The sequence below is a fragment of the Candidatus Nitrotoga arctica genome, assembly GCF_918378365.1.
Taxonomy (GTDB): domain Bacteria; phylum Pseudomonadota; class Gammaproteobacteria; order Burkholderiales; family Gallionellaceae; genus Nitrotoga; species Nitrotoga arctica.
Map to the genome: position 1 here is coordinate 2,934,824 of NZ_OU912926.1, position 230,014 is coordinate 3,164,837.

Here is a 230,014-nt window from a genome sequence, read left to right on the forward strand (position 1 = left end):
CGCGGGCCACTCTGGCATGGTTTCCAATTCGGGATGAGTTAGTTTTAACACCGCCATAGAGCCTCCTGGCATACTTGAGCCAACCGGTACCAAAGCACAAAATTCGACATTCAGTGTCCACGAACCCCCGTCTTTGGCTATTACCTGCGCCTTCAGCACACGGTCATCTGGCACACCTTCAAGAGCCTGTCTTAATTCACCGATAGTTTTCATAGTTTTCCTCTTTATTGTAATAATCCAATTTAACGGCAAAAAAACGTATCACTACATGCCCTTATTATATTGACGTTATGCATCAAATTTTTTGTTCGTGAACAGATTCACTTTTTCGCCAAACTGTTGGGCAAAATTACGCATTGACTTCGCTACTTCCGTTTCTCCGGTAGCCCGTTCGAAAGTATCAGCCATTGATAAAAAAGTCTGGTGATAAAACTGACACATTTCATCAACCATCATGTCTTTGGTCCAGAAATCAATTCGCATTGTATTGTTTTCCTTAGTATCCCAAACTGAAATCATTACGCCTTTGCTCGTGTTGTGCTCCTTTGCATCAGAAGCAGTCCAGTCTATTTTTTCTGCCACCATGTTGTCGTCAAGAGTGACTGTAAATTTAATTTCAGATTTCGTCATTTTTAATTAATTCCTTAAAAAATTGTTGGTTGAAAGGCTTTAAGCCATTGACTCCCCCAGTAACGTATGTACAGGCAGGGCGATCTTGATGCGGCATTTTTGTATTCTTGAAGTCTGTACCAGCCCGTTATGCACAGAATAGACTGGTGAATTGCGAGTATTGATGTAACTGAAAAAAGTTTATAAGCTTAACTTAAAAAAATGAAATATTAAAAATATTATGCAAAGAGAATTCAGGTGAATATGTAACAGTCCCTGAAGTAATAGTACTGGGTTATCGATGTGTTAGGAGGAGGGTAACTTTGAGTGGTTTAATTACTTTTTAAAGCAACAAATTTATTTTCCATAACCAGATTCATTTTTTCACCCAGCATCTGGGCAAAATTTCGCATCGCTTGCGAGGTTTCCACATCTCCGGTAGCACGTTCAAAATTATCTGCCATGAATAGAAGACTTTGATGATAAAACTTTTTCATATCCCCTTTCATCATGTTTTTGGTCCATAAATCAATACGTAGCGTATTTTTCTCTTTGGCATCCCATAGAGCAATCATTATTGCATTAGCGGCTGTAGTTTGTTCCTGAATATCAGATGCGCTCCAGTCTATTTTTTCGGGTACTTTTTTGCCGTCGAGGGTAATGGCGAATTTAATTTCAGATTTTTTCATTTGGCATTGATTTAAAGACGCCGTCGAAAGTCAGTGGGAAGTTTTCAGGCAATTAAAATATAGTCTGATTTGCAGTGATTCGTTGATTATGTATCAACGATTAAAACCAATGTCGCATTGGATGGATTATTACAGTTTTATTGAGTGGAAATTGAATTAAAAGGGCCTTAAGCAGGTATGCTCTTGATTCTGGTAATGCGTATTACCTCGGGTATTCCGCGCAGACCGCGCATCACGTTGGCTAAGTGTATGCGGTTGCTCACCTGCAAGGTAAAATAGAGTGTAGTGTAATTACCTTCGTTAGTGAAGTGAACGTTTTCAATGTTGGATTCGGCATCGGCAATCGCAGCTGCTACCTTTGCCAAGACGCCGCGCTGATTGGCTACGATTAATTTAATACTCACCTCAAAGGGTCTGTTGATGTGCTTGTCCCACACCACGTCCAACCATTTGTCCATGCCGCCGCGTCCCTTGCATAACACTGGGCAGTCATGTGTATGAACTACCAACCCTTGGCCTTTTTTGATAAGGCCGATGATAGGGTCCCCTGGAATGGGGCGACAGCATTTAGCAAACTGTACTGCCATACCTTCCGTGCCAAGGATAGTGATTACGCCGCTGAGTGCGTGATGCTCTTGTGTACCGGCCTCTCCGATACGTGCAAGTTGACGTGCAATAACCATGTTAAGGCGGCGTCCCAAAGCAATATCAGCGAAGATTTCTTCACGCGATTTTACCCCCGTATCCTTAAGCAACTTTTCCCAATGGTTGTTTTCAATATCCTGTTTTTTAAGACCAAGTGACGATAGAGCTTGGTTCAGAAGACGCTCCCCCAGCGCAGAGGATTCGTCAAAGTGCATAGTTTTAAGTGCATGCCGAATCTGGCTGCGTGCCTTGCTGGTGACTACATAGCCGAGCCATGCGGGATTAGGGTGAGCATGCGTCGCGGTGATGATTTCCACACGGTCGCCATTTTTCATCTCGACACGTAATGGTGCTAGCTCAAAATTTACTTTGACCGCCACACAGCGATTGCCAATGTCGGTATGCACACTATAAGCAAAGTCCACAGCCGTTGCGCCACGTGGCAGCGCGAGAATTTTTCCTTTAGGAGTAAACACGTAAACTTCATCCGGGAATAGATCCACCTTCAGATGTTCAAGGAACTCCACCGAATCGCCGCTCTGACTTAAGCTTTCCAATAAGCTTTGCAGCCACTGGTGGGTCTTCTTGTGCAGATCATTGAATGATGTCTGCGCAGTTTTGTATAACCAATGCGAGGCAACACCAGCCTCAGCTATTTTGTGCATTTCCTGAGTACGAATCTGCACTTCGATAGGAGTACCATATGGCCCAAACAGAGTAGTATGCAACGACTGATAAGCGTTCGCCTTAGGGATAGCGATGTAATCTTTAAACTTGCCGGGAATCGGTTTATATAGCGCATGTAGCAATCCCAGCGCCAAATAGCAGGAGGGTACATCATCCACCATCACGCGAAAACCATAAATGTCCTGTACTTGGGCGAAGGCCAGCGATTTTGCCTGCATTTTCTGGTAGATGCCATATAGATGTTTTTCGCGCCCTTGTATGTGGGCAGTAAGGTGATGCTCTTCCAAGCGCTGACGAATGGCTTCCTGGATTTTACCTACAACCTCACGACGATTACCGCGTGCGACTTTGAGAGCCTTAGACAGAACTTCATAGCGCTTAGGGTACAGGTGCTTGAAACCTAAGTCTTCCAATTCCTGATAGATGACATTAAGGCCCAAACGATTGGCAATAGGCGCGTAAATTTCCATGGTCTCGCGCGCAATGCGTTCGCACTTTTCACGCGACATCGATTTTAGCGTGCGCATATTGTGCAGGCGATCAGCCAGTTTAATCAAGATGACGCGCACATCACGCGCCATTGCCAACAGCATTTTGCGGAAATTTTCCGCCTGTGCATCCTCCTTGGTCTGAAATTCAATCTTGTCAAGCTTACTCAAGCCATCAACCAGTTCAGCCACCGATTTGCCAAATATATTGGCTACTTCTTCATTACTTATATGGGTGTCTTCCACCACATCATGCAGCAATGCCGCCATGATGGCTTGTGCATCGAGGTGCAGCGGAGTGAGAATTCGAGCGACGGCAATGGGATGCGAAATATAGGGTTCACCGGACTTACGCAGTTGACCTTCGTGTGCTTGACCACTAAATTTAAGTGCCTGCCGAATATGTTCGACATCCTTAGGCTTCAGGTAGGTGGAAACCTCCTGCAAGAGCATTTCGGCGTCGGACATATATGCACCTCTAAAATTTAAATTTGTGAGCATCTACTGCGCAGATTGTCTGCTAAAGTATTCATTTAAACTGTGTACTTGATTTAGAAAAATTTTCTTAAATAAAAATAATCAGGTTCGGATATTAAGAACTGAAACGGATATTCAATTTATAAACTGTATATTTTTAGATTAGTAACTTGAACTTTACATAGAAAATAGCAAGACTAATTATAATTATTTAGAACAATAATTAATCCATATAATTTTATTTCTAATTTTAAGGATGGGTAGATGAACGAAGAACAAGCTGTGCTTAATTTTTTTGCCCAAAAAGAAAACCTGCCCTTGGCACTTAGTGTGGCAAATCAAGTGGATGGAACACGCCAGAAATTGAACAATGACTTCTGGCTGGCATTAAGCGAACGTATCGTAGCAAATACGTCAGAGTGGCGCGTACCAACTACCGAAGATCGCAACGCAACTGAATGCTTAGTTGGACTATATCTGCAACCTGAAACAGAACAAAAGCTCTACCTACGTCCCATGCTGGAACAACAATATCTGGGCGACACCCTACGTATTTACTATGGACTGATGTGGAGTGCTATGCCTACACTCGAACAAAAACAGTTGAGCGCCATTAAAACGCTACATAATACTTTTCAAGAGGCAGGCTTTAAGAGCAATGAGAGTTTCCTGGCTTGGCAATGGACGTCTTATTACCCTCGTAACATGGATTTCCTTCTGCGTTTTTCCACCACTGCGGATGCACTGCTAGATGAAGCCTCAGGTCTAATACAAAACCTGTTAGTGACGCATCGCGATACTTTGCATTTCGCCAACACAGCTCTACGTGAGTCTTCAAGAAGCGCTGCCATTTCAGTGGTATCACTCGACAAATTGCGTGTAAACCTTGAGCGTTAAAGTATGCTCTTAAATTGGATTTTCTAGCTCGAAAAATTGGTGTTCTATACCAAAATGCTCGGCGAGGTGCGCACCCAAAGCCTGGACACCATAGCGCTCAGTGGCGTGGTGGCCAGCGGCAATAAATATCACACCCGTTTCCTGCGCCACATGCACATTTTGCTCGGAAATTTCGCCGGTGAGAAAGGCATCTACGCCCAATGCTATCGCCGCTTCGAAATAACTCTGCGCCGCACCTGTACACCAAGCGATCCGGCGGATAGTGGGGTCACCCTCACCTATCACTAGCGGCGTACGCTGTAAGCTGTGCGCAATTTTCCGCGTCAGTTGTGCCAATGTTTGTGCTTGTACCAACTCCCCATAGCAAGCAATGTCTTGCTCGCCGAAGCGCCCATGCTCCATAAAATCCAAACGTTGACCGAGTTGCGCATTGTTGCCAAGTTCAGCGTGCGCATCCAGCGGCAGGTGATAAGCCAGCAAACTAACATCATGCTGAAGCAAATGTGCAATACGCTGTTTCTTAATTCCAGTTATAGCAGCATGTTCATTAAGCCAGAAATAACCATGATGAACCAGAATGGCGTCTGCATTCCATGCAGTGGCTGCTTTCAGTAAACGTTGAGAGGCCGTTACACCACTGGCGATGCGACGGACTTCTGCTCTACCTTCCACTTGCACGCCATTTGGACAATAGTCACGAAAACGGTCGGGTTCCAGCAAGCTTGCGATATAATCGCGCAAATCATTCAGCAACATGATGTTATCTTTAAATTAATTATTTCGATAATACTTTAAATCAGCCACACTAAAACTAAATCTCTCACTGTTTTTTATACAGCAGCAGTGATTCAACAATTTAAATTTTAAAATTAAAAATTACGTTATACTTTTCATTTACTTATGTGCACATTATTTTTTATTTACTATACAAAATTTAGCATCTATCGGATGCCTAAATAACTACACCGATCGTATATATAATTGCTCAACGCACAAGTATGGCATCGCAGGATGCGACGTATTTTTCCAAACTCATCAATCTCAGTAGCTCAGCACGCAAATTTATGAAACATTCGGCTTAGACCAATAGATCTATGAACAACATAAAACAGTCATATTATGCGTAAATTCTGGCTTTTATTCGCACAAGCCACCACTGTCGGGCTGGCTGTATTATTTGTTATTAACACCCTGAAACCCAGTCTACTATCCTCTGCTGCGCGTAACGGCATCGTCACGCTGCATGAAAATGTAAACACCAGCACCAGCCAAATTCCTGCAGCAGGCTTCAGCGCTGCGGCGCGCAAAGTTATGCCCACCGTGGTTAATATTTTTACCAGCACCGAAATAAAGAAACCCCGACATCCGCTCATGGATGATCCACGCTTCCATTTCTTTTTTGGCGAAGAGTTCGATAATTCTCCACAACGCGGTTCTAACTTAGGCTCTGGCGTCATCATCAGCCATGACGGTTACATCCTTACCAATCATCATGTGGTTGAAGCTGCCGACCAGATCGAAGTGGCTTTGGCCGATGGGCGCAAGGCCAAAGGACGCATTATTGGTTCCGATCCAGAATCCGATCTTGCCGTCATCAAAATTGACCTGCCTGGTACCATCCCGGCTATCACCTTTAGCCGCCCAGACCAAGCGCAAGTAGGCGATATCGTGTTAGCCATCGGCAACCCGTTCGGCGTGGGGCAAACGGTGACAATGGGCATTGTCAGTGCTGTAAAACGCAATCACCTCGGACTAAACACTTTCGAAAACTTCATCCAGACCGACGCAGCAATTAACCCAGGCAACTCAGGCGGCGCACTGGTAGATGTAAACGGTAACCTGATTGGCATCAACAGCGCAATTTACTCGCCCAATGGGGGCTCACTCGGTATCGGTTTCGCTATCCCTGTCAGCACGGCAAAAAAAATTATGGAGCAGATTATCCAAAATGGCTCGGTGACACGCGGCTGGGTCGGCGTAGCTGTGCAGGAACTCACTCCAGAACTAACGGAATCGTTTAACCTCGGCAATATACAAGGAGTGCTAATTTCGGAAGTGGTGCGTGGCAGTCCAGCGGACCAAGCCGGGGTGCGTGCTGGCGACATTCTCACCATGATAGATAATAAACAGCTGCTAACAGATTCAAGCTCTATGCTGGAAACCATTTCCAGTTTGCCACCCGGCAAGGTTGTCGTATTCAAGCTGTTGCGCAATCAGCGTGAAGTAGTACTGGAAGTCAAGGTTGGTAAGCGACCTAGGCCGAAAAAACTGGAATAAAGCTTTAGACTAGAAACTGAAATAAAAGGGATGGTTATCCGTTTTTCGTTTCAACCTCTGTCGAGTCTTTTATCATCCATCCCGCCACCACGATGCCCACTTCATACAATAGCCACAATGGTATGGCGAGCATAAACTGCGACACCACGTCTGGGGGGGTAAGAAGCGCACCGAGAATAAACGCTCCGACAATAACGTAAGGTCGGATTTCCTTAAGCTTGGCGATGCTTACCATATCCATTTTAACCAACACTACCACTGCCACCGGCACTTCGAAGGTAGTACCAAAAGCAAGGAACATCCCCATTACAAAACTCAAATATTTGTCAATGTCGGTCATCACCGCGACGCCCTGTGGTGCTGCGCCACTAAAAAAACCAAATACCACGGGAAACACCACAAAATATGCAAATGCCATGCCGAAAAAAAACAACACCACACTGGCCATAACGAGTGGCAACATCAAACGCTTTTCATGTGTGTGCATTCCGGGCGCGACGAAAAGCCAAGCTTGGTACAATATATAGGGTAATGCAATAAGGAATGCAGCCATCATCGCCACTTTAAGCGGCACAAAAAATGGAGTAATAACATCAATAGCGATCATCTGCCCGCCTTTTGGTAACTTAGCGAGCATCGGTTCCGCGAGTAACGCATAAAGCTCACCTGCCCACGGAACAAGGCATATAAATACCAACAACAGTCCTCCAAAAGCATATAGGAGGCGAGTGCGCAATTCAAGCAAATGGGAAATGAAGCTTTCGCTAGTACTCATTAATCAATAGGAAATCTTTTTTGCTCGGGAATAATCTGCAACGCGGGCTGTGCCTGCTGCACCTCGGCTTGTTTTGATTGAGATACGGCACTATGAGGTTGCTGCACTAACTGGTCTTCCAATACTATTGGATCGTTAATGCTGACTTGCTGATCTGCCTTTTGCCTCAACTGACGTAATTTTTCCTCCTGAATCTGCAAGTTGCGTGCCGCCTCTTGTTGAGCATATAAATTACGTGTCGCCTCTTGATACGCTGATGAAAGCTTTTTAAATTCGAGCTCATCTGCCGAGCTCTCACCACTTGCTCGCACTGAACCTTCGATATTGCCGTCACTCTGTTTACTCAATAGTGATGCGCCCTCATCTCTTTCGCTAGCTTTGGGGAAATTTTTCTGTTCTGAAGTACTCTGTTGCACGGTGGATGATTGCACCTCGGAATTCAATTGCGATTGTTGATTAATGCTCTCCCTAGCCTGCTCCACTTGCTGATTGAGTGACTGCGTGACTTCTTGAGCATGCAGGTTAAGGGTTTGCGTAACCTGATTCACTGCCTCTTCAGCACTCTTGTATTCCTTCTGCACCTTTTCCTGCAACTGACGCAATTCTTCAATTCCTATGTCCCGAGCGATGTCAGCCTTAACGCCGCTGATGTAGCGTTGCCCACGGCCCAACAAATGACCAAGGGTACGCGCTACCTTGGGTAGACGTTCAGGACCAATGACGATGAAGGCGACCACCGCAATCACCATCATCTCGGAGAAATTGACGTCAAACATGGCTGCTAAATAAATCTATGCGTTGGTATGACTCTTGTCTTTAACTTCGCCTTCGATGGTCTGACCACCCTGCTCCACTTGCTTGTGGATATCATCTTTAGACACTTCTGGCTCTGATCGCATACCTTCCTTAAAGCCCTTCATCGCACCTCCTAAATCGCTACCCATATTGCGCAATTTCTTGGTGCCGAATATAAGGATGACAACTAACAATACAATCAACCAGTGCCAGATACTGAATGAACCCATTTTTATTTCTCCTAAAGTTTAAGTGGCGCTAATCCCGCCGCACCATTGGTGGAATATTGCCGCCAATAATATGAATATGCAGGTGAAACACTTCTTGCCCTCCACCCTTCCCAGTGTTTATCACCGTGCGAAAGCCGTTGTTCAATCCCTGCTCTTTTGCCAATTTAGACGTCGACAACAACATTTTTCCCAGTAGCGCCGTATGACTGTCATTAGCTTCCATCAGTGATGCCAAGTGCAACTTGGGGATCAACATGATATGCACCTGCGCAACCGGGTGGATGTCGTGGAAGGCAAGCAAATCGTCGTCATCATACACCTTTCGGCAAGGGATATCACCGCGAACTATCTTGCAAAAAATACAGTTATCCACTCTTGCCTCCTAGACCTCACCTCAACATCCTAATAACCGGATGTAGAAAACCAGTAGATACGTGCCATACCGGTAAATTTCTTCCTGTCAATGAAAAAGTAAAATCTAGGAGACGTCGTCACTCTTACGACCGGCCTTCTCATCAAGCCCGGAAACCCCTACTCGTTGCGCCAGCTCCTTCAATACATCGCTTGCACTCAAGCCATGTTGCGCCAGCAATACCATACAATGAAACCACAGATCAGCGGTTTCGTATACCAAATGTTGTTTATCCCCGCTTTTAGCGGCCAGCAGTACTTCAGTGGTTTCTTCGCCGACTTTTTTCAGGATGGCATCTTCGCCTTTGCTAAACAATTGGGCTACATATGAGCTTTCAACTGCTGCACCTTTGCGCGCCACTATTGTTTCCATCAATTGTTGCAGAATATCGTTTTTCATTACTTATGATTTCTTCTGATAAATTTCGTCGGGCGCTTTAAGTACCGGGTCGATTTCCACCCACCTATCTTTTTCCAGACGACTAAAGAAACAACTGGCTCGCCCGGTATGACAGGCGATTCCGCCAGCCTGCTCCACTTTCAATAAAACCACATCGCCATCGCAATCAAGGCGGATTTCCTGCACTCGCTGAATATTGCCGGACTCTTCGCCCTTGTGCCACAACTTTTTACGCGAGCGCGACCAATATGTTGCCTCACCCGACTGGACGGTACGCTTAAAAGCCTCGCGGTTCATCCACGCCATCATCAGCACGCAACCTGTACTTGCATCCTGTGCGATGACTGGCACTAAACCGTCTGCCGCCCAGCAGACTTTATTCAACCAGATGTCGCTCATAACCGCACCTCAATACCTTGTTGTGCCATATATTGTTTGGCCTGTTGTATCGTGTATTCACCATAATGAAAAATACTGGCCGCCAACACCGCATCCGCACCGCCCAGCTTCACACCGTCCACCAAGTGCTGGAGAGTGCCCGCACCGCCACTGGCAATAAGAGGAATTTCCAGCGCATCCGTCACCGCGCGAATAAGTTGTAAGTCGTAACCAATTTTGCTGCCATCACGATCCATACTGGTAAGCAGGATTTCTCCCGCGCCCAGCGCCTGCATCTTTTTAGCCCATTCCACCACACCGAGACCGGTAGCCCGGCGTCCACCGTGGGTGAACACCTCCCAACGACCAAGCTGTATCTGTTTGGCATCTATTGCCACCACGATACATTGTGAACCATAGCGCCCTGCCGCGTCTGCCACCAATTGCGGGTTGAGCACGGCAGACGTGTTAATACTTACCTTATCGGCACCCGCATTAAGCAGGTTACGCACATCTTCCACTTGGCGCACACCGCCACCCACAGTAAGAGGAATAAAAACTTGCTCGGCCACCTGCTCAATGATGCGAAACAGAATACCACGGTCATCGGAACTGGCAGTGATGTCGAGAAAGGTTAACTCGTCTGCGCCCTGCTCGTCGTATCGGCGCGCAATTTCTACTGGGTCGCCTGCATCCCTCAACTCAACAAAGTGGACGCCCTTGACCACGCGACCAGCGGTTACGTCTAGACAAGGAATGATACGTTTGGACAGCATATTATTTAAGTGAGTGAAGGGAGAATGGAAACCTCAAAACTTAGCTCTACTTAGCTCTTCACATTTCTATTGGTGGTTAATGTATCCGCCAATTTTTGTGCCGCGGCAAAGTTCAAAGTCTCTTCATAGATAGCCCGGCCAGTTATCGCACCAGCAATCCCATTGTCCTGTACCGCGCACAGCGCATGCACATCGTCGAGGTTGGTGATACCACCGCTGGCAATGACGGGGACGGTAAGTTCACGCGCCAGTTCCACAGTGGCGGGAATATTTACGCCAGATAACATGCCATCACGTCCAATGTCAGTGTAAATGATAGCTTCAATGCCATAACCTTCAAAACGCTTAGCCAAATCCAGCACATCATGTCCAGTCACCTTAGACCAGCCGTCCACCGCCACTTTGCCAGCATTGGCATCGAGCCCTACCATGACGTGACCTGGGAAAGCATCGCAGGCTTCATGCAGAAAGCCTGGAGTCTTCACCGCTGCAGTACCTATAATGACATACGCTACTCCGATATCAAGGTAGCGTTCTATGGTTTCTAGATCGCGAATGCCCCCACCTAACTGAATTGGCACATCCAGCCCAACCGCTTCGACGATGCTGCGGACAGCCGCCTTGTTCTTAGGTTTGCCGGCAAAAGCGCCGTTCAGATCAACCAGGTGCAAGCGGCGCGCGCCCTGTTTTAACCAATGCAGCGCCATCGCTGCAGGATCTTCGGAAAACACCGTGGCGTCTTCCATCACCCCTTGGCGCAGGCGTACGCAATGTCCATCTTTTAAATCAATCGCGGGAATAATCAGCATGGCAGCACTATACAAGATGAACAAAAATAAAAAAAATCAAACCGGCACCCAATTCACAAAGTTTTTCAACAACATCAGTCCGGCACCTTGGCTCTTCTCTGGATGAAACTGCACAGCAAATAAATTATCGCGCGCCACAGCACAAATAAACGGTTGTGGATAGCAACTAGTGGCCTGCACAAACTGCGCATCCTGGGGACATACATAGTAACTGTGCACAAAATAAAAGCGCGCGTTCTGGTCTATGCCTTCCCATAGCGGATGGTTACCATGCTGCACTTGATTCCAACCCATATGGGGCACTTTCAACTTATTATTTTGCGCATCGCACAAATTGCTGGCGAAGCGCACTACCCTGCCCGGCAGGATAGACAATCCAGAAATGTCGCCTTCCTCACTGTGTTCAAACAGCATTTGCAAACCGATACAGATACCGAGAAAAGGCTTGGTCCGCGCGGCATGCAGCACTGCCGCTCGCAACCCGCGCGTCTCTAACTCGCGAATACAGTCCGGCATCGCACCTTGGCCAGGGAAAACCACACGCGCCGCCTGTACGACTTCTTGCGGGTCGTCAGTCACCACGATGGACGCAGTTGGCGCAATGGTGCGCAATGCTTGATGCACCGAGCGTAGATTGCCCATGCCGTAATCAATTATCGCAATATCTACCATAGCTGTAAGTGATTTTTATAAATCTAAATCCACAACATGCAATGCTCAATTCTATTGAGCACATTATCTCATTGATTACTTTGTTTATTGAAGCGCCTTGAGAATCTTTACAATGTACCCTTTGTGGAAGGCATCATGCCTACCATACGTGGGTCAACCTCCAGCGCCATGCGCAAGGCGCGGCCGAATGCCTTGAACACAGTTTCCGCCTGATGGTGAGCATTTTTTCCAACCAAATTGTCGATGTGCAATGTCACCAGCGCATGATTAACAAAGCCTTGAAAAAACTCATGAACCAAGTCCACATCAAATTCACCTATGTTGGAACGCACAAAATTCACATTGAACACCAAACCGGGGCGGCCGGAAATATCCAGCACTACACGCGACAGCGCCTCATCTAGTGGGACATAAGCATGGCCGTAACGACGCAACCCCTTTTTGTCTTCTACCGCTTGGCTGAACGCTTGACCAAGAGTGATGCCGATATCCTCGACTGTGTGATGCGCATCAATATGAAGATCACCCTTGGCAACGATGTCCAAATCAACCATGCCATGACGTGCAACTTGATCGAGCATATGCTCGAGGAAAGGCAAACCGGTATCGAATTTGACCTTCCCGCTACCATCTAAATCGAGCTTGATGGTGATCTGGGTTTCCAGGGTGTTACGAGTAACTTGCGCACTACGCATAATTTTCCCTAATGGACAGCCTAAACAAATTGATGAATACTTTCCTGCAATGCTCGTATGAACTGTTCGTTCTCCTGCGGAGTGCCCACCGTAACGCGTAAACAATCAACTAATAGCGGGTGAGATTTGCTCAAATTCTTGATTAACACACCCCGTTTTTTCAGTCCCTGAAAAATCTTATCAGCATGCATCACACGAAATAAGATGAAATTGGCATCACTCACATAAGGTCGTACATCCGCTACCCCAACCAACCGCTCATATAACCAAGCACGATCCTGTTTGATCTGCTCAGCCTGCCGCAACAGCACGTCGTGATGCTGCAACAATTTTTCCGCCACCTGTTGCGTCAACACACCTACATTATACGGCAAACGGAGCTTTTCTAACTGCGCTAGCCACACCTTGCTACCCACCATAAAGCCCAAACGCAAACCCGCCATGCCAAGCTTGGAGAATGTGCGCATCACCAACAGATTTGGATAACGCGTCAGCATGGGCATAAAACTAGCATTGGCAAAAGCATAATAGGCTTCGTCCACCACCACCAAACCGGGGGCAGCCTCAATAATTTGAGCAATAACTTCCGCATCAAACAGATTTCCAGTGGGATTATTTGGATAGGACAAAAACACTAGCGCGGGCTGATGTTGTTGCATGGCAGTCAGCATGGCAGGCAAGTCCAGCGCAAAATCTTCTGTCAGCGGCACACTGACATACTGCATCCCAGTGAAAGCCGCAATCATTTTGTACATCACAAATGATGGCTCGACGCTCAATAATGTAGCGTTCGGCTTAGCGACCGCAAGCGCTAACAACTGAATAATCTCATCCGACCCATTTCCAAGCAATACATCCAAACTCTGTGGTAAACCAATCACGGCGCGGATGCAGGCCTTTAGTCGTTGAGCATCGGCGTCAGGATATCGGTTGATGGCGACATCCGCCACCAGACGGGCGATTTCCTCGCGCAATGACTGTGGCAATGGATAAGGATTCTCCATCGCATCCAGTTTGACCATGCCAGTGCTGTCGGGCACAGGGTAAGCTTTCAGATCGAGTACTTCTTGACGGAGCAAGCTTTCAGGTGTTATGCCAAAATTGGTAGAAGACATGGATTATCGACGCTGTTAGACAGCGACATTTTATCCTAATCGCGCTAGATTCTGGTCAAATTTCCTTTGACAGTGCAATATTTTTGCTCAAGCCAGCGCTTCAAACCACGCCATGACGGGCACAGCAGCGGTCAAGCTGGGATGGCCTGCAACCACCTCTGCAAGATGACAAGAATGCTGATGTGCTGGAATCCGTAGCTGAAGCTTCTCAAACGACAGGCAGTCATCATTCCACATTCCACGCTGTGCGCCCAAATTGTTCACAAGTACTGCCTTACATGGCCTTCTTCAAATCTCACTTTCCAAACCTACTGTAGCAATTTCGCTTAGTTCATCTCTACCGCTCTTGGGACTAAGTAAAACCGAACAATCATGTACTACAAGTCTAGATAGTTTATTTACTCACAGCACAGAAAAAACAAACAATTGCTAAAGTTGGCAAGCCTTCGTATAATTCGCCCTTTTATTGCAAGAGAAATTCTCAAGGAGTCGCCATGGCAAACACTGCACAAGCTAGAAAACGCGCGAGGCAAGCGAACAAACAACGCGAACATAACACAAGTCTGCGTTCTGAACTGCGTACTGCCATTAAAAAAGTGGCGAAAGCTATTGAAGTCGGCGACAAAGCTGTGGCACAAGCCGTTTTCATCGAATCCACCAGTATCGTGGACTCTATCGCCGACAAAAAGATCATTCACAAAAATAAGGCTGCGCGTCACAAGAGCCGTTTATCTGCTGCCATTAAAGCAATGGCTTAAGCATAACTGCACGCACTCCCAATAAAGCCGACAGCACATGCTGTCGGCTTTATGTTTTGATTCGCCAAAGTCATGAACCACATACATCGCCTGCGACAAACATTGAACCTGTCCTGCAGGCACTATTGATCCGGCACGAATTATTCATGAAGCCGCGTAGGCGACTTTTGGGTCGCGGAAATAACGGCGCACGCGTTCGGGGTTTTGCTCAAGCATGGTCATGTGATCAGTCGCAGCAGCTCTGAGTTTTGCCTTGGTGCGCACTGGCACCTTTGAAGTGATGACGTGCTTGAGATCTGCATTCAGTCTTTCTTCGGGGTTGAGTTCAGGGCTGTAGCTGGGCAAGTAGAACAACTCGATTTTCTGTGCGTTCTCGGCAGCCCAAGCCTTTACAGGTTTGCTGTGATGAACTCTCAAGTTGTCCAGTATCAGAAACACCTTGCGGTCTGTATCCTTGATGAGCGCCTCCAGAAATTCAATGAGCTTGTCGGAGTTAAATGCCTCATCAATAATCATCCAGCGCGTTTTACCCTGATTGGTTACCGTCGCAATCATCGATAGCTTGTGGCGCGTGCCGCCTACTGCGAACGTCACAGGTGTCTTGCCCACCGGCGCATAGCTCCTGCCTCTGACATCCGTGTTGACTAGCGCCGTCTCGTCGCCCCAGTGAATTTCCGCACCTTCGGCTTTTGCTCTGGTTTCAATGGCCGGATACTGTTCAACAAGCCAAGCCTGGACGGCTTCAGGCCGCTGCTCGTATGCTTTTTTAATGGGTTTTTGTGGTGTAAAACCCCAACGTGCCAAGTGGTTGCCTACTGCCCGAATAGACAGCTTGATACCGTGCGCCAGCTCAATGTGCTGGCGCACAGCGGGCCTGCTCCATAGCGCAAAATCCATCTTGAGTTGTTCGGGGCGTCTGTCGCAGATGGTTTGTTGAATCGCCAGCTCTTGGCTAACCGTCAAGCTACGTCCACTGCCAGGTTTTTTACCCCGAACGCCGGGCTTGAGTGCCCCCGAACCTTCAGCCTTATACAACCGCAGCGCCGTATTGACTGCCGTCCAGCTCAGTCCCGTTTGCACCACGATCTCCATCACCGTCACACCTTTGCGGTGCATACGAATGACTTGCTTGCGTCGTTCATGCAGTACTTCTCGCGACTGCTTGCGGGCATCTTCTTTTTCCATACTCCATGGACATCGAAAATCAAGAAAAGTTCACTTATAAATCGTGCCGGGTCTATAGCATTTAATTTTACAAGTTAATAATTATGGAGCTGAGCACCCCTTGACTTTTCGCTTGCGTCAAACGAACGGCAATGCATTTTTATAGTACGCAGCCATGAAGTCTTTAAAAATGGCTTGTGTAAGCCTGTCTATAATTCTCGAAGCCTGCTCTCCCCAGAGCTTTGCACTGCAAAATCCTGAACCATATTTCAATCTGATCAAACTAGCTCTCCAAAGTGTAGAATATCACCCCCGACAATAAACCCTGAATGGGATATTGTTCAATATTTTATTAATGCAATTAGCTACTGGCGTCCTTATTAATAATTAATAAAGTGCAATATAAATTTTCCCCTTGCACAATCCAGGCAATTTGGCTCAATATACATCTTTTACTGAACTCAATACGGCGGCCATGCCGCCGTCTGTCATTCTATCTATGTCACACTTGATGAACACCTACACTCGCCTGCCAGTCTCCTTCACACATGGAGAAGGTGTTTGGCTGTGGGACAGCAATGGCAAACGCTACCTTGATGCGCTATCCGGTATCGCTGTTAACACGCTAGGACATGCCCATCCACGCTTAACTGCGGCACTTACTGAGCAGATCAGCAAACTGATACACGTTTCCAACTTGTATCAAATAAACGAGCAAGAAGCTGTAGCCGACAAATTATGTACACTGGCCAACATGCAAGAGGTGTTCTTGTGCAATTCTGGCTGCGAGGCTAATGAAGCTGCGATCAAGTTGGCGCGTCTGTATGGCCATCAGCAAGGTATCGATAATCCCGCCATTATCGTCATGGAAAAAGCGTTCCATGGACGTACACTAGCCACACTATCCGCCACCGGCAACCGCAAAGTACAGGCAGGATTCGAACCACTAGTAAAAGGTTTTGTGCGCGTTCCTTATGATGATCTGGATGCCATACATCAGGTCGCCGAACACAACCACGATGTCGTAGCGGTGCTGATCGAACCCATTCAAGGCGAAGGCGGAATCCGCACCTTGGATATCCATTATCTCGAGCAACTACGCAAAATCTGTGACCAACACAACTGGCTGTTGATGCTGGATGAAGTGCAATGCGGTATTGGCCGTACCGGCAGATGGTTTGCCCACCAGCATGCGGGCATTCTGCCGGACGTAATGACACTAGCCAAAGGTGTCGGCTCCGGTATTCCTGTCGGCGCCTGCCTAGCGGCTGGCAAGGCGGCGGGCACCTTTAAGCCGGGCAATCATGGCTCCACTTTCGGCGGCAACCCATTGGCATGTGTGGCTGTGCTAACCACGCTGGCGATAATGGAAGAAGACCAGCTGGTAGCGCATGCCGCCACAGTAGGCGAATTTCTACAGCAGAGTTTACGCACACGTCTGGCCACAGTGGCTGGCGTGGTGGAAATTCGCGGGCAGGGGCTGATTATCGGCATTGAATTAAACAGACCCTGCGGGGAACTGGTGAAGCAAGCCTTGGCGCAAGGACTGTTAATCAACGTCACTGCTGACAACGTTATCCGGCTGCTACCCGCAATGGTGTTCACTTCCGCAGAAGCGCTGCAATTGCTGGATAAGCTATGCCCGCTTATTATTGATTTCCTGGCGCAAGGCGCATAACGTGAGCATTAAACATTTTTTACAATTCAAAGACTTTACCCATGCAGAGTTCGAACACATGTTCGCTCGCGCGCACATCATCAAGCAACGCTTCAAAAAATACCAACTCTATCATCCACTAGTGGATCGCACTTTAGTGATGATCTTTGAGAAAAGCTCCACGCGTACGCGACTATCGTTTGAGGCAGGTATGCAACAGCTTGGCGGGAATGCCATTTACCTCAATACACGCGACTCGCAACTAGGGCGCGGCGAGCCGGTAGAAGACGCTGCACAAGTTATCTCTCGCATGAGTGACCTGGTGATGATCCGTACTTTCGAGCAAGAAATTATCGAACGCTTTGCTGCAAATTCGAGAGTGCCGGTGATTAACGGCCTGACCAATGAATACCATCCCTGTCAGATATTGGCTGATATTTACACCTATATCGAGCAGCGCGGCTCCATTCAGGGCAAAACCATTGCGTGGATCGGTGATTCCAATAATGTATGCAATACCTGGTTACAAGCAGCGGAGGTGTTCGACTTCAACGTCCATGTTTCCACCCCTCCGGGCTATGAAGTTGAGCCAGAACGTGCTGGACTATTCGGCGAAGACCACTATGAAGAATTTGCTGACCCGATGGATGCCGCACGCAATGCCGACCTGGTTACCACCGATGTCTGGACCAGCATGGGCTTTGAGCGTGAGAACGATGCACGCCGCAAAGCGTTCGCCGACTGGATTGTGGATACAGAAATGATGTCCGTCGCCAAACCGGATGCGCTGTTCATGCATTGTCTGCCGGCACATCGCGGAGAGGAAGTGGATGCCGCTGTAATTGACGGCCCGCAAAGTGCAGTATGGGATGAAGCAGAAAATAGATTACATGTACAAAAAGCACTGATGGAATATCTGCTATTAGGTAATGTTAATAACTAAAGTAAAAATGCAGGAGGTGCTTATGCGCCCTAATTTCATTGGCGGTTTATTAAACAGAGAAAAACGAAATGAGTGAAATCAAGAAAGTCGTCCTCGCTTACTCTGGCGGATTGGATACCTCAGTAATCCTGAAATGGTTACAGGATACCTATCAGTGCGAGGTAGTGACCTTCACTGCCGATATTGGTCAAGGTGAAGAACTCGAACCCGCACGCAAAAAAGCGTTGCAATTCGGTATCAAGCCGGAAAATATTTTCATCGACGATCTGCGCGACGAATTCGTACGCGACTTTGTATTCCCGATGTTCCGCGCCAACACCGTGTATGAGGGGGAATATCTGCTCGGCACCTCGATCGCGCGCCCGCTAATCGCCAAGCGCCAAATTGAGATCGCCAGACAAACTGGCGCGGAAGCGGTGTCGCACGGCGCCACCGGCAAAGGCAATGATCAGGTGCGTTTCGAGTTAGGCTATTACGCACTTAACCCGAACATCAAGGTAATTGCGCCGTGGCGCGAGTGGGACTTGCTCTCGCGCGAAAAACTAATGGCATACGCTGAAAAGCATAGCATCCCCGTAGATATGAAGCACAAGCAAGGTGGATCACCTTATTCAATGGATGCAAACCTGCTGCACATCAGCTTTGAAGGTCGCCATCTGGAAAACCCCGCCGCGGAAGCAGAGGAAAGTATGTGGCGCTGGACAGTATCACCGGAGCAAGCGCCAGATGCGGCTGAATATCTCGATATTGAATTCGAGCGCGGCGACATTACCGCCCTCAACGGGTCACACATGAGCCCGGCCCAGATACTTGCCCAGCTTAATAAGCTGGGCGGCAAACACGGTATCGGCCGTCTTGATCTGGTAGAAAACCGTTACGTCGGTATGAAATCACGCGGCTGTTATGAAACCCCCGGCGGAACCATCATGCTCAAGGCACATCGCGCAATAGAATCCATCACGCTCGACCGCGAAGTTGCGCACCTGAAAGATGATTTGATGCCGCGCTATGCCAGTATGATTTACAACGGCTATTGGTGGAGTCCAGAACGCCACTCACTGCAAACACTGATAGATCACACGCAGCAAAAAGTTAACGGCTGGGTGCGCATCAAGCTGTACAAAGGCAATGTTATCGTGGTGGGACGCGATTCTAAAACCAATTCGCTGTTCGATCCGAACATTGCTACTTTCGAAGACGACAAGGGTGCCTATGACCAAAAGGACGCCGCCGGGTTTATCAAACTGAACGCTCTTAGAATGCGCATTGCGGCGAAGTTAGGGCAGTAGTTAATACCTGTTCGAAACACTTCATACATTCGATGATTCATTAAGCGTATTTATATAAATGACCCCATTCCCAATCAGGAGTATCCATGTCCCAATTCGATAACGTTAGCGTCGTTAAAAAAGCCAATGTATTCTTCGACGGTAAGTGCGTGTCACACTCCGTACTGTTCCCGGATGGCACACGCAAGACCGTCGGTGTGATAATGCCGGGTAGCCAGCTTACTTTTAACGTCGGCGCCCCGGAACTAATGGAAATTACCAGTGGCACCTGTCAAGTTAAAATAGCAGGCGACGCTACTGCTAAAACCTACACTACCGGTATGCAGTTCAATGTAGCTGCTAATAGCAGCTTTGAAATACATGCACAGGACGCAGTCAATTACGTTTGCAGTTTTGGTTAGCTAATCGAATCCGCTCGTAGTACGCCCTCATCAAGCATTTCCTCCGTCTGAAAAAGAAGTTTAAGAAATTTAAGGAGAACTGCAATGCCCTCATTCGATATCGTATCCGAAGTGGATAAGACAGAAGTTAAAAATGCAGTCGAGCAGACCAACAAAGAAGTTGGCACGCGCTTTGATTTCAAGGGCTCCGACGCACGCGTGGAGCAGGCAGAATTAGTGCTCACCGTGCATGCTGATAATGAATTTCAGCTGAACCAGGTTCAGGATGTTCTCAATGCTAAACTCACCAAGCGAAGCGTTGATATCAAGTGCTTGGAGATTAGCGATAAAATTGAGAAGGTCAGCGGTAACAAGGTTAAACGTTCCTGCACCGTCAAGGTGGGAGTGGAAATTGAACTGGCGAAAAAGATCGTCAAATTCGTCAAGGACAGTAAAATGAAAGTACAGGCCAGCATACAAGGCGACACGGTGCGCATAACTGGCAGTAAGCGCGACGATCTGCAAGCTGCCATCCAGTTGATACGCACTTCCATCACTGACTTCCCGCTGCAATACCAAAACTTTCGCGACTAGAAAGATATTGTAAAATTGCCCCTAGCTTCATGTTCGTGCCAAGTATCTTCTTGGCTCCCAGCTACCACAAAAAACTCATTTATAAAATTCATTCATCTTTAGCTTTAAATTTGAAACGGCAAACGTTACCGCCTTTAGCCATACATTCCTCGTGATTAACCGTACTATCTGTAAAGGTCGATAACAACGCCAGATCAAACTGGCAAATCTCCGGGTTTTTCATAGCCAGATTGTGAAAAATGCAGTTATCCGCTTCAATTGTGAGCGCATCGCTGTTAACAGCGAAGCTCCTCGTATTGTACCCAAGCTGTTCCATCACCTCAGAAAGCTTTTCCACCTTTTGCTCGCGCGTTTTAAGTCCTGAATTTTGGCTGAGTAGCTGTTGAGCAACTCCCTCTCCCATGGTACCCAATCTTTCCCGCAATCCCGCTATCCCAGATTCTTGAGCGATTGATTCGACCATTAATTGAGCAAACCAGGAATAATTGCGCGGAAAAAATTCCTTGCCTTCATCGGTAAGTACATAAAGCTGTTCTGGACGTCCCCGAGAAGGGCGGGTCACCCCTTCAGTGACTATTCCGTTGTTCTCCAACGCCGCTATGTGCTGGCGAACGGCGTTTCGGGTAATTTTTAGATATTCCGACAGTTCTTCTAAAGTTAAACCGCCCTTATTCTTTAGCAGGAGCTTTAAAAGCTCTTGCTGACGGTTCCCTAATAATTCAAGCATTCCGTACTCCTTTGGTGCATTCGACTCCCACTAAGGAGACATTTTGCATTTTACTCCAGACCCTATATAGGGCCAATTAGCTCACCACAAAAAGGATAAACCATCACCAATTTGACTACGAAATAAAAAATGGACTGGACAGTCTGAGATGCTGAGCCAGTCCAAAACTGAATATGCTAGACGTTGATCAACAAAACATATGGTATTTTTGGATGCGAACTAACTAACGGCTAAGCGCCCGTCACTCGTAACATTGCTATTTGACGATCACTCGTCCACGCATACTGGGATGAAAATCACACGAATAATCCTGTATTCCCACTGATTCAAATAATACTTCATGTTGTTCGCCACCTTTTATGATCCCAGAAGGAACAAAGTGTGCATTTTTATCGGGTGTCACAGTATGCGGAACTTCATCCTTATTAATAAAAATTACGCTCTGACCACGTTTTATCCGTATCTTATCGGGTTGAAATTGGAAGGCATCAATCGTAACCGTAATGGGTGTCTTGGTAGCATGGCGTACCCCATTTGCATTATTGGAAGCAGCTGATACCGTCATTGAAGTGGCTGCCACTCCCAAATATGCCCATGTAAGTAAGGTATGAGATAACTTCATGATACGCGCCATGCTAACTAGATGGCCAGTATCCACTGGCTGCGAGTTTCTTTGCTAAGTTGAGCAGCCGGTACGGCATGGATCGTCGAATCAAGCGTGCTAAACACCGCGCGAATTGCTGCGGCATGTGCTGATTCATCTGGCAAAATAGTCAGTCCGGCAGCAACCAACGCAGGGGTACGCAGTTTGCTGACGGCACTAGCGTAAGCAAGCACCGCATCCACTTCCAGTGCCAGTGCCAGTTTGGCGATATTGGCATCACTATCAAGATTACCCTCTCCAGCCTTAATATAAGCAGAAAGATCGTACGCCCCCTTTGCATTGATCGGTGTGCCCCCCAGGCTCTTAATCGTGGATATGAAGATATCCCGATGTTTAATGTGATCAGCCTGATTACGCAGTGCCAGGGCCTTAATAACATTTCCCACCTTGCTGTCGCTCAGCTTTTCCGCTGCCACACCATATGCCCAAATTGCTTGATTTTCAAGGTCCAAGGCCGCGTTTAAAATAGCCATGTCGTGCTTTGTATCACTACCTGTATTCGCATTTGCGCTATTGAGAGTGGTTAAGCTAAGCGCAGCGAGCGCACTTATGGCAATGCCTGTTTTAAGGGCTGCGCGGCGGGAATTGTCAGATACGTTATTAATATTTTCCATAGTTGGCTCCTAAGTTTAGTGGCTAGTTAAGTTTGGCTCGCTAATTAATAACGAACCAAATCGCATCCTACGCGAACAATAAAATATATACAACATATATTTATGTTTTAACTTGTTAAATATTTTAAATAGTTAAAGTTAGGCTGTGTTCGTAAATCATGTTGGTAGCTCATCTGGTGAGCCACTCTGACGTGCATACTATGTGTCACGGTACATGTGCACCGGTTCATGCAGGAGGCAGAATGAGAAAGCTGGAGCTGAAACGAATCACTGCCGCGTTGCGGCACCTGACGCCCGATCAGCGTAAGAGTGTAGCGGTTGAATTGGCAGCGCTGGATGCGCAGTCGGCATCGACTGTGTTTATCGAGGGGCGCTTCGCATGTGGCGCGACGTGCCCACATTGTAAGTCTATGCACGTGATTCGGAACGGCCACGCCAACGGATTGCAACGCTATCGTTGTCGGGAGTGCTGCAAGACGTTTAGCGCCCTGACCGGCACCCCGTTGAACCGGTTGCATAAGCGCGGCAAGTGGCTTGACCAGGCGCAGGCACTGCACGACGGTCAGACGCTGCGAGAGACTGCCCGTGCCTTGCGAATTCACCTCAGCACCGCACACCGCTGGCGGCATCGCTTTCTGGCGGCACCCAAGACCGTCCAGCCGCAGGCACTGACTGGCATTGCCGAGGCTGACGAAACGATGTTTTTGCTGTCGTTCAAGGGAAAGCGGAGTGGTTTGGATCGCAAGGCACGAAAGCGCGGCGGGAAAGCCACCCAGCGCGGCCTCTCGCACGAACAGGTGCCGGTGCTGGTTGCTCGTAATCGTGCCGGTGCAACGATGGATTGTGTGCTGAAGGCAATGGACATGGCAACGCTGTCTGTTGCGCTGAAACCGTTCTTGACGAAAGATGTTGTACTCTGTACTGACGGTAGCAAGGCGTTTGCCGGCGCAGCACGTAAGTTGGGCATCGAGCATCACGCTGTCAACCTGTCAGCAGGCATCCGCGTCGACGGTGCTTGGCACGTGCAGAATGTCAACGCTTATCACAGCCGGCTCAAAGCCTGGGTACAAAAATTTCGCGGTGTGGCCACGTGTTACTTAGACAACTATCTCGGCTGGTTTCGTGCCCTCGACCGTGAAATAGGCAATAGACCGAAACCCCAGCAGTGGCTGGCTATGGCGATCGGTGAAACGGTCTAACAACATGATTTGCGAACACAGCCTAAAGTTAATATATAAATTATTTATTTAAAACATATATTTTGATAACGAACTGGCTCTTACTAATCTGCAATACACCCGGCTTTACGAATTGGCGCCAAACAGTGACAACCCTGCTAACCCAGATTTCATAGATGGCTTAACGACGTTCGTCACATCAAGATATGCAAGATAGGGTTGTGCACATGGCTGCATGGCAAACACCTACCAGTGCTTTTGCTCGGCTGAATGGGTGTGAAGGTACCCGACTATTTTGCACTTCGTCTATAATCGCAGTCAATTCCATCTATGTGCAATATGAAAAAACTTCTTAAATACAGTTTATGGTCAGCAGGTGGGGTAGTCGCCATTGCGATAGCCGGTGTAGCTTATATCGCTGCCACATTTAACCCCAATGATTACAAAACTCAGATCATCAAGCTGGTGAAAGACAAACAGCAACGGAGTCTCAAGCTGGATGGCGATATCAAACTGGTTTTCTTTCCCAGCATAGGTGCCGATATTGGCAAGATATCATTGTCTGAGTTTCAGAGCGACGAAACATTTATTTACATTGACAGTGCACGCGTCTCGCTGGCGCTATTGCCGCTACTATCCAGACAAGTGGTAGTGGACGAAGTTTCGGTCAGTGGTCTGAAGGCGACTCTGGTGAAATTCAAGAACGGCAAGACCAACATTGACGACCTGTTAAGTAAAAAAGAGACCAGCGAAGAAAAAACGCCGCTCGAGTTCGACATAGCCTCAGTGCGCGTGGGAGACTCAGAGCTGACCTACCTGGATGAAAGCAAGGGTGCGCAATATACTCTGAAAAGCTTCAACCTTAATACCGGACGCATTGCCAACGGGGTGCCGGGGAAAATTGATTTTTCGGCAGTAATTCAATCCAACAAACCTAAGCTGGACATATCCGCCCAAATGAAAGTCAAATTCACTTTCGATCTAAAAAAACAGCTATTTCAAATGGAAGGACTGGAGTTGCAGGCCAAGGGCACAGCACTCGACATCAGTAATCTAACAGTTTTGGCTAACGGCAATATCAGCGCAAATTTTGACACACAAGAATTTTCTACGAAGAAGTTAGTAGTTACGGCTACTGGCTTGCAGGGCAAAAATAACTTCGATGCCAAACTAGATGCGCCTGCTTTAAACCTGGTTCAGAATAATTTCACAGGCGACAAACTAACATTAAACGCAAAGTTGGATAATGCATTCGGCAACATCGTAGCCAGTCTTGCTCTGTTTGATTTGACCGGTAATCCTCAATCGTTTAAGAGCAGCGCGCTTACGTTAGAGCTGGATATGAAGCAACCCGAACAGGCATTTAAGATAAAGCTCGGTTCGCCTGTAACTGGCAACATCGAACAACAGCAGCTCAACCTTTCCAATCTGACCCTCGCAGTAAATGCACGTGGTGACAAACTGCCGAATAAATCAGTCAGCAGCGAAATGAAAGGTAGTGTGCAGATAGATGGCGGCCGCCAGAGCATTCAGACCAACCTCGCGGGTGGGCTGCTGCAAAGCCAGGTTAAAGCCAAAGTGGCGGTGAATGGTTTTCAAGATCCAGCCATACGCTTCGACATAGATGTAGACCAGTTTGATGCTGATTTATACCTGCCCAAGGAGGCCGCAGGCGTTGCCAATAAACCTACCCCCGTGGAGCAGTCATTTGATTTGGCTGCTCTGAAAAAACTTAATCTTGAAGGCGGATTACGCATTGGAGCGCTGAAGATCGCCAATGTGAAACTTTCACAAGTACGCCTCGACATAAAAGCACAAAACGGCTTGATAACAATCAGCCCACTGTCCACCAATCTGTATCAGGGCAGCATGAATGGTAGCCTGAAAGTAAATGCGCAGACTACGCCTCACATCGCTATAAACCAGAATCTGAGTGGCATCAACATCACGCCATTACTCAAGGATGCTGTTAACTTTGACACACTGGAAGGCAAGGGGAGTGTCGCGCTTAATCTAACTGCCCAGGGCAACACCATAAGTGCGCTTAAGAAAACACTCAACGGCAGCATGTCACTAAACCTAACGGATGGTGCAATCAAAGGCATCAACATTGCCAAAACACTGCGCGACGCGCAGAGCATGTTGAACATGAAAGGTGCAACGGCCCAAACCCAATCCGTTAACAAGGCCGAAAAAACGGATTTTAGCGAACTGAAAGCCAGCTTCAAAATTAGCAACGGTGTGGCGCACAACGATGACCTCTTGTTAAAATCGCCGCTGCTACGTCTGTCAGGCAATGGGGATATCAATATTGGCAACGACACTATCAATTATCTGACTAATGCCACACTAGCGAAAACGTTGAAAGGCCAGGGCGGCAAAGACATCGTTGGCGGCATCACTGTGCCGGTGCGTTTAAGCGGGCCGTTTAACAACTTGAAATACACATTGGACTTTGGCGCAATGGCGTCAAATGTCGTCAAGCAAAAAATCGAAGCAAAAAAGGAAGAAATTAAAACCAAGTTGCAGGATCAGCTTCAGGACAAGCTAAAAGGGCTCTTCAAATAATTCCGTGCTAGTAGCCTGTAAAACGTTCCTTCATACTCTCTTCTGTCTGCGATGGAAGAGAGGGTTTACACCTTGATCAAGAATCGAAATAATCCGCGCTCAAAATTATTTGCTCATCGCGTCATAGACTGGCAGCAACGACATGGTCGGCACGGCTTACCGTGGCAGGGCGCGGATGTTTATCGCGTATGGCTGTCAGAAATAATGCTGCAACAAACCCAGGTCGTTACCGTTATCCCCTATTACCTCCGTTTCGTGGCACGCTTTCCCACTATCGCAGTTCTCGCCTCCGACAGCGAAGACGCAGTATTGGCGCACTGGAGCGGCTTGGGCTACTACTCGCGTGCACGCAACCTTCACCGCACAGCGCAACTCATCATGCAACGATATGAGGGAAAGTTTCCACAGCATTTTGAAGACATCCTTGCTCTTCCCGGCATCGGTCGCTCCACTGCCGCAGCCATCAGCGCATTCGCATTCCATGAACGGTGTGCGATTCTCGATGGCAACGTCAAACGTTTACTGGCGCGCTACCATGCCATTGAGGGTTACACTGGCGAAAAAAAAATTGAAGCTCAATTGTGGCAACAAGCAGAAGCATTGCTACCAAAGCGTAATGTCGCGGTCTATACGCAAGGCCTGATGGATCTGGGCGCGCTGATTTGTACGCGCAGCAAACCACAATGCCCCATCTGTCCGCTGCAAACAGATTGCGCAGCATATCAAAATGAACTGGTCACACAACTGCCCACGCCACGCCCACGCAAGGTGCTGCCGGAAAAACACAGCACCTTCCTTTTGTTGCTTAATGGCCCTGATATCCTGCTGGAGAAGCGCCCGGGAAGTGGCATCTGGGGTGGCTTGTGGTGCCCACCGCACGTGGATCCTGGACTTCTAAATGAAGCCCAGGATCCACGTGCCTACTGCCTTCAGTACTTCGGCACAGAGACAATACACACGCTCGCACTATCGACATTCACGCATACTTTCACCCATTTCAAGCTGCACATCACACCCCTACTATTGCAGGTAATTAACAAACCCAAGCAAATTCAGGAAGCAGGCATGGCGTGGCTGAATGTGGATGATGCGTTGCAAGCTGCAATCCCTACACCGGTGCGCAAACTCTTGCAGGAGATACAAACAAGGCGCAGGGCGTTGTGAACTTTTACCCGGCACTTTTGAACATGCCATGAACTACCTGATTGACCATAAACTCGATCTTTCGAGCTTCGATGCCTGTTCTACAACAATGGCGTTGTGGTGCAACTGCTTACCCTCCCGCCATGCTCCTCAAGGTTGTCCTAGCACCTATTCCCAGAGTATCCTCAATAACCAAACCATCAAGAAGTTAGCGCATGTGCAGTAGGCAAGAGCAATAACCCCTCAACACAACCCACCGTTTCACCTCCCCAACAAAGCAAATTACTCGCACTCTCCGCAACAGAAATGATGATTAATTATTGATGTTGAAACGGGAAGCCTTGCAGGTGGAAAAATTCTGAGCTGAAATCGTCGGAAAAGGGGGGTTCTCCAACGTCAACGTCCAAAATAACGGTACCTGAAAAATCAGATAACCACTACCACTAGCCTATCGTTGCTCATAGCAAAAGGCTACTCACTGTTGTTAGCAAGGTTGCAATCTTCAGTTTCATGTCTTAGACCTAGAACAGACAGCATTATTCCTGCGAAGGCACTTCTATTGAGCGTCTGAATTAACATCACAGACTAATAGACATCTCTCCGATATCGCCCACTAGCAGCTAATGTGGCCATTGCCTTATCTCCTACGATTTCAACCAGCGCATGATGCACAGCAGGTGCCATTCTGTTGGCGCTACCGCAAACCAGGATAGTAGCACCGTCATGCAACCACATACGCAATTCATTCACTGCGTTACGGATCATATCCTGGACGTAAATCGGTTTATCTTGATCGCGAGACCATGCAATATCCAATCGGGTCAATACGCCCTGTTGATGCCACCCTTGCAACTCATTGCCGAAATAGTCATCGTGCGCTTTATTACGTTCGCCGAAAAACAGCCAATGACGGTGCTGGCCAGCACCTATACTGGCTTTTAGGTGCGCACGTAAACCTGCAATACCGGTACCGCTACCAATAAGTATCAGCGGTGTCGCATTTGCAGGAGCATGAAATGCAATGTTCCGCCTCACACGCAAGGCGACTTCATCTCCGATCCTCGCATATTCTGTCAGCCACCCGGAACCATGCCCTAGCTGCCCATTTTCATGGCGGAATTGGCGAACTACGAGTTCAAGTCCTTCATGCGGTAGTGAGGCAATAGAGTACTCACGGTGTGAAAGCGGTTTCAATACTGCCACCAGCGCCTTAGGCGGTAAACCTCGCAACACATCCATGTCAGCAACACTGAATGGAAGTGACCGGTCAGCCAGGCATTGACTTAAAGTTGCCCCATATTCATTGCCCACAGCTTCGGCCTGCAATCCCAACACGCTTAACAACCTCGTGATAGCCTCAGGAGAATTACGCGGACCAATTTCAGCAATATCGCCAGCTTGCCAGCTCTCGCTGGACTCCAAGGCTTCCAGTTTAAGATGATATACAGCCTCTCCTGCACTGCCTGGATTCAGAAGCTGGCGATCTTTGAGGCGCCAGGATTGATATATAGGAGTATTCCAGTCAGTAGTTGCGGTCGATCCCGTTAACAGGCCTAGTTGTGACTGCCAATGACGTAGCGCGCCTGCATCGCCATCATCCACCTCTACCATGTCAAATAACGGCAATGCATGGGATTGTTGCAACCAAGTATCCAGCAAGTGACCGAAACCACAAAAATTGCTATAACGTCGGTCACCCAAAGCCAACAAGCCATATTCAAGAGTGTCAAGCCTGCGGGTTCCATGCATCTCAGCACGCATGAAATCCACCGCGTTTTCGGGCGCATCACCTTCACCAGTGGTACTGACGACGAACAGTACACGACGAAAACCGGATAGCATTTCCGTCGTCACTGCGGATAAAGGCTTGACCTGAACCGGCAACCCCGCCACAAGCAGCATCTCAGAGGTAAGCACGGCCAGTTGTTCTGCATGCCCCGTTTGACTGGCAAAAGCCAGCAACACATCTGCTCGCTCCGTTCCCTGAAATACCAATTGTTTTTTGTGATGTCGGCGAATGACCCATACGCTCAGAGCCAAGTAAGTAAGGATAATGAGCCCGGCAAGAATCATCCTGCTCATCAGACTTCCTCTACCATCTCCAGCATTGCTGGGGAAACATATTGCACCGGCTTACCCGCCTCCATTTGGGTAAATATGGCTGCAATATGGCGATGCACTGCATATTCAAGTCCCGCCTGCACACCCAGTACAGTCAGCGCCGTTGCCAGTGCATCGGCGTGCATACAGGAGCTATGCAATACGCTGACCGCAAACGGTGCATCGGCTACCGGATAGCCTGTACGCGGGTCAAGGGTATGCGAGTAGCGAATATTTTGGTGATCGAAATAACGACGATAGTCACCAGACGTTGCGACCGCCAATCCGTATAGCGCGACAATTGATTGCTGATCTTGTCCCTGCAATTCCGGCGCTTCCAGTGCTACCCACCATGGCTGCCCGTTCGGCTTAATGCCGCTACCGGAAAGTTCGCCACCCACTTCCACCAGAAAGTTATGTATCCCTAGACCGCGCAAACTGTCCGCAATCAGATCAACACTGTATCCTTTGGCAATACCGGAAAAGTCCAGATAAAGCCCACCCGGCTGGCAAATATAGCCATCCGTCACAACGACACGGCGCCATCCGCACAATGTTTGTGCAGCAGCAATATCAATCTGTGTAGGCGGCTGTGTAATGGGGCGATCAGGGCCAAATCCCCAAAGATTCACAAGAGGCCCGACGGTGGGATCGAATGCGCCACCAGTATCTACAGCAAGCTGCATCGCACACTCCAGCACATGAGCAAAACAGGCTGGGAGAGCAAAATCGCTGTTAGCCGGAGCACTATTGAAGCGACTGATAAAAGCATCTTCTTGCCAGGTACTCATTTCATCAATGACCCGCGCAATGACATGCTCGATCCGGCTAGTCAGCGATTCAGGACTAACAACACCTTCATCAACCCACTTGACGGTCCAATATGTACCCATCGCCTCCCCGGACACATCGAGCACCTCTCCGGCTGGCAGGCGAGTCGGTAAGTCAGCCAGTCGCGGCGGAATAATAACTCTGCGTTGCAACAAGATTATTGCGCTTGCACTTCCAGCGTAACGCCATATGAAAGGCTACGCTCCTTGGCTTGCTTCGCACTTACTTTGTTATCCTTGAGCACGGCATTAAGGAAGTACATGCCAGGCTGCGACCAGGTAATTTTTACTTTGCCCTGTTTATCGGATGTATACCTGGTTTCACCTAGCGCATTGCGATAGCGACTTTGGCCACTCATTACTTCAACTTTAACATCAGAAGCGGGCTTGCCATCTACCATAAACTGGAATTCCGCTGGCTCTCCAACAATGAGATCATTTGGATGCGTAACGGGCACCAGTTCCAACCCATGGTTAGTTGGTTTGATTGCTGTAGGGGCGCCAACCGTCACGAAGGTGACGACATGCGTCACGGATTCGCCAATTTCCAGATCCTGCGCGGCTACAGGAACCTCCTTGGCGAATGCTTCCGCGCTCCCCATGAAGCGTTTGGGTTTGCCATCAACTTTCCAGCTGGCTCGCAGGCCGCTACGCGGAATATCTAACGTATAAGTGCCGTTTTTCTCCAGCTTTACGTCAAACGTCGTGCGTAATTCACCTTTAACAACATTAGCGGAAACGAGGTTGCTGCCGTCAGGCGCAGTGATAATAAGGGTATCTATGGCTAAGGGGCGATGAGTGAAGTAAAAAAAATCCTCGGAAACTGCTGCATCAAACGTTACAAATTGGGGGGACGATAGCACGGTGCTCGATGGCAGCAGCCATGTGTTATGTGCCTGCGCCGGCAAAGAAGCCAGTCCGGAAAGGATGGCAAAGCCAGTTGACAGTAAGGCATATTTAAATGGTTTGTACATGAAAGTCTCCAGTCAGGAATAAAGATTTAAGGCTTGATTTCAAGATTAACGGTACCTAGCTCCACCTGCCCGCTTGCTTTTTGAATTTCTGATTTTTTGACGGGCAAGCTAAAAGGGATGCGCACTAATTCACGGCCACCTTTTTCGCGTGCCGTTTCGACCACCAGTCGATATTCGCCAGGTGCCAAAGGTGACTTGCTATCGTTATAACTTAGACTCTGATCTCCAACCGGCCGTGTTGCGCCAGATAAGCCATCCATCGGCATCTGAACATCGCGCCCCCCTTTACGCCACCATTGCCGGAGATCCTTTAACCACTTTGTTCCCGGTCCTTCCGCCCCAGATTTCTGGCTGTACCAGACGGCCAAGCTTCTCGCAATACTTTGATCGGGCTTTTCAATCCATATCGCCACATAGGGACGGTGATATTCCGAAGCATTGATTTGTGGTATTGCTACCTTGATATTCAGTTCAGCAGCGACGCCCTGATGGGCGAACAAGCCAGCCACCAGCGACGGTATTAATCGAGGAACCCAGTTACGCATATATCAACTCCGTGTAAGAATGTTAATAATGAACAGCGAATATAAACTATCCTCTGCTCGCTAATGAATAAACAAAATGGCCAGCACTAATGGTATTACCACTCCTATACCCACTAACGGCCAAGTAGATGGGCGATTGGCTGAATGCATGTAAAGCAGACATAAACCTGTCAGACTGAACACCAGCGCCATGGATGAAAATACATCCAGAAACCAGCTCCAAGCCGTACCTGTATTGCGGCCTTTATGCAGATCATTCAGGTAAGAAATCCAACCGCGATTGGTAATTTCATAATCCATTTCACCGCTTTCACGGTTTATGCTTAGCCAGGCATCACCGCCAGGACGCGGCAGCGAAACATAAACCTCTTCTGCCGACCACTCTGCCGGTTTGTCAGCGGCATCAATATCCATACTACCCATCAGCCAATCCGCCACTGCATGCGGTAACGATGCTTTATTGCTAACGGGCTGAGCTTGTAAATACGTCAACAGTGATGCGGGCAAAACGATTGTTGACTTCTTGACTATCGGTTTCGCCTCAATATGACTGGCATTATTAAGCGTTAGTCCGGTTACTGCAAAAAGCAGCATACCAACCAAACATCCAGCAGAACTTATCCAATGCCATAGATAAAGTTGGCGAAGCCAAAAAGCGCGCTTCTGCTGCGCAGGTAGTTTTTGCATTGAATCTTGTGAAGAAGCTTTAATTTTTGATGATAGTGAGAATTAATCGCATTATACCAAAGCCCTCTATAATAAACTAGTACAATATTGATACGGTAGATGGCAACTTTATACAGCTAAGATAAGCTGTGAAGCAATAGACAGATTTGCAGGTACAGATGCTGAGAAATTGCTCAATCGTACAAAACTCTATTTGGTTCATGCTGACCACCATCCTTTCGATGATCAACATTCATTCAATTCAACCTCAATTGGGTCGCTTCAGGCTCATTGCTCGTTGAAAATACAGCTCTCATTCAAGCACATGTCACATTGGACAAGGCTAAATATAGCGTACCAACTTAATTTCAAGTATCATAAACCGATTAAGTATTAATTCCTATTATTAAGCTGCATTAGGTAATGCTATAACTTAAATAAGCTATGGTATTCAATCTAAATAGTGGAAAATAATTAGTTAAACTAAATTTACGGAGGTAGTCATGAACGAAGTAACGGAAATGCAAGATCCACTGGTGTTTACCGACAGTGCGGCCAATAAGGTTAAAGCAATGATTGAAGAAGAAGATAATTCCAACTTGAAGTTGCGAATTGCCGTAAGCGGTGGTGGCTGTTCCGGCTTTCAATATGGTTTTACTTTAGATGAAATAACCAATGAAGACGACACCGTACTGAATAAAAATGGCGTACAGTTATTAATTGACCCGATGAGCTTCCAATATCTAGTGGGCGCAGAAATTGATTATCAGAATGGATTAGAAGGTTCGCAATTCGTCATCAAGAACCCAGGCGCTACTTCTACCTGTGGCTGTGGATCATCTTTTTCAGTTTAACCAAATAATATAAACATGTTATGTAGTGTTGCACATTAACAAACTGTTTGTTTTGTCATTCTTGCGGATCATGCAATAAACGTTGAACATGTGACCTTAAATCAACTCTAGACATCCAGCCCCTACCTGTCGTCATTCTAACGACAGGGGGATGAAGGTACCAAATTCATACTGCTTGCGGCTACTATGCCAAATGTAGTACCGGCATGAAATTAAGCCGAATAAATAGCACCAAGTATGCAAGGGTGACGTGCACCAGTAACGGCGGTCAAATTGACGGTATCACCGTATAAACGTTGCTGTGCCAGCCAGGCAAAAGCGATAGCCTCCAGCCAATCAACTCCCATGCCTAATGTATCAGTCGCTTGAATGCGGCAGTCCGGTAAGGAAATGCGCAGGTTTTGTACCAAAGTTTGATTATGTGCGCCACCACCACACAAATAAATCTCTTGCGCGCCATCACAAAAACAATGGATTGCATCTGAGATAACGCGGCTGCTAAATGCGAGCAGAGTGGCCTGTACATTGACAGGTGCTTCGTCGCCACTTAGTTTGCTCTTCAGCCAAGCTAGGTTAAATAAATCACGCCCGCTGCTTTTCGGCGGTATGGCATGCAAAAAAGGTTCGTCCAGCAATTTCTGTAGCAGCGCTGGAATGACCTGTCCGCTGGCAGCCCACGCACCATTCCGATCATAAAGCTCCCCGCACTGTAGGGCAACCCATGCATCCATCAACAAGTTGCCCGGGCCGCAATCGAAGCCTGTAGTTTGGCGTTTGGGTGGCAGATTAGTAAGGTTGCTGATGCCACCGATGTTGACAATAACGCGATGAATGCTTGGGTGGCGCAATACTCTGTCGTGAAAAGCAGGAACGAGAGGGGCGCCTTGTCCTCCCGCAGCGATGTCACGGCTGCGGAAGTCACTAACTACAGTGATACCGCTCAATTCGGCCAGCAAGGCCGAATTACCCAATTGCAGGGTATAACCTTCGCTAGGACGATGACGTATAGTTTGTCCGTGACAGCCAATAGCGCGTACCTGACCGAGCGTGATATCAGCTGCGCGCAGTAAGATTGCTGTTGCTGCCGCATACAAGCTCGCCAATTCATTACTAATTAAATGCATCTGATGCAGCTCATCATTGGCAGGGTGGTGCAGGACTAGTAACGCGTCCCTGAGCTTACTTCCATAAGCTTGGAAGTAAGTAGCGAGCAATTTAGGATAACTAGTGGAGAAATCAACCAAGACAACATCAATTCCGTCCAGGCTGGTGCCAGACATAATACCTATAAATAATTCAGAATGGTTCTGAATTATTTTAATCTGCTCAGCGTGATTTTGTTCAGTCAAGTTTAGCCAAGTTAGTATCGCGCAATAAGCCCAAGCGTGCGGTCAGGCTGCGGGTAGCTTCTTGGAAGGCAAGCTTCTGCACGTTATCCAGAGGGACTGCATCCGGCAATGCAGCACGCAAGGGGTCGCGATGTTGAGCATTGACCATGAACTCATAATGCAAGTGCGGACCCGTGGCCAAACCAGTCATACCGACAAAGCCAATAATATCCCCCTGCCCCACACGCTGACCGCGGCGTAAGCCGCTAGCAAAACGAGATAGATGCCCATATACAGTGGTGTGGCGGCTCTGATGCTCCACTATCACAACGTTGCCATAACCGCCTTGTTTGCCGACAAAGGATACAGTCCCATCGGCAGTTACCTTAACCTTGGTGCCTAATGCTGCGGCATAGTCCACGCCTTTATGCGCACGCCATGTGTTCAGAACTGGATGAAAACGCGACAGGCTGAAACCGGAACTAATGCGTGAAAATTCAAGTGGTGAGCGCAAAAATGCCTTCCGTATGCTCTTACCATCCGGTGTGTAATAATCGCCATGACTGCTGTCAGCTTTAAAATAGACCACACGGTAGCTCTCACCTTGATTGATGAATTCGGCAGCCCGAATACGTCCGGCACGAACCGGTTCGCCGTTGCTATAATCCATTTCGTAAACCACGCTGAATTTGTCCCCTTTGCGCAGATCACGATGGAAATCAATATCACTACCAAAAATTTCAGCCAATTGGTTGGCGGTCGATTCCGGCAGGCCAACTGCATCGGTTGCAGCAAACAGAGTACTGCTAATCTCGCCAGTACGCATGAGCAGACGTTGTTCAACCAGAGGGGGCTGTATGCTGGTCATGAGGCCGCCAGTACCTTTCTTGATAACAACTTGGTTACCGTTGTTATCAAGGTAACGTAACGCCAGCAGACTACCATCCGCATTGGTTTCAGCTTGCACGAATTTACCTACAGCAAGTTGGCGGAAAGATGCTGCGGCTTTATCGCGACGCAGATATTCGCTGGCAGAGGAATCTTCTACTTGCATACGACGCAAAAGCTCAGTTACTGTATCTCCGCGTTGCACACGTTCATTGCGCCAAAATGTGGCGGCCTTCGAATTCGTGGCACTAGTGATAGCTAGCGTGTCATGGGGCAGCACGATTTCTTCCGCGACCATCGTAAGAGATGTATAGGTATTATCAGACTGCGGTACAATTCCAAATGCAGTAACCACGCCAAGCAAGGGTAAGCTGGATAAGGCAACAAGCCAGCGCAGCTTTAATTTTTTTTCTTGTGTCAGGGTGTTTTGGTTTAGCATTTACGTTTGCGTCTCCTGGCTATCGCGTTCTCTCATAAATAAGGCTATGAGTTAAGGTCATGAACACTATAATTTTCAATTATGCGTAACTTTACCAGAAAGTCGCCATCCCTCAAAATCCACCGGCCAGATACCGACCAATGGTTAAAATATAAGTATAAGCGGTTAAATATTTTAGGGTTCCTCTAAAAACCAACCACCAACTGCACCCTGAGGCACCAGTTACGGCCAGAATTTTGAGACAATTATCCATTATCTCTCTACCCAATCTTCCATGCTCACACCCACATATCCCGTTTTTTTTGATGTGTGAAACACGGACTACCAGATTGACACCTATGAGTGACACGCAGGTAAAACTCCATGCTTGGATCAACTGTGAAGTCTTTCGGCCTGATCTGGAAAGAAGGCGTGAGAAGGAAAAAAGTGCTTCGCCGAAGCGAGACACATTGATGCAGTGCTCATGTTCAAAATTTAAATTCTCCAGCACCTTTACAATATGGCCAACGAAGGAATTGAATACCCGATTCATGACCGACTCTTTGTTCATAAGTTTTCTGAAGCTGCAATTGTGAAGACCAAATATGCCGATAACACCTACCGTTCCATGGCATGAAAAACTTAAGCTTTGTGGGATTCGTCGCGATATGCAAAGATGTCTAAATACTATTGAATTCAATTCATGGATCATCATAAATAACCGCACTACTCATTGCAAAAAATTTTTGCAATGAGTAAATTCTGAACAATCATCACGCAAATTTATGAAACACTCAATCTATCCCAAACCCTACGGAGACCATTAACCATGACAACTACCTCGTCCCTGCCGCAAAGCAACATTCAGGCCAAACCAAGCAACCCTGATATTGCAATCCCGACCCGATTCGAAATCTCGACCGATGGCAGCGAAGTCACTGACAACAAGACTGGCCGAATCTGGCGGCGTTGTCCTGAGGGCATGCTGACGATTACCACTGGCTGTACTGGGGTCGCAACCGCTTATACTTGGGATCAAGCGCTAGCCTTAGCTAAACACGAAGCGATGTCCACAGGTAAAGCTTGGCGTCTGCCCTTTGCAAATGAACTATCAAGTATAGTGGATACAAGCGTTAGAAATCCGGCGATTAATACAGCCATCTTTCCAATGAAATGGCCAACACCTGCTGCACATTTCTGGTCGATTGAGCCTGCGAAAGATAACTCGTCCTTTGCTTGGGGTGTCAGTTTTTACGATGGCAAAGTGGATTTCCACCAACGTGGTGACGGTGGTCGGGTAAGATTAGTGCGTACGGGACAATTTGCCGTTCCCATCGATGCTACGGGGGCAGTGGAGAATTCAGTTTATCCATGAGGAACCTTAGCGCTGATCACCATCCTTGCGATGATCAACCCACTTCTTGAATTCGCCCCGGTTTGTTCGCTTCAACCTCATACACATTGGACAAGGCTTCCACTTGCGTGAAATGTAAAGTGAATGTTAAAGTTCTAAAAAGTTGCTTGGCTATTGCTACTATAATTTGCACAGTCTAGGCAATTGTCGATCAGTTAATGATCGATCAAGAATCTCTATAACCTTTGCGATCAGGGTTGGTGGCGTTTGACCATTCGATATTTCGATACCATCTATTAAATAACTTACAAAAAAATTTGAGGATAACCATGTCTTGCCACACTACTGATTTCAAAGGCTCCGTCATTGACGCGCTACAAGAGGCAATCGAACGGCAGATTCCTAGTTCACAGGCCGAGGTGAGCGGTGGCGGAGGACACTTTAGTATTAACGTGACGTCGTCTGCGTTCGCTGGCAAAAACATGCTTGAGAGCCAGCGAATGGTGTACAGTGCGATCGCTCACTTGATGGCGGGGGACGCGGCTCCCGTTCACGCAGTCGATAGTTTAAAAACCAGAACACCGCCCAGCGCTTAGCATCGTAAACATGGGCACAGGTTCAACGGCGGCCATGATGGCGCTGATCCGAGATGAGGTCGCACGCTTGCCTCGACAATCCTAGGTACCTCAACAAGCAGTTGAGGGAGTGGCACTACCATAACCATATAGCTACTTCATATCCAAAAAGAAATGTACGCTATGCCATGATGTTCAACAACTACACGGCGCCTGTGTAGCATAAAACTATTGGTTTGAAACTAGCGACTGATTTTTTTATCTCCCACAGTCATGAATATTGATTAGCCCAACTGTGAAATAGGTGCGGTGGAAGATTGATAGGTTCAATCCTATGCCTAAGTTTCAATCTTATTTCTAAGTAAGATCAGATGTTCTGAATACCATTGGGGGCATTCTTTAGCCAATGTTTGATGTTGCACTTCAAGTTATCCGTCACCATCCCCTCGTAACCTCCATTAAAGAAATTTTCATTGTGCTCTTGAAATATGTGCGCTCCGCCCTTATTATTAGCACTCTCTGGCATCGAGTGCTAACTAGAGATGTCGTTATTTTGTTAATTGTTTGTTTAAGGAGAATAAAATATGTTGGTCCGTCCTTTGCATGATCGTGTCGTTATCAAGCGCATGGAAGAAGAACGTAAAACTGCGTCCGGAATTGTGATTCCTGATGCCGCTACTGAGAAGCCTGATCAAGGCGTAATTGTCGCTGTAGGTAACGGTAAATACGGTGATGACGGCAAACTACTCCCGATGTCTGTAAAAGTTGGCGATAAAGTTTTGTTCGGCAAACACGCTCGTCAGACTTTTAAAATAGAAGGCCAAGAATACATAACCATGCATGAAGAAGAAATTATTGGCGTAATCGAAGCTTAATTTCAAATATACGGTCTTTCCTGCCCTTCGGCAGGATGAGGTGACCTTCGGTAAAGACCGAAGTGAAGAAACCAAATAACTTTAGGAGAAATAAACATGGCAGCAAAAGACGTGAAATTTCATGATAGTGCACGCAGTAAAATGGTTGCAGGTGTTAACATTTTAGCCAACGCGGTCAAAGTAACTCTTGGCCCGAAAGGTCGTAACGTAGTATTGGAGCGCTCTTACGGCGCGCCCACAATCACCAAGGATGGTGTGTCTGTCGCCAAGGAAATCGAACTGAAGGATAAGTTCGAGAACATGGGCGCGCAAATGGTCAAAGAAGTGGCTTCTAAAACCTCTGACGTAGCGGGTGACGGCACGACTACCGCGACTGTGCTGGCACAGTCCATCGTACAGGAAGGCATGAAATTTGTAGCTGCTGGTATGAACCCGATGGATCTGAAGCGCGGTATCGACAAGGCAGTCCTTGCAGTAGCAGAGGAATTAAAGAAGTTGTCTAAGCCATGCACTACTTCTACCGAAATTGCTCAAGTTGGCTCAATTTCTGCTAACTCTGACGCCAATATAGGCAAGATTATTTCTGACGCGATGGACAAGGTAGGTAAAGAAGGTGTAATCACCGTTGAGGATGGTAAATCGCTCGATAACGAACTTGAATTGGTCGAGGGTATGCAGTTTGATCGCGGCTATCTGTCGCCATATTTTATTAACGACCAAGAAAAGCAAAATGTAGTGATGGAAAGCCCCTACATTTTGTTGCACGACAAAAAAATCTCCAACATTCGTGATCTGTTGCCGCTGCTGGAGCAAGTTGCCAAGGCGGGTCGTCCGATGTTAATTATTGCTGAAGATGTAGATGGCGAAGCGCTGGCTACTCTAGTGGTGAACAACATCCGTGGAATTCTGAAGACAGTTGCGGTTAAGGCTCCGGGCTTCGGCAGCAGGCGTCAATCCATGCTGGAAGACATTGCTATTCTGACTGGCGGTACAGTGATTGCCGAAGAAGTCGGCTTGTCACTTGAAAAGGCTACTCTCGCGGATTTGGGTCAAGCCAAGCGTATAGAAGTAAATAAAGAAAATACCATTCTTATTGATGGCGCAGGTAATGAAGAAGCGATCCAGGGCCGTATCTCTCAAATCTCCAAACAGTTCGAAGAGGCAACCAGTGATTATGACAAAGAAAAACTGGTAGAGCGTAAGGCCAAATTGGCTGGCGGTGTGGCAGTGATTAAAGTTGGTGCTGCAACTGAAGTTGAAATGAAAGAGAAAAAAGCGCGCGTGGAAGATGCGCTGCATGCGACCCGTGCAGCAGTGGAAGAAGGAATTGTTCCCGGCGGCGGCGTCGCCTTGTTGCGCGCCAAGGCAGTAGTGGCAAGCTTGAAGGGGGACAACCATGACCAAGACGCGGGCATTACCATTGTGTTGCGTGCCATGGAATCACCACTACGTTGCATCGTAGATAACGCAGGTGACGAGCCTTCAGTAGTGGTCAACAAAGTGCTGGAAGGCAAAGGCAACTATGGCTACAACGCTGCGAGTGGACAGTATGGCGACATGCTGGCAATGGGCGTAGTCGATCCTACTAAGGTTACGCGTATCGCATTGCAAAATGCTGCTTCTATCGCTGGCTTGATGCTAACCACTGGATGCATGGTGGCTGAGTTACACGAAGACAAGCCTGCCGTTGATTTGGGCGGCGGCGGCGGTGGTGGTATGGGCGGCATGGGCGGCATGGGCGGCATGATGTAATTGTTGCAATTTATCTGCTGTTGAATCTGACAAACCCTGCCTCGTGCAGGGTTTGTTTTTGAAATCGGCAAAAAGTAAAGTTGGCACTACTACGTAGTGCGCCCTATTTACGGTTATCTCAATTCTGAGGTTTCTTAAATCGCGTTTTATCGTTATAATGCGCACCTTCGCATAGGCCTGGTAGCTCAGTTGGTAGAGCAGTGGATTGAAGATCCTCGTGTCGGTGGTTCGATTCCGCCCCGGGCCACCAATTAATAGTTTTAGGTGTTCCTAAAACTTCCAGTAAACCCCCACTGCATAATGCTCTCGGGGGTTTTTTAATACCTGAACATTCCTTGCTATTCTCTTGCCATCCACAACAATTAACGGTATTTCTGACGGTATCTGGCATACTGTCAGCAGTCGATACCGTCAAATGGATAAATCATGCCGCTTACAGCGATAGAAATTAAGAACGCCAAACCAAAAGATAAATCCCAAAAATTAACCGATGGTGACGGGATGTATCTGCTAATTCAGCCGAACGGGGCAAAATATTGGCGTCTTGATTACCGCTTTGCTGGCAAACGCAAAACACTGGCCCTTGGCGTGTATCCTGAGATAAGTCTGTTAAACGCACGGGATAGGCGTGATGACGCGCGTAAAATATTGGCGAATGATGCGGATCCAGGAGACATAAAGAAGGCGCTAAATGCAGCAAAAGCCGCGCTGACTGAGAACAGTTTTGAACATGTCGCCCGGGAGTGGTTTTCATCTCACGCTCACAATTGGAAGGAAAACCATTCAAGCAAAATTATTCGACGGCTTGAGGCTGATATTTTCCCGTGGTTAGGTGGTTGTCCTGTTGGGGAGATAACGGCCCCCGAACTACTCGAGACAGTCAAACGTATTCAAACCCGTGGCGCATTAGAAACAGCACACCGTGCTCTAAATAACTGTAGCAGCGTATTTCGGTATTCTATTGCAACCGGACGCGCGTCCCGCGATCCCGCTTCTGACCTTCGCGGGGCATTGCCCCCCACAAAAGAAAAGCATCATGCATCCATTATTGACCCAAAGGCAATAGGCGATCTACTGCGTGACATAGAGGCATTCAAAGGCACCTTTGTAACACGTAGTGCGTTACGGCTCGCGCCGCTGGTGTTTGTGCGACCTGTTGAGTTACGCAAAGCAGAATGGACAGAGATTGATTTTGATAAAGCTGAATGGCGCATTCCAGCTAACAAGATGAAAATGAATGCTATGCATATCGTGCCGCTGGCCGCTAGGGCGGTTGAGATTTTGCAGGAAATCCAGCCGCTAACTGGGGCCGGTAAATATGTTTTCCCATGTGCAAGAACAACCGCTCGCCCAATGAGTGAAAACGCAATCCTAGCGGCTTTACGGCGCATGGGATACACAAAAGACGAAATGACCGGACACGGCTTTAGGTCAATGGCGTCTACCTTGCTAAATGAGCAAGGATTCAATCGAGAGGCAACTAGCTCACGCGGAAAGAGACGCGGTACGGGCTGCTTACAATTATGCTGAATACCTGCCTGAGCGTCGGCGCATGATGCAGCATTGGGCTGACTATCTGGACGGCTTGAAAACGGGTGCAGATGTGGTACCGATAAATAGAAGTAAGTCGGCTTCTTGAATGAATTCACAGCAGCCAACAATTAAATTTGTGCGAGGTTAAGCATTAAGCTAAAAACCCGCCGAAGCGGGTTTGGATAGGCTTAACTACATGGGAAGCAATTAACTGCCTGATGGACTACTTGATTTACCCGCAGATCCAGTGGGATCCATAGCACCATCGCGATTTTCAATTTTCAACTTGTCCTGCTTCAAGACTTTCCCGGGGGCTGCAGCATCTTTAACAGCTGCATTTCCTGCCTCCCCAGAATTACCTCTCGAGGATCCGGTTCTAGTGCGTTCACTCTGAGAGCCACCACTGCCTCCATGGCTAACACTTTGATGATCCCTATCGCCACTCATCTTAGTGGAACGTTTCTTGCCCTTGGGGTCTTTCCCGGTATCATCCATCTTATTATCGTGGCTTCCGCTACCGTCTAACTGTTGATTTCCTTGGGATGCATTGGCATCAGCTTGAGTTTTGGAATCAGCATGGGCTAAGGTGGTTCCCAATATAAAGCAGGACGCAAGTGCGAGGTAATTGAAAGATTTTTTCATTTTGTAACTCCATTTATAGTTTACGGAAAATGCTTAATCGACATAACATTATGTCGCTGTGAAGAGTTGTATCCGGATAGTTATTGGCTAACTCAAAGTTTAGAATAACAAGGTTGGTAAAGATGGTCTGTGCATTACCGTACAGACGCACATCCTAAACTTCCCTATTCTGCAATCGTTCTCTGCCTTTTGCTTGATAGCGCAAATATTTCCGCCAATTTATATTTGTGCTTATAGTCTCCCCTGACAGCAAGAGGTTGAGGGCTTCATGTGTATCTCCTTCCGCTCTCCTTCCTCTAGTTGAGCGGTTTTTTATTTTCTCCTCCTACATTCTCAAATAATCGCTTGACACCCTCCCCATCTAAAGATTAGTCTCCTTGCGTCGCTGGAATCAGCGATACGGGTTTGGAAGCCCGGAGGCAGGCGGATATAAACCGTCTTCAGCGGTTTTTTTATTGTCCGTCGCATGGCGAGCCTATTATGGGCGGCTATGTTGGGAAGCAGAAATGCTCGCCGGACCTGTCCCGGCCTTCCAACCCGATATCGGCCGCCCACCCTCACTTCGAGGTGAGCGGGCGGAAACATAAACCGCTACTAAGGAGTCTCCAATGAAAACCACAAGCACATCCGCTGCATCTACCCACACCCATCAAGTTACACGGTATTAACGACGCTTCCGACATGCTTCGCGAAGCCGCTTACATAGCGTGTTTCATTCAGCAAACAACTCTTTTAGCAGTAGAAGGTTTCAATCTTTCCAGTGATGGCACGAGCGGCCTTTACTATGTACTAGAGGGGCTGATTGAAAGGATAGAAAACTCAACCCGTCTGATCACTGATCATGCAGCCAGTGTGAAGGGAGCTCGTCATGGATAAGACTACAGAAACTCCCAAAACCGGCAAGGCCCACGGAAATCCTCATCTAAAACACATTGACAGCGCACCCAGTGAATTAGGGCGGCTACTTAAAGCTATGCCACCTGACATGAAACTTTAATGGGTGGACTGGAAGCTTTGGGTAGCATCCTTTCTGTAGCAGCAACAAACAACGGCCTGGAAGTCGATAAAAGGCATATTGGAGACATTGGATGCTTGATTCAGCACCTCGCAGTCGAGGCTCAATTTATGTATGAAATTTTCGACTGGTATGAACTTGCTTTAAGTGAGCAAGAAAAGCGAGTGAAGAAAAAAAGGTAGTTCAACTATACAATTATTTTCTTGCGATAGGTTGATCTATTTTAGCTAATAAATTATTGATAAATAACAATATTAAATTACTAACAGAACTTTATAAACCAGTATCAACACATTACAGCAAGTTATTTAGTAGAATGTATGTATTCTTCAATATGTTGTGGTGTACCGTATATTGTATTACTTGATGTAGTATAGAAAATGAAAAGGGAAGTGTTTACGAGACACCTCCCCCATCATGGCAGCAAGGCCACCGTGCAAATACGCTCCGCGAGAATTTTTAGCACACCGCCAAAACGATAAAACCGTAATAGCGTAAGTAATATGATACACGCATTATGTGCAATAGTTGCACAATTTGTGCAACTATTATTTAAGCTTTTATTGTTTGAAATTGGCTTTGCTGCTTTTTATAACATTGTTATGAAAGGCACTAAGATGAAATCTGTATCAAGTAACACCTCTTCCATTCAAGCTCAACATTTACCCCCGCTGCTCATTCGCCGTAAAGAAGTCGAGAGGCTTACTTCATTATCCCGTTCCAGAATCTATGAATTAATGAAGCAGGACAAGTTTCCAAAACCGTTGCGCCTTGGGACTATGTCCGTCGCGTGGGTGGAAATAGAGGTAAAAGAATGGCTGTCTACGTTAATCGCTGATAATCGCAACACATATTAAGCCGTTTATATGAGTGACGGCGTGTTTTTCACCCCAACGCTTGAGCAGGCCTTTAATCAAGCCGGGCTACCGTTCCCGGCTGATGTTGATTTAAGCCTAATTACCCGTTACAGCACAAACGGTAACAAGACAGATAAGTCAGGTTGGCTTCGTCATTTCCCTGATGGTCATGGAGCCGTTTTCAGGTGCTGGCGGGGTGCTGTTTCATTCGTTTGGCAACATCGGGAAGAGGGTTCGCCTGGGCCTACTCGAGAACAACTAAAAAAGGCGAAGGAACAAGCGGTAATTGCTCGCAAACAAGCAAAAGCTGAACGTGATGATTTGCACGTCAGAACTGCTTTGAGCATCGAAGTTAAATACGCTGAACTGCCTCCCGCAACTGACAAAAATGCGTATTGCACGCGAACGGTGATTACTCCGCCAGATAGCGTAAAACAAGGCGCACAGAGGCAGCTTGTCATTCCGGTTTATGACGGTGAGGGCACGCTCAATCCATTCAGAACATTTCCCCTGATGGCCGAAAGCAATTTAGCAAAGACGCCAAAATGAAGGCTGGCCGCTTCGTGTTTGGTGAACTTGCTGATGGTGAACCAATTGCTTTATGTGAAGGTTTTGCAACGAGCGCAAGTGTTTATGAAACCGGCATAGGCGCAGTGGTGAATTGTTTTTTCGGATCGAATCTTGCGGAAATTGCTGCTGATCTTCGCCAGCGATATCCCAATAGCTTTATTCGAGTTGCGGGCGACTTGGATGCTCACGACAAAGGTGCAGAATATGCAAGGGCCGCTGTAGCTGTTTCGATGCCAAACAGTGGATCAATACTTCCGGTGTTTAGCGATGGTCGCGCGAGCGGTGATTTTAATGATTTGCACTTATTTGCTGGAGTGGATGAAGTTCACAATCAGATGGAAAAATGCGGCCCCGTGGAAAGCGATTTAAACGTTTTAAATAACGCGAGTGAGGGGTTGCCCTCACCCCGTTTGCAACAATTTATCGCTCCAAGCCTTGCTGTGGCTGATGCTCGTGACGGAACAGCAACAACACGACCGCTGTCGGAACTTGGTAATTCAATGCGACTATTCGACCTTCACGGCGAGAAATTACGTTTCATTCCCGAAACTAGAGGTTGGATTATTTGGCGTGATGGTGCATGGATTTGGGATATTGGCGGATCATCCCTTCGTGCTACCGCTGCATCGTTACATCGCCAGATATACGATGAAGGCGCTGCTTTTGGCATGACACAAGCACTGTTCTTTGCCAAGTGGGCGCGTAAATCTCAAGAACAGAAAACCATAAATGCTTCAGTCACAATTCTTTCAGACTTCGAACCAGTTCGTCTGCCTTTAAGCTTTATCGACGCAGATCATTTCACAGTCGGATTTAATCAAGCGCGCCAAGTAATCGACCTTCACACAGGCACTACACGGGCCGCCCTGCCTTCCGATTTCATTACAAAGAGTCTAAGAGCCTGTTCACGATCTTGCTGAAATCCGAGACAATGTCCGAATGCGCAAGAAAAAATACCCAAGCGACATCAGCCGCGAGCAGTTCGAGCAAATTAGGCCCTTGCTGGAAGGGGCGCGCAAGCGTACCAAGCCCCGCACGGTGGACTTATATGAGGTCTGGAGCGCGGTACTGTACCTGCTCAAGAGCGGCTGCCAGTGGCGAATGCTACCGAGGGAGTTTCCGAAATGGCGCACGGTGCACTCCTACTTTGCCAAGTGGAGTGAGCAGGACGAGGAAGGAATGAGCCTGCTGGAGCGGGCGTTAAAAAAATCAAGTTGGCGTGGCCCGTACGAGACAGGGGCGCAACGCACAGCCGACGCTATTGATTGTGGACGCGCAGAGCGTGAAGAACACGGACACGGCGGGTCAGAAGAGTTATGACGCAGGCAAGAAGATCTCTGGAATCAAGCGCCACATTGCGGTGGATACCCAAGGACTACCGCATGCAGTTGCGGTGACCACCGCTGAGGTCACTGATCGGAAAGGTATCTTGCAGGCGATGGCACGGTGCAAACCAGGCCTTGCGCAGGTACAACGTATTCTGGCTGACGGTGGTTATGTAGGTCGACCATTTGCGTTGGCAGTCGATGAAATACTGGGGGCATCGGTGCAGATCGCCAAGCGCAACGAACTGCACACCTTCGCCGTCATCCCAAAGCGTTGGGTGGTTGAGCGCAGCTTCGCATGGTTGGAGAAATGCAGACGGCTATGGAAGAACTGCGAACGCAAACTCAATACCAGCCTGCAATTCATCCACCTTGCCTTCCTGGTTCTGCTGCTGCGAAGATCGTGAACAGGCTCTAAGTGCAGATACCCTGGGAAATTCAGCCAAGGCCGTTCTTGGATGCAGTTCCTTGATCAGGTATTCATGGGCGATAAAAACCTAATCGATTGGTTTCAGCGTTTCACAGGGTATCTGTTGACCGGGTCAACTAGAGAACAAATATTCTTGTTTCTGTTTGGGAATGGTAGCAATGGCAAATCAGTTCTGATTGAGGTGTTGAAATACATTGTTGGGGATTATGGACGCGCTATTTCCCCGGAAACGCTTAGCGAAAGTCGGCGCCAGGCAGGAGGTGCCACGCCTGACTTAGCCGCGTTAATCGGTGCACGCCTAGTAATGAGTGCGGAAACTGAAGACGGCGCAGCAATGGCTGAGTCATTGATCAAAAGCCTTGTGTCTGGTGATTCTATGGCAGTGCGCCAATTATACTCAGCACCCATTGAGTTTACACCTCACTTCAAGTTGGTGATGGTGGGAAATCATAAGCCAGTAGTTAAGGGTAACGATCATGGTATCTGGCGTCGCGTGCGATTGGTTCCGTTTAATCGTACCTTCACTCAAGAAGAACGAGATCCCTATTTGCTTGGGAAGCTGAAAGCAGAAACGCCGCACATTCTGGCATGGATGGTAGAGGGCTGTCTCAAATGGCAACAGAAAGGGCTGACAGACACTCCCGATTGTGTGAAGCAAGCTACCAACGCTTACCAAGAGGATCAGAACTTGGTTGGTGCATGGCTAAGTGAATGCACTTCAAATAGTGTACAGAGTGAAACAGCTATTGGGACGTTGTACGCCAATTACAAAGCATGGAGCATTGATAACGGATTGCGGCCTACAAGCGCTGTGATTCTGGGTCGCAGATTAGGGGAGCGCGGGTGCTGTGCACGCAAGTCCCATGGCAATCGATTGTGGTGTGGAATAAGTCTGACAGATTCACGCCATGATGACTTCGCGCATGCGAAAGGTGGCTATTAATGGCACAAATTAACCTGAATAATTTTTATTGGGGGCGGATGGGGCGGATAGAAGGCTATTTTCATAAACTCCCCTTAGAAACGATTGCTAGAAAAACTTTACAAAATACCTGTTTATCCGCCCCATCCGCCCCCATTGATGGTGAGCCAGCATGAAAACTTTTAAAGAAAAACCATGAGTACAACAAAATTTCACGCCTGCAATGAAATTGATTGCGAAACATTAACATCAGGCGTGTTTTGCAAAGCACACACCCAGCCCGAGCTATCCTCAGAGACGTCGGCACAAACTAAAGCCGATATTAGACTTCAAGAAATTATGGCAGCTGAAGAAAAATCCCGGCAATGGGAGATCAGGGCAGATAAGTTTGACACGATGCGAGCTGAACTGGCTGAACTTCGCGGAAGTCCGCGGTCAAATGATCATGAACAGCCAGTTTTTTCTAAACAATACGAGGAAAATTATCATGGGTGAATTCAGAAAAATTAACTTAACAAACAAAGTACCCGAGGACGGAATTTGCCCTGCGTGCGCCTCGCATGGAATTATTCACCAACCAACTGAAACTCGTTTTGTATATTGCAAGCATAACGCAACCGGCGCCTCTCAATCATCTACCAGGCCATGGAAAGTCTTTCCCAGGATTGAGGCAGACAGTTTTCGTGCTGCAGTGCTGCGTGGGGTTATAGGTGGGGAACTACGTGTCGAGATAGTACGCGATATTAAGAACTTGATCATGGATGAAGCTGATCATTCCGTTAAGCACTAGGCTATATGCATATGGGTTATAAAAAATAGTTTATTTATAACCTTTAGTTGATTGTTTTTCTGAATTGTGTAAAATACCTATATCGCTGACCTTTGATGACCCAGCGCTGGGCGGACGCCAAAGCAGTTTGACCCCTTTCCCCAATGGGACTGCATCAGTTTAACCAACTCGATTTTTAATCGGGACTGGAAAGCTGCGTGCACCACCGGGATTCAATATCTCTCTCGCAGTTCCAGCCCCACAGCATAAAGGAACTGCAAATGCCTGTAACAACTGAAACCCCCCGCGTTGAACGTGATCGACTTTTAGCACGTTGTGAAGCTCTCCTTGATCTGGGCGAATCAGAAGATCGTTCCATGACAGCTAGTGAGCAAAATTCATATGATCGGGACACCGCTCGGGTGCGAGCCTTAAATTCACAGCTTGAAGCAGATAGTTCGAACTACCGCCCTTCTTATCTCGGACCACCTTCAAACAAAATTTCTGATGATCCAAACTTTGGCGATCATAAACCAAGAATTACCCTGATGCATTCGGGAAAATTGAAGGCTTTTAAAAACAGCGCACGGGGAGTTGAGGCAGCTCATGAATCTGGCCGGTTCTTCGCAGCTACCTTCCTGCGCCATGAGCCCAGCATGAAATGGTGCAATCGGCATGGGGTAGCCTATGACGTTATGGCTGCCCTCTCAGGCGGAACCAAAGTTTCTGGCGGGGCCCTGGTTCCGGATGTATTGTCCAAAACAATAATCGAGCTCATGGAATCGGCAGGGCAGTTCCGCAGTAATGCTGATAATGTGCCTATGTCCTCAGACTCGCTAACAATCCCTCGTAGAGTCGGAGGCTTGGAAGCAAAATATGTTGGCGAGGGGGTAGAAGGTACTGAGTCAGACGCCTCGTGGGATAACGTGACTCTAACTGCTAAGAAGCTAATGGTCCTGACTCGTATGAGCTCAGAAGTCTCTGAAGATGCCATCATCAACCTGAGCGACAAAATGGCACAGGAAATCAGCTATGCCTTCGCTGTAAAAGAAGACGCTGTAGGATTTACGGGCGACGGAACATCCGCAAGCGGCGGCATTGTCGGCGTACTCGTTAAGGCTCTACAGCCTGCCTACAGCAAGGCCAAAGTTGCTGCAACTTCTAGCCATGACACACTGGCAGAGATCGATGCTGATGACCTGCTGCGCCTGATGGCTGCTATCCCTCAGTATGCGAAGGCTGGATCTGCTTGGTATTGCTCTCCGACCGCTTTAGCGTTGGTCTTTAATGCAATCAAGATTGCAGCTGGCGGGAACAGTTTGGAAAACCTTGCGAATGCACCCATTCCTTCATTCCTAGGATACCCCATAGTTTGCACCCCCGTGATGGCTGACGATGCAGGAGCCACATATAACGGCGCTGTAATGATTGCCTTCGGTAACTTACGCCAAGCGGCAACGATAGGCACAAGGCGAGATGTTAGGGTGCAGATATCTGATTCGCGATATTGGGCAGAGGATCAGATCGGAATTAAGGGCACGCTTCGTCATAGCATCAATGTGCACGACCTCGGCAGTACTGTGATTAAATCGCCATTTGCCGTGCTCACGGGCACAACTTAAATTACAGAACCTCAAACCGAGGTTCTCGATACCCAATTCGAGGAGTGGGTAAAAACCTTCGAAAGCTTACAGTCCAACATGTCTGGGCGTGGGAAGCACTGACCCGGTAGAAATGCCGGGTTTTTTAACGCGTTTAAATAAGTGATGCAGGGAGGGTGGATTAAATCTCTGTGAGCTTTCATTCAGGTACCGCGTGTTCCCTTTCTGTGCACACCCGCGAATTGAAAACTTTTTTGGAGAGAAAATTAGGAGGAAATAAGGGAGGAGCATCGGATCTCTGGAAGGTTGTTTGACCTAGACCGCATGTCTTCCCATATGCCAGATACCGTCAGAAATACCGTTAATTGTTGTGGATGGCAAGAGAATAGAGTGAGAGGCAATCTAACAAGCCAGGAAGCCGTCATACTGGTGCTTGCAGGCTGCCAAGTAGTCATTTTGAAATCAAAAAAATCAAATTAAATCAGCAAATGGAAATGAATCAAAATGTCCTACAACGCGCTAATAGTAGGGCCTAGAGTCTATTTGATGAAAAAAAGAATCATCAAATGATTTCAAATCGAACCCTAAGCGTCTTTGCCATTGGACTCTTGATCATTTTTTGATGCGCCACGAATATTTAATCCGGCCAAACCTATTTGCAAAGCCACCAGGGCATAAGCTTCATCATGCCAGCCCCATATTGACCATAGAGCATTACTCAAAAGAAAGACCCAAAATCCTATTTGACGTTTACGCTTCGATTGAGAAGCAACGAACCATGAGGCGCATAAGGTAACGATCATTGCTGGCCACTGAAGGAGGTTGATATATTCCATGACAGGCTCTCAGATCATTGTATTCCTATAGCCTTTACAATCGGTCTACTGATAAATCATTAATTTTTGTACTAAAATTGGTTCCCATGAGAAGGTTTATGGCATGTAAACAGTCATCCTTGTTTTTATAACTCTCACCGCTCGCAACCGTCTTATAGTTATCACCCTTTAGTCGCCAGCGCCATTCGATATCTTTTGGTTGCATAAGCCCAGGAAGACCAAGAATTCCTGATGAAGGCGGTTCGTCATAAATTTCAAAAAACATAAAAACTCCTGAATTCTAGTTGGCTGAAATCACAAGATACACGACATAATCTACGCTAGCAAAATACAATTGACGGTATATTTGACGGTATCAATTAGGTCTATTAATTTAAGATCAAGCAACAGCAATGCATCCATGGCATAGTTCGATTGAGCCCCGGCCACCAGTATTTAGAAGGCTTGCAGAAATGCAGGCCTTTTTCTTTATCTACAATTCAGTGGGAATTTCTACAATTCCTCGTTATTAGTTATTTAAATCAGTTCTACAAGAAGGAAGGTTCAAGAACTTTCAGTTTTTCCTGAAAACTTTCCTGCAGAATTGCTGACAGTCCATAAGGACTAGAGCCAACGTCAAAAACAGAACCACGCAAATCCAGTAATTATTTTAGAGGTTCTACTTTTCTCGCCAATTCTGTTTCTTGTATAGTCTTTAATCACTACACGCGTTTTGTGACCTAACAGTTGCTCTGTCGGTACAGTCTTGGCTCGAATATCTCTAAATTTAAAATCAACTTTTCGCTGTCTTTCTTGCCCTATCAAAACATAAAGAAGTTTATCTCTACGCTCACGACTGCGTAAATAAAAACAGGACTTAAAAAAATATTTCAAGTGCTATAACCATGAGAGACCGCATTCATCCCTTGACGACAAAACGCCAGATGAGTTTTACTTCAACAACCTGCTTGCGCTTTTCACAGTAGCCTAAGCATTAACCGCAAGATTTCTCCTTAAGAAATAGAAAATACTGTCCAGTTACGCAGTGCCACCTCGTTACACATCGAAAGTACTTTTCAGGTATTTTTAGGATGTCTGCTTTACGTTAGAAACTCTCAACCTAACCGAAGGTGTTTATCCAAAATAAAAAGACTATTGACTGGATCATAAAAATTAACTGTCGGGCAACAACTAGCCTGACACAGAGGAATATTGGATGGAAACTTAATTTCTAGAGTCGCCTCAAGCAAGACCGATATTTCCTGAAAATCAAGCTGTAATTTTTAGGCTATTTTGCAGCAGGTGCGCTAACGGAGGACGCAGCATTCACTGCAGACTGTCCTTTAGCAGCCTGCTTCATAGCATATGCGGCTTCCGGGGCTATGTAGTTTTCATCATGCTTGGCCAACACCTCATCCGCACGGAACACGTTCCCAGCCTCCAGCTTGCCATGTACTACCACCCCTTTCCCTTCTTTGAAGAGATCGGGCAAGAAACCTTTGTACACAACCGGCATACTCTTGGCGGTATCGGTTATGCTGAAATGCACTGTCAAACCATCGCTCTGACGCTTGACACTGTCTACAACCACTAATCCGCCCATACGAAAGCCGCGCCCCTGCGGCGCTTCTTTGTTAAGAACTTGGGTCGGGGTAAAGTACAAGCTAATATTATTCGTTAGTGCATATAGCACTAAACCTATGGCGGTACCCAAAGCAACGAGAGCAAGAATTATATATACAAATTTTTTCTGACGCGGTTTCATGTTATTTTTCTTCCAATATCAATATTATTTCAGTCCGAATGGTTTATGAATTAACACGGCTTCGATTGCTTTGAGCTTGTTTTGTAAAATTTTGTTCCATTGAGAATATGAATACTCTACGCTTGTGTTCGCATAGATAAGTATTCTTGTCCCATTCGAAGAATTTTTAACGATCATCACACGAATTGGTGAAACGATCAGGATAGCTGACAAACCTATCCTTTAAACATTACGTCATGACATCTTCTGCATTGCGCATCAAGTGTAATTGCTGCAAGACAAGCCTTTTTCTGTGGCGCACCATCAGAATTTCAATAATAAATATCAGCAGTGCCATTCCGTACGAACCCCATATATACCAAGCATAGCCGTTCATGGCAAGAAATTCACCCCAGTTCATCGCCTAAACTCCACGAGCTCAGATACCCACTGGGCCTTGCATTCACGCTCTAAAATAATACAACGCACACGTAGTAAAGAAACCGCAACGGCATATAGCCAGACCGCCAGCATCATGGTGTACATACCCTGCTGCATCGCCACGTGCATGCTGGTACCAGTGAATTTGACCGTAGCTCCTTGATGCAGTGTATTCCACCATTGCACTGAAAAATAGATGATAGGGACATTGACCGAGCCTATTATGGCGAGCAGCGCGCTGGCACGGTCGGCACGACGCGGATCATCAATCGAGGCATGCAACGCAATAAAACCGAGATAAAGGAATAGTAAGATGAGTTCGGAAGTCAGTCGCGCATCCCATACCCACCAAGCACCCCACATCGGCTTGCCCCACAACGCACCAGTCCATAGCGAAAGAAAAGCAAGCAGCGCGCCCGTAGGTGCCAGCGCAGAAGCCATCATGGAAGACAGGCGCGTATTGAAAATCAGTCCAAGCGCGGCATAACCCGCCATAACCAAATAGATAAACATGGATAGGATGGAAGCAGGCACATGTATGAACATGATGCGATAAGCTTCGCTTTGCTGGATATCAGTTGGTGCCACAAAAAAACCAATATAAAGCCCCACAACAGACAGGATGGCGGCCGACCATGCAAACCAGGGCACCATCTTGCCTGCCACCCGATAAAAGGAGCTTGGCGAGGAATATTTAAACCAATTTATAGCCAATATCTACTCAATTAAAAATACACAATGTGTTTTATTCCACCGAAATACGCAGAGCAAGGGCCGTAACCCATGGCGTGAATACCAATGCCATCACCAATAACGCGCCAAGTAACGATAAATGCGAACCTACACTTGTGCCACTTACAACGGCTTCAACTGCGCCTGCTCCAAAAATCAGCACCGGGATGCACAGCGGTAACACCAAGAGCGATACCAACGCCCCGCCACCGCGCAGCCCCAGTGTCAGCGCAGCACCGACCGCACCTATCATGCTGAGTATCGGTGTGCCAAGAAGCAGTGCAGCGATTAATACCCATAATGCCTGCGCCGACATATCAAACTGCAAGCCCAGCACCGGAGCCATAATCACCAACGGCAAACCAGAGACTATCCAGTGTGCCAAAATCTTAGCTAGCACGAGTACCGACAACGACTGCGGTACCAGCATCATCTGCTCTAAAGTACCGTCCAGATAATCCGCAGAAAACATGCGCCCCAGTGATAACATTGAAGCCAACAAAGCCGCCACCCAAACCACGCCGGGAGCCATTTTGCGCAGCATATCCGTTTCGGGACCCACACCTAGGGGAAACAGACTGACCACAATAACGAAAAAAATTAGTGTCGTCAGCACATCGGCACGGCGACGCATGGCCAGCACCAAATCGCGGCGAATCACCAAGCTCAACAAACCCATCAACGACAATTTATTCATGACAGCGCAAACCACCGCGTTGCAACCCCCACCACTTCTAGCGGCTGATGAGTAGTGTAGATCACCATGCCGTTATTTACTAGGTGCTCACCAATCAATTCTTGCATTAGCCCAACCGCGCCAACGTCCAGTGCAGTGAGCGGTTCATCCAGTACCCATAAAGAGGCATTGCTAAGCAACAAGCGGGCCAATGCCACACGACGACGTTGCCCTTGAGACAGCACTTTGACCGGTAAAGTTTCCCGGCCACGCAAACCCATACGACGTAAGGCCGCAATTACCTGTTTGTCATCCACTTTGCAGCCAGCCAGCCCTGCACTAATGCGCAAGTTCTCCAGCGCATTCAATTCGTCCTTGATGGCATTCAAATGACCGAGATAAATCATCTCGGCATAAAATGCATCACCCAGTTCACGAATGTTCTGTCCGCACCACCGAATTTCGCCCGCAACAGGCATCATAAAACCGCATAAAGTACGCAGCAGGCTAGTCTTACCACTGCCGTTAGCGCCCTGCACCTGTAGCAACTCGCCAACTGACAGAGAGAAATTCAGATCAGAAAATAATAGATGATCTCCGCGACTACAAGCAAGATTGCTAATTTCCAGCATTACACGGTCGGTTTCGTTCGATATAAAATAGCGCGGAATTGTATACGATTGCACCCGTGCGTGTTTGCCAAAAAGTTAAGGTGTCTACTACCGCAATATAGTGGCATTATAAAAGTGGAATGGCTTATTGATCGGCCAGAGTATATTTGACTTGTCTGTCAGTAAAACTGCACAGTGACGGCGCCTTCCACTTCAAGCTTCTCTTATGCGTATTAATAGGCCTAGAGAAAGTTAGATTCACTGAGAAAACATATGAGCCACGCAGTTATTTTTGATAACGATTTACTGCGTTGTTGTGTTCATTTAATGTATTTGAAAATTGTGAGCTGCCATTCCCGCGCGCCACGAAGTACAGAGCATCGGTGGAAGCCGGATGAAGAGTCGCCTGTATCGAAGCCAATCCTGGCAGTGCAATCGGAGTAGGTGGCATGCCTGCACGAGTATAAGTGTTGTACGACGTATCAGCCAGTAAATCGCGCTTGCGCAAATTGCCATCGAAATTCTCTCCCAACCCATAAATTACGGTCGGATCAGTTTGCAGCAGCATACCCTTGCGCAGACGGTTGATAAATACGGCCGCTATCATGCTGCGATCACTTGCTTGCCCCGTTTCTTTTTCCACGATAGAGGCTAGAGTCAACGCCTCATAGGCCGACTTAAGAGGCAGGTCAGACGTACGTTCTTGCCAACTTTCCTGTAGATGCAATTGCATCGTCTTATAGGCGCGCTTAAGCAAAGCGAGGTCACTTGTGCCTTTGACGAAATAATAGGTATCGGGAAAAAATAGTCCTTCGGCATACGCCTCCGCTGCGCCGATACGTCGCAGAATTTCCGCTTCGGGCAGGCTTGCGCTGTCATGCCGAATGGCCGGATTGGTATTCAATGCTGTGCGGAATTGATTGAATGTCCAACCTTCAATTATGCTGAATTCACTCTGGGCAGCCTGCCCATCTGTCACGACAGCTAACAATTCCAACATCGTAACCGCGGTTTCCAGCTCATAGTTACCAGCCTGTATCTGTGCAGATTTACCCAGCATCCGCGCCAACCAGACAAACATCCAATCGTTGGGTAACACGCCAGCCTGTTGCATCTGCCGCGCCGCAGCCTTCAAGCTGCTGCCCTGATCAAGGGAAAACTCCAAGGGAAGCGTGGTAAAGGTCAGCGGACGAATCACATAATAGCCAATAGCACTCGCCAACAGCACTGCCAGAAGCAACACAATAACCAGCAAACGCTTAATCGTACGCATGGCTCAACCATTCCTGCACTTGCATGGAAATCGGGTGATGGCTCCATTCACTGCCTGACAGCTCACGCACCGGCCATAAACCAATCACACTATTCACCAAGAATATTTCGTCAGCGCCAAGCAATTCCGCCAGTCCAAACTGTCTGACCCAGCACGGTACACCATATTCGTCAGCCCACTCTATCACGCGCTCACGCTGTATACCGGCCACACCACAGCTCGATAAATTCGGTGTAAATAATTCACCGTTCCGTACCATGAACAGATTGCTGCGTATACCTTCAATCACATTGCCAAACATATCCAGCAACAGGCCCTCTGCAATGTCCGGGGCACTCTGTTCCGCAGCAGCTAGAACATTTTCCAAACGGTTAAGGTGCTTAATGCCAGCCAGTTTCGGTTGATGAGCCAAGCGTAAATCGCATAATCGGAGACTGACACCGTACGAATAATTTCTATCTGGATAATCAAGTGGAGGAGTGAGACTCAAGATGCGTGTCGGAATCATATTTCCGGCTGAAGCATAGCCACGAGCCGTTTGTTCGCCACGTGTGATGATTATTTTTGCTACACCATCGGGCCGCTGTTCAATCAAACGCCGTAATTCCTCAAACAGCAGTGCCGCTTCTGGACAAGTGATGCGCAATGCAGAGCAATCCTGTTGCAATTTGCGATAATGACGTGGCCAAGATTGCATGCATCCACCGAGCACACGCAGCGTGCGAAATACGCCATCTCCATATAGCAAACCACGGTCATGAACGCTAACCTGATCTCCCGGCACGCCATTGATCAGTATGTAATTCCTTGGGACGTGCAAGCGTTTTAAACCTTACGAAACACCAAAGTAGCATTGGTACCGCCAAAGCCGAATGAGTTGGACATGGCGACATTAATCCTCATGTTACGCGCAATATTGGGCACATAATCCATATCACAAGCCTCATCCTGCTCGAAAATATTTATGGTGGGTGGGGCAATCTGATGATAAATACCGAGTGCGGAAAATATAGCCTCTACCCCACCCGCAGCACCCAGTAAATGCCCTGTCATGGATTTGGTGGAACTAACCTTGACCTTCATCGCGTGTTCGCCCAGGCAGCGCTTCATTGCCATGGTTTCAGCCAAGTCGCCCAGCGGGGTGGAAGTGCCATGCGCATTAATATAATCCACCTGATCCACATTAAGGCCGGCATTACGCAAGGCATTATTCATACAACGCGCGGCACCCTCGCCATCCTCGCGCGGTGCGGTCATGTGGTATGCATCGGCACTCATACCATAACCTGCCACCTCGGCGTAAATTTTCGCACCGCGGGATTTAGCATGTTCATATTCTTCCAGCACTAAAACCCCAGCACCTTCTCCCATCACAAAACCATCGCGTCCTTTGTCCCATGGACGGCTAGCGGTAGCAGGATCGTCATTGCGGGTGGAAAGTGCTCGTGCAGATGCAAACCCTCCTAACGCAAGCGCGCAAACTGACCCTTCCGAACCACCCGCGATCATAATATCGGCATCACCATATTCGATCAACCGGGCAGATTCACCTATGCAATGAGTGGCTGTGGAGCAGGCGGTCACCATGGACAGATTAGGCCCTTTAAAACCATACATGATGGACAAATTACCAGAAATCATGTTAATAATTGTACCCGGAATAAAGAACGGTGAAATCTTGCGGGGACCCGCCGCCAGATAGTCATTATGACTATTTTCAATCATCGGCAGCCCGCCGATACCAGATCCAATATTGACACCGATGCGTTCGGCGTTTTGTTCAGTTACCTCGATCCCGGCATCCTTAATTGCCTCCATACCAGCCGCCAAGCCGTAATGAATAAATACATCCATACGTCGAGCATCCTTGGCAGAGAGGAATTTGTCCACATCAAACCCTTTCACCTCTCCCGCAATCTTCGATGAAAACAAGCTGGCATCAAAACGAGTGATGCGAGTAATGCCTGATTTACCATCAACGATATTTTGCCATGCTTGGGTAATTCCTGTACCAACGGGCGAAACAATACCCAGGCCAGTAATGACGACTCTGCGTTTTGCCAAACCAAACTCCGTTATTTTAGGGGAAAAGCGAAAAGATGAATTACTTAGGATGATCGTTAACGTAATCGATTGCCTGTTGCACCGTAGTTATTTTTTCAGCGTCTTCGTCTGGAATTTCACACTCGAACTCTTCTTCCAGCGCCATCACCAGCTCAACCGTGTCCAATGAATCGGCACCCAGATCATTAACGAACGAGGACTCTTTCTTCACTTCAGTCTCGTTTACACCGAGTTGTTCAGCAACGATTTTTTTAACGCGTTGTTCGATATTAGACATGTAACTCTCCCTACTCTGGTTAAAGTTCAAAAAGCCTCGGCATTCTACCAAACTTACCTCAAATTCCCAACTACCGGCCTATTTCAATACGAAATGTGTTCTGACGAGTAGTCGTATTTCTACCGAGGAATAAGTCTTAAATTGAATAATCGATGGATGTAAATTCAAAAGTCCCCGTATCAATCCGAACAAAAAAGGTGAACCATACTTACTCCCGCCAGCGCACTCTCTTTTGTAATCCACTACGTGGTTGAATCAGAAGTTTTTTTTCGCAAATCGAGCAGCCACAGCACGTAGCCAGATAGGGCGTAGCACAAAAAAAGCAGAAACAGTACTCCGGGCGGATAACTGGAAATCAGTATAAAAAATAACGCAACCAGGATAATTACGATAAACGGCACGCTCTTGCGCATATTGAAATCTTTAAAACTGTAGAAGCGCACGTTGCTCACCATACTCAAACCGGCAAACACCGTAAGAATTACAGCATACCAACGCGCCTCTTGACCGCTAAAATGATTGTCCAGCATCACCCAAACGAAACCTGCGATCACCGCGGCAGCTGCAGGGCTGGGCAACCCTTGAAAAAATCGCTTATCTACCGTTTCAATATTAGCGTTGAAACGTGCCAGCCGTAACGCCGTACCAGCGCAATAAATAAAAGCTGCGAACCAACCCAACTTACCTAAGTCCTTGAACGCCCATTCATACATCAGCAAAGAGGGCGCCACACCGAACGAGACCATGTCGGACAGGCTATCATATTCCGCTCCAAATTCACTTTGGGTGCGGGTCAATCGCGCCACGCGACCATCCAGACCATCTAGTACCATAGCAATAAAAATTGCTACGGCAGCAAATTCAAATTTGCTATTCATTGCCTGCACGATGGCATAAAAACCGGCAAACAGCGCCGCTGTAGTCAATAAGTTGGGCAGCAGGTAGATACTGCGCCTGCGCAGATTCATCGGCTTTCTGTCATTCAGGTCGTCAACCATGATTTTGAAAGATTCTCATCATATTGGCCTTTAGCTCTTGGCCAAAACCGCCAGTATCGTAGTAGTTGCGTATACTTTATCACCAATAGACACTTTTATGGCGGCCGTCAGTGGCAAATACACGTCCACGCGTGAGCCAAAGCGGATGAATCCATATCGCTGACCACGTGTCAGAACAGCGCCTTCTTGTACGTAACACAGGATACGACGTGCGATCAGCCCGGCCACCTGCACGCTGGTTACGTCTTGCCCATCTCCTCTTTTAATACATATGGCATTTCGCTCATTTTCCAGCGAAGCCTTAGCCAGATCAGCATTCACGAACTTGCCAGGGAAATATTGGATGCGCTTCACCAGGCCATCTATCGGACTGCGATTGGAATGTACATTAAATACATTCATGAACACGCTGATCTTGACAGCATCACGCTGCACATAGGGATCCTGAGTGCGCTCCACCGCCACAATGCGACCATCAGCAGGTGATAACACTGCATCTGCATCTTGTGGGATTTCACGTGGCGGATCGCGGAAAAATTGCAACACAAACAATGCCATCAGCCAAAACGGTAGCGACCACACCCCGCCACCTAAATATGATACCAAACTAGCGATGAATACGGCGATGGCCAAGAATGGCCATCCCTCGCGTGCGATGATTGGATGGGGGTAATTAGGCATTAGAAGGGAGGAACGAAAATTGGATTTTTAGAAACTAAGGATTGTAGAACAAGAATCGTGCAGCTTAGGATTGAGAGCGGCCCAGCACTCATTATTCAAACTCTCAATCCCAGCCCCACCATCCCTAGTTCTTGCTTTGGTCAACCAGCTTATTTTTGCTGATCCAAGGCATCATGGCTCGCAGTTGGGCGCCTACTGTTTCGATCGGATGCTTGGCGTTAAGACGGCGACGTGCTGTCATCTCAGGGTAGTTGGTACGGCCTTCCAGAATGAACTGTTTGGCATACTTACCCGTTTGGATATCCTTCAAACAGTTACGCATGGCCTCCTTGGTGTCATCGGTAATAATCTTAGGACCTGTGACGTACTCGCCATATTCCGCATTATTTGAAATGGAATAGTTCATATTGGCGATGCCGCCTTCATACATCAAATCCACTATTAACTTCAATTCATGCAGGCATTCGAAATAAGCCATTTCTGGCGCGTAGCCCGCTTCTACCAGAGTTTCAAATCCCGCCTTTACCAGTTCCACGGCACCACCACACAACACGGCCTGCTCGCCAAACAGATCTGTTTCCGTTTCTTCACGGAAATCAGTCTCGATCACTCCTCCCTTGGTGCCACCAATGGCTGCGGCGTAAGAAAGTGCAATGTTTTTGGCCTTACCGGACTTGTCCTGATATACAGCAATCAAAGATGGCACACCGCCGCCCTTCAAGTATTCGGAGCGAACCGTGTGACCGGGGCCTTTTGGCGCTATCATGATTACATCCAAATCGGCACGTGGAATGACTTGATTATAATGAATGTTAAAGCCGTGGGCGAACGCCAAAGTAGCGCTCGTCTTCATGTTTGGCGCAACTTCAGTGTTATAAACATCAGGGATATTCTCATCAGGCAACAGCATCATGACCACATCGGCACCCTTCACCGCCGTCGCGACTTCCATAACCTTATGTCCAGCCGCTTCTGCTTTCTTCCAGGAAGCGCCACTCTTACGCAGGCCGACGGTCACATTGACGCCAGATTCCTTTAAGTTCAAGGCATGAGCATGGCCTTGTGAGCCGTAGCCGATAATGGCCACTTCCTTGCCCTTGATTAGAGACAGGTCTGCATCTTTGTCGTAATAAACTTTCATGTTGGCCTCTTTAAAAATAATCATAAAGTTAAAAATTAAAGTTTTAAAATTCGATCGCCGCGTCCGATACCGGACGCACCAGTACGCACCGTTTCCAGAATTAAAGTGCGGTCTATGGCTTGCAAAAAGCTTTCCAGCTTGTGACCGGTGCCGGTTAATTCAATGGTGTAAGTTTTATCAGATACATCAATAATGCACCCACGGAAAATATCCGTCATGCGCTTCATCTCCTCACGCACCGCACCCACCGCATGCACTTTCACCAACATTAACTCGCGCTCCAGATGTTCGCCTTCGCTGAGGTCCATCACCGCGACTACCTCAATCAGCTTGTTAAGCTGCTTGTAAATCTGCTCGATCACTTCGTCAGAACCACTGGTTACTATAGTCATGCGCGACAGAGTGGCATCTTCTGTGGGCGCCACAGTGAGAGACTCAATGTTGTAGCCGCGCGCTGAAAACAACCCGGAAACACGCGACAAGGCGCCCGCCTCATTTTCCATCAACAAGGAAATAATATGCCGCATCACAAATCCTCCGCCAGAATCACTTCAGACAAGCCCTTGCCACCCTGTACCATGGGAAACACATTTTCAGTCTGGTCTGTTATGAAATCCATGAATACCAGTTGTTGCTTACGCTCAAAGGCTTCTTTCAATGCAGGTTCCACATCTGATGGTTTCTCAATACGCATACCAACATGCCCATAAGCTTCCGCCAGTTTCACAAAATCGGGCAGCGCATCCATGTAGGATTCGGCATAACGGTTGCCATGGAAGAACTGCTGCCACTGGCGCACCATCCCTAGATAACGGTTATTTAACATGATAATTTTGAGCGGCAATTGAAATTGTTTACAGGTGGAAAGCTCCTGAATACACATTTGAATACTGCCTTCACCAGTAACGCAAGCTACATGCGCATTAGGATGAGCAAGTTGCACGCCCATTGCGGCGGGCAAACCGAAGCCCATGGTGCCCAGCCCGCCGGAGTTAATCCAGCGACGCGGTTTATCAAATTTGTAGTACTGCGCCGCCCACATCTGATGCTGTCCAACGTCAGACGTAATGAAGGCATCGCCCTGGGTAACTTCATACAGTTTTTCGATTACGAACTGTGGCTTAATTATTTCATCCGAATTTTTGTAGACTAAGCTATTCTTGCCGCGCCATTCTTTGATTTGCGCCCACCACGGCGCAATCGCTTGCTGATCGGGCTTTTCCTGGCTACCGTGCAATTCCGCCAGCAGATCGTTCAACACATGAGCCACATCGCCGACGATAGGCAAATCCACCTTCACCCGCTTGGAAATTGAGGAAGGGTCAATGTCAATGTGAATGATCTTGCGTTTTTCTTGATTAAAGTGCTTTACATTGCCAACCACGCGATCATCAAAACGTGCTCCCACAGCCAGCAACACATCACAATACTGCATCCCCATGTTGGCCTCGTACGTGCCATGCATGCCCAACATTCCAACAAATTGCTTATCTGTCGCCGGATAGCCACCCAAACCCATCAAAGTGTTGGTACAGGGAAAACCCAACCAACGCACCAATTCGGTCAATTGCTTAGACGCATCAGCCAAGATCACGCCACCGCCCGCATAAATCATTGGTCGTTTGGCTGCCAGGAGCAACTTCACGGCACACTTGACCTGCTCCAGGTCACTATGCTGCGCCGGATTGTAAGAGCGGATGCTCACGGATGATGGATAACTGAATTCCGTCTTTTGATTGGATATATCTTTCGGAATATCCACCAGTACTGGCCCAGGGCGGCCGCTTTTGGCGAGATAGAAGGCCTTTTTAATGGTGCTGGCGATTTCCTTTACATCTTTGACCAAAAAATTATGCTTCACGCAAGGCCGCGTTATGCCAACAGTATCCACCTCCTGAAAAGCATCTTCGCCGATGGCATAAGTCGGCACTTGGCCACTGATAATTACTATAGGAATAGAATCCATATAGGCAGTGGCAATACCTGTGACTGCATTGGTTACCCCAGGGCCAGAGGTCACTAACGCGACCCCCACTTTATCAGTAGAACGTGCATACCCGTCGGCGGCATGCACTGCAGCTTGCTCGTGGCGAACTAGTATATGTTTAACCTGATCCTGAGTGAACAACGCATCGTAAATGTGCAAAACTGCACCGCCAGGGTATCCGAACACATATTCAGCCCCCTCTTCCTGCAAACATCTAATAGTTATTTCCGCGCCCGTCAGTTCCATGTCAAACTACCTTAGCAAACAATAATTAAAGAACCGTGCAAGATAAAGGTTAGACGCATTTTGGTCAACCCCCTGCCAGAACGGGATTAACAATTATCTATTGATTTATGATGAAATTTGTTAGCATGGATCACTCATTAATTTAGTAGGACGTCTATGAAAATTAAAAAAATCATCCCAATTGCAGTGTTGCTCTAAAATTTACTTGCTTACATATCAAAAACATTTAGCGCCGTGTAATTTTTTGGCACCTTGAATTTAGAATTTGGGTAACGATTGAATTTCAATATTACCCAGTAGCTATCACCCATCAGGGGAGCATTTCAAACTGGCCAGCCACGACGAACTTTCCAGATTTCTCGCTGAAACCGAACGCCGCGCTTACAAACAAGCATTGTTCGCGATACGTAACGAACATGTGGCGCTAGATATCGTACAGGACTCTATGCTTAAGCTTGCCGAAAAATATGGCGGTAAACCTGTAAATGAGCTGCCCATGTTATTTCAGCGTATCCTGCAAAACACTATTCGCGACCATTGCAGAAGGCAGAAAGTGCGCTCCAGATGGGTTTCGCTGATGTCCTCGCTGATTCCACAGCACGAGGAGGCTGAATATGACCCTCTGGATAGCCTTCAGGACGAAGACAACAACAGCCAAGGACTTGCTCCTGAGGCATCTTTTGAACAATCCCAACTTATTGCTCTGATTGAAGAAGCATTAATCATTCTCCCAGCACGTCAACGAGAGGCCTTCCTGTTGCGTTATTGGGAGGATATGGATACTACAGAAACGGCGGCGATCATGGGTTGCTCGGAAGGTAGCGTCAAAACACACTGTTCACGCGCTACCCATAGCCTCGCAGCCATCTTGAGGAAAAAAGGAGTTCACTTGCCATGAAAAAAGAGGAACTGAACCATGAAAATATCAAGCAGTTGCTTAACCACTCCGTCGCACAACTCGAACGACCTACGCTAACACGCCTGCACCACGCACGGAAACAAGCCATGGCACGCTATACTACACGTAGTGTTGAGCCGGTATTTGCCCGAGCTGGGCATGCCATATGGCAAGCCTTCGGTACTCAACACAAGTCGCGCTTGTGGGCTACCACTTTGCTGGTTGCGATTATTTTGTTCAGTGCTACAGCTTATTGGAATCAAATTACAAAATCGGATACAACCGACGTAGATATCGCCATTCTGACTGGTGATTTGCCCATACACTTTTACGTTGACTGATACAAATCATGTACCTAATCCGCCATCGCCTGCTCACATTCAGCGTCGCCATACTTTTGTTTCTGCCAGCAATAGCTGGGGCACAGGCATGGTATAATCTCACCCCAGTGCAACGAGAAGCACTGGCTCCGCTCTCTAAAGAATGGAATGCACTGCAACCACAGCAGCAGCAGCGTCTCATCAATTTGGCGAAACACTACCCACAGCTTGATGCAGTACAGAAACAACGCCTGCATAACAGGTTGGAAAAATGGAGCAAACTAACGCCTGAACAGCGTAACCGTGCCCGCGAAAAATTCCAGGCATTTAGCAAAGTTCCTCTGGAAAAACGCGAACAGGTCAAACAAATGATCCGCCAACAAGAAGCTGAAAAATTGAGCATGCCTGCTGTAAACCCTGTATTAACCAACACGCCATAAAATTTATAGTCATGCTTCCTAATGATGAATTCTGGGTGCACACTGCAACAACTCGATTACACGGATTTACATTGATATGAAGTGAGGTGCGCTGAAAAAATGAAATCCAATGCTTCTATAATTTCGCTTTCAAACTGTCTATTTCACTTTTGTTGCTTACCCATAGGTGCAGCTGCAATTTTTAAGCTGTTTGGCGTAGCAGTTCTAGCGCCATGAATTTTAAGCCCCCTGTTTTTTAACTTCATACGTTTCTTTTATAAGCTAATTTACATTGATGAAAGTAATAAAGCCCCTATTTATAGAGGCTTTATTTTTAATACCTTACAAAACAGTCGCAGGTGTTTCAGAACGGTATGTCATCATCGAAATTATCGAAACCACCGCTCTTAACTGGTGCCGGTTTATTGGCAGCAAGTGCACCAGCTGACGATGATGCAGCTGGTTTATCCACCATGTCAAAATTACCACTGCCCGATTTGCTGGACAGCATCTGCATCTCATTAACAATGATATCGGTGGTGTAACGATCCTTGCCTTCCTTGTCCTGCCATTTACGCGTGGCAAGCTTACCCTCAACGTAAATCATTGAACCTTTCTTCAGAAATTCTCCGGCAATTTCTGCCAGGCGACGGTAGAAAGTCAAGTTATGCCATTCTGTTTTTTCCTGTTTCTCGCCGCTTTTGTCCTTCCAGTTTTCTGAGGTAGCCAACGTGGCATTGGTCACTGCTTCGCCATTGGGCATGTAACGCGTTTCCGGATCTTTGCCCAGCCGCCCTACTAAAATCACTTTGTTTACCGACATATCATTCCCCTTTCACTAAATTTTCTACCGCGGCTTCGTCAAAGCCACTCATATCTACTTTAAGGCAAGCCATACATTCGGCTGGCACCACCATTACCTCGCGCACCCCATTTAATTGCGCCAAGCGTTGTTGCAAAACAGCGCCCGCACGCCCATCCATTTCAGGCAACGGGTACATTTTAGTACGCACCGCTGCGGGCGGCTGCATGGTGCTGGCAACTAGCAACCACAACAATAACAAACCTACCGCAAATGCAAACACAGCATTACCGCCAACATATTGCATCAGAAAACCGCCCGCCATCGCACCAAAGAATGCGCCGAGAAATTGCACGCTGCTATATACGCCCATCGCCGTTCCCTTGGCCGCCAGCGGGGCAATCTTGCTGATCATTGACGGCAATGTCGCCTCCAATACGTTAAATGCGGTGAAGAACAGCAACAGCGACACCATCACACCCCATACACTGCCCTGCATCAGCATTAATGATAATTGCCCTAGCGCTGCCAGTGCAATCGCGCCCATAAACACTTGCTTCATCTTTGCTTTTTTCTCGGCGACAATGATGGGCGGCACCATCAATATGAGGGCTAGCAACATAACCGGCAGATATACTTGCCAATGTTGCACAACCTCCAGCCCATTATTTTTCAGCACGAATGGCACTTGCATGAATACCGACATTAGAATCGCGTGCAAGGAAAAAATACCGAAATCGAGTCGCAGCAAATCTTTGTTTCGCAGCACATCGCCAAATCGCTTGCTGCTCGCCCCGGAACCAGAATGGAAGCGCGTGATGGCCGGATTTGGAATTACAAAGGCCACAAACAGCATGGCCAGAAGCGCCAATACGCCGGTTAGCGCAAAAATTCCGGGCACGTCTATTGCTTGATACAACATTGGTGCCAGCACCAGTGATATCGAAAATGTAATACCAATAGTGATTCCTATCATCGCCATCGACTTGGTGCGGACTTCCTCACGCGTCAGGTCAGCCGTTAGCGCCATCACGGCAGCATTGATTGCTCCCGCGCCCTGGATCGCACGACCGGCGATGACCCAATAGATATTGTCCGCCGAAGCTGCGATGAAACTGCCGATAGCGAATAGAAGAAGCCCAGCATAGATCACCGGTTTGCGCCCGTAATGGTCGGACATCCAGCCAGCTGGGATTTGCAATACAGCCTGGGTCAAGCCGTAAGCACCGAGGGCAATGCCAATCAGGACATGACTTTCACCGCCGGGCAGTCGTTCGGCGGCGTACAGCGCAAATACCGGCAGAATGATGAACAGCCCCAGCATGCGCAAGCCGTAAATACCGGCTAAGCCCATGCTGGCGCGACGCTCAAGTGGTGTCATTGAATCAGGTGTGTATTCCATATTGAAGTATTGAAAGCGCAAAAAATCGCGTATATTAGCAGGTTTAGCGCAACCTACGGTAACCGGCATGGACAGCATTAAAATACGTGGCGCACGCACGCACAACCTGAAAAACATCAGCCTCGATTTGCCGCGCAATCAACTTGTGGTCATCACCGGATTGTCGGGTTCCGGCAAGTCTTCCCTCGCCTTTGACACGTTGTATGCCGAGGGGCAACGACGCTATGTCGAATCGCTTTCCGCTTACGCACGCCAGTTTTTGCAACTAATGGCAAAACCGGATGTGGACTTGATAGAGGGCTTGTCACCTGCCATCGCTATTGAGCAAAAAGCCACGTCGCATAACCCGCGTTCCACTGTTGGCACGGTAACGGAAATTCACGATTACCTGCGCCTACTGTTTGCACGCGCGGGCGATCCCTATTGCCCGCAGCATGATCTGATATTACAGGCCCAAAGCGTTGGGCAGATGGTGGACCATGTGCTGCAACTGCCGCAAGACACGCGCATTATGATTCTTTCTCCATTGGTCATTGAGCGCAAAGGCGAACAAGTTGATTTGTTTAATGAGCTACGTGCACAAGGTTTCATGCGACTGCGCGTAAACGGCACGGTGTATGAGATAGATAAGCTGCCCGCGCTGGCAAAGAACAAGAAACACACTGTTGAGATTGTGGTAGATCGGCTGAAAGCCAGCCCAGACAACCAGCAGCGCCTGGCAGAATCATTCGAGACCGCATTGCGCCATGCCGAGGGGCGCGCATTGGCAGTGGAAATGGACAGCGGCGAAGAACATATATTTTCTGCCAAATTTGCCTGCCCAATCTGCAACTATTCGTTGCCAGAACTAGAACCACGCTTATTTTCGTTCAACAATCCAATGGGAGCCTGCCCAAAATGCGATGGGTTAGGCAGCATCAGCTTCTTCGATCCAAAACGGATTGTCGCTTTTCCACAATTATCGTTAAGTTCTGGGGCAATTAAAGGATGGGATCGGCGCAACCAGTTTTATTACCAGATGCTGGACAGCTTGGCCAAGTATTACGATTTTGATCTGGAACGTCCGTTCGAAAGCCTGCCAGAAAAAACACAACAGATTATTTTGTACGGTAGCGGCAAGGAAGAAATCCCATTCAGCTATCTCAACGAGCGCGGCAAACCCACACTACGCGAGCATACATTCGAAGGCATTATCAATAATCTGGAGCGGCGTTACAAGGAAACCACATCACCTACCGTGCGCGAGGAGCTGGCGAAACATCTCAACACCTGCATCTGCCCTGAATGCAAAGGTACGCGCCTGCGCCTGGAAGCCCGCAATGTGCGCATCGCAGGCCATGCCATTTACGAACTAAGTGCATTACCCTTGAAGCAGGCGCTCACTTTCTTCCAACAGGTGAAGCTACCAGGTCACAAGCAGGCCATCGCGGAAAGAATCGTGCATGAAATCGCCAGCCGCCTGACCTTCCTCAACAACGTCGGCCTGGAATATCTATCGCTAGATCGTTCGGCAGAGACCTTATCAGGTGGTGAATCACAACGCATCCGCCTAGCCTCGCAAATTGGCTCCGGTCTGACCGGTGTGATGTATGTATTAGACGAACCTTCCATCGGCCTGCATCAGCGTGACAATGATCGTTTGCTGGGCACGCTGAAACGCCTGCGCGACATGGGCAACAGTGTAATCGTGGTAGAACATGACGCGGATGCTATCCAGGCTGCCGACCACGTGGTGGACATGGGTCCAGGCGCGGGCGAGCACGGGGGCATGATCGTCGCGCAAGGCACGCCGCAAGAAGTGTGCGCCAACAAGCAATCGCTGACAGGTGATTACCTTTCCGGGCGGCGTAACATTGAAACACCCAAAAACTATCTCTCACCCGATCCGGAACGCATGCTGCAAATTCAAGGCGCATGCGGCAACAACCTGAAGCAGGTTACGCTTAATTTGCCTGTTGGCCTGCTGGTATGCGTAACAGGCGTGTCCGGTTCCGGCAAGTCAACCCTCATCAATGACACGCTGTATCACGCCGTCGCGCAACACTTGTATGGAAGCAACACCGAACCAGCACCATATGTCAAAATCGACGGGCTGGAATTTTTTGACAAGGTCATTAACGTTGACCAGTCGCCCATTGGACGCACCCCTCGATCCAACCCCGCCACCTACACCGGCCTGTTCACGCCCATCCGCGAACTATTCGCCGGAGTGCCGCAATCGCGCGAGCGCGGCTATGGCCCGGGGCGCTTCTCGTTCAACGTAAAAGGCGGACGTTGCGAATCATGCCAGGGCGATGGCGTGATCAAGGTCGAAATGCATTTCTTGCCTGACCTCTATGTGCCATGCGACGTATGCCATAGCATGCGCTACAACCGCGAAACGCTCGAGGTACAATACAAGGGTCGAAACATCCACCAGATTTTGAAGATGACAGTGGAACATGCGCATGAGTTTTTCAAGCCGGTACCAATCATCGCACGCAAACTACAAACTATGCTCGACGTGGGGCTAGGCTACATTACATTGGGGCAAAGCGCCACGACGCTATCCGGCGGTGAAGCACAACGTATCAAATTATCGCTTGAACTTTCCAAGCGCGACACCGGACGGACGCTGTATATCTTAGACGAGCCCACAACCGGCCTGCATTTTCATGATATCGCTTTGCTTCTGAAAGTTATTCAGAAACTGCGTGACCAAGGAAACACCGTAGTAGTAATCGAACATAACCTCGACGTAATAAAAACCGCCGACTGGATCATAGACCTTGGACCTGAAGGCGGAGATGGCGGGGGGGATATCATCGCACAAGGTTCGCCAAATGACATTGCCGCCAATCCGCAAAGCGTTACTGGCACTTACCTGAAACAGATGTTGAAAATAACCAGACAATAGGAGATTAGTTCCATCAATCACTCGTCCCCTGATTCATTCTTCATTACGTCAAATCACACTCCATCCGCAGTACATTACATCCACAAAACCACATGATCTCCGGCATTAGCCAGGGATCTATTGCTACAGCGTATCAAAGGTAAAGACAACATATCGCGATCAAATTTTAAGCTCTAAACAAGAAGAATAGAAAGCCATTAAATCGTAGTACAAAAGTATCAATTTTTTTTGCAATACTCACCAATATTATGTTACCCTGACCCAGCTGTTAGAAGTTTCTAAGAGCCCCCGCGGACGGTACGAGTGGGTTTATCTTTTTTATTTATTTACTTAGAGGAGTAATAATTATGCGCAGAGTTAACTCACTGGCACTACTGCTTGCTATTAGTTCCCCGGCTGCCATGGCATATGACGGCCCACATGCTCAATACAATTTTCTCCCCCCGGCCGGCTCGTTTGCACCCGATCCCCAAGCCGGCAGTCTGCATCCAGAAAGGCAAGTCGCCATACCGGGCAACTATCCTCCCGGCGGCGGTGAAGCAGCCCCTAAATACCAATATGAAACCCAAGGTCAATATAACATCGGGAAACATCATTTAGAGCAATGGCAAAAAGAAGAAGGCGGTGCCGGTCAAGCCAGTTATCATGGTAAACAACCCACCAAATATACCCCAGACTTTAAAACCGCTGTTCCATATGTAGATGGCAAACCCCTTTACGATACAGACTTTAACGAATCCTGGGCGGGGGACAGAGCGAATGGTACTGGAGGCTGTATTGCCAGTGGAGCTCCGTATTGCGTATCTCCGATAGAAACGGGTCTAGGTTATCATTCTGAAGAAACCAATGCGAGCAAAACTTATACTCAAATTCACGGCGTCAATAATGGTGATCCAAGAGGAACGGGTTCAGTTGTAACAATGAATGCAGTCGTAGAAAATACTGATTCCAAAGCAGGTACAAAACCGGCAAAGATCAGGCTTCAATACGCAATAGTACCCGGCGGGAACTTTGTAGATACTACTCGTCAACCTCAAAATGCCGGTTACACAAAGTTAGCTCCTGAAGGTACATACCGTTATCAATCGCCAACCATTCTATACAATGATGAGCATGGGCATCTGTTTATAGATGGCAAGCATTTTTCCGGGATACATTTGTTAAACGGTAGCTATGGCTACACGATTGGTCTGGATCTGCTCGCACCAGGAAAACACGACATCTGTATCAAGATAGTAGATGAGTTTCATGAAGTGGTCGATATGGGAACGCAAGCTTGCGTTGCAGTTACAGTTTAAAGCGAATTTATTGTATTTGTAAAATACTTGAACTATGCCGTCCGTATAGTGCATGTATTTTCTGTAAAACTTGGGTACCGTCGCTTAATGAACGGTACCCACTTTATACAAAAATACTAGCTTAAATTAATTGCGAAACAGCTTTTTATCAAGCATATTTGGAATAATAAAAAAGCCAGCTTAAGCTGGCTTTTTTATTATTCCAAATTATTACATCTTCACTCACCAATAAAATTGGCTAATATTAGCATTGATCCTTTTTCCACCTTAAACTCTCACCTGATTAGCCACAATGTTCAGCCGCGCGAATGAGGCGCACAGGATAGGGCGAAGTGACGGATGATGCCGAAGCAGTCTGACCAGAATGACAGACAGGTCGAAGCGGCGGTTGAATCGATATTGAAACTCGGCGAGATAACGATGGGCGTACTTGGAGAAATCGAACGCATGGTAGGTTCCAGAGAACATCGTCTTCAGATTGCCTAAGAGGGTATTGACCGCGCGAAATTGCTCCAGCTTTACGCAGGCAGTACTGCCGCCGGTGACGGTGCGCTCGTGAGTGGCTCCAGATTCTGTGACGGCTCGGAAGCACCCCAATCCATCGGAAATGACATTAACCGACGCGCACAGCGATTTCTTCGCCCACTGGGCAATCGCGTCTTTGGTAAATTTCAGCCTGGTCAGGCAAACGAACAGCGGATGGCCAGTTTCAGTGGTCTGCACCGCAGCGATGAAGGGCACCTTGTTCTCCGAGCCCCGGCCGCTCTTGCCGCCGGGCAACTCCCCACCCAGATAAGCGTCGTCGATCTCAACGCGACCGTCGAGCTGGCGCGATTCTTCCCGCACCGTCATGACTTGCATCAGCTTGTGTTTCAACAGCCAGGCGGTCTTGTAGCGCACCCCCAAATGACGTTTGAGTTCCAGCGCCGATATGCTGTTCTTCGATTGACTCAACAGATGCATACCCAAAAACCAGTGGGTCAGGGGCAGCTTCGTGGCGTGGAAAATCGTCCCGCAGATTGCAGTGGTCTGTTCCCGGCACATCGAACACTGCCAGTAATGCAGTCCCTTGCGCTCGAAGGTGCTATGGTGCGTACCGCCCGCACTTCGGACAAACAAACCCGGCAGGCCAGCGCGAAGCAACCAATGCTGCGTAGCATTTATCCTCCGTTCCGTAATTTTCCATGAATCCAGTCATCGACAGACCTTTTTGAAACTGAATCTTGTTGATCCCCATCGCGCATCTCCTCTTGTCGGTATGCGCTTATTATCCGCCTCTACAGGCTCACCACATGAGCCTGTAGAGTTTCGTGGCTAATCAGGAACTCTCATGAAATCGTCGATTGCCCACACTAACCTTTAGAATAATCTAAACTTGATTCCAACACGCTTATACAACCCGTAAATTTTATATCACTCACTGGTGAGCTACTTATATTTTTAATATGCGCTCCTCTTATCTCACCCTTTAAGAAGGTCCAATATAAAGACAGCTCGCCACTCTAAATTCACTTATACAAACTGTACTTTACAATAAAGTTCACTAAATGCAGAAAAAAATAATCGTCATTTTTCCAAGCGTAAATAAGCAAATCATCCTTTCAGCCTATCCGTTTAACATGTTATATTGATGAAGTTGCTAAAAGCAGATAACATCACCCCGAGTAATATAAATAATGTTTTTTATCTATACATTTCAAGGAGAAAAACTATGCGCATACTTAAACCACTAATAATATCGTTTTTTTTGGGTAGCTACGTTCCAGTCGTTGTAGCAGCTGATGCTTCAGTAACGATTTCATCACCCATTGATGGAGCAAAAATAAGTAAAAAATCGAAAATCGAAGTTTCCTACGAGGTAGCACCCGGTCCGAATGGCGATCATGTACATTTATACTTGGATGACAAGGAAGCGGTGGTAATACGCAAACTAAAAAGTACCTACACAGTAGAACCGCTGGATCCGGGAAAACACACCATATGCATCAAAATAGTTAACAAGGGGCATACTCCCATTGGAAGCCAAGCATGCACCAACATTAACGTAATCTAACAGCATGATCGTTATGGAAAACCTGAACTACGCCGTAGTACAGGTGGTGCATAATTTCGGTGCCGTTGCTGTTATGGGCGGCGCCGCATTTGCATTATATCCAGGAACAACTGCTCTACACCGCAAACTTGCTTGGCTAGTTGGATTCGGATGGATAACTCAAGCAATGAGCGGCATGAGCTTTGCTGCAGTCAGCTATCATTACTACGACAAACTTCCAGACATCCATGGCATTGCTATGGCTGCGTTGCTTATTAAAATGTTATGTGCAGTCTCCGGGGTGAGCATCGTCATAATTTACCTACGCTATTCTACTACTCTGACCATAGAGCGTCGACATTTCGCATGGCAACTGCTCGCAATGCTTGGTCTAACAGCATTGACCGCAGCGGCCTTTTTACGCTGGTTTTCTTAACCCATCTTTAACACCCTACCTATGAGAAACTCAAGTCATACATTGAGTAAACAATATATCAAGCCCAACATTACGTTCGGCAACTCGATAGGTAAGCCGAAGAAACCTTGATAATGAAGCAGCACGGCATTTGCAAGGCACGCGTTCGATGTTTCTTCAAAACCATTTTTAACCGATCAAAAAGACTCCTTGAACTCCTTAGAATATACCTCTTAAAACTCAAACCTCGATTGAATATACTTCCAAGAAGTATATTCATGGCTAATATTTTATGAATAAAAAAAAGCCGGACAGGTCCGGCGATACATCCTTATTTATTCGTATTATTTTGTTTCAGCTTCAACCGGTTGAGTTACCGACGGCCGATCTAGCAACTCTATCAGCGCCATTGGTGCATTGTCTCCTTTACGAAAACCAAATTTCAGGATACGTGAATAACCTCCATTTCGAGTTGCATAACGTGGACCAAGCTCATCGAACAGCTTAGTAACCATTTCACGGTCGCGCAACCGCGCAAATGCCAAGCGGCGGTTAGCCAAACTAGGATTCTTACCCAAAGTCAAGATCGGCTCAGCTACACGACGTAGTTCCTTTGCCTTAGGCAGCGTAGTTTTTATAACTTCATGACGCAGCAAAGAAGCTATCATATTGCGCAGCATTGCCAAACGATGACTGCTGGTACGATTAAGTTTTCTTAGTCCTAAACGGTGACGCATAATTATCCTTTCTTACTTCTCAATAGTCACTGGCCAATTTTCCAATTTCATTCCCAATGATAGACCATGCTCAGCCAGCACCTGCTTGATTTCATTCAAAGATTTACGGCCCAAGTTAGGGGTACGTAGCAAATCATTTTCAGTGTTCTGAATTAAATCTCCGACATAATGAATGCTTTGTGCCTTAAGACAATTGGATGAACGTGGAGTCAGCTCCAAATCGTCTACTGGACGCAACAGCATAGGGTCAACCTTAGGGGTTTGTGGCTTTTCCACAGGCGCTGGCGTGCCTTCCAATGCAGCAAATACTGAAAACTGTTCAACTAATATACGGGCCGCATAACGAATGGCTTCTTCAGGGTCAATAGCACCATTAGTTTCAATTTCCATTATCAGTTTGTCTAAATCGGTGCGCTGTTCCACACGAGCACTTTCAACCGCATAGCTAACCCGGCTCACCGGGCTAAAAGAGGCATCAAGAGCGATATGTCCAACTGCACGACTTTCAAGCGGAGACTGACGAGCAATGGCTGATACATAGCCGCGACCTTGCTCGACCTTAATTTCCATATCTAACTTACCGCCCGCAGTCAGATGGGCAATGACGTGAGAAGGATTAATCACCTCAGTGTCAGCATCGACGATGATATCACCTGCCGTCACCACACCTACACCTTCTTTCTTCAGAGTCAGCATCACTACATTAGCATTATGGAGCTTAAGCACTACGCCCTTTAAGTTAAGCAAGATTTCAACTACATCTTCCTGCACGCCATCAATAGAAGAGTATTCATGTAGCACACTGGCAATTTTGACCTCGGTAGGAGCATAGCCGGGCATGGAAGACAACAATATGCGGCGCAAGGCATTACCAAGTGTATGCCCATAACCACGTTCAAAAGGCTCCATCACAATTTTAGCCTGCATGCTGGAAATTCTTTGCACTTCGATAATGCGGGGTTTCAGAAAATCATTGTTATGCATATCCGACTCCGCATGAATTACTTGGAATACAACTCGACAATAAGATGTTCGTTAATAGACGCAGGCAACTCAGAGCGTTGAGGCTTAGACTTATATGTGCCCTTCATAGCCTTAGAGTCAACCTCAACCCATTCCGGAAAACCGCGTTGCTCGGCTGCTTGCAATGCCGCCTTAACGCGCAACTGCATCTTAGCGTTGTCTGCTATCTCGACCACATCACCAGTACGAACCTGATAAGACGGTATATTGACACGTTTGCCATTCACCAAGATACCATTGTGGCGGACTACTTGACGCGCCTCGGAACGAGATGCACCGAAACCCATGCGATAAGACACATTATCCAAGCGTGATTCCAGCAACTGCAATAAATTTTCACCAGTAATGCCGCGCTGTATTTCTGCAGAGCGATAGGTCAAACGAAATTGATGCTCGAGCATGCCGTAAATACGACGAACTTTTTGCTTTTCACGCAACTGACCACCGTAATCAGACAAGCGAGAGTTTTTCTTTTGTCCGTGCTGACCAGGAGGATAAGCACGACGCTCAACCCCGCATTTGTCGGTAAAACATTTTTCGCCCTTCAGAAACAGCTTTTCGCCTTCGCGACGGCACTGACGGCACTTTGGATCCAGATTTCTAGCCAAGGCTATCTCCTAAATTTAGATACGACGCTTTTTTGGCGGACGGCAGCCATTGTGTGGAACTGGCGTAATGTCAGAAATGCTGGTAATTTTAAAACCTGCCGCATTCAAAGCACGCACTGCCGATTCACGACCAGGGCCGGGACCTTTTATGCGCACTTCAAGGTTCTTTACGCCACATTCCTGAGCTGCCTTACTGGCTGTCTCACCAGCAATTTGCGCTGCGAACGGCGTGCTTTTACGCGAGCCTTTAAAACCATTGCTGCCACTAGTAGACCAAGCCAAAGCATTACCCTGACGGTCAGTAATTGTCACAATAGTATTGTTAAAGGAAGCGTGCACATGGGCAATGCCCTCAGCTACGTTCTTTTTGACTTTCTTGCGCACTCGCGTGTTTGTTTTAGCCATGCTCAATCCTCTCGAAAATTACTTCTTGGCGCCGGCAACAGACTTGCGCGGACCCTTGCGGGTGCGTGCATTAGTGCGCGTTCGTTGTCCCCGCACTGGCAAACCACGGCGATGGCGCAAGCCACGATAGCAACCCAAGTCCATCAATCTCTTTATATTCATCGAAATTTCTCGACGCAAATCACCTTCCACCGTAAACTTAGCGACCTCATCGCGCAACTTATCCATTTCCGCATCAGCGAGATCTTTTATTTTGGTGGATATGTTAACTCCGACAGTGGCGCATATTTTACGCGCCCGAGTGTTACCAACACCATAGATCGCGGTCAAAGCGATTACAGTGTGTTGATGATTTGGAATGTTTACCCCTGCAATACGAGCCATGCAACTACCCTATCGTTTAAAAAAGGCATTAAAAATTACCATTTGAGAGAGAAGCTTGCCTCACCCTCACTTAGCCCTGGCGTTGCTTGTGGCGTGCATCGCTACTACAGATCACGCGCACCACTCCTTTACGCCGTACTACTTTACAATTACGACAAACTTTTTTTACCGATGCTTGCACTTTCATTTTTTCTCCTTAACACTACACACAACTACTACTTGGCGCGAAAGGTAATGCGCCCTTTGGTCAAGTCATACGGTGTTAATTCAACCGTAACTTTATCACCAGGCAAAATACGAATATAGTGCATACGCATCTTACCGGAAATATGACCCAACACTATATGACCATTTTCTAGCTTTACACGAAAGGTTGCATTGGGGAGAGATTCGACAACCTCTCCCTGCATTTGCATCGCATCTTCCTTGGCCATCAGCGAATCAACCCACCCTTAAAATTTGCCTTCTTTAACAAGCTTTCATACTGATGCGTCATCAGATAGGACTGAACTTGCGACATAAAATCCATGGTCACCACCACCATAATTAATAACGATGTACCGCCAAAGTAGAATGGCACGTTCCATTTTACAACCAAGAACTCCGGCAGCAGGCACACCAATGTTACGTACACCGCACCAACCAACGTCAAGCGCAGCATGATATTTTCAATGTATCGGGCAGTGAGATCACCGGGACGAATCCCAGGTAAAAAAGCGCCACTTTTCTTCAGGTTCTCTGCCGTTTCTTTCGGGTTAAAGACTAGTGCTGTATAAAAAAAACAGAAGAAAATAATTGCCGCCGCATACAACATCACATATATAGGCTGACCTGGGGACAGTTTGTCACTGATATCTTTCAACCAATTCAATCCTTGACCGCTAGCAGACCAGCTAGCCAACGTTGCCGGGAATAAAATAATACTTGAGGCAAAAATTGGCGGTATAACGCCAGCCATATTTACTTTTAACGGCAAATGCGAACTTTGACCGCCATATACCTTATTTCCCACTTGACGCTTGGCATAATTAACAAGAATCTTTCGCTGACCGCGCTCAACGAACACTACCAACGCTGTTATTCCAATCGAACCAAGCAACAGCAATAACACTAGCGGAATAGAGAACGCACCAGTACGCGCTAACTCCAGGGTACTACCAATTGCATTAGGCAATCCCGCAGCAATCCCAGCAAAAATAATCAGAGAGATACCATTTCCTAGGCCACGCTCAGTAATTTGCTCTCCCAACCACATTAAAAACATTGTGCCAGATAACAAGGTAATTACCGTAGTCATTTGAAACATCATTCCTGGATGCAACACCAATCCTGCTTGTGATTGTAGTGCCACGGACATACCAAATGCTTGAAAAAGTGCCAGCACCAAGGTGCCATAGCGGGTGTACTGAGTAATCTTACGACGGCCCGTCTCACCGTCTTTCTTCAACTGTTCTAGATGCGGTACCGCATGCGTGGCCAATTGCATGATAATGGAAGCAGATATATACGGCATGATACCCAGCGCTAGAATCGTAAAACGCGAGAGGGCACCACCGGAAAACATGTTAAACATGCCTAAAATACCGCTCTTTTGCGAATTGAACAAATCGGCCAACACCATAGGGTCAATGCCTGGCACCGGTATATGCGCACCAATACGGTAAACTACCAATGCACCCAACAAAAACCATAAACGGCGACCAAGATCACCATACTTTCCATTATTCAAACGCTTTTTAGCTACTGCATCCACAGGAACCACCATTACTCTACAATGCTACCGCCAGCAGCTTGAATTGCAGCACGCGCACCTTTGGTAAGCAACAAACCTTGTAATTTCACGGAGCGCTTGATCTCTCCAGACATCACAACCTTAACAATCCGCGCTGCAGCAGGTACAACCCCAGCTTGCTTCAATGACAACAAGTCGATCACATCAACTGCCATTTTTTCCAAGTCAGATAAGCGAACTTGAGCACTGTCATAACGAGTCAAAGAAATAAAACCGCGCTTAGGCAAACGACGTTGTAGCGGCATCTGACCCCCTTCAAAACCAACCTTATGAAAACCACCAGAACGCGATTTTTGACCTTTATGACCGCGGCCACAAGTTTTACCCAGACCGCAACCGATACCACGTCCAACGCGACGCTTAGCGTGAGTAGAACCTTCTGCAGGTTTAATTTTATTGAGTTGCATATTTATGCCTCGCACTTAACCAAGTAATAGACTTTGTGAATCATGCCTCGTACAGCTGGCGTATCTTCCACTATGACGGTATGATTTAAACGACGCAAGCCTAACCCACGCACACACGCACGATGCGATTCTTTAGTACCGATCACGCTTTTAACCAGCGTTACCCGAAGCTTTCCCGTTATTGCTGTTACTTTTTGTTGAGCCTGTGCCATTGAATTACCCCTGAATTTCTTCTATGCTCATACCACGCTTGGCAGCAATTTCAGATGGAGAATTGATAGCCTGCAGCCCATTCAGAGTTGCGCGCACTACATTGTATGGATTACTCGAACCAATGCATTTGGCCAAGACATTATGTACACCCACTGCCTCAAACACAGCACGCATTGCGCCACCCGCAATAATCCCCGTACCTTCAGATGCTGGCTGCATGTACACCTTTGCAGCGCCATGACGCCCAATCACCGTATGATGCAGAGTGCCTTTATTCAAATTAACATTAACCATCTTTCGACGTGCTTCTTCCATCGATTTTTGTACGGCAACCGGCACCTCCTTAGATTTCCCCTTGCCCATGCCTATGCGACCATCGCCATCTCCAACTACAGTCAGCGCGGCGAATCCCATAATGCGACCCCCCTTCACTACCTTGGTTACACGATTGATCGAAATCATCTTCTCGATAAGACCATCACCACGATCTTCCGATTGTTGCATTCTTCCCTGCGCTTTAGCCATCATTCACCTCAAGTTAGAACTTCAAGCCATGCTCACGTGCCGCAGCAGCAAGCGCTTTTACGCGACCGTGATATTTATAGCCAGAACGGTCAAAAGCAACTTCAGCAATACCAGCGTCTTTAGCTTTTTCAGCGATACGCTTCCCCACCATTATGGCAGCAGCAATATTTCCCCCATTAGCAAATTCTTTCCGTACCTCAGCCTCTAAAGTTGAAGCACTGACTAACACTTTACTGCCGCAAGCAGAAATTACCTGAGCATAAATGTGTAAATTGCTGCGGCGTATTGCCAAACGAATCGATTTTTGACCAGCAATTTTGGCACGCGTTTTACGAGCCCTGCGCTGACGCGCATCATTCTTGATAAACATTATCCGCCTCAATTATTTTTTCTTAGTTTCTTTCAGCTTCACCACCTCTTCGGCATAACGAACCCCCTTACCCTTGTAAGGCTCAGGTTCGCGAAACGCGCGAATTTCAGCGGCAACTTGACCAACCTGCTGCTTATTTGTGCTTTTTAATACAACTTCAGTTTGTGTCGGCGTCGAAACTGTGACACCGACAGGTACCTTATAAACCACAGGATGGGAAAAACCAAGAGTCAGATTAAGAGTGTCACCAACGGCTTGAGCACGATAACCAACGCCAACCAAGGTCAACTTACGCTCGAAACCTTTGGTCACACCTTGTACCATATTAGCAATCAGCGCACGAATAGTGCCCGACATAGCATCCGCTTTCGCAGATTCATTACTAGCTTTACACAGTAATTCCTCGCCTTCATGCTGCACAACAACATCGTTACTCAGCATCTGTTTCATTGTTCCCAACGGGCCTTTAACGGATACCTCGTTGGCAACCAGCATCACTTCGACACCAGCCGGCAAAGCTATAGGATTTTTAGCGACTCTAGACATAATTACCCCGTTACGCGACTATGCACAACACTTCGCCACCAATTCCATTGGCGCGTGCCTTGCGGTCAGTCATCAACCCCTTTGAGGTAGACACAATAGCAATACCCAAGCCGTTCATCACATTAGGTATATCATCGCAACCCTTGTACATACGTAGACCAGGACGACTTACGCGCTGAATCTTCTCAATCACCGGTCGCCCTGCATAATATTTCAGACCAATTTCCAATGTAGGCTTACCACCTACACTAGAAACATTATAACCCTCTACATAACCCTCATCCTGCAACACTTGGGCAATCGCTACCTTTAGCTTAGAAGAAGGCATCCTTACATTTGTTTTTTCCGCCATCTGCGCATTTCTAATGCGCGTCAGCATGTCGGAGATCGGATCACTCATACTCATAGATTCACCCCTACCAGCTTGCCTTGATTACACCAGGTACCTCACCGCGCATTACAAACTCACGTAGCTTAATTCGACCCAGACCAAACTTGCTGAAAACACCACGCGGACGTCCAGTCAACGAGCAACGATTACGCAAACGTACCGGACTAGCGTTTCTCGGAAGTGCCTGCAGCTTTTGACGGGCAATATAACGATCTTCATCACTCAATTTAACGTTAATTATAGTTGCCAACAGTTCAGCACGCTTAATGGAGTATTTTTTTACTATGTCGCGACGCTTTTGTTCGCGATTAATGACAGCTGCTTTAGCCATTTTGCCCTCAGTTCTTCAATGGAAATTTGAAAGCCAAGAGGAGCGCGCGCGCCTCTTCATCGGTCTTCGCACTAGTAGTAATAGTAATATTCATACCACGTAGCGCATCAATTTTGTCATATTCAATCTCCGGGAAGATGATCTGCTCTTTAATGCCCATATTGTAATTGCCACGACCATCGAACGCTTTGCCAGAAATACCACGAAAGTCGCGGATACGCGGGATAGCAACAGTTACCAAACGATCTAGAAATTCATACATGCGAGCTTTACGCAAGGTAACCTTGCACCCAACAGGATAATTTTCACGAATCTTAAAACCTGCGATAGACTTCTTGGATTTGGTCACCACCGGCTTTTGTCCAGCGATTTTCTGCATATCGCTAACAGCATGCTCCATAACTTTCTTGTCTGCCACTGCTTCACCCACACCCATATTTAGAGTGATCTTTTCAATGCGCGGCACTTCCATAATGGACTTGTAGCCAAACTGCTTCATCAGCCCTGGAGCTACCGTACCTTTGTAAAAATCATATAGACGAGCCATGCCATTCCTCCTTTACGCGTCAATCACTTCGCCACTCGACTTAAAGACCCGCATTTTGCGACCATCTTCTAACATTTTAACGCCAACACGATCAGCCTTTTTTGATGCCGCGTTATAAATAGCAACATTGGAGGCATGAATCGATATCTCCATAGCCACGATACCACCAGTCAACCCCTTGACTGGATTTGGCTTCTGATGCTTTTTAACCATGTTAACGCCACTTACCAGCAAACGATCACCAAGCACACGCAGCACATTGCCACGATTACCCCTATCTTTCCCAGCAATGACAATTACGTCATCATTTTTTTTAATCTTGCGCATAACTCTTCCTTAGGCTACGTTAATATCGTCGCTTACAAAACTTCAGGAGCGAGTGATACAATTTTCATAAATCTCTCAGTCCGCAACTCTCGCGTAACCGGGCCAAAGATTCGAGTACCAATCGGCTCAAGCTTCGCATTCAGCAGAACCGCAGCATTACCATCAAACTTTATCAAAGAGCCATCCGGACGACGCACACCCTTAGCAGTACGCACCACCACGGCACTGTATACCTCACCCTTTTTTACGCGGGCTCGCGGTGCAGCATCTCTTATGCTGACCTTAATTACATCCCCAATAGCCGCATACCGACGCTTGGATCCACCCAATACTTTGATGCACATGACAGAACGTGCGCCAGTATTATCGGCCACACTTAAAACAGATTGCATTTGTATCATTATTTATACTCCAACTTTATCCGCATGAAAGCGACTAGTCTTGGAACCCGTTTGGGTTAGGTTGCCGCAAACCAAAAGCAGCAATGAAGCGAAGCCTTGCAGTATATGCGAGATTCGCAAATAACACAAGCATTGAGCGAAATTAAATTTGGCCGGTCTGAATAATAAAATAGCAAGTTAAACCGCTTGAGATTTTTCAACCAACTTAGTCACACGCCAACTCTTGGTCTTAGCCAGCGGACGACACTCTTCTATTGAGACTAAATCACCCTGATGAAACTCATTATTCTCATCATGAGCGTGGTATTTTTTCGATACGCGCAATACCTTGCCCAAAAGAGAGTGCTTAACCTTACGCTCAATCAGTACGGTAACAGTTTTATCCATCTTATCGCTTACAACCATGCCAATCAGTGTTCGTTTTAAATTTGTTGCACTCATTGTTGAGTACCCTTTTCTGTCAATATGGTTTTCACGCGAGCAATGTCACGACGCATCTTGAGAAGCTGGCTATTATTACTCAATTGCTGCGTCGCCACCTGCATACGCAAGCCAAATTGAGCTTTGGTCAGGGACAGCAATTCTTGATCCAGATCTGCTATGGATTTCACTTTTAATTCATTTGCCTTCATAATTATGCCCCTACCTGTCTAATTACAAATGTCGTGGCAATAGGCAACTTAGCTGAAGCCAAGCGGAAAGCCTCGCGCGCTATCACCTCTTCCACGCCATCCATTTCATACAGCATCTTGCCAGGCTGAATTTCAGCAACATAATACTCCGGATTACCCTTACCATTGCCCATACGTACTTCGGCTGGCTTTTGTGAAATCGGCTTGTCCGGAAAAATGCGAATCCAAATACGACCGCCACGCTTAATGTGACGCGTCATGGCGCGCCGCGCCGCCTCAATTTGACGTGCCGTTAGCCGACCACGGGCCACTGCCTTGAGACCAAACTCACCAAAGCTAACCTTATTGCCTCGTGTCGCGATGCCGGTATTACGCCCTTTTTGCTCCTTGCGATATTTTCTTCTAGCTGGCTGTAGCATGTTTTGTCCCCGGCTTTCTTACTCTTTTTTCAGGTTCCGACGCTATCGGCGCGGACACTTCTTCCACTCCAGTATGATCACCCTTATAAACCCATACCTTGACACCAATAATGCCGTAAGTAGTCTTAGCCTCAGCGGTACCATAGTCGATGTTAGCACGTAGAGTATGCAATGGCACACGCCCCTCACGATACCATTCGGTACGTGCAATTTCGATCCCATTAAGACGGCCGGCACTCATAATCTTGATACCTTGCGCACCCAAACGCATAGCGTTCTGCATAGCCCGTTTCATAGCTCGACGGAACATGATGCGCTTTTCCAACTGCGAGGTAATGCTTTCCGCAATCAGTTGAGCATCAATTTCAGGCTTACGCACTTCTTCAATGTTTAGTGCGACATCAGGCAACCCCATGCGCTTTCTCAGCTCAGCCCGCAGAGCTTCGATATCCTCACCCTTCTTGCCAATCACCACACCGGGACGAGCGGTATAAATCGTTATCTTAGCGTTTTTGGCTGGCCGTTCGATGACAATCTTGGATACACCTGCACCAAAAAGCTTTTTCTTCAGGTAATCACGAACTTCAATATCCTTAAGCAGCATTCCGGCAAAGTTCTTGCTATTAGCATACCATTTTGAAGTCCAGTTCTTCTGCACGCTCAATCGGAAACCGATTGGATGAATTTTCTGTCCCATATCTGTTTTAGCTCCCGACGATAATCGTAATGTGACAGGTCTGCTTTTCGATGCTATTGCCACGTCCCTTAGCGCGAGCCGACGTCCTCTTCAGTGATGCTCCTTTATCCACATAGATAGTAGCAACCTTCAGATCGTCAATATCAGCACCATCATTGTGCTCAGCATTGGCGATTGCGGACTCTAAACCTTTTTTAATAATTACAGCCGCTTTTTTTGGGCTAAAAGCTAGAGTATTCAATGCCTTACCAACTGGCAAACCTCGAATCTGATCAGCCACTAAACGGCCCTTCTGAGCCGACAGGCGAACACCTTTTACTACTGCGATTGTGTTCATCATACCTCCTTATTTTTTCTTGACCACTGCTTTTTTATCAGCAGCGTGCCCTTTGAAAGTACGAGTCAGCGAGAATTCACCAAGCTTATGACCCACCATATTCTCAGAGACATACACGGGGATATGCTGCTTGCCATTATGCACAGCAATGGTCAAACCGACAAATTCAGGCAGCACCGTAGACCGTCGTGACCAAGTTTTCACTGGTCGCTTATCGTTACTGGCGCGCACAGTTTCAATTTTTTTTACTAAGCAAGCATCGACGAATGGACCTTTTTTAATGGAACGTGCCATAATTTTTACCCCTTAAGTCTGAAAGCGACGGCGTACTATCATGCCGTTGGTGCGCTTGTTGCGACGTGTACGAAAGCCCTTGGCTGGCACACCCCATGGGCTGACCGGGTTACGACCAGCCGCAGTCTTTCCTTCCCCACCTCCATGCGGATGATCGACCGGGTTCATCGCCACACCACGCACGGTCGGGCGCACTCCACGCCAACGCATCGCACCAGCCTTACCGATAGAACGCAAGCTGTGCTCTGCATTTCCAACCTCGCCTATAGTCGCCTTACAATCCACATGCACCTTACGAATTTCGCCGGAGCGCAAACGTAATTGTGCGTATCCACCCTCACGTGCCAACAATTGCACTGAAGTACCAGCTGAACGTGCCAACTGCGCGCCTTTACCTGGCATCATTTCAATGCAATGTATAGTCGAACCTACCGGAATATTGCGCAATGGCAAGGCATTACCCGCCTTGATTGGCGCTTCTGAGCCGCTCACTAATTGAGTGCCCACCGCTACGCCCTTAGGCGCAATAATGTAACGGCGTTCGCCATCAGCGTAGCATAAGAGCGCCACATGCGCGCTGCGGTTCGGGTCATATTCTAAATGCTCAACAATAGCCGAAACACTATCTTTATCACGCTTGAAATCAACTATGCGATAATTTTTTTTATGCCCGCCACCCATATGTCGGATGGTGATATGTCCATTATGGTTACGACCAGCCGTTCTGTTCTTTTTTTCCAGCAACGGCGCATGGGGCTTCCCCTTATGCAAGTCACTATTGACTACACGCACAACAGCACGTCGTCCCGGAGAGCTTGGTTTAAGTTTGATCAGTGCCATAATTATCCTTGCTCACTCTCAGAAAAATTGATTTTCTGACCAGGCGCCAGGCATACATATGCCTTCTTCCAATCTTTACGCCGGCCTATGAACTTGCCGAAACGCATTTGCTTACCCTTAACGAGGGCAACCTGAACGCTCTCGACATCCACCTTGAACATCAACTCGACAGCAGCTTTAATCTCTGGCTTCGTAGCACTAGAGTCCACGCGAAAAATTACTTGCGCGTATTTGTCAGCGACATATGTTGCCTTTTCAGATATCTGCGGAGCTTGCAATACGTTCATCAAGCGCTCTTGGCTGAATTTTTGGTTACTCATGCCAGCATCTCCTCAATTTTCCTCATAGCATCAAGGGTCACAAGTACTTTTGGGAAACGCACCAAACTTACTGGATCCGCCAGATGCGCCTCTAACACAAGCACATTTGGCAAATTACGTGAAGATAAATATAAGTTATCATCAATATCGTTGACAATAATCAGTACTCGGCTTGAATCAAAACCCATATCCACCATCTTCTGCGCCAGCAGCTTTGTCTTTGGCGCCTCAAGACTCAGATTATCAACCACCGTCAAACGATCCTCACGCACTAACTGCGAAAAAATAGAAGCCAAGCCAGCGCGATACATCTTGCGGTTGACCTTCTGAGTAAAATTTTCGTCTGGACTGTTCGGAAAAATTTTACCGCCACCGCGCCACAATGGGCTAGATGCCATACCAGCACGAGCACGGCCGGTACCTTTTTGCGCCCAAGGCTTACGCGTGCTCTTCGCAATTTCACTTCGGCCTTTTTGCTTACTATTGCCAAAACGTGCATTAGCCTGATATGCGATCACAACTTGATGGATCAGCGCCTCGTTGTATTCGCGACCAAACAACTCATCGGAGGCTGACATACTAGCGCTCACCAGACCTTTACCGTCAATAACTTTAAGTTCCATTATGCACCTGCCTTTATTGCTGGACGTACGACAACGTCTCCACCTTTTGAGCCAGGAATAGCACCCATTATCAGCAACAGTTGACGCTCGATGTCAATGCGGACTATTTTGAGGTTTTGTACAGTACGCTGCACATCACCAAGATGCCCGGCCATGCGCTTACCCGGAAACACGCGACCCGGATCTTGCGCCATACCAATAGAACCAGGTACATTGTGGGATTTTGAATTACCGTGCGTGGCACGACCAGAGCTAAAATGGTACCGCTTGATTACACCACTAAAACCCTTACCGAGAGTGACACCAGTCACATCGACTTTCTGACCAACTTTAAACAAATCTACGCTCAGCGTACCACCCGCCTGCAGACCGCTCAATTCATCAGGGCTAGCAGTAAATTCTTTTTGCACACTACCCGCCACCACGCCCGCTTTAGCATAATGGCCTGCTGCCGCCTTTGTGACGCGACTTGCGCGTCGTACACCAAAAGCAATTTGCACGGCGCTATAGCCATCAGTATTCAAGGTTTTAATCTGGGTAATGCGATTATTGGACACGTCCAACACTGTCACCGGCAAAGACACTCCATCGTCGGTAAAAATGCGGGTCATGCCAATCTTTCGACCGACAAGTCCTAAACTCATTTTTATATCCTTCTTAAGGGGCTGACTACAATTGGCCAGCCGATCCAATGATTACAACTACTGCAATTTAATTACGACATCCACGCCCGCAGGCAAATCCAACTTCATTAATGCGTCTACGGTTTTCTCGGTCGGATCAACAATATCTAACATGCGTAGATGTGTGCGAATCTCAAATTGATCGCGCGAGGTCTTATTGACGTGCGGAGAACGCAAAACATCAAAACGCTCAATTTTAGTAGGTAGTGGAATTGGGCCTTTTACCACCGCTCCGGTGCGCTTCGCAGTCTCTACGATACGAGACGCAGACTGATCGATCAGACGATAATCAAATGCTTTTAAGCGTATACGAATGTTCTGACTTTTCATAATTTTTTATTCTATTTTTCGATAGCTATTGTCGCAACAGCGGATTAACTTACCATTATACAATAAAATTGTATCTTATTGCACGTACTATTACTCGATCACCTTAGCCACCACACCGGCACCGACGGTGCGACCGCCTTCACGTATCGCGAAACGCAGACCTTCTTCCATCGCGATTGGGGCTATCAAGTTCACCGTCACCGATACGTTGTCTCCCGGCATCACCATTTCAGTGCCAGCCGGCAGCTCAACCGCACCCGTTACGTCGGTAGTCCGGAAGTAGAATTGCGGACGGTAACCTTGGAAAAATGGGGTGTGACGACCCCCTTCGTCTTTGCTGAGAACGTAGATTTCAGCTGAAAATTTGGTATGCGGGGTGATAGAACCCGGCTTGGCCAGAACTTGACCACGTTCGACTTCTTCACGCTTGGTGCCGCGTAACAGTATACCAACGTTGTCGCCAGCCTGACCTTGGTCGAGTAGCTTGCGGAACATTTCCACGCCAGTGCAGATGGTTTTAATAGTGGGCTTAAGGCCGATAATTTCAATTTCTTCACCCACTTTGACGACGCCGCGCTCCACCCGGCCCGTTACCACGGTGCCTCGACCGGAGATGGAGAAGACATCTTCGACGGGCATCAGGAAGGCGCCGTCCATGACGCGCATAGGCTGAGGTATGTAGGCATCCAGCGCTTCGGCCAAACGAAAGATGGAGGGTTCGCCAATTTCGGACTGATCACCCTGCAAAGCTTTGAGTGCACTGCCGATAATGATCGGAGTATCGTCACCAGGAAAGTCGTATTTGGTAAGGAGTTCACGCACTTCCATTTCAACCAGCTCGAGCAGCTCGGGGTCATCCACCATGTCGGCCTTGTTCATGTAGACGATGATGTAGGGTACGCCCACTTGACGTGCCAACAGTATATGTTCCCGCGTTTGCGGCATGGGGCCATCGGCGGCAGACACCACCAGGATAGCGCCGTCCATCTGCGCAGCGCCGGTAATCATGTTTTTAATGTAATCCGCATGACCCGGACAGTCTACGTGGGCGTAGTGGCGACCCGCCGTTTCATATTCAACGTGAGCGGTGTTTATGGTGATGCCGCGCGCCTTTTCTTCCGGCGCTGCGTCAATCTGGTCGTAAGCTTTAGCTTCGCCGCCAAATTTCTTGGATAGCACTGTGGTAATCGCCGCAGTCAGGGTGGTTTTGCCATGATCAACGTGACCAATTGTGCCTACATTGATGTGCGGCTTGGTTCGCTCAAATTTACTCTTTGCCATGATTTAAAGTTCCTTAATTATTTGACAGTTCATGAGTTATTTTAAAACTATTTCCTGCTACTCATCACCGCTTCAGCCACATTTTTTGGCGCTTCGGTGTAATGCTTAAATTCCATCGTGTATGTAGCCCGACCTTGGGTTGCGGAACGCAACGCAGTAGAATAACCGAACATCTCTGCCAAAGGAACTTCGGCCTTCACGATCTTGCCACCACCGATCATGTCTTCCATGCCTTGCACCATTCCACGACGGGATGACAAGTCCCCCATTACGGTACCCGTGTAATCTTCTGGGGTTTCTACCTCAACCGACATCATCGGTTCCAACAGCACTGGGCTTGCCTTACGCATACCATCTTTGAAACCCATAGAAGCAGCCATCTTAAATGCATTTTCGTTAGAGTCTACATCATGGTAAGAGCCATCAAACAGGGTAACTTTAACATCCACCACGGGGAAACCCGCCAACACACCATTGGGCAAAGTATCTTCCAAGCCTTTTTTTACAGCCGGAATAAATTCACGCGGAACTGACCCACCCTTAATGGCATCCACAAATTCAAAGCCCTTGCCCGTTTCATTTGGCTCAATTTTTAACCATACATGACCAAATTGACCGCGCCCACCCGATTGTTTAACGAACTTACCTTCAACCTCAACCGTCTTACGTATCGCTTCGCGGTACGCTACTTGTGGCGCGCCAACATTCGCCTCCACGCTAAATTCACGCTTCATGCGCTCAACCAAAACTTCCAAGTGCAGCTCACCCATACCAGAAATAATGGTTTGACCAGACTCCAAGTCAGTATGTACGCGGAAAGAAGGATCTTCTTTCGCTAAACGATTCAACGCCATGCCCATTTTTTCTTGGTCAGCCTTAGTCTTCGGCTCAACAGCAATATGAATCACCGGCTCAGGGAATATCATGCGTTCCAACGTAATCACATTGCTTGGATCACACAGAGTCTCACCTGTAGTCGCTTCTTTTAAACCAACAGCAGCAGCGATATCACCGGCAAAAACCTCTTTAATCTCTTCTCGCTCGTTAGCATGCATCAACAAGATTCGGCCAATGCGCTCTTTTTTACCCTTAATCGGGTTGTAAACTGTATCGCCTGCTTTCAACTGGCCGGAATACACTCGGAAAAAAATTAACTGCCCCACGAATGGGTCGGTCATGATTTTAAATGCCAGCGCAGAGAACGGCTCATCGTCATTCGCCTTACGTTCTCCCATCGCTCCATTTTCCAATTCGCCCTTAACGGATGGAATATCAGTCGGTGCTGGCAGATAGTCAACCACCGCATCCAGCATAGCCTGCACACCCTTGTTTTTGAAGGCAGAGCCACATAACATCGGCACTATTTCGCTGGCAATGGTACGGATACGCAAGCATTGCTTAATCTCCGATTCGGACAAGTCGCCTTCCTCGAGATATTTGTTCATCATCTCTTCAGTTGCTTCAGCAGCACTCTCCACCATCTTCGCGCGCCACTCTTGCGCTGCCGCCAGCAGATTGGCGGGAATATCGCGTAATTCAAACTTCATGCCCTGAGAAGCCTCATCCCAATAAATCGCCTTCATCCGCACTAAATCAATTACACCCTCAAATTTTTCCTCTGCGCCAATCGGTAATTGAATCGGCACCACATTCGCACGCAAGCGAGCACGCATTTGATCGTAAACATTAAAGAAGTTCGCACCAGAGCGATCCATCTTATTAACAAAGGCCAAACGCGGCACACCATATTTATTGGCTTGACGCCACACTGTTTCGGACTGCGGCTGTACACCACCCACGGCGCAATACACCATGCATGCACCATCCAGCACGCGCATTGATCGCTCAACTTCAATAGTGAAATCAACGTGCCCCGGCGTGTCAATGATGTTAATACGATGCTCAGGCAAGCTGGAGTCCATGCCTTTCCAGTAACAAGTCGTCGCAGCCGATGTAATGGTGATACCCCGCTCCTGCTCCTGCTCCATCCAGTCCATCACGGCAGCACCATCATGCACTTCACCGATCTTGTGCGATACTCCCGTGTAAAATAAAACACGTTCAGTGGTCGTAGTTTTACCCGCGTCTATATGTGCGCTAATGCCGATATTTCGATATCGTTCGATTAATGTTTTCCGTGCCACAATAGTTACCTAACTTATAAAACTTTCAGAAACTGCTAAAAAACTTCTAGAAACGGAAGTGCGAAAAGGCTTTATTCGCTTCAGCCATACGGTGCACTTCTTCACGTTTTTTAACTGCACCACCACGGCTTTCTGAGGCGTCAAGCAACTCGCCAGCCAGCCGCATACCCATGGATTTCTCACCACGTTTGCGTGCAAAATCTTTGAGCCAGCGCATCGCTAACGCCATTCGACGCGAAGGACGAACTTCAACAGGAACCTGATAGTTTGCCCCTCCGACACGACGGCTCTTTACCTCAACCTGAGGCTTGACATTGGTCAATGCAAGATTAAACACCTCGATCGGATCTTTACCACTTTTCTTAACAATTTGCTCCAAAGCACCATAAAGAATGCGCTCGGCAACAGATTTTTTTCCAGCCGTCATCAAAACATTAACAAACTTGGAAAGATCTTGGTTGCCATATTTTGGATCCGGCAGGATTTCGCGCTTGGGAACTTCTCTACGTCTTGGCATATCTTAAACCTCTTGTTAACTGGCTAATTCAAAAAACTGGCTAATTCGTAAATTTCTGGCTTAATAATTTAAGTTAAGCTTTTTTAGGACGTTTGGCACCGTACTTGGAACGGGACTGCTTACGATCTTTTACTCCAGCGGTATCCAAACTACCTCGTACCATATGGTAACGAACACCGGGCAAATCCTTCACACGGCCACCACGTATAAGCACCACCGAGTGCTCCTGCAAGTTATGGCCTTCACCGCCAATGTAGGAGATAACCTCAAAACCATTAGTTAAACGAACCTTGGCAACCTTACGTAAGGCAGAGTTTGGCTTCTTCGGCGTTGTAGTATACACACGGGTACACACCCCACGCTTTTGGGGACTCCCGCCCAGAGCGGGGACTTTACTTTTCACAGGTTCGGCGACTCGAGGCTTACGCACTAGCTGGTTGATGGTTGGCATTGTCTAAATTTTCCTAAATATTCTTATGTATCAATAATATAAAAAACAGCCGCCTAAACTATACTACTTCCCCTGGCCGTGGGCAGGCAAAAAGACCGCGCATTTTATTGAGGAATATGCAACCTGTCAAGCAAGTTGGTTATCTTGTATTTCTACGGCTTGCTCTCCTCCGCTCAACACCGTCGCTGCCGTACCCAACCCCAGACGCTGCTTACGTCGCGCGGCATGATAAGCTAAGCCAGTACCAGCCGGAATCAAGCGACCCACAATGACGTTTTCCTTCAGTCCACGTAGCTCGTCTCTTTTGCCCATAATCGCAGCTTCAGTCAACACACGTGTGGTTTCTTGAAAGGAGGCCGCAGAAATAAACGAGTCAGTGGACAAGGAGGCTTTAGTGATTCCCAGCAGCATATATTCATAGGTTGCCGGCTCCTTGCCTTCTTTTTCAACACGTTCATTCTCTTGCAGCAAATCTGCACGCTCCACCTGCTCTTTAGGAATAAACTTGGTATCACCTTCATCTACAATCTGCACTCGACGCAACATCTGGCGCACGATCACTTCGATATGCCTGTCGTTAATTTTAACGCCCTGCAGGCGGTACACATCCTGCACTTCGTCGGCAATGTAACGCGCCAGTGCTGCCACGCCCAGCAAGCGCAAAATGTCATGCGGATCGCGCGGGCCATCCACAATCATTTCACCTTGGGTCACCATTTGTCCATCGTGCACTAGCACATGCTTGTCTTTAGTAATCAGAAACTCATGCGCCACACCTTCCATATCGGTGATAACCAAGCGTTGCTTACCCTTGGTATCCTTGCCGAACGATGCCGTTCCGGTAACTTCCGCTAACATACCGGCATTCTTTGGCGAACGAGCCTCAAACAGTTCCGCCACCCGCGGAAGCCCTCCAGTAATGTCACGTGTCTTGCTGCTTTCTTGCGGAATACGTGCCAGCACCTCACCCACGCCAACATGCTGACCATCTTCTACGGTGATGATACAACCCGTCTGAAAGGTCACCGAAATTGGTAATTCGGTGCCGGCAATCTTGATTTCGTGCCCCTCCTCGTCGAGCAAGCGTACCAATGGCCGCAGCACACCCTTACCTTGCGTACCAGCAAGCTTGGGATCCACTACCAGAGTGGACAATCCGGTTACTTCATCAATCTCTCGGGTAACAGTAACGCCCTCTTTTACATTTTCAAATCGCGCCCGACCAGCATATTCGGTAATAATAGGACGGGTATGGGGATCCCATGTAGCCAACACTTCGCCTGCACGAACCAAACTACCCTCACGCACGGTCAGCATCGCGCCGTATGGCACCTTGTGACGCTCGCGTTCGCGTCCATGATCATCGGTAACCATTATTTCGCCACTACGCGCTACCACCACTAACTCTCCTCGCGTATTGCTGACGGTACGCATGTTCGCGCTGTATTTCACCTGACCATTAGACTTACCTTCGACCTGATTAGCCACCACGGTACGCGATGCCGCACCACCGATGTGGAAGGTGCGCATGGTTAATTGGGTACCTGGTTCGCCAATGGACTGCGCAGCAATTACACCAACGGCTTCGCCTACCGTCACAGGGCCACCTCGACCTAAGTCGCGACCATAACATTTGACGCACAATCCATAACGAGTTTCACATGTCAGGGGCGTCCGTACATGTACTTCGTCAACACCGAGCGACTCAATGTTTTCCACCATATCTTCGTCCAGAAGAGTGCCCGCTTCATATAGAGTTTCGCTGCTTTCTGGATTGACAATATCCTTGCTAGCAACGCGACCTAGTATGCGCTCACGCAATGCTTCAATCACCTCGCCACCTTCAACCAATGCCTTCAACGCGGCGCCGTTTCTGGTGCCACAATCTTCCTCGGCCACCACTAGATCTTGGGTCACATCTACCAAACGACGCGTCAGGTAACCAGAGTTCGCGGTCTTCAATGCGGTATCTGCTAAGCCTTTTCGCGCACCATGAGTGGAAATGAAATATTGCAGCATATTCAGCCCCTCACGAAAGTTAGCGGTAATCGGGGTTTCAATGATAGAGCCATCTGGCTTGGCCATCAGGCCCCGCATACCTGCTAACTGACGAATCTGAGCCGCAGAACCGCGCGCGCCAGAGTCTGCCATCATATAAATGGAATTGAAAGACTCCTGCATCACCACTTTGCCCTTTTTATCAGCAAGCTGTTTACCACTAACACGGTCAATCACCGGCTCGCTGCCCAGCTGATCCATCATAGCTTTAGCTACTAGATCACCAGTACGACCCCAGATATCCACTACCTTATTGTAACGTTCGCCTTGAGTCACCAAACCAGATGTGTATTGCACGTCAATCTCACGCACCTCTTTTCCTGCCGCGTCAATTAACTCATCTTTTTGCGGTGGCACCAGCATATCATCCAAGCAAATAGAAATACCGGCGCGGGTTGCATAAGTAAAGCCGGTTGTCATCAACTTATCAGCCATGATCACGGTGTTGCGCAAACCACAACGGCTGAAGCTGGTGTTAATCAGACGAGAGATCTCTTTCTTCTTTAATGCTTTATTGACCAAACTGAACGGCAGACCGGCTGGCAAAATATCTGACAAAATGGCACGTCCCACGGTAGTTTCATAGCGAGTACGTTTTTCTTGACGCTCATTATTTTCATCCATGCGTATCTCTTTAATGCGCACCACCACCTTGGCATGCAGATCTACATGGCCAGACTCGTAGGCACGTAGCGCTTCAGACACGTCAGCAAACAACGCGCCCTCGCCCAGTGCACCGATTTTCTCGCGCGTCATATAGTACAAACCCAGCACGATATCCTGCGACGGAACAATGATAGGCTCGCCATTGGCGGGCGACAAAACGTTATTAGAGGCCAGCATTAAGGTACGGCATTCCATCTGCGCTTCCAACGACAGCGGCACGTGCACTGCCATCTGATCACCGTCGAAATCGGCGTTGAAAGCTGTACAAACTAATGGATGCAACTGGATTGCTTTGCCTTCGATCAGTATCGGCTCGAATGCCTGAATACCGAGACGATGCAGCGTAGGCGCTCGATTCAACAGTACCGGATGTTCACGGATGACATCTTCAAGGATATCCCACACAACCGGCTCTTCCGCTTCCACCATACGCTTGCCCGCCTTGATGGTTGTGGCCAGCCCGAGAACTTCCAGTTTATGGAAAATGAATGGCTTGAAGAGTTCCAGCGCCATTTTCTTAGGCAAGCCGCACTGATGCAATTTCAGTTGCGGACCCACAACAATTACAGAACGACCGGAATAATCTACGCGCTTGCCTAGCAAATTCTGACGGAAGCGGCCGCCTTTGCCTTTGATCATGTCAGCCAGTGACTTCAGCGGACGCTTGTTAGCACCAGTCATTGCCTTGCCGCGACGGCCATTATCCAGCAACGAATCAATTGATTCCTGCAACATACGCTTCTCGTTACGCACAATAATTTCCGGCGCCTTCAACTCCAAAAGGCGTTTCAAACGGTTATTCCGGTTAATTACACGACGATACAAATCATTCAAATCAGAGGTCGCAAAGCGACCGCCATCTAGCGGCACTAAGGGTCGTAGTTCTGGCGGTAACACTGGTAGCACCAGCATAATCATCCACTCTGGTTTGATGCCCGAGACAAGAAAGGCCTCAAGAATCTTCAATCGTTTCGCATATTTCTTGATTTTAGTTTCGGAGCTGGTCGCTTCAAGATCGGCGCGCAGCTTTTCCACCTCAGCTGGCACATCTAACGCGTGCAAGAGCGCGCGTATGCCTTCCGCCCCCATCACTGCGGAAAACTCATCTCCGTACTCTTCCAGCTTGGCCAGATAATCATCTTCAGAAAGTAATTGAGCGCGTTCGAGCGTGGACATCCCAGGATCGGTCACCACATAAGCCTCGAAATAGAGTACCCGCTCTATGTCACGTAACGTCATGTCCAGCACCATTCCCAAGCGCGACGGCAATGACTTTAAGAACCAAATATGCGCCACCGGACTTGCCAGCTCGATATGCCCCATACGTTCGCGACGCACTTTAGATAGCGTTACTTCCACGCCGCATTTCTCGCAGATCACCCCGCGATGTTTCAAACGCTTATACTTGCCGCACAAGCACTCATAATCCTTGGTTGGGCCAAAAATCTTGGCGCAAAACAAGCCATCCCGCTCCGGCTTGAAGGTTCGGTAGTTAATGGTTTCCGGCTTTTTTACTTCGCCGTAGGACCAAGAACGAATTTTCTCCGGTGAAGCCAGCCCGATCTTGATCGCGTCGAACTCCTCCTTCTGCGTAACTTGCCTGAACAAATCCAGCAATGCTTTCATATGTAACTCCTAAATATTCGGCAGCAATGTAGGGTGCGCCCGGCGCACCAATCTTGAGCGGCGCTCAAAGCGCGCCGCTCCCTACTCTCGATGACGAACAAGATCGATATCAATACCCAAAGAGCGGATTTCCTTGGTTAAGACATTGAACGACTCCGGCATGCCGGCATCAATCTTGTGATCGCCCTTGACTATGCTCTCGTAAATTTTGGTGCGTCCAGCCACGTCATCTGATTTGACCGTAAGCATTTCCTGCAGCGTATAGGCTGCGCCATACGCTTCCAGCGCCCACACTTCCATTTCACCGAAACGCTGGCCACCGAACTGTGCCTTGCCGCCCAACGGTTGCTGTGTTACCAAGCTGTATGGGCCAGTGGAACGCGCGTGCATCTTGTCATCCACCAAGTGGTTCAGCTTCAGTACATGCATATAACCAACTGTGACCGACCGGTCAAATGCAACCCCAGTGCGCCCATCGTATAGGGTTATCTGGCCAGAACGCGGTAAATCTGCTAGCTCTAACATGTCCTTAATTTCATCTTCATTCGCGCCATCGAACACTGGCGTGGCGAAGGGCACACCTCCGCTCAGATTACGGCATAGGTCTAGCACTTCCTCATCACTGAACCCAGCAATCTCCGCAGCCTGATCATGCATATAAATCTTACCAAGGAATGTGCGTATTTTTTCAATCTTGGTTTGCGATTCCAGCATCTTGCCGATCTTATTCCCCAAGCCCTTGGCTGCCCAACCCAGATGAGTTTCTAATATTTGCCCCACATTCATACGTGATGGAACACCAAGCGGGTTCAGCACGATGTCAACTGGCGTGCCATCCGCCATGTAAGGCATGTCTTCTACCGGCACAATGCGTGACACCACACCTTTATTGCCATGACGACCAGCCATCTTGTCGCCAGGTTGTAAACGGCGTTTCACTGCCACATATACCTTAACCATCTTCTGCACACCAACTTGCAGCTCATCGCCTTGAGTTAAATTGCGTTTCTTTAATTCAAATGCCGCATCAAATTCCAAACGCTTCTGCGCCAAACCTTCTTTAACTTGTTCCAATTGCGATGCAGTATCTTCGCTCGCGAGACGTATGTCGAACCACTGATGACGCTCCAAACTAGTAAGGTAATCCTTGGTCAACTTGGCGCCTTTAACCAGCTTTTTGGGTCCTCCATTAACCACCTTGCCTAATAGCAGTTTACCCAACCGGGTGAATACATCGGCTTCAACGATGCGCATTTGATCCGCCAAATCTTTCTTGTAACGTTTCAATTCGTCGTCAATAATCTGTTGTGCACGCTGATCACGCTGCAACCCTTCTCGCGTAAACACCTGCACATCTATCACGGTTCCGGAAATACCCGCCTGCACGCGTAAACTGGTGTCCTTGACATCAGATGCTTTTTCACCAAAAATAGCACGTAGCAATTTCTCTTCTGGTGTTAGTTGAGTTTCACCTTTGGGCGTGACTTTACCAACCAACACGTCACCAACTCCAACTTCTGCACCGATATGTACAATGCCGCACTCATCCAAACGCGCCATTTGCCCCTCAGACAGATTAGGAATGTCACGAGTAATCTCTTCCGAACCAAGCTTGGTATCACGCGCTACTACTGTAAGCTCTTCAATATGAATAGAAGTGAAGCGATCTTCCGCCACCACGCGTTCGGAAATCAGAATTGAGTCCTCGTAGTTATAGCCATTCCAAGGCATGAACGCCACCAACATATTCTGGCCCAGAGCCAGCTCGCCCATATCGGTGGACGCGCCGTCGGCGATCACGTCGTCACGCGCAATCACGTCGCCCATCTTGACCAGCGGACGCTGGTTGATATTAGTATTCTGATTGGAACGGGTATACTTGGTCAGATTATAGATATCCACGCCAACTTCGCCGTGTGTAGTTTCATCGTCATTAACGCGCACCACAATGCGGCCTGCATCCACGTAATCTATACGCCCACCACGCCATGCCTGCACTGTGGTACCGGAATCCACCGCCACAGTGCGTTCAACTCCAGTTCCGACCAATGCTTTCTCCGCCCGCAAACAAGGTACGGCTTGGCGCTGCATATTGGCACCCATTAAAGCTCGATTTGCATCATCATGCTCCAAGAAAGGTATCAGCGCCGCCGCCACCGACACCACTTGGGCAGGTGCCACATCCATGTATTCAATGCGATCTGGCGACGCCAGCACAAACTCATTGTGCTGGCGGGATGAAACCACGTCATTGGTAAACTTTCCTTTACTGTCTAGCTCAGCGTTGGCCTGAGCAATAGTGAACTTGCCTTCCTCAATCGCGGACAAATATTTAACTTCATCTGTCGCCTTACCCTTAGCCACCTGACGATAGGGAGTTTCGATGAAACCATAATTATTGATGCGCGCATAGAGCGCCAACGAGTTTATCAAACCGATATTCGGACCTTCTGGCGTCTCAATCGGGCACAAACGGCCATAATGTGTCGGGTGCACATCACGCACCTCGAAGCCGGCACGTTCACGAGTCAATCCACCAGGGCCAAGCGCAGAAATACGGCGCTTGTGCGTCACTTCGGATAAGGGGTTGGTCTGATCCATGAATTGCGACAACTGACTAGAGCCGAAAAACTCTTTAACCGCCGCAGAAATTGGTTTGGCATTAATCAAGTCATGCGGCATCAGATTGTCCGCTTCGGCCTGGCCCAAACGTTCCTTCACCGCACGCTCAACACGTGCCAACCCAGTGCGAAACTGATTTTCAGCCAACTCACCCACAGCGCGCACACGCCGATTGCCGAGATGATCAATATCGTCAATTTCGCCACGACCATTGCGCAACTCGACCATAATCTTGATTACCGCCACGATATCTTCATTAGATAGCGTGACTGAACCTGTCAACTCATCCGACCCGATACGACGGTTGAATTTCATACGCCCCACAACCGATAGATTGTATCGCTCTTCGGAAAAGAACAGGCCGTTAAATAGATTTTCCACCGCGTCCTCTGTAGGCGGCTCTCCGGGACGAATCATACGATAGATGGCAACTCGCGCTGTCCACTGGTCGGTGGTCTCATCAGCACGCAGAGTCTGCGAAATATAGCCGCCTTGATCCAGACTATTGGTATATAGCGTGCGAATTTTTTTCTCTCCAGCCGCGTGCAACTTGGCCAGCAGTGTTTCAGTGATCTCATCGTTGGCATTGGCGATAATTTCGCCACTATCCTTATCTATCACGTTATGTGCTAACACGCGTTCGAACAAGAAGTCTTCCCCTACCGCCAACTTATCAATACCAGCTTCCTGTATTTCACGGATATGGCGCACAGTAATGCGTTTACCACCGGCTACGATCACCTTGCCACTTTTGTCCAAAATATCAAAGCGTGCTACTTCACCGCGTAGCCGTTCTGGCACCACCTCAAACTGGATGCCTTTTTTCCCAAGGTGAAAGGTATCAAACTCGAAAAATGCCGCGAGTATCTGCTCAGGCGTATAGCCCAATGATTTCAATAAAATAGTGACCGGCATTTTGCGCCGACGATCTATACGAAAATAGACGTAATCTTTAGCATCGAACTCAAAATCCAGCCACGAACCGCGATAGGGAATAATGCGCGCAGAAAATAGCAGTTTGCCGGAGCTATGCGTCTTGCCGCGGTCATGCTCAAAAAACACGCCAGGTGAACGATGCAATTGCGACACGATAACGCGCTCGGTGCCATTAATGACGAATGAACCAGTATTGGTCATTAAGGGTATTTCACCCATGTATACTTCCTGCTCTTTCACTTCCTTCACGACGGTGGGTTTGGATACCTCCTTATCGAATAAGGTCAGGCGGACACGAGCACGTATTGGGGAGGCATAGGTCAGACCGCGTTGCTGGCACTCCTTCACATCGAAGGGCGGCATACCCAAGTTGTAGCTAACAAATTCAAGACGCGCATATTTATTATGGCTCTCAATCGGAAAAATCGAATGGAATGCTGCCTGCAAGCCATCGTTGATGCGCTGCTCAGGCAACTGATCAGCCTGAAGAAAAGCACTGTAAGATTCTAGTTGTGTGGACAGCAAAAATGGTATCGGCAAAGCACCGATACGTTTCGCAAAACTTTTACGAATACGTTTTTTTTCAGTAAAAGAATAACTCATGATATCTCCACGACCGAGGGAAAAGACAATGAACAAAAAACGTTTTGTAGCTTGCTGTTCGTTATCTTCTTAAAACGGCAAAAGGCTGGCGGGCATCCGTCAGCCTTTCGACGCGCACAATAATTACTTGATTTCAGCAGTTGCACCAGCCTCAATCAATTGCTTCAGGATAGCGTCAGCGTCAGCCTTGTTCACACCTTCTTTCACTGCCTTCGGTGCACCGTCCACCAAATCCTTAGCTTCTTTTAGCCCAAGACCGGTAATCGTGCGAACCACTTTGATCACGTTCACCTTGCTGGCACCCGCAGAACTTAATATCACAGTAAATTCAGTTTGCTCAACCGCGGCGGCGGCATCAGCGGCAGCCGGCGCAGCAACTGCCACAGCGGCAGCAGACACGCCAAATTTCTCTTCCATTTCCTTGATCAATGCAGATAACTCCAACACGGTCATTTGTGCAATTGCGTCCAGAATGTCAGCCTTATTAACAGCCATATTGCTCTCCTAATGTTAATTCAAAAAATTTGATAAGAGCGTTAAGCGGCAGCCGTTTCGGCTTCCTTCTTATCGCGGATAGCAGCCAAGCCACGCACGAAAGTGCTGGTTGCAGCATTCATGGTCGCCATCAAACGTGCGATCAACTCATTCCGGCTCGGGATAGCAGCCAGCACAGCGACCTGCTCCGCAGACATCAAAGAACCCACCATTGCGCCTGCCTTGATTACCAATTTGCCGTTTGTCTTGGCAAACTCATGCACTATTTTCGCTGCCGCGACGGGATCAGCGCTAATACTGTAGATTAGCGGGCCAACCATTTTTTCCGCCAAAACCTCGAACGGAGTACCCTGTACAGCACGACGCGCCAATGTGTTTTTTAACACGCGAAAGTACACTCCAGACTTGCGTGCAGTGGCACGCAACTTGGTAATGTCGCTGACTGCAATGCCACGGTACTCCGCCAAGACAATAGTCTGAGCCTGCGTCACTTGTTCGTTAACTTCAGCTACTATTGCTTGTTTTTCTTGCAGATTAAGACCCAAATCATTCTCCATCTTCAATTGGAACACTAAACCGAGGCCCAGCGATCCACTGTTAACAACTGCGTCCTTAAGCCGGGGAAATAATATTATTCCTGCTCGCGGGCACACCATCTACGTAGGCGTCAGACAAAAGAGAGCGGAAACCTTGATCTTGCTACCGCCACACTAATGCCCCTTCATTAAACCCTATTGGGTGCCTACGGTCTTTGACAATCTGCCAATAAACCAGCAGCTCAAAGCTTATAAACAGCATGACAAATTAATCAATCATGCCGCACAATCTGTAGAAGACAATCGCCACATTTTCATAACTTATGGCCAAGAACAATAAAATTATCCTGCCAAACTGGCCTGCTCAATGCGAATACCCACACCCATGGTACTGGAGACAGAGATTTTCTTTAGGTACACGCCCTTAGCGGCAGCTGGTCTAGCCTTGTTTAAGGCATCAACCAACGCCAATAAATTTTCACGCAGTGCTTCCGGCGCAAACGAAGCTCGTCCAATGGTGCACTGCACAACGCCATTCTTGTCGGTGCGGTATTGCACTTGACCAGCCTTGGCATTCCTAACGGCACCCGCCACATCAACGGAAACCGTACCCACTTTAGGATTAGGCATCAAGCCACGCGGACCAAGAATTTGCCCTAATTGGCCAACAATACGCATAGCATCAGGAGAGGCTATCACCACATCGAAATCCATATTGCCAGCCTTGATGCTTTCCGCCAAGTCCTCGAAACCTACTACATCCGCACCAGCAGACTTGGCTTCCTCAGCCTTGGCACCTTGAGCGAACACAGCGATGCGCACAGTTTTGCCAGTTCCCTTCGGCAACACCACAGCGCCCCGCACTAATTGATCAGACTTACGTGCATCTATACCCAAATTAATTGCGATGTCGATAGACTCATCGAACTTGGCCTTAGCAGTTTCTTTTGCCAGATTCAACGCATCATTCATAGCGTACAGCTTATTACGATCAACTTTGGCAACCAATGCCTTATAACGCTTAGAAATATGTGACATGTTTATACCCCCTCCACAACAATACCCATACTGCGCGCGCTACCGGCAATAGTGCGCACCGCCGCATCCATGTCGGCAGCAGTCAGATCGGGCATCTTGGTTGTTGCAATTTCTTCTGCCTGCTTACGGGTCAGTTTACCAACCTTCTCTGTAAGCGGTCTGGGACTACCCTTCTGCAAACCAGCTGCCTTTTTAATCAGAATGGTCGCAGGCGGCGTTTTCATAATGAAAGTGAAACTCTTGTCTGCAAAAGCTGTAATTACCACCGGAATTGGCAAACCCGGCTCCACGCCCTGAGTCTGTGCATTAAAAGCTTTGCAGAATTCCATGATATTCAGCCCACGCTGACCCAGCGCTGGACCGATAGGTGGGCTAGGATTTGCCTTACCAGCAGGAACTTGCAACTTGATAAAACCTATAATTTTCTTTGCCATAACACTCTCCCTATGGGTTCAAGCGAACGCTATTGCGCTCTCCCCGATTGATACAAAAAGGAAAAAGAGGAACAGAAGATGGGCGCCCGCAACCGGCTTTCTCTTCTCCATTCATTCTTAACCCTCCGCTCTAAGCTTTCTCGACTTGACCGAAATCCAACTCCACAGGTGTGGAGCGACCAAAAATGGTCACCGCCACCCGCAACTTATTCTTATCATAATTGACGTTTTCCACCATACCGTGGAAATCAGTGAATGGACCATCCTTGACACGCACCGCTTCACCCACTTCAAATAGCACCTTGGGTCTCGGCTTTTCCACCCCGGTCTGCATCTGATGCATTATATTTTGCACTTCTTTTTCGCTGATGGGAGTAGGCTTCATTGCCGAACCACCCAAAAATCCAGTAACCTTGGGTGTACTTTTAACGAGATGCCAGCTTTCATCGGTCATCTCCATCTCAACCAGCACATAGCCCGGAAAAAATTTACGCTCGCTGATACTCTTCTGACCCAACTTAAGCTCCACAACCTCTTCCACCGGCACCAAAATCTGACCGAATTGATCCTCCAAACCCGCGCGTTGAATGCGCTCCGGCAATGCACGCTGCACGAATTTCTCAAACTGAGAGTACGTATGAACCACATACCAACGCTTGGACATTATTCACGCCCCATTAATTTATTAACCACCAACAACAAGCTGGTATCAACTGCCCACAAAAATAGTGCCATTACAACCGCAAAGAGGAGCACCACCCCTGTAGTCTGCACTGTTTCTTTACGCGACGGCCATACCACGCGCTTAGCTTCCGCTACAGATTCTGTACCAAACGCAAATAGACGCTTACCCGGTTCAGTCGTCCAAACTACAGCAGCAGCCAACAAAAACCCAAACAATATTGCTGCAAGCTTCACCACCGCAGCGCTTTCATGCAAAGCATAAAACGCCGCAATGCCCGCGGCAACGAACATGAAAGCGACAACCAATTTAATTTTATCCGCCATGCGCAATCTGTCCGTCTTTCCTGATGATTTAACTGGCAGGCCAGGAGGGTTTCGAACCCCCAACCCTCGGTTTTGGAGACCGATACTCTACCAATTGAGCTACTGGCCTAATTTTTTAAATGAGAAGCAAACCAACAAGGTAAAGATCCGCCATCTTAAGCCCCCGTTACCGACGCTACTCGATCACCTTAGCCACCACACCGGCACCGACGGTGCGACCGCCTTCACGTATCGCGAAACGCAGACCTTCTTCCATCGCGATTGGGGCTATCAAGTTCACCGTCACCGATACGTTGTCTCCCGGCATCACCATTTCAGTGCCAGCCGGCAGCTCAACCGCACCCGTTACGTCGGTAGTCCGGAAGTAGAATTGCGGACGGTAACCTTGGAAAAATGGGGTGTGACGACCCCCTTCGTCTTTGCTGAGAACGTAGATTTCAGCTGAAAATTTGGTATGCGGGGTGATAGAACCCGGCTTGGCCAGAACTTGACCACGTTCGACTTCTTCACGCTTGGTGCCGCGTAACAGTATACCCACGTTATCGCCAGCCTGACCTTGGTCGAGCAGCTTGCGGAACATTTCCACGCCGGTGCAGATGGTTTTAATCGTGGGCTTGAGACCGATAATTTCAATTTCCTCACCCACTTTGACGACGCCGCGCTCTACCCGGCCCGTTACCACGGTGCCTCGACCGGAGATGGAGAAGACATCTTCGACCGGCATCAGGAAGGCGCCGTCCATGACGCGCATAGGCTGAGGTATGTAGGCATCCAGCGCTTCGGCCAAACGAAAGATGGAGGGCTCGCCAATTTCGGACTGATCACCCTGCAAGGCTTTGAGTGCACTACCGATAATGATCGGGGTATCGTCACCAGGGAAGTCGTATTTGGTAAGAAGTTCACGCACTTCCATTTCAACCAGCTCGAGCAGCTCAGGGTCATCCACCATGTCGGCCTTGTTCATGTAGACGATGATGTAGGGCACACCCACTTGACGCGCCAACAGGATATGTTCCCGCGTTTGCGGCATAGGACCATCGGCGGCAGACACTACCAGGATAGCGCCGTCCATCTGCGCAGCACCGGTAATCATGTTTTTAATGTAATCCGCATGACCCGGACAGTCTACGTGGGCATAGTGACGACCAGCCGTTTCATATTCAACGTGAGCGGTGTTAATGGTGATGCCGCGCGCCTTTTCTTCCGGCGCTGCGTCAATCTGGTCGTAAGCTTTAGCTTCGCCGCCAAATTTCTTGGACAGCACTGTGGTAATCGCCGCAGTCAGGGTGGTTTTGCCATGATCAACGTGTCCAATTGTGCCTACATTGATGTGCGGCTTGGTTCGCTCAAATTTACTCTTTGCCATGATTTTTCCTCATCAACACCAAATTAACAAAAGAATCTCAACAAAACTATTGGTGCCCATGGCGGGAATCGGACCCGCGACCTCTCCCTTACCAAGGGAGTGCTCTGCCACTGAGCCACATGGGCTAACTCAAACTGGAGCGGGTGAAGGGAATCGAACCCTCGTCGTAAGTTTGGAAAACTTCTGCTCTACCATTGAGCTACACCCGCACGCTTTGCCGCCAAAATGACATGCAACCAAGCAATAACCGCACCACCCAGCCTAGTCAAATTTAACCGCTAAACTTAAAATAAACTTTAAAAACAAAAAGCTGGTGGAGGGAGAAGGATTCGAACCTTCGAAGGCAGAGCCGTCAGATTTACAGTCTGATCCCTTTAACCGCTCGGGAATCCCTCCAAACGGAACCCATGATTATCCATATTTTCGGCCTCCTTGTCAAAGGTACTTAGCAGGTTGCTGGAAAACCCCACCATTATTCCCGGTCTGGTAAAATTGCATCATTCGTAAAAGCAGAAATATCAATACGCGAGACAGATGTTCGACCGATGAATCTGTTCTGCTACATGTAACTGGAACAACGCGGCCGATAACTCATCCTCTGCGAGCAATCCGCACGATGGCCATTGAAGTCGCTTAGCAATAGTGAAGTCCAACGGGTTGAGTAGCGAACTATTTCCATAAATATCATTATCCAAAAATAGCGGGTGGCAAGTAACCAAGGCGGGACTATTTCCGCTACCGGTTATAGAAGGTTCTAATGTACTTGGTAATCCCCTGTATTGCTTACGTTCGGGTGTAGTAGCGCCAATGATGAACCAGCTCATTTATGTGATATGCATATGACCAATTCGCTACAACTCGTTCTAATTTTGCTTACCGTTGCCGTAGGTGTGGTGGTGGCATGCCGTGTATTGCATTTGCCAGTAGTACTAGGCTACCTGACCGTGGGCATTCTGATTGGTCCGCATGCGCTGGGTTGGATACCTGATACGGCAGGCACTCATCATCTGGCAGAGTTCGGCCTGGTATTCCTGATGTTCAGCATCGGCCTCGAATTCAGCCTTGCGCGTCTCCACAAAATGAAACGCACGGTATTCGGCTTGGGTGGCGCGCAGGTGGTGGTAACTCTTTTGTTGATTATGACAGCTGGGTGGCTGGCAGGATTTGATTGGCGTGCAAGCTTAGCTATGGGCTGTGTGCTGGCGATGTCATCCACCGCTATTGTAAGCAAGATGCTGGTCGAGCGCGCCGCGATGAGTGCACCGCACGGCCAGCAGATCATGGGTGTATTGCTATTTCAGGATTTAGCTGTAGTGCCGCTGCTCATCATCATTCCGGCTTTGGCAAGTCCATCAGGCGACCTGCCATTCACACTCTCTCTTGCGCTGCTTAAAGTCACATTAGTTCTAGCTGTGCTGCTGGTATTCGGTCAGCGCGTGATGCGATCTTGGTTTCATGTCGTGGCACGGCAAAAATCTTCCGAGCTGTTCATGCTCAACGTACTTTTTATCACACTGGGTCTTGCCTACTTCACTGAATTAGTCGGGCTATCGATGGCACTGGGGGCATTTGTGGCCGGCGTCTTGATTGCTGAAACTGAATACCGCTATCAAGTTGAAGATGACATCAAACCGTTCCGCGATGTGCTTATGGGTCTGTTTTTCGTTACTGTAGGCATGATGCTGGATCTCGGCGAAATGTTTGTCAATATTGGTTGGGTACTTCTGATGCTGCTGTGCTTACTGCTGATCAAATTTACTGTAGTGGCATTATTGGTGCGCAGGTTTTCCGGTGATTGGGGAGTAGCGATCCGTAGTAGCTTGGGGTTGGCGCAAGCGGGTGAGTTCGGCTTCGTGCTATTAACCCTGGCAGGCGGGGTGAATCTGCTCTCTCCCGCAGCAGTACAAATCATCCTGGACACCATGCTTCTCTCCATGCTGGCCGCGCCTTTTCTAATCCAGCATACCGAAGCAATTGTGCGACGCATTGCGCCCTCCGAATGGATGAATCGCGCCATGCAGATTCATCAGATTGCAGTGCAAAGCATATCCGCCGATGCAAACATCATTATTTGCGGCTATGGGCGAAGTGGGCAGTCACTGGCGCGCTTTATGAAGCAGGAAAATGTTCAATTCATCGTGCTCGATCTCGACTCACGCCGTGTGCATGAGGCCGCGGCAGCGGGTGAGAACGTGGTGTATGGTGATGCCGCCAAGCGTGAAGTGCTTTTGGCGGCCGGGTTAATGCGCGCTAAAACTCTGGTTGTCACCTACATAGACACTCACTCCGCGCTCAAAATTTTACACCTAGTTAATGAACTACGCCCTGACTTACCAGTGGTGGTTCGAAGTGCCGACGAGACCCATATCGAGGCGCTCAAACAGGCTGGGGCGGCCGAAGTTGTGGCGGATGTGCTAGAAGGCAGCGTGATGCTGGCGTCGCAAGCACTGCTGATGTCGGGCGTGCCACTCAACCGCGTCGTCCGCCGCCTTCAGGAAAACCGGGCGCGCCGCTATAGCATGTTCAGCACCTACTTTCGTACTGCTGCGAATGTAGTGGGTGAAGCCACGGAAAACTTACAGCCGCGCTTCCATAGCGTGTTGCTGGGAGAACGCGATTCCGCCGTGGGCAAGACGCTTGATGAAATTAATTTGGCCGAATTAAATGTGGAAGTAAATGCAGTACGCCGCCACAACATGCGCGGCAATCAACCTGCGGGCAATATGATAATGGAAGCCGGTGACGTACTAGTACTGCTCGGTCAACCAAGGCCACTGGCAGCTGCGAAAAAACACTTGCGCGAGGGATGATAAAGACTCTCGGTCAACAGGCGCCCCATGAAGCTCAGTTTCGCTTCTTTGCCCGTGGCCTTTCGGTACACATCTGTGAATGACTGGTGCATCGCAGCATCGAACCAGAGTTTCAAACGTAAGAGAGACAGAAATGACACTCCGAGTAGCGGCACGAAGTTTGACGAGCAAGAACCAACCAAGCTGAGGCATAACGTAGAAGTGGACTTCTACGAAGAGCAGCTCAGCAATGCGCCAGCAAATCATCCAGGGGCAACAAAGATAATCAGTCAGCCCTCAAAAAAGTGTTGTTAGTTTTCTGGAACCATCTGTTTTATAGCAATGTATGTTAACTATGCGACCCTTACTCAAAAAACTCCCACCCTCCATCGCTGCACTACTGCTGCAATCAGCAGCAGTAGTGCTCATGTTACTGACGGTAAATGTTACGGGAAGGTACGACTCGCCATTATTATTTGCCTTGCTTTGCGGTCTGCTCGCCGCCACGTTCAGTTTCTTTGCCGGACTTGCCAAGTGGTGGCTGGTCATTCAGCTGATGTTCGCGCCAGCCTTGGTGCTAATGCTCGCAGTCGAATTGCCGCCTACTCTTTTCCTCGGCGCATTTCTGTTATTACTGCTTGTATATTGGAGTACCTTTCGCACGCAAGTACCGCTGTATCTTTCCAGTAATAAAGTGTGGCATGCCTTGGAGCACTTACTGCCGGTAGCAAAAGCTGATTCGGGTTTCACCTTCATTGATTTAGGTTCTGGTTTGGGCGGAGTATTGACGCACCTTGCCAGCATTCGCCCGGACGGACGATACATTGGCGTGGAGGCAGCACCCTTACCATTTTTCTGGAGTTGGTTGCGTATCAGGCTAGGCAGTCACCGCAACTGCCGAGTTCAGTGGGGGAGTTTATGGGACTGCGATTTGTCGCAGTACGACGTGGTGTTTGCCTACCTCTCCCCAGTACCGATGGAAAAGCTCTGGCACAAGGCATGCGCCGAAATGCGTCCTGGCACAATTTTCATTAGCAGTACCTTTACCGTACTTGATCAAGCACACCATGAAACCGTGCAGGTGGATGACCTGCATCATTCCACTCTGTTTATCTGGCATATGTAATGACCTGGCAGTATCACGCTATTGGAACTCGCTGCTAATCCGCCAGCGTTGGAGATGAACAGTGGCAAAGAATTGGCGGTGTGGTGTCAGCGCATGTTCTTCCCGCGTCCGGAAATTAAATCTTTCTATCTCCGCATGCTTGAGAAATGCGCCGTCTTTCACCCTTCCACGGTCCCACGTAAGTCATCGACATGCAGCACAATATATAGGAGCGCCGCTCAGCCAGATTAACAATAAATAGAGTGTATCTCCCGCTGCATCGGCACGTCGGTAAGGTATCTATTCATCCCCCAAACCCATATCCATGAGGAGATTTTGCTACCGGAATGATAAGCTTGTGAATTTACGTCCCTAGTGTTACGAACGGGGGGTTAACGAGAAACGGGCAATACCCGATCATGAATCTAAACGACCGTGGCTGAGTAGATGTCTTATTGATCAGTCAGACAATTACGGACATTCTAAAATCCTCACCAATTGCGAGCACCTCAAACACTATAAGCAACCAGGCACTATTTTCAGAAGTGGTAAATAATATTTAAAGGGAATAGCAAAATGAAAATGACCCAGTTAATAAAACAGCTGCTATTAGTTTATGTTTATTTATTTGCATTAAACGGACAAGCAATAGCCGATTCGTTTCCAGACGCACTAAACGCGTATGAAACTGGAGATTATTCAAAAGCATTCGACCTTTTCGTGCCGTTGGCACAACAGGGCAACGTCAAAGCACAGCTCACCCTTTCAGCTATGTACGCCATCGGTAAAGGTGTTCCGCAAGATTATGAAAAAGCTGTGAAGTGGTATCAAATGGCCGCAGAGAAAGGGAGCCAAGGAGACACTGAACAAAAAATCAATTTCAGTCTATATAGTCCGACTAATTATAATATTCCTCTGAAAGAGGTGGCGAAGTGGTATAAATTCGTCGCAGAACAAGGGAATGCTTTATATCAATACAACATTGGGCGATTTTACGATATTGGCAAAGGTGTTCCGCAAGATTACAAAGAGGCTGTGAAGTGGTATCGAATGGCCGCCGAACAAGGGAACGCTCAGGCACAATCCAGCCTTGCATTTATGTACCAAAACGGAGATGGCGTTCCTCAAGATTATGTACGAGCGCATATGTGGTTCAATATTGCGGCGTTTAACGAGGATAGTACTGGGGTTCAAGATCTTAATATTGAACGACGTGATTCCATTGCCATGAAGATAGCTGCAAGCCAAATTGCTAAGGCGCAGGAACTCGCCAGAAAATGCATCGCTCAAAAATTCAAGGGGTGTTAGTTAGACGGCTTTGTTTTGCCATAAACATAATCGCCTATTAACGGTATTCTGTCGCGACTGCACAAGACTTCCATTACACGCCAGACCCAGATGAAATTTAAATGGACAAAGTAGCAACGAAACTATCATTTATCCGAGATCATTACATTGATGCAGTGATCGGCAAGGAAATTTTTCCAATCGTGACGAGTATCTCGCTTACGGGTAACCCTATTGCGATAGTCTGCGACTTCTTTCTTCGTAAAGCTATCAAGTCTCTCGATGCAGTATGCTTACTGTGCGAAATGGGTTTCGCTGAAGATGCTCTAGTTTTAGGAAGAACGATCTTCGAGTTATCTTTGTATTTGCAGATTATTGCATCAAGCGATTCCATTGAGCAACGACGCTGGAAGGCAGAGTGCTTTATTTATGACGGCGACCGCCAGCGCGTCACGCAGCTGAAGAAGTTGGAGATACTTAAAAAACAAGGTAGATGCCTTTCATGGATAGAAGCGATTGATGCCTCAAAATCTAATTTTGAGACTATCCTTGAGCCAAATAATTTTGTTTCACCCAAAAGTATTAAGGACATGGCCATCGAGTTAGGTGGAAAGTGGGAGTGTTGGTATCATTCTCTCTACTGGAGCATGTCAAAACTCACTCACCCGAGCGGTCTTGGTAGTAACACATATATTAAAAATTATGACCAAGAATTAGAAGCATCTGGAGCTATAAAAATCATTTTAGCGATGCATTATTTTTTGACGGATTGCACGTTGAATATCCTCGAATTAGAACGTTTACGTCCCCAGCTGGACGAGTGTATGAAAAGTTTCCGTTCGTTATCCGAGTGCTCCGAAGCCAATTGAAGCTACGACCTGCAAAATTATTAAATTACCATGACCGTTTTGAATTATATTTAAGTCTTCACCGCAAAGTAACAACTCCCCATTCAGTGCCCAAATTTATATGCTCGGGCACGGCAATAAAAAAAACAAATCAAAAGCGGTCTGCCAGAAAAAGCAAGATGAACGGTTTGAATGTTTCCTGAAAGATTCCTAAAAATTTACAGACAGCCCATGCGGGCTAGTGCCAAAATCAAAACCGAACCCCGACAATCCAGTGCCCAAATTCGTCCAAACCGGCGAGCCAGTTAGGACAGCATAATGAACCTTTTCAAGGTACTCAGTGTTATCTCTTCGTACGCGCCAAGTAAAGAACCAGAACCAACGCCGCCTCCTAGAATAATCACACCCTTTTGGAAACCTCATTTAGCCTGAATAGGTAATGTGTCCCTTATGTAGCAGGTTGCACCAGTCTCCAGCGTCGCACACTACGCGTGCATTCGCTGGAATCAGGCGCATCTCGCCCTACCTAGCAGCGTGATACGCTAAAAAAACCGGAAGGCAATTTATGGAAGTGGTAGTGATGATGAATATGCTGTTATATAATTTATATTTATGACTCTATTGTTCCAGGCGCTACGCGTTAGGGCATAATCGGGAGGCATAAATAGATTGCACAAGACTTATGATGAGCCTATACGCTGCTTTTAGCGTATAGGAAGAAATACTATTCATTCTACCGTTTGGGCCCCCATATTTAACCGTAGCCGTGTTGGGCAGCTTGTCCAATACGCACAGCAATAACAGGAAATCATGTATAAAAGCACGCCGCATATCTTGGAAGTCAGACCTAAAATACCAGCCCGTTTAGCCCGGCTTGAAGAACTGGCAAATAACTTATGGTATAGCTGGGATTTGCCCACACGTGATTTATTCTCTTATATTCAACGCAAACTGTGGGATGAAGTAGGTCAAAACCCGAAAGCTTTTCTCCGATGTGTAGACGAGCGATGCCTGATAACTGCCTCGGAAGATCAGATTTTTCTGGATCAATACCATCGCACATTATCAGCTTATGATAGTTATCATACTAAGCCAGTGCGCAATAGTCATGCTGAAGGGTTCGCTGAAAATGATCTGATTGCCTATTTTTGTGCGGAGTTTGGGTTTCACGAAAGCTTTCCAATTTACTCCGGCGGTTTGGGAATTTTGGCAGGTGACCACTGCAAGTCCGCCAGCGACATGCATTTGCCTTTTGTCGGCGTAGGCCTCCTCTATCGCCAAGGTTATTTCCATCAGACCATTGATGGTGATGGCAACCAAAAAGCCCTTTATTCTGACTCTGAATTCGAGAGCCTGCCTATTTCACCGGTATTGAATAGCGATGGTTCCGAAGTCCATGTAAGCGTGGACTTACCGGGGCGTAGCGTAGCAATTAAGGTGTGGCAAGCACGTGTCGGTAATGTCACTATCTATTTGTTGGATACTGATCTTGATGAAAATTCCCAGCAAGATCGTGCCATCACTCACCATCTGTATGGCGGCGACAAATCCATTCGTATTGAACAGGAAATCGTGCTCGGGATCGGTGGTGCGCGTGCTCTCGGGGCAATGGGCATCAAGCCAAGTGTGTGGCATATCAATGAAGGTCATGCCGCCTTCTTGTTACTAGAACGCGTCCGCATCCTGACAGAACAAGGTATCGAGTTTTCAGCCGCACTTGAAGCAGTTGCTGCACATACCGTATTCACAACGCACACTCCCGTACCAGCCGGTCATGATCATTTCGACTACGGCATGATGATGTACTATTTTGAAAATTATTATCCGCAATTGAACATCAGCCGCGATGAATTTCTTGCCTTGGGCAATGTATCAAATACACCCGATTTTAATATGACTGCGTTGGCAATCCATTGTTCACGTTTTCAGAATGGCGTATCGCGTATCCATGGCAAAATTTCTGCCAAAATCTGCGCCGAAATGTGGCCGGAAATTGAGCAAGAAGATAACCCTATAAGTTACATTACTAATGGGGTACATATGCCTACCTTCCTGGCTAAGGAATGGTCGGAAGTGTTTGTGCGATACCTCGGTTGGGACTGGAGTCAGCATGTAGCAGATGTCGGTTTTTGGGAACGGGTCGACAGTATTCCGGATCATCAGTTCTGGAGCGTACGCGAGTCGCTTAAATCGAGAATGCTACAGCTAATCCGCTATCGCATCAGTCGCCAACATTTCCGCAATCACGGTTCTGAAGCACATCTTGATCGCATTTTGAAATATGCAGATCCGGCCAATCCAAATGTGCTCACCATCGGCTTTGCGCGCCGTTTCGCGACGTATAAGCGCGCTGCATTATTATTTGAAGATCTGAATTGGCTGCGCCAGATCATGCAGGATCCTGAACGTCCTGTGTTGTTCATTTTTGCCGGCAAGGCCCACCCCGCAGATATTCCGGGGCAAGACCTTATCCGCCGTGTAACGCAAATTTCACGCATGCCGGAATTTGAAGGCAAGATCCTGATGCTGGAAGGCTACGACCTGCGGCTTGCACGTCGCATGGTGGCCGGGGTGGATGTGTGGTTAAACACGCCCCTGTATCCACTTGAAGCAAGCGGCACTTCGGGCATGAAGGCAGCCATGAATGGGGTACTTAACTTGTCCGTACTAGATGGCTGGTGGGATGAAGGTTACGATGGCAAGAATGGCTGGGCAATCAAACCGGTTTCAGAGTTTTTGCCTGAAGCGCAGCGCAACCGTGAAGAAAGCCAAACACTCTATGAGCTAATGCAGGATCAGGTCATTCCCACTTACTACAAACACAACAAGATGGGCTATTCGTCAGAATGGGTAAAGATGTCCAAGCGCTCCATCGCAACCTTGCTGCCGAGCTTCAATGCCACACGCATGGTGGGTGAGTATGTTGCTAAAACCTACTTACCTGCCACCTGGCAGTATCGCAAGTATTGCGACCATGATTTCGAAGGTGCGCGTCAAATTTCGGCTTGGAAAAATACTGTCCGTAAGGCTTGGCCCGGTGTAACAATACGCCGCTTGGGGAGCCCTAAACAAAGCATTATGTTTAGAGAAGGCGTGTACTTTGAAGTGAGCATTAACCTGAATGGTCTCCAACCTGCTGACGTAACGGTCGAAATGCTGATTGGTCATGCATACAATAAGGAAAAGCTCAAGCAGTCGATGCGTTATCAGTTTGCAGCACAGGAAGTTAATGCAGAAACAGGCGAACATGTTTATGTGCTGGAATTGACACCAGAACTATGTGGCAAGCTTGAATATCGCATACGGGTTTATCCGCGCCACGAAATGCTGACACATCCATTCGAACTGGGCTTAATGCGCTGGCTATAATTCCAATTGCACTTTATTTGGTGACACAATCCTGGTTACCTCGCTCTTTTTTAGTGTGCGTAATGTTGTTTTCGCTATCTTTAATGGCTTACCTTCATTACCAAGCTTAGCCTTCGCTGCAACTGATATTTTCAGCTTCGCTCGTTCATCGTTGACTTGTATTACCTTCGAATTGAAATTGGAATAACGATGCGGGTATTGTTTGCCACTTCTGAAGTCGCACCACTCATCAAAACGGGCGGTTTGGCCGATGTCAGCGCCGCACTGCCGGCGGCGCTGCATGGAATGGGAGTAGATGTACGCGTATTGCTGCCAGGTTATCCGCAAGTTTTAAAAGTGTTGCCGCATCTTCAGGTCGCTGCCAAAATTCCCACTCAGTTCAGCTTCCCAGCAACACGACTGCTAACTGGTTTGCTGCCTAATGGCGTACCACTGTTAGTGATTGAATGTGCCGAGCTATATGAGCGGGGGGGAGGGGCATATCAGGATGAACAGGGTCTCGACTGGCCAGATAACGCTCTACGATTTGGATTACTGTCAAAAATTGCTGCATTACTGAGTTGTACGGATTCTCCACTTGACTGGAAACCCGAGATAGTTCATTGCAATGACTGGCAAACCGGACTTACCCCGGCCTATCTGCATTTTTCAGAGGGTGCTGTACCTTGTGTAATGACAGTGCATAATCTTGCATTTCAAGGTGTATTCCCGCCGCAAATGGTTGCGGAATTGGGGTTGCCCATCGAGTGTTTTCAGCCTGACGGCGTAGAGTTTTACAACAACTTGTCCTTCATGAAAGCAGGTTTGTATTACGCCGATCACATCACTACCGTCAGCCCATCTTATGCCAACGAAATTCAGACTGATGCACTGGGGTTCGGCCTACAGGGACTGCTCGCCAACCGGCGCGAAGTTTTGACAGGTATTCTGAATGGTATTGATACCACAGAATGGAACCCCGCTACTGACCCTAACCTTGCTAATCCTTACAATCTCACGGATATAAGCGGAAAGTCTGCCAATAAGCGAGAGTTACAAAAACGTATGGGATTGCATATTGATCCCGACCTGCCATTGTTCGGATTAGTGAGTCGATTCACCCCGCAGAAGGGCGTAGACCTGGTGTTGGAAATTGCACCACAATTAATTGCCTTGCCAGCACAACTGGTATTGCTGGGTAGTGGCGATGTGGAAATGCAGCGGACTGCCCTGGAGCTTGCTCATCATTATTCTGGCCAGATCAGTGCTTACGTGGGCTTCGATGAAGCTTTGTCACACCTGATAGAAGCAGGCGCAGACATTTTTTTAATGCCGTCACGTTTCGAGCCGTGTGGACTTAACCAGATGTATAGCCAACGCTATGGTACGCCGCCAGTGGTGCATGCAACGGGCGGCCTGATTGATACAGTATTGGATTGCAACGCAACTTCACTAGAACAGGGCGTTGCCAGCGGTTTCGTATTCCATCATATGGATACGCCCAGCTTGTTGGCTACGGCACGACGTGCCGCGATAACCTATCATGACAAAAAAATCTGGCGAGCATTGCAGCACAATTGCATGGTCAAGAATTTTGGCTGGGGTCAGAGTGCCACAGCCTACCATGACATTTATACGCATTTAATGCGGCGATAACTGCACTTGTGCAGCTTCATTCAGCATTCCACTTCAACCAAATTTTTTCTTCAGTACTCGATGCGCGAATTCGATTTTTATTCAGATGAATTAATCCGTACTCTAAAATAATTGCAAAAATATAAATTTGAATTTTAAAATCCGCAAAACGAGTGAAGTGAATTTTCATTTATCATCGAACTGGCGGAAATTATAGTACCTACTGAGAAGATGTTTAACTTCGGTTTGTTTTGACAAACTTCGATTTCAGTTAATAGCCCCACCATCAGTTACATTTAAAAAAATTCAGCATTTATGCTGAAATTTTTTTACTGGTGGAACTTGTAATCGTCATCCGTGTCAGGTTATAGCCCTAAAATGCATTTGGAGAATTAAAAATAACATGCAATTGCATAGCTTACTTATTCGTTTATGGTGGTCGATATTTTTACTAATCGCCATCACCCCATCATATGCGGCGACGTCATTGACTTTAAACGATGCCTTGCGTCTCGCAGCCATACACAGTCCAACGCTCGCTGACGTGGCAGCCCAGGAGCGTGGCGCGCATGCTGCTCTCACTACGGCGCGGGCCTATCCCAATCCCGATCTTCAAGTCGGAGCTGGAAGTTCTCTTTCAAAGCATTTAAGTGTCCCCAATGGGCATACCCGCGTAGCTGGATTATCTCAGCTGGTCGAACTTCCCTCCGTGCGTGCCGCTCGACGGCAGGGCGCAGAAGCTGGCATCACCGCCAGTGCGGCGGTAGTATCGGATGCGCAATTAAATCTGCGTACCTCAGTAACGCAGGCTTTTTTCGATGTATTGCGTCGCCAGGAGGAGGTCAAGCTCGCTACGATCAACCATGAGTTACTAATGCAAATTCGCGACAGGGTGAAGCTCAAAGTAAAAGTTGGAGAATCTCCGCGCTTTGAATTGGTGAAGGCAGAAGTCGAGGCATTGGCTGCGAAGAGTGCCGTTAATAGTGCTGAACTACGCATTACCCAAGCCCGCGATCGACTACGGGCACTCATTGGCGCGCCGCTTGCGGGGAACTTCGAAGTGGCACAGGAACCGTTACTACCACCCGATCTGCCAGCTCTGGAAGAACTGCGTAAAGATTTATTGGAGCGTCAGCCATTACTTAAAGTGGCGGACGCTCAAATGCGTCGTGCGCAAGCGCGAGTGCAGCTAGAACGCAACCTGCGTTTCCCACAGCCCACCATTTCGGTAGGCTCCAATCAAGATCCAGATTGGAAACAGTGGCAGGTCGGCGTGAGCTTGCCCTTGCCGTTATGGAATCGTCGTCAGGGCCCCATCGGCGAGGCCGTAGCAGGGCTTGATCGGGCTGAGGCGGAGAAGCGGCAGACGAGCATCAATCTACTGGGAGTTCTGGACCAGGCTTACGGCCGATACCAGATTGCCAAAAACCAAGTAAAGATATTCGAAACCGGCCTGATGCATGATGCCGAAAACGCCATGAAGGTAGCCGAAGCGGCGTATCGCTATGGTGAGCGTGGCATTCTTGATTTTCTGGACGCCCAACGCGTTTTACGCACCACCCGCCTGGACTACCTTAATGCTCGTTACGAACTGCAAGCTGCGCTAATCGAAATTGCCCGGCTGCGCGCCCCCCCCCCCAATGCCGGAGAAATACTGTGAAGCGCACGATCTTACCTGTTCTAATCTCTCTTCTATTTGTCACCAGTCTGGCTGGTTGCAAGGGGAAGGAAACACCGCATGCCATTGCGCATCCGATCAACGACCCCTCGGTGGTAAAAGTTACACCGGAATTTCTCAAACGCCTGACAGTCACCCTTGCTAGCGAAGGTGATGTGGCGGAGACCTTGCGCGTACCGGCCCGCGTCGAAGTGGACGAACATCGGGTGGCGCGCATCGGTGCTGCCGTAACTGGGCGTGTGACTGAGATCCATGCTTTTCTTGGTCAGACGGTAAAACGCGGCGATGTGCTGACCACACTGAATAGCACCGAGCTGGCTACTGCCCAGCTCACCTATCTCAAAGCTTTATCCCATGAAGCGCTGCAGCGCCGAGCGGAGGAGCGAGCAAGATTACTGTTCGCTGCCGATGTTATTGGCGAAGCTGAACTGCAAAAACGAGAAGCTGATCTGGTCCAGGCTCACGCCGAGCTGCACGCTTCCCACGAACAGCTCAAGGTGCTTGGTATGGCAAAAAGCGCCATTACCAAGCTGGCGGCTACCCGTCGGGTGAATTCCATGTCCTCCATTATTGCGACTCTCGACGGAATTGTGATTGAGCGTACTGTAACATCGGGCCAAGTAGTGCAACCGGCGGAAGCTCTCTTTACCGTAGCAGATCTGTCCCACGTCTGGCTGGTGGCCGAGGTAACCGAACAGCAGGCTGCCTTGGTGAAGGTAGGTGAAGTGGTGCAAGCTAAGATTCCGGCATTGGACGGAAAACTTATTGAGGGGCGACTGATTTTTGTCGCCGACACCGTCAATCCCGATAGACGAACGGTGGAGGTGCGCATGGATGCAGCGAATCATGAGCGCATGCTCAAGCCGGAAATGCTGGCCTCCATGCTAATTCTGGTTAAATCCCAGCGCCGCTTGGTGGTGCCAGCTGCGGCGGTGGTGCGAGAGGATAACAAGGATCATGTTTTCGTCCAGCTGGACGATAAACGCTTCCAGTTGCGGCGTGTCCTGCTTGGACAAGAAAGCCATGGTTATTTCCCAGTGCTGGAGGGCATCAAAATAGGCGAACGTATCGTCACAGAAGGCGGTTTTCATCTTAACAACGAGCGCAAGCGAGAAGAGCTGGGAGGCTGATATGCTGGAATCCCTGATTCAGGCTGCGCTCAAACAGCGTTTGGTGCTTGTCGTGGTGGCGGTATGCTTAGTGGCATTCGGATTGGATGCGACGCGGAAGCTGTCAGTGGATGCCTTTCCAGACGTGACCAATGTACAAGTGCAGATTGCCACGGAGGCTTTGGGCCGTTCACCCGAGGAAGTCGAACGCTTCGTTACCGTGCCATTGGAAATGGCCATGACTGGCCTGCCGGGATTGGAGGAGATGCGCTCGCTCAATAAACCGGGGCTATCGCTGATTACTCTGGTGTTTACCGATGCGACCAATGTCTATTTCGCACGCCAGCTGGTAATGGAGCGCCTGATCGAGGTAGGCGGACGTATGCCGCAGAACGTGACGCCCGTACTCGGCCCGCTGTCTACTGGATTGGGTGAGGTTTATCAGTACACGTTGGAGCACCCAGACGACGGTGAGCGGGTGCTCAGTCAAGAAGAGCTGACCAAACGCCGCATTACTCAGGACTGGGTGGTGCGGCCACTGCTACGTGGCATTCCTGGCGTGGCAGAGATCAATTCCCAAGGTGGCTACGTCAAGCAGTATCAAGCGTTGGTGAATCCGGATCGCATGAGGCATTACAAGGTGACCCTGCAGGAAATATACCAGGCCCTCGCCCGCAACAACGCCAACTCTGGTGGCGGCGTGTTGCCCCGTTACGCTGAACAATATTTGATTCGCGGCATAGGCCTGATAAAAACCTTGGACGATATTCGTATGATCGTGCTTAAGGAGCAGAGTGGAGTGCCGGTGCTCATGCGCGATGTAGCTGAAGTAACCATCGGTCACGAGGTGCGCTATGGCGCATTGCTTAAGAATGGCATCACCGAGTCGGTGGGCGGGATAGTGATGATGATCCGCGCCGGTAACGCCAAAGAGATTGTTAGCCGGGTTAAACAAAGAGTCGCAGAAATAAACGATAAGGGGATGCTCCCCGGCGGCCTCAAAATCATTCCATACTACGACCGCAGCGAGCTGGTGGATGCTGCCGTGAAAACTGTGATGAAGGTGCTGCTCGAGGGCGTGGTTCTTGTCATCATCGTGCTGTTTCTGTTCCTCGGCGATGTACGCTCATCCCTGATCGTAGTTGCATCCCTGCTCTTGACCCCACTGATCACCTTCATGGTGATGAACCATTACGGCCTGTCCGCCAATCTGATGTCCCTCGGCGGCCTCGCTATTGCCACCGGTTTGATTGTGGACGGTTCGGTGGTGGTGGTTGAAAATACTTTTCAGCGCCTCGCTGAGCGCAAAGATATCAGCCGGATGCAGATAGTTCTTGATGCGGCATCAGAAGTAGCCACACCGGTTGTTTTTGGTATCTCTATCATCATCCTGGTATTCCTGCCACTAATGACTCTGGAGGGCATGGAAGGCAAAATGTTCGCCCCACTCGCATTCACCATTGCTATCGCCCTGTTCGTATCGCTGATTCTGGCGCTCACCCTGACCCCGGTTCTGTGCTCATACCTGTTAAAAGGAAAGGAAGAGCACGATACTCGCTTGGTTGCCTTTATGAAAAAGCCTTACCTGCGACTATTGGATTGGACACTGACTAACGGCAGGAAGACCATCATCATATCGGGAGGGGCGTTCGTCGGAGCCTTGCTGCTGCTACCTTTGCTCGGCACGGCGTTCATTCCCGAGATGAAAGAAGGTTCTATCGTGCCCGGCATCAATCGCGTGCCCAATATCTCGCTGGAGGAATCCATCAAGATAGAAATGGAGGCGATGCGCATGGTGATGCAGGTGCCCGGGGTGAAATCGGCTTTTTCTGGCGTTGGCCGTGGTGAGAGTCCCGCCGATTCGCAAAGTCAGAATGAATCTACCCCGATAGTCAGTCTCAAACCCCGTGACGAATGGCCAAAAGGATGGACGCAGGACGACATTGCTGATGCCATCCGAGACAAGGTCAAAACTTTGCCCGGGGTGCAGATTGTTATGGCCCAGCCGATTTCCGACCGAGTGGATGAAATGGTCACCGGGGTGCGCTCCGATGTGGCGATCAAATTGTTCGGCGATGACATGGACACACTCAAGCTGAAGGCCGACGCAATCGCCAAGGTGGCGACCTCAATCAAGGGAGCGCAGGATCTGCGCGTAGAAAGGGTTACCGGTCAGCAATATTTATCTATTAATATCGATCGTCACGCCATCGCTCGCCACGGTCTCAACGTAGCTGACATCAACGACGTGATCGAAACGGCTATAGGCGGCAGGACGACCACTGAAATCTTTGAGGGCGAGCGCCGCTTTAGCGCCGTAGTGCGCTTGCCAGAGCGCTTCCGCAACAGCTTGGGAGAGATCCATGATCTGCGCGTCATCTCGCCCAATGGTGCCCACGTGGCTCTGGAAGATTTGGCCACCATCAGTGTTTTGGATGGGCCAGCGCAGATTAGCCGGGAAAAGGCCAAGCGTCGCATCGTGGTGGGGGTTAACGTTAAGGGTCGTGACTTAGGCGGTTTCGTCGCCGAACTGCAGTTGGCTGTAGATGCCAAGATCAAGCTCCCCGAAGGTTATTACCTGGAATGGGGCGGTCAGTTCCAGAACATGGAGCGGGCGATGGGTCACTTGATGGTCATCGTTCCCGTGACCATTGCGGCGATTTTCTTCTTGCTATTTCTGCTATTCGGCTCCCTGCGCTACGCCTCACTTATTATCATGGTGCTACCTTTCGCCTCGATCGGCGGCGTGGTGTCCCTGTTTTTAACAGGCGAGTATTTGTCAGTGCCCGCCTCAGTGGGGTTCATCGCCTTGTGGGGGATCGCAGTGCTAAATGGTGTGGTGCTGGTATCCTATATCCGCACCTTGCGGGATAAAGGCATGTCTCAGTCGGAAGCCGTAATTCAAGGTTGCCGACAGCGCTTTCGCCCAGTGCTGATGACTGCCACGGTAGCGATGTTGGGGCTTATCCCCATGTTGTTCGCTACAGGCCCAGGATCTGAAGTACAACGGCCTCTCGCCATCGTGGTGATCGGCGGCCTGGTTACTTCTACCTTACTCACGTTAGTGGTACTACCGACGTTGTACAAGTGGTTTGAGGAAAAAAGCGTTGAGGCATAGTTAGGACGATTTATATCCGATATGAACTCACCCAACTTCAACTATTCAATCGATCTATGCATGACCGACTCAATAGTTTACTAATTCAAATTTAGTAGAGGCGGCTATACTGTCGGTTCATAGAATTAAAGTTTATAAACCATGATTGAAATAACCCTTGCCACAATTATCATCACGATTATCGTCGTTCTCACACTGCGTAACACTAAGCGCGCAGTGCTTGAGAATCCTCTTATTCTCAATCGCACAGGGCAATATCACGCGACATTGGCACCCAAGCTGAATATCGCGCAAACATTTATTGAAGCCATCGCTAAACAGCTACCAGGCCCGCGTGATGAAAGCCAAAACAGCTCAACGCAATGTTTCGAGGTGCGTGATCCAGAAGCCGTTACAATTGGTCAGGAACTCTATCTGCTGGCCATCACAATGCGTAACGGCCTGCTGTATTTTCAGGCCATCGTCCCGCGTCCATTGATCAGTGACCAAGATAGTTATTTCAATATGCTGATGGAATCCGCTCACAGCGCTCTTGCATCTATCCCTGCTACGGGTGGCATACATAACACAGAGGTGGATGAATACATCATTGCGGCCGCGAATACAGCGGCAGGAACATTGAGCATCGACATAAAACAGCAGGTGTTTTAAAGCGCCCGATTAACCCTATCGCCAGTACTATTTTTTACAATAGCAACATCAAAAAACGAAACGCTTAGGTTGCAGCGTGTTTTGCAGTGGCGCAATGGATGTCTCGAACAGGGTAACTCTCTCTAATATATTGGGTGCCACACAAGTAATCAGATCAGCATGCATCGCCGGAGCATCACCAATGATGGCAAACAGACGGCCACCTGGTTTCAAGCTGTTCTGGAATGCTTCCGGTAAGATTGGTACTGAGCCTGTCAATACGATTACATCGTAAGAACCCGGCCAGCCTTGCGCCGCATCGCCCAGTGCCAAGGTTACATTATTAATATGATGCGCCGCCAAATTCTTTTCCGCAAAAGCATGCAGTTCCGGCACGATCTCAACGCTGGTCACATGCATCGCAAGATGAGAGAGCAAAGCAGTCAGGTAACCACTGCCGCTACCAACTTCCAGCACGCGATCGTTGCGCCCAAGCTGCAATGCCTGCAATGCGCGCGCTTCCATCTTGGGCTGCCACATTGAAACCTCATGTCCCAATGGAATTTCCATATCCATGAAAGCCATGCTTTGCCTTCCGGGCGGTACGAAACGTTCGCGTTTAATCTGGCTCAACAAATCCAGTACCCGCATATCCAGAACGTCCCAAGGCCGAATCTGTTGCTCCACCATATTAAAGCGCGCTTGTTCCACGTTACCCATCTCCGCTCTACTCCAAAATATTATCGATACTTTATATTAACAGTTTAGCAAGCTAACTGCTCGTGCTCAATAACAGCCCCTTTTCCCTTATCAGGCCATTTTCATGACCATAATTTACTTCATCCCAGATTGCCCATCTGCAAATTCCAGTGAATAACTGGCATAACGAATTTTGATGACATTTGTAATAGACCGAAAATGACTTTAGCTTTCTATTTAAATATCTATAACCACCCGCGCTTGAATCAACAGACGCCCATCCAGTCAGTGCAAAATGTACACAGAAAAACCAGATTTATTTGTTAAACGTGTTTATAAACAGACGGGGCTTAACTGAAACGCAGCACCACCTTGTTAGCGCGTTTCAATCGGGTATTACCGGATACGTCGACGGTTCCGGTTAAAAAGACCTGCAAATCGGCCAGAGTATGCAGTTGTTCGTCGTTCATATGATTAACATCCCTCTCATATGATCAATCATGGCCGCTGCTCAGAGTCAAACTCCGTTGAATTCATGTACCCCGCTTAGAATCAAACCCCATTGGACAACGCTTATACTTGATGAAGACTTCTGTTTCATGGATAATCACTAGCTTCACTTGCCGGGATGGCGGAATTGGTAGACGCGCCGGACTCAAAATCCGGTGCTGGAAACAGTGTGAGGGTTCGAGTCCCTCTCCCGGCACCAACTATAAATTCATTTCCAAACTGTCAACCAATTAAAGAACCGGAGCGTTAGTACCGCTGACAGTAAGTAATGTCATAATTTTTTAACCTAATTAGAATTGGAGTTCATATGAAACTGTTGTCCACACTGATCGCTGCTGTATTCGCCGTTGTTTCTTTCTCCGCTGTTGCTTCTGATGCTGCTGCCCCTGCTCCTGCTGCCACAGGAGCAGCAACGTCGGATCATGCTGCTCCTGCTAAAAAAGCTAAAAAAGCTAAAAAAGCTAAAAAAGCTGATGAAGCAGCTCCTGCAGCGGCTCCCGCGGCTCATTAATTTTTTGAACCTTAAAAAAGGCAGGGGTAACCCTGCCTTTTTTATTTCATCCGATTCTTTGCTTACACAATCTGAAATTGCCATGATATGGCTTGGAAACCTAAAGTCACAGTAACCTGTCGTTATCGAGCAGGACTGCAAAGTTCTTATTATTGAGGAACACCCCGTGTTGTTCGACCAACCTGCTGACCATCTGGAACCTAATGAATCTCTGCAAGGAGCAGCGGTCCTAAAAGGATCAACTTATGAATTCAAGCTACAGTATCTGATTAACATTTTCCGCTGGCATACATTTGTGCATGGCACCACCTACCTCCACTTCACCTTCGCTGGACGCGCCTCGCCCATTGCTTGGAACAGAGGCACGCAGACTTAATACGTTCAATTTAGAATGACAGCGGAAGAGACCCAAGCCAGCAGCCACCACCGTAGCCCATCAGTACTGAGCTGCGTAGAGGATTATCTTTGCGAAAAACGCTATCCGCTAGACCCGCTGAGACTTTATGACTAAAGGATGTATTATCGTCGGCATATCCGGCGGAGTGGACTCCGCCGTTACTGCACTTCTGCTGAAACAGCAAGGCTATAAGGTCATTGGCCTCTTCATGAAAAACTGGGAAGATGACGATAGTGACGAGTATTGTTCCTCGCGCCAAGACTTGATAGATGCGGTCTCCATTGCCGACACCATCGGTATCCCCATCGAAACGGTGAATTTCGCCAAGGAATACAAGGATCGCGTATTCAGCCATTTCTTGCGCGAATACGCGGCCGGGCACACGCCCAACCCGGACATCCTGTGCAATTCTGAAATAAAATTTAAGGCTTTTCTGGAACACGCAGTCAATCTAGGCGCAGATTCCATTGCTACTGGACATTATGCGCAGATACGCAAGATAGACGGCAATTATCAATTACTCAAAGCGATAGACAGCAGCAAGGATCAAAGCTATTTTTTATATCGCTTGAATCAGATGCAATTGTCCAAAGCGATGTTCCCGCTGGGCGCACTGCTAAAGTCACAGGTGCGAGAAATCGCACGCCAGCACAATCTATCCAACTACGCCAAGAAAGACAGCACTGGAATCTGCTTCATCGGCGAGCGTCCATTTCGCGAATTTCTTAACCGCTACCTGCCTGCCCAACCCGGCCCGATATACACACTCGATGGTCAAATGGTCGGAGAACATATGGGCCTATCGTTCTATACCATTGGCCAGCGTCAAGGCTTAGGTATTGGCGGACAAGGCCTACCTTGGTTCGTAGCGGCCAAAAACATTGCGAACAATCACCTGATTGTAGTGCAAGGACACGATCATCCAGCTTTGCTGTCCACATTTCTTGATGCAACAGAAGTGCACTGGATTAATCACCATATACCTGATATTACGCGCAACTACACTGCTAAGATCCGTTATCGCCAAGCCGATGTAAGTTGCCACTTCAACACGATCTCTAACACCCTTAGCAGCTTTAAATTTAGTGAAGTACAATGGGCTGTCACCCCAGGGCAATCGGTGGTAATTTACGATGGCGAAATCTGTCTAGGTGGTGGCATCATTGCAAATAATCAGTAATGATGGAGCACAATACAAACAACATTTTCTTTAATGTTACCAATTCATTACTTTAAAAAAAATTTTAAAAATTCGACCAATTGCAATTGTCAATTTCTACAATTTTATTGTCAATGAATAAGTTGAATATCGTGTTAATTAACCGCTTTAGGCCAGCCCATACGTATAACATGAACTTTCTGTTTCGGCCTTCAATGGACGACTGACTACCGGTAGCATCATTTCTAGCGATATGCCGTTAATATTTGCTATTTTTTCCAAGGATTATCTCGATGACACTCACCGCAATCTCTCCATTGGATGGCCGCTACCACGGCCAGATAAATCCCTTGCGCACTTATTACAGCGAATTTGGCCTGATTTACTATCGAGTTCTAATCGAAATCGAATGGCTCAAAGCGCTCAGTTTAGAAGTGGGAATTCCTGAAATCGAACCGTTTTCTGCCACAACCCTTGCATATTTAGATCAACTAGTCGCGCAGTTTAGTGAAACTGATGCTGAACAAATCAAAATCATAGAAAAGCGTACAAATCATGATGTGAAAGCGATCGAATACTGGTTACGTGAAAAACTTTCAGACAACCCGGAAACAAGAAGCAAGCTAGAGTTTATCCACTTTGCTTGTACTTCAGAAGATATTAACAACCTAAGCCACGCACTGATGTTATTGAATGGACGCAACAAAGTTATGCTGCCAACTTTAGATACGCTTATCAATTGCCTACGCGACCTTGCTCATCAACTGGCAGACCTCCCTATGTTATGCCGCACTCATGGACAAACTGCCACGCCGAGCACACTCGGCAAGGAAATGGCCAATGTAGTACATCGCCTACAACGTGCACGTACACGTTTGGCCAACGTAGAAATACTAGGGAAAATCAATGGCGCTGTAGGTAACTACAATTCTCATGTGACGTCTTATCCTGAGGTAGATTGGGAATCTTTCGCACAACGCTTTGTCATGGCTCGTGGAATCACTTTCAATCCATATACCATTCAAATCGAACCACACGATTATATGGCGGAATTATTTGATGCCTACGCGCGTACCAACTCCATTTTGATCGATCTCAACCGTGACCTTTGGGGCTACATTTCACTCGGCTATTTCAAACAAAAAATGGTAGCAGGTGAGGTCGGCTCCTCCACTATGCCACATAAGATTAATCCAATAGATTTTGAAAATTCAGAAGGTAACCTAGGTTTAGCGAACGCTCTGCTACGCCATCTTTCCGAGAAACTACCAATATCGCGCTGGCAGCGCGATTTAACCGATTCCACCACACTACGCAACATGGGCGTAGTGCTGGGCTACACATTGCTGGCTTATAAGTCTTGTCTAAAGGGATTGAATAAACTGGAAGTAAATCCGCAACGCATCGCGGAAGATTTGAACAATAGCTGGGAAGTGTTGGCTGAACCGATTCAAACTGTAATGCGGCGCTACAACATCGAAAACGCCTATGACAAACTTAAAAAACTAACACGCGGCAAAGGCGGCATCAACCGCGACAGCCTGCACGCATTCATTCATACATTAAGTATTCCAGAAGCGGAAAAACAACGCTTGTATGTATTAACACCAGCCACCTATACCGGTAAGGCCAGTGAGTTAGCCAGGCGTATCTGAATCACATAATTTCACTTGAAAACTTTGTCTATAAATTCATCAAAATAAAAAACCCTCTCACAATGGAGAGGGTTTTTTATTTATAAGGAGTCTGACGATTTACTCTCAAAATGAGAGGTCTTGATGGACTATAAACGACAAAGCCCTCACTTGGAGGGCTTTGTCGTTTATAAGGAGTCTGACGATGACCTACTTTCACATACGTATGTACACTATCATCGGCGCAAAGTCGTTTCACTGTCCTGTTCGAGATGGGAAGGAGTGGGGCCAACTTGCTATGGTCGTCAGACATAACTGTCGGCTAACTGGCTATCTGATTAAACAGATAATCAATCAGCCATCAACTGGAAGAAGTAATTGGTTTTGATTGCAACGCAACTTGTAATATTTAATGTTATAGGGTCAAGCCTCACGGGCAATTAGTATCAGTTAGCTTAACGCATTACTGCGCTTCCACACCTGACCTATCAACGTGGTGGTCTTCCACGACCCTTTAGGGGGATCGAGTCCCCAGGGAAATCTCATCTTAAGGCGAGTTTCCCGCTTAGATGCTTTCAGCGGTTATCTCTTCCGGATTTAGCTACCCGGCAATACGACTGGCGTCATAACCGGTACACCAGAGATCCGTCCACTCCGGTCCTCTCGTACTAGGAGCAGGTCCCTTCAAATTTCCAGCGCCCACGGCAGATAGGGACCAAACTGTCTCACGACGTTTTAAACCCAGCTCACGTACCACTTTAAATGGCGAACAGCCATACCCTTGGGACCGACTACAGCCCCAGGATGTGATGAGCCGACATCGAGGTGCCAAACTCCCCCGTCGATATGAACTCTTGGGAGGAATCAGCCTGTTATCCCCAGCGTACCTTTTATCCGTTGAGCGATGGCCCTTCCATACAGAACCACCGGATCACTATGACCTGCTTTCGCACCTGCTCGACTTGTCAGTCTCGCAGTCAAGCATCCTTTTGCCATTGCACTATCAGTACGATGTCCGACCGTACCTAGGATACCTTCGTACTCCTCCGTTACTCTTTGGGAGGAGACCGCCCCAGTCAAACTGCCTACCATGCAATGTCCCCGATCCGGATTACGGACCTAGGTTAGAACCTCAAACACATCAGGGTGGTATTTCAAGGTTGGCTCCACGATGTCTGGCGACACCGCTTCAAAGCCTCCCACCTATCCTACACAGATCTGTTCAAAGTCCAATGCAAAGCTACAGTAAAGGTGCATGGGGTCTTTCCGTCTAGCCGCGGGTAGATTGCATCTTCACAAACATTTCAACTTCGCTGAGTCTCGGGTGGAGACAGTGTGGCCATCGTTACTCCATTCGTGCAGGTCGGAACTTACCCGACAAGGAATTTCGCTACCTTAGGACCGTTATAGTTACGGCCGCCGTTTACCGGGGCTTCAATCAAGAGCTTGCACCCCATCATTTAACCTTCCGGCACCGGGCAGGAGTCACACTCTATACGTCCACTTTCGTGTTTGCAGAGTGCTGTGTTTTTATTAAACAGTCGCAGCCACCATTTCACTGCAACCCCATCGAGCTTCGGACGCGAAGTCCTACACTCTACCGGGGCGCACCTTCTCCCGAAGTTACGGTGCAAATTTGCCGAGTTCCTTCACCCGAGTTCTCTCAAGCGCCTTAGAATTCTCATCCTGCCCACCTGTGTCGGTTTGCGGTACGGTCTCTATACAACTGAAGCTTAGTGGCTTTTCTTGGAAGCTTGGTATCAGCAACTTCGCGCCTAAATGGCACTCGTCATCACGCCTCAGAATTGACCCCCCGGATTTACCTAAGAGATCTCCCTACACGCTTAAACCAAGACGTCCAACACTTGGCTTGCCTAACCTTCTCCGTCCCCACATCGCATTGTATTGAGGTACAGGAATATTAACCTGTTTCCCATCGACTACGCATTTCTGCCTCGCCTTAGGGGCCGACTCACCCTGCGTCGATGAACGTTGCACAGGAAACCTTGGGCTTTCGGCGAGGGAGCCTTTCACTCCCTTTATCGCTACTCATGTCAGCATTCGCACTTCTGATACCTCCAACAGCCTTCTCAAGCTGCCTTCGCAGGCCTACAGAACGCTCTCCTACCATATGTACAAGTACATATCCGCGATTTCGGTGCATAGTTTGAGCCCCGTTACATCTTCCGCGCAGGACGACTCGATCAGTGAGCTATTACGCTTTCTTTAAATGATGGCTGCTTCTAAGCCAACATCCTGACTGTTTTAGCCTTCCCACTTCGTTTTCCACTTAACTATGTCTTGGGGACCTTAATCGGCGGTCTGGGTTGTTTCCCTTTCGACACCGGACGTTAGCACCCGATGTCTGTCTCCCATGCTCGCACTTCTCGGTATTCGGAGTTTGCAATGGTTTGGTAATCAGCAATAGACCCCTAGCCATGACAGTGCTCTACCCCCGAGAGTGATACATGAGGCACTACCTAAATAGTTTTCGGAGAGAACCAGCTATTTCCAAGTTTGTTTAGCCTTTCACCCCTATCCACAGCTCATCCCCTAATTTTTCAACATTAGTGGGTTCGGACCTCCAGTGAGTGTTACCCCACCTTCATCCTGGCCATGGATAGATCACTTGGTTTCGGGTCTACACCCAGCAACTATCGCCCTTATCAGACTCGCTTTCGCTACGCCTCCCCTATTCGGTTAAGCTCGCTACTGAATGTAAGTCGCTGACCCATTATACAAAAGGTACGCAGTCACGGAACAAGTCCGCTCCCACTGTTTGTATGCATGCGGTTTCAGGATCTATTTCACTCCCCTTCCGGGGTTCTTTTCGCCTTTCCCTCACGGTACTGGTTCACTATCGGTCGATTACGAGTATTTAGCCTTGGAGGATGGTCCCCCCATATTCAGACAGGATTTCTCGTGTCCCGCCCTACTTGTTCCAACCCTATTTCCACTCCTGAATTTTCGCGTACGGGGCTATCACCCACTATGGCCAGACTTTCCAGACTGTTCCACTAATTCAGAAGCTAAAGGTTGAAGGCTCCTCCGATTTCGCTCGCCACTACTCTCGGAATCTCGGTTGATTTCTTTTCCTCCGGCTACTTAGATGTTTCAGTTCACCGGGTTCGCTCTACCTGACCTATGTATTCAGTCAGGAGTGACCCTTGCGGGCCGGGTTTCCCCATTCAGATATCTACGGATCAAAGCTTTATTGCCAGCTCCCCGTAGCTTTTCGCAGGCTTACACGTCTTTCGTCGCCTGTAATCGCCAAGGCATCCACCACATGCACTTATTCGCTTGACCCTATAACATTAAACCCTCAGTCTTTTAGAAACCAAAGCTTTTCGTTACAAGTTTTTTTGTCTTGCGTTTGTGACCGCTTCCATCCGACTTGAATGGTTACGGCTTGATACAATCAAAACCCAAGTTTTTCATGCACGCGCATTAACAGGTTGCCCTATTAACGCTTGTGCGTGAATCACTTTTTACTTCTTCCAGATTTTTAAAGAACTACTATTAGCAAAAGCCAATATCAAAACAAATAGCTTGGATATAGGTTCTTACTTTGAACATTATTAATGTGTCACGGTAAATGGTGGAGGATGACGGGATCGAACCGACGACCCCCTGCTTGCAAAGCAGGTGCTCTCCCAGCTGAGCTAATCCCCCATGCTTGGTGGGTCTGGGTGGACTCGAACCACCGACCCCACGCTTATCAAGCGTGTGCTCTAACCAACTGAGCTACAGACCCTATTAAGCGTGAGAAGCGAGAGGTCAGGCATGAGAATCAAACCTCAGTCCTCACTCCAGCCACCTCACTACTTTAGTTTAGACAACCGATGAGTGTGGATACGTACGCCAAGGCTTCTCTAGAAAGGAGGTGATCCAGCCGCACCTTCCGATACGGCTACCTTGTTACGACTTCACCCCAGTCACGAACCCTACCGTGGCAACCGCCCCCCTTGCGGTTAGGCTAGCTGCTTCTGGTAGAACCCGCTCCCATGGTGTGACGGGCGGTGTGTACAAGACCCGGGAACGTATTCACCGCGACATGCTGATCCGCGATTACTAGCGATTCCGACTTCATGGAGTCGAGTTGCAGACTCCAATCCGGACTACGATCGGCTTTCTGAGATTAGCTCCCCCTCGCGGGTTGGCAACCCTCTGTACCGACCATTGTATTACGTGTGAAGCCCTACCCATAAGGGCCATGAGGACTTGACGTCATCCCCACCTTCCTCCGGTTTGTCACCGGCAGTCTCATTAAAGTGCCCAACTAAATGATGGCAATTAATGACAAGGGTTGCGCTCGTTGCGGGACTTAACCCAACATCTCACGACACGAGCTGACGACAGCCATGCAGCACCTGTGTCCAGGTTCCCTTTCGGGCACCAAGCCATCTCTGGCAAGTTCCTGGCATGTCAAGGGTAGGTAAGGTTTTTCGCGTTGCATCGAATTAATCCACATAATCCACCGCTTGTGCGGGTCCCCGTCAATTCCTTTGAGTTTTAATCTTGCGACCGTACTCCCCAGGCGGTCAACTTCACGCGTTAGCTGCGGTACTAAGGAAGTCTCCTCCCCCAACACCTAGTTGACATCGTTTAGGGCGTGGACTACCAGGGTATCTAATCCTGTTTGCTCCCCACGCTTTCGTGCATGAGCGTCAGTATCGACCCAGGGGGCTGCCTTCGCCATCGGTATTCCTCCACATATCTACGCATTTCACTGCTACACGTGGAATTCTACCCCCCTCTGCCGTACTCTAGCCTTGCAGTCACAAATGCAGTTCCCAGGTTAAGCCCGGGGATTTCACATCTGTCTTACAAAACCGCCTGCGCACGCTTTACGCCCAGTAATTCCGATTAACGCTCGCACCCTACGTATTACCGCGGCTGCTGGCACGTAGTTAGCCGGTGCTTCTTCTTCCGGTACCGTCATCCACACAGGGTATTAACCCGTGCGTTTTCTTTCCGGCTGAAAGAGCTTTACAACCCGAAGGCCTTCTTCACTCACGCGGCATGGCTGGATCAGGCTTGCGCCCATTGTCCAAAATTCCCCACTGCTGCCTCCCGTAGGAGTCTGGACCGTGTCTCAGTTCCAGTGTGGCTGGTCGTCCTCTCAGACCAGCTACGGATCGTCGCCTAGGTGAGCCTTTACCTCACCTACTAGCTAATCCGATATCGGCCGCTCCGAAAACGCGAGGTTCTTACGAATCCCCCGCTTTCCCCCTTAGGGCATATGCGGTATTAGCGTAACTTTCGCTACGTTATCCCCCATTTCCGGGTACGTTCCGATATATTACTCACCCGTTCGCCACTCGCCACCAAGGTTGCCCCCGTGCTGCCGTTCGACTTGCATGTGTAAAGCATGCCGCCAGCGTTCAATCTGAGCCAGGATCAAACTCTTCAGTTCAATCTCTATGCTTAATTTGATCTGCCCTCGCAGGCAAATCGATCTCACTCAAAGCGAATCAATATTTCATTTCTTCGACTTCGTGTGAGGTACTGCTTTTATGTCTTGAGTCATGATGATCATGCAAACTAATTCGCCTGACCATCAATACCTCAGCGCATGTACCCACACTCGTCGGTTGTCTGTAAACTTTTAAAGAACGGGCTGCCGTAGCAACGAGAGGGGCGCATTATACAGAGCAAATAACGATGGTCAAGCATTTTGTTGTGTAGCACGCAAATATACTTCTCAGACTTGTAGTACATGAATTCGTACTTAATCCGGTTAGCATAATCACGAGTGGGTTTAAAACGCATTGACGGCCCCTGCAGCCGCATTACGCTTCGATCAGACCTCTGCATAGGCAGCATAAACACGTCTAGAAGTTCTATCGTTTTTGTGCCATGATTAGCCGTAGCCTCCTGAGCTGGAGGTGGGCTCTGTAATGATGGCCAGCAATATATGCATGTATTTTTATATTATTTAAAAACTGACGAACCAGAGATTCTGGCTTTTTTGAATTAAATTTAGAATGAAAATTTTACATAGCAAAGATTACATAGCAAATAAATGTGGGGTATTCACAGAGGTCGCCAATGATATATATTCGACTCCTTTTTGGACGCCTGAATATTGTGCAGATCTTATTAAAGAGTTAGATTCAAGACCAGAATTATTTTATGCGCACAATCCAGATGGGTATTCCACTTCTGAACTTAACCTTCATAATTTGAGCAGAGTATTTTCAATAGATATTTGCAAGCAAATTATGGGCAAATGCCTACCTTCGCTTCTTTATGTATTTCCACTGTTGAATATCCTAGGATTTACCTCTCCTTATTTTGTACGTTACGGAGAAAATGATGCAAAGAATATGAAGCTACATCATGACGTCTCTATGGTGTCAATGCTTGTAAAGCTTAATGATGGCTTTACTGGGGGCGACCTTGTTTTTCCTCGACAAGATTACAATAACAAAAATCTTCCCGTTGGACATGCTCTTTTTTGGCCGGGACAGGTTACGCACCCCCATCAAGTTCTTGACGTAACATCTGGAACTAAATTCTCATTAACTGTTTGGGCATGGCCTGTTCCATGGTCTTCTGAATATGGAATTTCCGTTGAGGATTTAAAATAACGCGGATTCAATTTCAAAGTTCACCTCTTGCTGCTGGCTGTTTTGCATTCCATAAATTCTAGTTTGATCTTGTCAGATCCACTTCAATTCCAGTAAGCGGCCTCAGCACCTTACCGGTTTCTCTCAAATTGCCTGCCTACACCCCTTTTACCCAGTTCGATCGAGTCAAAAGCAGGAACCTCGCGCTTACTCCTTGCCCACTCTTGAGCCGGCTGTCGTCCTGGAAGCCAGAGTTCGGTCAATTCACGCAGAAAGCAAACACGCTTGGACAGGCTTTACTCAACCCGCCCGCCGGATCAGCGCGCAATGCAGGCTGGTTCAATATGTCGAGCACCTGCGGGAAATACCTCGATCTATCCGGTGGGCGCGCCCAAAAAATGTAATTGGCTTTCAGGCGATCGCGCGCAAAGTCATAGAGCTGGTCCACGCGGGGCGCTTCATCGGCTGAGCCACCATGCCGTGCGGCGATATAATTACCCGCCGCAACCATCGGCGCCAAGGGCACTATGCCGGCAAGCTTGGGGTAATAGCTGTAAACAAGCATTCGTAAACCTGCGGGTTCCACAACTTCAAATTGCTGCCACGCCGCCCGGTTCGCCTTTGGCCATTCACCGCGCCCGGACCTGCCGGGAACTTGAACACAGCACCTTCGGACTGCGGATCATTGAGCACATAGTCGGGCACGATAGGAACTTCATTGGGATAGCCGAAACTTTTTGTTTCCACCAGCAAGATCAATTGCTTGTGGTGCGCGGCCAGTTCGCTCAAATGCTTTTCTATCGCGCTGAAATCGTAGTTGCCCCTGGTGGGTTCGAGTTCAGACCAGGTGAAACGAAGCAACACACCGCGCAACGCAGGGGTGGCATCAAGATCGACGTACAGGCCTTTGAGATACGCCGACTTGTCGTTTTGCTTTTTGTCCACTGCCGCATAATGGCCAGGGTGCCATTTGACTGCGCCCGGCGCCAACGACGAGATGGAGGCCGAAGTCGCCACCCCTTCAGCTCCCTACACCAACATCGTACCCAGCCCCATGCACAGGCTGACGAGCACAACAAATAACTTCGGACAGTAAGCGTTTTTCATAGGCAACCTCTTGAGAGTTAGAGCGGATGATTTAGGAGCGGCCTGCATCCGAATGAAGATGGGTTTGGCAACACTACTTGCTTGACCACGTGCTATCGACACTCCTTGCTGTAGGTCACTCTCAGTATGCCTTGCTTCATTTGACACTTCCGATTCAAGTTTAACCAAACATTGGTGTCCATTTTTTTCAATTTACCTCAATCTGGGGCATAACTGAAGAAAACTGGTCTAATGAATTAAGCTAGGTTAAAAAAAACCAACTGGGGAAATAATCGATCTAATTAGTAACCTTTGCGGTCAACAAAATACTGATAAATAAAAAAACCTTATGGTTTTTTAAAGTAATGAAACGATTTTACTTGAGGTAAAATAAAAAATTATCTCAAACTACATGTAATAATATTATGTTCTATAAATAATAGTTTACATTTTTATGGCTATTTAAATATATCAAAAATACCCACATAAATTGCAAGCTCCATGTAGTTTTACAAATGAGTGATTATTTACCCCACTTGATAACGAACATAAAAGAATCTGCTCAACATGACCATACAAGAATCAATAGACGTGATCAAACGTGGTTGCGACGAGCTGCTGTTGGAAACTGAATTAAATCACAAATTGGTGCTGGATCGTCCTTTGCGAATCAAGGCCGGGTTTGATCCAACCGCACCGGATTTACATCTTGGGCATACTGTATTGCTCAACAAAATGAGGCAGTTACAGGAGCTTGGTCACCATGCGCTATTTTTGATTGGCGATTTTACCGGCATGATAGGCGATCCGACTGGCAAAAATACAACTCGCCCACCGCTATCACGCGAACAGGTATTAGAAAATGCAGAAAGTTACCGTGAGCAAGTATTCAAGGTTCTGGATCCGGATAAAACCGAAATTGTTTTTAATTCTACTTGGATGGACAAATTTAGTGCGGCTGACTTGATTAAGCTAGCAGCTACCCATACTGTTGCGCGTATGCTGGAGCGCGATGATTTCGGCAAACGCTACAAGAACAGTCAGGCAATCGCTATCCATGAATTTATTTACCCTCTGATACAGGGTTACGATTCAGTAGCGCTTAAAGCTGACCTAGAGTTAGGTGGTTCAGATCAAAAATTCAACCTGCTCATGGGACGTGAGCTACAAAAACATTACGGCCAGCCTCCGCAGTGCGTGCTTACCATGCCATTATTATTAGGGTTGGATGGGGTAAACAAGATGTCCAAATCCCTTGGTAATTATATCGGCATCAACGAGTCACCCCAGGAAATGTTTGGCAAATTAATGTCTGTTTCAGACAAATTGATGTGGCGTTATCTGGAGTTGCTGTCATTTGAGTCTATGAGTACCATTGCCAAATGGCGGGCAGAGGTAGAGCAAGAACGTAATCCGCGCGATATTAAAGTATTGCTGGCGCAAGAAATAGTTACGCGCTTCCATAGCCGAGCCGCAGCCGAAAAAGCGTTAGCTGAATTCGAGGCTCGTTTCAAACAAGGTGTGCTGCCAGAAGACATGCCGGAAGTAACGGTTTCCGCTAGTACAGGGATTATCGGCATTACTCAATTACTCAAGCAGGCTGGGCTGGTAGAAAGCACATCGGAAGCTCTGCGTATGATTACTCAGGGAGCAGTAAAGCTGGACGGCGAACGGGTAATCGACAAAGCCCTTCAACTACAAACAGGGGCAGTGGTAGTGGCTCAAGTAGGCAAGCGCAAATTTGCGCGAGTAACGGTAAAATAGACTAAAGTTAGGTATTTGAAATTTTAGTTTCAGTTTGGTTTAGCCTGCCTGCGTTCGATGCTGATGCCCACCATACGACTGTCACGTATGGCATTTAATTTGGCAACGCTAACTTTGACCCATGGCACATTGAAGTCGATAAGCAGAATCTGGGCAATGCGTTCGGCCAGCGCTTCTAGCAGGTTGAAGTGGTGGTTGCTTAGCGCGCTTTGGATGTGGCGCACAATTTCGGAGTAATCAAGTGCATCGTGTATATCGTCACTCTGACAAGCACGAGCATTTGGCAGGGCAATCTCCATATCTAGCTGCAAAGTTTGCGGAACGCGCTTCTCCCATTCGTATACACCAATGAGCGTTTCAACTTTGAGTTCGCGTAGAAAAATAATATCCATGAAAAAACTGTTTGAGTTTGATTGGCTTGGCGTTTGCTTATTTTAACAAATTCAAAAAAAGAGTTTGCCACTAGCCCATTTTAAGGTATTTCAAATGAAAATCTTGGTTTTTATTGTGTGTGCTTATTTATTGGGTTCAATTTCTTTCGCGGTGATAATGAGCCGATTATTCGCACTGCCCGATCCACGCACTTACGGTTCGCATAATCCGGGTGCGACTAATGTGCTGCGTAGTGGGAACAAATGGGCTGCGATATTGACACTGTTGGGTGATGCAGCGAAGGGCTGGCTGGCGGTGTGGGTGGCTCAACGTTTTGAGCCACAGGATGGCAATTCGCTGCTAATTGCAGCAGTGGCGCTTGCAGTATTTTTTGGTCACCTTTTTCCTATATTCCTGCGCTTCAAAGGCGGCAAGGGCGTGGCTACTGCATTAGGTGTGCTGCTGGCGCTTAATGTGTGGTTGGGATTGGCGGTATTGGCAACTTGGATATTGGTGGCATTGATATTCCGCCTATCGTCACTGGCAGCATTGCTGGCGGCCGTGGGTGCGCCTATCTATGCTATGGCATTGGCCTTGCCGTCTGAGTACGTATTCACGTTGGTCGGGATCTCATTATTGTTGTTCTGGCGCCACAAGAGCAACATTCAGAATTTATTAGCAGGCAAGGAAAGCCGCATTGCTAAGAAGAAAGACAGTCATTCGGAATAGTTGAATTGTTGCAAGTCCCAGCGCGGCCTGACATTGAAACGGTAATCACTTTTCATCTCTTGCTTCTGCAGGCGTAGTGCCGCGGCAAAAGCGATCATGGCACCGTTATCAGTGCAAAACTCAAGATCAGGATAGAACACTCGAAAGCCATTTTTACTGGCCGCTTCATTTAGTTGCGCACGAAGATGTTGGTTTGCACCTACCCCGCCGGCGATCACTAATTGATTAAGTCCAGTTTGTTTTAGTGCAGCCAACGACTTGGTAGTCAGCACTTCCACAATTGCTTCTTGCGTTGCATACGCAATGTCAGCACGAGTTTGTTCATCTAGTGTGTGTTGGCGAGTTAGGGTTAGTACTGCAGTTTTCAGTCCGCTGAAACTGAAATCCAGATTGCCGCTATGCTGCATAGGGCGTGGCAAATGAAAATGACCGGGCCGACCTTGATTAGCCAGTTTAGCCAGTTCGGGGCCTCCTGGGTAGCAAAGACCAAGAAGCTTGGCACTCTTATCAAAAGCTTCACCAGCGGCATCGTCCAATGTTTCCCCTAATAAAGTATATTTGCCCACACCATCCACGCGCATAAGCTGGGTATGCCCGCCGGAAACTAATAGCGCGATGAAAGGAAATTTCAGTGTGGAATCGGATAAAAGTGGGGATAACAAATGTCCTTCCAAATGGTGGATGCCAATGGCCGGAATATTCAGTGAATACGCCAGCGAACAAGCGATACTTGCGCCTACTAATAATGCACCAGACAAACCCGGACCTTGGGTATACGCAATGGCGTTCAAATGTTGCAGACGGCATCCAGCTTCATCGGCTACCAAACGTATTAAGGGAAGCATGCGACGGATGTGATCGCGTGACGCCAGTTCCGGCACTACACCGCCGTATTCATTATGCATAGCCACTTGTGTATGCAGTGCATGCGCTAACAATCCACGCTCGGCGTGATATATAGCGACACCGGTTTCATCGCACGAGCTTTCAATACCCAAAATCAGTTTCATAGTGACAGTTATTTATAATGAGGACATATTGTAGCGTTTGCGTGATGTATAACTCCTGGCTGGAACTACCGAATTAATTATCTGAATCTCCATGTTCCGGCTGGTACTTGACAAAAATCAGATGAAATTATTGCGAGATCGCTTCTGAGTATTTGGGAGAACCGCTATTATCGCATCTATAGTGCATAGAACACGTTGTTCGCTAACTTGGTTTTGAATTGAAGATGATGACTGCACATAAACTATCACTGTCAGTGCAATATGCGGTCGGGGGAATGAATCTGCCCACACGTCAGCAGTTCCGCCGTTGGATAAAGACGGCTTTGCAACGCGATGTGCAAATCGTGCTGCGTATCGTCGACGAAATAGAAGGGCGGGCGCTGAACAAAAAATTTCGCGGCAAGGATTACGCTACTAACGTACTTACATTTGTATATGCAGATACCGACCAGTTGCCTAATAATGCCGATTTACTCTATGGCGATATCGTAATCTGCACGCCAGTGGTAGAACAGGAAGCACGCGAGCAACACAAGGATTTGCGAGCTCACTACGCTCACCTCGCCATCCATGCTGCCCTACATTTGCAAGGATATGACCACGAAAATGAACAGGATGCCGCTGTAATGGAAGCGCTTGAAACCAAGTTGCTGGCAAAATTAAGGTATGTTGATCCTTACAAAGTTGTAGAAAGCGAGGCTTGATTCAAAGCAGTTTAAGAAGTAAGCCACGTAGCGCATACGCCCATGCAGCTGTAACAAGTTTGTTCCCGACCAACGTGATAAAATACACGCCTTCCCTTTTCACTGACCTATTGGAAATCCGTCATGTTCTCTAGCAAAAACACTATTGCTCACACCGACCCCGAATTATGGGCAGCGATCCAGGATGAAAATCGCCGACAGGAAGATCATATTGAGCTGATCGCTTCAGAAAATTACACCAGCCCGGCAGTGATGGAAGCGCAGGGCAGCAAGCTGACCAACAAGTATGCCGAAGGGTATCCCGGAAAGCGCTACTACGGCGGCTGCGAATACGTGGATGTGGCGGAACAACTGGCAATTGATCGCGTAAAGGCTTTGTTCGGTGCTGAGTATGCCAATGTGCAACCACATTCCGGCTCGCAAGCCAATCAAGCGGTATACATGTCGGTGCTCAAACCGGGCGATACCATACTCGGCATGTCGCTGGCGCATGGCGGCCATCTGACTCATGGCGCTTCTGTGAATCTTAGTGGCAAGCTGTATCACGCCATTGTTTACGGCCTCAACGAAAAAGAAGAGATTGACTACGACGCAGTGGAAAAACTGGCTCAAGAACATAAGCCCAAGATGATCGTTGCCGGTGCTTCCGCCTATGCGCTGGTGATCGACTGGAAGCGCTTTCGCGCCATCGCCGACAGCGTGGGGGCATATTTATTCGTGGACATGGCTCATTACGCCGGGCTGGTGGCGGCGGGTTATTATCCCAACCCGGTGGGCATCGCTGATTTTGTCACCAGTACCACCCATAAGACATTGCGCGGCCCACGTGGCGGCATTATCCTAGCTAAGGCGGAATTTGAGAAAGTGCTTAATTCCGCGATATTCCCTGGTATACAGGGTGGTCCCTTGATGCATGTAATCGCCGCCAAAGCCGTGGCGTTTAAAGAGGCGATGAGCAAGGAATTCAAGGAATACCAGAAACAGGTAATTGATAACGCCCGTGTGATGGCTAAGGTATTACAGGAACGCGGTCTACGCATTGTGTCCGGACATACCGACTGCCATATGTTCCTGGTGGATCTGCAATCCAAGCACATCACTGGTAAGGACGCCGAGACGGCGCTGGGGCGTGCGCACATCACAGTGAACAAGAACGCCATCCCTAACGACCCACAAAAACCATTCGTTACCAGCGGTATTCGCATCGGTAGCCCGGCGATGACCACGCGCGGCTTTAAAGAATTGGAAGCGGAGAAGCTGGCGCACCTGATTGCGGATGTACTGAATACACCGAATGACGATGCGGTGATTAACCGCGTGACTGTAGATGTGAAGCAGCTGTGCGCGAAATTTCCAGTATATGGTCACAATAACAAAAGAAGGAAAGAGGATTAAAAAAGCCGAGGCATGACGATTCTTTGTTCGTTTCGTGATGCCTCAATTTCATTTTTTCGATTATCGTTTCCCGCTTTTCATTCTTCAATCCTATGAAATGTCCTTTTTGCAAAGGCCCCGACACCCAAGTGGTGGACACACGCGAAAACGAAGAAGGCGATAGCATCCGCCGCCGCCGCCGCTGCCTATCTTGCGAAAAACGCTTCACCACCTATGAAACGGTCGAGTTGCGAATGCCGCAGGTGGTCAAACAGAACGGCATGCGCACTGAATTCGATACAGAAAAGCTGAGCACAAGTTTTAATCGTGCATTGCACAAGCGCCCGGTTCCTACAGAGCTGGTGGATGCAGCCATAGATCATGTGACACAAAGAGTGTTCGCTCTCGGCGAACGTGAGATCGGTTCGCGGCAAATCGGTGAGATGGTCATGAAGGAATTGCTGAAGCTGGACAAGGTGGCCTACATTCGTTTCGCTTCGGTGTACAAGAGCTTCCAGGATGTGAAGGATTTTTCTGAGGCGGTCGAGGCAGTGCGCAAAGCGCCTGCAAAATACAAATCGCGAGCGAGTTAAACATGCTGTCCCCGCAAGATAGCTTGTGGATGGCTAATGCGTTGCAGCTGGCAGAGCGTGGTCTGTATAGCACCAGCCCCAATCCGAGGGTCGGTTGTGTGCTGGTACGCGACGACCAGATAGTGGGAGAAGGTTGGCACCAATATGCTGGCGAGCCTCATGCGGAAGTGCATGCATTGCGTGCAGCCGGCGAAGCGGCGCGCGGTGCAACTGTTTACGTTACGCTGGAACCTTGCAGCCATCAGGGCAGAACCCCCCCTTGCGCCGATGCGTTGATAAGTGCAGGTGTGATACGCGTGGTAGCGGCAATGCAAGACCCGAATCCGCAAGTGGCAGGAAAAGGCATAGAAAAATTACGCGCTGCAGGTATCGAGGTCGAGTGCGGATTGATGGAAGGTGCGGCACGTGAATTGAACATTGGATTTTTTTCACGTATGACGCGCGGTTTCCCATGGCTACGCAGCAAGATCGCCATGAGTCTGGATGGACGCACCGCCTTGAATAATGGCAGAAGCCAGTGGATTACTGGAGCAGCAGCACGGCAAGATGTGCAACACTGGCGCGGGCGCTCCTGCGCGGTGCTGACCGGCATCGGTACGGTGCGGGCTGATGATCCGCGGCTTAACGTGCGTGAGCCAAAATTGGGTGCCTCTAAAATAAAAGCCATACGTCAACCATTGCGTGCAGTGTTGGATAGCCAACTGCAATTGCCGCTAACGGCACGCATCCTGTGTGATGGTAATGTGGTGATTTACACTGCCACACCCGATTTACAAAAAATGGCCGCACTCGAAAAATTGGGTGCGCGCGTAATCGTGTTGCCGGATGTGTGTGGGCGTGTAGATCTAATTGCGATGCTACGCGATCTGGCTGCAAGCGGCTGCAACGAAGTGCTGGTGGAAGCCGGTAGTATATTGAATGGTGCGCTGCTCCAGGCAGGACTGGTGGATGAGTTGGTGCTTTATGTGGCACCGCAGTTGCTGGGTGACATGGCGCGCGGTATGGCGCAACTGGGTGAATTAACGATGCTGGACCAGCGCGTGGAACTGGAATGGCAGGATGTGCGTAATGTCGGTAAGGATTTGCGTATCGTGGCACGAGTGAAGCATGCATAAAAGAATATTTATTCGGGCATACATCACGTAAGAATTACCGCTCACAACGATTGTTTATTTTACTGAACAGGTGAGCTCATACAGCTAGATTAAAGATACTCGCAGGGGAGTGAAAATCAATTCAAGCGTAGTAGAAACATATTAAAAAACCAATCCAAATGTGACCTGTGTGGAACAAAATTTCGATGAAATTGTTTCTATCGGCTGAACAAAAAATCCTCTCTGTTGCTGAAAATAAAAATGAATAGCCGACTATTTAAATATTTTCCAGTTATTGAAATGTTTCACCTGAAAATAGTAATAAAGGAGAACATCCGGTCATGCGTAATCAACATATATATGCAATATTCTGGACAAATTTAATTGAGTTCATTATGCAAGCCAAACATCTATGGAAAGAATTGTTGGCATACGTTAAGTTGCATGCATCCAACGAAATTAGAATAAAACATGTTTAGTGGCATCATCGCAGATGTAGGTATCATTGAATGCACGGAAGACCGTGATGGAGGCTTGGATCTCTCCGTAATCACTCGTGCGCTCGGCATGGAAGACGTGCAACTTGGCGACAGCATGGCTGTGAACGGCGTGTGTCTGACTGTCGTAAAAATTGAGGGTAATCGTTTCAGCGTAAATGTCTCGCGCGAGACATTGAATTGTACGGTCGGGCTGATTGAGGGTGTTCGTGTCAATCTGGAAAAAGCGCTGCGCTTGGCTGACCGGCTGGGCGGGCATCTGGTGAGTGGCCATGTGGATGGCGTGGGCGAGGTAGTGGAATTCACCGACCTAAATGAAAGCTGGAAACTTAGCGTGCGTGTGCCGCAATTATTGGCAAAATACATCGCGGTAAAAGGTTCCATCACAATCAATGGGGTGAGCCTGACAGTGAATCAGGTTGAAGGTGATGTGTTCAGCGTAAATTTGATTCCGTACACATTAGAGGTAACCACGCTGAATGAATTGCGTGCTGGCGATAAGGTCAATGTGGAAATTGACCTTATCGCGCGTTACGTTGAACGTATTATGCAGGCACGAGGTTAGTAAACATGACAGATATTGCACCGATACAAGAGATTATTGCCGAAATCCGCGCCGGAAACATGGTGGTGCTGGTGGACGAAGAAGACCGTGAGAACGAAGGCGATCTATTGTTTGCCGCCGAATTTGTTACGCCTGAGAAAATAAATTTCATGGCCAAGCATGGGCGCGGACTGATTTGTCTTACATTGACCGACACGCATTGCAAGCAACTTAACCTGCCATTAATGGTGCGCGACAATGGTTCACCGTTGGGTACCAATTTCACACTTTCCATTGAAGCGGCGAGCGGTGTGACGACGGGGATTTCTGCAACCGATCGTGCGCGCACCGTGCAGGTTTCCGTGAATAAAAATGCCAAGCCTGCTGACATCGTACAGCCGGGACATATTTTCCCGCTGATGGCGCAGAAAGGCGGTGTACTGGTGCGCGCTGGTCATACCGAAGCGGGTTGTGATTTGGCGCAATTGGCGGGGCTGACCCCCGCCTCGGTTATCTGCGAAATCTTAAAAGATGACGGCGAGATGGCACGTTTGCCCGACCTGATAGCCTTCGCGCAACTGCATGGCTTGAAAATCGGCACCATCGCCGACCTGATCGAACATCGTAGCCAGCATGAAAAGTTGGTTGAGCGCGTGGCAAAACGTACCGTGCAAACTGCTTATGGCGTGTTTGATCTAATCAGCTATGTGGACAAAACTACGCAGCGCACCCATCTGGCTTTGGTTAAGGGTGACATCCAGCCGCAAATTGAGACCCTGGTGCGCGTGCATGAACCACTATCAGTTCTGGATTTTCTGGAACAGGCAAGTTTCAAGAATTCAATCAGTGTGCATGATGCAATGCTGAAAATTAGTCTCTCATCCGCCGGAGTGTTGGTGTTATTGCATCGCAACGAAACCTCGAGTGACTTGTTAGCGCGTGCTGTAGTAATGCCTGAGGCACACCATATTCCCCAGTGGGATTTACGCAGTTACGGCATTGGTGCGCAGATTCTGCGCGATCTGAATGTCGGCAAAATGCGCCTGCTTGCTACCCCGCGCAAGCTACCGAGCATGACGGGATTTGGTTTGGAAGTTGTGGGTTATGCACAACCCGAATAAATCGGGAGCATCTCCAATTACTCGTCACATTACAAGCTCTTCCAGTCTTTCCTGACCAAGGTAAGCTGGGCGGGCTATCAGGATAAATTATGAAAGAAATCGAAAAGAATCTGAACGGCGCGGGAATGCGTATTGGCATCGTACAAAGCCGCTTCAATCCTGTGATTTGCGAAGGTCTTCTGGCTGCCTGCCGAGCGCAGCTTATCCAGCAAGGTGTCAGCGATGCGGATATTACACTGGTAAGCGTACCAGGTGCATTGGAAATCCCGTTGGTGCTGCAACGCATGGCGCAAAGCGGAAGGTTCGACGCGCTTATCGCACTGGGTGCGGTAATTCGCGGGGACACTTACCACTTCGAAATTGTGGCAAATGAATCCGCACGCGGGGTAAGCGAAGTGCAACTGCATGGCGGCTTGCCCATCGCCAATGCCATTCTCACAACCGATGTCGATGAGCAGGCAGAGGAGCGTATGAATACTAAAGGCATGGAAGCTGCACTAGTAGCGATTGAGATGGCAAATTTATTGAAGGAATTGGCATGAGCGAACCCGCAACCAAGGCGAAAGCACTTCCCAAAAGTTCCCGCCGCCGCTCGCGCGAACTAGCTTTGCAGGGTATCTATCAGTGGCGCTTGACTAACGACGACCAAGAGCAAATCGAAAAACAGATTCGCGCTGAAAAGGGGATGGGGCGCTACGATGCGGAGTTTTTCAGTAAGCTGCTGCGTGGCGTACTGACACAACATACCGAACTTGAGACGGTTGTTGCCATGCATCTTGATCGCACCCTGGATGAACTCAGTCCAGTTGAGTTTTCTGTGCTGCTGATCGGCGCATATGAATTAATATATCATCCAGAAATTCCCTATCGTGTGGTTATCAACGAAGCGGTAGAACTTGCCAAAACCTTTGGTGGTACAGACGGACACAAGTTCGTTAACGGCGTTCTGGACAAAGTGACCGCGCAAGTTCGCGCAGTTGAAGTAGGCGGAGATAGCGGCAAAATTGTCGTGTGAAGGTGGTTGCAGGCGTATCAGCCCTGCAAGGTCAAACAAATCAATTCTCCATTCTAATCACAGAAACGTCCTCAGCTTACCGCTCCAATTATTAACTTTACGCCGGTAGCTAAACCGTCACGCTTGGAGCAAGCGCCAACTATTTGTTACTTCCGATGACAATTTCCATACGGAGTCGAAGAAACAGAGACTCATCGCACTTACCGGCCCCCAAGCCCGGTAGATACCGTCTTTAAAGTCAAGTATTTTTCAAGTAATCGTGTTGATACGGCTGTTTGTTGGCCAAATTCTGTCGGCTGACCGAGCCTGCCAGGATGTGGTGGGCCGCCGTTTGTCCGAGCGGATCGCACAAAGCCAATTGGAAAGTTTCTATACACCGCGCATGTGATCAGTAATGTTGTACATATTATTTAGCCCTTCGTCCCATACTTGGTTACTTAATTCGCCGGTAGTGTGCTGTCATGAAATTGTGCCACTTCCCGTCATCGCCTAGGGAGTTTGAAGATAGCACGCGATGATCATCATTTATAAATTCGATCACGTCCTTATACTTAGCTCCATCCGCCCCAGCTGTAAAGCTTGGGCCTTCTGTGTTCAGCGTCAATTTATTGCCTGTCGAATCCAATTCGCCCTCATAAATCCACATATGAGGCATCATTGATCCTATAAAAGTACCTATGTACCGCTTTTTAACTGGATCATAGCCAAGCGTCATGATCGTCAATGTTCCCCCACCGTGTATTTCAGAATGTCCTTCACATAAAAACCAAAGGCCACCAAGTGACCGAACGCTTTGCATCCCTGTGAGGCTCACCGGCGGCTGACCTTCATATATCCACTCCCCGACAAGTTTTTGCAACCACTGGTGTTCTTTTTGCGGTTTGGAATTCATTGATGCCCCCTTAAATGTGACGAGATACGCAGAAAAACTCGGTCATGTAACTTTGCGCTTTCAGGTTTGCGTAGTTTATATAAAAACCAAACCATATAACATCTAATAATAAGGTGATGCACAAAAAAGTGAATAAGCAAATTGCTTATTTTGGAGACATAGAAATTTTAATATGCGAGCATGGCAACGTGTTTAATGGGCTGATTGGATTTTATGCTTAGGTAGGCTCCCCCTGTGTCAGGCTAGTTGTCGCCTCAAAATTTAACTATGAGGCGTGGAGGCAACAATGGGAATACGTTATTCAGCAACCTTGTATCTACCGGGTTCCTCAGCTCCATACATGGGCCCCTATTTTTGCCAAGCTTTCAATCGATTATTTTGAGGGCAGGTAAAAATTGCAGCCATACATCCGGATTTTTGTGAGGTTACCAATTTTTAAGTTACCCATAATTTCTGCTAGGCTTACAGCACGCAATACAGGAAATTTACCATGATCAACGCCTACACACTCAGCAACGGCCGTCTGAGTAAAATACATGTGGATGAGCAAGATGACCTTCGCACCGATCATCCGATATGGATTGACGTTGTTGCACCCACTGACGAGGAGCGTAAATGGATAGAGCAAGCTTATCACTTGACTTTGCCAAAGCCCGAGCATCTACGAGATATCGAGGCCAGCGCACGATTCCATGAGGAAAACGATGAGCTGCATTTGCGCTCCGATTTCCTGCTCGGCAAAGAAAGTAGTTCACGCAGTGTCACTGTGGCTTTTGTGCTGTCCGGTAACACTCTTTTCAGCGTGCATGAGGAAGACTTGCCGGTGTTTTACCAAAGGCGTTTGACAAACCACGGGCAGCCAGACGATCTGGAGGACTGCAAGGATGTGCTGATTAATTTGTATTCAATGGATATGGAGTTCTCCGCCGATGCGCTGGAAGGAGTGTATGCCGATCTGGGGCAAGTGAGCAGCAAGGTACTCAATGCCAAGCTCAGCGACAAGCATGCTTCTTCCGTATTGATCAATATCGCACATGCTGAGCACCTCAATGGGAGTATACGCCGCAACGTCATGGATACTCGCAGAGCAATATCTTTTCTGATGCGCAGTAAACTGCTCACGCCTATACAAATTGACGATGTGCGCCAAATCATGCAGGACATCGACTCACTGGACGGGCACACCAGTTTCCTGTTCGACAAGATCAACTTCCTGATGGTCGCGACCATCAGCTTTATTAACGTCAACCAGAACAAAGTTGTGCGCCTGTTCTCCGTGTCCTCGGTGGCACTGTTGCCGCCGGTGCTTATTGCCTCCATCTATGGCATGAATTTCGCGCATATGCCTGAACTCAACTGGAGCCTGGGTTATCCCTTTGCACTTTTGTTAATGGCGTTGTCGGTGGTGGTGCCATTCTGGATATTCCATCGCAAGGGTTGGTTGAAATAGCCCCGTTGGGCTTCATTTCATTCAGCACAACCTAGCTTAGCGTTGAAGGCATTGGCTTCTTCATCCTTGAGTTCTCCTCGAATGGTGTTCGCCAGTTCTTTCGTCCATTGTGCAAAATCAGGCAGATATTCTTTCGTAATGACCTTGACACTGCAACCGATGTAATCCGGGATATGTGCAGAGAATAGAAACTCACTGTTTAAGACCTCAATGAGTTCCAATTCTCCATCTTGTTTTCGAGAGCACTCGAACAAAGGCGAGTCTATGACAATGACCGGGAAGGCGAATGCGAAGCGAGGAATTGACGAGGAAGCTCTATCCTGTGATGTTGGGCTTCGCAAGCTCAGCGCCAACCTACGGTAGCCCAGGCTACGCTTGCTGAGGGCTCTAGCCATTTGTGAAGTGCAACAGCGTATGTTGGAATGTTAGAACTGACCCCGTGCGTTCTGTGCGTTCTGTGCGTTCTGTGCGTTCTGCGTTCTGCGCTGACCCCGTGCGTTCTGCAATTGCTGTAAGTTCTTTCGGAAATGGGAAGAACTCCTTTTTCAGCTCATCCGAAATGAAATCGCTCGGCACTTGCACGGTACATATATCCACAAAATCGTCACGCGAATGAATTAGCCAATCCGATATTTCAATCGGGGGGGAATTGACTCCGCAAAGCAGAATTACTATGTCTCGCTCGCTTCGCAGTTCTTCGATCTTCCGAAAAACATGTTCGGCTGTCACAAGGAATCGCTGTTGGCCCGATCCGATAAAAAATACAGTACCGCCCGTTAGACAGCCCATCATGTTCTTGGAATGCTTCGGATAAACAAGAAGGATTCCGACGAACGGTAGTAATTGATTCACTAAAGTTTTATATGCCACAGTATTCATCATAGGTCTAACGTTTGAGGTTACCAATTTTTAAATTACCCATAATTTCTGCTAGGCTTACAGCATACGCAATACAGGAAATTTACCATGATAAACGCCTACACACTCAGCAACGGCCGTCTGAGTAAAATACATGTGGATGAGCAAGATGACCTTCGCACCGATCATCCGATATGGATTGACGTTGTTGCACCCACTGACGAGGAGCGTAAATGGATAGAGCAAGCTTATCACTTGACTCTGCCAAAGCCCGAGCATCTACGAGATATTGAGGCCAGCGCACGATTCTATGAGGAAAACGATGAGCTGCATTTGCGCTCCGATTTCCTGCTCGGCAAAGAGAGTAGTTCACGCAGTGTCACTGTGGCTTTCGTGCTGTCCGGCAATACTCTTTTCAGCGTGCATGAAGAAGACTTGCCGGTGTTTTACCAAAGACGTTTGACCAACCACGGGCAACCGGATGATCTGGAGGACTGCAAGGATGTGCTGATTAATTTGTATTCAATGGATGTAGAGTTCTCCGCCGATGCGCTGGAAGGGGTGTATGCCGATCTGGGGCAAGTGAGCAGCAAGGTACTCAATGCCAAGCTCAGCGACAAGCATGCTTCTTCTGTATTGATCAATATCGCACATGCTGAGCACCTCAATGGGCGTATACGCCGCAACGTTATGGATACTCGCAGAGCAATATCCTTTCTGATGCGTAGTAAATTGCTCACGCCTACACAAATGGACGATGTGCGCCAGATCATGCAAGATATCGACTCACTGGACGGACACACCAGTTTCCTGTTCGACAAGATCAACTTCCTGATGGTCGCAACCATCAGCTTTATTAACGTCAACCAGAACAAGATTGTGCGCTTGTTCTCCGTATCCTCGGTGGCGCTGCTGCCACCGGTACTGATCGCTTCCATCTATGGCATGAATTTCGCGCATATGCCCGAACTCAACTGGAGCTTGGGTTATCCCTTTGCACTTTTGTTAATGGCGTTGTCGGTGGTGGTGCCATTCTGGATATTCCATCGCAAGGGCTGGTTGAAATAGAGCGGTTGGGCTTCATTTCATACAGTCCAGCCTACCGAGCTGAGTGGTCTTGCCATGTGCGAAGTTTAAGATGGGATGTTTGAATGTTAGAACTGACCCCGAGATTTTCCTGAATGAATTGTTAGACCGTAGAGACTACGCCTTGGGGCCGCACACCTCAATGCTCCAAGGCAGCTCCTCCGAGCCATCGCATGCTGGCACTGGAAAGTACTCCTTCGAGTAGCGCGTTATCCCCAGTGGGTACCCAACTGGAAGCGAAAAGCCTGGGCAGAACGACATCGGCTGCCACGAAGAGTCGACTGCTTTCAGGTGCAGGATCAGCACACGCTCGACGTCATCCAGCCAAGCGAACAGCCCGCCCAGAACTCGATGGAGAAGACCAAAGTAGTCCGTGCATGGAAACGGCTCCAGTGCATGTGGCGACAAGATGATCGCCCGCGCTTCTATTGGACCGCCAGGCACGCTGGAAAGTTGAAAGTCGATCAGATGTTGGTTGTGAATGACGAGCTGCCGCGCTCCGGTGCCTGTCGCAAATCCGAGGTCCCACCATGAACCAGCCACGTCAGTCGCATCCAGTAGCGTCTTGATCGGTTGGAATGCTGCCTCTAATCTGAGTTCAGCCCGTCTGAGCTTGCCGAAGCTATCAACTGCTCGCGTTGGTTTCGATGGCAAATATCCAGTCGCCTGGGTGATCATCACGGCAATATCGTCAACTACCATGTTCAGGTAGCTCATCAAGTGATCTGCAACTGTCTCGGCTTCAAAGTGGACTCGCATCGTCTCCAGGTTTGGCGCCTGGCCCGGCACGTATAAGGTGGTCAACTGTTGCATCAAGGCGTCGAGCCGTTGAAGAGAGAATAGAAGCCGTTGGCAAACATTCCTGAAGTGATGCTCCAACTCAGCCGCACGACGCCGATCATCGGGGGACGCCAGAAATGAACCACTTCGCAATCCTTCAAAAACGCGCAAGATGCCGTACCTGAACTGCATTCCCTTTGGGCGTATAGTGGACGAATCATGAGTGCCTTGGGGAGCCAAGTACACACCGTGGTGAACTGCCATCTCGTTAGCGCCTCTCGCAAAGAAATCTTGATACTACGCGCGCAGAAGCTACATGGGCGACTACTGCGGCCTAACGTATTTTAGAAAATATTTTTATAAGCGAGTAATGCTGTCTATATCGGTACACATTGTTACACATCACAAACTTCCCAACATTTTTCATTACCATAGCTGTTCATTCGGCTAATAGTTTATTATAGAACAGCCTAAAATTCTGCGGATGGAAGTTCAAGTTGTATCTCAGGTTGCCCCCAGATTACTCGATCGTTTAAGCGCCGAAATTCGGGTGCAATCAATGAAATCGATGGGGCCAAATAATCAATGGGGCCTACCATTGAATTTGCAGAATAGAGCTGTTCCGGCCAGCTATTATGTTTTAAAGGTTGACTACGAAACTCTCGCCAAGTGCAGCAGATAATCCAGTGCAATTCCGATAAACACCGCAGCACCAAACCAGTTGTTGTGCAGGAAAGCCTTGAAGCAAGCTTCGCGCTGACGTTTTCGAATCAACGTGTAGTGGTAGATGGCGATGCCTGCCGCGCACAGTAAGCCGATGTAGTAGACCATGCCTAACCCCAGCATACTGCCGACGACGGAGAGTATGGCCAGTGTAACGCCGTAACAGATCATCACCGCAGCTATATCGTATTTACCGAAGAACAGCGCGGAGGAATGGATGCCTATGTGTATGTCATCATCCCGGTCCACCATCGCGTATTCGGTGTCGTAAGCAATCGCCCAAAATACATTGGCGATTAACAACCACCATGCTATGGCGGGAACGCTGCCGAGTTGTGCTGCGAATGTCATCGGGATACCAAAACCGAATGCGATCCCGAGGTAAGCTTGGGGAATGGCAAAGAAACGTTTGGTATAGGGGTAGCTGGCGGCAAAGAACAGAGCGGGGATAGACAATAGCAGCGTCAATCCATTGAGTGGCAAAATCAGCAGAAAAGCGAGGAGCGCCAGCCCAGTCGCCAGCCACAGCGCTTCTTTCGACGCGAGTTTTCCACTGGTGATAGGACGATCTTGAGTACGCTTTACCTGCTTATCGAAGTCACGGTCAGCATAGTCATTGATAGCGCAACCTGCAGAACGCATCAAGACTGTGCCAAGCACAAAAATAGCGACAATGTTCCATGCCGGCTGACCGTTGCCCGCGATCCATACACCCCATAATGTAGGCCACAGCAGCAGCAGGACACCAATGGGGCGATTGAGCCTCGTTAACTTTATATACAGATTTATTCGCTCGTTGAAATTCATTTTTTCAGCGCAAGAATATCCGGCAAAAAAACTTCCGTCACCAACAGAGGAGCATTACGCAAAATGAACAACGAACGCCGTGCCCACAGTTTTTGTGGTGGCGTATCGAGAGCAACGGCAGCGCGTCGATATAGCGGATGATTCGGTTTAAGTGCGTGAAAATGCAGCACTGAGCGCCGCACCAGTGGATGGGCAAACAATAGTGCGCCTAACGGACGATTACCCAAATTTCGCAGCGCGTACCATGCACCGCACAAATGCTGGGTTGCAACCACACTATGCGCAAATACCACAGGTTTACCATCGGCATGCAAGAACACCTCACGCGTATAAATTTTTTGCTGAGCGGGCAAGCCAAGCAGCGCCGCCTCATCATAAATGGCAGTTGCCAAGCGGTTATGCACGTTACGTACGCTTAAATTTTCGCAACGTTGCTGAATACGCAACGTAAGTGATCCATCGGTACGCAGCCAGGGCGCATAGCCCGCTTCAATTCCAGGCAGGAAAGTGCGCCAGGATTCTACTCCCCATATCGGCTTCGCCCCCCTCGCTTCGCTCTGCTCAATAAGTAAAGCACGTGAGCATGTTAAATAAGCATCAGACATGGAGATAATCTTGTCTATTCGCCATCCATCGCTGCAAATGTGCGCGTGCTTCTTGCTGAAAATCGCACAGCATTTCGTCAGCAACAGCTTGCGCGCAATTTAGCAAAGCAGCATCTTCGGTAACATCGGCAAAACGCAGCATGGGGACGCCGCTTTGACGTGCGCCCAACAGCTCACCCGGGCCGCGCAGGCTCAAATCCTGCTGAGCGATTTCAAAACCATCCGTATTTTCATAAATGATTTTCAGGCGCGCGCGCGCTAATTCAGAAAGCGGTTGTTGAAATAGCAAAATACACAAACTCTGCGCAGCACCGCGCCCGACGCGTCCACGCAACTGGTGCAGCTGGGCCAACCCCATACGTTCGGCGTGCTCAATTACCATCATGGCAGCATTGGGTACATCGACCCCGACTTCGACCACTGTGGTCGCCACCAAGAGATGCGTTTCACCCGTTTTGAACGCGGCCATCGCATGTAATTTTTCGACGGTATTCAGTTTGCCATGCACCAGACCTACTCGCAGATCAGGCAGTGCTTGTGCCAATCTCTGATGTGTTTCCAGTGCAGTCTGCAATTCCAGCGTATCCGATTCATCAATCAGCGGGCATATCCAATAAGCCTGCTGCCCTGCGAGACAGGCTTGGCGAACGCGCGCAAGTACCTCTTCGCGCCTGCTGTCGCTAACCAGTTTAGTGATGACAGGCGTGCGTCCGGGTGGTAATTCATCGATTACCGATACGTCGAGATCGGCGTAATAACTCATTGCCAAGGTACGCGGGATGGGGGTAGCACTCATCATCAACTGGTGTGGCTCGTCGCCCTTGCCGCGCAACGCTAAACGTTGCTGCACGCCGAATTTATGCTGCTCGTCCACAATAACTAATCCCAGCTTGGGGAATATAACTTGATCCTGAAACAACGCGTGCGTGCCGATGGCTAACTGCGTTTCGCCTTGCGCAATACGTTCGATAGCAGCTTGCTTATCTTTTTTCTTCAGGCTGCCAGAAAGCCATACGGGACTGATACCAAGCGGCTCCAGCCAATCACGTAATTTGTGATAGTGCTGTTCGGCAAGTATTTCGGTGGGCGACATCAATGCCACTTGATAGCCATTTTCTATCGCCTGCAAGGCGGCCAGCAGCGCGACAATGGTTTTACCACTGCCCACATCGCCTTGCAGCAAACGCTGCATCGGGTGCGCTTGTTCAAGATCGCGACTGATTTCCCGCAAGGTTTTTTGTTGAGCGGTGGTAAGACTAAAGGGTAATGTCTGCAACAGTCGCTCCGTAAAATGACCGAGTGCGCGCAGGCGCGGCGCATTGCGACTGCGTCGCTTGCGGTAATGTATTCGCATGGAAAGTTGCTGCGCCAACAATTCATCAAACTTGATCCGTAACCAAGCATGATGAGTGCGTTTAAGCAGCGCATCCTCATCAATGTCGGATGGAGGATTGTGCAACAACCTTACGCTATCGGCAAAGCTGGGAAGTTTCAAGCGTGTGAGTAAATCTGCTGGCAGCGTGTCAGACAGTTCAAGCTCGTTCAAGGCAGCCTGAATGTGCTTGCTCAGTGTAGCTTGTGGCAGGCCTGCGGTAGTGGGGTACACAGGTGTCAGCGCTTGTTTTAGCGGTGTACTTTCACCCGCGACACGACACTTTGGGTGCACCATCTCCATGCCGAAATAGCCCATGCGCACCTCACCCAGGGCGCGGATTTTCTTTCCTACTTCGAGTTGCTTTTGCTGGCTTGGGTAAAAATTCAAAAACCTTAGATGCAGCACACCACTACTGTCCTGCAACTGACATATCAGACTGCGACGTGGGCGGAACATTACTTCACTGTGGATGATCTCGCCTTCCACTTGCGTGCTCACCCCATGAACAAGCTCGACGATTTGCGTCACACGGGTTTCGTCCTCGTAACGTAGCGGTAAATGCAGCACCAGATCGAAGCGGTTATGAATACCAAGTTTTGCAAGCTTGGTTAAGGTGGCTTCAGGAATGCTGGCGGGAAACACGCTTGAAATACTAAAACACAGGGGCAGCACAGGAAGAGCGGTCTAGTCCTGTACGCACAATATGCCATCCATCTCCACCAGCGCCCCTCTCGGCAACGCCGCCACGCCTACTACCGCGCGCGCCGGGTAGGGTTGATGGAAATAGGACGTCATGATTTCGTTCACTTTGGCGAAGCTGTCCATGTCAGTAAGGTAAATATTGAGCTTCACCACATCGTTCAAGCTGCTGTCGGCAGCACCGGCCACCGCGCGCAGGTTCTGGAATACGCGATGAATCTGTGCCTCGATTCCTTCTGCCATTTGCATCGTGTTGGGATCCAATCCGATTTGGCCGGAAAGATAAATTGTATTGTCTACACAAACAGCTTGCGAATAAATGCCAATAGCGGCTGGTGCGTCTAGGGTTTGAATCACTTTTTTGTTAGACATTACTGGCTCCTGTGTGTTGCCGGACACAATCTAGCCGGGCAATAAATATAGTGTGGAAAAAGGTAAAACTTGAACTACTTAAGTTCGCATTGCAAACGGGATGCGCTTGGCCCCAAAAGGCTTCAACAAAACAAGTTGATATCAAAGTATATATTTCGTGCGCTATCCTCGGCCTGAACGAAATAATTTCTTGCTGAAAATGGTAGCACAGCTGCATTAAATCTAAAATGAATGGGTCTCTGCTACCAAATTGGAACTTATTTGTTACAAATGGTTTCCCATGTTTTCTTTTTAGAGCACCAGGCTATTACTTACAACCTTCCATCTTGTAGATGAAGTACCCATCCTTGTTAATCGCTTCAACAACATTGCTGGATGCGCTTTGAATGTGACAAAAATTGCATTCTTTGCTCGTAATAACTGCCTCACCTTCCCCGATTGAAATCAACCATTCTTTAGCGAATTCGATCGCTTTCTGATCATCCTTAACTGCAGTAAAGACATCAAAATGCATCGTGTGGCCATCTTTAGCTTTTACATAAGTGTCATAAACGTGAATGTCCATATTCGTTCCTTAACTAATTTAGAATTGGCCAGACTATTAAAATAACTGACAGAATGTTCCGGGAATTATGGGCCGAAAATAATTGGCCGAGGATCGACGACCTTAGTGTTTAGTTCATGCTCATAAGCAGCCCAAAGAACTTGATCTTCTGGCGTTGTTCTACACGCCGAAACGATCAAACTGCTGCAAACGAGTAAAAAAATTATCGCAATTCTCATACATAACTCTACAGAGATTAATTGGCGCAGTTACCGCTGCTTCAACCACCGTGCCGCATCTAACGCGAAGTACGTCAGGATACCGTCCGCGCCAGCACGCTTGAATGACAGCAAGGATTCCAGTACGCAAGCTTGTTCATTCAGCCAGCCGTTTTGCGAGGCCGCTTTTAGCATGGCGTATTCGCCACTTACCTGATATACGAAAGTCGGCGCCTTGAATTCATCTTTGATACGTCGAACAATGTCCAGATAAGGCATGCCTGGCTTGACCATTACCATGTCGGCACCTTCCTGCAAATCCAGACCGACTTCCCATAGCGCTTCATCGGAATTGGCGGGATCCATTTGATAAGTGTACTTGTCGCCTGTACCCAGATTGGCGCTGGAACCAACTGCATCGCGGAATGGGCCATAGAAGCTGGAAGCATATTTGGCTGAATAGGCCATGATGCGGGTGTGATTACATCCCTTGCGGTCAAGGGCAAGCCGTACGGCAGCAATGCGCCCATCCATCATGTCGGAAGGGGCTACCACATCAGCTCCGGCCTGTGCGTGAACTTGTGCTTGCTGTGCGAGGACAGTAACGGTCTCGTCGTTCATGACATAGCCGTGGGCATCGATCAATCCATCTTGTCCGTGACTGGTATAGGGATCAAGGGCAATATCAGTCATCAGGCCAAGCTCGGGGAAGTGTTTTTTGAGGGTGGCTACTGTGCGCGGTACGAGGCCGTCTGGATTGAGCGCCTCGCGCGCATCTTCCGACTTGAGCAAAATATCTATTACAGGGAACAGGGCAAGCATGGGTATGCCCAACTTGACGCACTCCTCAGCTTGCACTAGCAGTTTATCCAGTGTCTGGCGCTTTACCCCAGGCATGGACGCCACAGCCTCCTCGCGATTAGAACCTTCCAGTACGAACACCGGGTAGATGAAATCTGCTGCGGTCAGCACGTTTTCACGCATTAAGGCACGGGAAAATTTATCGTGGCGCATGCGCCGCATCCGCTTATGTGGATATTGTCCGAGTGTGTGCATAACTTAAATCCTAAAATTTTTACCTAATATTGGAACTCTTTCAGCATTATCTAATCTGACTTAACAGATGGTAAGACGTCATCTCCCGCTTCTCCTCCCTGAGCGGGTTGTCTTGACCCAAAAAAGTCGAGGCATTTTCGCCCTTGGTTTTCCTTATAGCCAAGGGCATTTTTTTGTCTGTTATTTAGCAGAAAACCAGCTCGCAATCACCGCCTCGGCCTCATCCATACCTATCTTTTTCAAACTTGAAAATAATTGCACCGAACAAAATGGAAAATGTTCCTCTAGGTGCAATTTAACACGATTCAGCGTCATATTCGCCTGCTGACGACTTAGTTTATCTGACTTGGTAAGTAGCACATGCACTGGCTTGCCAGTGGGTGCAAACCAATCCAGCATCTGCTCATCCAACGGGGTGAGCGGATGGCGCACATCCATTATGATCACCAGCCCGCATAATGCCTCCCGTGTCTGTATATAGCCGCTCAGCAGCTCTTCCCAGTGCGCCCTTATTTCTGGTGGCACTTTGGCATATCCATAACCCGGCAAGTCCACCAGAAAGCAATTTTCGCCCAAATCAAAATAATTTAGATGCTGGGTCCGCCCCGGTGTTTTACTGGTATAAGCCAAACGAACGTGGTTGGCCAGCGTATTGATGGCACTTGATTTGCCTGCGTTAGAACGTCCGGCGAAAGCAACTTCTCTACCGCCATGCAGCGGCAAATCGCGCAAATGATTAACCGTGGTAAAAAATGTAGCGCGCGAAAATAACCCCATGCTACCAGGCTTCGAAAATTTTGCTGGCGATCGCGATGGTCTGCGCAATGTCTGCGGATGTATGCGCTGACGATACGAAACCTGCCTCGAATGCGGATGGCGCCATGTATATACCTTGGTCCAGCATGGCATGGAAAAACCGATTGAACGCCTCCTTGTCGCAGGTCATCACTTCGGCATAAGAAGTCGGCGGGGTGGCGCGGAAATATAAACCGAACATGCCGCCGATGGATTGGGCGGAAAAATCGACACCATGCTGCTTGGCAGCCTGTTCCAAGCCCTCGGTTAGTTGACGAGCCAACACGCTTAAGTGCTCGTAGAAATCCGGCTGCTGTACCAATTCAAGCGTAGCCAATCCCGCTGCTACTGCCACCGGATTGCCGGACAGGGTGCCAGCTTGATATACCGCACCGAGTGGTGCCAAGCATTGCATTATGTCACGCCTCCCCCCGAAGGCTGCGGCAGGTAGGCCGCCACCCATCACCTTACCCAGCGTGACCAGATCCGGCTTGATGCCATAATGACCTTGTGCGCCTTGCAGGCTGACGCGGAAGCCCGTCATCACCTCGTCCAGAATAAACACTGCTCCATGTTTAGTACACAGCGCACGCAACGCATCCAGAAATTCGCGCTTGGGGATAATCAAGTTCATGTTGCCCGCGACTGGCTCAACAATAACGGCGGCAATCTCATTGCCTATTGCGGCAAAGGTACGCTCCAGCCCAGCCACATCGTTATAGTCGAGCACAGTAGTCAGCGCTGCGATTTCCGCTGGCACGCCGGAGGAACTCGGCTGGCCGAAAGTCAGTGCGCCGGAACCTGCTTTGACCAACAGGCCATCAGAATGGCCGTGATAACAGCCTTCAAATTTAATGATCCGGCTACGACCGGTAAAACCGCGTGCCAAACGGATTGCAGTCATGGTGGCTTCAGTACCGGAACTCACCAGTCGCACCATTTCTATGCTGGGAAGTAACTTGCACAACAGCTCGGCCATTTCCAGTTCGGCCGCAGTGGGCGCACCGAAACCCAAACCTTGCGCGGCAGCATCCTGCACTGCCGTGACCACTGCAGGATGACAGTGGCCAACAATCATCGGTCCCCATGAACCGACATAATCAATGTAACGCTTGTCGTCGGCATCCCACACATATGCACCCTGCCCGCGCTTAAAGAACAGCGGCGTACCGCCCACCGACTTAAATGCACGTACTGGCGAGTTAACCCCGCCTGGAATGACGTGCTGCGATTGTTCAAACAAATATTCGTTGCGTGAGCTCATATTACATAGTCCTAATTTGAATCTTGCATAAACAATAATTTTACCATTGTTCTTGGAAGGTGCTTTATAAGATGAAGTTTCACCATTTATTTCAGCTCTCTATAATTTGAGAGAGCTTCTTGCAAAACCCATCCGTTAAGAAAACATGTTCTGGCTCAAAACCATTCAATCTTTCGCGTCTGATATACTTCGCGCCGCTTAAGGTGCCAGACACAAGAATGCGTCTGGTTAAACGGGAAACAGGTGAGGGAATTTAATTTCTTAGGCCTGTGCTGCCCCCGCAACGGTAAGCAGGTGTGGACGTGTTAATAACCTGGATGTTTCATAAATTCGCGAAATGAATGTAAGACGCGTAAATTATGGAAAACCTGAGTTAAGCCACTGTGAGCAATCATGGGAAGGCGATACGTCTAGTCCTGCAAGCCCGGATACCGGCCTTGAGCACAGGAATCTCATCAGAGGTTCTTTAGGTCGGGAAATGCTGCGGGTGGCGCATGGACGGCAGGATGGCAAGCCGCATCGGTTAGTCAGCACCTCCTTCCTTTTGCTTGTGCATTTCCTGTGTTTGAACATTCCAACGGGGAACCTTGGAATTCGCTCAGGAAAATCTTAATGAAACACCAAAAACTTGTCGCCGCCATTTTGTGTACGGTTACTTCATTCGCTTACGCAATAACGGAAGACCCTACGCTCGAAACTCTCATTGTCACCGGAACGCGATTCGAAGAGACATACGCTGACAAGCCACTCAATGTATCCATTATTACGCGCGAAGCTATCAATAAAAGCAGCGCCCGCACGATACCGGAATTACTTTCGCAGCAAGCTGGTATTTCAGCACGAGATCTATTTGGCAACAATGCCGCATTAGCCACGGTTGATTTGCGCGGTTTTGGCGCAGCTGCCGGACAAAATACACTAATTCTGCTGGATGGGCGACGCATTACTAACGCTGATCTTTCAGGTGTGCAGTGGTCGGCTATCCCCTTCGCTTCGATTGAACGTATTGAGATTATGCGTGGCAGTGGTGCTGTGTTGTACGGTAACGGCGCAACCAACGGAGTAATCAATATCATCACCAAAACACCTACGCAAGCAGGCAAGTCAGGGCAAGTCAGCGTGAAAGCAGGTAGTTATGGTATGGCTGAGGTGCAAGCAAATGCCAATTATTTTTCTGGCACAGCCGGAATTGACTTTACAGCAAGTCAATTAGTTTCTGATGGATACCGTGCGAACAACCGCAACGAGCAAACCAATGTGCAGGCAAATACACGGTGGAAATTGGACGTAGGTGAGCTAGCATTGAAAGTTGGGATCGATCGACAGGACATTCGCTTACCCGGCGCGCGGCTGGTACAACCGAGTGCCGGCATTAACCTGGTGGCGACTGATCCGCGTGGCGCTGCCACCCCGCTGGACTATGCCAGCCGCGATGGCAATCAAGTTGCACTTGAATGGCAGCAGAGCTTTTCTGGTGCGGATGTTAATGTGGGAGTAGCACGCCGTACCAAGAATCAAAAATCCTATTTTGATTTTAACGGTTTCCCAAACTACCGCGATAGCGATTTGAGCGTGACTTCGCTTACACCTCGTATCAAGCTACCACATTCATTAGGTGGGGATAGCACCCTGGTAGCGGGTATTGATGTGTATCGCTGGAATTATGACTTAAATGCATCGAACGCTGCGGCGAATATTGGGCAGCCAATTAACCAAGTATCCATGACCCAGCAAAATAGCGCTTGGTATTTACAGAATACGACACATTTATCAAGAGCAACGTCCCTGTTGGCCGGGGTGCGTAAGGAACGGATTTCAATAAACGCGAATGATATTTACAACGCAGCCGCTCCTGGCGCGGCATTTGGCTCTGCTGCTACACCGGGTTCTTTTAAGGCATCAAAAAATGCCTACGAACTCGGTCTGCGCCATCAACTTGATAGTGGAGTGGCATTAAATGGAAAAATTGGGCACGGCTTCCGCTTCGCAAATGTAGATGAAATCTACGAATCATCGCCAATCTTTACCAATCAATTTCAGTTTTTGCGTCCACAGACGTCGGATAGCATGGAAGTCAGTGTGGAGCAGCGCATCCATGATGGGAACTGGCGGGCGGCATTGTTCAATAGCAAGGTACGTGATGAAATCCATCTTGATCCATTCACTACGGGTATTGGCAACACTAATTTGCCGCCGACACGACGCAGGGGGTTTGAATTGGATGGTAAATGGCAGGCATTACCCCAGCTTGTATTAAATGCAGCCTATACTTATATAGACGCAAAATTTATAAGCGGTGTTTTGGCCGGAGGGGCATTCACGCAAACTAATGTGAATATTGCGGATAAGAGAGTACCGTTGGTACCTCGCCACAAGTTTAATTTGGGCGCAGCATGGGTAATAAATGAAAGAACACTATTAAATTCATCTGCAACCTACGTTGACTCACAGTTCATGGACAATGACGAGGCGAATTCTTTAGGGAAAAAGATTCCAGCCTATACGGTTGCTGATATTAAACTTATACATAAAACAGGTGCTTGGCAGTTAAGCACGTCAGTAAACAATTTGTTTGACCGGAAATATTTTAATTATGCGGTCAGTAGCCAATTTATTCCGGGAAGATATAACGCCTATCCATTACCGGGACGAACACTATTTATCGGTGCAAGCTACCAGCTCTAAATCACGCATTTTAAGGATGGGTAGAGTCAGCAGTAATTTAATTTTTATTTAATGTGTTACATGTCAAAACATTTTATTTGCTCGCTACACTCGGTTGACTGAAAGGGCTGCTTTAAGCTATTCTAAAAAGTGAGTAGGGTTGCTTAAAAACAACCGAAAACTGCATTTGGCATGGTTAGTGTGTTGCCCTAGAAGAGAGAAAATTTCCCCGTGTTGTGGCCCTGGCCGAGTGCCTAGAGGACTGTCAGCTCATGCGATTGCCTATATTAAGCCACGGAGATATCATGAAAAATGATCCAAAAATTGAAGAGTTGAATCAGTCTGTGGGTATAGAGTGCTGGTCGGCGGAACAAATACAACAAGCACAAATATTGGTTGCAAAGGAAGCGGGACTTGAAGAAATAACATTTCGCGACAAATCGGATACGCCTGAAATGGTGGTGCTACCAGCGGGAAGTTATGGTATGGGCGAAGTATTTGAGAAGCATAAGGTTACCTTTGCTCGTCCCTTTGCGGTAGGGAAATATCTGGTTACGGTGGAAGAGTGGAAGCGTTTCGTTGAGAGGTTAAGACCTGAAGACGAAATATTGCCCGGTGTAGGGGCGGGATATTTGGCGGGGACAGGAACAGTTCGCGGACATAACAAGGTTTTGCTCAAAACCCCTACGAAGGCAACTGAATTGCACCACGAAGTTTTAAGTTATGTTAAAGAGACTAACAGCGATTTGCCGGTGACTAATATCAATTGGTTTGATGCGCAGGATTATGTGCGTTGGCTATCGGCTCAGACAGGCCAGAACTACCGCTTACTGACTGAGGCAGAATGGGAATACGCATGTCGTGCAGGGTCCGTGACTGAATACTACTGGGGGGATGAGGTAGGTCAGAATAATTGCAATTGTCAAGACAGCGAGAGCGATTGGAGCTGTAAAAGCGCCTCGCCCGTAGGCAGTTTTAAACCTAACGCTTTTGGCCTATATGACATGCTGGGAAACGCATGGGAATGGGTAGAAGACCCATGGCATGAAAATTACGAAGGGGCTCCGGACGACGGAACGGCTTGGATGTCTGAAGGCAACCGGCAGTGGCGTGTGTTACGGGGGGGTTGCTGGGATAGCGATCCGCGGGACGCGCGCGCTCCCCTTCGTTTGTGGATTGAACCTTCTATCCGGAACTACGGTATTGGTTTCCGTATTGCCAGGACGCTGTAATGAAACGGCGGCTTACTATTGAATCTTAATCTGCACTTGTCCTCCACTTTTTGACACTAAATTGCACCACGTAACAACGTAAAAGATGGAAACCGCCCGAAAGAATTTAATCTGGCGGGGATGCCCTACTCTGGTTTGTCGCGTCCAGTACATTATCTTGTCTTAGAAGGTGATATGGTAATCGCTATTAAAATGAGAAATCTGAAAGGGAGATGATCAGGTGATTGATCAGGAAGAGAAGAAACATCAGGAAGCAGAACACAGTCAGGTAGCCACTTTGCTGCTGGAGACGGACATGGACTGTTCCATCACGATCGATGGTGAAGACCAAGGTACACTGGAAAGAGATTATCCCCGCAGCTTCCTTTTGCCGTTGGGATACCCTCTTATTCATGCCGCTACGCAAGATGGTCTGGTAGGAAAAGAATGGGTGCAACCACTATATCGGGAAGAAGATGTCGAACATTTCATTCATCTGGCGGATGAACACACTCAGGCACGAGCAAAACTTGAAGAGGAAATGCGGGAGCCGCTGGGCATAGAGTGTTTGTCGGTAGAGCAGATACAGCAGGAGCAACTGGAAGCGGCAAAAAAAGCTGGACTTGCCCAAGAGTTCCGTGATGGGCCGGATAATCCCGAAATGGTGGTGATACCGGCGGGCAGCTATCGAATGGGCGAAGTATCTGATAAACATAAAGTCACCATTACTCGTTCTTTTGCCGTAGGCAAATATCCAGTTACGGTAGAGGAATGGAGAAGATACGTTGATGCGAAGAGTGTCGTCAGCAAAGAACCGATGAGCGTTTACTTTGGCGCACCAGGTGATGGCAGTGAAGTTAAGCCTTACGTCGAGCCGGAAGATCCTCCTCATTGTCCCTCTGATAATGGATGGATCGGTGCCACCCTGCCGGTCACTAACGTCAGTTGGTTTGATGCTCAGGATTATGTGCGTTGGCTAACTGCCCAGACCGGCCAGACCTATCGCTTGCTGACTGAAGCGGAATGGGAATACGTCTGTCGTGCTGGCTCTGTGACTGAGTATTATTGGGGCGATGAAATAGGCGATAACAACTGCAACTGCCAAGACAGCGGGAGCAAATGGAGTTGTAAACGTGCTTCGCGAGTAGGCAATTTCGCGCCTAACGTTTTTGGTGTGTATGACATGTTGGGAAATGTGTGGGAATGGGTGGAGGACCATTGGCATAATAATTACGAGGGGGCTCCAGCAGACGAGACAGCTTGGACGTATGGAGGTAACCAGCAGGGACGCGTAGTACGTGGTGGCTCTTGGGATTGTAGTCCGAAACTTGCGCGCCCTGCCAGCCGCGCCCGAGCCGTAACGTCAAGCCGATACGACGATTTTGGGTTCCGTATTGCCAGCACACTGGATGAACCGGCCGTTTAACTGATTCCTTTCTGTTTTTGACCATTTCGATATTTAATCTCACTTAAGTGACGAACAATACTGATGCAATCTCAGTTTTAATCGTGGTGAGATAACGGGCCTTTCGCTTTTGTATCGTCCAACGGATTGCACTGCAAGCAAAGGCTGACTCGGTTTCGTCATCAAAGTTAGTGGTATGCGGCGAGAGGTGATTGTGTGACTAACATTGCGTGACTAATATGGAAGAACAAAAACCACAGGAAACTGAGCGCAGTCGTGAAGCTATCTTGCTACTCAAGACCGACATGAACTGCCGCCTCATGGTGAATAACGATAACCATGGTGCACTGCAGAAAAATACTCCTCTCAGCATCGCGCTACCCTTGGGTAGTCATCTTATCAACGTCGTCACGCAAGATGGTCTGCTGGAAAAGGAATGGACGCAGGATTTAAATAACGAAGAACAGGTTGTCTACTTGATTCAACTGGCGGAAGAATATGCCCAGCTACAAACAAAACGTGAAAAAGAAGTGGGCAAGCCGCTGGGCATAGAATGTTGGTCGGTGGATCAGATACAACAGGAGCAAATGGCGGCGGCAACAGAAGTTGGACTTGCCAAAGTATTCCGTGATGGGCCGGATGCTCCCGAAATGGTGGTGATACCGGCAGGTAGCTATCGCAGGGGGGAGGCATTTAACAAATACAAAGTTACCATTACTCGCCCTTTTGCAATAGGTAAATATCCGGTTACGGTAGCGGAATGGAAGTGTTATGTCGAAAAGGGCGAAATATCCTATTCCCCCTCAAATAACGATTGGGAAGGCGATAACTTGCCGGTGACCAATGTTAGTTGGTTTGACGCACAAAACTACGCAAGCTGGCTATCAACCCAGACGGGCAAGACCTATCGCTTATTGTCTGAAGCGGAATGGGAATACGCCTGCCGTGCTGGATCGGTGACCGAGTATTATTGGGGCGATGAAATTGGCGATAACAACTGCAACTGTCAAGACAGTGGCAGTGAATGGAGTCGTAAACGTGCCTCACCAGTGGGTAGCTTTCCTCCCAACATTTTTGGGCTGCATGACATGCTGGGGAACATATGGGAATGGCTAGAGGACATATGGCATGATAATTACGAAGGAGCTCCGACCGATGGGAAACCTTGGTCGTCTGGAGGTAACCAACTGGGTCGCGTGATGCGCGGCGGTTCTTGGAGTAGCTTTCCGAGGTACGCGCGCTGCGCTCATCGTCATGGGAGTGTGCCGACAATAAGGAATTTTAATTTCGGCCTTCGTCTCGCCAGGACGTTGCCGTAAACGGTAGCTATTCATTGAAGTGAATTTTCAAAAATCTAAATTTTCGAACATTTGCGTAGCCGGTTCTTGTAGGTTTTTCTCGCGTCTTGGATTTGGATAACTCTAAGTTTTTAGAGGCGCTCATGAACCTCTACTATTCCTCCTCAATTCTTTAACACTGGATGGCCTTAATGAGTAACGAACAACACGAAGACCATATCAAAAATTCAGATTCCGGCGGCGAGTCTCCTGTTAAGACTGCCGCTGCTTTGTTGCTTGAATCTGATATGGATTGCTATCTCACTGTAAATGGCGACGATCAGGGTGAACTAAATAAAAACACACCCCGACGCTTTTTTCTGTCTGCGGGTAACCACCTTATTAATGCCGTCACGCCAGATGGCCTAGTGGAAAAGGAATGGGTGCAAGCATCTAATGATAAAGAGGTTGCCCATCTCATCTATCTGGCGGAGGAACATGCACAGGCCCAGGCAAAGCTTAGAGAACAGAAGGAAGCGCTGAAGGGACCGCTAGGCATAGAGGGCTCGTCGGTAGAACAAATTCAACTGGAACAAATGACGGCGGCAACCCAAGTTGGGATTCCAAAAATTTTCCGCGATGGGCCGGATACTCCCGAAATGGTGGTGATACCGGCAGGTAGTTATCGTATGGGGGAAGTATCTGACAAACATAAGGTTACCATTGCTCACCCTTTTGCGGTAGGAAAATACACTATCACAGTGGCGGAATGGAAGCGTTTTGTCGTGTCCGGCGAGACTACCTATTCCCCTGTAGATAACGGTTGGACAGGTGACAATCTGCCAGTGACCAATGTTAATTTTATTCATGCGCAAGCCTATGTGCGCTGGCTATCGACAAAGACGGGCAAGACCTATCGCTTGTTGTCAGAGGCTGAATGGGAATACGCGTGCCGCGCCGGATCGGTGACGGAATATTACTGGGGCGATGAGCTTGGCAAAAACAACTGCAACTGCCAAGACAGCAAAAGTGAATGGAGTTGTAAGCGTGCCTCGCCAGTAGGTAGTTTTGCGCCTAACGCATTTGGCTTGCATGATATGCTAGGAAACGTCTGGGAATGGGTGGAGGATACATGGCATGATACATACAGTGGGGCTCCAACAGATGGCAAGGCTTGGTCGTCTTGCGGTGCAATAAGCACCCTTAGCAATCAGGAATGGCGAGTGCTGCGTGGTGGTTCATGGATCATTGATCCGAGGGACGCGCGCTCCGCCGTTCGCTTCATGAGCGATCAGTCGAGTCGTAACTCTTACACAGGGTTTCGTATTGCCAGAACATTACCGTGAGGTGGTAGCGTAGTTTATCGAAGACTGTTTTGGCTGGATGAGTCATTGACCTGACGTTCAAAGTGAGGCATCTGGGAAGAAGCTAGTAAAAACCAAACATTCATATTCAAAACAACGGCCTGCAACCTGGTCAGATGAAGCGATTACTGGCAGAAACAACCCAGTAATCTGCGAAAGCAAAGACAGAAAATGCTGGAAATTTCCAGACAGTATAAAAAATATCACTGCAAATCAATTTCATAGTGGGAGCGACTTGAGAGATAATAACGCCGCATTGCGCGGCGTTATATGTCGATATATGGGTTACCGACTTAACCGGTTTGACACCGGTGAAATACTCACTTCAAATTGTATTTATTGCAGTCTCGATAAGCGTCTCCCAAATGGTTTACGTTCTGATCTTACCCAGTCCTAATGTTTACTTTTATACACTCAACTGTATGCAAATACAAGCTGCTTTAAAGCTGAGTATTAAAATTCAACCATATCAAAATCTTCCTTACGCGCCCCGCATTCCGGGCAAATCCAGTTTATAGGCACATCTTCCCAACGCGTGCCGGGCAAGATGCCATCTTCTGGAGAGCCAGTGGCTTCATCGTACAGCCAGCCGCAAATAAGGCACATATAGGTTTTATATTCAGGGTTCGGGGTCATGGTGAGTAATTTCAGTTAAAATTGCATTTTTATTTTGTATTTTACAATGACACTTACTGCCATGTCTGACATCCCGCCTATTGTTCTTACTTTTGGTGCAACAGATCCCAGCGGGGGAGCAGGTTTGCAGGCCGATATTCTGACTATTGCCAGCATGGGCTGTCATCCCTTGTCCGTTGTGACAGCAGTCACGGTACAGGACACGGGTGGAGTAGATGACATCTTTCCAATTGATGCTGAGTGGGTATCTGACCAGGCACGCGCAGTGCTGGAAGACATGCCCGTGGCGGCATTCAAAATCGGTCTGCTGGGCAGCGTAGAGAACATTGCGGCAATTGCTGAAGTGATCTCAGATTATCCCGATATTCCATTGGTATTTGACCCGGTGCTGGCATCCGGCCGCGGCGATGAACTGGCCGATGAGGACATGTTGGACGCACTGCGTGAATTGTTATTGCCGCAGACCACTATCTTGACACCGAATAGCATAGAGGCACGCCGCCTCATTCAAGATGAGGATAATGACGAAGATAACCCCGACCTGGCCGAGTGTGCCAAGCGCATCGTGCAGCTCGGTTGTGAATATGTGCTTGTGACTGGCACACACGAGCATACGCCCAAAGTAATTAACACTCTTTACGGCGAGAACGGTCTAGTACGTAGCGATAGCTGGGCGCGTCTGTCAGGCATTTATCATGGCTCCGGCTGCACCCTGGCCTCGGCCATTGCCTCTTTGCTGGCCAACGGACTGTCGATGAATGAAGCGGTGAAAGAGGCTCAGGAGTTCACTTGGCAGGCATTGCAATATGCCTTCCGCCCCGGCATGGGACAGCACATTCCAGATCGTTTATTTTGGGCCCGTGATGACGAAGAGGATGAATCCAGCGTACGTCATTAAAGGCGTTTACGCCATTACGCCCGACTGCGCTGACACTACAGATTTGCTGCATCGCGTGCGACTGGCACTGGCAGGCGAAGTACGGGTTCTGCAGTATCGCAATAAATCAGCGAATACTGCGCAGCGACTTGAGCAGGCTCACGCCTTACGCAAACTGACGCGTGAATTTACCATACCGTTTATTGTAAATGACGATGCACAACTGGCAGCGCAGGTAGATGCAGACGGCGTGCATTTAGGTATAGCGGATGGGAGCGTTGATACGGCGCGTGCCACACTGGGCATACATAAAATCATCGGCGTTTCTTGCTATAACCGTCTATCACTGGCTCAAAATGCAGTTCATGCAGGTGCGGATTACGTGGCATTCGGAGCATTTTTTCCTTCAACCATAAAGCCCAACGCTGAAGTGGCAGATATTGAGCTATTGCAGCAGGCGCGCGCCGAACTTCCCATACCACTGGTAGCAATAGGCGGCATCACACTGAACAATGCCGCATCGTTAGTACATGCCGGTGCAGATGCGCTGGCGGTGATTTCGGCTTTATTTGCCGCGGAAGACATTACGGTGACAGCAAAAAAATTGTCCACGTTATTTAATTCAAGTCGATTCGAAGATAATAGAAATTAGAAACATCTAGTCATCCATCAAAGACTTCCAGAGGTGTTCTTAGCTCAGTACATTGCTCAGTACATTTGATTCTTAGATTCGGTTTCATTCAGGTTATGCTTACTTATTTACCCTGCGCCAACGCCATTGCTTTCTGAAAATACTTAAATGCCTCGTCCGGTTGGTGCAATTTTTCAGACAAATGACCAAGCGTAGTATACGCAACGCTGCTGGGTACAATGCTGTTGCTGGCATCCAGATAGTTTTGAGCTTTACTCCATAGCCCTTGATGCAAACACAGCTTCCCCAGCACCAGCAATAATCCGGCATCGTCCGGATGCTGCTTGAGCCAATGCTCTGCCTGTTCAATATGGCTTCCTGCTTCGCCCGTCAGGCATTCCCCATAGAGCATTACCAAATCGCTATCCCATGCCGCGTTCAGTCTGTCAGTGATAATCTGCCTTGCGTTACGACAATCCCCTTGATGGATGAAAGCACGCGCCGCCGCTGCTACAACTTTAGGGCGCCTTTTGAACTCGCCAGGGGTGCTTTTCCAAATGGCCAGCAACGCGGGAGCATCCAGCGTGTGTGCGCGGATTTTTTCCAGCCAAGCTTGCTGGCGTATCTGCGCAACAGCGACGCTGTCCATTGCACTGCGCTTTTCCAATTGATCTACAACATCCAGTATTGCGTCCCAATTTCGCGCCTGTTGCTGTGCCCTAAGCTCAAGATGAAGCGCGCCAACATGTCCTTTTACTCCGCTCTCGCGCAACTCTTTCAGCGATTGAAGCGCGGCTTGAGGCTGATGTTGATCGAGATTAAATTTGGCTTGCGCCATCCAGCGCATGGTGGATACACCTGCCGACTCATTATCGGCTGAAGCCAGGTAAGCATCTCGCCTCTCGAATTCACGTAGCTCATGCGCTGCACGTGCCGCAATGACAGGGTTGAGGCCGGAACTTTCACCTAATTCCATCGCGCGTACCGCAGCCTTTTCCGCCACCGCAAAGCGCCCTTCGAAGAACGCGTCAAGCGCTTCCATCATGGCTGACCGACCTTTCCTGTGAGCACGTTCAATGCGGAACTGGCGCACGTAAGCGGGAAGGCGAACGGCGGACAGCGCCAAGCGTACGGTAAAATATCCCAGCACAAACAGGGCTAACATCATCAGTACAAACAAGGTGAGCGACACCTCAATACGATAGGGCGGATACACTAGCAACACGTAGCCGGGATTGTGTGCCGCCAACTTCAGCGCCACGGCCAGCGAGAATAATCCCAATAGCCACACCAGGAATTTCATCGCAACCCCTTGCCCAGCGAGGAACGATAGTTACGCGCCGCTTCCAGACTCGCACTAACATCCGGCATTTCAATGTTTATGCTGGACTCCCGCAGCTTCTGCAAGGTCGTTACAGCCCGCGCCCCACTGGTGGATTTGGCATCAAAATAACGCACTATCCATTCCTGCGCCAACTGCAGATCATGTCTAAAGCTCTTTTGGTCGCGCGACAACAAGCCAAGACGTGCTGACAATAGGCGTAACTTCAGGTTTTCGCGCAAAAAGAACGTTTGTGTAGGCGACAATAGTGGCAACTCACGCTTTTGCATATTTTCGATGCGAACCAAGCGCTTCATGTCTTCCCAGATTTCGCGCATTAGCCTTTGCCATGCGCCCTCCTCACGTACCGGCGTGGTCATAATGACATTTTTTTCCTGTGGCACATGAGCAATGTCCTGTACCAGCGGCAAGGTGTCTACTTCGGCGATAAGATTATCGAGGCGGAAATTGATACCCGGCACATCTACATCTGGCAATGTACGCAACTTGTCGATGTCGCGACTGATAGCCTTACGTAATCCATTTAAGGCGGCGCGATCCATGCGCTTAAGGCGATCATCGGCCTGCTGCATGGCAATTAACGCCGCTTTCACATTGGCAGAAAGTTGCAATTGCTGTCCGGCAATCAACAGCATCTGCTCCACTTCAGCCAGCACTGTCTCGTCGCGGCTGCCGGACAAATCCTGATACAGCGACTCCAGCGCGGCACGCTGATTTTGTGCTTCGGCAGAATGGGCTTCCAGCACGCCCACTTTGACAGACAGCTCGCGCATGGACTCCTTCACTTGCGTCATCAACACTTGGTTGGCCTTGTTGTTACCATCCATTTCAGCCAAACGACGCGCCAACTCCTGCTGCATATTATTAATCTGGAGGTGAGTGTCAAACCACTGCCATAAAAATACTACCAGTACCACAGCCAGTACCATTTTCATAATACTCATGCGGGAAATGATATTTTCCACTGAGTTATGAGACGAAGCGGCAGGCGCACCCACAGTCTCCGGCATGGCAGAATTAATTTGTTCGGCGGGCGGCGCTTGCTTGGTCATAGCTTATTTCCAATTCTGTTTGAAGCATTTTTCTTTGCCCATGCTATCAAACCTGATATCAAGCCGTCATCCCCTGCTGCAGTCGGCACAACCTCGCTCCAACCCAGCTTATGCGCAGTTTCGGCAATGCGTGCGTGCGTCACAAATAATGGCACAGTGGCAAGCCGTTTTTTCGCCATGCTATCCAGCATGGCCCACAAATAACCTAAAGCCTCGCTACTGGTTACTGTAATGGCATCTAGATTGGCAGCAAGTAACATGGTGGCATTCTGACGCGGCCTGGCACGTTGGTAACATGTGACGTACTCAACCTTTGCGCCACGCGCTTTAAGGGTATCGCCCAATAACTCACGTCCGCCATTGCCGCGAAAAATCACCACACGCCAGCCTGCGATCTGTTTTAATTCCGGCAGCGCCAGCAATGCTTCGCTATCGAAACGATCCTGCGGCGCGATGACATTTTTTACACCGTAATCGCGCAGTGCGCAAACACTGCCTTGTCCTACCGTCGCAATTTTTAAGGTCGTTGGCAACGTATTATATTGTTCGGTTGAACCACCAACGTTACCCTCACCCGCGTTATTGCCCACATCTGTTCCATTTGCCAGGGGAGAGGAGCGAGAAGAACCAAGCTGATTAGGGGAGAGAAATTCGCTTGTAGCGTTAATAGCTTCCATGCCATAACGTACCGCATTGGGGCTAATAAAAATAGCAAGATTGAACTCATGCAGACGGGTGATAAGCGCGCGCAAGGGCTGCGAGTCAAGCACCGGGCTGACTTCCAACAAGGGAAACAGGGTGACTTGTCCGCCAGCTTGAGCTATGCGTTGTGCCAATTGCGTTGCCTGCTCGCGCGGGCGGGTCACCACGATGTTCAATCCGGCTAGTGGCTGCTGTTGCATCATGCTAAAAACAAATTTTGTTTTATTACAGTCATTGGCAGTGAAATATATCTACCCAAACAAATTGTATTCTTTTTATCTTGTTGCCTCTGTAGTGAATTGTTGTGTCAAATTTCATAGAGCAGCAAGAATCTTATCCGCGCCCTGCGCGCGCAAAGCTTGCGCCACAGCATTACCTAATGCTTCAGGATCGGCGGTTGGACCACATAGTTCAGCATGCGCCATATGCCTGCCATCCGGGCTGCCGACAAAACCTCGCAAGCGCAGCTCATTGCCCACTATTTCTGCAAAACCACCTAGCGGCACTTGGCAACTACCCGCCAGCGCACGGCTCAAAGCGCGTTCCGCCTGCACACAAGCAGCAGTATCCGCATGGTGCAGTGGTCGCAACAGGACTTCCAGATCAGGGCGGGAAAGGAGACATTCAATGCCTAGCGCACCCTGACCGACTGCCGGCAAGCTATTCTCAGGAGAAATTAAATCGCGGATACGATCGCCTAAGCCCAAACGCTTCAAACCCGCCGCTGCGAGGATGATGGCGGCATATTTACCTTCGTCCAGTTTGCGCAAACGGGTCTGCACATTACCTCGCAATGACTCAATTTTCAGGTGAGGGAAACGCGCACGTAATTGACTTTCACGGCGTAAGCTGGAAGTGCCTACCACACTGCCCAGCGGTAGTGCTTCGAGATTGGCATGGAGGTTAGACACAAAGGCATCGCGTGCATCTTCACGCTTGCCAATACAGGCCAACATAAACCCCTCGGGCAAATGCATGGGCACATCCTTCAGCGAGTGCACCGCAATATCAGCGCGTCCATCTTCCAGCGCAGTCTCAAGTTCTTTCACGAACAAACCCTTGCCACCGATTTTAGACAGCGTTACATCAAGAATTTGATCGCCTTGCGTAGTCATGCCCAATATGCTGATTTCGGTTTGTTGGTATAATGCGCGCAACCGATCACGGATAAATTCTGCCTGCCACATTGCCAACGCGCTTTCACGCGATACGATGACCAGTTTTGCGGGGACGGTTTGCGCCTGAGATACCTGATTCATTGCTTTTCCTGAATCTTTAGTTGTAAATTCGATTGCGCCGCATTCTAACATGAGCCTATTGCGCGCGCGTTATACCGTATGCTGTAGAAGACACCTGTTTTATGAAGATAAACGCCATGAACTTGCTTGCCACACCTGCCGACATATCATTTAAAGACATACCACTACGTGAAGACATTCGCCTGCTCGGACGTATCCTTGGTGACACCCTGCGCGAGCAGGAGGGCGATAAAACCTTCGATTTAGTCGAGAACGTGCGACGCTGTGCGGTGCTTTTCCGCAAGACTCAGGACGAGCGCGATCGCGACCAACTGGAACAAATTCTGGATGCGTTGTCGCCGCGCGACACGTTGTCCGTAGTTCGTGCCTTCAGTTATTTCTCGCAACTGTCCAACATTGCCGAAGACCTGCACCACAACCGTCGTCGCCGCTCGCATCTCAATGCTGGCTCACCGCCACAAGAAGGAAGTCTACAACTGGCTCTCGATCGTATACAAGAAAAGAATATTTCTGCCGAGGCGATGCAGGCTTTTCTCAATAAGGCGCTGATCTCACCGGTGCTGACCGCACACCCTACCGAGGTGCAGCGCAAAAGCATTCTCGACTGCCAGCTCATCATCGCTAGCCTGCTATCAGACCGTGATCGAATCGACATGACACCGGACGAGCTTGCCGATAATGAAGAAGCACTGCGCCGCTTCGTGCTGATTCTGTGGCACACGCGCATGTTGCGCACTTCCAAATTAACAGTACCGGATGAAATAAAGAATGGGCTAGCCTATTATCGCTATACTTTTCTCAGTGAAATTCCCAAGATTTATGCCAGCCTGGAAAAGCAGATAGAAGCGCGCTTCGACAAGCGCTTGCGCGTTCCGCCATTTCTACGTATCGGCAGCTGGATCGGCGGCGACCGCGACGGCAACCCGTTCGTCACGCACCAGGTCATGCTGGACGCGGCCATGCGGCATTCAGCTACAGTACTGGAATACTATCTGGCGGAAACTCATCTGCTCGGTACACGACTGAGTCTGTCTACCCGGTTGGTAAAAGTCAGCCAGGAATTGGAAACGTTTGCCGCGCAATCGCCGGACAAAGCGGTGAGCCGAGAAGATGAACCTTATCGCCGCGTGCTGATCGCCATCTACTCGCGTCTGGTGGCTACGACAGAACAACTCGGACATCACGTCAAACACCTGCGTGCCATTGGCCAAGATGCCAAACCTTACGCTAATGCGCAAGAATATATAGCCGATCTTGACATTATTATTCACTCGCTGGAACAACACGGCGCGTTGTACTTGGCACGCGGACGAGTGGCTTATCTGCGCCGCGCCGTCGAGGTATTCGGCTTCCATCTCGCACCGCTGGATATGCGTCAGCACAGCGGCGTGCATGAACAAGTAGTGAGTGAGTTGCTCGCCAAGGCAGGTAACACTAATTACCTCCAGCTGGATGAGGCAGGCCGTTGTAGTGCATTAATTATGGCGTTGCAGGCAGGCAAGGCATTGGCCAACGATTTGGAGCTTTTCTCCGATACCGTACAAAGCGAGCTGCAACTGATGCAAGTGACCGCAGAAATTCACCACCGCTTCGGTCACGTAGCACTGCCCAATTACATCATTTCCAAGACTGATTCAGTAAGTGACCTGCTCGAAGTGGCATTAATGCTGCAACAGGTCGGCTTGCTGGACAACTGTCATGAGTTGCACCTCAACATCATTCCGCTATTTGAGACCATCACTGACTTGCGCAATTGCGGCGTAATCATGAACGAATTATTCTCTATTCCGTTCTATCGCGAACTGCTAAAGAGCCGCGACGACACACAGGAAGTCATGCTGGGTTATTCCGACAGTAACAAAGATGGCGGTTACCTTACCGCCAATTGGGAACTCTACAAGGCTGAACTCGAACTGGTTAAAGTGTTCGAAAAGCATGGCATTGAATTACGTCTCTTCCACGGCCGTGGCGGTACGGTGGGGCGCGGTGGCGGCCCAAGCTACGAGGCCATTCTGGCGCAGCCGCCGGGTAGCGTAAACGCTCAAATTCGCATCACCGAACAGGGTGAAGTCATCGCCAGCAAATATTCCGACCCTGAGATCGGACGGCGCAATCTGGAAATTCTTATCGCCGCCACCATGGAAGCCACGCTACTGCATCACCACGGCGATCATAACGGCAGCACCATGCCGGAATACCTCCGCATTGCAGAAGCGCTCAGTCTGGATGCCTTCGCCGCCTACCGCAAACTGGTTTATGAGACTCCCGGTTTTACCGATTATTTTTTCGCTGCCACACCGATCCGAGAAATTGCTGAACTCAACATCGGCAGTCGCCCCTCCTCGCGCAAGGCATCCAACAGCATCGAAGATTTGCGCGCTATTCCCTGGGGGTTCAGTTGGAGTTTGAACCGCGTACTGCTGCCTGGCTGGTACGGTTTTGGGAGCGCCATACAACAATTTATCGAACGTGAAGGCGAGGCCGGGCTGCAACAACTACAAGCCATGTATCAAAACTGGGCATTTTTTCGCGGCCTGCTCTCCAACATGGATATGGTTCTGTCCAAGACCGATATGGGCATCGCCTCACGCTATGCCGAACTGGTGCCGGACGAAATCTTGCGTCACACCATCTTCAGCATGATAGAAACGGAATGGCAACGCACTGTGGACATGCTATTCGCGATCACCGGCGCGACCACTTTGCTGGAAGGCAATCCAACCTTGGCGCGCAGCCTTACCACGCGTACTCCCTATATCGACCCGCTTAACCACCTGCAAGTGGGGTTATTACACCGCCACCGCTCGGGCGATACCCACCACCTAGTGAAACGTGCGATACACCTGACAATTAACGGAATTGCGGCGGGATTGCGGAATAGCGGATAGAGTTAAAGGCAATGTCATTGCCCCTCATTTTTATGTAAGTCTTGTTTTATGTAAATCTTGGGGGATTCTTGATACATGAAAGCATGTTTGCTGATTCCTGCCTGCATTCTAATTACAATAAACTTTAATTTGGTTGGTTCGGCAAGGTAAATAAAACGTGACCAAACCAACTAACCAAACTCTTTCACAATAAACTGCTGTCTGCGACTAATCGGCAACATCTCGTTTAATTGCTTGAGATTGACTGTCCAATGTGAGTCACCGCTTTTCTCATCGACAACTTTTTCAAAGCCGACAATCTCGTCTTTCGCCACCAAACAATTGCGATGGATACGGATGAACCGTGCGGCAAATTCCTTTTCCAGCGCGCCGAGCGATTCTTCAATCAGATACTCACGTTCCACTGTGCGCACAGTAACGTATTTCAGCTCGGCACGCAGATACAGCACTTGCTCGATAGGAAGAAGATGGATCTTGCCACGTTCGTGAATAGCCAGATTTTTACGCGGCTCAGGGGCAAGTTCCTGTAATTTTGCAATCGGTAAAGGCAGGGCAGAACGTGCACGTGTGAGGGCCTCGAATAACCGCCCAAGTCGGATAGGTTTGAGCAGATAATCAACGGCATGCAACTCAAACGCCTGAATGGCGTAAACATCATAAGCTGTGGTAAAAATGATTGCTGGCGGCTTAGGCAGTTTGTTGAGATGCAGTGCCAGCTCGATTCCATCCATTTTCGGCATCCGAATATCTATCAGCACCACGTCAACTTGCACTTCAGATAACTTATCCAGCGCCTCGTGGCCGTTACCTGCTTCGCCTACCAGTTTCAGCGGCAGTTGTTCAGCGCAATCGGTGAGCAGATCCTTAAGGCGATTGCGTGCAGGCGGCTCGTCATCCACTATAAAAACAGTGAGGGGGATTTCAACATCGTTCATTGAACTCTCCTTTGAAGTTTAACCAAGCAATGTAGCCCTCTTTTCCCACGCGAGAACTTTTACTCTGGCTCTCTCAAGAGACAGGAAGCAACTGCACAAGTTCCTTTACATACGGCAGCTTGATATGCACGCGGTAAAAATCCTTGCCAATCTCAACCTTATAACTTGCTTCGACATCGAATTGCAGCGCTAAACGTTCACGTATATTGCTCAATGCTATTTTGTTGCCTACATGGTGGCTGCCTTGTTCCTGACGCGGGTTATATATTTCAAGGTGCATTTCATTGCCGTTGCAATATAGCTTGATCTCAACAATTCCGCCCTCGGCCAGCGGCTCAATGCCGTGATATACGGCATTTTCAAGTAATGGCTGCAAGATCAGCGGTGGCAGTAACGCATCATCCGGCATATTGTCGGTGTACCAGTTTACTTTGAGACGTTCGCCCAAGCGTAATTGTTCCAGCGCGAGATACTGACGCGCAAGCGCCACTTCTTGTCGCACAATCACTAACTCGCCATCGTGTGCCATCGCCATACGAAACAGATCGGCCATATCTTCCAATGCGGTTTCAGCACGCTTGGGGTTGGCGCGAACTATACCCAGCACTGCATTGATACTGTTAAACAGGAAGTGCGGGCGGATACGAGCCTGCAAGGCTTGCAAGCGTGCCTTATCCAGGGCAGGGGAAAGAGCATGGGCACGAAATTGAAAATAGACTAACAAAAGGCTCGCAATAACACTACTGAGCAAGGCGTTACGCCAAGAATGGAAATACCCATAATCTACAGTGGAAATGTACAGCCTGCCCCCCAGATGGTAAATCATCAATGTGACAGACATTGCCAATAGTAGTACTACAGTGGCGCCCCGTTTGTAGGTCAACCGTACTAGCCAGGAATTAAGCATGAACAATAGCGACAAGTTCAACAACAACACCGGCTGTAGCAGCGCAGAGATGTCTATTAGGCGCTCTAGGATGTCCTGCCAAGATGATGCTAGTGTAATGGCCCCCAACAGCACCATACCATTGACTAACAACAGGCTACGCAATATGACACCCCAGTTACGGAAATCGGGTAACGCATTGGACATCGTGTTTTGATTTATACTTTGCATATTTGGCATGACAGATATATCTCTGTATATGCCGCACATTCTGGACAAGAGACGATGACGATGCAAGACAAAAAAACCTGGTCCGGACGATTTACCGAACCGGTCGCGGAACTGGTGAAGCGTTATACAGCTTCGGTAGAGTTTGATAAACGACTGGCACCGTTCGATATTCATGCATCGCTGGCTCATGCACAAATGCTGGAGGCATGCGGCATCATCACGACGCAGGATTTAACTGATATCCGTCGTGGCATGACACAAATCGAGCATGAGATTCTCAACGACAAATTCGCATGGTCACTCGATTTGGAGGATGTGCATCTCAATATCGAAAAGCGCCTGACCACGCTTGTGGGCGATGCTGGTAAGCGTTTGCATACTGGGCGTTCGCGCAACGACCAAGTGGCAACCGATGTGCGCCTGTATTTGCGCCATGCCATTGACGAACTTCATGAACTCATTCGCAGTTTGCAATCTGCAGTCATTGATCTTGCAATACAACACACGCACACCATAATGCCGGGCTACACCCATTTACAGGTAGCGCAGCCAGTGAGTTTCGCACATCACCTGATGGCGTATTTTGAGATGCTTAAGCGCGATGCGGAACGCATCATCGATTGTCGGAAGCGCGTCAATCGCTTGCCACTTGGTGCGGCTGCATTGGCTGGCACCAGCTACCCGATTAAGCGTGAGATGGTGGCGGAACTTCTTGGTTTTGACGGCGTGTGTGAAAACTCTCTAGACGCAGTATCCGATCGCGATTTCGCCATCGAATTTACCGCTTGCGCAGCGCTCACCATGACACATTTATCGCGCTTGTCAGAAGAATTAATCCTGTGGATGAATCCACGCTTCGACTTCATCGACATTGCTGATCGTTTCTGCACGGGATCGTCCATCATGCCGCAGAAAAAAAACCCAGACGTACCGGAGCTGGTACGCGGCAAGACCGGCCGCGTGAACGGCAATTTAGTAACATTATTGACACTGATGAAAGGCCAGCCACTGGCCTATAATAAAGACAATCAGGAAGACAAAGAGCCCCTGTTCGATACGGTAGATACACTCACTCAAACCTTGCGCATCTACGCTGACATGGTAGGTGGCATCACTGTCAAGCCCGCAGCCATGCGCGAGGCTGCTTTGCAAGGTTATGCCACGGCCACAGACTTGGCTGATTATCTGGTGAAGAAGGGGTTGCCGTTCCGGGATGCACACGAAGCGGTCGCACTGGCAGTGCGCTTTGCCGAGCAGCGCAATTGCGACCTTAGCGATCTAAAACTGGAGGAATTACAACAATTCTCGTCACTCATTGCAGATGACATCTACTCTGTGCTCACACTGGAAGGTTCATTGGCCAGCCGTAATCACATTGGCGGCACTGCTCCTCAGCAGGTTGAAACTGCCATCGCGCAAGCGCGCAAATATCTCGCGGGACCAAATTAAATATTTAAAGGCGACCTTACGGTCGCCCAGAAAAAAACCAATACCTAATACCATTTCTCTATGATTGGAAATCCTTATGGAGTAATCTCTGTAACTCTCCATTGTTATACATCTCACTCACGATGTCGGAGCCACCAATAAATTTGCCATGAACATAGAGTTGAGGAACAGTTGGCCAATCAGAATAGTCCTTGATGCCTTGGCGAATTTCCGGATCAGCAAGCACATCAACGGTAAAAAGCCCGGTCACGCCGCATGCATTAAGAGTTTGTACTACATTGGCAGAAAATCCACATTGTGGAGATTGTGCTGTACCTTTCATATATAACACCACAGGATTGCTGGTTACCTGTTCTTTGATGAGCGCTTGTACGTCCATATTATAGCCTCTAAAATTTAGTTGAATAATTTGCCGAGGCATATTAGCAGCACGTTAACTACCCGGTCAAGGATTAAGCAAATGCTCGCCTAGTGTTTTCTACTGACGTTCACCCTGCCCACAGAGACGAAAATACACTGGTTCCACCATCGCAAAGGAGCACATAAACATTGCTCGCCCCATATCCCTATCGATTTTCACCTTTTTTGCATGTCCCGCTTGAACACAGTGATAAGGCTATAGCACGCCACGTTCAATCTCATGAAGATAAATAAAATCCGGTGCTTTTACGCCAGCCTTTTTCCTGATTTCCACCAATTCTGGAGATTCGAAGAAACGCCGGGCATTGTCCAGTGATGACCACTCTGAAAAGTGGACGATGTTATTTGCCTCGTTGTCGTAATGCAGCAACTGGTAGCTGAGTTCTCCCGCCTGTTTTCTGATGAACACTGCTTGGTCAAATACCGCTTTCCATGCTGGGTAGGACTCGACCTCGTGAATAATTAAAACGTGTTGCATATGAACCTCCCTGATAAATAGCCTTGGCGTTAGGTCTTCATGTTTTTTGGATCGCTTATATGCTGTATCTCTACGAGATTCCAATCACCATTGTTGCGATATAGACGTTTCCCTTGATTCGGATAATCTGAAACATCTTGTTGCAGTCGTTGTCCCATGACAAGACAGACCAACGTTTCATCACCATCATTGACAATAACGTGTGCCGCCGTGTTGCGCGGAAACCCAACGAAATCACCTTTTTCGAATTGATAAGAATCACCCCCAATGATTAAGAGTGCCTTTCCCAGAAAGCACGTACACACATTCTTCCTCGTAATGGTGTTTATAATATTCGGTTGTATTCTTTCCTGGCTCGACGGAGATTATATGTACGCCAATGATTCAGACCAATTGCGTCGCCCAAGGATTTATTGATGCACACGGCGTTGGGATTCAGAAAATGAACCTTGCGATCCCCGCTCATTTTCTCAATGTCAGCCGCTTTAAGAAGCAATCTACGCGTTTGCATAATTCCCCTAGCCAGATTTTGAGTCAAAGCGCGCATCAGACCGCTTTTCCAGCACCTCAATTTTCAGGGCTGGGTTTTTAGGGATGCCGACACCTTGCGAAAGTGGATAGTCCATTATGGAACCTGTTTGCCGATAGCCACGCCGTAAATAGAAGGCAATGAGTTCACTTCTTGAGGACACAACACCCATGATGAATTCTCTGCACCGAAAACGTCAAAGGCGTACCTTTCAGCCTGAAAAAGCATTTGCTTGCCCGCACCGACACCTTGTAGTGCTGGCCTAACCGCAAGCATTCCAATGTGGCTATTGCTGCGATCTTTTTCGACCTGAACACACGCCACAATTTTTGAATCTTTAAGGCCGACAAGAATAACGGAATTGAGCTTTGATAGGGTTTCGGCAATTTGACTGGCACTCGTTCTGCTTCCAGCCACTAAATCGGATTCATGCGTCCAGCCGGACGCACCGGATTCTGGACGATACGCTTCGTTAACGAGTTTGGCTATTACCTCAGAATCCGAATTGCTGGCTATGCGGAATGTATCAATGCACATATTTCGGGCTGCCTTAACGTAAAACTGAAAAGCGTGAGCGACCTGGCGCAAAATATCCGTCTCGACTTCAGGGCAGGGCCTCACTCTTCGGGCAACAACTGTGGGTTCCACACGACCTCCCAGAGATGATAATCCGGATCTTGAAAATAACCGCCGTAACCGCCCCAAAAGGTCTTCTGTGCTGGCTTGACGATAACAGCACCTGCACTTTTTGCCTGCTCCATAACGGCATCAACTTCGGCTGTGGACGAGACGTTATGACCGATAGAGAGTCCGGTGGGGTTGGGAATACCTATCGGAATTCCTGCATCGTGGGCGAGGCTCTTGCGCGGCCAAATTGCTAGTTTTAAACCGGGCTGTAAATCAAAAAAGGCTACGGCCCCATACTCAAATTCTTTGCCGACGATGCCTTGTGTTGGCAAGCCGAGACCGTCGCGGTAGAAATGCACCGCCCGTTCCAAATCGTCAACGCAGAGGGTAATAACTGTGATGCGTGGTTTCATGGCATGGCTCTTTTTCTCGTTGAGGGCATGATAGCTCGTTGATTGAGGCCAACGCCCAAACTCACCTACCGCTATGGAGCGTAGCGGAATAGCGGTCAGGTGGGGCGTCATGGGACGAAACTGCTACGCGGAGAAACGCCATTCTCACTACCCGGGGGATGAATTCAAAATACACCTCATCCCAGATTTTGGGAATGTTTAACGTTCTGACGAGATTATTCCGTAATAAAAGCACATTTGCCAAAATATTTCGAGTAACGTTAACGGGTGCATCTGCATTACCTCAACCTAAATGGCACGCAGCCAAAATGACTTGCTTTTATTTCCTTCCGCTACCCTAGGCAGACGGTTAGGGAAACGCTGATTAATTCAAAATTTTGCGGAATTTCGCGTGTAACCAATTGATTTTTAAATGTGTGAAATTCTGACGCGAGTTAATCAGCGCTTCCTTAGATGTTATAACTTTTTAATATAAAGCAGTTATTCAAAGAATGCCATACAGCTAAAAAAGATATTTTCATAGCATGAAATCGCATCCAGACCGGGCTTGCCCAACTAACGGGTTAGACACTGAATAAAAAAGGGGGCGCTACCCTTTTAAGCACGATTGTATGTACGAAAGAGAATTCGTGACCATGCTTCACGAAAAGGGTAGCGTCCCCTTTTTTAATGGATGAGGCAAATGTGGGTGGTTGCAATATGGCAAAAAGGTGCTAGTATGCAGTAGTTCCTACTTACAAAAGGTGTTGAAATGAGTGTTCCTAAAGTATTCAAGACATCCGTCAATCTGCCTGAGGTCACTGTTACCGCCCTAGAGGCGCTTGCCAAGAAGCGAGGGAAGAGCATGTCTCAGATCATTCGCGATGCGATTGCTACGGAGACGTTCCTTCAGGAAACCTCGGACAGCGGTGGGAAGGTACTGATCAAGGATAAGGACGAAACGCTTAGACAGTTGCTTGTTAGATGAGCCCAATGGCCCAAATTGAAGAGAAGGATCTGACTGGCGAAGATGGTGACTTAACTGCCGACTCTGCTCCACGTTTGGAGGCGCCACCGCCGACACTTGAGCCATTCAATTTAACGAGAGAGCAGGAAAAAGTACGAGGCCGCATCGCTGAGGGATTGCTGATGATGTTGGGCGTCATTTTGCTTTTTGCCTTCTTGACGCTCTGGGTCTACGGCACTACTTTCAGCGACTTAGAGAATTTGATGACGATCATCTTTGCTCCTGTCATCACTCTGGTTGGAACCGCTACTGGGTATTACTTCGGGAACAAGACTTCGCAGAACGGAGCTTCGGGCGGCGGCGCATGATCTGCAAATGACGCCCAACGTAAAGTAGACACCCTAAAAACCGCCTGAAAAGACACCTGAGAGGCATATAGTCCAGCACCTATCTTGCAATGCTTTATTTTTATTTGAGGTAAAAATATAGTACACCCTAATTTTTCAGATAAAAGCACCACAATAAAACTGCAAGAATGGGGGGCAGTTTTAACATTGCTACATTTTCTTTCGATCTTCTTCAAATTTCCGCACTGCGCGACTCACTGTCATACAGTGTACCCCGAAATGACGCCCGATCTCTGCCATCGGATTCGCCGGATAGGGTAAGCCTGAGCTATCGCCTGATCTCTAACTAGTCGGCGTATCCAGTACTCATCCACCGCACTTTCCACCCGTGGAATCAGAGTACAGCGTTAGCCAGGTTCTTCAGCCTGCTTTGTCGGCGCCAACATAACCGCGCCGAAATGCGGCATCCATTTGCTGGACATAGAAAGCAATCCAGGTATGCATGGAGGCATTTGCTTCGGGTGATGGGCGGATAAGTTCGTTATCCCGATGAATTATGGTACGCCATGCATGATCCAGATTGGGGTGCAATTTTTCCAATACCCGGGCGGCTTTACCGGCGTGCTCCATGTTCCTGCAGCGTTCGTCGAATGAGACGGCATGTCGGTGTGCCGCCGTGGCGCCCGCGACGAACTGGGAATATCCGCCGCTTGCCACCCAACGTACGCCGAATTCAAAGTCGTCCCAGGCATCGTTTAAAAAGCGCTCATCAAAACCGCCGAGCGAATGAAATTTGGCTTTCTTAATTGAAGAGTTACCGGCATAGAAAAATGTCTTGGGCCAGACTGCCAAAATACGGCGCATGGGAATGCCAAATATTTTGCCGGAGTCCTCCAGCCAGCGCGTGAAGCTGTCTTTTCGAAAATTATCAGGAAATAGTCCCGGGCCTATACCCACAGCGTTAAGGTCAGGGTTCAGGGTGTGGTATTCCGCGTAAGCGGCAATCAGGCCGGGGGAAGGGTCGAAGTCGTCCGCGAGAAACACCAGCAGCTCACCATCCGCCTGAGCGGCAGCCATGTTGTTTTGGGTCGCGCGTGCCGGACTTGGACAGCTGAGTAATGACGCCGAAATCGCAGGATGCTGTTGGCGAAATTCAGCAAATGCCCGCGATGTGGAAGCTTTGGCCTGTCCATCGACGAAGATAACCTCGAACGCATCATGGGGATAGGTCTGGGCTGCAACTGAAGCGAAGAAATTCTGCTGTTTGTGGTTAAAAACATCGGGTTCGGACGCCACGATTAAAGAAACTCGCATGATTCTTCTCCAATCCGGCTTGAGAGTGTTAACGAAAGGGGAACCTGAAGCGCCTGCTCGATTAACTCAATAGGTAAGTGTTGCAATGCATCGGTTGCGCCAAGCAGGGCAAGAAGCTCACCGCCCCAGTTGGCAAACGTAGGTGCAAACGGATTTGGCCAGGTGGGTTGGTTTTGCGCGAGGCTGACGAAAGCAGCCATGACCTTGCCGTGTTCCATGCGCGGTGTACCGGCGGTTTCGGTGATGGTATTGCGGTCATGGATACGGTACTCGTATAGCGGGTGCGGCACCAATACCGGCTCGCACTGCAGCGTTGCACGCAGGCAAAAATCCCAATCATGGTTATAGCGATAGTCGCGAAACCCACCCAAAGTTTCCCAGAGACGCTTGCGGAAACATTAGATTGCCGCTGGAAATGGCCGAGTTCGCGCGCAGCATCGCCAAACCAAGTGTGCAAGACATAACCGTTGCATTCTGGGCTGCCATCAATGCGGCGACGCGGGCATCGGCAAGGTGGCCAAGGGGTTGGCCGTGTGTGTCTATATATGAAACACGCGCGTAGCCCCAATCGGCATTGCTTTCCAGCAACGAGGACAGCATCGTCGCTATGCGCTCTGCCGGCAATCGGTCGTCGGAATTGAGTAACTGAATAAAATCACCCTTGGCTAATGCGATACCCTGGTTCAGGGTGGCTGCAGCCCCCTGGTTTTCGCGGGCGATGAACGTTACCGGAAACAGGGCCGCAACAAGCGCAGCACGACAGTGTTCAGCCGTGCCGTCGATGGAGCCGTCGTCAATCACGATTAGTTCCAGCGGGTGTCGTGTCTGGGCAAACACTGAAGCGATCGCCTCGGCGACATATCGTGCGTGCATATAAGCCGGCATCACAACCGACACGGTCGGAAGTTTCGGAGGAGACGTCTGGATGCACTGGTCTTTGTTCGCTTTGGCGCCTGTTAGTGCCGGGTGCATGCATCGATACTCGACGAGTTTGTTCTGCAAGAACGAAGATAGATGATCCGGGCAGACAGACGCCAATAGCAAGCCGAGATTGGACCAGAAACCGGGAAAATTCACGGCGGAGGTCGATAGCAACGCGGCAAAAGCCGCGCGCGATTCGTCCATGAGGCCGAGCTGGTAGAGGGTGACGGCTCTCATGTGAGCGACTTCCCAATCTTCGCTCTGTTCCCGGAGGACGGCATCGTAAGCCTCAATAGCCTGAAAAAACCTGCCTCCTCGTTGCAAGGCGAGCCCCGCCTGACGATTGCGCTCGTGTCCCGCTGCCGCAGTTGAAGCGTTGCTGTTCAGCAAACCACAGCAGTGCTTGTAGCGTAGCCCGCTTGTGCAGGGGCAAAGTGCGTTCCGCGACGAGATATGAATTCCTTTTTGATGGTGTGTTAATGACATAGGGTGAGAATGGCCAAGCAGACTTACAGTTCTTGAATAAGAAACAATTTCGGACTGGTTATGCGTGATATTTCAACAATTTTGTGCGGCCGATCGCTAAAAGCATATGAATTAAAGACTATGTTTATATTGACTTTATTAATTTTTAAGTATGCCTTTGCTGCAAATCGCAGCCTAACATATAGCCAGAGGAGTAGCCATGCTCTAACCAGCTGTTGGGATTTTGTGTTTGCTCATGTTCTGTGGCGCTATGTTCGATGGCGTACAGACTCAAAATCATGTCGATGGCATGCTTACCTGTGAAGCGAGGACGCATGCGAAAAGGCAATAAAGTGGGCAACCCCCTCTATTCAAATCAAATAATTCGCGCTGTGCTCTTAAGCTGCTTTGATTGCCGGAACTAATGGCAATGATGCCGATAGGCCAGCTTCCCCTCCACGATAAGAAAGTAGCTAGTGGGTATGGCAAAAAGAAAAGATAAAATTAGAATGGATGGAACTAACGGCGACGCGGCGCCGTCTGATGCGTTGGTATTATTTGGTGCAACGGGGGATCTTGTTTACAAAAAAATCTTCCCGGCGCTCTACGCAATGGCGAAGCGCGGCGTCCTTAATGTACCCGTGGTCGGCGTTGCATCCTCGCCATGGAGCGTGGCACAACTTCGAAAACGGGCGACGGACGGTATAAAAAAATCCGGCAAGATTGATGACAAGCAGGCTCTCCGTCATCTTCTTTCCTTGCTCCGATACGTGGTAGGTGACTATAGCAATCCGGCTACGTACAAAGCGATCAAGGAGACGCTGGGGGATGCCCAACGTCCAGCGCATTACCTTGCCATCCCGCCCGCGCTATTCGCGATAGTCATAAAAGGACTTGGCGCGGCTGGTTTGGCTGAGAATGCACGCGTTATCGTGGAAAAACCATTCGGGCGTGATCTGGCATCCGCGCGTGAGCTTAACTTCATTGCAAAATCGGTCTTCCCGGAAAATGCCATCTTTCGTATCGACCACTACCTTGGAAAGGAGGCGATCATGAATATTCTTTATTTTCGCTTCGCCAATTCATTCCTGGAGCCGATCTGGAACCGCAACTGCGTGGCTAGTGTCCAAATAACATTAGCCGAGAATTTCGGTGTGGAGGGGCGCGGTGAATTTTACGAAAGTGCCGGCTGTTTGCGTGATGTCATTCAGAACCACCTGTTCCAGGTCGTCGCATTGCTTGCCATGGAGCCGCCGGCTTACCAGGGTTATGAAGCCGTACACATTGAGAAAGCAAAAGTCTTTAAAGCCATGCGTCCACTGCAGCCGGACGACTTGGTGCGTGGCCAGTATGTTGGTTACCGGAAGGAACCCCACGTGGCAAAGGGCTCCGACGTGGAGACTTTCTGTGCCCTGCGGCTGCACATCGATTCATGGCGTTGGGCGGGCGTACCGTGGTACCTGCGTTCCGGTAAATTTCTGGCTACAACGGCGGCAGAAGTGCTGATTCAGCTGAAACCGCCGCCGCAAAGATTGTTCGACGATTCCGCTCCGGCGAATGGTCGAGCCAACTATCTGCGTTTCCGGCTCTCTCCCGATTTTGTAATAGCCCTTGCTGCTCGCGTTAAACGCGTAGGTCAGGAATTCGTCGGCGATCAGCAAGAACTCGATTTGTTTTATAAACAATCACAAGAAGAACTACCCTATGCGCGGCTCTTGACAGATGTTATGGCCGGTAACGGCACGCTGTTTACTCGTGAGGATGCGATTGAGGCCGCCTGGGCGGTGGTTGAACCTGTTCTTAAAACCCATCATCCTGTACTCCCCTACCAACCCGGCAGCTGGGGGCCTAAAAAGGCTGATGCTCTACTCACAGCACACGGAGATTGGTTTAATCCCACACTGGAGCAGGCAGCAACATGAAATCCGCAGTCGAATTGTTTTTCTTGTTGAACGATTGCCTTCTTGCTGGTCTTAACGTCCATCTTGACGGTAAAAACCGGGATCAGCATTCGACCGCTTTTGAAGTGTTCCGTACACAACTCACATTTAATTCCAAGCAGCTGCCTCGCACACTCGGTGAAACAACGGTGCAGCACATAGGCGATCTTACAATTTCAATTTGCCCGCATTACTCGATACTATCAAACCCACCCTACAGGAGAAATTATGAAGTCCACACAACAACTGCATAATCTTGGTCAGAGACTTTGGCTCGACAACATCACACGCGACCTTCTGACCAGCGGCACATTACGCCGCTACATTGATGAACTCTCAATAACGGGGCTCACTTCTAACCCCACGATTTTCGATAACGCCATTAATAAGGGCGCTTTCTATGACGAGTCCATCCGTCAAAAAACAGTAGCGGGTAAATCAGGCGAAGAACTGTTCCTTGAGCTGGCCCTGGAGGATTTAACTCAGGCAGCCGACCTCTTTCGTCCGGTTCATGATGCCACTGGCGGGGTTGACGGCTGGGTATCACTAGAAGTATCGCCTTTGCTGGCCGACGATACGGCTGGCACCATAAAAGCGGCGATACAACTTCATGCGCGAGCAAAACGTCCCAATCTTTTCATCAAGATTCCAGGCACTCGCGCAGGAATTCCTGCGATTGAAGAAGCCATTTTTGCAGGCGTGCCGGTGAATGTCACGTTGCTGTTCTCGCGCGAACATTACATCGCAGCAGCCGAAGCGTATATGCGCGGCATAGAACGACGCATCGCCAGCGGTCTGGATCCTGTAGTTCATTCCGTAGCATCGATTTTTGTCAGCCGCTGGGATGCGGCTATCAAAGAAAAGATTCAGCCTGGTCTAAGCAATCGTCTAGGCATTGCAATCGCCATGCGCACTTACAAAGCGTATCGCGACTTGCTCGCATCACCGCGTTGGCAGAAGCTGGTCAATTTAGGAGCCCGGCAGCAACGGCTGCTCTGGGCCAGCACAGGTACCAAGGATCCTGACGCCTCAGACATCCTATACGTCGAAGCGCTCATGGCACCCGACACCATCAATACCCTGCCCGAGAAGACCTTGCTCGCTTTTGCCGATCATGGCGAAGTGAATGGCGCCCTGCCGGTTGATGGCGGCTATGCCGAGAGCGTACTCGCCGAATTCGCGGAAGAAGGCATTAACGATGAAACTTTGGCCGCCGACCTTCAGCGCGAAGGTACCGAAGCGTTTACCAAGTCATGGATCGACCTGATGGCTTGCATCAAATCAAAGAGTGACAGATTGACCAAAGGTAATTAAGCATGCCGGCACATTGCCCTGCGCGGTGACGTAAAAAGGGCTTATCCAGAGCGAGCCTGTAATTCAATGTTGGACAATTTTGCTCATTGCGCCAGAACACTGCAAGGGACAATGGATAGGGAGTAAGCCATGACCGACCAAATTCAACTCGACCAGCTTTGCATCAACACTATACGCACACTTTCCATCGACGCAGTGGAAAAAGCGCAATCCGGCCATCCGGGCACGCCAATGGGAGCAGCCCCAACGGTCTATTGTCTGTGGCAGCGCTTTCTGCGTTACGACCCAGAGCATCCCGAATGGCCAAACCGCGATCGTTTCGTTCTTTCTGCTGGCCACGCCTCGGCATTGCTCTATAGCCTGCTGTACTTATCCGGAGTCAAAGCGACCAGCCCAAGTTACGAAGTGACGGATCGGCTTGCTGTGACACTCGATGACCTCAAGAATTTTCGTCAAGCCGGAAGCCGCTGCACCGGGCATCCCGAGTACGGATGGACCTCCGGCGTGGAAACCACCACGGGTCCGCTCGGACAGGGTGTTGCGGTCAGCGTCGGCATGGCGATTGCCGAGCGCTGGCTTGCGGCTACTTATAACCGTCCCAGTTACGAACTGTTCGAGCATAACGTCTATGCGCTATGCAGCGACGGCGACATGATGGAGGGAATCAGCAGTGAGGCAGCGTCGCTGGCAGGACACCTTAAACTGGCCAATCTGTGCTGGATCTATGACGACAATAATATCTCGATCGAAGGATCAACCGACATTACCTTTACCGAAGATGTGGCCGCCCGATTTGCGGCTTACGGTTGGCATGTTGTGCGCGTCGATGATGCGAACGACCTGCCATTGCTCACGCATGCCTATGAAACTTTCCTGGATACTCATGACCGTCCCACGCTGATTATTGTGCGGTCTCACATCGGCTATGGGGCGCCGCACAAGCAGGATCGGCGAGAAGCACACGGCGAGGCGCTTGGCCCTGAAGAAGTACGACTGGCGAAGGAGTTTTTCGGCTGGGATCCTGATTCGCAATTTTATGTGCCAGAGGGTGTTTCGGCACATTTCAAGGCACAGATTGGCAGTCGCGGCGCAACCAAGCACGCCACTTGGGAACAATTGTTTGCAGCCTATCACTCGCAGTATCCGGATCTGGCCAAACAGATCGACTGCTTGCAATTGCGTGGCCTGCCGGAAAACTGGGATAGCGCGCTACCAACGTTTCCGACAGATCAGAAGGGAATCGCAACGCGCGATTCATCGGGCAAGGTGCTAAATACGATTGCCGCACAAATGCCGTGGTTGCTTGGCGGCGCAGCAGATCTTGCACCTTCGACCAAAACAGAATTAAAAGATACGATTTACGGTAACTTTCAGGCGCCCCGACAGGATGACAACGAAGGTGGCAATTACGGCGGACGCAATTTTCATTTCGGCGTACGCGAGCATGCGATGTGCGCCATTGCCAGTGGAATGAGCTTGTCAAAATTGCGTCCTTACGCCGCAAGCTTTTTCATTTTTACGGACTATTGCCGCGCGGCGATTCGGTTGAGCGCAATGATGCAAATTCCCGTCATCTATATCTGGACCCATGATTCGATTAGCTTGGGAGAAGACGGGCCGACACACCAGCCAATCGAGCATCTTGCGTCATTACGTGCGATGCCCGGCATGATTGTATTGCGGCCGGCAGATGCCAATGAAGTTGTCGAAGCGTGGCGTGTCATTATGCAGCTCAAAGATCGTCCGGTTTGCCTCGTGCTAACACGGCAAGCAATAGCCACCCTGGATCGCACCAAATATGCACATGCGAATGGCGTATCGTGCGGTGCTTATGTTCTTGCCGATGCTCCGGACCACAAGCCCGATGTACTGCTGCTGGCTACCGGTAGCGAAGTCTCACTCTGCGTTACTGCTTATGAGCAGCTGAAATCTGAAGGGATCAAGGCACGCGTAGTCAGTATGCCGTCATGGGAGTTGTTCGAAAACCAAAGCCGGGAATACCGCGACAGTGTGCTACCGCCCGAGATTACGGCGCGCGTTGCCGTCGAAGAGGCCTCCACATTCGGCTGGGAACGCTATACCGGCTTCGATGGAGCCATCCTTGGCCTGCGCACCTTCGGGCTATCTGCGCCGACTAAGATAGTCGAGCAGCACTTCGGCTTTGAGTCTGCTCACGTTGTAGCGGCTGCCAAGGCACAAATCACGCGCAGCGCTTTAAAGAAGTAAGCATGAATCCCGTTGAGCTGTCGCGTTAGCGGAATTTATCCACTACGGAGGCACCAAATGAGCAGCTTGGACGATACGACGATGAAAATAAATCCCTTGGCAGGTAAACCTGTTGGGCTATCGGCGCTGGTAGATATCCCAAAACTTGTTACCGCCTATTTCACGGAAATACCCGACCCATCTGTGCCGGCACAAAAGGTAACGTTCGGCACCTCAGGACATCGTGGGTCAGCATTAACAACGAGCTTCAATGAATGGCATGTCCTTGCTATTTGTCAGGCCATTTGCCAGTACCGCGAGCAGCAGGGTATCAATGGTCCGCTATTTCTCGGCATCGACACGCATGCGTTATCCATGCCAGCGTACGCCAGCGCACTGGAAGTACTGGCGGCCAATCGTGTTGAAGTGATGATTGCAGAGAACGACGAATATACTCCAACCCCGGTGATTTCTTACGCAATTCTCGTTCACAACCGCGGGCGCGAAAAAGGACTGGCGGACGGCATAGTTATAACGCCTTCGCACAACCCACCCCATGACGGCGGTTTCAAGTACAACCCGCCACATGGCGGACCAGCAGAAAATGCTATCACAGCCTGGATTGAAACCCGGGCCAATGAATTTCTCAAAGACGGCCTCAAAGGCGTGAAAAGAATTCCTTTCGCACAGGCCCTGCGTGCTTCCACGACTCATCGATACGACTATCTAAATGCTTATGTGAACGATCTCGGTAGCGTGATCAATATGAACGCAATTCGAGATGCGAACATTAACATGGGCGTAGATCCGCTCGGGGGGGCTGGAGTTCACTACTGGACCGCGATTGCCCATCGCTATAGTCTGGATCTTACGGTAGTGAACAAAGTTATCGATCCGACATTCCGTTTCATGACTGTCGATTGGGATGGCCAAGTCCGCATGGATCCGTCCTCTCCTTACGCCATGCAAGGATTAATAGGTCTTAAAAACCGCTTCGACATTGCTTTTGCTTGCGACACTGACCATGATCGGCACGGGATCGTCACCCGGAGCACAGGCCTGCTACCACCGAACCATTATCTTTCCGTCGCGATTAACTATCTTTTCCAGCACCGGCCAAAATGGAACAAGTCAGCGGCAGTTGGCAAGACCGTAGTAAGTAGCCAGATGATAGACCGCATTACCACAAAGCTTGGCCGCAAGCTCTACGAGGTGCCCGTCGGATTCAAGTGGTTTGTGGATGGCTTGTTCGAGGGTTCACTTGGTTTTGGGGGGGAAGAAAGTGCAGGTGCATCTTTTCTTCGAACCGATGGATCTGTATGGACAACCGACAAGGATGGGATCATTTTGGCTTTGCTGTCGGCGGAAATTACTGCGCGCATGAACCGTGATCCTGGCGAAATATACCATGAGTTAGCACATGAGTTCGGCGAATCTGTTTATGAACGTATTGACGCGCCAGCCACTCCAGCACAAAAGGAAATGCTGGCAAAACTCTCGCCTCAGCAGATCCGCTCCACAGATCTGGCCGGCGAAAAAATTCAGACTGTCCTGACTCACGCGCCAGGTAACGGCGCATCCATCGGTGGATTGAAGGTAATTGCAGAACAAGGATGGTTTGCGGCGCGTCCGTCCGGCACAGAAAACATCTACAAAATTTATGCCGAGAGCTTTCTCGGCGTTGATCATTTACACCGCATTCTGACAGAAGCACAAACCCTCATCAGCGATGCTCTGGCAACGGACGCAGTAGCGCCTTAAAGCCTGAATAGCACTGATTGTAATCAGAAATGCTGGTAAGCGAACATGACGTGACGGTATGAGATGAATGCCATCGGCGAACCCAATCTGTTCGATACCGCACTGAATGGTTTTAGTTACCGGCTTAGTATAAAGCTCCTATTCTTAATTGCTATTTATTCTAATGAAAGCAAACGACATGAAAAATATATTGCATCCGCAAAAACACACCGCACCTCAGGATAAATCCAAGGGATCCAAGCTGGAAACTGCTACAGACGATAGACATGATAGGCATACGGGCGTCACCCCTGAACAACGCCATCAAATGATCGCTGAAGCGGCATACAAGCGAGCCCAGAAGCGCAGCTTCGTCGGAGGCAACTCCGAAAATGACTGGTATGAAGCTGAAGCGGAAATCGGCCAACTATTTTCCCAGCCATCAGAACTCCATAATGAACCGCAGCACTAAAGACGAATTGCAGGCAACTATCACTGATATGGTAGTGCCGTGCAAAGGCATCCTTGCTGCCGATGAGAGCAGTCCTACCATAGCGAAACGTTTTGCAGCTATAGGGGCCACGTCTACAGTCGAGTTGCAGCGCGCCTATCGTTCGCTTCTGTTTACTACGTCAGGCATTGAGAAATTTATTAGCGGGGCAATCTTGTTTGAGGACACCCTTGGGCAAATTGCAGAGGACGGCACCCCGCTGCCCGAGGTCTTGGCTAGAAAGGGTATTGTGCCTGGCGTGAAGGTGGACAAAGGCAAGATTCCTTTGGCGAACGCATCCGGCGATGAGATCACACAGGGACTCGACGGCTTGGCCGAGCGCCTTCGCATTTATAAAGCACAAGGGGCACGTTTTGCCAAGTGGCGAGAGGTGTACTCGATCAGTGAACAAAATCCAACGATACTCGGCATTGAAGCCAATGCGGAAATGCTGGCACGCTACGCGGCTGTCTGCCAGGAAGAAGGTTTCGTGCCTATTGTTGAGCCCGAAGTACTAATTGATGGAAACCATACATTGGAGCGCTGTCTCGAAGTTTCCGAGGCGGTGATACATGCCGTCTTTCAAGCGCTGCACCGCCACAGAGTGATCATGGAATACATCGTACTCAAGCCGAGCATGGTGCTGCCAGGTAAAGAACATCCTGTTAAGGCAAGTCTGGAGCAAGTGGCTGCGGCTACGATTACGGTGTTGCGCCGCACGGTACCTGCGGCAGTGCCCAGCATAAATTTTCTGTCTGGAGGTCAGTCACCCGAGGAAGCGACGGCCAATCTTAATGCTATTAATATCTTGTTTCCCAATGCACCTTGGGCATTGTCGTTCTCCTATGCACGCGCCTTGCAGCAACCCGCTTTACAGGCTTGGGCGGGTAAGTCTGAAAATGGGTCTGCCGCCCAACAGATGCTTTACCATCGCGCCCAGCTAAATGGCTGGGCGAGCTGTGGTAAATATAATTCCGAATTGGAAAAATGAAATTGGGCTTGTCAATCGATATGGCATAACCGTTGCGCCTGGAGGGAAGCACATGAAAGAAAAAACAGATGCCAGCCATTCGATGGAAAACCATCCACACGAGGATTTAGAAGGATTTGATGCACTGGCTGAGCTTGCATTGGACATGCGCTCATCATGGAGTCACGGTGCCGACTCAATATGGAAACAGCTTAATCCCGAGCTTTGGGATTTGACTCACAACCCCTGGGTTGTCTTGCAAACAATTCAGCGTGAGAAATTTCAATGCGAATTAGCCGATCCCACTTTCTGCAAAAGTATTGATGACTTGGTGCAAGCCAGACGAACTTCTGCAGAAGCGCCCGCTTGGTTTCAACAAACCTATCCGCAATCTTCCCTGAGTTGTGTCGCATATTTCTGCATGGAATTTATGTTGAGCGAAGCTCTTCCCATCTATTCTGGCGGGCTGGGTAATGTGGCCGGTGATCAGCTCAAAGCTGCCAGCGATTTAGGTGTGCCGGTCATCGGCGTAGGGCTGCTTTACCAACAAGGCTATTTTCGTCAAGTAATCGACAAAGATGGGATGCAACAGGCTCTTTATCCCTATAACGAGCCCGGACAGTTGCCAATCACACCGTTGCGTCACCCGAATGGTGAGTGGTTGAGATTAGAGATTGTGTTGCCCGGCTATTCGGTCTGGCTACGCGCTTGGCAGGTTCAAGTCGGCAGAGTAAAGCTGTACTTGCTGGATAGCAATGATGCAGCAAATTTCCCCGCACATCGCGGCATTACTAGCGAGCTCTACGGAGGCGGGCCAGAGTTGCGCCTCAAGCAGGAGTTACTGCTCGGGATTGGTGGATGGCGATTACTCGCTGCACTCGGTATTGAGCCTGAGGTCTGTCACCTGAATGAAGGGCATGCGGCCTTCGCCATTCTGGAGCGGGCGCGGAGTTTCATGAAACTGACCGGACAGTCTTTCGAAGTCGCACTCGCTGTTACGCGAGCGGGCAATCTCTTCACTACTCACACAGCGGTGGCCGCCGGTTTTGACCGGTTCACTCCGGCTCTGATTGAGCAATACCTCAAAAAGTATGCTGAACATCAGCTCGGCATAACACTCCACGATTTGCTTGCACTTGGTCGTCTGAACCCGAACGACCCATCCGAAAGTTTCAATATGGCCTATTTGGCGATTCGCGGGAGCGGAGCCGTAAATGGCGTGAGCCGTCTGCATGGAAAAGTGAGTCGGCACCTCTTTGAACCCCTTTTTCCGCAGTGGCCACTGGACGAAGTGCCGGTCGGGCACATAACGAACGGGGTTCATGTACCGACTTGGGACTCCGTAGCGGCCGATGAACTTTGGACAAATGTTTGTGGAAAGGATCGCTGGCTAAGGGCGACGGAAACCCTGGAACAGGACATTCGCAGTATTCCCGACGCGAAGCTCTGGCAACTGCGCACCGACAGCCGCAAATCTCTCATCGAATATGCACGCAAACGATTATGCCGGCAAATGGCCGCATCGGGTGCATCCATTGAGGCAGTTAACAGGGCGAAGCACCTGCTGGATCCGGATACCTTGACGCTGGGCTTTGCACGACGCTTCGCAACCTACAAGAGACCGGATTTACTGTTGCATGATCTGGATCGACTGTTGCACATACTCACTAATAATCCACAACGTCCGGTGCAGATAATCCTGGCGGGAAAAGCACATCCGGCGGATCAGGCAGGTCGCGCACTGATTCAGAAATGGACGCAATTCATTGGCCAGGGCACGTTACATCCACCGATAATTTTCTTGGCCGATTACGATATGTTGGTAGCCGAGCGTTTGGTGCAGGGTGTGGATGTTTGGGTCAATACACCCCGACGACCGTGGGAGGCAAGCGGAACAAGCGGTATGAAGGTGCTCGTCAATGGAGGTATCAATCTATCCGAATTAGACGGTTGGTGGGCGGAAGCCTACACGCCGGAAGTAGGGTGGGCATTGGGGGACGGCGAAGAACATGGCGATGATCCGGCTTGGGACGCTGCTGAAGCGGAAGCGCTTTATAACCTGCTTGAACATGAAGTTATCCCGGAGTTTTATAACCGCAACCAGGAGGGGATTCCGACCGCTTGGGTAGCGCGGATGCGGGAAAGTATGGCACGCTTAACGCCGCGTTTTTCCACAAACCGTACTGTGCGCGAATATACTGAACAACACTATCTCCCCGCTGTCTCAGCCTATCGTGAGCGTATGGTCAATAAAAGTGCAGTGGGTGTGCAGATCGTTAATTGGCGGCACGATCTGGATCAACATTGGGCCGCACTACGGTTCGGCGAAGTAAAGGTTGAGACTAAGGGGCAACAACACGTATTTGAAGTGCAGGTCTACCTCGATGACCTCGACTCAAATGCCGTGCGAGTCGAGCTATATGCCGATGGCATCAATGGAAGCAGTTCGATCAGACAAGAGATGGCGCGCATCAGCCAGCTGACGTACTCGGTTGGCGGGTACCTATATAGTGGGGCGGTGTCGGCAGCCCGACCATCGACAGATTTTACCGCGCGAATAACTCCATGTTACCCCGGTGTATCAGTACCTTTGGAAACAGCCCACATCCTATGGCAGCGGTGATTTTTACAGAAACAACACCACGAAAATTCATATGGAAAATGTCCACGCGGCAGATTATCTGCAACAGGCTTGGATACAGCACAAACAATCATCAGCGATGTACTTATTGCAAATACAAAAAACGGCAACTCAACATCATAAAGATTGGGAAACATTAAGCGTCGCTAAACTCAAGGCAAACAATTGTGTCCGAAACAAGATATCCCACTCTCGAAGTATTATTGTCCAAGGTGCGCGATTGCCGTGCGTGCGAGCAATATCTGCCGCTCGGCCCGCGTCCCGTGCTGCGCGCCAGTGAAACGGCCCGTATTCTGATCGTGGGGCAGGCGCCCGGCGCGCGTGTGCATACTACTGGCATCCCGTGGGATGACCCGAGCGGAGAGCGTCTGCGAACGTGGATGGGGATAAATAAAAATATTTTTTATGATCAGTCGCATATCGCGATCATCCCAATGGGCTATTGTTATCCGGGACGAGGGAAGGGGGGCGATTTACCGCCGCGCCGCGAATGCGCGGAGTTATGGTTAGACCAATTGCTGGCCAAGCTACCTCGGATTGAACTGACTTTGCTGGTCGGCCAGTATGCGCAGCGTTACTTTCTGGGCAACCGCCGCAAGCGCTCTTTAACGGAAACAACCAGAGAATGGCAGGAATATGCTCCGCAATATTTTCCCCTGCCACATCCTTCACCGCGCAATACACCATGGTTTAACAGCAACCCATGGTTTGAGCAGCAACTTTTGCCCGTACTGCGCGCGAGGATCGAAGCACTTCACGCTAGCTGAGTAAACAATAAGATATTTCGTTACCAGAAAGACTGATGCACACACTACCTGATCGGAAAAAATGATAAAGCAAGGCTCTCAACCTATCGTATTGACTGTGGGGCATTCCACACGACCTCTGGAAGAGTTTATCGATCTGCTTAAGGCCCACTCAGTTACAAGTCTCATTGATGTGCGTAGCGTGCCAAGATCTCGTCACAACCCGCAATTCAACGGCGACACATTGCCGATCGCACTTGAACTTATCGGAACCCGCTATGCGCACGCTACCGGCTTGGGAGGCTTCCGCCGCGCGAGCCCGGAGTCTCCGAATATGGGTTGGCGAAATGCTTCATTCCGCGGTTATGCGGACTATATGCAGACTGCCGAATTTGCAGAAAATCTGACGGGCCTGATGGAACTGGCAACGCATGAACGGGTGGCGCTGATGTGCGCCGAAGCTGTCCCGTGGCGTTGCCATCGCTCGTTAATTGCCGACGCGTTGTTAGTACACGGCATCCACGTCGAGGAAATTGTCAGCAGAGCGCGCCTTCAGGCACATGCGCTAACTTCTTTTGTCAAGGTAGATGGCATGACAATAACTTATCCACCTTATGAGATGCCCTCCTGATTCTGGTTCGCGATCGTTGATACTGTTAACAACAGCACGGCGCTATATCGCGACAAGATACTGGGTGTGGCTCAATTGGCATATCACAGATCGCGGATGTATTTGAGATTGGTCTTAAACGCGTCCCAGACTTCGTTCATCCGTCCTCCCAGCGCCAGCTTGGCCTGCGACTGTATATAACGGGACATTACGCCGACCGAGGTGTGCGGCGGCAGAGTCGGTACATGTGAGTTGGTGAACACCTCGACCAGCGCCGGACCGTTATGCAGCAATGCTTCCTTGAGAGCCTTTTCCAGCTTGGCGGGATTAGCGATCGAATAACCGCGGATGCCACAAGCCTCGGCCACCATCGCGAAATCGGGATTGATCATCTTAGTCTGCCAATCGGGCAAGCCGGCTACCTGCATTTCCAGTTCGACCATACCCAGGCTGCGATTATTAAAAACGATCAGCTTTATCGGCAGTTTGTATTGGGCGATGGTCATCAAGTCACCCATGAGCATCGAGATACCGCCGTCGCCACAAAATGCGATGACTTGGCGCTCGGGTGAGTGCAGGGCGGCGCCGATAGATTGCGGCATGGCATTGGCCATGGACCCGTGCGAAAAACTACCCATCAGCGTGCGCTTCCCGGTGCCGTGCAAATAGCGCGCCGCCCACACCGTGTTCATGCCGGTATCCGCGGTGAAAATGGCATCGTCGTCGGCTAGCCGATCAATCATCGCGGCGACAAATTCGGGTTTGATCAGGTTTTCTTCGCCGGGATCCGCGGCATGCACGCGATGATCTTCATCCACTTCGGCATAGTCAGCCACGCAGGCATTGAGAAAGCGGTCATCGGTCTTGGGATTGATTAATGGCAGCAGCGCCCGAAGTGTAGGGCCGATGTCACCGCACAGGCCCATGTGCAATGCAACCCGCCGCCCAAGCCGTTCTGGCTTGGTGTCGATCTGTACGATTTTGACCGAGCTGTCGAGAAACTCCTTCCAGGGGAAATCGCTGCCGAGCATGAGCAACAGCTTGCCGCCGGTGATGGCGCGAGCGCCGGCCTTGCTGCCGAGCAGACCCGTCAACCCAACTGCATAACGATTGTCGTATTCCAACATCATCTTGGCCTTAAGGGTATAGGCCATGGGCGCATTGAGCTTATCGGCTCAGTTCGATCACCTCGGTACGGGCATCAGCACAGCCGATGCCCGCATAGATGCCGATGTCTTCGGAACTATTGATCAGCTCCGCTAATAGCTGGATTTCTACATCGGAGGGACGCAGAACCGACTGTGGCCGATACAAGCCGACACACAGCGCGTCATCATCGGCGTTGCACGTCATCAGATCGCCAGAAAAAGCGCACACACCCACGCCCTTGCGATTCCAGGCGTGCTGAAGCGCCTGCTGCAACATCCGCGGCAATTGCTGTGGTGTCGTCGCCACCTCATTATAGTAACTGCATCCGTCGAACATGTGCAGGTCGGTGGATTGAAAGCTCTCAGTACCGTAATCATCAGAGGTAATGGTCGAGGCCAATGCCAGAACCGGCGCCCCCCAGCGATGAGCGTCATAGAGACCGTTGATCAGATGAACATGGCCTGGCCCGGCACTACCAGCGCAGCAACCAATCCCGCCAAGCACGCCTTCAATCATCGCAGCATAGGCGCCGACTTCCTCATGACGGACGTGAATCCAGTCGATGCTGCCATCGCGGCGCAGGGCGTCGTTGAAGAAATTCAGGCTGTCGCCAGTGACGCCATAAATGCGGCGGATACCAGCAGCCTTGAGCATTTCGACCAATTGTTCAGCCACGGTGCGGCTCATACGATTCTCCTGACGGATTTACGTGCGGCAATCTGGCAATGAATTCAAACAGAGGGCAGCTTAAAGAATACACCAGGGAAACATCTGACTGACATATTTCATATTTCAGAAATCCAATGACATCGCTTACATTTCACGGTCAGTGCCAGAGCGTGGCGAATGTATTCGGCATCGATAGTTTCATGTTTTAAAGGGTAAATTAAAAACATTGAGCTTTCTGTACGTTATCGCACATAACACATGCAGAATTGCGGAGATAATTATAATGAGGCATCAGTACTTTTGAGTCATTGTTCAAGTTTTATTCCTATAATTAAGGAGAAGTGTTATGCACTTCGATCGAAAAAAATGAATGTAGAAGAAACAAAACTGAACGGACTGAATTTCGCGACAGGTGTTGCACACTCCGTTGTGACAGAAGGCGAGATGTTACTCGGGCATGCACATGGTGAACCTGTTCTGCTCACGCGATCCGGCAACGAACTGTTCGCCATTGGTGCTTTCTGCACACACTATGGAGCGCCGCTGAATGAGGGATTGCTGGTGGGCGATACTTTGCGTTGTCCTTGGCATCATGCCTGCTTTAGTTTGCGTACCGGAGAAGCGTTGCGCGCGCCAGCGCTCAACCCGATTTCTTGTTGGCGCGTCGAACAATTAGATGGCATTGTATATGTTCGTGAGAAGCTCGAAATTCAAGGGCAACAACCCTCTCTAATCGAGACTAGCCTGCAAGGGCCGATTATTATTTTAGGAGGTGGCGCTGCTGGTAATGCTGCTGCGGAAATGCTCCGTCGGGAGGGTTATGTTGGTCGTATCACGATGCTGAGCGCTGATGAATCCGAGCCTTGTGACCGCCCCAATCTTTCGAAAGGTTATCTTGCAGGCACAACACCTGAAGAATTCAATCTCCTCCGATCACCAGAATTTTACAGGGAGCATGACATCGATTTGAAGTTGAGCGCTCGAGCAACCACGATCGACACAGCGAATCGGTACGTGCAGCTAGAGAATGGTAGCCGGTTTACCTATGCTGCCCTGCTGCTCGCCACTGGCGCCGAACCTGTTCGGCTTGAAGTCCCTGGTGGAGATCTTCCTCATGTATATTATTTACGCACACTAGCCGATAGTCGCGTGCTTATCGCCAAGGCCCTGACTTCACAACGAGCAGTAGTAATCGGTGCAAGCTTCATCGGACTGGAGGTAGCAGCATCACTTCGAAATCGTGACATCGAAGTACATGTGGTTGGACGAGAGACAAATCCTATGGAGAAAATTCTGGGAGCGGATGTCGGAAAGTTCATCCGCAAACTCCATGAAGACCATGGCGTGACGTTCCATCTCGATACGACTGCTACCTCGATCGACGCTCATAGCATCACATTGCAGAACGGAGAAATAATTCAAGCCGATTTTATCGTGGTTGGCATTGGTGTACGTCCATCAATCGCACTTGCGGAACAGGCAGGATTGGCCACGGATCGTGGTGTCACGGTGAACGAATACCTTGAAACGAGTGTTTCGGGCATATTTGCGGCTGGTGATATCGCACGCTGGCCAGATATGCTTACCGGTGAACACATCCGTGTCGAACACTGGGTTGTTGCTGAGCGTCAGGGACAGACCGCGGCGCGCAATATGCTTGGACAGCGGGAACGTTTTGACGCTGTTCCATTCTTCTGGACCGAGCAGTACGATTTTGGCCTTGCTTATGTCGGCCATGCTGAGCAGTGGGACAAAGCCGAGATCGACGGGCAGCTTGACGCTGATACGCGAAACTGCACGATCACATATCGTCGCGGCGCCAAAAAATTGGCAGTGGCTACTGTTCACCGGGATTTGGAGTGCTTACGCGCGGAAGTCGAATTTGAAAGAAATCTAGCCAAGAAAATGTGAGTAAAATTTCATGAGACCAGAGTTCTTAATAATCGTCATTTTCATAAAAAATTAAATTTGGAATGGTGGAAACAATGACCGCTTTTTTTGGAATAGATGAACATAATTCGGAAAAGTTTTTTAAGCAGGGAGTGGTATGCATAGATAACTCGATAGAAAGGAAAGCCGTTTTATTTAAAACATTCCAGAGGATTAGGACTGAAGATATAGTTTTTATTAAAAACTTTACTCAAGCTGGACTGAAAGTGAAAGCTGTTGGAGTTGTTTTATCCAATTTTCCTATCGAAAATGAACTGGAAGTGTGCATTCCGGTTGAATGGATATGGAAAGGCGAGAAGTTCATGGAGCAATTTGGCGAAGAATTAGCTCACTGTCGCGATACCCTCTATGAAGAATATAATACTTTGGTACAACGAGAAATAATAGATTTATTGCCCGCCAGATTCCAGTTAACTGAAGAGTGGTAAAGCTTGAATGGATTATTTCGGAAAGCGGACGAGCCATTTTTTAATGGGTTTTATGAGCTTTATATGTCAATGGTTCTATCAACTCAAAATCATTAACTGTCAGACCAAGTCTTAATAACATCAAAGCAATGAATCAACTCCCATTTTTTTCATTGCTTACCCAGGTAAGGTTTTCGACAGGAAGTGTACGCTCGGTATAAGTAAAATAGGAAGGTGTACCTTTTCCCCCAGTATCTCTGAAAACAAAGTTAATTGGCTTTTTCTCTTCCTGCGACGTTTTGAGCACTGAATAGAACGCATCTAGCGTTTCTATCTTCTTTCCATTGACGGAATTCAACATATCCATTTTTTCAATTTCATTGAAATCCCCCAGTGAGCCTGCTTCGACGAAATAAACGGCAATCTTGCCCGGATTGAAATCATCTCGTCCCATATAGGGCGGAGTCTCGCAAAGAAGTACGCCAGAAAACATAATACAAGTTTTGTCGTTAACTTTTTTTACGGGTTCCAGTTTTCCATTAATTACAAGTTCTTGCCCCTCACGCTTGATTCGTAAAGCAACATTACCCAATCTTCCGCGGAGGGCATGAATAAGTTGGGTTTCATTTTCGACGGACTCGACCACATCCGGCACACCAATGATTTCGTCACCTGCCCGAATATCAAATTTGACAGGATCAATCAGGCTACGGGCAATTTTGAGCTGCATTTGCTCGTTGGGTGCCTTGAAAAAAGCCAATGGCAAATCAGGGGGCGAAGGATCTTTCCCTTCACGCAACAGTTCTAGCACGCGACAAGCATATTGCATTGGCACGGCAAAGTTGCTGTTTTGGGAATCGTTCATACTGGAAGTATTTATCCCAACAATACGACCAGAAGATAGACTGATCAACGGTCCACCCGAATTTCCGGGGTTGATTGGAGCGTCAGTTTGTAGCATTTCCGATTCATATTTAGCGGTATGTCCAGATATGATGCCGCGCGTCCCAGTAAATTTCAAGCCGTTGGGATGACCGAAAGTGCCCACCGTACGGCCAACTCCGGGCAAGTTTGTACACTCTAATTCAGGTAAGGCTGCGGTAGCCTTTTGCATTTCTTCATTAATACTAATAATGGCCAGATCAAGGAAAGGATCAACATAAACTTTTTTGGCTGGGACGAATTTCCTGCCAAAAAATGCAACTTCCAACCGTGCTGGTGAGCGTGACACCACGTGGGCATTGGTCATAATCCAGCCACGCTTTGTATCCACCACGAACCCGGCTCCGAACGCAGTACCTTTTTTATCGCTTCCAAATGGAATAGTTACGGCTTTCCTGATTTGTACTGTGTAGTGCTGTGCCTTTGAGAAGACATCTTCGTCGTTCTCAGCATGGGCAGAAATTACGCTGATCAAAAGAAGGCTGGCTATTATTCCAATTAAGTTAAGTTTCATTTTTGTCTCGCTAATAATGAATATGATCCCATTTATACTGGGAATATAAAGTTATTTAGTTTTGCGGACTATATCTACAATCACTTATATGAATAATCCAGCGGCATCTGGATGGTAAGAAAAAAATCTTACTTGCATTTGATCCCATCCATATTGTTTTTCGTCAACCTATAACAATACTTTAGAGTATTTCAAATGTGAAAATAACGGTACCGTTAATGAGATAGTGGAACAGACGAGCCGCTCGGTGGGGGCGGTAATATGAAAGCGTCGGAGGACGGCGGGGGTGACGGGACGCCACTAGGAGGCGGAGGCACAGAAGCACCGGCAGAAGGCGATAGCGAATTGCTCGGAGTGGGTGAAGATACATAATTGCTCTGCCTGACAGGCTGCCGCGAATAATCCAAGCGCCCCGATACGGGAACACGATGGCCTTTCGCATACATACACTGCTGATATCCGAAATCGTAACGCTGCTGAAGGTTGAACCCTGAACTTTCACCCGTGCCCATTCCTGCCATAGAACCAATGAGCAATCCAGAACCAGCACCCACACCTACGCTGTTATGGCCGCCAAACAATACGCCCGCAGTAGCACCGATTACAGTTCCGATCACCGCGCTTCTTACGCCACTATCAGTCGCTGCTGCATTTGCCGTGCCGCCCCCTATCTGAGAACTGGCATATTGCCTGCAATCGACATCATCCAAGCGGAATTGATCAAAGTTTCTCCCCGTCCCCGGCAGCACAAGTACACCGGGGCCGGTCGGTACCGACGCGCAACCACCCAGTACCAGAACTGCCGCCAGTACAAACGAGAGCCGCAATGTAAGCGTCATGAGGCAGGTGCATTATCTGAAGCAGGTTGACCGTCTGAATCAGGCGCGGGCTGAGGTGCGACCCGCAACCATCCTCCTGGACATTGGTTAACATATGGATAGTAGGCTTTAGCATCAACGCAGTAATACCACCATGACTGCTGAGCATCTTGCGACGAATCATTCGGTATTTCTTGTGTCGCGACCTGTGGTTCGTCGCTTCGCTCGATGTAAGTCACTGGCGCGGGTTGCATCAGCGGGTAATAAGCGGGCGCAGGAGGATAATAATAGGATGCCCCATAGTACGGGGCTCCGTAGTATGAGTACGGATAAGATCCGTAGCGGAAACCAATCGGTGCACCCAAGTAGATACCAACGCTCCTACCTCGATTCCAGCCACTGCCTGCGTACCTGCCGCCGCTAAAGCCTGGACGACCTACGCCTGCACGACCCCCACCACTAAACCCAGGCCCCCCTACGCGACCTCCGCCTGCGTGTCCGCCACCACTAAATCCGGAGCCACCACGTCCTCCCGTTGCCTGTCCACCACCGCTCCATGAGCCTGCCGCAAACGCCATTTCGCTCATCAATGTTCCAACCGACAACATTGTGATTACAGTTAATGACAGGCTGATTTTGGATGTCTTCATTATGTCTATATCCCTATAATTCAGCATACGTAATAATCCGATTTGCAGAATTGCAACCTCATACGCTTAAGAAGCGATCCCACTCTGGTGTTCCATAAAACACATGACCCACATTAGAGACAATGATCATTGAATCCAGTTCCAAACTATCCCGTGATAACTCTAAAAATTTTGAATATATATTTAATAAAAACGCATATCTTCAATGATCGTTGACAAATACACAGATTTAATGTTGAAAACCATTCTCAAAATAAGTCTAAATTTCTCCAAGCATGAAACGAGCCTGAAAGTGACTGTTATGTACCAAACTGTCTCATGACACCTATTCTAAAAAGGTCTCGATCGTTTTCTTCCGTAAAGGTGGCGACTCGACTAAAACTGACAAGGCCTTTCCATTTATTGGTAATAAAGCGTTCGACCTGAAGTGTAATCAAGCCGTGCAATTGAAAATTGTCCGATCCTCGTTGATTAGTCGCTACATAGGGTCCAATACCCGCGCTGGCAGCCCAATTTTCATTCAGGGGTTGTACGAACCATCCTTGGACAGCTACGCCATTACGATCCACTCGAACATCGTCGTCACCTTCCATAATTCCCGCAATCGAAACCCCCCAATGGCTACCGTAATATTTTTTTGCTTCGACGCAAAATCCCGGGACGCCCTCTGATCCTCTATGATTGGTTTGGGCAATACCTCCAGTCACTCCAAGCCAAATCGGATTCCCAGAGGACCCTAATTGAATGCTTGAAGGAGCCTGATCAAAGTATTTTCCGACACCCACAAGCAAGGCAATTGAGGAATGTGCGCCTGGCATGGTGACATGGTTTAGTGCATATCGCATATGCAACCCTGGAGAAAATCGTTCAATATCTACCAAGGCCGCAACTGAAAGCAAAGCCCCCAATTTTACATCATTGATTTCGACCCCCTTGATTGTTGTGGTATTCATACTAAAGTAGGGGCCGAGTCCAAGTTCTAAATTTAGTTTACGGTTCAATTGATTCCTGTAAACCATCTGAGCTCCAAACCCATCTCTATGATTATTATAAGGATGTCCTTCGTTGAAATGAATAAAGTCAAAACGAAATTTTTCATTCTTTAAGAAAAACTTATCAGAAATGAAAGCGGGGATATTAATTTCTTTGCCAAATCTTAATTCAAAGGGTTTCCATTGCATGGATTTATCGCCAGTTAGGTCTCCACCATACGCGACCCCATTCCCTAAAGTTGCCGACGCATAAGCATTGTTGTTATTTTCAATAACCTTCGAGTAAGAGGCATCTTGCGGGACATGCGTCTTTTCATTTTTACTTTCATAGCCTTGACTAAAAGCCATGAAAGGAAACATTAGCAGACCAAATAGAGAAATATATCGCATTTTTATTAAGCGGCCATATTCTGTTTAAGGGGAATACTATTTTGTACGTAAATTATTTACATAACCAACAATAACTTATTTTTTGATAACAATCATTAGGGTATCCACGTTAAATGGACATGCCTTTTGCGCCTCACCACTTTTACCAAACTTTAACTATATTTAAGAAATTAATAGTTAAAGTTTCATTATTTCAGTTATTTCAATGCCTTTATGTACGCTAGCGTACTGACTTTATCTAATTATACGACTAAGGTTCAAGCGGCTAGAGGGGCGGTGACATTGGTTTTGATTCACTACATATTGCAACCTGGAAAGTTGTTTCCGCCCGTGTTGAAATATGCATTAAGCCTTAATCATAAGTTTACAAACTGTGAGGAGTCAAAATGCATTCTCAATCAGTAAACGCCTACGTTTTAATTTTAGATGCCATTTCACCGAATCCATCATTCATTAAAATCTACGACTGAATCAGGAGATACATCATGAGATATATAATGTTACGTTACTTTAGGCAGTTTTTGGGAATCCTCGTTACATCACACTCGATCTTCAATGTTGGCTACGCTGACGAACCGGCAAAAACGACCTCGAGCTATGCTCCCGTTGTCATTAAAGAGAGCTTCCCTGACGTACTGGCTCGGATGAAAGCCGAGAAGCCTGAAGTGATGAACCGGCAGATGGATTTGCTAAATAGGCGCTACGACCTGAACGACCGCTCCCCTAACCGCATCACAATGTCCCGTGGTAAGTTAGTTCAAGAAGGAGTACGGATCAAACTGCCGAAGGGGATGCGCTGGGAGAGCCTCGCGGCAATGAGCCCCGAAGAAATTCGTGAGAAAGATCTATTTCCGGCGGGTTTCTTTCCGCTTCCTCATCCAAATCACCCAGAAGGTGGCATGGTCTTTCCCAAGCTTCTAATCGACGAAATCAAGAAGCAAGAGGGGCGCGATCTCACGCGCTTCGATTTAGATTTTGATCTACCGGATCGTTTTTTACCCGAGTTCCCTGCGCCCATATACTTGACTACACGGCCTGACCTCGGTGACGTCTCGCAGGGCAAGCTAGTCACTATGGACAATTATTACGAATTATTCAACGGAATATTAAATCCCAAACAAATTGAAGGACTAAGGTTGTTGCTGACCGCCTTCCCACAGCAACAGTTCAACCAGACGGAAGATCGACGCTCCGTTCGTCCGAGCCGGGGGGTTGCCTGCTTCGATTGTCATGCCAATGGGCACACCATTGCTCCGACCCACTTGGCGGGGGATGTCCGTCCTCAGGAATTCCGCCATCGTCTTGATACGCCATCCTTGCGCGGTGTGAACATCCAGCGGTTATTCGGCTCGCAGCGGGCACTCAAATCCGTAGAAGACTTCACCGAGTTCGAACAGCGCGGGGCTTATTTCGACGGTGATCCGGTAATCGCTACGAAAAAGGGCGTTAACGTTCTCGAACGTGGCAGTCAGGTTCATTTTATGGCGGAATTTCAGGAGCTTCTGGATTTTCCGCCTGCTCCGAAACTAGGGATTAACGGCAAACTAAATCAAAATAAAGCCACCGAGTCAGAAATGCGTGGGCAGGCACTATTTTTCGGCAAAGCTAATTGTGCCAGTTGCCATTCAGGCCCCTACTATACTGACAATCTCATGCATAACTTGAAAGTAGAACGTTTCTTCAAGCCACGCATGATAAATGGTCGCATGGCCAGTGCCGATGGTCCGATTAAAACCTTTCCGTTACGCGGCATTAAGGACTCCCCACCCTATTTACATGATGGACGACTACTCACATTGGAAGATACTGTCGAGTTTTTCAATCTAGTGCTGGAGACCAATTTATCGGTTTCAGAAAAAACAGATTTGGTCGCATTTTTGCGGGCGCTTTAAAAAAACTGATCAAGAAACAGACTATCGCCCGCTTTATTTGATTGATTTGCCATCGATATTTGTATTGGTAGTTCAAAAGGTGCGGGGTCATGGTTGGCTTGGTGTCAGGCACGGTCAACCTTACCCAAGCACCTTCCTTTTGGATAATATTTATGAAATATAAAGACTATTACAGCATTCTTGGCCTCGAACGAACGGCTACTACAGAGGAAATTAAGAAGACTTATCGCAAACTCGCGCGCAAGTATCATCCAGACGTTTCCAAAGAAGCTAATGCTGAGGAAAAATTCAAGGAAGTTTCCGAAGCTTATGAGACTCTCAAAGACTCGGAAAAGCGTGCCGCTTATGATCAGCTGGGTAGTCATCAATCGGGGCAGGACTTTCGACCACCCCCGGATTGGGGGAAACAATATGGTGGCGCGCCCTTCTCATTTGACGATATCGATTTATCTGATCTCTTTGCAGGGCTTACAGGGGGTAGACCCAATTCAAATCAGCGAGGCAGCAATATTCCGGTGCCAGGACAGGATTATGAGGTTACGGCCCACATTACTTTAGAGGATGCCTATCAGGGCACGATAGTGAATCTGAATATAAACGTTCCCGAATACGATGAACATGGCCACCTGAATCGCGTGTCGCGAGCATTCAAAACACGAATTCCCAAAGGGGTTGTGGATGGGCAAAGGCTTCGTCTGCCGGACAAGGGCGGTAAGGGTTTCAACGGTGGACGCAATGGAGATTTGTATCTCAATATCGCTCTACACCCGCATTCGCTATTTCGCGTCAGTGCTCATGATCTTTACCTGGATTTGCCAGTGACACCGTGGGAAGCGGTACTTGGCGCCGCCGTGGAAGTTCCGACACTGGCCGGACCCGTTCGCCTCAAAGTGCCGCCGGGTACCCATGCCGGTCAAAAACTGCGGCTCCCCAAGCGCGGATTGCCCAAGCCGCACGATGGCGAAGGCGATCTTTTCGCGATCGTACAAATCGTAGTGCCTACCGTGCTAAGCGAGCGAGAACGGTCTATTTTCAAAGACTTGGCGGATATCTCAACGTTCAATCCACGCGGACATTTTGAACAGGAGACAAGCCATGAAAATTGAACTCACCGAAGTACTCTGGATAGATCAATATCAAAAGTTGTCGCTGGCAGATCTCTCCAAGATGTCGGGTTTGTCGGAAGTGGAGCTTAGCGAACTGGTGGACTGCGGTGCCATTGTGCCGGTCAATACGGATTCGGCAGAATGGATTTTTGATGCAGGCTGTCTTGTTGTGGCCAAAACAGCATGTCGCTTACGCAACGATTTCGAGCTTGATACACAGGGACTATCTGTAGCTCTGACTCTCATCACTCGAATTCATAATCTCGAAACCCAATTACACGACCTCCGCACGCAACTGCCAGGACGAATTTTTAGCACGTCCTGAATCTGTTTTATTTTTCAGTAAATTTCAGTGACTGCTTCTGCTTACCTATTCGCATAAGCAGGAAGGTATGGCCGCACTAAGGAGGCGTTATGACTCCACCATTAAATGGATCCCTCTCCATCAGGACAAGGATGCATGGATAAAACAAGGCGAAGACGTACTGAACTTCTGAAATTATTTCAGTCAGCTCCCTGTTTTCCGCGGAGGTGAAACAGACATGACAGACGGATAATCAGACGTTTCGTCGCTCGTGCGCGTGACCGAACGCAAATTGACAAACCGCTATATCAATTTGTATACTACGCCCCTATCGCTCTATCGTCCGGTACAGCGAAATATTTAGGGGGAAACATGAAAAAAAGAATGGCGCTAAGCATCGTCTGCTTGACATTACTTTATATGACGAGTTTGTCCGTCGCCGTAGCAGTACCGTTGGTAAACAACCGCCAAATCGATATTGCGGTATCGAACGACAACGGCGCGCAAAATGGCGCGGGGCCGAATGACACTTATTACATCGACGCGCCCGGCGGCGGGCTCAACCAGTTGCACATTTCAACCGACGGCACGATCGCCGGTCTTTTCGGTCAGGTCACTACAAAAAATATCGACACTTCTTCCACATCGGGAAGTTTTTACGTCACAACGACAGGCGGCCGCGGATTCAATGACTCTCTTATCCTGATGTTTTCCATGACCGGCCCGATCAACGACGACTTCAGCCTTAAGATTAAATCCAGCGGCTATCAATGGACAGCAACAGGATCGGCACCCGTCAACCCGGCATATGTATCGGGCGCTATCAACGAAGTGTTCACGGCGGGAGATTTTATGTATGGTCCGCAGACCGCAAAGCCTGGACCGGGCACCTTGGGCGTGTGGTCATTGCCGTTCTACTCCGGCCAGAACATTAACGATCCCGCGACTGCGCAAAATCTAATGTTCATCGATCTTTATCTCGGTAACACCAGCGACCGTTCGAGCATCGATAGCGGCAACGCCAAAGTCGAGTTCGAGCTAGACGGCATTTATGGCAGCACGGCCGCCTTTAATGTTTACAGCTGGGCGGCGGTCGCGGCTATCGGGAACGGAACGATCAACTGGACGAACAGGTTATCCACCAATCCCTTGGAGGCAGGGCAAAGCGGCTACTCGATCAATACCTCGGCAGTTGAGGCGGTACCGGAGCCAAATCAATTCGCGCTAATGGGAGCCGGATTTTTCGCGTTTGCGCTGACACGCCGAAAACGCTCTGCATAAATAGGTTACAACACAGCAAGAAAAAGGCCGCACTTGTGCGGCCTTTTTCTATGTTCTTTCGACTTAGTCGATCGCTTGAATTAATCGCCAAGAACCCCGCGGATAGGTCAGCACCGCCGCTGCCGCCATAAGCGGCTGATAAAGAGCAACTCCATTTTGAAATAAATGGAGCTGTATCTGGAGGGGTAACTGTCGGGGAAATTAATACCAACGATGCGTCTTTGCACCTGACGGTGTTCACTTATAGCTACCTGCGCCTATTGGGGAGTTGGGATATTGAACGTGATACGCTAAACAAGACAAAACACGCGGTCTCTAGCGTATCTGTACAAATAATTCAACGGAACACGGATTCAGAGGCATGTCAGTGGGCCTTGAATCCGCTAACCATAAACTGGAAACAATGCAAAAAGAATCAGCGACTCAAGGTGCTATTCAATGACTTTTCCAATTCTGCGGCAGGTCTGAATCCAGAAACTAGAACACCATCCGCAAAGATCAATGCCGGGGTGCCATTTATGTTTAATTTTTGACTTAGTTCCATTAGTTTCGCGTTAGGAGCATCGCATGTTCCGGCAGGCGGTTGTACGTGGTTCAGCATCAGATTGTCCCACGCTTTGACTTGATCCTTGCTGCACCAAACACCCTGTACCTTTTTGTCGGAGCCAGGGAATATGGATAGCATGAATAAATAAAGTGTGACGTTATCCACATTTTTCAATTCACTTTCCAGCTTTTGGCAGAAGCTACAATTCGGATCGCTAAAATAAGCCATCTTCCGCTGACCATTGCCTTTAACTCTTTTTACTGCAAGATCGAAGGGCAGGCTGTTAAAGTCTATCGCGAATAATTTGCGTGAGCGCTCCTCCGTCAGGTTGCGCATGGTCTTCAGGTCAATGATGTTGCCGCTAATGAGGTACTGTGCTTTCTCATCGGTATAAAACAGCTGGCCTTGCGCCACCACTTCATACAGGCCCAGAATATTGGCCTTGCTGGCTTTGTCAATCTTGCCAAGCTGTGGATAATTCTTTTGCAGAATGTCTTTGACCTTGGCTGCATCGGCATGAGCATAAGAAAAGGAAAGCGCGGCAAACAGTACCAGAAACAATTTAATCATGATGAATTCCTGAAGAAGTTAATTGAGTGCGTGGCGCGCCAGCATTTTTTTCAGCGGTGCAATACGGTTGGTAGCCGCAAGACCAACGTTGCGCACGGCGCGCAGCAGCGGATTGCTGTTATTGAACAATTTTTTCAGAACATCAGTGGTGAGCAGCATGGAAAGAACATCTTCCTTACGCGCACGTTCATAACGACGCAACAAGTGTATATTACCGCAATCTTGTTGTGCGTCACGTTGTAGCAACACTTGCGCCAGCTGGCGTGCATCACGGAAACCCAAGTTGACCCCCTGTCCTGCAAGAGGATGTATGTTATGCGCGGCATCGCCCACCAGCGCCAAACGTGGCTTAATGATTTGTGGCAGGTTCAAAAAACGCAACGGGAAAGCGGCTGGTGGGGTGACCAGTTGCAGTGCGCCCAGGGTATGGTGCGAGGCAGCCGCAACTTGTGCGCACAACTCTTCATGCGACAGTTGCAGCAAGACCTCTGATTTCTCCGGGCTTACCGACCACACCATTGAAACCATGTGCTGCGGCAATGGCAGCAAGGCGAGAATGCCGTCCGGCTGAAACCATTGAAAAGCCGTGGCTCGGTGTGATTTTTCGACTGTGAAGTTCGCAACTACGCCATGCTGATTATAAAGTGTGGGCGGTGCAACGATACCGGCCTGTTGTCGCACCCAGGAATTCCCCCCATCCGCGCCGATCACCAGTTTTGCCTTGAGCGTCCGCCCGTCTTTCAGTTGCAGGTACGCGGCATCATCATGCCAGACCAGGCTGGCACAGTGCGCCGGGTGAAACAGGGTTAAATTGTCCTGCTCTTGTAATCCTTGCCACAACACTTGCTGCAGCAGACGATTTTCCAGGATGAACGCCAACTCCGGCACGCCCAGTTGATAAGCACTGAAATCAAGCTCCATGTCCTCATCGCCAAAAACGCGCATGGTTTCGACCGGCTGCACACGGTTCATATCCAGTTGTTGCCACGCATCGCATTGCGTAAGAAAGGCAGCTCCGCCGGGACTGATAGCATACATCCGGTTGTCCCAGCCCTCATTAGAGAAAGCGGTGGGTTGGGTTTCCACCAGAGCCATGTTCAACCCGCTGGACTTGAGCGCTGCGGCCAGACTGGCACCAACCAGACCGCCGCCTATAATCAGGACGTCGAATGTCATCGCTAAAATATTTTTTCACTTCTGGACGAGTGATGATAGCACGGGACGTTTGATTAATTTATAATCCGCCTCCTTTCGGAAAATGTCATGCGCATCGGTCCCTATCACCTCAAGAACAACCTGATCGTTGCCCCCATGGCGGGGGTGACCGATCGTCCATTTCGCATGTTGTGCAAAAGTATGGGCGCAGGCATGGCGGTGAGCGAGATGGTGTCTTCCAATTCTTTGCTCTACGGATCTGAAAAAACCAAGCGGCGCGCCAATCACGACGGCGAAGTCGATCCCATCTCGGTGCAGATTGTCGGTGCCGATCCCAAAATGCTGGCGCGAGCCGCACAATATAATGTAGATGAAGGTGCGCAGATCATCGACATAAACATGGGTTGTCCCGCGAAGAAAATCTGCAACGTGATGGCCGGTTCCGCGCTGTTGCAAGATGAAGTGCTGGTAGCGCGAATATTAGAGGCTGTGGTAAGCGCGGTGGCCGTGCCGGTGACGCTCAAAATACGTACCGGCTGGGATAAGCAAAACCGTAATGCAATTCGTATCGCCCAAATCGCCGAGGCGAGCGGCATTCAGGCACTCGCCATTCACGGCCGGACTCGTGCTTGTGCTTACACCGGCGATGCGGAATATGACACAATCACCGCAGTAAAAGCCAACGTCAACATCCCGGTTATCGCTAACGGCGATATCACCACCCCGGAAAAAGCCCGCTACGTTTTACAGCAGACTGGCGCGGATGCCGTGATGATAGGGCGCGCCGCACAAGGGCGTCCGTGGCTATTCCGTGAGATCGAGCATTTCATCAAGACCGGCACACATCTACCCGCACCGCAAGTGGACGAAGTGCATCGCGTGCTGCTTAAGCATGTGTATGAACTTTACGCATTCTATGGTGAACACACGGGCTTGCGCGTGGCGCGCAAACATATCTCCTGGTACACAAAAGGCCTGATTGGTTCTGCACACTTTCGCCATCATATGAATCAACTGGAAAGCAGCGCAGAACAATTAATGGCGGTAAATGATTTTTTTGATAGGCAATTACAGGGCGGCGAGCGCCTACAGTACGTTGAGGAGCTGGCTGCATGAAAAAAGAAGAGGATTGTTTGTTAGGAGAGAACGACGTTGCGAGATATGTGCGCAAGGCAGTAGACGATTATTTTAAGGATCTCGATGGCGAGAACCCCTCATGTGCAGTGTATGACATGGTGATGAATTGTGTTGAGAAGCCATTAATCGAAGCCGTTCTACAACATGCGGGCGGCAACCAGACGCGAGCAGCCGAATTATTAGGCCTTAACCGCAATACATTACGCAAGAAAATTCAGCAACACAGTACTCCGAGCCAAACTTCGAACTTGCGGCCAAATACCCGTCCCGAACGAAGAGCTGTTCAAAGGTCTCAACTGGTTAAAACGAACGAAGAAAAAAATTAACTATGGCAGCAATCAAACAAGCCCTCATCAGTGTGTCGGACAAGACCGGTGTGCTGGAATTCGCCAAGGGTTTGCATCAACTAGGCGTTACCATCCTGTCCACTGGCGGCACAGCCAAGATACTTGCCGACAATGACATTCCGGTCACGGAAGTGGCCGATTACACTGGCTTCCCCGAGATGCTGGATGGACGCGTGAAAACTCTGCAACCGAAAGTCCATGCCGGCATTCTGGCGCGACGGGATTTGCCGGAACATGTCGCCACATTGGAGAAGTACAGCATTCCGACTATTGATCTGGTAGTGGTGAATTTATATCCGTTCGGCGCTACCGTTGCCCAACCCGATTGCACAGTGGCCGATGCCATCGAGAATATCGATATTGGCGGACCTGCCATGGTGCGGGCCGCAGCGAAGAATCATCAACATGTAGCCATCGTCACTGACTCGAAAGACTACGGTACCATTCTGACCGAAATGCATGCTAATGGCGGCGCGGTTTCCAACGCCACGCGTTTCGATCTGGCGAAAAAAGCTTTCTCGCACACTGCCGCATATGACAGTGCGATCAGCAATTACCTAACTACAATTCACACCGACGGCACACATAGCGAGTACCCGACACAAATCAACTTCAACTTCGCCAAAGTGCAGGACATGCGCTACGGCGAAAATCCACATCAAAATGCAGCCTTCTACCGTGACCTGAATGCGGTGCCGGGTGGCATTGCCAATTACACCCAATTGCAAGGCAAGGAATTGTCCTATAACAACATTGGCGATGCCGATGCAGCGTGGGAATGTGTCAAGACATTTGAGCAACCAGCCTGCGTCATCGTCAAGCACGCCAATCCGTGCGGCGTAGCCATTGCCGATGCACCACTCAATGCCTACAAGTTGGCTTATACAACGGATCCCACCTCCGCATTTGGTGGCATCATCGCTTTTAATCGCGAGCTGGATGCAGATACCGCAACCACTATTATGGCCAATCAATTTGTTGAAGTGATTATTGCGCCTTCATTTACCGAAGCAGCACGACAGGTCATTGCAACAAAACAAAATGTGCGTTTGCTCACCGTGCCACTGTCCAAGTCGCACAATCAATACGATTTTAAGCGAGTGAATGGCGGCTTACTGGTGCAATCACCTGATACTTTGGACGTACAAGCCGAGCAATTGCGCGTGGTTACCAAAGCACAGCCGAGCGTTGAACAATTACAGGATCTGCTGTTCGCCTGGCGCGTAGCGAAGTATGTGAAATCAAATGCCATCGTGTTCTGCAAAGATGGACACACGCTAGGCGTAGGCGCCGGACAGATGAGCCGGGTAGATAGCACTCGTATCGCCACAATCAAGGCAAAAAATGCAGCTTGTAGCCTGGTTGATTCAGTCGTCGCATCAGACGCCTTCTTCCCGTTCCGTGATGGCGTAGACGTACTGGCAGAAGCGGGGGCGAGAGCAGTCATCCAGCCCGGTGGCAGCATGCGCGATGAAGAAGTTATTACAGCAGCGGATGAACATGGGCTGGTGATGGTGTTTACGGGTTATCGACATTTTAGACATTAGAAGCTTTAACCTCAGAGACAGAAGCCCGCCTTACTTGCTCCATGCTTTTTGTCGATCTGACCTCTATGACAAATTTGGGGTTATGTTATGAAAATTCTGGTTATCGGGAGCGGTGGTCGAGAACACGCACTGGCATGGCGTCTGGCGCAAGCCACCAAGGTACAAAGGGTGTATGTCGCTCCAGGCAATGCCGGTACCGCGCTTGAAAGCGGCGTGGAGAATATTGCCATCACAGCTATTCCAGATCTCATCGCATTCGCACAACGCGAGCAAATCCACCTTACTGTAGTCGGCCCGGAAGCACCGTTGGCAATGGGCATTGTGGATGACTTTCGTGCCGCTGGTCTGAAAATTTTCGGCCCTACCAAAGCGGCTGCACAACTGGAAAGCTCCAAAGATTTCGCCAAAAATTTCATGGTGCGCCACCATATTCCAACTGCGTTTTACCAGACCTTCAGCGAAATAGCGGGCGCATGTGCGTATGTTGAAAAACAGGGTGCGCCCATTGTGATCAAGGCTGATGGTTTGGCTGCAGGCAAGGGCGTGGTTGTAGCCATGACAGTACGGGAAGCTCATGAAGCCATAACCATGATGTTGTCCGACAACAAGTTGGGGGATGCCGGCGCGCGCGTGATAATCGAGGAGTTTCTGGTCGGCGAGGAAGCCAGTTTCATCGTCATGGTGGACGGCAAACATGTGCTGCCACTGGCGACTAGCCAGGATCATAAACGGCTACTGGATGGCGATCATGGGCCCAATACTGGCGGCATGGGCGCATATTCTCCTGCACCGGTGGTGACACCAAAACTGCATGCGCGCGTGTTGCGCGAGGTGATACTGCCAGTGGTGCAGGGCATGGAAAAAGAAGGGATAACTTACACCGGTTTCCTATATGCCGGTCTTATGATAGACCCTCAAAATAATTACAAGGTGCTAGAGTTTAATTGTCGCATGGGTGATCCAGAAACCCAGCCGATCATGTTGCGCCTGAAGAGCGATCTGCTGGTGCTACTGAATCATGCAATCAACGGCATGTTAAATAAGGCGGAGGCGGAATGGGACAGACGCGCTGCGCTTGGTGTGGTACTAGCCGCTGCCAACTATCCCGACATGCCGCGAAAAGGCGATGTCATTACCGGCCTGCCCAAAGCACAGGAAGATGCACATGTATTTCATGCCGGCACCATCATGCAGGATGACAAAGTAGTCACCAGCGGTGGACGTGTGTTATGCGTTACTACGTTGGGCGATAGCGTGAAAATTGCGCAGCGCCGTGCTTATCAAGTTGCCGAGAATATTCATTTCGAGGGCTGTCAAATGCGCCACGATATTGGCTATCGCGCTACCCTACCCAGGAAATAGCAACCTCTTCAGAAAGTTGCTGTTTCAATCCCATAAAATATCGATATAACTTGGGCTTTTCTATATACAACCGCGCGATGCAGCATCTGTGAAGACTCAAGAAATGCGTGCATGGGTGAGTGATAGTTCATCTGCAAATAAATACGAAACCAATTGGAGAAAGCATGGATAGTGCCGCAGTCAAAAAATTCTTGTTCGAGTTACAAGACAGGATTGTGACTCGTTTGGAACAGGTGGACGGCAATAAATTTCGGCGTGACAGTTGGGATCGCCCGGCAGGTGGCGGCGGCCGAAGCTGCATCCTCGAGGAAGGAAACGTCCTGGAACGCGGCGGGGTAGCTTTCTCTCATGTAACGGGCGACAAGATGCCTCCTTCCGCTACCGCACATCGTCCGGAATTGGCAGGATGCACATGGGAGGCAATGGGCGTGTCATTGGTATTCCACCCGCGTAACCCTTATGCACCCACGGTGCATATGAATGTGCGCATGTTCATGGCGAAAAAAAATAATGGTGAAATCGCATTCTGGTTTGGCGGCGGCATGGATTTAACCCCCTATTATGGTTTCACAGAAGATGCCGTGCACTTCCATCAGACTTGCCAGAACGCGCTGGCGCCGTTTGGCAATCATCTCTTTCCAAAATACAAAAAGTGGTGCGACGAATATTTCTTTCTCAAGCATCGCAAAGAACCGCGTGGCGTTGGCGGTATCTTCTTCGACGACTTGAGCGAACCGGATTTTGCTACTGCTTTCGCCATTCAACAAAGCGTCGGGAATCACTTGATTTCCGCCTATGTGCCTATTCTTGAACGCCGCAAGGACACGCCCTACGGTGAGCGTGAACGTGACTTCCAGCTTTATCGGCGCGGTCGTTATGTCGAATTCAATCTGGTAATAGACCGTGGCACTATCTTCGGACTGCAAAGCAATGGGCGTATCGAATCTATTCTGCTATCCATGCCACCACTGGTGAAGTGGCGCTATGACTGGCACCCGGAGAAGGGCTCGCATGAGGCGGAGTTGTATGAGAAATTTTTAGTGCCCAAGAATTGGGTGTAGATTTCGCTGTTAGTTATTGAAGTTAGTTATTGAACCAATAATTGCAGCGCAACTAACTTGATCGGTTGCGAACGTCCTCAAGCGATGCGTCCGCCGCTAACCCGCTCTATCCCCGCCAGATCACACGCCGAGAACACTACGTCGAACCCCGCCTGCTGCAGCAATTCACGAACCTGTGCGGCTTGGTCGTAGCCATGCTCAAGGAGCAACCAGCCACCGGTTTCAAGATAGCCTGGAGCATGAGCCACCAGATGACGGATGTCGTGCAGGCCATCGCTGCCGGATACAAGCGCGGATATTGGCTCAAAGCGCACATCACCCCGCGCCAGATGGGGGTCGCCAGCCGCGATGTAGGGCGGATTGGATACAATGATGTTAAATTTTTGTGTCGTGAGCGCCTCAAACCAGTCGCTATGTATGAAAGCTGCATTGGCGATGGCCAGTTGCTGTGCGTTTGCGTGCGCAACCGCCAATGCCGTAGTGGAAGCATCGCAGCCCAGCACCTCAACATCTGGGCGCGCATGGGCGACCGCCAGAGCAATTGCACCACTGCCTGTACCCAGGTCGAGCACACGGCACAAACCCTGCTGCGGAATACGCGACAAGACCAATTCAACCAGTAATTCAGTTTCTGGACGGGGAATTAGAGTAGCGGGCGTCACCTTGAACATTAACCCGAAAAATTCGCGTTCACCCAGCAGATAGGCAACAGGCTCTCCTCGGAGGCGGCGCTGCAACAATTCATGATAAGGCGTTTGCTCGGCTTCGTTCGGATAGTGCTCGGAGTGCGCCAGCAACCAGGCGCGCGGGACTTTTAACACTTGTTGCAACAAACACTGTATTTCGATGCGTGCGCTGCTGGGGTTTATCGCCAACGCCTCAGTCAGACGTGCTGCATCCTGAAGCAAAACTTCTTGTATGGTGCGCCGAAAGTTCAGCTGCTGCCTTCATTCGCTAGCGCCGCCAGCTGCTCTGCCTGATATTCCGACATCAATGCATTGCACATCTCGCTGATGTCGCCATCCATAATGTGATCCATCTTGTACAGTGTAAGGTTAATGCGATGGTCGGTGACACGGCCTTGCGGAAAATTGTAAGTGCGTATGCGTTCAGAACGATCGCCGCTCCCTACCAGCGACTTGCGCTCGGCGGCCTGCTTGGCGTGAGCGGTACGCTCTTCTTTGTCCTTGATGCGTGCGGCTAGAACTGCCAGTGCTTGGGCCTTGTTTTTGTGCTGCGAACGGCCATCCTGGCATTCCACCACGGTACCCGTAGGCAGGTGTGTTATGCGTACGGCCGAATCAGTTTTATTAATATGCTGCCCGCCCGCACCCGAAGCGCGGAAGGTGTCGATGCGCAAATCGGCAGGATTCAACACCACATCGCTGACTTCATCCGCTTCCGGCAGCACTGCCACGGTGCAGGCCGACGTGTGAATTCGGCCTTGCGTTTCGGTGGTGGGCACACGCTGTACTCTATGCGCGCCAGACTCAAACTTGAGTACTGAATATGCACCCTGCCCGACTATGCGTGCGATGATTTCCTTGAAGCCACCTTTTTCGCCACAACTTTCGGAAATGACTTCAACCTGCCAGCGGTTACGTTCGGCAAAACGCGCATACATGCGAAACAGGTCGCCGGAAAATAATGCCGCCTCGTCACCGCCTGTGCCCGCGCGGATTTCGAGAAATACGTTGCGATCATCATTGGGATCCTTCGGCAGCAACTGCCTCTGCAAATCCACCTCGATCTGCTCCAGCCGTTCCCGCCCTTGCTTCACCTCAGCCGTAGCAAATTCGCGCATTTCCGGGTCATCCGCCATTTCCAGTGCGGTTGCGATATCATCAGCGCAAGCTTGATGGGCATGGTACAGCTCCACCACGGGATCCAGCTCCGCGCGTTCGCGATTGAGCTTGAGATAGCTTTCCATATCGCGAGTGGCATTTTCGCTGCTTAACAGACGGCGGACCTCGTCCAGACGCTCGCCCAATTGGGCGAGTTTAGTGGCAATGCTAGGTTTCATTCGGGGGGGCGCATGTGATAAATTCGGTGCACCATATCAAGGAAAGCTTCGCGCTCTTCGGCTTGAACATGGTTCAGCGCATGGGTTGGCGCGTGCAAAAATTTATTGGTAAGCGCATTGCTCAAAGATTCCAGTACCTTTTCCGGCTCTTCGCCTTTGGTCAGCAGGCGCAAAGCTTTTTCCATCTCGTGCCGACGTTGGCGTTCAGCATGATCGCGCAACGCGCGAATAGTGGGCACTACCTCACGTGATTCCATCCAGTGAATGAAATCCACCACACCAGAATTAATAATCACTTCGGCTTCTTTCACCGCACCCTGACGTGCATCCAAGCCATCGCGCACAACTTCGGCCAAATCATCAACGGTATACAGGAACACATCGTCTAGTTCGGCCACTTCGGCTTCTACATCGCGCGGAACGGCGAGATCGACGATGAAAAGAGGACGGTGCTTGCGCGCCTTAAGGGCGCGCTCGACCATGCCCTTACCCAGTATCGGCAGCGGGCTGGCGGTACTGGTTACGATGATATCGTGCTGTGCGAGTTGTTCCGGCAATTCACTCAACGTGATCGCATGTCCGCTAATGCGCCGCGCCAACACTTGGGCACGTTCCAGAGTGCGATTTGCAACGGTAATATGCTTAGGCAATTTAGCCGCGAAATGCACGGCATTCAGTTCGATCATCTCCCCCGCGCCAATGAGCAATACACTCTGCTCCGCAATGCTGGGAAAAATGCGCTCGGCCAGCTTGACCGCCGCCGCCGCCATGGAAATTAAATTTGATCCAATTTCGGTCTGGGTACGCACATCCTTCGCCACCGAGAAGGTGCGCTGAAATAACTTATGCAGTAGAAAACCCAGCGTGCCAGCTTGCTCCGCATAACGCACTGCCTGCTTCATTTGGCCCAGAATTTGCGGTTCACCCAACACCATCGAGTCCAACCCGCTGGCGACGCGAAAAGCATGCTTCACCGCCTGCTCATGCGGCAAAGTGTAGAGATACGGCTCAATTTCACGAGGCTGTAATTCATGATAACTGGCTAGCCAGTTAATGATCTGCGCCGGCTTGTGCGTACTGCAATACACCTCGGTGCGGTTGCAGGTGGAAAGTATAGTCGCTTCCTTGGCTGCACCCTGTCCGACCAAATCGCGCAGGGCTGGCTCCATTGCATCGACATTGAACGCAATCTGCTCACGCACAACAAGTGGCGCGGTCTGATGGTTAATGCCGAAGGCGAATAATTGCATAGTCTTGAAAAGACCAAAAATTAAACAAGGGCGCAATTATAGTTGCTAGACACCCTCAATACCAGTCAACTAAAATCAAATAAAATTCAGAATTTATGGAATAATTACAACACTGCTGGCTTCAATCGCAATTATTAAAAATTCCATAACTTCTGTAGTGCAGTAAAGAAGCGATTTGTTATACAGAAATAATACAAAATGATGGGAAATAATACTTCCATGCAATACAGAGAAGCACCCTATTGTCAGTTCCGTGACCTGACTTTCATAACCCTGCTAAATTAAACTGATAATGGCTAATGCTAACCTGATATTAGGACTCACTTTGCTTTTAAAGTTCAAGTCTCAGTTAGCCTTGTCATACTGAAGAAAATAATGTGTAATACCATGATGGAAAAAGACAATAAATTCAAAATAAAAATCACCACCGAAGTAAATTATTTGGCCGAACAATCCGATGAAGCCGATAATCGCTTCGTTTTCGCTTATACCATCACCATAACTAATGAAGGCGATACCACTGCCAAGCTGATCAGTCGTCATTGGATTATTACCGATGCCAATCAGTATATGCAGGAAGTGCGTGGTCAAGGGGTCGTGGGTGAGCAACCGGTTCTTCAGCCAAACCAAAGTTTTGAATATACTAGCGGTACAGTGCTTGCCACGCAGGTGGGTACTATGTCTGGCAGCTACCAGATGGTCACGGAGGACGGCACTAAATTTGACGCTCCCATTCCCCAATTCGTATTGAGTGTTCCGCGCGTGCTGCACTAACGCAATGTCACTAAAAACCAGCTACCGTTTCATCGCTCCATTTTATGATGTTTTCCTTGATCGCGCCACTCGTAGCGCACGCCAGCACAGTCTGGCAAGGCTACCGCAACAAGGTGTAGCGCGCGTGCTGCTTAGTGGTGCCGGCACCGGATTGGACTTCCCTTTTTTACCGCCTCGCCATGAATACACCGCGCTAGATCTGACCGGTGCCATGCTGGCGCAGGCCAAGAAAAAGGCTGCCGGATTACGCTTGCAGTGGGTGCGCGGCGACAGCATGGCCTTACCATTCGCTCCAGATAGTTTCGATTATGTAGTACTGCATCTAATCATGGCAGTGGTATCGCGACCGCAATATTGCCTGGCCGAAACGGCGCGCGTGCTCAAGCCCGGTGGTCATATTCTGCTCTTCGATAAGTTCCTGCGCCGTGGAGAACGCGCCTGGGTGAGGCGTGGCCTGACCCCCCTGATGGGACGGCTGGCCACACGGCTCGACGTGGTGTTTGAGGAGGTACTGGAAGCGGTACCGGGGTTGCGGATATTGTCCAATGAACCTGTGCTTGCAAACGGCTGGTTCCGCTTGATTGAATTGCATAAGGATGCCTCTAAAAATTAGAAAAATTCCGATCCCATTCCGCCGCAATTGGCACCATTGCGCTACCTCCTCACGGTAAAATATTACACTACGTAAATGAGCAAAATAGAATAATCGGATAAACTTATTCGATTATGAAAGAAACCATCATCGCTTCTTCGCGCGCGCGTCTACGGACATACCTTGCCGCAGGTTATGCACTGTTTATCATGTATGCCAGCTTATCGCCGTTTTCGGGCTGGCAGGAGCAGGGGTTGGAATTTTCTGCTGTGTTGGCTTTGCCGTTATTCCTGCAATACACTTGGTTCGATGCCGCCGCTAATCTGCTCGGTTATCTACCGTTTGGACTATTGCTTGGACTGGCATTACGTGCGCGCTTCAGCGTAAGCTGGACTGTACTGCTTGCCACGTTGGGCGGAGTAGTACTTTCCGCCATGATGGAATACGCACAAATGTATTTGCCTGTACGTATTAGTTCCAATCTCGATTTGTTCGCCAACAGTAGCGGCACGCTAGCGGGTGCGTTGTTGGCAGTTAGCATTGCGCCACGTGAATGGTTTGCTCTGCACCTGACGCATTGGCGTATGCGTTTGTTTCATGGCGGAGGAGGTGTGAATTTCGGCTTGGCGTTGGTAGCGCTGTGGATGTTCGCACAAGTCAATCCTTCGCTGCCCATGCTTGGCAATGTGTTCATTAGCGAAGTGGCGCGGGCACCTTTCGTCGTGGTTCAGCCTGAGCCGTTTAATTGGATGGAAAGCATGGCGGTACTGCTCAATATGCTGATGCTGGGAATGTTGCTGCTAACCTTGCTGCGCATACGCCGCCAAGCGGCCAGCACGCTGTTGCTGGTATTGTGTGCGGTGGCGGTGGCCAAGTTCACCGCAGCCGCCATACTTCTCAAATCATGGGCATTGCTGTTATGGCTAAACGGTGAGGCCATGCTGGGCATTTTCGCGGGCGTGCTGGTACTGATCTCTGCTAGCCGATTATCCCGCACGCAACTGTCGAAATGTGCCGCACTGGTTGCACTAGGTTATTGGGTGTTGGCACACTGGATAGTGGATAGCGGTGAGCCTTCTGCAGCCATGCGCCTGTACCAATGGAATTACGGCCACCTGCTAAATTACAATGGTTTGTCGCAAACTATTGCATTAGTGTTTCCGTTTCTCATGCTTGGCTACCTTTGGCGCGTTAAAAGTACATCGTAGAGAGGTTGTATAATTAAAATTTATTCTTGTGAGGTCTTGTATGAGCTACTATCAAAAGCATGTTTTCTTTTGCACTAACCAACGCGAAGAAGGCGCGGAGTGCTGCAATAACATTGGTGCGCAATGGATGCGCGACTATGTTAAAGATAAAGTCCAAGCACTTGGACTGTCTAACGAAACAAATCATATCCGCATCAACTCGGCAGGTTGCATGAATCGTTGTGATGAAGGACCTGTATTGGTGGTGTATCCCGAGGGGGTATGGTACACGTATATGGATGAGAGCGACCTCGACGAAATCATCGTTGAACACTTACAGAATGGACGTGTGGTGGAACGCCTGAAAATTTAATGCCCACATTAGAAGAAGTTTCTATCCCCGGCCCAGCGGGTAAACTGGAGGTTGTGGTGCATATACCGGATGTTGCACCGCGTGCTATCGCGGTGATAGCACATCCGCTGCCCACTGTGGGCGGAACGATGGAAAACAAGATCGTAACTACACTGGCCAAGACTTTTGCCGAACTAGGATTCGCCGCGTTGCGCTTCAATTTTCGGGGCGTAGGTGCCAGCAACGGCGAGTTTGATAATGGTAATGGTGAAGTAGATGATGCGCTCACAGTAACGCGCTATGCATTGAGTAAATATGGCGACCTGCCGCTGATCCTATCCGGTTTTTCCTTCGGTGGTTATGTGCAGGCGCGTGCGGCACAGCAACTGCCTCCGCGTCAACTGGTGCTGATCGCACCGGCAGTGATGCGTTATGCGATGCCGCCCGTGCCACGCAACACGCTACTGGTCCATGGTGAGCTGGATGAAGTGGTCTCGTTGACGGATGTTATGCAATGGGCACGCCCGCAACTCTTGCCTATCGTAGTATTACCGGGAGCGGTACATTTTTTCCATGGCCGTCTGGATCAGTTGAAAGAGATTGTGCGTCAGAATTTCCTGGGACAAGCACTATGACTGAGGTGCTGCTCAATAAATTTTATCGCTTACATATAAAACATATACTGCTCGTTAAAGTTTATTTGCGACCAGCCCGCTTTGCGGATTGACTGCTTACCCTCTTTGCAATCTTTATCTCGCTTAAGGTTTTGAATTTATACTTGTACTTTAAAATAAATAAATTATGTTATGGATTAAAGCATTGCATGTGATTTTTATGGTTACCTGGTTCGCTGGCTTGTTCTATCTGCCACGTCTGTTCGTGTATCACACCATGAGCAATGATAAGACCAGCATCGAGCGATTCAAAATCATGGAGCGCAAATTGTTCTACGGCATCATGACTCCGGGTGGAGTGCTGACTGCCATTTTTGGATTATGGCTGTGGATTGGGTATGGTGTAACCGGTGGGTGGATGCACATCAAATTCACACTGGTGTTATTGTTAATCGCCTACCACGTATATTGTGGCAAGCTGCTACACGACTTTAAAACCGATCGCAACACGCGTAGTCATGTATTCTACCGCTGGTTCAATGAATTTCCAGTGCTGCTTATGATTGCCATCATCATTCTTGTAATCGTCAAACCTGTATAAATAAATGCTTGAAAATTTTTTTACACCCTGTCCGCGCGGCTTGGAAACAATGCTAGCCAATGAACTGAATACGCTCGGCGCGCAAGAGGTGCGTACCACCGATGGGGGCGTGCATTTCACCGGCCCCTTTTTGTTAAGCTACCGTATTAATCTACACAGCCGCATTGCCAGTCGCGTGTTGTGGCGCGTGGCGGTAGCACATTATCGCAACGAGCAGGACATTTTCGATACCGCCTATGCGCTGCCGTGGAACGATTGGTTCGGCACCACACACACCATCCGAGTCAATATGACGGCAATTAAATGCCCCTTAAAAAGCCTGGATTTTGCCACACTGAAAATCAAGGATGCTGTGTGCGATAAATTCCGCGCGCTCACCGGCGAACGTCCCAACGTGGATACACATACACCAGATGTCCGCATCCATGCCTTCCTTGAATCCAGCCGCATGACGCTGTATGTCGACACTTCCGGCGATGCGCTGTTCAAACGCGGTGTGCGCCAGTACACCAACGTTGCTCCCCTGCGCGAGAATCTGGCTGCGGGCATTTTACTGCTGACGGGTTGGCAGCCCGGCGTGCCGTTGCTTGACCCGATGTGCGGCAGTGGCACTTTCCTGATTGAAGCGGCACTGATGTCACTTAACATCGCCCCCGGCATTAGCCGCAGTTTTGCCTTCGAGAAACTGAAAGATTTCGACGCCTCCGCGTGGAGCGACATGCGCCGCCAAGCGCAAGCAGCACAAAAACCGGTTGGCGCATTGCCGATTTTCGGCAGCGATTTATATGGTGACGAACTTAAAGCCGCACACCTCAATCTGGAAAACGCAGGCTTGCTGGAAGCGGTGTCGCTCAATCAAGCAAACGTGCTGGAGATTTCCGCACCCGCCGACTATGGCGTACTGGTAGCGAACCTGCCTTATGGCGAGCGCATGGGCGACCTGGAAGAGCTGCAAGAGTTATACCCAAAGCTGGGCGACGTACTGAAGAAAA

Annotated in this window: 236 protein-coding genes, 8 tRNA genes, 3 rRNA genes, 4 pseudogenes and 1 riboswitch (2 of these 252 cut by a window edge); of the genes and pseudogenes, 105 read left to right on the top strand and 146 right to left on the bottom strand. The window is 48.8% G+C overall.

Going from position 1 to position 230,014, the window contains the following annotated elements; translation table 11 throughout:
* The 4 genes from MKZ32_RS13385 to MKZ32_RS13400 all read right to left on the bottom strand — a co-directional run.
* Window positions 1-213 carry the 5' portion of a hypothetical protein gene (locus tag MKZ32_RS13385; protein WP_239797725.1) on the bottom strand. Its footprint begins 9 nt before the window's first position, so 213 of the gene's 222 nt are visible here — the first part of the coding sequence; its start codon is at window positions 211-213; its stop codon lies beyond the left edge, outside the window.
* 75 nt (window positions 214-288) lie between these two features.
* Window positions 289-630, bottom strand: coding sequence for a gliding motility protein GldC (gene gldC, locus MKZ32_RS13390; protein ID WP_239797726.1), 342 nt, complete (start codon window positions 628-630; stop codon window positions 289-291).
* Between the two features lie 311 nt (window positions 631-941).
* Window positions 942-1,298: a gliding motility protein GldC gene (gldC, locus tag MKZ32_RS13395; RefSeq protein WP_239797727.1), complete on the bottom strand. Its 357-nt coding sequence runs from the start codon at window positions 1,296-1,298 to the stop codon at window positions 942-944.
* Window positions 1,299-1,465: 167 nt separating this feature from the next.
* A complete protein-coding gene (locus MKZ32_RS13400; RefSeq protein ID WP_239797728.1) occupies window positions 1,466-3,586 on the bottom strand; it encodes a RelA/SpoT family protein in 2,121 nt (706 codons plus the stop codon).
* Window positions 3,587-3,859: 273 nt separating this feature from the next.
* Here MKZ32_RS13400 and MKZ32_RS13405 point away from each other — a divergent pair, with 273 nt between their 5' ends.
* Window positions 3,860-4,492, top strand: a complete 633-nt coding sequence (locus MKZ32_RS13405; protein WP_239797729.1) for a hypothetical protein — start codon at window positions 3,860-3,862, stop codon at window positions 4,490-4,492.
* Between the two features lie 9 nt (window positions 4,493-4,501).
* Here MKZ32_RS13405 and MKZ32_RS13410 read toward each other — a convergent pair whose 3' ends face one another.
* Window positions 4,502-5,248 (bottom strand): Nif3-like dinuclear metal center hexameric protein, encoded by a 747-nt coding sequence (locus tag MKZ32_RS13410; protein ID WP_239797730.1) that lies wholly within the window; start codon window positions 5,246-5,248, stop codon window positions 4,502-4,504.
* Window positions 5,249-5,611: 363 nt separating this feature from the next.
* Here MKZ32_RS13410 and MKZ32_RS13415 point away from each other — a divergent pair, with 363 nt between their 5' ends.
* Window positions 5,612-6,769, top strand: a complete 1,158-nt coding sequence (locus MKZ32_RS13415; RefSeq protein ID WP_239797731.1) for a trypsin-like peptidase domain-containing protein — start codon at window positions 5,612-5,614, stop codon at window positions 6,767-6,769.
* 34 nt (window positions 6,770-6,803) lie between these two features.
* On the opposite strand, the gene tatC is transcribed toward MKZ32_RS13415, so the two are convergent.
* The 12 genes from tatC to MKZ32_RS13475 all read right to left on the bottom strand — a co-directional run bounded on the left by tatC (window position 6,804) and on the right by MKZ32_RS13475 (window position 14,089).
* Complete coding sequence (gene tatC / locus MKZ32_RS13420; protein ID WP_239797732.1) at window positions 6,804-7,544, bottom strand: twin-arginine translocase subunit TatC; 741 nt, start codon at window positions 7,542-7,544, stop codon at window positions 6,804-6,806.
* Window positions 7,544-8,320, bottom strand: a complete 777-nt coding sequence (gene tatB, locus MKZ32_RS13425; RefSeq protein WP_239797733.1) for a Sec-independent protein translocase protein TatB — start codon at window positions 8,318-8,320, stop codon at window positions 7,544-7,546. Before tatB ends, tatC begins: the two co-directional genes overlap by 1 nt.
* A gap of 15 nt (window positions 8,321-8,335) precedes the next feature.
* Window positions 8,336-8,569: a Sec-independent protein translocase subunit TatA gene (gene tatA / locus MKZ32_RS13430; protein ID WP_173054732.1), complete on the bottom strand. Its 234-nt coding sequence runs from the start codon at window positions 8,567-8,569 to the stop codon at window positions 8,336-8,338.
* A gap of 28 nt (window positions 8,570-8,597) precedes the next feature.
* A complete protein-coding gene (locus MKZ32_RS13435) occupies window positions 8,598-8,942 on the bottom strand; it encodes a histidine triad nucleotide-binding protein (protein WP_239797734.1) in 345 nt (114 codons plus the stop codon).
* A gap of 105 nt (window positions 8,943-9,047) precedes the next feature.
* A complete protein-coding gene (locus MKZ32_RS13440) occupies window positions 9,048-9,380 on the bottom strand; it encodes a phosphoribosyl-ATP diphosphatase (protein WP_239797735.1) in 333 nt (110 codons plus the stop codon).
* 3 nt (window positions 9,381-9,383) lie between these two features.
* The gene (gene hisI / locus MKZ32_RS13445; protein ID WP_239797736.1) at window positions 9,384-9,779 is read right to left on the bottom strand and encodes a phosphoribosyl-AMP cyclohydrolase; all 396 of its coding nucleotides are present in this window, start codon (window positions 9,777-9,779) and stop codon (window positions 9,384-9,386) included.
* Entirely contained in the window at window positions 9,776-10,534 is a 759-nt protein-coding gene (gene hisF, locus MKZ32_RS13450; RefSeq protein WP_239797737.1) for an imidazole glycerol phosphate synthase subunit HisF, read from the bottom strand. The genes hisI and hisF overlap by 4 nt, the downstream gene beginning before the upstream one ends.
* 50 nt (window positions 10,535-10,584) lie before the next feature.
* On the bottom strand, window positions 10,585-11,343 hold the full coding sequence (gene hisA / locus MKZ32_RS13455) for a 1-(5-phosphoribosyl)-5-[(5-phosphoribosylamino)methylideneamino]imidazole-4-carboxamide isomerase (RefSeq protein ID WP_239797738.1): 759 nt from the start codon (window positions 11,341-11,343) through the stop codon (window positions 10,585-10,587).
* Window positions 11,344-11,379: 36 nt separating this feature from the next.
* Window positions 11,380-12,015: an imidazole glycerol phosphate synthase subunit HisH gene (hisH, locus tag MKZ32_RS13460; RefSeq protein ID WP_239797739.1), complete on the bottom strand. Its 636-nt coding sequence runs from the start codon at window positions 12,013-12,015 to the stop codon at window positions 11,380-11,382.
* A gap of 107 nt (window positions 12,016-12,122) precedes the next feature.
* Window positions 12,123-12,710 carry an imidazoleglycerol-phosphate dehydratase HisB gene (hisB, locus tag MKZ32_RS13465; protein WP_239797740.1) on the bottom strand — a complete coding sequence of 196 codons (588 nt, stop codon included), beginning with the start codon at window positions 12,708-12,710 and terminating at the stop codon, window positions 12,123-12,125.
* A gap of 20 nt (window positions 12,711-12,730) precedes the next feature.
* Window positions 12,731-13,825, bottom strand: coding sequence for a histidinol-phosphate transaminase (gene hisC, locus MKZ32_RS13470; protein ID WP_239797741.1), 1,095 nt, complete (start codon window positions 13,823-13,825; stop codon window positions 12,731-12,733).
* Window positions 13,826-13,912: 87 nt separating this feature from the next.
* Window positions 13,913-14,089 (bottom strand): hypothetical protein, encoded by a 177-nt coding sequence (locus MKZ32_RS13475; RefSeq protein WP_239797742.1) that lies wholly within the window; start codon window positions 14,087-14,089, stop codon window positions 13,913-13,915.
* Window positions 14,090-14,319: 230 nt separating this feature from the next.
* Here MKZ32_RS13475 and rpsT point away from each other — a divergent pair, with 230 nt between their 5' ends.
* Window positions 14,320-14,583 carry a 30S ribosomal protein S20 gene (gene rpsT, locus MKZ32_RS13480; protein WP_239797743.1) on the top strand — a complete coding sequence of 88 codons (264 nt, stop codon included), beginning with the start codon at window positions 14,320-14,322 and terminating at the stop codon, window positions 14,581-14,583.
* Window positions 14,584-14,727: 144 nt separating this feature from the next.
* Here rpsT and MKZ32_RS13485 read toward each other — a convergent pair whose 3' ends face one another.
* A complete protein-coding gene (locus MKZ32_RS13485) occupies window positions 14,728-15,768 on the bottom strand; it encodes an IS630 family transposase (RefSeq protein ID WP_239797744.1) in 1,041 nt (346 codons plus the stop codon).
* A gap of 478 nt (window positions 15,769-16,246) precedes the next feature.
* Here MKZ32_RS13485 and MKZ32_RS13490 point away from each other — a divergent pair, with 478 nt between their 5' ends.
* From MKZ32_RS13490 to MKZ32_RS13510, 5 genes are all read left to right on the top strand, one after another.
* Window positions 16,247-17,425 (top strand): aspartate aminotransferase family protein, encoded by a 1,179-nt coding sequence (locus MKZ32_RS13490; protein ID WP_239798164.1) that lies wholly within the window; start codon window positions 16,247-16,249, stop codon window positions 17,423-17,425.
* Between the two features lies 1 nt (window position 17,426).
* Window positions 17,427-18,347, top strand: coding sequence for an ornithine carbamoyltransferase (argF, locus tag MKZ32_RS13495; RefSeq protein ID WP_239797745.1), 921 nt, complete (start codon window positions 17,427-17,429; stop codon window positions 18,345-18,347).
* A 68-nt stretch (window positions 18,348-18,415) separates the two neighbouring features.
* Window positions 18,416-19,636 (top strand): argininosuccinate synthase, encoded by a 1,221-nt coding sequence (locus MKZ32_RS13500; RefSeq protein WP_239797746.1) that lies wholly within the window; start codon window positions 18,416-18,418, stop codon window positions 19,634-19,636.
* 86 nt (window positions 19,637-19,722) lie between these two features.
* Window positions 19,723-20,037: a pyrimidine/purine nucleoside phosphorylase gene (ppnP, locus tag MKZ32_RS13505; RefSeq protein ID WP_239797747.1), complete on the top strand. Its 315-nt coding sequence runs from the start codon at window positions 19,723-19,725 to the stop codon at window positions 20,035-20,037.
* 84 nt (window positions 20,038-20,121) lie between these two features.
* A complete protein-coding gene (locus MKZ32_RS13510) occupies window positions 20,122-20,610 on the top strand; it encodes a YajQ family cyclic di-GMP-binding protein (RefSeq protein ID WP_239797748.1) in 489 nt (162 codons plus the stop codon).
* An 88-nt stretch (window positions 20,611-20,698) separates the two neighbouring features.
* Here MKZ32_RS13510 and MKZ32_RS13515 read toward each other — a convergent pair whose 3' ends face one another.
* The 3 genes from MKZ32_RS13515 to MKZ32_RS13525 form a co-directional block, all read right to left on the bottom strand.
* Window positions 20,699-21,337 carry a helix-turn-helix transcriptional regulator gene (locus MKZ32_RS13515; protein WP_239797749.1) on the bottom strand — a complete coding sequence of 213 codons (639 nt, stop codon included), beginning with the start codon at window positions 21,335-21,337 and terminating at the stop codon, window positions 20,699-20,701.
* Between the two features lie 256 nt (window positions 21,338-21,593).
* Window positions 21,594-21,959 (bottom strand): plastocyanin/azurin family copper-binding protein, encoded by a 366-nt coding sequence (locus MKZ32_RS13520; protein ID WP_239797750.1) that lies wholly within the window; start codon window positions 21,957-21,959, stop codon window positions 21,594-21,596.
* Window positions 21,960-21,976: 17 nt separating this feature from the next.
* On the bottom strand, window positions 21,977-22,615 hold the full coding sequence (locus tag MKZ32_RS13525; RefSeq protein ID WP_239797751.1) for a DUF4439 domain-containing protein: 639 nt from the start codon (window positions 22,613-22,615) through the stop codon (window positions 21,977-21,979).
* A 242-nt stretch (window positions 22,616-22,857) separates the two neighbouring features.
* Between MKZ32_RS13525 and MKZ32_RS13530 the strand changes: the two genes are divergently transcribed.
* From MKZ32_RS13530 to mutY, 3 genes are all read left to right on the top strand, one after another.
* Window positions 22,858-23,814, top strand: coding sequence for an IS1595 family transposase (locus tag MKZ32_RS13530; protein WP_239795548.1), 957 nt, complete (start codon window positions 22,858-22,860; stop codon window positions 23,812-23,814).
* 318 nt (window positions 23,815-24,132) lie between these two features.
* Window positions 24,133-26,361, top strand: coding sequence for an AsmA family protein (locus MKZ32_RS13535; RefSeq protein ID WP_239797752.1), 2,229 nt, complete (start codon window positions 24,133-24,135; stop codon window positions 26,359-26,361).
* Between the two features lie 72 nt (window positions 26,362-26,433).
* Window positions 26,434-27,525 carry an A/G-specific adenine glycosylase gene (gene mutY, locus MKZ32_RS13540; RefSeq protein ID WP_239797753.1) on the top strand — a complete coding sequence of 364 codons (1,092 nt, stop codon included), beginning with the start codon at window positions 26,434-26,436 and terminating at the stop codon, window positions 27,523-27,525.
* A 564-nt stretch (window positions 27,526-28,089) separates the two neighbouring features.
* Here mutY and MKZ32_RS13545 read toward each other — a convergent pair.
* From MKZ32_RS13545 to MKZ32_RS13565, 5 genes are read right to left on the bottom strand one after another with little or no spacing between them, the layout of a single operon-like run.
* Window positions 28,090-29,586 (bottom strand): flavodoxin domain-containing protein, encoded by a 1,497-nt coding sequence (locus tag MKZ32_RS13545; RefSeq protein ID WP_239797754.1) that lies wholly within the window; start codon window positions 29,584-29,586, stop codon window positions 28,090-28,092.
* A complete protein-coding gene (locus MKZ32_RS13550) occupies window positions 29,586-30,590 on the bottom strand; it encodes an FAD:protein FMN transferase (protein ID WP_239797755.1) in 1,005 nt (334 codons plus the stop codon). Before MKZ32_RS13550 ends, MKZ32_RS13545 begins: the two co-directional genes overlap by 1 nt.
* Before the next feature lie 2 nt (window positions 30,591-30,592).
* On the bottom strand, window positions 30,593-31,408 hold the full coding sequence (locus MKZ32_RS13555; protein WP_239797756.1) for a DUF4198 domain-containing protein: 816 nt from the start codon (window positions 31,406-31,408) through the stop codon (window positions 30,593-30,595).
* A 26-nt stretch (window positions 31,409-31,434) separates the two neighbouring features.
* Window positions 31,435-31,953 carry a DUF2271 domain-containing protein gene (locus MKZ32_RS13560; protein ID WP_239797757.1) on the bottom strand — a complete coding sequence of 173 codons (519 nt, stop codon included), beginning with the start codon at window positions 31,951-31,953 and terminating at the stop codon, window positions 31,435-31,437.
* A 60-nt stretch (window positions 31,954-32,013) separates the two neighbouring features.
* Entirely contained in the window at window positions 32,014-32,640 is a 627-nt protein-coding gene (locus MKZ32_RS13565; protein WP_239797758.1) for a PepSY-associated TM helix domain-containing protein, read from the bottom strand.
* 482 nt (window positions 32,641-33,122) lie between these two features.
* Between MKZ32_RS13565 and erpA the strand changes: the two genes are divergently transcribed.
* Window positions 33,123-33,473 (top strand): iron-sulfur cluster insertion protein ErpA, encoded by a 351-nt coding sequence (erpA, locus tag MKZ32_RS13570; protein ID WP_239797759.1) that lies wholly within the window; start codon window positions 33,123-33,125, stop codon window positions 33,471-33,473.
* Between the two features lie 212 nt (window positions 33,474-33,685).
* On the opposite strand, the gene MKZ32_RS13575 is transcribed toward erpA, so the two are convergent.
* The 3 genes from MKZ32_RS13575 to MKZ32_RS13585 form a co-directional block, all read right to left on the bottom strand.
* On the bottom strand, window positions 33,686-34,786 hold the full coding sequence (locus MKZ32_RS13575; RefSeq protein WP_275584327.1) for an anhydro-N-acetylmuramic acid kinase: 1,101 nt from the start codon (window positions 34,784-34,786) through the stop codon (window positions 33,686-33,688).
* Between the two features lie 28 nt (window positions 34,787-34,814).
* Window positions 34,815-36,128: a M23 family metallopeptidase gene (locus MKZ32_RS13580; protein WP_239797761.1), complete on the bottom strand. Its 1,314-nt coding sequence runs from the start codon at window positions 36,126-36,128 to the stop codon at window positions 34,815-34,817.
* A gap of 112 nt (window positions 36,129-36,240) precedes the next feature.
* On the bottom strand, window positions 36,241-36,678 hold the full coding sequence (locus MKZ32_RS13585) for a hypothetical protein (protein WP_239797762.1): 438 nt from the start codon (window positions 36,676-36,678) through the stop codon (window positions 36,241-36,243).
* A gap of 258 nt (window positions 36,679-36,936) precedes the next feature.
* On the opposite strand from MKZ32_RS13585, the gene MKZ32_RS13590 reads away from it, so the two are divergent.
* From MKZ32_RS13590 to MKZ32_RS13615, 6 genes are all read left to right on the top strand, one after another.
* Window positions 36,937-37,482 (top strand): Lcl C-terminal domain-containing protein, encoded by a 546-nt coding sequence (locus MKZ32_RS13590; protein ID WP_239797763.1) that lies wholly within the window; start codon window positions 36,937-36,939, stop codon window positions 37,480-37,482.
* A 308-nt stretch (window positions 37,483-37,790) separates the two neighbouring features.
* Window positions 37,791-38,057, top strand: coding sequence for a BolA/IbaG family iron-sulfur metabolism protein (locus MKZ32_RS13595; RefSeq protein ID WP_239797764.1), 267 nt, complete (start codon window positions 37,791-37,793; stop codon window positions 38,055-38,057).
* 563 nt (window positions 38,058-38,620) lie between these two features.
* Complete coding sequence (locus MKZ32_RS13600; protein ID WP_239797765.1) at window positions 38,621-38,911, top strand: co-chaperone GroES; 291 nt, start codon at window positions 38,621-38,623, stop codon at window positions 38,909-38,911.
* A 96-nt stretch (window positions 38,912-39,007) separates the two neighbouring features.
* Window positions 39,008-40,663: a chaperonin GroEL gene (gene groL, locus MKZ32_RS13605; RefSeq protein WP_239797766.1), complete on the top strand. Its 1,656-nt coding sequence runs from the start codon at window positions 39,008-39,010 to the stop codon at window positions 40,661-40,663.
* 174 nt (window positions 40,664-40,837) lie between these two features.
* Window positions 40,838-40,913, top strand: a tRNA-Phe gene (locus MKZ32_RS13610).
* Between the two features lie 176 nt (window positions 40,914-41,089).
* Window positions 41,090-42,193 carry a tyrosine-type recombinase/integrase gene (locus MKZ32_RS13615; RefSeq protein ID WP_320412273.1) on the top strand — a complete coding sequence of 368 codons (1,104 nt, stop codon included), beginning with the start codon at window positions 41,090-41,092 and terminating at the stop codon, window positions 42,191-42,193.
* 210 nt (window positions 42,194-42,403) lie between these two features.
* Here the strand turns inward: MKZ32_RS13615 and MKZ32_RS13620 are convergent, their stop codons facing one another.
* On the bottom strand, window positions 42,404-42,838 hold the full coding sequence (locus MKZ32_RS13620) for a hypothetical protein (RefSeq protein ID WP_239797767.1): 435 nt from the start codon (window positions 42,836-42,838) through the stop codon (window positions 42,404-42,406).
* A gap of 681 nt (window positions 42,839-43,519) precedes the next feature.
* Here MKZ32_RS13620 and MKZ32_RS13625 point away from each other — a divergent pair.
* The 11 genes from MKZ32_RS13625 (at window position 43,520) to MKZ32_RS13670 (ending at window position 50,348) form a co-directional block, all read left to right on the top strand.
* Window positions 43,520-43,714, top strand: a complete 195-nt coding sequence (locus MKZ32_RS13625; RefSeq protein WP_239797768.1) for a hypothetical protein — start codon at window positions 43,520-43,522, stop codon at window positions 43,712-43,714.
* Window positions 43,707-43,835, top strand: a complete 129-nt coding sequence (locus tag MKZ32_RS15520; protein WP_275584302.1) for a hypothetical protein — start codon at window positions 43,707-43,709, stop codon at window positions 43,833-43,835. The genes MKZ32_RS13625 and MKZ32_RS15520 overlap by 8 nt, the downstream gene beginning before the upstream one ends.
* Window positions 43,835-44,035 (top strand): hypothetical protein, encoded by a 201-nt coding sequence (locus tag MKZ32_RS13630; protein WP_239797769.1) that lies wholly within the window; start codon window positions 43,835-43,837, stop codon window positions 44,033-44,035. Before MKZ32_RS15520 ends, MKZ32_RS13630 begins: the two co-directional genes overlap by 1 nt.
* 357 nt (window positions 44,036-44,392) lie before the next feature.
* On the top strand, window positions 44,393-44,710 hold the full coding sequence (locus tag MKZ32_RS13635; RefSeq protein ID WP_239797770.1) for an AlpA family transcriptional regulator: 318 nt from the start codon (window positions 44,393-44,395) through the stop codon (window positions 44,708-44,710).
* 9 nt (window positions 44,711-44,719) lie between these two features.
* Entirely contained in the window at window positions 44,720-45,259 is a 540-nt protein-coding gene (locus MKZ32_RS15885) for a hypothetical protein (RefSeq protein WP_239797771.1), read from the top strand.
* Window positions 45,256-46,200, top strand: coding sequence for a hypothetical protein (locus tag MKZ32_RS13645; protein ID WP_239797772.1), 945 nt, complete (start codon window positions 45,256-45,258; stop codon window positions 46,198-46,200). The genes MKZ32_RS15885 and MKZ32_RS13645 overlap by 4 nt, the downstream gene beginning before the upstream one ends.
* Before the next feature lie 19 nt (window positions 46,201-46,219).
* Window positions 46,220-47,012, top strand: a protein-coding gene (locus MKZ32_RS13650; RefSeq protein WP_239795800.1) for an IS5 family transposase whose coding sequence is annotated in 2 segments (ribosomal slippage) — window positions 46,220-46,491 and window positions 46,490-47,012 — 795 coding nt in all. Because the reading frame shifts where the segments join, the coding sequence is not laid out codon by codon here.
* A 51-nt stretch (window positions 47,013-47,063) separates the two neighbouring features.
* On the top strand, window positions 47,064-47,978 hold the full coding sequence (locus MKZ32_RS13655) for a DNA primase family protein (RefSeq protein WP_275584303.1): 915 nt from the start codon (window positions 47,064-47,066) through the stop codon (window positions 47,976-47,978).
* Complete coding sequence (locus MKZ32_RS13660) at window positions 47,978-48,133, top strand: hypothetical protein (protein WP_239797774.1); 156 nt, start codon at window positions 47,978-47,980, stop codon at window positions 48,131-48,133. Before MKZ32_RS13655 ends, MKZ32_RS13660 begins: the two co-directional genes overlap by 1 nt.
* A 19-nt stretch (window positions 48,134-48,152) precedes the next feature.
* On the top strand, window positions 48,153-48,452 hold the full coding sequence (locus MKZ32_RS13665) for a hypothetical protein (RefSeq protein WP_239797775.1): 300 nt from the start codon (window positions 48,153-48,155) through the stop codon (window positions 48,450-48,452).
* A 555-nt stretch (window positions 48,453-49,007) separates the two neighbouring features.
* Window positions 49,008-50,348 carry a phage major capsid protein gene (locus MKZ32_RS13670; RefSeq protein WP_239797776.1) on the top strand — a complete coding sequence of 447 codons (1,341 nt, stop codon included), beginning with the start codon at window positions 49,008-49,010 and terminating at the stop codon, window positions 50,346-50,348.
* Window positions 50,349-50,911: 563 nt separating this feature from the next.
* Here the strand turns inward: MKZ32_RS13670 and MKZ32_RS13675 are convergent.
* Together MKZ32_RS13675 and MKZ32_RS13680 are read right to left on the bottom strand one after the other, a co-directional pair.
* Window positions 50,912-51,163 (bottom strand): hypothetical protein, encoded by a 252-nt coding sequence (locus MKZ32_RS13675; RefSeq protein WP_239797777.1) that lies wholly within the window; start codon window positions 51,161-51,163, stop codon window positions 50,912-50,914.
* A 34-nt stretch (window positions 51,164-51,197) separates the two neighbouring features.
* Window positions 51,198-51,428 (bottom strand): YegP family protein, encoded by a 231-nt coding sequence (locus tag MKZ32_RS13680; protein WP_239797778.1) that lies wholly within the window; start codon window positions 51,426-51,428, stop codon window positions 51,198-51,200.
* A gap of 594 nt (window positions 51,429-52,022) precedes the next feature.
* On the opposite strand from MKZ32_RS13680, the pseudogene MKZ32_RS15780 reads away from it, so the two are divergent.
* Window positions 52,023-52,133: pseudogene (locus MKZ32_RS15780) on the top strand (integrase core domain-containing protein); the annotation flags it as partial.
* A gap of 297 nt (window positions 52,134-52,430) precedes the next feature.
* On the opposite strand, the gene ccmE reads toward MKZ32_RS15780, so the two are convergent.
* From ccmE to MKZ32_RS13750, 14 genes are all read right to left on the bottom strand, one after another.
* The gene (gene ccmE, locus MKZ32_RS13685) at window positions 52,431-52,907 is read right to left on the bottom strand and encodes a cytochrome c maturation protein CcmE (RefSeq protein WP_239797779.1); all 477 of its coding nucleotides are present in this window, start codon (window positions 52,905-52,907) and stop codon (window positions 52,431-52,433) included.
* Window positions 52,908-53,136: 229 nt separating this feature from the next.
* Window positions 53,137-53,307 carry a heme exporter protein CcmD gene (gene ccmD / locus MKZ32_RS13690; protein ID WP_239797780.1) on the bottom strand — a complete coding sequence of 57 codons (171 nt, stop codon included), beginning with the start codon at window positions 53,305-53,307 and terminating at the stop codon, window positions 53,137-53,139.
* Complete coding sequence (ccmC, locus tag MKZ32_RS13695) at window positions 53,304-54,041, bottom strand: heme ABC transporter permease CcmC (protein ID WP_239797781.1); 738 nt, start codon at window positions 54,039-54,041, stop codon at window positions 53,304-53,306. Before ccmC ends, ccmD begins: the two co-directional genes overlap by 4 nt.
* A gap of 31 nt (window positions 54,042-54,072) precedes the next feature.
* A complete protein-coding gene (ccmB, locus tag MKZ32_RS13700) occupies window positions 54,073-54,756 on the bottom strand; it encodes a heme exporter protein CcmB (protein WP_239797782.1) in 684 nt (227 codons plus the stop codon).
* Window positions 54,753-55,367: a cytochrome c biogenesis heme-transporting ATPase CcmA gene (gene ccmA, locus MKZ32_RS13705; protein WP_239798165.1), complete on the bottom strand. Its 615-nt coding sequence runs from the start codon at window positions 55,365-55,367 to the stop codon at window positions 54,753-54,755. The genes ccmB and ccmA overlap by 4 nt, the downstream gene beginning before the upstream one ends.
* A 265-nt stretch (window positions 55,368-55,632) precedes the next feature.
* Window positions 55,633-56,619: an endolytic transglycosylase MltG gene (gene mltG, locus MKZ32_RS13710; protein WP_239797783.1), complete on the bottom strand. Its 987-nt coding sequence runs from the start codon at window positions 56,617-56,619 to the stop codon at window positions 55,633-55,635.
* The gene (pabC, locus tag MKZ32_RS13715; protein ID WP_239797784.1) at window positions 56,606-57,439 is read right to left on the bottom strand and encodes an aminodeoxychorismate lyase; all 834 of its coding nucleotides are present in this window, start codon (window positions 57,437-57,439) and stop codon (window positions 56,606-56,608) included. Before pabC ends, mltG begins: the two co-directional genes overlap by 14 nt.
* A gap of 5 nt (window positions 57,440-57,444) precedes the next feature.
* The gene (fabF, locus tag MKZ32_RS13720) at window positions 57,445-58,683 is read right to left on the bottom strand and encodes a beta-ketoacyl-ACP synthase II (protein ID WP_239797785.1); all 1,239 of its coding nucleotides are present in this window, start codon (window positions 58,681-58,683) and stop codon (window positions 57,445-57,447) included.
* Between the two features lie 40 nt (window positions 58,684-58,723).
* Window positions 58,724-58,960: an acyl carrier protein gene (gene acpP, locus MKZ32_RS13725; protein ID WP_239797786.1), complete on the bottom strand. Its 237-nt coding sequence runs from the start codon at window positions 58,958-58,960 to the stop codon at window positions 58,724-58,726.
* Window positions 58,961-59,202: 242 nt separating this feature from the next.
* A complete protein-coding gene (gene pssA, locus MKZ32_RS13730) occupies window positions 59,203-59,958 on the bottom strand; it encodes a CDP-diacylglycerol--serine O-phosphatidyltransferase (RefSeq protein ID WP_239797787.1) in 756 nt (251 codons plus the stop codon).
* Window positions 59,959-59,988: 30 nt separating this feature from the next.
* Window positions 59,989-60,639, bottom strand: a complete 651-nt coding sequence (locus MKZ32_RS13735; RefSeq protein ID WP_239797788.1) for a phosphatidylserine decarboxylase — start codon at window positions 60,637-60,639, stop codon at window positions 59,989-59,991.
* A 124-nt stretch (window positions 60,640-60,763) separates the two neighbouring features.
* Window positions 60,764-61,780 (bottom strand): ketol-acid reductoisomerase, encoded by a 1,017-nt coding sequence (gene ilvC / locus MKZ32_RS13740; RefSeq protein WP_239797789.1) that lies wholly within the window; start codon window positions 61,778-61,780, stop codon window positions 60,764-60,766.
* 35 nt (window positions 61,781-61,815) lie between these two features.
* A complete protein-coding gene (gene ilvN, locus MKZ32_RS13745) occupies window positions 61,816-62,307 on the bottom strand; it encodes an acetolactate synthase small subunit (RefSeq protein ID WP_239797790.1) in 492 nt (163 codons plus the stop codon).
* Window positions 62,307-64,013 carry an acetolactate synthase 3 catalytic subunit gene (locus tag MKZ32_RS13750; protein ID WP_239797791.1) on the bottom strand — a complete coding sequence of 569 codons (1,707 nt, stop codon included), beginning with the start codon at window positions 64,011-64,013 and terminating at the stop codon, window positions 62,307-62,309. Before MKZ32_RS13750 ends, ilvN begins: the two co-directional genes overlap by 1 nt.
* A gap of 328 nt (window positions 64,014-64,341) precedes the next feature.
* Here MKZ32_RS13750 and MKZ32_RS13755 point away from each other — a divergent pair, with 328 nt between their 5' ends.
* Genes MKZ32_RS13755 through MKZ32_RS13765 form a run of 3 tightly spaced genes read left to right on the top strand, consistent with a single transcriptional unit; the run spans window position 64,342 to window position 65,671 of the window.
* Window positions 64,342-64,911 (top strand): RNA polymerase sigma factor, encoded by a 570-nt coding sequence (locus tag MKZ32_RS13755; RefSeq protein WP_239798166.1) that lies wholly within the window; start codon window positions 64,342-64,344, stop codon window positions 64,909-64,911.
* Window positions 64,908-65,252, top strand: a complete 345-nt coding sequence (locus MKZ32_RS13760) for a DUF3619 family protein (RefSeq protein WP_239797792.1) — start codon at window positions 64,908-64,910, stop codon at window positions 65,250-65,252. Before MKZ32_RS13755 ends, MKZ32_RS13760 begins: the two co-directional genes overlap by 4 nt.
* Before the next feature lie 8 nt (window positions 65,253-65,260).
* The gene (locus MKZ32_RS13765) at window positions 65,261-65,671 is read left to right on the top strand and encodes a DUF3106 domain-containing protein (protein ID WP_239797793.1); all 411 of its coding nucleotides are present in this window, start codon (window positions 65,261-65,263) and stop codon (window positions 65,669-65,671) included.
* Between the two features lie 343 nt (window positions 65,672-66,014).
* Here the strand turns inward: MKZ32_RS13765 and MKZ32_RS13770 are convergent, their stop codons facing one another.
* Both MKZ32_RS13770 and MKZ32_RS13775 read right to left on the bottom strand, forming a co-directional pair.
* A complete protein-coding gene (locus MKZ32_RS13770; RefSeq protein ID WP_239797794.1) occupies window positions 66,015-66,473 on the bottom strand; it encodes a single-stranded DNA-binding protein in 459 nt (152 codons plus the stop codon).
* Between the two features lies 1 nt (window position 66,474).
* Window positions 66,475-67,833 (bottom strand): MFS transporter, encoded by a 1,359-nt coding sequence (locus tag MKZ32_RS13775; protein ID WP_239798167.1) that lies wholly within the window; start codon window positions 67,831-67,833, stop codon window positions 66,475-66,477.
* 88 nt (window positions 67,834-67,921) lie between these two features.
* Here MKZ32_RS13775 and uvrA point away from each other — a divergent pair, with 88 nt between their 5' ends.
* Entirely contained in the window at window positions 67,922-70,750 is a 2,829-nt protein-coding gene (gene uvrA, locus MKZ32_RS13780; protein ID WP_239797795.1) for an excinuclease ABC subunit UvrA, read from the top strand.
* Between the two features lie 347 nt (window positions 70,751-71,097).
* Entirely contained in the window at window positions 71,098-72,048 is a 951-nt protein-coding gene (locus tag MKZ32_RS13785) for a hypothetical protein (RefSeq protein ID WP_239797796.1), read from the top strand.
* Between the two features lie 283 nt (window positions 72,049-72,331).
* Here MKZ32_RS13785 and MKZ32_RS13790 read toward each other — a convergent pair.
* Window positions 72,332-73,285, bottom strand: a pseudogene (locus MKZ32_RS13790) (IS1595 family transposase).
* 474 nt (window positions 73,286-73,759) lie between these two features.
* Here MKZ32_RS13790 and MKZ32_RS13795 point away from each other — a divergent pair.
* Both MKZ32_RS13795 and MKZ32_RS13800 read left to right on the top strand, forming a co-directional pair.
* Window positions 73,760-74,101, top strand: a complete 342-nt coding sequence (locus MKZ32_RS13795; RefSeq protein ID WP_239797797.1) for a hypothetical protein — start codon at window positions 73,760-73,762, stop codon at window positions 74,099-74,101.
* A gap of 4 nt (window positions 74,102-74,105) precedes the next feature.
* Window positions 74,106-74,516 carry a hypothetical protein gene (locus tag MKZ32_RS13800; RefSeq protein ID WP_239797798.1) on the top strand — a complete coding sequence of 137 codons (411 nt, stop codon included), beginning with the start codon at window positions 74,106-74,108 and terminating at the stop codon, window positions 74,514-74,516.
* A 323-nt stretch (window positions 74,517-74,839) separates the two neighbouring features.
* Here the strand turns inward: MKZ32_RS13800 and rplQ are convergent, their stop codons facing one another.
* The 46 genes from rplQ to MKZ32_RS14030 form a co-directional block, all read right to left on the bottom strand.
* On the bottom strand, window positions 74,840-75,232 hold the full coding sequence (gene rplQ / locus MKZ32_RS13805; protein WP_239797799.1) for a 50S ribosomal protein L17: 393 nt from the start codon (window positions 75,230-75,232) through the stop codon (window positions 74,840-74,842).
* A gap of 12 nt (window positions 75,233-75,244) precedes the next feature.
* Window positions 75,245-76,216 (bottom strand): DNA-directed RNA polymerase subunit alpha, encoded by a 972-nt coding sequence (locus MKZ32_RS13810; RefSeq protein ID WP_239797800.1) that lies wholly within the window; start codon window positions 76,214-76,216, stop codon window positions 75,245-75,247.
* 17 nt (window positions 76,217-76,233) lie between these two features.
* Window positions 76,234-76,863, bottom strand: coding sequence for a 30S ribosomal protein S4 (rpsD, locus tag MKZ32_RS13815; RefSeq protein WP_239797801.1), 630 nt, complete (start codon window positions 76,861-76,863; stop codon window positions 76,234-76,236).
* 15 nt (window positions 76,864-76,878) lie between these two features.
* On the bottom strand, window positions 76,879-77,268 hold the full coding sequence (gene rpsK / locus MKZ32_RS13820) for a 30S ribosomal protein S11 (protein WP_173054608.1): 390 nt from the start codon (window positions 77,266-77,268) through the stop codon (window positions 76,879-76,881).
* Window positions 77,269-77,286: 18 nt separating this feature from the next.
* Window positions 77,287-77,652 (bottom strand): 30S ribosomal protein S13, encoded by a 366-nt coding sequence (gene rpsM / locus MKZ32_RS13825; RefSeq protein WP_239797802.1) that lies wholly within the window; start codon window positions 77,650-77,652, stop codon window positions 77,287-77,289.
* 70 nt (window positions 77,653-77,722) lie between these two features.
* Window positions 77,723-77,839, bottom strand: coding sequence for a 50S ribosomal protein L36 (gene rpmJ, locus MKZ32_RS13830; protein WP_173054604.1), 117 nt, complete (start codon window positions 77,837-77,839; stop codon window positions 77,723-77,725).
* Window positions 77,840-77,867: 28 nt separating this feature from the next.
* Window positions 77,868-78,086, bottom strand: a complete 219-nt coding sequence (infA, locus tag MKZ32_RS13835) for a translation initiation factor IF-1 (RefSeq protein WP_173054602.1) — start codon at window positions 78,084-78,086, stop codon at window positions 77,868-77,870.
* Window positions 78,086-79,405 carry a preprotein translocase subunit SecY gene (secY, locus tag MKZ32_RS13840; protein ID WP_239797803.1) on the bottom strand — a complete coding sequence of 440 codons (1,320 nt, stop codon included), beginning with the start codon at window positions 79,403-79,405 and terminating at the stop codon, window positions 78,086-78,088. Before secY ends, infA begins: the two co-directional genes overlap by 1 nt.
* Window positions 79,406-79,416: 11 nt before the next feature.
* Window positions 79,417-79,851, bottom strand: coding sequence for a 50S ribosomal protein L15 (gene rplO / locus MKZ32_RS13845; protein WP_239797804.1), 435 nt, complete (start codon window positions 79,849-79,851; stop codon window positions 79,417-79,419).
* Between the two features lie 2 nt (window positions 79,852-79,853).
* Window positions 79,854-80,063, bottom strand: a complete 210-nt coding sequence (rpmD, locus tag MKZ32_RS13850; RefSeq protein ID WP_239797805.1) for a 50S ribosomal protein L30 — start codon at window positions 80,061-80,063, stop codon at window positions 79,854-79,856.
* Between the two features lie 4 nt (window positions 80,064-80,067).
* Window positions 80,068-80,568, bottom strand: a complete 501-nt coding sequence (gene rpsE / locus MKZ32_RS13855; RefSeq protein ID WP_420887768.1) for a 30S ribosomal protein S5 — start codon at window positions 80,566-80,568, stop codon at window positions 80,068-80,070.
* 34 nt (window positions 80,569-80,602) lie between these two features.
* A complete protein-coding gene (gene rplR / locus MKZ32_RS13860; protein WP_239797806.1) occupies window positions 80,603-80,959 on the bottom strand; it encodes a 50S ribosomal protein L18 in 357 nt (118 codons plus the stop codon).
* Between the two features lie 12 nt (window positions 80,960-80,971).
* Complete coding sequence (rplF, locus tag MKZ32_RS13865) at window positions 80,972-81,505, bottom strand: 50S ribosomal protein L6 (RefSeq protein ID WP_239797807.1); 534 nt, start codon at window positions 81,503-81,505, stop codon at window positions 80,972-80,974.
* A 10-nt stretch (window positions 81,506-81,515) separates the two neighbouring features.
* Window positions 81,516-81,911, bottom strand: coding sequence for a 30S ribosomal protein S8 (gene rpsH, locus MKZ32_RS13870; protein WP_239797808.1), 396 nt, complete (start codon window positions 81,909-81,911; stop codon window positions 81,516-81,518).
* A 10-nt stretch (window positions 81,912-81,921) separates the two neighbouring features.
* A complete protein-coding gene (rpsN, locus tag MKZ32_RS13875; protein ID WP_239797809.1) occupies window positions 81,922-82,227 on the bottom strand; it encodes a 30S ribosomal protein S14 in 306 nt (101 codons plus the stop codon).
* Between the two features lie 7 nt (window positions 82,228-82,234).
* Window positions 82,235-82,774, bottom strand: coding sequence for a 50S ribosomal protein L5 (gene rplE / locus MKZ32_RS13880; protein WP_239797810.1), 540 nt, complete (start codon window positions 82,772-82,774; stop codon window positions 82,235-82,237).
* Window positions 82,775-82,786: 12 nt separating this feature from the next.
* Window positions 82,787-83,101, bottom strand: a complete 315-nt coding sequence (rplX, locus tag MKZ32_RS13885) for a 50S ribosomal protein L24 (protein WP_239797811.1) — start codon at window positions 83,099-83,101, stop codon at window positions 82,787-82,789.
* A 32-nt stretch (window positions 83,102-83,133) separates the two neighbouring features.
* Window positions 83,134-83,502 (bottom strand): 50S ribosomal protein L14, encoded by a 369-nt coding sequence (gene rplN, locus MKZ32_RS13890; RefSeq protein ID WP_239797812.1) that lies wholly within the window; start codon window positions 83,500-83,502, stop codon window positions 83,134-83,136.
* 177 nt (window positions 83,503-83,679) lie between these two features.
* On the bottom strand, window positions 83,680-83,943 hold the full coding sequence (gene rpsQ / locus MKZ32_RS13895) for a 30S ribosomal protein S17 (RefSeq protein ID WP_239797813.1): 264 nt from the start codon (window positions 83,941-83,943) through the stop codon (window positions 83,680-83,682).
* The gene (gene rpmC / locus MKZ32_RS13900) at window positions 83,940-84,134 is read right to left on the bottom strand and encodes a 50S ribosomal protein L29 (RefSeq protein ID WP_239797814.1); all 195 of its coding nucleotides are present in this window, start codon (window positions 84,132-84,134) and stop codon (window positions 83,940-83,942) included. Before rpmC ends, rpsQ begins: the two co-directional genes overlap by 4 nt.
* A gap of 2 nt (window positions 84,135-84,136) precedes the next feature.
* Window positions 84,137-84,553: a 50S ribosomal protein L16 gene (gene rplP, locus MKZ32_RS13905; RefSeq protein WP_239797815.1), complete on the bottom strand. Its 417-nt coding sequence runs from the start codon at window positions 84,551-84,553 to the stop codon at window positions 84,137-84,139.
* On the bottom strand, window positions 84,537-85,250 hold the full coding sequence (rpsC, locus tag MKZ32_RS13910) for a 30S ribosomal protein S3 (RefSeq protein WP_239797816.1): 714 nt from the start codon (window positions 85,248-85,250) through the stop codon (window positions 84,537-84,539). Before rpsC ends, rplP begins: the two co-directional genes overlap by 17 nt.
* Before the next feature lie 7 nt (window positions 85,251-85,257).
* On the bottom strand, window positions 85,258-85,587 hold the full coding sequence (gene rplV, locus MKZ32_RS13915; RefSeq protein ID WP_239798169.1) for a 50S ribosomal protein L22: 330 nt from the start codon (window positions 85,585-85,587) through the stop codon (window positions 85,258-85,260).
* Between the two features lie 9 nt (window positions 85,588-85,596).
* Window positions 85,597-85,881, bottom strand: coding sequence for a 30S ribosomal protein S19 (gene rpsS / locus MKZ32_RS13920; RefSeq protein WP_239797817.1), 285 nt, complete (start codon window positions 85,879-85,881; stop codon window positions 85,597-85,599).
* Between the two features lie 12 nt (window positions 85,882-85,893).
* On the bottom strand, window positions 85,894-86,721 hold the full coding sequence (gene rplB / locus MKZ32_RS13925; protein WP_239797818.1) for a 50S ribosomal protein L2: 828 nt from the start codon (window positions 86,719-86,721) through the stop codon (window positions 85,894-85,896).
* Between the two features lie 2 nt (window positions 86,722-86,723).
* Window positions 86,724-87,041, bottom strand: coding sequence for a 50S ribosomal protein L23 (gene rplW, locus MKZ32_RS13930; RefSeq protein ID WP_239797819.1), 318 nt, complete (start codon window positions 87,039-87,041; stop codon window positions 86,724-86,726).
* A complete protein-coding gene (gene rplD / locus MKZ32_RS13935) occupies window positions 87,038-87,664 on the bottom strand; it encodes a 50S ribosomal protein L4 (protein ID WP_239797820.1) in 627 nt (208 codons plus the stop codon). Before rplD ends, rplW begins: the two co-directional genes overlap by 4 nt.
* Complete coding sequence (gene rplC / locus MKZ32_RS13940; RefSeq protein ID WP_239797821.1) at window positions 87,664-88,308, bottom strand: 50S ribosomal protein L3; 645 nt, start codon at window positions 88,306-88,308, stop codon at window positions 87,664-87,666. Before rplC ends, rplD begins: the two co-directional genes overlap by 1 nt.
* A 57-nt stretch (window positions 88,309-88,365) precedes the next feature.
* Window positions 88,366-88,677, bottom strand: a complete 312-nt coding sequence (rpsJ, locus tag MKZ32_RS13945; protein WP_239289312.1) for a 30S ribosomal protein S10 — start codon at window positions 88,675-88,677, stop codon at window positions 88,366-88,368.
* Between the two features lie 90 nt (window positions 88,678-88,767).
* Entirely contained in the window at window positions 88,768-89,958 is a 1,191-nt protein-coding gene (gene tuf, locus MKZ32_RS13950) for an elongation factor Tu (RefSeq protein WP_239289265.1), read from the bottom strand.
* A gap of 47 nt (window positions 89,959-90,005) precedes the next feature.
* Window positions 90,006-92,102 carry an elongation factor G gene (fusA, locus tag MKZ32_RS13955; RefSeq protein ID WP_239797822.1) on the bottom strand — a complete coding sequence of 699 codons (2,097 nt, stop codon included), beginning with the start codon at window positions 92,100-92,102 and terminating at the stop codon, window positions 90,006-90,008.
* 46 nt (window positions 92,103-92,148) lie between these two features.
* Window positions 92,149-92,619, bottom strand: coding sequence for a 30S ribosomal protein S7 (gene rpsG, locus MKZ32_RS13960; protein WP_239289301.1), 471 nt, complete (start codon window positions 92,617-92,619; stop codon window positions 92,149-92,151).
* Window positions 92,620-92,692: 73 nt separating this feature from the next.
* Complete coding sequence (gene rpsL, locus MKZ32_RS13965; protein ID WP_239797823.1) at window positions 92,693-93,070, bottom strand: 30S ribosomal protein S12; 378 nt, start codon at window positions 93,068-93,070, stop codon at window positions 92,693-92,695.
* Window positions 93,071-93,196: 126 nt separating this feature from the next.
* Window positions 93,197-97,420 carry a DNA-directed RNA polymerase subunit beta' gene (gene rpoC / locus MKZ32_RS13970; protein ID WP_239797824.1) on the bottom strand — a complete coding sequence of 1,408 codons (4,224 nt, stop codon included), beginning with the start codon at window positions 97,418-97,420 and terminating at the stop codon, window positions 93,197-93,199.
* Window positions 97,421-97,501: 81 nt separating this feature from the next.
* A complete protein-coding gene (rpoB, locus tag MKZ32_RS13975) occupies window positions 97,502-101,581 on the bottom strand; it encodes a DNA-directed RNA polymerase subunit beta (protein WP_239797825.1) in 4,080 nt (1,359 codons plus the stop codon).
* Window positions 101,582-101,704: 123 nt separating this feature from the next.
* On the bottom strand, window positions 101,705-102,076 hold the full coding sequence (gene rplL, locus MKZ32_RS13980) for a 50S ribosomal protein L7/L12 (RefSeq protein ID WP_239797826.1): 372 nt from the start codon (window positions 102,074-102,076) through the stop codon (window positions 101,705-101,707).
* Between the two features lie 41 nt (window positions 102,077-102,117).
* A complete protein-coding gene (rplJ, locus tag MKZ32_RS13985; protein ID WP_239797827.1) occupies window positions 102,118-102,621 on the bottom strand; it encodes a 50S ribosomal protein L10 in 504 nt (167 codons plus the stop codon).
* A gap of 333 nt (window positions 102,622-102,954) precedes the next feature.
* Entirely contained in the window at window positions 102,955-103,650 is a 696-nt protein-coding gene (gene rplA, locus MKZ32_RS13990; RefSeq protein WP_239797828.1) for a 50S ribosomal protein L1, read from the bottom strand.
* A gap of 2 nt (window positions 103,651-103,652) precedes the next feature.
* Window positions 103,653-104,084 (bottom strand): 50S ribosomal protein L11, encoded by a 432-nt coding sequence (gene rplK / locus MKZ32_RS13995; RefSeq protein WP_239797829.1) that lies wholly within the window; start codon window positions 104,082-104,084, stop codon window positions 103,653-103,655.
* A gap of 130 nt (window positions 104,085-104,214) precedes the next feature.
* Window positions 104,215-104,748 (bottom strand): transcription termination/antitermination protein NusG, encoded by a 534-nt coding sequence (nusG, locus tag MKZ32_RS14000; RefSeq protein ID WP_239797830.1) that lies wholly within the window; start codon window positions 104,746-104,748, stop codon window positions 104,215-104,217.
* Complete coding sequence (secE, locus tag MKZ32_RS14005) at window positions 104,748-105,092, bottom strand: preprotein translocase subunit SecE (protein ID WP_239797831.1); 345 nt, start codon at window positions 105,090-105,092, stop codon at window positions 104,748-104,750. The genes nusG and secE overlap by 1 nt, the downstream gene beginning before the upstream one ends.
* Window positions 105,093-105,125: 33 nt before the next feature.
* A tRNA-Trp gene (locus tag MKZ32_RS14010) sits at window positions 105,126-105,201 on the bottom strand.
* A gap of 66 nt (window positions 105,202-105,267) precedes the next feature.
* The gene (gene tuf / locus MKZ32_RS14015) at window positions 105,268-106,458 is read right to left on the bottom strand and encodes an elongation factor Tu (RefSeq protein ID WP_239289265.1); all 1,191 of its coding nucleotides are present in this window, start codon (window positions 106,456-106,458) and stop codon (window positions 105,268-105,270) included.
* A gap of 50 nt (window positions 106,459-106,508) precedes the next feature.
* Window positions 106,509-106,583: transfer RNA gene (locus MKZ32_RS14020), tRNA-Thr, on the bottom strand.
* Window positions 106,584-106,593: 10 nt separating this feature from the next.
* Window positions 106,594-106,667: transfer RNA gene (locus MKZ32_RS14025), tRNA-Gly, on the bottom strand.
* Window positions 106,668-106,769: 102 nt separating this feature from the next.
* Window positions 106,770-106,854 (bottom strand) — tRNA-Tyr (locus tag MKZ32_RS14030).
* A 437-nt stretch (window positions 106,855-107,291) separates the two neighbouring features.
* Here MKZ32_RS14030 and MKZ32_RS14035 point away from each other — a divergent pair.
* The 10 genes from MKZ32_RS14035 (at window position 107,292) to MKZ32_RS14080 (ending at window position 124,026) form a co-directional block, all read left to right on the top strand.
* Window positions 107,292-109,268, top strand: coding sequence for a monovalent cation:proton antiporter family protein (locus tag MKZ32_RS14035; protein ID WP_320412274.1), 1,977 nt, complete (start codon window positions 107,292-107,294; stop codon window positions 109,266-109,268).
* Between the two features lie 325 nt (window positions 109,269-109,593).
* The gene (locus tag MKZ32_RS14040) at window positions 109,594-110,373 is read left to right on the top strand and encodes a class I SAM-dependent methyltransferase (protein WP_239797832.1); all 780 of its coding nucleotides are present in this window, start codon (window positions 109,594-109,596) and stop codon (window positions 110,371-110,373) included.
* A gap of 555 nt (window positions 110,374-110,928) precedes the next feature.
* Window positions 110,929-111,660, top strand: a complete 732-nt coding sequence (locus MKZ32_RS14045) for a tetratricopeptide repeat protein (protein WP_239797833.1) — start codon at window positions 110,929-110,931, stop codon at window positions 111,658-111,660.
* A 101-nt stretch (window positions 111,661-111,761) separates the two neighbouring features.
* Complete coding sequence (locus MKZ32_RS14050; RefSeq protein WP_239797834.1) at window positions 111,762-112,508, top strand: DUF5677 domain-containing protein; 747 nt, start codon at window positions 111,762-111,764, stop codon at window positions 112,506-112,508.
* Window positions 112,509-113,297: 789 nt separating this feature from the next.
* Window positions 113,298-115,856 (top strand): alpha-glucan family phosphorylase, encoded by a 2,559-nt coding sequence (gene glgP, locus MKZ32_RS14055; protein ID WP_239797835.1) that lies wholly within the window; start codon window positions 113,298-113,300, stop codon window positions 115,854-115,856.
* A gap of 189 nt (window positions 115,857-116,045) precedes the next feature.
* A complete protein-coding gene (gene glgA / locus MKZ32_RS14060) occupies window positions 116,046-117,491 on the top strand; it encodes a glycogen synthase GlgA (protein WP_239797836.1) in 1,446 nt (481 codons plus the stop codon).
* Window positions 117,492-117,873: 382 nt separating this feature from the next.
* Complete coding sequence (locus tag MKZ32_RS14065) at window positions 117,874-119,130, top strand: TolC family protein (RefSeq protein ID WP_239797837.1); 1,257 nt, start codon at window positions 117,874-117,876, stop codon at window positions 119,128-119,130.
* A complete protein-coding gene (locus tag MKZ32_RS14070; RefSeq protein ID WP_239797838.1) occupies window positions 119,127-120,278 on the top strand; it encodes an efflux RND transporter periplasmic adaptor subunit in 1,152 nt (383 codons plus the stop codon). The genes MKZ32_RS14065 and MKZ32_RS14070 overlap by 4 nt, the downstream gene beginning before the upstream one ends.
* Window position 120,279: 1 nt before the next feature.
* Window positions 120,280-123,375 (top strand): efflux RND transporter permease subunit, encoded by a 3,096-nt coding sequence (locus tag MKZ32_RS14075; RefSeq protein WP_239797839.1) that lies wholly within the window; start codon window positions 120,280-120,282, stop codon window positions 123,373-123,375.
* Between the two features lie 141 nt (window positions 123,376-123,516).
* Complete coding sequence (locus tag MKZ32_RS14080; protein WP_239797840.1) at window positions 123,517-124,026, top strand: hypothetical protein; 510 nt, start codon at window positions 123,517-123,519, stop codon at window positions 124,024-124,026.
* A 48-nt stretch (window positions 124,027-124,074) separates the two neighbouring features.
* On the opposite strand, the gene MKZ32_RS14085 is transcribed toward MKZ32_RS14080, so the two are convergent.
* On the bottom strand, window positions 124,075-124,725 hold the full coding sequence (locus MKZ32_RS14085) for a protein-L-isoaspartate O-methyltransferase family protein (RefSeq protein WP_239797841.1): 651 nt from the start codon (window positions 124,723-124,725) through the stop codon (window positions 124,075-124,077).
* Between the two features lie 601 nt (window positions 124,726-125,326).
* Here MKZ32_RS14085 and MKZ32_RS14090 point away from each other — a divergent pair.
* The 5 genes from MKZ32_RS14090 to purB all read left to right on the top strand — a co-directional run bounded on the left by MKZ32_RS14090 (window position 125,327) and on the right by purB (window position 128,936).
* Window positions 125,327-125,413, top strand: a tRNA-Leu gene (locus MKZ32_RS14090).
* A gap of 108 nt (window positions 125,414-125,521) precedes the next feature.
* Window positions 125,522-125,725 carry a hypothetical protein gene (locus MKZ32_RS14095; RefSeq protein ID WP_239797842.1) on the top strand — a complete coding sequence of 68 codons (204 nt, stop codon included), beginning with the start codon at window positions 125,522-125,524 and terminating at the stop codon, window positions 125,723-125,725.
* A gap of 166 nt (window positions 125,726-125,891) precedes the next feature.
* On the top strand, window positions 125,892-126,101 hold the full coding sequence (locus MKZ32_RS14100) for an NUDIX hydrolase (RefSeq protein ID WP_239797843.1): 210 nt from the start codon (window positions 125,892-125,894) through the stop codon (window positions 126,099-126,101).
* A gap of 127 nt (window positions 126,102-126,228) precedes the next feature.
* Complete coding sequence (mnmA, locus tag MKZ32_RS14105; protein WP_239797844.1) at window positions 126,229-127,302, top strand: tRNA 2-thiouridine(34) synthase MnmA; 1,074 nt, start codon at window positions 126,229-126,231, stop codon at window positions 127,300-127,302.
* A gap of 272 nt (window positions 127,303-127,574) precedes the next feature.
* Window positions 127,575-128,936 (top strand): adenylosuccinate lyase, encoded by a 1,362-nt coding sequence (gene purB, locus MKZ32_RS14110; protein ID WP_420887746.1) that lies wholly within the window; start codon window positions 127,575-127,577, stop codon window positions 128,934-128,936.
* A 176-nt stretch (window positions 128,937-129,112) separates the two neighbouring features.
* Here the strand turns inward: purB and rrf are convergent.
* From rrf to MKZ32_RS14135, 5 genes are all read right to left on the bottom strand, one after another.
* Window positions 129,113-129,225, bottom strand: a 5S ribosomal RNA gene (gene rrf, locus MKZ32_RS14115).
* Window positions 129,226-129,334: 109 nt separating this feature from the next.
* Window positions 129,335-132,221: ribosomal RNA gene (locus tag MKZ32_RS14120) — 23S ribosomal RNA — on the bottom strand.
* Between the two features lie 290 nt (window positions 132,222-132,511).
* Window positions 132,512-132,587, bottom strand: a tRNA-Ala gene (locus tag MKZ32_RS14125).
* Between the two features lie 5 nt (window positions 132,588-132,592).
* Window positions 132,593-132,669 (bottom strand) — tRNA-Ile (locus MKZ32_RS14130).
* Window positions 132,670-132,791: 122 nt separating this feature from the next.
* Window positions 132,792-134,331 (bottom strand): 16S ribosomal RNA (locus tag MKZ32_RS14135).
* The 16S, 23S and 5S rRNA genes sit together here with 2 tRNA genes alongside, the layout of an rRNA operon.
* Window positions 134,332-134,902: 571 nt before the next feature.
* On the opposite strand from MKZ32_RS14135, the gene MKZ32_RS14140 reads away from it, so the two are divergent.
* Window positions 134,903-135,508, top strand: coding sequence for a 2OG-Fe(II) oxygenase (locus tag MKZ32_RS14140; RefSeq protein ID WP_239797845.1), 606 nt, complete (start codon window positions 134,903-134,905; stop codon window positions 135,506-135,508).
* A 238-nt stretch (window positions 135,509-135,746) separates the two neighbouring features.
* Here MKZ32_RS14140 and MKZ32_RS14145 read toward each other — a convergent pair whose 3' ends face one another.
* Window positions 135,747-136,052, bottom strand: coding sequence for a hypothetical protein (locus MKZ32_RS14145; RefSeq protein ID WP_239797846.1), 306 nt, complete (start codon window positions 136,050-136,052; stop codon window positions 135,747-135,749).
* Window positions 136,013-136,504, bottom strand: coding sequence for a hypothetical protein (locus MKZ32_RS14150; protein WP_239797847.1), 492 nt, complete (start codon window positions 136,502-136,504; stop codon window positions 136,013-136,015). Before MKZ32_RS14150 ends, MKZ32_RS14145 begins: the two co-directional genes overlap by 40 nt.
* Before the next feature lie 636 nt (window positions 136,505-137,140).
* Between MKZ32_RS14150 and tyrS the strand changes: the two genes are divergently transcribed.
* A complete protein-coding gene (gene tyrS / locus MKZ32_RS14155; RefSeq protein ID WP_239797848.1) occupies window positions 137,141-138,337 on the top strand; it encodes a tyrosine--tRNA ligase in 1,197 nt (398 codons plus the stop codon).
* Window positions 138,338-138,366: 29 nt separating this feature from the next.
* Here tyrS and folB read toward each other — a convergent pair whose 3' ends face one another.
* Window positions 138,367-138,729 carry a dihydroneopterin aldolase gene (folB, locus tag MKZ32_RS14160; RefSeq protein ID WP_239797849.1) on the bottom strand — a complete coding sequence of 121 codons (363 nt, stop codon included), beginning with the start codon at window positions 138,727-138,729 and terminating at the stop codon, window positions 138,367-138,369.
* A 94-nt stretch (window positions 138,730-138,823) separates the two neighbouring features.
* On the opposite strand from folB, the gene plsY reads away from it, so the two are divergent.
* Window positions 138,824-139,438, top strand: a complete 615-nt coding sequence (gene plsY / locus MKZ32_RS14165) for a glycerol-3-phosphate 1-O-acyltransferase PlsY (RefSeq protein ID WP_239797850.1) — start codon at window positions 138,824-138,826, stop codon at window positions 139,436-139,438.
* Here plsY and tsaD read toward each other — a convergent pair.
* Window positions 139,426-140,448, bottom strand: a complete 1,023-nt coding sequence (gene tsaD / locus MKZ32_RS14170) for a tRNA (adenosine(37)-N6)-threonylcarbamoyltransferase complex transferase subunit TsaD (protein ID WP_239797851.1) — start codon at window positions 140,446-140,448, stop codon at window positions 139,426-139,428. The genes plsY and tsaD overlap by 13 nt on opposite strands.
* Before the next feature lie 224 nt (window positions 140,449-140,672).
* On the opposite strand from tsaD, the gene ybeY reads away from it, so the two are divergent.
* The 9 genes from ybeY (at window position 140,673) to MKZ32_RS15525 (ending at window position 147,778) form a co-directional block, all read left to right on the top strand.
* Window positions 140,673-141,152, top strand: coding sequence for an rRNA maturation RNase YbeY (gene ybeY, locus MKZ32_RS14175; RefSeq protein WP_239797852.1), 480 nt, complete (start codon window positions 140,673-140,675; stop codon window positions 141,150-141,152).
* A 123-nt stretch (window positions 141,153-141,275) separates the two neighbouring features.
* Window positions 141,276-142,547 carry a serine hydroxymethyltransferase gene (gene glyA, locus MKZ32_RS14180; RefSeq protein WP_239797853.1) on the top strand — a complete coding sequence of 424 codons (1,272 nt, stop codon included), beginning with the start codon at window positions 141,276-141,278 and terminating at the stop codon, window positions 142,545-142,547.
* A gap of 92 nt (window positions 142,548-142,639) precedes the next feature.
* Complete coding sequence (gene nrdR, locus MKZ32_RS14185) at window positions 142,640-143,119, top strand: transcriptional regulator NrdR (RefSeq protein WP_239797854.1); 480 nt, start codon at window positions 142,640-142,642, stop codon at window positions 143,117-143,119.
* A gap of 2 nt (window positions 143,120-143,121) precedes the next feature.
* Window positions 143,122-144,234 (top strand): bifunctional diaminohydroxyphosphoribosylaminopyrimidine deaminase/5-amino-6-(5-phosphoribosylamino)uracil reductase RibD, encoded by a 1,113-nt coding sequence (ribD, locus tag MKZ32_RS14190; RefSeq protein WP_239797855.1) that lies wholly within the window; start codon window positions 143,122-143,124, stop codon window positions 144,232-144,234.
* Between the two features lie 450 nt (window positions 144,235-144,684).
* Complete coding sequence (locus tag MKZ32_RS14195; RefSeq protein ID WP_239797856.1) at window positions 144,685-145,275, top strand: riboflavin synthase; 591 nt, start codon at window positions 144,685-144,687, stop codon at window positions 145,273-145,275.
* Between the two features lie 5 nt (window positions 145,276-145,280).
* Window positions 145,281-146,375, top strand: coding sequence for a bifunctional 3,4-dihydroxy-2-butanone-4-phosphate synthase/GTP cyclohydrolase II (gene ribBA, locus MKZ32_RS14200; RefSeq protein WP_239797857.1), 1,095 nt, complete (start codon window positions 145,281-145,283; stop codon window positions 146,373-146,375).
* Between the two features lie 89 nt (window positions 146,376-146,464).
* The gene (gene ribH, locus MKZ32_RS14205; RefSeq protein ID WP_239797858.1) at window positions 146,465-146,917 is read left to right on the top strand and encodes a 6,7-dimethyl-8-ribityllumazine synthase; all 453 of its coding nucleotides are present in this window, start codon (window positions 146,465-146,467) and stop codon (window positions 146,915-146,917) included.
* Window positions 146,914-147,390 (top strand): transcription antitermination factor NusB, encoded by a 477-nt coding sequence (gene nusB / locus MKZ32_RS14210; RefSeq protein ID WP_239797859.1) that lies wholly within the window; start codon window positions 146,914-146,916, stop codon window positions 147,388-147,390. The genes ribH and nusB overlap by 4 nt, the downstream gene beginning before the upstream one ends.
* Before the next feature lie 259 nt (window positions 147,391-147,649).
* On the top strand, window positions 147,650-147,778 hold the full coding sequence (locus MKZ32_RS15525) for a hypothetical protein (protein WP_275584304.1): 129 nt from the start codon (window positions 147,650-147,652) through the stop codon (window positions 147,776-147,778).
* A 45-nt stretch (window positions 147,779-147,823) separates the two neighbouring features.
* On the opposite strand, the gene MKZ32_RS14215 is transcribed toward MKZ32_RS15525, so the two are convergent.
* Window positions 147,824-148,282, bottom strand: coding sequence for a DUF1579 domain-containing protein (locus MKZ32_RS14215; RefSeq protein ID WP_239797860.1), 459 nt, complete (start codon window positions 148,280-148,282; stop codon window positions 147,824-147,826).
* Window positions 148,283-148,772: 490 nt separating this feature from the next.
* Between MKZ32_RS14215 and corA (MKZ32_RS14220) the strand changes: the two genes are divergently transcribed.
* Window positions 148,773-149,732 carry a magnesium/cobalt transporter CorA gene (corA, locus tag MKZ32_RS14220; protein WP_239797861.1) on the top strand — a complete coding sequence of 320 codons (960 nt, stop codon included), beginning with the start codon at window positions 148,773-148,775 and terminating at the stop codon, window positions 149,730-149,732.
* Window positions 149,733-149,749: 17 nt separating this feature from the next.
* On the opposite strand, the gene MKZ32_RS14225 is transcribed toward corA (MKZ32_RS14220), so the two are convergent.
* Together MKZ32_RS14225 and MKZ32_RS14230 are read right to left on the bottom strand one after the other, a co-directional pair.
* Window positions 149,750-150,127 carry a hypothetical protein gene (locus MKZ32_RS14225; protein ID WP_239797862.1) on the bottom strand — a complete coding sequence of 126 codons (378 nt, stop codon included), beginning with the start codon at window positions 150,125-150,127 and terminating at the stop codon, window positions 149,750-149,752.
* On the bottom strand, window positions 150,120-150,614 hold the full coding sequence (locus MKZ32_RS14230; RefSeq protein WP_239797863.1) for a hypothetical protein: 495 nt from the start codon (window positions 150,612-150,614) through the stop codon (window positions 150,120-150,122). The genes MKZ32_RS14225 and MKZ32_RS14230 overlap by 8 nt, the downstream gene beginning before the upstream one ends.
* Before the next feature lie 84 nt (window positions 150,615-150,698).
* Here MKZ32_RS14230 and corA (MKZ32_RS14235) point away from each other — a divergent pair, with 84 nt between their 5' ends.
* Window positions 150,699-151,658, top strand: a complete 960-nt coding sequence (corA, locus tag MKZ32_RS14235; protein WP_239797864.1) for a magnesium/cobalt transporter CorA — start codon at window positions 150,699-150,701, stop codon at window positions 151,656-151,658.
* A gap of 135 nt (window positions 151,659-151,793) precedes the next feature.
* On the opposite strand, the gene MKZ32_RS14240 is transcribed toward corA (MKZ32_RS14235), so the two are convergent.
* From MKZ32_RS14240 to hemL, 9 genes are all read right to left on the bottom strand, one after another.
* Window positions 151,794-152,720, bottom strand: a complete 927-nt coding sequence (locus tag MKZ32_RS14240; protein ID WP_239797865.1) for a hypothetical protein — start codon at window positions 152,718-152,720, stop codon at window positions 151,794-151,796.
* A 387-nt stretch (window positions 152,721-153,107) separates the two neighbouring features.
* Complete coding sequence (ubiA, locus tag MKZ32_RS14245) at window positions 153,108-153,986, bottom strand: 4-hydroxybenzoate octaprenyltransferase (protein WP_239797866.1); 879 nt, start codon at window positions 153,984-153,986, stop codon at window positions 153,108-153,110.
* Window positions 153,983-154,591: a chorismate--pyruvate lyase family protein gene (locus MKZ32_RS14250; RefSeq protein WP_239797867.1), complete on the bottom strand. Its 609-nt coding sequence runs from the start codon at window positions 154,589-154,591 to the stop codon at window positions 153,983-153,985. The genes ubiA and MKZ32_RS14250 overlap by 4 nt, the downstream gene beginning before the upstream one ends.
* Window positions 154,584-156,617: an ATP-dependent DNA helicase RecG gene (gene recG, locus MKZ32_RS14255; protein WP_420887769.1), complete on the bottom strand. Its 2,034-nt coding sequence runs from the start codon at window positions 156,615-156,617 to the stop codon at window positions 154,584-154,586. The genes MKZ32_RS14250 and recG overlap by 8 nt, the downstream gene beginning before the upstream one ends.
* Before the next feature lie 33 nt (window positions 156,618-156,650).
* Complete coding sequence (locus MKZ32_RS14260) at window positions 156,651-157,037, bottom strand: RidA family protein (protein ID WP_239797869.1); 387 nt, start codon at window positions 157,035-157,037, stop codon at window positions 156,651-156,653.
* 307 nt (window positions 157,038-157,344) lie between these two features.
* Window positions 157,345-157,602, bottom strand: coding sequence for a DUF2024 family protein (locus MKZ32_RS14265; RefSeq protein WP_239797870.1), 258 nt, complete (start codon window positions 157,600-157,602; stop codon window positions 157,345-157,347).
* A gap of 248 nt (window positions 157,603-157,850) precedes the next feature.
* Window positions 157,851-158,855: a porphobilinogen synthase gene (gene hemB, locus MKZ32_RS14270; protein WP_239797871.1), complete on the bottom strand. Its 1,005-nt coding sequence runs from the start codon at window positions 158,853-158,855 to the stop codon at window positions 157,851-157,853.
* A 180-nt stretch (window positions 158,856-159,035) separates the two neighbouring features.
* Window positions 159,036-159,632: a ribosome biogenesis GTP-binding protein YihA/YsxC gene (yihA, locus tag MKZ32_RS14275; RefSeq protein WP_239797872.1), complete on the bottom strand. Its 597-nt coding sequence runs from the start codon at window positions 159,630-159,632 to the stop codon at window positions 159,036-159,038.
* Between the two features lies 1 nt (window position 159,633).
* Window positions 159,634-160,914 (bottom strand): glutamate-1-semialdehyde 2,1-aminomutase, encoded by a 1,281-nt coding sequence (hemL, locus tag MKZ32_RS14280; protein WP_239797873.1) that lies wholly within the window; start codon window positions 160,912-160,914, stop codon window positions 159,634-159,636.
* A 184-nt stretch (window positions 160,915-161,098) separates the two neighbouring features.
* Window positions 161,099-161,368: riboswitch (cobalamin riboswitch) on the top strand.
* 158 nt (window positions 161,369-161,526) lie between these two features.
* Here hemL and MKZ32_RS14285 point away from each other — a divergent pair.
* From MKZ32_RS14285 to MKZ32_RS14305, 5 genes are all read left to right on the top strand, one after another.
* Window positions 161,527-163,599: a TonB-dependent receptor gene (locus tag MKZ32_RS14285; RefSeq protein WP_239797874.1), complete on the top strand. Its 2,073-nt coding sequence runs from the start codon at window positions 161,527-161,529 to the stop codon at window positions 163,597-163,599.
* Between the two features lie 284 nt (window positions 163,600-163,883).
* Complete coding sequence (locus MKZ32_RS14290; RefSeq protein WP_239797875.1) at window positions 163,884-164,810, top strand: formylglycine-generating enzyme family protein; 927 nt, start codon at window positions 163,884-163,886, stop codon at window positions 164,808-164,810.
* Between the two features lie 220 nt (window positions 164,811-165,030).
* Window positions 165,031-166,215 (top strand): formylglycine-generating enzyme family protein, encoded by a 1,185-nt coding sequence (locus MKZ32_RS14295; protein WP_239797876.1) that lies wholly within the window; start codon window positions 165,031-165,033, stop codon window positions 166,213-166,215.
* Between the two features lie 218 nt (window positions 166,216-166,433).
* A complete protein-coding gene (locus MKZ32_RS14300) occupies window positions 166,434-167,513 on the top strand; it encodes a formylglycine-generating enzyme family protein (protein ID WP_239797877.1) in 1,080 nt (359 codons plus the stop codon).
* A 170-nt stretch (window positions 167,514-167,683) separates the two neighbouring features.
* Window positions 167,684-168,817: a formylglycine-generating enzyme family protein gene (locus MKZ32_RS14305; protein ID WP_239797878.1), complete on the top strand. Its 1,134-nt coding sequence runs from the start codon at window positions 167,684-167,686 to the stop codon at window positions 168,815-168,817.
* 471 nt (window positions 168,818-169,288) lie between these two features.
* On the opposite strand, the gene MKZ32_RS14310 is transcribed toward MKZ32_RS14305, so the two are convergent.
* Window positions 169,289-169,471 (bottom strand): rubredoxin, encoded by a 183-nt coding sequence (locus MKZ32_RS14310; RefSeq protein WP_239797879.1) that lies wholly within the window; start codon window positions 169,469-169,471, stop codon window positions 169,289-169,291.
* Window positions 169,472-169,532: 61 nt separating this feature from the next.
* On the opposite strand from MKZ32_RS14310, the gene thiD reads away from it, so the two are divergent.
* A complete protein-coding gene (gene thiD / locus MKZ32_RS14315; protein WP_239798172.1) occupies window positions 169,533-170,369 on the top strand; it encodes a bifunctional hydroxymethylpyrimidine kinase/phosphomethylpyrimidine kinase in 837 nt (278 codons plus the stop codon).
* Window positions 170,347-171,000 (top strand): thiamine phosphate synthase, encoded by a 654-nt coding sequence (thiE, locus tag MKZ32_RS14320; RefSeq protein WP_239797880.1) that lies wholly within the window; start codon window positions 170,347-170,349, stop codon window positions 170,998-171,000. The genes thiD and thiE overlap by 23 nt, the downstream gene beginning before the upstream one ends.
* Window positions 171,001-171,103: 103 nt before the next feature.
* On the opposite strand, the gene MKZ32_RS14325 is transcribed toward thiE, so the two are convergent.
* The 4 genes from MKZ32_RS14325 to hemC all read right to left on the bottom strand — a co-directional run bounded on the left by MKZ32_RS14325 (window position 171,104) and on the right by hemC (window position 175,334).
* Window positions 171,104-172,282, bottom strand: coding sequence for a heme biosynthesis HemY N-terminal domain-containing protein (locus tag MKZ32_RS14325; protein ID WP_239797881.1), 1,179 nt, complete (start codon window positions 172,280-172,282; stop codon window positions 171,104-171,106).
* Window positions 172,279-173,373, bottom strand: a complete 1,095-nt coding sequence (locus MKZ32_RS14330) for a uroporphyrinogen-III C-methyltransferase (RefSeq protein ID WP_239797882.1) — start codon at window positions 173,371-173,373, stop codon at window positions 172,279-172,281. The genes MKZ32_RS14325 and MKZ32_RS14330 overlap by 4 nt, the downstream gene beginning before the upstream one ends.
* Window positions 173,370-174,278 carry a uroporphyrinogen-III synthase gene (locus tag MKZ32_RS14335; protein ID WP_239797883.1) on the bottom strand — a complete coding sequence of 303 codons (909 nt, stop codon included), beginning with the start codon at window positions 174,276-174,278 and terminating at the stop codon, window positions 173,370-173,372. The genes MKZ32_RS14330 and MKZ32_RS14335 overlap by 4 nt, the downstream gene beginning before the upstream one ends.
* A 111-nt stretch (window positions 174,279-174,389) precedes the next feature.
* Window positions 174,390-175,334, bottom strand: a complete 945-nt coding sequence (hemC, locus tag MKZ32_RS14340) for a hydroxymethylbilane synthase (protein WP_239797884.1) — start codon at window positions 175,332-175,334, stop codon at window positions 174,390-174,392.
* 101 nt (window positions 175,335-175,435) lie between these two features.
* Here hemC and ppc point away from each other — a divergent pair, with 101 nt between their 5' ends.
* Entirely contained in the window at window positions 175,436-178,222 is a 2,787-nt protein-coding gene (ppc, locus tag MKZ32_RS14345; RefSeq protein WP_239797885.1) for a phosphoenolpyruvate carboxylase, read from the top strand.
* 170 nt (window positions 178,223-178,392) lie between these two features.
* On the opposite strand, the gene MKZ32_RS14350 is transcribed toward ppc, so the two are convergent.
* Both MKZ32_RS14350 and MKZ32_RS14355 read right to left on the bottom strand, forming a co-directional pair.
* Entirely contained in the window at window positions 178,393-179,157 is a 765-nt protein-coding gene (locus MKZ32_RS14350) for a LytR/AlgR family response regulator transcription factor (protein WP_239797886.1), read from the bottom strand.
* Window positions 179,158-179,230: 73 nt separating this feature from the next.
* On the bottom strand, window positions 179,231-180,274 hold the full coding sequence (locus tag MKZ32_RS14355; protein ID WP_239797887.1) for a sensor histidine kinase: 1,044 nt from the start codon (window positions 180,272-180,274) through the stop codon (window positions 179,231-179,233).
* A gap of 54 nt (window positions 180,275-180,328) precedes the next feature.
* Between MKZ32_RS14355 and argH the strand changes: the two genes are divergently transcribed.
* Window positions 180,329-181,723 (top strand): argininosuccinate lyase, encoded by a 1,395-nt coding sequence (argH, locus tag MKZ32_RS14360; RefSeq protein WP_239797888.1) that lies wholly within the window; start codon window positions 180,329-180,331, stop codon window positions 181,721-181,723.
* Between the two features lie 58 nt (window positions 181,724-181,781).
* Here argH and grxD read toward each other — a convergent pair whose 3' ends face one another.
* The 4 genes from grxD to MKZ32_RS15785 form a co-directional block, all read right to left on the bottom strand.
* Window positions 181,782-182,102 carry a Grx4 family monothiol glutaredoxin gene (gene grxD, locus MKZ32_RS14365; RefSeq protein ID WP_239797889.1) on the bottom strand — a complete coding sequence of 107 codons (321 nt, stop codon included), beginning with the start codon at window positions 182,100-182,102 and terminating at the stop codon, window positions 181,782-181,784.
* A 237-nt stretch (window positions 182,103-182,339) separates the two neighbouring features.
* Complete coding sequence (locus tag MKZ32_RS14370; RefSeq protein WP_239797890.1) at window positions 182,340-182,621, bottom strand: antibiotic biosynthesis monooxygenase; 282 nt, start codon at window positions 182,619-182,621, stop codon at window positions 182,340-182,342.
* Window positions 182,622-182,650: 29 nt separating this feature from the next.
* Window positions 182,651-182,926, bottom strand: a complete 276-nt coding sequence (locus MKZ32_RS14375) for a cupin domain-containing protein (protein WP_239797891.1) — start codon at window positions 182,924-182,926, stop codon at window positions 182,651-182,653.
* Window positions 182,880-183,005, bottom strand: coding sequence for a cupin domain-containing protein (locus MKZ32_RS15785; protein ID WP_420887770.1), 126 nt, complete (start codon window positions 183,003-183,005; stop codon window positions 182,880-182,882). The genes MKZ32_RS14375 and MKZ32_RS15785 overlap by 47 nt, the downstream gene beginning before the upstream one ends.
* Between MKZ32_RS15785 and MKZ32_RS14380 the strand changes: the two genes are divergently transcribed.
* Window positions 183,001-183,213 carry a hypothetical protein gene (locus tag MKZ32_RS14380; RefSeq protein WP_239797892.1) on the top strand — a complete coding sequence of 71 codons (213 nt, stop codon included), beginning with the start codon at window positions 183,001-183,003 and terminating at the stop codon, window positions 183,211-183,213. The genes MKZ32_RS15785 and MKZ32_RS14380 overlap by 5 nt on opposite strands.
* Window positions 183,214-183,246: 33 nt before the next feature.
* On the opposite strand, the gene MKZ32_RS14385 is transcribed toward MKZ32_RS14380, so the two are convergent.
* On the bottom strand, window positions 183,247-183,798 hold the full coding sequence (locus tag MKZ32_RS14385) for a GNAT family N-acetyltransferase (RefSeq protein ID WP_239797893.1): 552 nt from the start codon (window positions 183,796-183,798) through the stop codon (window positions 183,247-183,249).
* Window positions 183,768-184,190 (bottom strand): VOC family protein, encoded by a 423-nt coding sequence (locus tag MKZ32_RS14390; protein ID WP_239797894.1) that lies wholly within the window; start codon window positions 184,188-184,190, stop codon window positions 183,768-183,770. Before MKZ32_RS14390 ends, MKZ32_RS14385 begins: the two co-directional genes overlap by 31 nt.
* Window positions 184,191-184,941: 751 nt before the next feature.
* Between MKZ32_RS14390 and MKZ32_RS14395 the strand changes: the two genes are divergently transcribed.
* Both MKZ32_RS14395 and MKZ32_RS14400 read left to right on the top strand, forming a co-directional pair.
* A complete protein-coding gene (locus MKZ32_RS14395) occupies window positions 184,942-185,157 on the top strand; it encodes a ribbon-helix-helix domain-containing protein (RefSeq protein ID WP_239797895.1) in 216 nt (71 codons plus the stop codon).
* A 5-nt stretch (window positions 185,158-185,162) separates the two neighbouring features.
* Entirely contained in the window at window positions 185,163-185,504 is a 342-nt protein-coding gene (locus tag MKZ32_RS14400) for a hypothetical protein (protein WP_239797896.1), read from the top strand.
* Between the two features lie 399 nt (window positions 185,505-185,903).
* Here the strand turns inward: MKZ32_RS14400 and MKZ32_RS14405 are convergent, their stop codons facing one another.
* From MKZ32_RS14405 to MKZ32_RS14420, 5 genes and pseudogenes are all read right to left on the bottom strand, one after another.
* The gene (locus MKZ32_RS14405) at window positions 185,904-186,797 is read right to left on the bottom strand and encodes a glycosyltransferase family 2 protein (RefSeq protein ID WP_239797897.1); all 894 of its coding nucleotides are present in this window, start codon (window positions 186,795-186,797) and stop codon (window positions 185,904-185,906) included.
* Window positions 186,782-187,168, bottom strand: a complete 387-nt coding sequence (locus MKZ32_RS14410) for a hypothetical protein (RefSeq protein WP_239797898.1) — start codon at window positions 187,166-187,168, stop codon at window positions 186,782-186,784. The genes MKZ32_RS14405 and MKZ32_RS14410 overlap by 16 nt, the downstream gene beginning before the upstream one ends.
* Complete coding sequence (locus MKZ32_RS14415; RefSeq protein WP_239797899.1) at window positions 187,140-187,769, bottom strand: glycosyltransferase family 2 protein; 630 nt, start codon at window positions 187,767-187,769, stop codon at window positions 187,140-187,142. The genes MKZ32_RS14410 and MKZ32_RS14415 overlap by 29 nt, the downstream gene beginning before the upstream one ends.
* Window positions 187,770-188,108: 339 nt before the next feature.
* A pseudogene (locus MKZ32_RS15790) lies at window positions 188,109-188,204 on the bottom strand (SEC-C metal-binding domain-containing protein); the annotation flags it as partial.
* A gap of 145 nt (window positions 188,205-188,349) precedes the next feature.
* Window positions 188,350-188,520: a hypothetical protein gene (locus MKZ32_RS14420; RefSeq protein ID WP_239797900.1), complete on the bottom strand. Its 171-nt coding sequence runs from the start codon at window positions 188,518-188,520 to the stop codon at window positions 188,350-188,352.
* A gap of 172 nt (window positions 188,521-188,692) precedes the next feature.
* Here MKZ32_RS14420 and zwf point away from each other — a divergent pair, with 172 nt between their 5' ends.
* The 9 genes from zwf (at window position 188,693) to MKZ32_RS14465 (ending at window position 200,860) form a co-directional block, all read left to right on the top strand.
* A complete protein-coding gene (gene zwf, locus MKZ32_RS14425) occupies window positions 188,693-190,105 on the top strand; it encodes a glucose-6-phosphate dehydrogenase (RefSeq protein WP_239797901.1) in 1,413 nt (470 codons plus the stop codon).
* 246 nt (window positions 190,106-190,351) lie between these two features.
* A complete protein-coding gene (tal, locus tag MKZ32_RS14430; protein ID WP_239797902.1) occupies window positions 190,352-191,437 on the top strand; it encodes a transaldolase in 1,086 nt (361 codons plus the stop codon).
* Between the two features lie 129 nt (window positions 191,438-191,566).
* Window positions 191,567-193,663 carry a transketolase gene (gene tkt, locus MKZ32_RS14435; protein ID WP_239797903.1) on the top strand — a complete coding sequence of 699 codons (2,097 nt, stop codon included), beginning with the start codon at window positions 191,567-191,569 and terminating at the stop codon, window positions 193,661-193,663.
* 57 nt (window positions 193,664-193,720) lie between these two features.
* A complete protein-coding gene (gene pgm, locus MKZ32_RS14440; protein WP_239797904.1) occupies window positions 193,721-195,403 on the top strand; it encodes a phosphoglucomutase (alpha-D-glucose-1,6-bisphosphate-dependent) in 1,683 nt (560 codons plus the stop codon).
* Window positions 195,404-195,581: 178 nt separating this feature from the next.
* Complete coding sequence (locus MKZ32_RS14445) at window positions 195,582-195,854, top strand: DUF2934 domain-containing protein (protein ID WP_239797905.1); 273 nt, start codon at window positions 195,582-195,584, stop codon at window positions 195,852-195,854.
* Entirely contained in the window at window positions 195,838-196,863 is a 1,026-nt protein-coding gene (locus MKZ32_RS14450; protein WP_239797906.1) for a class I fructose-bisphosphate aldolase, read from the top strand. Before MKZ32_RS14445 ends, MKZ32_RS14450 begins: the two co-directional genes overlap by 17 nt.
* Window positions 196,864-196,915: 52 nt before the next feature.
* Window positions 196,916-199,465, top strand: coding sequence for an alpha-glucan family phosphorylase (gene glgP, locus MKZ32_RS14455; RefSeq protein ID WP_239797907.1), 2,550 nt, complete (start codon window positions 196,916-196,918; stop codon window positions 199,463-199,465).
* Between the two features lie 185 nt (window positions 199,466-199,650).
* On the top strand, window positions 199,651-200,250 hold the full coding sequence (locus MKZ32_RS14460) for a uracil-DNA glycosylase family protein (protein ID WP_239797908.1): 600 nt from the start codon (window positions 199,651-199,653) through the stop codon (window positions 200,248-200,250).
* 61 nt (window positions 200,251-200,311) lie between these two features.
* Window positions 200,312-200,860: a DUF488 domain-containing protein gene (locus tag MKZ32_RS14465; protein ID WP_239797909.1), complete on the top strand. Its 549-nt coding sequence runs from the start codon at window positions 200,312-200,314 to the stop codon at window positions 200,858-200,860.
* A gap of 83 nt (window positions 200,861-200,943) precedes the next feature.
* Here MKZ32_RS14465 and MKZ32_RS14470 read toward each other — a convergent pair whose 3' ends face one another.
* Both MKZ32_RS14470 and MKZ32_RS14475 read right to left on the bottom strand, forming a co-directional pair.
* Window positions 200,944-201,993, bottom strand: coding sequence for a thiamine pyrophosphate-dependent enzyme (locus tag MKZ32_RS14470; RefSeq protein WP_239797910.1), 1,050 nt, complete (start codon window positions 201,991-201,993; stop codon window positions 200,944-200,946).
* Window positions 201,994-202,006: 13 nt separating this feature from the next.
* On the bottom strand, window positions 202,007-202,675 hold the full coding sequence (locus MKZ32_RS14475; protein WP_239797911.1) for a thiamine pyrophosphate-binding protein: 669 nt from the start codon (window positions 202,673-202,675) through the stop codon (window positions 202,007-202,009).
* A gap of 348 nt (window positions 202,676-203,023) precedes the next feature.
* Between MKZ32_RS14475 and MKZ32_RS14480 the strand changes: the two genes are divergently transcribed.
* Window positions 203,024-204,568 (top strand): FAD-dependent oxidoreductase, encoded by a 1,545-nt coding sequence (locus tag MKZ32_RS14480; RefSeq protein WP_239797912.1) that lies wholly within the window; start codon window positions 203,024-203,026, stop codon window positions 204,566-204,568.
* Between the two features lie 74 nt (window positions 204,569-204,642).
* Entirely contained in the window at window positions 204,643-205,035 is a 393-nt protein-coding gene (locus tag MKZ32_RS14485; RefSeq protein ID WP_239797913.1) for a hypothetical protein, read from the top strand.
* Between the two features lie 133 nt (window positions 205,036-205,168).
* On the opposite strand, the gene MKZ32_RS14490 is transcribed toward MKZ32_RS14485, so the two are convergent.
* The 4 genes from MKZ32_RS14490 to MKZ32_RS14505 all read right to left on the bottom strand — a co-directional run bounded on the left by MKZ32_RS14490 (window position 205,169) and on the right by MKZ32_RS14505 (window position 209,320).
* Window positions 205,169-206,470: a S1C family serine protease gene (locus MKZ32_RS14490; protein WP_239797914.1), complete on the bottom strand. Its 1,302-nt coding sequence runs from the start codon at window positions 206,468-206,470 to the stop codon at window positions 205,169-205,171.
* Window positions 206,471-206,685: 215 nt separating this feature from the next.
* On the bottom strand, window positions 206,686-207,309 hold the full coding sequence (locus MKZ32_RS14495) for a hypothetical protein (protein WP_239797915.1): 624 nt from the start codon (window positions 207,307-207,309) through the stop codon (window positions 206,686-206,688).
* Entirely contained in the window at window positions 207,306-207,938 is a 633-nt protein-coding gene (locus MKZ32_RS14500; RefSeq protein ID WP_239797916.1) for a hypothetical protein, read from the bottom strand. The genes MKZ32_RS14495 and MKZ32_RS14500 overlap by 4 nt, the downstream gene beginning before the upstream one ends.
* Window positions 207,939-208,237: 299 nt before the next feature.
* A complete protein-coding gene (locus MKZ32_RS14505; RefSeq protein ID WP_239797917.1) occupies window positions 208,238-209,320 on the bottom strand; it encodes a hypothetical protein in 1,083 nt (360 codons plus the stop codon).
* A gap of 485 nt (window positions 209,321-209,805) precedes the next feature.
* On the opposite strand from MKZ32_RS14505, the gene MKZ32_RS14510 reads away from it, so the two are divergent.
* The 4 genes from MKZ32_RS14510 to MKZ32_RS14525 all read left to right on the top strand — a co-directional run bounded on the left by MKZ32_RS14510 (window position 209,806) and on the right by MKZ32_RS14525 (window position 213,903).
* Entirely contained in the window at window positions 209,806-211,212 is a 1,407-nt protein-coding gene (locus MKZ32_RS14510) for a cytochrome B6 (RefSeq protein ID WP_239797918.1), read from the top strand.
* 152 nt (window positions 211,213-211,364) lie between these two features.
* On the top strand, window positions 211,365-212,318 hold the full coding sequence (locus MKZ32_RS14515; RefSeq protein ID WP_239797919.1) for a DnaJ C-terminal domain-containing protein: 954 nt from the start codon (window positions 211,365-211,367) through the stop codon (window positions 212,316-212,318).
* Window positions 212,308-212,643, top strand: a complete 336-nt coding sequence (locus MKZ32_RS14520) for a chaperone modulator CbpM (protein WP_239797920.1) — start codon at window positions 212,308-212,310, stop codon at window positions 212,641-212,643. The genes MKZ32_RS14515 and MKZ32_RS14520 overlap by 11 nt, the downstream gene beginning before the upstream one ends.
* A gap of 351 nt (window positions 212,644-212,994) precedes the next feature.
* Window positions 212,995-213,903: a PEP-CTERM sorting domain-containing protein gene (locus MKZ32_RS14525; protein WP_239797921.1), complete on the top strand. Its 909-nt coding sequence runs from the start codon at window positions 212,995-212,997 to the stop codon at window positions 213,901-213,903.
* A gap of 415 nt (window positions 213,904-214,318) precedes the next feature.
* On the opposite strand, the gene MKZ32_RS14530 is transcribed toward MKZ32_RS14525, so the two are convergent.
* The gene (locus MKZ32_RS14530) at window positions 214,319-215,020 is read right to left on the bottom strand and encodes a DsbC family protein (protein ID WP_239797922.1); all 702 of its coding nucleotides are present in this window, start codon (window positions 215,018-215,020) and stop codon (window positions 214,319-214,321) included.
* A gap of 18 nt (window positions 215,021-215,038) precedes the next feature.
* Window positions 215,039-216,196, bottom strand: coding sequence for a UbiH/UbiF family hydroxylase (locus tag MKZ32_RS14535; RefSeq protein ID WP_239797923.1), 1,158 nt, complete (start codon window positions 216,194-216,196; stop codon window positions 215,039-215,041).
* Between the two features lie 87 nt (window positions 216,197-216,283).
* On the opposite strand from MKZ32_RS14535, the gene dusB reads away from it, so the two are divergent.
* From dusB to hemF, 5 genes and pseudogenes are all read left to right on the top strand, one after another.
* A complete protein-coding gene (dusB, locus tag MKZ32_RS14540; RefSeq protein ID WP_239797924.1) occupies window positions 216,284-217,291 on the top strand; it encodes a tRNA dihydrouridine synthase DusB in 1,008 nt (335 codons plus the stop codon).
* Window positions 217,288-217,536: pseudogene (locus MKZ32_RS14545) on the top strand (helix-turn-helix domain-containing protein); the annotation flags it as partial. The gene dusB and the pseudogene MKZ32_RS14545, both read left to right, overlap by 4 nt.
* A gap of 104 nt (window positions 217,537-217,640) precedes the next feature.
* Window positions 217,641-219,206, top strand: coding sequence for a bifunctional phosphoribosylaminoimidazolecarboxamide formyltransferase/IMP cyclohydrolase (gene purH / locus MKZ32_RS14550; RefSeq protein ID WP_239797925.1), 1,566 nt, complete (start codon window positions 217,641-217,643; stop codon window positions 219,204-219,206).
* Between the two features lie 87 nt (window positions 219,207-219,293).
* A complete protein-coding gene (gene purD / locus MKZ32_RS14555; RefSeq protein ID WP_239797926.1) occupies window positions 219,294-220,568 on the top strand; it encodes a phosphoribosylamine--glycine ligase in 1,275 nt (424 codons plus the stop codon).
* A gap of 164 nt (window positions 220,569-220,732) precedes the next feature.
* Window positions 220,733-221,629, top strand: a complete 897-nt coding sequence (gene hemF, locus MKZ32_RS14560; protein ID WP_239797927.1) for an oxygen-dependent coproporphyrinogen oxidase — start codon at window positions 220,733-220,735, stop codon at window positions 221,627-221,629.
* 77 nt (window positions 221,630-221,706) lie between these two features.
* On the opposite strand, the gene prmC is transcribed toward hemF, so the two are convergent.
* Genes prmC through hemA form a run of 3 tightly spaced genes read right to left on the bottom strand, consistent with a single transcriptional unit; the run spans window position 221,707 to window position 224,902 of the window.
* A complete protein-coding gene (gene prmC, locus MKZ32_RS14565) occupies window positions 221,707-222,567 on the bottom strand; it encodes a peptide chain release factor N(5)-glutamine methyltransferase (protein WP_275584329.1) in 861 nt (286 codons plus the stop codon).
* Window positions 222,564-223,652: a peptide chain release factor 1 gene (gene prfA / locus MKZ32_RS14570; RefSeq protein WP_239797929.1), complete on the bottom strand. Its 1,089-nt coding sequence runs from the start codon at window positions 223,650-223,652 to the stop codon at window positions 222,564-222,566. Before prfA ends, prmC begins: the two co-directional genes overlap by 4 nt.
* Complete coding sequence (gene hemA / locus MKZ32_RS14575; protein ID WP_239797930.1) at window positions 223,649-224,902, bottom strand: glutamyl-tRNA reductase; 1,254 nt, start codon at window positions 224,900-224,902, stop codon at window positions 223,649-223,651. The genes prfA and hemA overlap by 4 nt, the downstream gene beginning before the upstream one ends.
* A gap of 390 nt (window positions 224,903-225,292) precedes the next feature.
* Between hemA and apaG the strand changes: the two genes are divergently transcribed.
* The 7 genes from apaG to MKZ32_RS14610 all read left to right on the top strand — a co-directional run.
* Window positions 225,293-225,676, top strand: a complete 384-nt coding sequence (gene apaG, locus MKZ32_RS14580) for a Co2+/Mg2+ efflux protein ApaG (protein WP_239798173.1) — start codon at window positions 225,293-225,295, stop codon at window positions 225,674-225,676.
* 4 nt (window positions 225,677-225,680) lie between these two features.
* Window positions 225,681-226,289, top strand: coding sequence for a class I SAM-dependent methyltransferase (locus tag MKZ32_RS14585; RefSeq protein ID WP_239797931.1), 609 nt, complete (start codon window positions 225,681-225,683; stop codon window positions 226,287-226,289).
* A 113-nt stretch (window positions 226,290-226,402) separates the two neighbouring features.
* Window positions 226,403-227,476, top strand: a complete 1,074-nt coding sequence (locus MKZ32_RS14590; RefSeq protein ID WP_239797932.1) for a VanZ family protein — start codon at window positions 226,403-226,405, stop codon at window positions 227,474-227,476.
* A 40-nt stretch (window positions 227,477-227,516) separates the two neighbouring features.
* Window positions 227,517-227,828, top strand: a complete 312-nt coding sequence (locus MKZ32_RS14595) for a (2Fe-2S) ferredoxin domain-containing protein (RefSeq protein WP_239797933.1) — start codon at window positions 227,517-227,519, stop codon at window positions 227,826-227,828.
* Window positions 227,828-228,442: an alpha/beta hydrolase gene (locus tag MKZ32_RS14600; RefSeq protein WP_239797934.1), complete on the top strand. Its 615-nt coding sequence runs from the start codon at window positions 227,828-227,830 to the stop codon at window positions 228,440-228,442. The genes MKZ32_RS14595 and MKZ32_RS14600 overlap by 1 nt, the downstream gene beginning before the upstream one ends.
* Window positions 228,443-228,608: 166 nt before the next feature.
* Window positions 228,609-229,022: a protoporphyrinogen oxidase HemJ gene (gene hemJ, locus MKZ32_RS14605; protein ID WP_239797935.1), complete on the top strand. Its 414-nt coding sequence runs from the start codon at window positions 228,609-228,611 to the stop codon at window positions 229,020-229,022.
* A 4-nt stretch (window positions 229,023-229,026) separates the two neighbouring features.
* Window positions 229,027-230,014, top strand: partial view of a THUMP domain-containing class I SAM-dependent RNA methyltransferase gene (locus MKZ32_RS14610; protein WP_239797936.1) — the 5' portion only. The gene runs 155 nt beyond the window's last position; 988 of the gene's 1,143 nt are visible here — the first part of the coding sequence; it begins with the start codon at window positions 229,027-229,029; the stop codon falls past the right edge of the window.

Excerpts from the sequence above, each read along its gene's own strand:
- gldC (WP_239797726.1), bottom strand. The coding sequence starts at position 630 with ATGACGAAATCTGAAATTAAATTTACAGTCACTCTTGACGACAACATG.
- gldC (WP_239797727.1), bottom strand. The coding sequence starts at position 1,298 with ATGAAAAAATCTGAAATTAAATTCGCCATTACCCTCGACGGCAAAAAA.
- MKZ32_RS13400 (WP_239797728.1), bottom strand. The coding sequence starts at position 3,586 with ATGTCCGACGCCGAAATGCTCTTGCAGGAGGTTTCCACCTACCTGAAG.
- MKZ32_RS13405 (WP_239797729.1), top strand. The coding sequence starts at position 3,860 with ATGAACGAAGAACAAGCTGTGCTTAATTTTTTTGCCCAAAAAGAAAAC.
- MKZ32_RS13410 (WP_239797730.1), bottom strand. The coding sequence starts at position 5,248 with ATGTTGCTGAATGATTTGCGCGATTATATCGCAAGCTTGCTGGAACCC.
- MKZ32_RS13415 (WP_239797731.1), top strand. The coding sequence starts at position 5,612 with ATGCGTAAATTCTGGCTTTTATTCGCACAAGCCACCACTGTCGGGCTG.
- tatC (WP_239797732.1), bottom strand. The coding sequence starts at position 7,544 with ATGAGTACTAGCGAAAGCTTCATTTCCCATTTGCTTGAATTGCGCACT.
- tatB (WP_239797733.1), bottom strand. The coding sequence starts at position 8,320 with ATGTTTGACGTCAATTTCTCCGAGATGATGGTGATTGCGGTGGTCGCC.
- tatA (WP_173054732.1), bottom strand. The coding sequence starts at position 8,569 with ATGGGTTCATTCAGTATCTGGCACTGGTTGATTGTATTGTTAGTTGTC.
- MKZ32_RS13440 (WP_239797735.1), bottom strand. The coding sequence starts at position 9,380 with ATGAAAAACGATATTCTGCAACAATTGATGGAAACAATAGTGGCGCGC.
- hisI (WP_239797736.1), bottom strand. The coding sequence starts at position 9,779 with ATGAGCGACATCTGGTTGAATAAAGTCTGCTGGGCGGCAGACGGTTTA.
- hisF (WP_239797737.1), bottom strand. The coding sequence starts at position 10,534 with ATGCTGTCCAAACGTATCATTCCTTGTCTAGACGTAACCGCTGGTCGC.
- hisA (WP_239797738.1), bottom strand. The coding sequence starts at position 11,343 with ATGCTGATTATTCCCGCGATTGATTTAAAAGATGGACATTGCGTACGC.
- hisH (WP_239797739.1), bottom strand. The coding sequence starts at position 12,015 with ATGGTAGATATTGCGATAATTGATTACGGCATGGGCAATCTACGCTCG.
- hisB (WP_239797740.1), bottom strand. The coding sequence starts at position 12,710 with ATGCGTAGTGCGCAAGTTACTCGTAACACCCTGGAAACCCAGATCACC.
- hisC (WP_239797741.1), bottom strand. The coding sequence starts at position 13,825 with ATGTCTTCTACCAATTTTGGCATAACACCTGAAAGCTTGCTCCGTCAA.
- rpsT (WP_239797743.1), top strand. The coding sequence starts at position 14,320 with ATGGCAAACACTGCACAAGCTAGAAAACGCGCGAGGCAAGCGAACAAA.
- MKZ32_RS13485 (WP_239797744.1), bottom strand. The coding sequence starts at position 15,768 with ATGGAAAAAGAAGATGCCCGCAAGCAGTCGCGAGAAGTACTGCATGAA.
- MKZ32_RS13490 (WP_239798164.1), top strand. The coding sequence starts at position 16,247 with ATGTCACACTTGATGAACACCTACACTCGCCTGCCAGTCTCCTTCACA.
- MKZ32_RS13500 (WP_239797746.1), top strand. The coding sequence starts at position 18,416 with ATGAGTGAAATCAAGAAAGTCGTCCTCGCTTACTCTGGCGGATTGGAT.
- ppnP (WP_239797747.1), top strand. The coding sequence starts at position 19,723 with ATGTCCCAATTCGATAACGTTAGCGTCGTTAAAAAAGCCAATGTATTC.
- MKZ32_RS13510 (WP_239797748.1), top strand. The coding sequence starts at position 20,122 with ATGCCCTCATTCGATATCGTATCCGAAGTGGATAAGACAGAAGTTAAA.
- MKZ32_RS13515 (WP_239797749.1), bottom strand. The coding sequence starts at position 21,337 with ATGCTTGAATTATTAGGGAACCGTCAGCAAGAGCTTTTAAAGCTCCTG.
- MKZ32_RS13520 (WP_239797750.1), bottom strand. The coding sequence starts at position 21,959 with ATGAAGTTATCTCATACCTTACTTACATGGGCATATTTGGGAGTGGCA.
- MKZ32_RS13525 (WP_239797751.1), bottom strand. The coding sequence starts at position 22,615 with ATGGAAAATATTAATAACGTATCTGACAATTCCCGCCGCGCAGCCCTT.
- MKZ32_RS13530 (WP_239795548.1), top strand. The coding sequence starts at position 22,858 with ATGAGAAAGCTGGAGCTGAAACGAATCACTGCCGCGTTGCGGCACCTG.
- MKZ32_RS13535 (WP_239797752.1), top strand. The coding sequence starts at position 24,133 with ATGAAAAAACTTCTTAAATACAGTTTATGGTCAGCAGGTGGGGTAGTC.
- MKZ32_RS13545 (WP_239797754.1), bottom strand. The coding sequence starts at position 29,586 with ATGAGCAGGATGATTCTTGCCGGGCTCATTATCCTTACTTACTTGGCT.
- MKZ32_RS13555 (WP_239797756.1), bottom strand. The coding sequence starts at position 31,408 with ATGTACAAACCATTTAAATATGCCTTACTGTCAACTGGCTTTGCCATC.
- MKZ32_RS13560 (WP_239797757.1), bottom strand. The coding sequence starts at position 31,953 with ATGCGTAACTGGGTTCCTCGATTAATACCGTCGCTGGTGGCTGGCTTG.
- MKZ32_RS13565 (WP_239797758.1), bottom strand. The coding sequence starts at position 32,640 with ATGCAAAAACTACCTGCGCAGCAGAAGCGCGCTTTTTGGCTTCGCCAA.
- erpA (WP_239797759.1), top strand. The coding sequence starts at position 33,123 with ATGAACGAAGTAACGGAAATGCAAGATCCACTGGTGTTTACCGACAGT.
- MKZ32_RS13580 (WP_239797761.1), bottom strand. The coding sequence starts at position 36,128 with ATGCTAAACCAAAACACCCTGACACAAGAAAAAAAATTAAAGCTGCGC.
- MKZ32_RS13585 (WP_239797762.1), bottom strand. The coding sequence starts at position 36,678 with ATGAACAAAGAGTCGGTCATGAATCGGGTATTCAATTCCTTCGTTGGC.
- MKZ32_RS13590 (WP_239797763.1), top strand. The coding sequence starts at position 36,937 with ATGACAACTACCTCGTCCCTGCCGCAAAGCAACATTCAGGCCAAACCA.
- MKZ32_RS13595 (WP_239797764.1), top strand. The coding sequence starts at position 37,791 with ATGTCTTGCCACACTACTGATTTCAAAGGCTCCGTCATTGACGCGCTA.
- MKZ32_RS13600 (WP_239797765.1), top strand. The coding sequence starts at position 38,621 with ATGTTGGTCCGTCCTTTGCATGATCGTGTCGTTATCAAGCGCATGGAA.
- groL (WP_239797766.1), top strand. The coding sequence starts at position 39,008 with ATGGCAGCAAAAGACGTGAAATTTCATGATAGTGCACGCAGTAAAATG.
- MKZ32_RS13615 (WP_320412273.1), top strand. The coding sequence starts at position 41,090 with ATGCCGCTTACAGCGATAGAAATTAAGAACGCCAAACCAAAAGATAAA.
- MKZ32_RS13620 (WP_239797767.1), bottom strand. The coding sequence starts at position 42,838 with ATGAAAAAATCTTTCAATTACCTCGCACTTGCGTCCTGCTTTATATTG.
- MKZ32_RS13625 (WP_239797768.1), top strand. The coding sequence starts at position 43,520 with ATGCTTCGCGAAGCCGCTTACATAGCGTGTTTCATTCAGCAAACAACT.
- MKZ32_RS15520 (WP_275584302.1), top strand. The coding sequence starts at position 43,707 with ATGGATAAGACTACAGAAACTCCCAAAACCGGCAAGGCCCACGGAAAT.
- MKZ32_RS13630 (WP_239797769.1), top strand. The coding sequence starts at position 43,835 with ATGGGTGGACTGGAAGCTTTGGGTAGCATCCTTTCTGTAGCAGCAACA.
- MKZ32_RS15885 (WP_239797771.1), top strand. The coding sequence starts at position 44,720 with ATGAGTGACGGCGTGTTTTTCACCCCAACGCTTGAGCAGGCCTTTAAT.
- MKZ32_RS13645 (WP_239797772.1), top strand. The coding sequence starts at position 45,256 with ATGAAGGCTGGCCGCTTCGTGTTTGGTGAACTTGCTGATGGTGAACCA.
- MKZ32_RS13655 (WP_275584303.1), top strand. The coding sequence starts at position 47,064 with ATGCAGTTCCTTGATCAGGTATTCATGGGCGATAAAAACCTAATCGAT.
- MKZ32_RS13660 (WP_239797774.1), top strand. The coding sequence starts at position 47,978 with ATGGCACAAATTAACCTGAATAATTTTTATTGGGGGCGGATGGGGCGG.
- MKZ32_RS13665 (WP_239797775.1), top strand. The coding sequence starts at position 48,153 with ATGAGTACAACAAAATTTCACGCCTGCAATGAAATTGATTGCGAAACA.
- MKZ32_RS13670 (WP_239797776.1), top strand. The coding sequence starts at position 49,008 with ATGCCTGTAACAACTGAAACCCCCCGCGTTGAACGTGATCGACTTTTA.
- MKZ32_RS13675 (WP_239797777.1), bottom strand. The coding sequence starts at position 51,163 with ATGGAATATATCAACCTCCTTCAGTGGCCAGCAATGATCGTTACCTTA.
- MKZ32_RS13680 (WP_239797778.1), bottom strand. The coding sequence starts at position 51,428 with ATGTTTTTTGAAATTTATGACGAACCGCCTTCATCAGGAATTCTTGGT.
- ccmE (WP_239797779.1), bottom strand. The coding sequence starts at position 52,907 with ATGAAACCGCGTCAGAAAAAATTTGTATATATAATTCTTGCTCTCGTT.
- ccmD (WP_239797780.1), bottom strand. The coding sequence starts at position 53,307 with ATGAACTGGGGTGAATTTCTTGCCATGAACGGCTATGCTTGGTATATA.
- ccmB (WP_239797782.1), bottom strand. The coding sequence starts at position 54,756 with ATGAATAAATTGTCGTTGATGGGTTTGTTGAGCTTGGTGATTCGCCGC.
- ccmA (WP_239798165.1), bottom strand. The coding sequence starts at position 55,367 with ATGCTGGAAATTAGCAATCTTGCTTGTAGTCGCGGAGATCATCTATTA.
- mltG (WP_239797783.1), bottom strand. The coding sequence starts at position 56,619 with ATGCGTACGATTAAGCGTTTGCTGGTTATTGTGTTGCTTCTGGCAGTG.
- acpP (WP_239797786.1), bottom strand. The coding sequence starts at position 58,960 with ATGTCTAATATCGAACAACGCGTTAAAAAAATCGTTGCTGAACAACTC.
- pssA (WP_239797787.1), bottom strand. The coding sequence starts at position 59,958 with ATGGTTGACGACCTGAATGACAGAAAGCCGATGAATCTGCGCAGGCGC.
- MKZ32_RS13735 (WP_239797788.1), bottom strand. The coding sequence starts at position 60,639 with ATGCCTAATTACCCCCATCCAATCATCGCACGCGAGGGATGGCCATTC.
- ilvC (WP_239797789.1), bottom strand. The coding sequence starts at position 61,780 with ATGAAAGTTTATTACGACAAAGATGCAGACCTGTCTCTAATCAAGGGC.
- ilvN (WP_239797790.1), bottom strand. The coding sequence starts at position 62,307 with ATGCGGCATATTATTTCCTTGTTGATGGAAAATGAGGCGGGCGCCTTG.
- MKZ32_RS13750 (WP_239797791.1), bottom strand. The coding sequence starts at position 64,013 with ATGGAACTGACGGGCGCGGAAATAACTATTAGATGTTTGCAGGAAGAG.
- MKZ32_RS13760 (WP_239797792.1), top strand. The coding sequence starts at position 64,908 with ATGAAAAAAGAGGAACTGAACCATGAAAATATCAAGCAGTTGCTTAAC.
- MKZ32_RS13765 (WP_239797793.1), top strand. The coding sequence starts at position 65,261 with ATGTACCTAATCCGCCATCGCCTGCTCACATTCAGCGTCGCCATACTT.
- MKZ32_RS13770 (WP_239797794.1), bottom strand. The coding sequence starts at position 66,473 with ATGTCGGTAAACAAAGTGATTTTAGTAGGGCGGCTGGGCAAAGATCCG.
- MKZ32_RS13775 (WP_239798167.1), bottom strand. The coding sequence starts at position 67,833 with ATGACACCACTTGAGCGTCGCGCCAGCATGGGCTTAGCCGGTATTTAC.
- uvrA (WP_239797795.1), top strand. The coding sequence starts at position 67,922 with ATGGACAGCATTAAAATACGTGGCGCACGCACGCACAACCTGAAAAAC.
- MKZ32_RS13785 (WP_239797796.1), top strand. The coding sequence starts at position 71,098 with ATGCGCAGAGTTAACTCACTGGCACTACTGCTTGCTATTAGTTCCCCG.
- MKZ32_RS13795 (WP_239797797.1), top strand. The coding sequence starts at position 73,760 with ATGCGCATACTTAAACCACTAATAATATCGTTTTTTTTGGGTAGCTAC.
- MKZ32_RS13800 (WP_239797798.1), top strand. The coding sequence starts at position 74,106 with ATGATCGTTATGGAAAACCTGAACTACGCCGTAGTACAGGTGGTGCAT.
- rplQ (WP_239797799.1), bottom strand. The coding sequence starts at position 75,232 with ATGCGTCACCGTTTAGGACTAAGAAAACTTAATCGTACCAGCAGTCAT.
- MKZ32_RS13810 (WP_239797800.1), bottom strand. The coding sequence starts at position 76,216 with ATGCATAACAATGATTTTCTGAAACCCCGCATTATCGAAGTGCAAAGA.
- rpsK (WP_173054608.1), bottom strand. The coding sequence starts at position 77,268 with ATGGCTAAAACAAACACGCGAGTGCGCAAGAAAGTCAAAAAGAACGTA.
- rpsM (WP_239797802.1), bottom strand. The coding sequence starts at position 77,652 with ATGGCTCGTATTGCAGGGGTAAACATTCCAAATCATCAACACACTGTA.
- rpmJ (WP_173054604.1), bottom strand. The coding sequence starts at position 77,839 with ATGAAAGTGCAAGCATCGGTAAAAAAAGTTTGTCGTAATTGTAAAGTA.
- infA (WP_173054602.1), bottom strand. The coding sequence starts at position 78,086 with ATGGCCAAGGAAGATGCGATGCAAATGCAGGGAGAGGTTGTCGAATCT.
- rplO (WP_239797804.1), bottom strand. The coding sequence starts at position 79,851 with ATGCAACTCAATAAAATTAAACCTGCAGAAGGTTCTACTCACGCTAAG.
- rpmD (WP_239797805.1), bottom strand. The coding sequence starts at position 80,063 with ATGGCACAGGCTCAACAAAAAGTAACAGCAATAACGGGAAAGCTTCGG.
- rpsE (WP_420887768.1), bottom strand. The coding sequence starts at position 80,568 with ATGCAACAATCGGAAGATCGTGGTGATGGTCTTATCGAGAAGATGATT.
- rplR (WP_239797806.1), bottom strand. The coding sequence starts at position 80,959 with ATGTTTATCAAGAATGATGCGCGTCAGCGCAGGGCTCGTAAAACGCGT.
- rplF (WP_239797807.1), bottom strand. The coding sequence starts at position 81,505 with ATGTCTAGAGTCGCTAAAAATCCTATAGCTTTGCCGGCTGGTGTCGAA.
- rpsH (WP_239797808.1), bottom strand. The coding sequence starts at position 81,911 with ATGAGTATGAGTGATCCGATCTCCGACATGCTGACGCGCATTAGAAAT.
- rpsN (WP_239797809.1), bottom strand. The coding sequence starts at position 82,227 with ATGGCTAAAGCAGCTGTCATTAATCGCGAACAAAAGCGTCGCGACATA.
- rplE (WP_239797810.1), bottom strand. The coding sequence starts at position 82,774 with ATGGCTCGTCTATATGATTTTTACAAAGGTACGGTAGCTCCAGGGCTG.
- rplX (WP_239797811.1), bottom strand. The coding sequence starts at position 83,101 with ATGCGCAAGATTAAAAAAAATGATGACGTAATTGTCATTGCTGGGAAA.
- rplN (WP_239797812.1), bottom strand. The coding sequence starts at position 83,502 with ATGATACAAATGCAATCTGTTTTAAGTGTGGCCGATAATACTGGCGCA.
- rpsQ (WP_239797813.1), bottom strand. The coding sequence starts at position 83,943 with ATGAGTGCAACAAATTTAAAACGAACACTGATTGGCATGGTTGTAAGC.
- rpmC (WP_239797814.1), bottom strand. The coding sequence starts at position 84,134 with ATGAAGGCAAATGAATTAAAAGTGAAATCCATAGCAGATCTGGATCAA.
- rplP (WP_239797815.1), bottom strand. The coding sequence starts at position 84,553 with ATGCTACAGCCAGCTAGAAGAAAATATCGCAAGGAGCAAAAAGGGCGT.
- rpsC (WP_239797816.1), bottom strand. The coding sequence starts at position 85,250 with ATGGGACAGAAAATTCATCCAATCGGTTTCCGATTGAGCGTGCAGAAG.
- rplV (WP_239798169.1), bottom strand. The coding sequence starts at position 85,587 with ATGAACACAATCGCAGTAGTAAAAGGTGTTCGCCTGTCGGCTCAGAAG.
- rpsS (WP_239797817.1), bottom strand. The coding sequence starts at position 85,881 with ATGGCACGTTCCATTAAAAAAGGTCCATTCGTCGATGCTTGCTTAGTA.
- rplB (WP_239797818.1), bottom strand. The coding sequence starts at position 86,721 with ATGGCACTGATCAAACTTAAACCAAGCTCTCCGGGACGACGTGCTGTT.
- rplW (WP_239797819.1), bottom strand. The coding sequence starts at position 87,041 with ATGAGTAACCAAAAATTCAGCCAAGAGCGCTTGATGAACGTATTGCAA.
- rplD (WP_239797820.1), bottom strand. The coding sequence starts at position 87,664 with ATGGAACTTAAAGTTATTGACGGTAAAGGTCTGGTGAGCGCTAGTATG.
- rplC (WP_239797821.1), bottom strand. The coding sequence starts at position 88,308 with ATGAGTTTAGGACTTGTCGGTCGAAAGATTGGCATGACCCGCATTTTT.
- rpsJ (WP_239289312.1), bottom strand. The coding sequence starts at position 88,677 with ATGAAAAGTCAGAACATTCGTATACGCTTAAAAGCATTTGATTATCGT.
- tuf (WP_239289265.1), bottom strand. The coding sequence starts at position 89,958 with ATGGCAAAGAGTAAATTTGAGCGAACCAAGCCGCACATCAATGTAGGC.
- rpsG (WP_239289301.1), bottom strand. The coding sequence starts at position 92,619 with ATGCCAAGACGTAGAGAAGTTCCCAAGCGCGAAATCCTGCCGGATCCA.
- rpsL (WP_239797823.1), bottom strand. The coding sequence starts at position 93,070 with ATGCCAACCATCAACCAGCTAGTGCGTAAGCCTCGAGTCGCCGAACCT.
- rpoC (WP_239797824.1), bottom strand. The coding sequence starts at position 97,420 with ATGAAAGCATTGCTGGATTTGTTCAGGCAAGTTACGCAGAAGGAGGAG.
- rpoB (WP_239797825.1), bottom strand. The coding sequence starts at position 101,581 with ATGAGTTATTCTTTTACTGAAAAAAAACGTATTCGTAAAAGTTTTGCG.
- rplL (WP_239797826.1), bottom strand. The coding sequence starts at position 102,076 with ATGGCTGTTAATAAGGCTGACATTCTGGACGCAATTGCACAAATGACC.
- rplA (WP_239797828.1), bottom strand. The coding sequence starts at position 103,650 with ATGTCACATATTTCTAAGCGTTATAAGGCATTGGTTGCCAAAGTTGAT.
- rplK (WP_239797829.1), bottom strand. The coding sequence starts at position 104,084 with ATGGCAAAGAAAATTATAGGTTTTATCAAGTTGCAAGTTCCTGCTGGT.
- nusG (WP_239797830.1), bottom strand. The coding sequence starts at position 104,748 with ATGTCCAAGCGTTGGTATGTGGTTCATACGTACTCTCAGTTTGAGAAA.
- secE (WP_239797831.1), bottom strand. The coding sequence starts at position 105,092 with ATGGCGGATAAAATTAAATTGGTTGTCGCTTTCATGTTCGTTGCCGCG.
- tuf (WP_239289265.1), bottom strand. The coding sequence starts at position 106,458 with ATGGCAAAGAGTAAATTTGAGCGAACCAAGCCGCACATCAATGTAGGC.
- MKZ32_RS14035 (WP_320412274.1), top strand. The coding sequence starts at position 107,292 with ATGCATATGACCAATTCGCTACAACTCGTTCTAATTTTGCTTACCGTT.
- MKZ32_RS14040 (WP_239797832.1), top strand. The coding sequence starts at position 109,594 with ATGTTAACTATGCGACCCTTACTCAAAAAACTCCCACCCTCCATCGCT.
- MKZ32_RS14045 (WP_239797833.1), top strand. The coding sequence starts at position 110,929 with ATGAAAATGACCCAGTTAATAAAACAGCTGCTATTAGTTTATGTTTAT.
- MKZ32_RS14050 (WP_239797834.1), top strand. The coding sequence starts at position 111,762 with ATGGACAAAGTAGCAACGAAACTATCATTTATCCGAGATCATTACATT.
- glgP (WP_239797835.1), top strand. The coding sequence starts at position 113,298 with ATGTATAAAAGCACGCCGCATATCTTGGAAGTCAGACCTAAAATACCA.
- glgA (WP_239797836.1), top strand. The coding sequence starts at position 116,046 with ATGCGGGTATTGTTTGCCACTTCTGAAGTCGCACCACTCATCAAAACG.
- MKZ32_RS14065 (WP_239797837.1), top strand. The coding sequence starts at position 117,874 with ATGCAATTGCATAGCTTACTTATTCGTTTATGGTGGTCGATATTTTTA.
- MKZ32_RS14075 (WP_239797839.1), top strand. The coding sequence starts at position 120,280 with ATGCTGGAATCCCTGATTCAGGCTGCGCTCAAACAGCGTTTGGTGCTT.
- MKZ32_RS14080 (WP_239797840.1), top strand. The coding sequence starts at position 123,517 with ATGATTGAAATAACCCTTGCCACAATTATCATCACGATTATCGTCGTT.
- MKZ32_RS14085 (WP_239797841.1), bottom strand. The coding sequence starts at position 124,725 with ATGGGTAACGTGGAACAAGCGCGCTTTAATATGGTGGAGCAACAGATT.
- MKZ32_RS14095 (WP_239797842.1), top strand. The coding sequence starts at position 125,522 with ATGAAACTGTTGTCCACACTGATCGCTGCTGTATTCGCCGTTGTTTCT.
- mnmA (WP_239797844.1), top strand. The coding sequence starts at position 126,229 with ATGACTAAAGGATGTATTATCGTCGGCATATCCGGCGGAGTGGACTCC.
- purB (WP_420887746.1), top strand. The coding sequence starts at position 127,575 with ATGACACTCACCGCAATCTCTCCATTGGATGGCCGCTACCACGGCCAG.
- MKZ32_RS14140 (WP_239797845.1), top strand. The coding sequence starts at position 134,903 with ATGAAAATTTTACATAGCAAAGATTACATAGCAAATAAATGTGGGGTA.
- MKZ32_RS14145 (WP_239797846.1), bottom strand. The coding sequence starts at position 136,052 with ATGCTTGTTTACAGCTATTACCCCAAGCTTGCCGGCATAGTGCCCTTG.
- tyrS (WP_239797848.1), top strand. The coding sequence starts at position 137,141 with ATGACCATACAAGAATCAATAGACGTGATCAAACGTGGTTGCGACGAG.
- folB (WP_239797849.1), bottom strand. The coding sequence starts at position 138,729 with ATGGATATTATTTTTCTACGCGAACTCAAAGTTGAAACGCTCATTGGT.
- plsY (WP_239797850.1), top strand. The coding sequence starts at position 138,824 with ATGAAAATCTTGGTTTTTATTGTGTGTGCTTATTTATTGGGTTCAATT.
- tsaD (WP_239797851.1), bottom strand. The coding sequence starts at position 140,448 with ATGAAACTGATTTTGGGTATTGAAAGCTCGTGCGATGAAACCGGTGTC.
- ybeY (WP_239797852.1), top strand. The coding sequence starts at position 140,673 with ATGATGACTGCACATAAACTATCACTGTCAGTGCAATATGCGGTCGGG.
- glyA (WP_239797853.1), top strand. The coding sequence starts at position 141,276 with ATGTTCTCTAGCAAAAACACTATTGCTCACACCGACCCCGAATTATGG.
- nrdR (WP_239797854.1), top strand. The coding sequence starts at position 142,640 with ATGAAATGTCCTTTTTGCAAAGGCCCCGACACCCAAGTGGTGGACACA.
- ribD (WP_239797855.1), top strand. The coding sequence starts at position 143,122 with ATGCTGTCCCCGCAAGATAGCTTGTGGATGGCTAATGCGTTGCAGCTG.
- MKZ32_RS14195 (WP_239797856.1), top strand. The coding sequence starts at position 144,685 with ATGTTTAGTGGCATCATCGCAGATGTAGGTATCATTGAATGCACGGAA.
- ribBA (WP_239797857.1), top strand. The coding sequence starts at position 145,281 with ATGACAGATATTGCACCGATACAAGAGATTATTGCCGAAATCCGCGCC.
- ribH (WP_239797858.1), top strand. The coding sequence starts at position 146,465 with ATGAAAGAAATCGAAAAGAATCTGAACGGCGCGGGAATGCGTATTGGC.
- nusB (WP_239797859.1), top strand. The coding sequence starts at position 146,914 with ATGAGCGAACCCGCAACCAAGGCGAAAGCACTTCCCAAAAGTTCCCGC.
- MKZ32_RS14215 (WP_239797860.1), bottom strand. The coding sequence starts at position 148,282 with ATGAATTCCAAACCGCAAAAAGAACACCAGTGGTTGCAAAAACTTGTC.
- corA (WP_239797861.1), top strand. The coding sequence starts at position 148,773 with ATGATCAACGCCTACACACTCAGCAACGGCCGTCTGAGTAAAATACAT.
- MKZ32_RS14225 (WP_239797862.1), bottom strand. The coding sequence starts at position 150,127 with ATGGCTAGAGCCCTCAGCAAGCGTAGCCTGGGCTACCGTAGGTTGGCG.
- MKZ32_RS14230 (WP_239797863.1), bottom strand. The coding sequence starts at position 150,614 with ATGATGAATACTGTGGCATATAAAACTTTAGTGAATCAATTACTACCG.
- corA (WP_239797864.1), top strand. The coding sequence starts at position 150,699 with ATGATAAACGCCTACACACTCAGCAACGGCCGTCTGAGTAAAATACAT.
- MKZ32_RS14240 (WP_239797865.1), bottom strand. The coding sequence starts at position 152,720 with ATGGCAGTTCACCACGGTGTGTACTTGGCTCCCCAAGGCACTCATGAT.
- ubiA (WP_239797866.1), bottom strand. The coding sequence starts at position 153,986 with ATGAATTTCAACGAGCGAATAAATCTGTATATAAAGTTAACGAGGCTC.
- MKZ32_RS14250 (WP_239797867.1), bottom strand. The coding sequence starts at position 154,591 with ATGTCTGATGCTTATTTAACATGCTCACGTGCTTTACTTATTGAGCAG.
- MKZ32_RS14260 (WP_239797869.1), bottom strand. The coding sequence starts at position 157,037 with ATGTCTAACAAAAAAGTGATTCAAACCCTAGACGCACCAGCCGCTATT.
- MKZ32_RS14265 (WP_239797870.1), bottom strand. The coding sequence starts at position 157,602 with ATGGACATTCACGTTTATGACACTTATGTAAAAGCTAAAGATGGCCAC.
- hemB (WP_239797871.1), bottom strand. The coding sequence starts at position 158,855 with ATGCACACACTCGGACAATATCCACATAAGCGGATGCGGCGCATGCGC.
- yihA (WP_239797872.1), bottom strand. The coding sequence starts at position 159,632 with ATGGGGTTATTTTCGCGCGCTACATTTTTTACCACGGTTAATCATTTG.
- hemL (WP_239797873.1), bottom strand. The coding sequence starts at position 160,914 with ATGAGCTCACGCAACGAATATTTGTTTGAACAATCGCAGCACGTCATT.
- MKZ32_RS14285 (WP_239797874.1), top strand. The coding sequence starts at position 161,527 with ATGAAACACCAAAAACTTGTCGCCGCCATTTTGTGTACGGTTACTTCA.
- MKZ32_RS14290 (WP_239797875.1), top strand. The coding sequence starts at position 163,884 with ATGAAAAATGATCCAAAAATTGAAGAGTTGAATCAGTCTGTGGGTATA.
- MKZ32_RS14300 (WP_239797877.1), top strand. The coding sequence starts at position 166,434 with ATGGAAGAACAAAAACCACAGGAAACTGAGCGCAGTCGTGAAGCTATC.
- MKZ32_RS14305 (WP_239797878.1), top strand. The coding sequence starts at position 167,684 with ATGAGTAACGAACAACACGAAGACCATATCAAAAATTCAGATTCCGGC.
- MKZ32_RS14310 (WP_239797879.1), bottom strand. The coding sequence starts at position 169,471 with ATGACCCCGAACCCTGAATATAAAACCTATATGTGCCTTATTTGCGGC.
- thiD (WP_239798172.1), top strand. The coding sequence starts at position 169,533 with ATGTCTGACATCCCGCCTATTGTTCTTACTTTTGGTGCAACAGATCCC.
- thiE (WP_239797880.1), top strand. The coding sequence starts at position 170,347 with ATGAATCCAGCGTACGTCATTAAAGGCGTTTACGCCATTACGCCCGAC.
- MKZ32_RS14325 (WP_239797881.1), bottom strand. The coding sequence starts at position 172,282 with ATGAAATTCCTGGTGTGGCTATTGGGATTATTCTCGCTGGCCGTGGCG.
- MKZ32_RS14330 (WP_239797882.1), bottom strand. The coding sequence starts at position 173,373 with ATGACCAAGCAAGCGCCGCCCGCCGAACAAATTAATTCTGCCATGCCG.
- MKZ32_RS14335 (WP_239797883.1), bottom strand. The coding sequence starts at position 174,278 with ATGATGCAACAGCAGCCACTAGCCGGATTGAACATCGTGGTGACCCGC.
- hemC (WP_239797884.1), bottom strand. The coding sequence starts at position 175,334 with ATGAATCAGGTATCTCAGGCGCAAACCGTCCCCGCAAAACTGGTCATC.
- ppc (WP_239797885.1), top strand. The coding sequence starts at position 175,436 with ATGAAGATAAACGCCATGAACTTGCTTGCCACACCTGCCGACATATCA.
- MKZ32_RS14350 (WP_239797886.1), bottom strand. The coding sequence starts at position 179,157 with ATGAACGATGTTGAAATCCCCCTCACTGTTTTTATAGTGGATGACGAG.
- MKZ32_RS14355 (WP_239797887.1), bottom strand. The coding sequence starts at position 180,274 with ATGCAAAGTATAAATCAAAACACGATGTCCAATGCGTTACCCGATTTC.
- argH (WP_239797888.1), top strand. The coding sequence starts at position 180,329 with ATGACGATGCAAGACAAAAAAACCTGGTCCGGACGATTTACCGAACCG.
- grxD (WP_239797889.1), bottom strand. The coding sequence starts at position 182,102 with ATGGACGTACAAGCGCTCATCAAAGAACAGGTAACCAGCAATCCTGTG.
- MKZ32_RS14370 (WP_239797890.1), bottom strand. The coding sequence starts at position 182,621 with ATGCAACACGTTTTAATTATTCACGAGGTCGAGTCCTACCCAGCATGG.
- MKZ32_RS14380 (WP_239797892.1), top strand. The coding sequence starts at position 183,001 with ATGATTCAGACCAATTGCGTCGCCCAAGGATTTATTGATGCACACGGC.
- MKZ32_RS14390 (WP_239797894.1), bottom strand. The coding sequence starts at position 184,190 with ATGAAACCACGCATCACAGTTATTACCCTCTGCGTTGACGATTTGGAA.
- MKZ32_RS14395 (WP_239797895.1), top strand. The coding sequence starts at position 184,942 with ATGAGTGTTCCTAAAGTATTCAAGACATCCGTCAATCTGCCTGAGGTC.
- MKZ32_RS14400 (WP_239797896.1), top strand. The coding sequence starts at position 185,163 with ATGGCCCAAATTGAAGAGAAGGATCTGACTGGCGAAGATGGTGACTTA.
- MKZ32_RS14405 (WP_239797897.1), bottom strand. The coding sequence starts at position 186,797 with ATGCGAGTTTCTTTAATCGTGGCGTCCGAACCCGATGTTTTTAACCAC.
- MKZ32_RS14415 (WP_239797899.1), bottom strand. The coding sequence starts at position 187,769 with ATGCACCCGGCACTAACAGGCGCCAAAGCGAACAAAGACCAGTGCATC.
- MKZ32_RS14420 (WP_239797900.1), bottom strand. The coding sequence starts at position 188,520 with ATGCGTCCTCGCTTCACAGGTAAGCATGCCATCGACATGATTTTGAGT.
- zwf (WP_239797901.1), top strand. The coding sequence starts at position 188,693 with ATGGATGGAACTAACGGCGACGCGGCGCCGTCTGATGCGTTGGTATTA.
- tal (WP_239797902.1), top strand. The coding sequence starts at position 190,352 with ATGAAGTCCACACAACAACTGCATAATCTTGGTCAGAGACTTTGGCTC.
- tkt (WP_239797903.1), top strand. The coding sequence starts at position 191,567 with ATGACCGACCAAATTCAACTCGACCAGCTTTGCATCAACACTATACGC.
- pgm (WP_239797904.1), top strand. The coding sequence starts at position 193,721 with ATGAGCAGCTTGGACGATACGACGATGAAAATAAATCCCTTGGCAGGT.
- MKZ32_RS14445 (WP_239797905.1), top strand. The coding sequence starts at position 195,582 with ATGAAAAATATATTGCATCCGCAAAAACACACCGCACCTCAGGATAAA.
- MKZ32_RS14450 (WP_239797906.1), top strand. The coding sequence starts at position 195,838 with ATGAACCGCAGCACTAAAGACGAATTGCAGGCAACTATCACTGATATG.
- glgP (WP_239797907.1), top strand. The coding sequence starts at position 196,916 with ATGAAAGAAAAAACAGATGCCAGCCATTCGATGGAAAACCATCCACAC.
- MKZ32_RS14465 (WP_239797909.1), top strand. The coding sequence starts at position 200,312 with ATGATAAAGCAAGGCTCTCAACCTATCGTATTGACTGTGGGGCATTCC.
- MKZ32_RS14470 (WP_239797910.1), bottom strand. The coding sequence starts at position 201,993 with ATGGCCTATACCCTTAAGGCCAAGATGATGTTGGAATACGACAATCGT.
- MKZ32_RS14475 (WP_239797911.1), bottom strand. The coding sequence starts at position 202,675 with ATGAGCCGCACCGTGGCTGAACAATTGGTCGAAATGCTCAAGGCTGCT.
- MKZ32_RS14480 (WP_239797912.1), top strand. The coding sequence starts at position 203,024 with ATGAATGTAGAAGAAACAAAACTGAACGGACTGAATTTCGCGACAGGT.
- MKZ32_RS14485 (WP_239797913.1), top strand. The coding sequence starts at position 204,643 with ATGACCGCTTTTTTTGGAATAGATGAACATAATTCGGAAAAGTTTTTT.
- MKZ32_RS14490 (WP_239797914.1), bottom strand. The coding sequence starts at position 206,470 with ATGAAACTTAACTTAATTGGAATAATAGCCAGCCTTCTTTTGATCAGC.
- MKZ32_RS14495 (WP_239797915.1), bottom strand. The coding sequence starts at position 207,309 with ATGACGCTTACATTGCGGCTCTCGTTTGTACTGGCGGCAGTTCTGGTA.
- MKZ32_RS14500 (WP_239797916.1), bottom strand. The coding sequence starts at position 207,938 with ATGAAGACATCCAAAATCAGCCTGTCATTAACTGTAATCACAATGTTG.
- MKZ32_RS14505 (WP_239797917.1), bottom strand. The coding sequence starts at position 209,320 with ATGCGATATATTTCTCTATTTGGTCTGCTAATGTTTCCTTTCATGGCT.
- MKZ32_RS14510 (WP_239797918.1), top strand. The coding sequence starts at position 209,806 with ATGAGATATATAATGTTACGTTACTTTAGGCAGTTTTTGGGAATCCTC.
- MKZ32_RS14515 (WP_239797919.1), top strand. The coding sequence starts at position 211,365 with ATGAAATATAAAGACTATTACAGCATTCTTGGCCTCGAACGAACGGCT.
- MKZ32_RS14520 (WP_239797920.1), top strand. The coding sequence starts at position 212,308 with ATGAAAATTGAACTCACCGAAGTACTCTGGATAGATCAATATCAAAAG.
- MKZ32_RS14525 (WP_239797921.1), top strand. The coding sequence starts at position 212,995 with ATGAAAAAAAGAATGGCGCTAAGCATCGTCTGCTTGACATTACTTTAT.
- MKZ32_RS14530 (WP_239797922.1), bottom strand. The coding sequence starts at position 215,020 with ATGATTAAATTGTTTCTGGTACTGTTTGCCGCGCTTTCCTTTTCTTAT.
- MKZ32_RS14535 (WP_239797923.1), bottom strand. The coding sequence starts at position 216,196 with ATGACATTCGACGTCCTGATTATAGGCGGCGGTCTGGTTGGTGCCAGT.
- dusB (WP_239797924.1), top strand. The coding sequence starts at position 216,284 with ATGCGCATCGGTCCCTATCACCTCAAGAACAACCTGATCGTTGCCCCC.
- purH (WP_239797925.1), top strand. The coding sequence starts at position 217,641 with ATGGCAGCAATCAAACAAGCCCTCATCAGTGTGTCGGACAAGACCGGT.
- purD (WP_239797926.1), top strand. The coding sequence starts at position 219,294 with ATGAAAATTCTGGTTATCGGGAGCGGTGGTCGAGAACACGCACTGGCA.
- hemF (WP_239797927.1), top strand. The coding sequence starts at position 220,733 with ATGGATAGTGCCGCAGTCAAAAAATTCTTGTTCGAGTTACAAGACAGG.
- prfA (WP_239797929.1), bottom strand. The coding sequence starts at position 223,652 with ATGAAACCTAGCATTGCCACTAAACTCGCCCAATTGGGCGAGCGTCTG.
- hemA (WP_239797930.1), bottom strand. The coding sequence starts at position 224,902 with ATGCAATTATTCGCCTTCGGCATTAACCATCAGACCGCGCCACTTGTT.
- apaG (WP_239798173.1), top strand. The coding sequence starts at position 225,293 with ATGGAAAAAGACAATAAATTCAAAATAAAAATCACCACCGAAGTAAAT.
- MKZ32_RS14585 (WP_239797931.1), top strand. The coding sequence starts at position 225,681 with ATGTCACTAAAAACCAGCTACCGTTTCATCGCTCCATTTTATGATGTT.
- MKZ32_RS14590 (WP_239797932.1), top strand. The coding sequence starts at position 226,403 with ATGAAAGAAACCATCATCGCTTCTTCGCGCGCGCGTCTACGGACATAC.
- MKZ32_RS14595 (WP_239797933.1), top strand. The coding sequence starts at position 227,517 with ATGAGCTACTATCAAAAGCATGTTTTCTTTTGCACTAACCAACGCGAA.
- MKZ32_RS14600 (WP_239797934.1), top strand. The coding sequence starts at position 227,828 with ATGCCCACATTAGAAGAAGTTTCTATCCCCGGCCCAGCGGGTAAACTG.
- hemJ (WP_239797935.1), top strand. The coding sequence starts at position 228,609 with ATGTTATGGATTAAAGCATTGCATGTGATTTTTATGGTTACCTGGTTC.